We start from the raw sequence: 230,686 nt of genomic DNA on the forward strand, positions 1-230,686 counted from the left end.
AGTGGACTTGTAACCTTATACAGTTTATTTGGATATTTTGGCTTAGCGACTGATTTAGGTTGTTGTTTTACTTTTGTTTCTTCTTTTGGCTTCGCTACAGTAACTTTTGTTTCACTTAATTTTTTACCAGACAATGTTTCAGCAATTGCTTTGCAAATTTCATTAAATTTATTATGGTAAACATTAACATCTGCTTTGCTATCGACAAAACAAACTTCTATAAGAATAGCTGGCTTATTTGTTTTATTTAAGAAATATAGATTATCCCTGTATTTAATTCCACGATTTTTTAATCCACTTGCTTTTGCAATAGCATTTACTACTTTTTCAGCAATTTGTTTAGAATTATCCGATACATATAAAACTTCTACTCCCCTAGGATTATTAGTCCTTGATGCAGCGTTAAAATGAACAGAAATATCTAAGTCACGTTTCTTACTATTATGATAATTAACAATAGTACTTAGGTTTTTACTTTGAGTAGTGGAGGTATCATCATGAAATTTATATACCGTACAATTTAATTCTTTAAGATACTCGTAAACTTTATTTACTACCTTTCTAGCTTCATTTACTTCATTAATTATATCGGATGCACCTTGAACTTTTAGACAATGTCCTGACGAAATAACAAATTCATTCATTATTGAATTCCTCCTTTAAATCTTATATAAAATTGCGATTTCATATTAAAATCACATATTAAATATTTTACTTAGATTAATACCAACTAACTTAACTCCAGCAAGTAGCAAAACAGAAATAACTAATATTTTAACTACTAACCCAAAGTTTGTACCAAGAAAATCTTGATACCATTTTGTTTGAGATTGTAAAGTATTATCAATTTTATCATTTAGGTCAGCTATTTCCTCGTTTACTTTTGCAAACTGAATTTTTTGTTGATCTGTTTGATTTTTTAATATCTCAGTTTGTTGTATTTGAGTAGTGGTAAGTTTATCAATAGCTTCCCTAAAAAAATTATTAGTCTCTTTTTGATCCATTTTAATTTCTCGTATATCGTCTTTTATATTATCAATCTCAACTTTTAACGTTTCGTAATTACTCTGCACCAATATGAACAACTCCAATCAACAAATACATAATAACCTTTGTAATCACCACCAGCATTTGATATAATAAACGTGGTAGAAATACCAATAGACATTGTTTATCTCTTTTTACGTTGGAGGTTAAACAATGTCTTATTTTTTTTTTTGATATATAACTATGATATTTTTATATAATCTATTTCTTAATTATGACACTAAATATTTATGGTATCTCTGTTTTAATATTGTTAAGAATCATTCTACTTTCTAATTCCTTCCGCTTTTCAATTTCTGCTTTACTTAAATTTGCATTACTTCCCATGATTATCACGACTATACTTGTTATAATACTTATTCCTCTCAGCCTTCTTCAATTGGATGATTATGTTGAATAGTCTTGGTGTTAAATCCTAATCTTATTGGTTTATCAACATGTTCAAGTAAGATGTATGTAGGATAAGTACAATTATCGTCTGTTGTTTTCCAATCAAATGATACTCTTACTTTTTCCTTAATCTCTTCACCCTTATAATGAAATATTGGCACACTATCAATATCATCTAATGTAATAGATAACAAATGTGTAGATTTATAAGGAACATGCATAAGCATTCCCTCACACTTCTCACATCTTCTACTACTCTTACCATTCTCCTTAAATGAACAATACACAATCACTGCAACCAAACAAAACAACAGTATCAGCAAAGCCATCGAACTGAATTTAATAACCAAATTAATGACAACATCAATCGCCAATGCACCAACAAGTATTAGTAATACATAAAATACCGACAACAATATCCTACCTAATTCACGTTTCATCTTCCAAGCATCTCCAAAAATTTTTATTTACCAACTTTATAGTTTGAATTCCCTTATTACATCCTGAAATTTGTATAAAATCCACTGATTTAGAATAGTAACCATTGGATTATCCGATCCATCGGATAGTCACATAGCTTTTATTAGTTGCAAATTTATAAAATGTCCACGTTTGAATCATATAATCATTAGTAGTTTAAAATGATTCACTATATAGCTAAAAACTTTTTATGCTGTTGACGTTTATGTTCTTCCGTTACGTAGGAATAAAGAACCGTAGTTTCTGGGGGAACTATGACCCATAAGTTCTTGAACAGTGCGCAAATCTGCCCCACGTTCAATCATTAATGTACAATATGTATGTCTAAGACTATGAAAACTAACATTCTTTTTTATTTGTGAATTTTTAACTATTTTACTGAATTCTCGTTCGATACCTCTGCGTGATAATCTTTTATATTCTCCTTTTTCAGTTACAAATAATGCTTCACAATTATCATTTCTTGTTTTTAAATATTTTTTCAAATGATGAATTGCTTTTAATGAGAAAAATACAGTTCTTTCCTTATTACCTTTACCTATTACTTTTGCTGAAAAATTTATAAAGTCGATATCAGCAATATTCATTTTATGAATTTCATCCAATCGACAACCAGAAGCATAAGTTACCTCCAATAATGCTCTTTGTTTTACTGTTTGACACGCTTCACATAACATTTCCAACTCATCAATAGTTAGACTTTTGTAATTACGTTTATCATATTTTGGAGTTTTAATTTTTGTCATTGGATTTTTATTAATAATTTCCTCTTGAAATAACCAACCAAATAAACTCTTTAAAATAGCAATTTTTTTGCTATTGAACTGGCTTTTAAATAATTATATTTACTTAAATAATTCCTAATATGTGCGGTAGTTATTTCCTCAACATTAATATGTATTTCTTTAGAGAATATGTTTAATTCTAATTTGTAATCCTTTAACGTTGTATCTACACTTAATCCATCTAATTGTTTAGCAGATAAAAATTGTTCAATATAATAATCTAAGTTGCATTCAGTATTTTCATCTTTTAATTTAATAACTTGATATTTAACCACTATACTAGACAATTTATTATAAAGTTGATCTTTATTAATAAAAGAATTATCATTTGTTAATTCCTTTACAATTTCAAATATTAGATTTTCACTATGAGTATCATTCATGGTATTCCTCCCCTTTTTTATATTGATATATTTATCATTAATTATAAATAGAATACCATGAATTTAAACCTAAATCAATATTAATTTAATTTTATTTATATGACGTATCTTCCTCAATTACCAATCAGTACACCACCAGTTCCCCTTGTTCATCTTTATAAACAAAATAATTTTTATCACTTGTATATTCTCCAAAACGGCTAAGAAATTCTAAATCTTTATCAGTTAGAGTCGTTTCGTTCTTATCATAAGAAAATACATTACCATTAATTCTGTCATATACAGTGTTTTCCAACTCTTCATCATCAATTATTTCAAAAATATCCTCTCTATTTTTTCATTAATTTGGGAATCATCAAAATTATTTTTAGCTTCTTCTACAAGATCATGGTGTCTATACAAAGTAAACACTTCACTAACAACTTCCCCATTCTCCCATTCCTCAATATCATTACTAAACAGTTTCTCTCCATAAACAGCATAATACATTGCTTTTGAGTAATATAATAATTTTTGAAGTTTCACATTCCCGTCAAATGAATGATTGGCTATATCTTTGTTATGATTGATAAACCATTTACTAATAAATAATACGCTATGTTTCATGTCTCCCCCCCCCCCACCTATAATAATGATTACTACGATTCCACCTCGATTTCGTTTCCGCAATTAGAACAAACAAAATAAAGCGATTGGAACGGATAAGATTCTAATATCGTAGTAGTTAATTTTGATTCATCATTCTCTTTTGAATAGTTTTCATTCAATATCATCTTTTCATTACATTCTAGACAAGTTATACTAAATCCTTTTTTCATCGCAATCATCCTTTGTAAAAAATCATATTATAGATGGGGAACAAGGAAAAAAAGACATAAAAATAACACCTACTTTTCAGAGGTGTTTGTGTCGCATAATCTTCCTACTTTGTAATCAAATCCTGTTTTCCTTCGGCAATTAAAATAGCGTCTACATCGTCTTGGTAACGTTTGTACACGCTAATACTAAACACATGCTCATAATCTTGTCTACCTTCCATAATTTTTTGAGCGATATACATTGCCATCATTCACTCACTCCTCCTATTAATTCTGGAATAATATTAAACATTAAATCCTCGATAACCGTGTCTTGCATGGAGACCTTTTCTTTTAAACTTTCAATTTCCGCACTCAAAGGTGCTCTAAATTCCTGCTGAGCGTCCGGCTGACTAGGATCAGGATAACTAAACTCCAATTCCTTTGTCTCAGGATTCACACGATACCCATTGCACTCCGCAAAATCCTGCGCATATTGACCGTATTCAAGTTGTAGCACATCAAATGTATCCCGATTGCGTTCGGATAAAACCGTGAATGTTGCGATGTCTTGATTAACGGTTGTTTCGATGACTGCACCCATCATTTCGCCTGTGTCGAGAATGATATTTCCTGTTGATTTATCATAATAAATTTTTCTGCCTATCTTATTCATTTAATCACCCCCTATTCGATAGCATAAAATTGGTAAGTTTGACCTGATAAAAATACAGATGTAGCATCGAAACCATCTGAATACCAATTTAAAACGTCACTATAAAAGTTAGAAGAACCTTTACCATCCAAATAAGCAAATGTTCTATTATAAGTACCATCTGTCATTAAAAATTTTTCAGCAAACCAACGTTGGTTTCCTAATTTTACAATAATAACAGAAGGTGTAAACATAAGTCCTCGAATACTCACACTAGAACCACTAGGTGTGAAATTACCTGTTACAAATTTTCTTCCCGGAATAATATTATCAATTGCACTCACAAACGCACTCCACGCATCCGTATCATTCACCGTTCCGCCCTTCGCACGAATCGCCGCGCCTAATTGCGACTTAATCCCGTTAAAATGCGTTTGCAAATCCTGTACGCCTTTCACCGCGCTTAATATGTCATCATTCGCATTCAAACGCTTGTCAAACGTATATGTCCACGTATCGCTACCCATTTCGATAGTGAGCGTGTTGTCTGAATAGCCACTTAAAACGATATTTGCTACTTCGATTTCAGAAGGTAGGATAGGTGATTCATCGTATTTTTTTACAACGGCGAAAACATAATGAGTGTTAATTGTTGTAGTGAACGTTTGCCCATCTCGTAAATAAAGAGTGTTCGCTTGATAGGTACTTTGACTCTCATCATACATACCTATAATAATTTCAAAACTTCCTGAAATTGATACTTGATAAGTAGTATTAGGATTTACTTTCCGTAATGATTTTGTGCGTATTCTTGTAGTTGAAGCACCTAATAACAACGGATTCCAACTTGTGACAAAACCTTGTTCCCAATCAGAGGAAATTTCGTCCTTAAAAGCAAAGATGTCCACATACTTCCCAAACCTCACCGCATCCCATTGTTCCTGCGTTAAGCTAACCGTAAATTGTTGTCCGCTTGTTGGATTCGTTCGTGTTGCGATGGTTGTTCCGTTGATTTCTTCGGTGATGTCACTCATCGTTCCGTCTGTCGTGATGGAATACGTTAAAATATTGCTTTTATCGGCACTTGTTTTTTGTCCGATATAACCTTGTGTGACGGATATATTTGTGACTGTCCATGTACCGTAGAAGCCGACTTTGTTGCTTTGTTCATTCTTATAGATGAATAACGGTTCTGAAAAATTAACGGATAAATCATATAAGGTTGATGGGTTGTATAAATTGAAGTTACCTGTCGCTGTAATAACGTTTGTGACACTTCCCCAACTACTGTTAGAATACTTAATCTTTTTAATTGCTTTGTGGTACACATTGTCAATTTGACCATTCCATAAGATAAATATTTCGTTATTTTTACTTGCAGTAATAGACGGATTCATTTGATGATAACTATTTCCACTTGTCAATTTTGTCATAGATGACCATGTTACACCGCCATCATCACTATAAGCTACACGAATGTTCTCAACAGTATACGTGCTATCCTTACCATGCCACGCCACCCATATTCGCCCATTTTTATCGACACATGCGGATGGGGAGGATTGGGTGTAGGTGTTACTATTAGAATCGTATACAAACTTATTACCCCATGAAGACGTAAAATTTACATCTTTTGTTGTGTATTTTGTGGTAAAAATAATTATCCCGTAATGAGCCGTAACTGGATTGAATATATCAGCAAAAATAAATGGATAGCCATTTGCGAATACAATACTTGGATTAGAACAGTTATACCCAGATGTGTTTATTGTTGATACTTGCTCAACTGCACCCCACGTCACTGACCCGTCAGCGTTAATCGTACCTTTCGCATAACGTATATTGAACGAGTTAGGATACGTGGAGTTTTTCGATGCCAATGCCGCATGGAGTTCCGTTCCTGTTTCGTTGATGGCGATGGAAACATTCCCCATCGCTGACTGGTTAATATCAAAATCAGAACTCCCAGATAAAACCGTACCATCTTCCTTATATGCTCCAAAATAAGTCTTATTATTATTTACTGACTGTAAAACAAATAAATTGATTCCATCTGTAGCAAGTGCAATATCTTGAAGGGATGTCCATGTAGCACTTTTAAACAGTGTACTCGTTGCCCAATTATCAGTTGTTTTGTAAATATAAAAAATACCACCTGACTTCATAGCAGCAAATTGTGTTCCGTTTTTCAAACGTACTAACTTCCGCCCACCATTTCCACTCGTATCATACGCACTTGCAACCACCGTTGCGTCTTGTATATTCGGCATTTATTTCACTTCCTTTATGAACCTAAAATATTATTAACTGCTGAAATTAACGGAGTAGCATCAACTCCTTCACCCTGTTGAATAAAATTTCCAGTTGTAGAGTTATAAATAAACGTATAAATTCCGTTGGCTTTTAGGTTTGTTACATCGTTTCCGTTAGCATTTTTCAAAGGTTTCGCACCTAATCCATTCACATTAATTGTGGCTGCTCCAGTACTGTCAGCATTGATTTTTAATACAATCCCCATTCCATCCACATAAGAGGTTGCAGCAGGGGTTAATGTGATTGAGTAAGCATTGCCGGAACTGGTTGTCACACCGAAGCCGGGATGTTTCACATAATCCTCCTGATGTGACACAACTGTATCATTTAAAACACCGATTTTATCTAAAACATCATCAACTGATTCATTGGTTGCATAGTAATTTGGTAACTGTCCGCCCAGTTTATCAGCATTATCAGCAGATGAAACTCTATTTATAGTTACATCACCAGTTTGACCATTTACTGATTTAACAACTGTAAATGCATCGATTTCTTCTTTACTATACGCACCAACGTCATTTGCACTAAGACTAACATCACCAATTTTATTATTAACAGATGTAACACTGCCAACAGGAGTTCCCTTGTACTGTAATTGACCATTATTATCATCTAATCCATCAATTACATTTTTATTTATATGACTATGAGATTTACTAACTGATTGATCAATTGCTTCAACAGTTGATTGTGGTTTATTTTTGATGTTTACCCATTCTAAATTAATATTTTCCCAATCTGTGTCAGAATCCTTATAATATTGGTTACCATCCCAGATATATCCTTCCCTTGATCCATCACCAGCATCCATTACAATTACTCTATCTCCAGATTTAAGTCCAACTAAAGCATCTCTTTCAGTAATTGTTTTTACAACATAATTCTGCTGTAATGCCATATCAGGTAATTGGGATAATGGAACTTTTGCATTACTATCTAACGTTGCTACACCGTTCATTGTACCTTTTTCAAGAGAAGGAATAAATCCAGTGCCGTCAACGATATCTTGAATTTTATCTCCCTGTAATTTTGCATAATCTCCTTGTTGGAGAGCATAGTCACCTTTACTCTTAGCATAATTAGCTTGAGTTAATGCGTTTGTAGTAGCAGTATTTGCATCAGCGATTGCCTTTTGTGTATTAGTTTGTCTAGTCTGTTCTTGCGATTGTCTTAATGATTCATTGCTTTGTCGTTCAGTTTCACTGGATATTCTATTATCTTCATTCTGTTTCCGTTCATTTTCATTAGTTTTTCGAATAGATTCATTACTATCTAATTCTGAAATCTTACTGTCTACTTTTCCATTCCATTCAGTTTCTTTTAAGTCAAACTTATTTTGCATTTCAATAATTTTACCATTGATTGCATCATTACCTTTGGTATCAATTTCTGAAATTTTATCATTGATTTGTGTATCAGCATTATCAATTTTAGATTGTAATTCTGTTATTTTTTCATCTGCAACAATAGCTTTTTCCATAGTTAAATTAGCTGAATCATTGGCATTATTAGTTGCTATAATCGTGTCATTTTTAACTATTTCTACATCAGACTTCAATTGGTTTAAATCTATTTCCAGTTGATTGAGTGAATCAACTTTATTTTGTGCAAGTTGTGCTTTCGTATCAGCATTTGCAGCTGCATTATTAGCTAGTGTGGTAGCTTCAATAGTTTTTTCTTTAGTTATTTCTACATCTGATTTTAATTGCGATAGGTTATCTATTTCAGTAGTTGCTCTATCGGTTATTTGATTAGCTGATTCAATTGCAGAATTAGCATTTTCTATAGATTCAGTAACTCTATCAGTTAACTCATTAACATTCTCAATAACTTGTTCAGCATTTTCTTTAGCTATATTAGTTTTATCTGTTAAATCTTTAAGTGTTTCAGTAACATTTACGCCATCATATTCTGTATAGACATTATCTGCACTAATATACGAAACACCTTCACCCATATATTCAAAGTTAAGTTGTTTCCCTGCATTTTCCATTGAAAATGTTACAGTTTTGAGATTATAATCGACTTTAAATTGGTCAATAGTAGGAATACCTGATTGAATTTCAAACCAATCTTTATTATCACCAGTGACAATTACGTGACTGAATTTGTTAGGAATTTCAGAAAGAATTACTTTTCCATCGGAGTCAATCTTCAATGATTCATTCTTTTGTACAAAAGGATCATCAGTTGTTCCTTTTCTCCTTCTATGAATTATTAAAGGATTATCTTGCACATAATTACCTCCTTTATAATATAAAAAAGAGGAATCTAATTGTTAGACTCCTCAAAAATGTTCTATTTAAAGAATATTTTATATGAATAATTAGGTAAATATACTATTTTGTACATAATCAATAACAAATTTTATTTGATTATTTATCTTTATTATCCATTTGTTTCTTTAATTCTTCTAATTCCTTAGTTAATTCTTCATTCACAGCAGATAGTAATACAATTTGCCTATTTGCATCTGCTAACATGCTGTCATATTTATTGATAACTAAATTAAAATCCTTAATATTCATTCCTTATTCTCCTTTTAAACTAATAATTTCATTTTCTAAATATTTAATTCTATCATTTAATTCTTGAATAGCTTTCCATGATAATGTAGCCATAGCGTAAATATCTACTCCATGACCTTCAATATCAGCCACCCAAACAGGTGCATCTTGAAGAATAATTCCAACATGTGGAAACTCATTGTCTAGTTCGTTTTTAAACTGGTATTGTTTAACAGGTGTAGATAAAATCATGTTTGTTGCATTATAATTCCAACTTTGAATATTTTTTTTATACTCAATATTCGATGTTGATGTAACTGTCTGTGCTTTTACTGAATTTTGACCAATTTGTAAAGTGCCAGAAGGTGCTGAAATGTAACCTGATGAATATGTGAAAGCACTGCCAAAATAATAATAGTTAGCTGAAATTTGTGATATTGATATTGTACTAGGAACACTTGTTAGGTATTGGGAATGTGTATGACTTGATGAAGCATATTTTGAAGAAAGTGATGAACCGCCTTCATAGATAGTTCCAGGGATATAGATATTCTTTTGACCAATACTAACATTAGGTGAATTAGCACCTTGGTAAAATTCTCCTCCAACACCAATTGATGCATTTCCAAAATAAATATTATTTATTCCAATATTATTACCTTGTAATAATATATGACCACTATCGATAGTAATAGAATCAGGAGCACTAATCAAAATATTACGATTACTATCAATTGATAATCCGAATTGATCCCAAAATATATTCCAATTATGAGAAGGTGTTGACTTATCTGTATAAAATAATCCATCACTATCAAGTTTTAAATTAATATCTCCCTCATAATTACCATAAAATGTTATTGATCCTTTATTTATAAATATTTTTTCATTGTTATCTCCAGTTGATGTAAAATCGGCACCATTAATACTACCACCATTGATAGTTGTACTAATAATAGTTGTTCCAGTAATAGTTGTACCAGTTATAGTTCCACCAGAAAAATTACTACCGTTGATTGTTGCTGCTGAAACAGTACCACTGAATGTGCCACTAGCGCCTGATAAGTTACCTGAGAAAGTTAAGTTTCCGTTTGTATCAACATATAATTTGTCTTTCCAATCACCATTTTGATAACTTTGTATTTTAATTCCTTCAGTAGAATTGAGAGTAGTTTTAACTGTATTATCACTACGAGTTACAACTATACCATCTTTAGCATCCATTCTGATACCATTTGTATAGGTTTTGTCAATTTCAAATAGTCCATCTGCAAATGTAGGATCAAGTTGGGATTTAGGTAGTCCACCAATGATATTTATTGAACCTGATTCAATTGTAAATCCATTAGAATCAAATTTATATTTACCACTGTCATTTTCAATGGTTAAATTAACTCCAGCCAGAATTTTACCGAAAATTCTCTCACCTACCAAACCAGAACTTGTAATTGCATTCTTCCATGTATTTCCATAATCATTACTTACTGCTACTATACCACTTTGAATGATAACTTGATTATTTGGTTCATCAGGACTTGTAATTACAATACCTCTACCTGATATACTAATGGAATTATTTAATCCTGCAACTATTGAGCGTTTATTACTATCCCACTGAGAATTTATGATTTCATTTATTTCTCCAATTTTCTTATCAGACTCAATGAATTTATATTTACTCATATCTAAACTTTTAGAAGTGGAGTAGACATCATAAATTTTCTTAGCTATTTTTTCACCTTCATCGGAAATATCTCTTCCGTCAGAAATTGTCAAACTAATATTATTCTGCTCATAGTCATAATGGATTTCCATAATCTTAGCAGTAACTAAAGTATCAAATAAATCATATTTAATGGTTACAACATCACCAATAGATAACTTGTCCCAATTACGTTGTTCTTCAACAATATTCAGGAAATTTATAATATCAATAGTGAATGTTGTTTTAGGTTTCTTCATATCATTGAATCGTTTTATTGCTTCTTCATATAAATCATTTTCATCAATATAATTATCATCTTGCCATGTTTTCTCAATTATATAATAATTACGTTCTTTCATTTGATCCGCTGTAAAGTTATTTTCAATTGAGATTTCATTTCTTAATGATTGTATTGAATCTTTTATATTTGTAATATCAATTTTAATTGTAACAATTTCACTTTCTTTATTATCAATTTCATTATTTTTAGCTGTTTGTTGTAAAGTTAAATCTGAATAATCTACTCCTTTTGCTTTAGCAAAATCAATCTTATCTTCAATTATTTTTAAATCATTATTAAGAGTATCTAACTCCACTTGCCTAGTTGTTAATTCAGATTGCTTTGAAGTTAACTGAGAAAGTAAATTAGCAAATTTTAATTTATTTGATTCAATTAGTTTATTATATTTTGTGATTGCTTTACATAAACTATCCGACATGTAATAACTGTGATTAATGATATTTCCATTTTCATCTTCTTCATATGGATACATGAAATATGAAAAATCTTCAAGATATGTTGTTCCTGTTGGATTTACATTTTGAATAGATAAATCATCTGATCCAAATGCATGAAAACGAGTAACCATTTCATCTGAATTTGATTCTTTTCCAATTGTTTTTAGGTACTTACCATATGATAGACGTAATCCTTTATTAGTACCAATGCTATCTTGTTTCTTTAGATTAATTAATCTATTTACCGTATCAAATTCTACGATACCATTAAATGTATCTGCAATTTGAAATATGAATTCGAGAGAAGTGTTTTCTGATACATCAAATGAACGATATCTAATATCAAAGTCAGAATCAACGTACCCAATTGACCAAACTGATTCTAAAAGAGCAACATTTAATGCTTCAGTCGCATTAATACTTGTATCTTGATATCCTCTGATCATCTTGTCGTTTAATTCCCAACCAATACTATAGCAATGCACAGTTTTATCTGCATTTGTATCATCTGAATCATCATTTATATCATTGATCATATAATATTCAATCTCTTTACCTAGTTGAAATTTAATTAAATAACGTTCCTTTAATTTATCAATATTAGGATTCCTTATTAATTTATTTTCTTTTTCTATTTTAAATGGAATTTTGAAACTTAGTTCATTGATTTTCCCCAAAAAAATATCATGAGTAATATCCCTAGCTTCAGTTATTATTCCAATTACAGTTCTATTAAGATTAGGTAAACAAATTGATAATTGCGGTTTAAGAGGAATTAAAGATAAGTCTATTTCACCTAATTTCAAAATTCGTCACCTCCAATTGAATATTAAATAAATTTGTATTGATAACGAAAAGTTACATCACATTCTCCATATAATCTTAGTCGATTAATACCCGTTGTAAATTCCATAAAATCACCTGTAAAATCTGCATATCTATATGTTAGTGGTAAATCTGTTTCGATTTCTTCACGTTCGTTATCAATATAAATATTTTCCCCTTGTGTAGATAAGTTCTTTAATTCAAAACTTTTACCATTTGAATAGTTTACAATTTTAACTGTATTTTTACCTTTATTATTATCAATCCATATTTCAGGAAAAATATCTAAATCACCATAGTTTTCAATCTCTATATCTACACCATTAACTGTATCAGTGACTGTAATTGATTCCGTATAATATGGACTATATGCATATGGACTATTACTCTTTAACTCTATTGTAAAATAACCATATCCATATCCGTTATGTGACAATGTAGAATCTCCATCAAACATCACATAATAAATACGATCAGGATAATCATCAAAGTAAAATTCTTTATAATAATCTTGATTAAACCATTGTTTAATTTTTCGTAAATTTTCATCAGTATATCCTTCTGGTAAAAAGAAGGTGAGATGGAGTGAAATATTATCCATCTCTATACTTTGCAAGTAAGATTTATCGTTTCCTTTTACTTTAACAGTATTAATAGTTCTAGATGATAAAAATTTTTCTTCAAATAAGCCAGAATCTGTTCGTACATTTAATAATCCCATTTCTTTTGAACTAATACCATCAAAATGAAAATCCAAACTTTCCAGCATAGATTATTTCACTCCCATCTTTGCTAATTTTTTATTTAATACTTTGAACATTTCATTTGCACCTTTTTCTCCACCCATTAATTTTTCAATGTTAATGTTCATATTGATTTCCGTATTTCCTGTTGTTGTAACTGGTGTAAGTAATGGAGGAGTTGAAGTAATTAAATTCCTAATATTATTTAATCCGTTCACAATATTTTTAGGGGGAATCATTAATTCTCCTTCAAGTCCTTTAACAATTTGTTCATTTGGTTTCGTATTAAATAATTTATTAACTAATTCAGTTACACGACTATTAGGTGTATCTCCAATTATTCCACCTTTATGATATTTAGGTAATACTTGTGGAATATAATCAGGATATTTTTTAACAAATGCATCTACTTCAGATTGTGTGTTTAACGATTTTTCAATTTCGTCACCTGTTTTTGGATTAGTTAGTGTTACATCATATGATTTAACTTTTTTATAAATAATTTTAATTTCTGTATTTAATTTACTATTATTATATTTTTTTAAGGCATCGTCTAATTCTTTTTTTGTTTTAAATTCAAGATATCTATCAAATTCTCCTGTTTTCTTATCCGTCCATGTAACTTCATATTTTGAAATTCCTTTTGCTTTGGCATCCTCTTCGTTTTTCTTAATATCAGCAATTAATTTAGCTTCTGCTTCTGCCCTTGCTTTTTTATCCTCTGCTTCAGCTGTAGCAATGACATCATTATAACTTGATTTAATAGAATTTAATCCTTTTTGTGCTGCAGCAAGAACATCAATAATATTATTTGTAATACTTTCACCAATAATTTTATTATTCTTACTAATTGTATCAGTAATTTCTTCTATACTATCTTTATATTTTGCAACATCACCGTTGAGAATATCTTGTCGAACTTGACTCCAATGACGTTCATCATTAATAAAATTGTCATATTTTCTATTAATATCTTTCTCTAATTGATCCCATTCTTCTTGTTGTGTTTCATATGCTTTATTTTCAATATCTCGTCTTTCGTCAATGGCTTTCTTAGAAGCGTCTAATTCATCACTTAAACCTTGCTTTCGTAACTCAACGTTTCTGTCATTTACAAACTGTGCAATTTCCTCTTGTTTATCGGCTAATTGTTTCTCTAAATCTTCACGTTGTTTTTTAGCCCAAATTGAATCATCCATTGACAATTTATTTATTTTCTTTTGAATTTCTTCTGCTTCTTTTTGTTTTTTTATTAATTCTTTATTGTAATTGTCTGATGATTGTTGATCATCAATCTCTCGCATTTTCTTGTTATAAAGTTCATCAAGTTTCTTTTCTTCTTCATCATAATTATCCATTATTTCTTTATGTACTTTTTCTCTTGCTTTACGAGTTTCATTTAAAGCCTCAATTTCAACATCTCTTGCTTTTTCATAAGCGTCCTTCATTGCTTCAACATATTGATCGGCAATATCATTATATATTTGCTTAATTTCTTCCTTTTTCTCTTTAACAGTAACATCAATTTCAATTACTTTATTTTGGTAATCAGCAACAAGATTATTTAATTCTTCTTTTTGAGCATCTGTTAAAGTTTCATTATTTTTTATTTGATCTTTAATGTATTTAATTTCAGCTTCTAGTAATCGTTTTTTATCTAAATGAAGATTAATTTGATCTGCAAGATTCTGTTTATATTCATTAGAATTTTTATTTTCAATGGTTTCTAATTCTAATTCTTTTTTACGAATATCAATATCTTTACTAGATTGTTCATTTTCATAAGAATCAATAATTGAATTAACTCTTTGGTATTCTATATCTGCAAGTTTATTTTTTAATTCTTCATTTGCTTTTTCTAATTCTTTTATCAATGAACTATTTTGCGACCTTATGGCTGAAGATAACTTTTTTGCACTATTAGCCTTTTTAAGTTCTTCAATTTTAGCATTATTTTTCTTGATTTCACTTGCTGATAATTTTTTCTTTTTATTCGCACTTTCTAATTTATCAATTTCTTTATCATTTTTCTTAATATCTGCTTTTAATTTTGCAATTTCTTTATTATTTTTTTCACGTTGTTTTTTAGATGTGTTCTTATCTTTATTTTGTTTATCAAGCGAAGATATTTTTTTGCGATCACTATTATTTTTCTTATTAAGAGAATCAATTTTCTTTTGGTTTTTCTCACGTTCTTTTGCTGATAATTTATAGGCTTTATTTTTCTTTTCTAATGATTTAATTTCTTCTTCATTTTTCTTGATTTGAGATGAACTTAATTTCTTTTCTGAGTTTATCTTATTAAGAGATTTAATTTCATTATTATTAACTTTTTGTTTATCTGCTAATATTTTCTTTTGTTTCTCTAATTCTTTCCTATATGCAGAAGATGTAGAAACAAGGCGAGACATTCTATCTTCACTTTTTTGTAACTCAATATCAAAGTCATTTTGTTGTTTCTCAAATCCACTAACTACTGCATCAATTAACTGTTTATACTTTTCTTGAATTTGTTTTTCAATATCAAGACTTTCTTGTTTAAGTTGATTCCTCTCTCCAATTGCTTTATCTTTTGCTTGTTTTCCTTCTGCTTTTGCTTTTGAAGAACTTGAAGATGTTTTTACTCCTAATTTAGACCATGTACTTTTACCAACTATACCATCAGCAGTTAATCCTTTTTTCTTTTGGTATGCTTTTACTGCTGCTAATGTTTGCTTTCCAAAAATTCCATCTACTACCACACCAAGTTCTTTTTGAAGTTTCTTAACCCATGATCCACTTGAACCAAGTTTTAAAGTAGGAATACTACCACTAGAACCACTAGAAGATGATGTTCCAACTACTTTCTTTCCACTATATTTATTGTATATACTATTTGCATTACTTGCTCGTTTACTTAATAATGAACCACCAGAACGTTCAAATAAAGTATCCCACATTTTTGCAATAGTGGATGGACTAGCATTTGAATTTGATTTTACATAGTTTAGTGATTTCTTTTCTGTGCTATTTAGTTCTTTCCACAAAAATTCAAGTTGTGTTTGTAAATTACTTGCACTTGTTCCTTTTGATTTAGCATACTTTAGTAATGCTGTTTTACGTCCGCCTAACCATTGTGCAATTCCATATGCTCTACCGTATTTAGTTTGAGGCCCAAGAGCATTAGGATTAAAACTAGATTCAACTTGAATGTTGCCCATAATACCAGCAACAGCATTATCTGACAATCCTTTTGACTTTAGAAAATTCCAAATAGTTGCTTGATTACTATTTCCTTTTACATATGAACTAGATTTTGAAGAGGATGAAGTTTTAATGACAGATTCACTTTTTTTAACTACACCTGTTTGTTTGATTTTACCAGTTTTAATTTGAGCGTCTAATGATTTTGTTTCTTTATCAATAGCATCTTTTTTCTGTTTGAGTAGTTTAATCTCTTCTTTAATGGCATTTTGATATTGTTTAGAATATGTTGGATATTTGGATTGTAAATTTTGTTGTTTAGCTATTTTAATATTGATGTCATCTATTGCTTTCTTATATTTATCTGAAACATAAATATAATCTTCGGTTGCTTTGCTTGAATTTTTAGTAGATTTTGTATTTTTATTTTTTGATGATGTATTTTTATCTATTGTTTTACCATAATCTTCTAATTTAATATTTGACTTAACCGTATTTAATGTTAAATTATTAAATCCATTTTCAATATTCTTTACTGCATCATTATATTTTTTCATAGATGCATACAATTGATTTAATTTTTTATTTGCTTCATCACTACCTTGCATAGCACCTCTTACAAGGTTATCAATTTCTACACCATACAATTTTGCTTGACCATTAGCTAGTATTTTATAATATTGCGACCAGTTTTTACCTAAAATTTTAATTAATTGTGCTTCAACTTTTGATTTTGCTTCTGCTAAATTCTTTGTATTTTGAAGATCAATTCCATATAGTTTTGCAATATTTTTAATAAAAGTAGAATTTTGCACAGTTGATGATTTGAAATATTGACTATTTAACATTAATTTTTGTTGAATTGATTTTTGAGCAACTTTTGTTTCATTTTTTATTTCTTTTTGAATAGCATTTGATAATGCCTTTTCATCATTCATATATGTTAACAGATTTGGATATTTATTCATTAAAATTCCAACTGAATCTGCTGACAATTTATGAGATTGTTTTAATTCTTCTAATACTCCATTTAACGATTTAATATTTGAAATACTATTTTCATATTGTTTACTCGCTTCTTTTAAAACTTTATCTAACTCAGCTGCAGAAATAGTTGCAGCTTTATTAGCATCAGATTGATTCTTTGTAACTTTATTTAAGTTATCAATTATTGCATTTACTTCGTCAGTTGTAAATCCAACTTCTTTTAATATATTTTTATATTGTCCCCAATCCTTATATCCTGATTGTACCCCTTCACTAATTGATTTTAATACAGCTTTTTGATTATCTGAAAAACCTCGTATTTCGTCAGTAGTGAAAATATCACCTATTGCTTTTCTTAATTCACCAGTAGATATAATAAAACTCTTAATTTTACTTTCTACTTTTTTCATACCATCTTCAGTGGTAAGTATTTCTTTATTTTTATTTATAATTGATGCAATATATGCTTGATCTTCATTAGTCAAGTTTTTTGAATATCCCATTACTTTAGCATATTCAATTCCAAGTTTTTTATAGCTATTAACTAATTCCTCAGTTGCAACTTTTATTTCTTTTTGTTTAACTAATTTTGCAATTTCTGTTTCTGGTGAATCATCTGGAGGTGATATTATTGTTCCAGCCATTCTTCCAGCTTTTAGTCGTTTTCCATTAACTAATTCATCTATTTGAGATTTTAAGTTGTTTATTTTTTTACTTGATTTGTCAACAGTTTCTCCAAAATTATCAATAAATTTTTGAGATTGTAAATTTGATAATTTATTAAGGTATTCAATTTCGCTATCAATTGCACTTGCACTTTTTAACCTTGCATTTCCTAATTTATCTGTATTTTTAGTGAGATTAGGGAGTAATTTATTAAGTTCATTTTGTACTTCAAGATACCTTTTATCATTTTCAGGCAACAAACCAGATTTTACTTGTGATTGTAAGTTTTTATATTCACTAACTAAAGAAGTAATTTTATCTTGATTAAGGGAATAGGAAAGTGCTAATTTTTCTGATTCCTGTTTTACTTTTGCTTGTTCTTCTTTTGCTTTAATTAGATTTTCAGTTAATTTACCTAAAGCCATAGATATTACTGTAATCGCTACTCCTATACCTGTAGATATCAAAGCACTCCTAATTGAAACACCTAATCTATTCCAAGCAATACCTGTAGCAGTTGTTACCCTTTGAAATCCAGTCATTCCTACAGTAGCATCTCTAATCGATGTTCTTGTTGTTGATAAATGATTATTCATGTTCTGGAATGTCTTTTTTAAAGCATTAATTCCATTTTCAGTGGTAAGAAAATTTCTTAAATTTTTACTTAATAACAACGCTCCAGCACTTGCCATTCCAAACAATGCAGGTATAGAACCAAATGTTCTTACAAAATTTGTTGCACTATTCCCTAACTTCGTTAATCCAATAACTGCACCCATAAAAACATCAGCAATTCCAGAATCACCAACAGCTAGACTGAATTCATACCAACTATTTTTCAGTTCGGCTAATTTTGCTTCCATACTATTTAAATATTTTTGGTTTTCAATAATTGCACTATTTTCACTATGTAAACTAGTATTAGTAGAATCAATTGCCATCTGGTAATTATTCATTAAACCTAAAAATTTTGATAATTGCCAACGTCCTGCAATAACTACACCAAGATTTTGTTGCTGGGCTGATGTTAGTGTGTTCCATTTATCAGATATTTTTTGTAAAATCTCGGAAGCATCACTAACATTATTTATCTCAATTCCTAATTCTTTCATAGCCTTTAAAGAATCATTGGAACTTAATCTGGAAATAATTGTCTTTAATGAGTTACCCACTTCTGTACCACTTGCTCTAGTTGCTACTTGCATGGCAGTGGCAAGACCTATCATTTCATCTAATGTAATATTATATGTTTGAGCAACTGAACCTGCTTTAGCTAATGCATCACTAAGATCACGAGTACTAGTAGCATAGTTATTGTCTACCTCGTTTAATTTATCAATAACATTTATTGATTCAGATGCTTTCATATTGAATTGAGTAGTTATAGAAATTAAATTAGTCATTGCTTCTTCTGCCGTCAATTCACTAACATTTGATGCAATAGTAGCAGTTCTAGCTAATTCAAGAGAATCTTTTGCATTTGCTCCAGTTTTAGCTGCCATAATTAATGCGTTATTTACATCTTCTAAACTTCTACCTAAATCTTTACTCATTTCAACTGAATCACTAAGTAATTGATTGAAGTTTGTATTACTATCCATTACACGTTTTAATTCAGTCATTTGCCCGTCAACGAGTATTAAATTATTCAATAAATCTTTTACTGCATGAGATGTTCCATATATGGCAGTAGTAGCTACAGCCCAAATCGGAACCCTCTCTAATGCAATTTTTAACTGTTGACCGAATGTCATAGATGTTCTAGCTGCTTCTGAAGCATTATTTCTAAATACTGATAATTCATTTTGTAAATTTTTTAACCCATTTAATGCGTTTTTACTAGCAGGATTAATTGCATTTACTTTATTAATGAAATCTTGTACTCCTTGTACATCGACTGTATTTGCATGAGTTCTTAATAATTTTTCTGCATCATTTGTTAATTTATTTTGCAATGTTGTTGCATCATATTTAGTAACTGTTTTATTTATTTCTCTTTGTAATTTTTCTAATTCAGATATATTTTTTGAACTTTTTATAGCGTTATTAAATTTATTAAATTCTTGTTCCGTAACTTTTCCTTGATTAAAAACTCGTTCTAAAGAGTTTGTTAATTTTTCTTGATCTCGTGTTAAATTAGTACCAAATCGCATATTTTTCATACGATTATTTAATTGCTCAACTTGGTTAACGGTAGTTGATAAATTTATTCCTTGTCCAATTTTACGGAGTTCTTCATTTGTATATCTACCAGTTTTAGCTAATTCTTGCAATGATTTTCTTGCTTGTTCTTGAACTTTAATTAAATTTCCATAATCAGTTAAATCTTTAGTACTAATTACATTATCATTAGAATCAGTTTTTATTACACGAGCATTACCTTTATCATTTAGATATGTTGATGTTTTATTCTTTAAACTACCATCTACGTTATAACTTTTTGCCTCTTTTGTTAAATATTTATATTCTTCTGTTAAACTCTTTACTGTTTTAATTTGTTGCTCTATATTTCCAGTTGTTTGTAGCATTTCTTGCCCAACACGTTTTGTATCATTAATAGTTTGTTGAAATTCTTTATTCAAACCATCAAAGAAAGTACGAGTTATTTTTGTTCCATTAGGAAGTAATGCTGATTCAACTATTTTTCCTGTATTTTTTGCAGTTTTACTTATTTGTTCCATTTGTTTATTAAAGTTAGATAATGTATTTAATACTTTATCGTTAACTTCAATATTAAGTTTTAGAGATTTAATTTTTTTCTCTATACCTTTAATCGCTGTATTAATTTCACCTATGGACTTACCAGTATTTAAATTTGCTGTTACTAATATTCTTAAATCATTACCATTCATATTTGGCACTCCTTTCTACAAAATAAAAAGAAGTGCCAAATGACACTTCTTAACCGTTCCCTATTTTATTTTCTTTTTCAGTATTCCTAATTAACACTTCAATTAATTTTTGCCAATGTTTTATTTTATCGTAGTATAATTTAAAAAAAGAACTTGATTTTTTTATAGTATAATTTTCATCAATAAAATTTACTTTTTTAATTGGATCACTAGTATCATTCACAACTATTTGTAATTGTAGTTTTTTAATTTCATCAACATGTTTTTTATTACTGGAAATAGCACCAACGACCGCTCCAGCGGCAGTTGCACCAAGTAAACTTCCAATACCAGCACCTACAATTATATTTTTTCTTGATGTTTTCATAATTGTTGTACCATCTTCAATAATCTCAGATTGTATTATATTCTTCGCTTCAATTTCTTCAAATATATATTCGTTGTTCTTATATTGAAGTATTCCTATTTTATTTTTACCATCATAAACCATTCCCCATTTTTTATCATCAGAAGTAAAAATTTGAGTATAATTGAAATTTTTATCTTTCAAAAAACGTTCAATTTCTTTTTCCCTGTTATTGCACTTATTTAATTCATTTTTTGCAAGCAATGAAAGTATTATAAATATTAATACAACTGGAATCATCATAATTAAAAATATACTTGTAAATAATCCCATAATGAAATTCACCTCTAATATATTTATTTTAGTTACTTCCATTATAGGATACTATTGGTAAAATGAAAAGTATCCTAAATTAAGTTAGATAACTAATTTAATTACATATTCTAAAAATTTATTATATAACTTTAAATTACGATAAAAGTTACATTTCATTTAATGTTTAAGAATAAAAAAGAAGAGTGCTGATTGTACGGTCAACACTCTGAAATGTTTGGTCTAATAAGACATTATAAAAAATGTTCATTATTAGGTTCGAACCAAATTGATAAACACTTTAAGATACTTGTAAAAACGAAAATATCTCATCAAATGATTTTAATTTTAAATCTTTTGGATATATTGTAACTAAATTTATATTGTTTTTATTGCAATCTTCTATTTTTTGTTTTGCTTTTTTATCATATTCTTCCATGCCAGTCATACCAAAGTATTCAACATAGTATGTTTTATTCTCATAAGTTATTACCCAATCAAATCTTCTCATTGTTGTGTCTTCTTTAATTACATCTTTATACATTTTTTCCTTACTAAAAATTATATCATTATCCTCTAAGTAGTTTGTGATGACATATTCTTCATAAGAGGAACATTTTAATTTCCCTTTGTCAGAAAAATAGTATCGACAATTATATTTGTTATAATTTTGTTCTTCGCCCATATCTATTAAAAATTCTGCGTATGAACCCCACCTATATCTTATGGCATTTGAGAAATCAAAACTGCAATTTTCTATATCTCTGATAGTAGGAGTTCTTTGTAAATTATTTTTTAAATCATTCCACATATGGATAATTGTTTCATCGTCTATTTGCTTTATGGAAATATCGTAAGGTATTTCAGCTAAATCATACGCTACATACAAACTACCAAATCTTTCAGTGTAGCACTTTGAATAAGGAGTATACTCACAATTGTCAATATCAGAACATGTTGGAACTTTATTAATATCATTATATAATTGTATCAACTTACTAATTAAATTTTCATCACTATATTTTCCTATATTTATTGGGTCATATCCCAATTCAGACAGTGCATTATTTAGTCCACCAAATAAATTATAATACCTCATATCAGAAGGCATATTTTTATCATCTTTTAATTCATTAATAGTTGGTATTCTATTATTTCTTTTGATATATTCATCTAATAAATGTAGACAATCTTCTTTAGAAAATGTTTTATCTCTGTCAAAGTTATGCTTATCTGCTCTTAATTCAAATAGTCCAGCTTCAATTAGAGCATTTTTCAATGAACCAAATTTTTTGAAATAAGGCACATATGATGGGTAGTTTTCTTTTGACTCTAATCCTTTTGCCGTAGGAACTTCATTAAATTCATGATAATACTTTTTTAATAAATCTATCAACTCTACCTTTGAATGCTCAATATTTTTAGATGTTCTTTTAAATCCAGATGAGACTAATGCATCTTCCCAAGATTTAAAATGTCTATAGAAAGTAGATGTGCTTGGTGATGAACTTTTAAAATCTTCTGCACTAGGAATTTTATTATTTTCAATGTAAAAGTTTTTTATTATGTTGATTAAATCATCTTTTGTATAACGTTTTCTTTTCATTTTATCACCTCTTTAATTTATGATTCATCCAATCGTAATACCATAATTACACAACAATTGTAAATGTTACTCAAGTTATTAATATAATTAATTTTATTTGAATTGGAACACTCACCATGAACATCCCAATTCAAATAAGTTAGAATCCAAACATATTATCGACAATTTCGTTAGTGTGATCCTTTGCATAGCTTAAAGTAGTTTTTGGGTCACTATGATTTACAAATATCTGTACTTCTTCAAGTGTAAATTTCTTAGGTTTTCCATCCTTATCTAGTATCCGTAAATCTTCACCTTGTAGCAAACATTCTATACGACTATGACGAAGGGAGTGGGGGAAGAATTCAATTTTCTTACCTTCAATTTCACTCAACACTTTACTAATACTTACAATTCTGTCATAGATAGTGTTGTAGCTAATTGAACGTTTATTATTACCTTTACCAGAAATCCAAAGTGAATCAATATTATCATCACCACGTTCTTCAAGATATTTAGCAATTAAATCTCTTGTATCATTTAAATAAACAGGCTTATATTTCTTACCACGTTTACCTATAACTTCATTGGCACGATTACTATTAATTAATCCATGTTTCTGAATCTGAAATACTTCATTACGTCTAGCTGCACTATCAAATATAACCATAAGCAAAACAGCATCTTGTAATCTATCACGTTTAATTAATTCTTCACGTAATTTCATTACTTGGTCAAACGATAAGAAAAAGTCATCTTCATTAGTGCGAATAGGGTCTTTAGGCAATCCCCTCACCTTTTTGGCATGGTTATTTTCGTATTCATAATCGTCATCATCTTCAATATATGTAAGCATTGATCTAACAGCAGACATCATTCTATTTGCTCTTGCATTTCCAACACCTAATTGCTCAGTAAGGTAAAGATTAAAACGTCTAAAATCCTTTTTATTCAATTCTAATATTGATTTATTTTGAAGCTTGCGTAATATATAAATCATAACGATACGTAAATCATTGAAATACTGTTTAAGTGTGCTATCTTTAATTTTTCTTGAACGATATTCTTCAAGATAATCTTCAATCATTATTTTATTTTCTTCATTTACTTTATTCCATTCTTCATCATTATATATTCTGTTATAAACTGTGCCTCGTTTAGCCAATTATTCACCCTCCAATCTATTCAACTGAAATACCTTGTTTCCTTAAATCCTGTTTTAATGCTTCTGTTAACTTAGCACTTCCTTCTAAATTCTTAATTGTGTTATCGATAAAGGGACGAGGCTTTTCATAATCATAACCGTATCCTGTATAATCGTATCCCTTACCACTCTCAACAACAGATGGAATATACTTTCCACTTTCCTCATCGGTTCTAGTATTAATAATTTCTATTCCATCAGGTGCATCTTGCCAATTCCAACTTTCTTTTAATTTCCCAGTCCTGATATATACTTTAGGTTCTGGATAAACATTATAAACTGTTTCCTGTACTTGTTTTTTACCTTCTTCAATTACAGTGTTCTTTACAGCATTACCTTTAGACATTGCTTCAACTACTATACGATTAATATATTTCTCCAAATCCTTTGTTGATTTAAACTCCATTATATATCATCAACTCGCTTTATTGAGTGTTATCTTCAACGTTTATTTTTTTTAAAATATCTTTATTTTGTAATTCTAATTTTGCAACATGATTTTGCATTTGTTGAGTTAATTTTTCTAAGAATAAGTAATTACCACTTACTTCTACCATTTTTTCAAATAATTTACCTATTTCTTCTTTTAAAAACACTTCTTCCACAATCTCTTTAAAATATCCAGTATCAATTAACCAGTTCATTTGTTGAATTTGTTCTTCAAAATTATCTGAGATTTCTTTTCCAAGGTGAGTAAATTGACGGATACATAAAAATAGAACATAGCTTTGAATAAATTTATCAGTTAATTCAAATCCTTTTTCTTCTGCATATTTAAATTGTGTAGCTAAATGTTCTATTAATTTTTCGATATCGCCATGTGGAAATATTGGAGTAAAAGTAATTGTTGAACCATCTTTAAGTTCGTACTTTTCTTGTTTGTGGATTTGTGTATATTGTTTTTTTACTTGTGATAATTTTAATTGTGACATTTATTATTTCCTCCTTTTGATCCTATAATAATTATTATTAATTAAATAAAAAAGAGTAACGGTTAATAATTTACTCAGGTAAGATAACAATATAGTATTTCCGTTACTCTTTTAAAATTATTTTAATTTTTTAAATACCACGGTATGAACATTTTTGATATCACCAGTGTATTTTGCAGTAACTTTATTATTAATTATACCTTTAAAGTCTTTATCAAAATACACACGCATTCTCCAACCGTCAACTTTTACGATTACTGCATTTTCTTCTTTTTCAAGAACGTCTAATTCAACTTCTTTAATTTCATCTTTTTTATCAATTATAGCCATATCACACCTCCATATTGAAAAAAAAAGAGGGATAAATATATCCACCCATTATATTATTTATTTAATTATATTATACAATATCTGTTTCAGAGTAAATAACCATTTCCCACATAGTATTTGTTAAAGGATCATTCAAAATTTCAATTGGTAAGTCTAACACAGCTGGATCGCCATCAACTGATAAATTCATTGAGAATGAATCTTCAAATTTTCCACGAGGAATAATTAATTGAGCAGCATAGTCTTTACCATCTGCACTATCACGTACTAATAGATCAACTACTACTCTGAAAGTACCACCAAATGCATCAGAACTAACACGAACAGTTTTAGCGTCAGTTCCAGTTTTAACTTTGTAATACACACGGAAAATCGTTCCATCTTGAACTTCTGTATTAAATGTTAAATCCTTATCTTCTAATGAATAATCAGTTGGATTAGTAGCTGGATCACCTAAAGTATATTCTTTTTCATTCGTACCATCGATAGGATTAACTTTAAATACTGAAATAATTGCTCCTTGAGGAGTTTTTGAAAGCGAAATTTTATTTGATTTTACTGTTAATTTTTCATTGTAATCAATTACTTTAACTTCTTCAGTTAATTCATTACCTGTTAACATAGAAAGTGCAAATTTATCAAATAACGAATCTTGTAAAGTTAATTTTCCTTCTTTATTGGAAGAAAATCCAACTAATTTAGGGTTTCCAAAACCACCTCGAACATATGTAGTTTCACCACTTGTCTCTACTCCACTTGTTTTAAGCGTATTTAAAGTTACAATGGCTTTACCAGTTTGTAAATTAAAAAATGTTGCTTCCCCTGCGTCACGAATCGCAAAACGATTAGGTGTAGTCATTAATAAATCATCCTCCTAATATTAATTTAATTATTTTTAATAATGTTAGCCCAATTTATATCAGGTAACTTTATTTTAGAACCATCAATCTTTCCGTTATAGATTCCAAACATTGTATAATTATAGTTATCTATAGCATTTAACCTACCAACACCATCATAAAGTTGATAAATATTTAAATCCCTAATGAATCTAAAATTTTGTGATCTCCAGCCAATAGAAGATATGATACTATGTAAATTCATTTTTTGAGGTACTTTTACATTTTTTCTATTTTTTTTTATTTTCTCAATTAACTTTTTAGCCTTTTCGTTAGCAGCATCATACTTTTCTGGTTCAGCTAAATTATTAGCAATCCTCACCAATTTCTTAATATACTCAAATTTTTCTTCAGTTAAGACACTATCCTCACTCAATTTTCCAAAATAAACTATTCCTTCTGAATGAAATTGAGGTTTAGTATCCAAATGTAAACTTAATCCATTAAAAAATAACATTCTATACATTGGATCAGCAATAAGTTTAGACACAAGAATATAAAAATTACTATATTTATTTAATTCTATTTGACTATTTTCCAACTGATTCTTGTCAAAAAATAATGAAGAAATAGACATATTATAAATTTCTTCTGTCATGTCAACAATATCAGTAAGGGAAGGCGCATAAAAATTACCAATTCCTTCAATATGAACAGGTAACCCCAATAAAAATTTTAAATGAATATCATCATCTTTAATTATTTCCATATAGCACACCTACCTTTTGAATGTACTATATTCAAATACAATTTGATAACCTGTATATTCATACGGAGCATTAATTTGTCTCGCACCAATAAAATTCATTTTTCCGATGCCAACTAAATTTTCTTGACAAAATAATTCATTTAACCTATCAGTAATTCTAGTGGAACGTAAATCACCATTCTCAAAGTTACTATGACATAGGATATCTATTACTAATTCTTGATTAGCAAATAAATAATTGTAATTTGTTGGAGAACGTCTGCCAGCATATATATATAATCTACATATACTATCATTTTCTAAATCTGTAACTTTGGCAGATTTCATAATCCTTAAATTAGTAATTTTGGAACGTTCCTCAATATCCATATCTAATATATTTGGTAAATTTATATCCAAAGGGTCTACAATATCATTACCATTATCAGGCGGATAGTATAATAACCTCAATAGTTGTTCGTCTGATTTTAAATACTTAATGATACTTAAAAAATCATCATACATTCCCATATTACATCGCCTCACTTGTCACTTGTTCAACTAGCAATATCATAATTCCCTTTTCGTCAATTACATTTGTATAATCAATATTTCTTATTTTATAAATATTGTTATACATCCTTAATGTCTTATTGATTTGAATTTCTTCATTTTTTTGATATTGCAATGTAATATAAAGTGAACCTTGAGGAAGTGGAAATTGTTTATTTTCATCACCTGAAGTAATAGTGTTTTGTACAATACAAGGAATATCTATTAGTTTTCCTTCTTTAGTAATGTAGATTGGATCACCAAATTTATTTAATATAGGATTACCTTCTAAATCCTTTTTTATTTCTTTTGTATCAATCGTTTTAATAGATAATCTATTGTTGCATAATTTTATTGTTGCAATAGGATAAATTTCATTTATTTCATTACCAATAAAATCAGTTACAAGAAAATATGAATTTTTCCATTTTACAACAGAACCAATATCAATAACTGTTTCAGGTTTAAATAATAATTTTTTATCTTCACTTTTATTTTCTTGTGTTATTAGAACATCATATTCAATGTCATTAATTAAGATTTTTTCAACGAAAAGTGAATCATTAAAGTTATTATTTATTGTTTTTTTTGTGGCAGTAATAATACTATTTGATAATGTACGTTGCCTAAATAAATCCAAATAACTCATACTCACTCTCCTTTCTGAAGTTTCTCAATTAATCCAAGTAACCTGAATATTTCGCTTCTAATAAATTTAAAATCTTTATTTGTAATTAAAATAGATTCTAAACCACAAAGAATTGATAAATAATTGTAAGATTCTTTTACTCCGTTAATTACATTTTGTAAACCATACATCTCAAATAAGATAGATTCAATATAACGTGTTATATTTTCATTGTTTTCTTCCATTAGAGGTATGATTTTAAAAATACGATTTTTTAACACTTCTAGATAACTATTAAATAATGGACTATCTCTATTAATTTTATTTATCATAGAAATCCGTCCAATTTTGAATTATTAAATGTATATAATATCATTAAACTATTTGCTTCTTGTTGATATTTATCCCTCAATTCACGAATCTCTTTAATATGGTTTGCCTGAGAGGAAAGGTAGTAATCTTTTGAATTTAATGTCTGTTTTAATAATTCATCAGTTAAAAGTTTAGGTGTTAAATATTCCACAATCATAAGTATAGAAAGTATCTCTTTTTCCTCATCTGTTAAATCATTATTAAATTGTTTTAAATCTTCATCTCGATCACTTAATTTATTACAATATCTAAATTTTATAATGGATGATTTTAAAAATGTTTCAAAGTATTCTTTTGCTTCTTCATCTGTTAGATTACTTAAATAAAAGTCAGTAATTTTTGAAGTGAATCTTTCGTATATTTCTTGGTAAGATGTTGCCATATTAGCACCACCTTATTTATAGAAGAATACTTAAATCAATTTTAAGTTTTTCTTCAATTAATTTTATTTTACGAGTATCATAAAGAGACTCATCTTCAATCTTCTTTCTAGCACGAATACCTATTGTTTCTTTTAAACCTCTAGGAATTTTGTTAAGAATTTCCTCCATTTCAGAAACAGGTTTTTCAAAGAATTCATCTAAATCTTCAATTCCTACAAGTTTGTCATACAATTTCTTTAAATCAAGATATTCAGAGGCATCTTCATCATCAATTACTAGCCAAGGTTCTGTTAAGAATTTTGGTTGAGAAGCCCTCATTGTTAGCAATTCACCTACTGTTAAATATTCCTCGGCATCATGTTCAACCCAAGTTGTTTCCAATCCTGTTTTCTTAGAAATATATACAAGCATTCCATCAGTTACATTTCGACAAGGAATTAAAATATCTTGATCTAATTGTTTCTTTCGTTTTACTTGTTTAACTTCTTTTACGATTTCAGATGTAGGTTTATCAATATTTTTATTTACTTCCTTTTTTTTATTCGTCTTTTTAGATTCAGTCATTAAATAAATCCTCCTTGTATGTCATAAAAAAAAGGACATACTATAAAATATGCCCTCTTGCAATATTAGTTTATTTATCTTATGATAGAGTATATTCACCATAAAGAGTATTGAAGATTACTTGAACTCCAAATTTAGTCATGAATTTATATTCAAGAGACATGTCCATATTTTGAGTACCATCAGATACTTCTTTAACTAGGCTGTCACCTTCGAATACTAATTTAACTGGACGATTATCATTTGAAGGAAGAATTAAAAGTTTATTGTCATCATAAGCAAATTCAAATGTATTAGCTTTATGAACATTTGGTAATTGAACAAGGACTAGACCATTATACATAGCAATACGTCCAGTTTGATTCAATTGATCTTTCATATTTTCAGAGAATAACGCAACATTTGCTCCAGCAGTAACTTTAGCCAACGCTTTACGAGTACCAACTATCATTGGAGTAGTTCCTGTTGCAGCTTCAACGTGACCAACAATATCCATTAATTTATCTTCTGAATATGAACCAGTGGCTTTGAATTCTGTAGGCAAATAACCTGCACCTGCTGCAAACGAAGCCGCTACTTCTTGTGCAATTTTATGTTTAATTGCTTTTGCAACTTTATTAACTAATTCAGCAAAATCAATACGACCAGCTAAGAATTGCATAAAGTCTGCATATACAGCTAAACCAAAAGATTTAGTTTTAACTGTGAAAGTGCTACCAACATCTAATTTTTGACGAGAAATATCCCAATGGTTTCCTGCAAGTTCAGAAGCAACTAACAAGCTATTATCTGGAACATAAAATTCGATTGAATCTCCAAGTGCAACGTTGCGAGTTTCAGCAAATTGCATAAAGAAATCATCTTCATTTACACCATTTATAACTGTTTGATCTAATACTTCTTCAATAATTTCGAAAACTTCAACTTTATGTTTACGCAAATCTTTATATGTTGGTTTTTCAGTACCAATTAATTCAAAGAATTCTTTACGAATTACATCACTAGGATTAAGTCCTTTGGAAAAGTTTTGTACAATAGATGGATTTTTAACTGTATCTACACACAGTTTTACAAGTTCGTTTTTCATTAAAATTATTCCTCCTAATTAATAATATTTAATCTGTACATTAATTTAATTGTTTTTATTAATCGTTTTTAATTACTTCGATTACTACATAGTTAAGTAAACGACCAATAGAACCAGCCTGACCAGTTGGAATAGTAGAACCAACCACATCAGTACGAACGATTTTTCCGATGAATGCTTCACTTCCAGTAGTTGTTGAAACTTCTTTTAATTTAAATGAGTCTGATTCAGCAACAACAAAATTACCAACTTTAGCATCTTCAGTTAAATTTAAACCTTCTTTAGTCACAGAAAAAATATCTGTTTTTTGCAATTCATAAGCACGAACTACTTCTCCAGATTCAATTTCATAATTTTGTTCTGAATTAGCACCTTGACGAGCATTATCATATACAATTGGGGAATGTGCAATTAATACTACAGGTTTTTCTGTTCCTGCTTTTTGAATTTCGTAAATTTCACGTTCACCATCTTTTAATCCTTTAAGTGCTGCTACAAAACCATTTTGCATAGTTTCAGGTGCTAATACAGAATAAATATGACCACCATAACAAGATTTAACTTTATCAAGTCTTACTACACTATTTGCCATTATTAATTTCCTCCTAATATTTTTATTAAAATAAAAAAAGACATTACAATAAGAAATGTCTAATAAATAAATTTATTCTTGAGTGTATTTACTGAAAATTCCACCATAAGGTAAAGAATCTTCTTTATATTCCTTTACCTCTATTTTGATTGGTTGCTTTTCTTTTTTATGTTGTTTAGAAAAATTAGCTTTCTTTTTACCAACAAGAGTGAAAAGTTTTTCTTCTAATTGTTCTAAAGTAAATTCAGATGCTGTTTCTTTTAATGGTTGCAACTCTTCTTCAGTCAACTCAGCAGAAAAACTATCAAATAATTCAGTTTCTTTGTTTACTCTTTCTTCAGTAATTTTTAATTCTTTGAACTCACGTAAAGATTTAACTTCTTCTTCGAGCGTTGTAAACTTTTTAGTAACTTCATTAAGTTTATTTGTTACAGTTTCTTTTTCTTTAGTAAATGATTGTTCTAATTGCTTTTCTTGAATATTCAATTCATATTCTACCTTATCTTTAGATGTAATATTGAAACTCATATCAATATTATCTTCAATCGGTTCATAAACAATTTTCATGCGTTTTTTACTTTCAAAATCAATCTCCACAATATCTCCATTTACTGAGTAAGGAAAACCTACTAGTCGATAATTATCTTTAGTATCCTCGGCAATTACCATATTTTCAGTGTGGTCAACATACCAATAACTTCTTGATTTGTACCCATACTCATCATAAAAGTAATCTTTGTAAAGTTCTGATTTAATTTCATCTTTTAATTGACTAGCAACTAATACGAAATCAGATTTGGTGATTTCTTGTAATTTTGTTTCTAGTTCTTCAACAGAGAAATCTTCAATATTAATATTTTTTTGTTTTAAATCTTCTTCCGTAAAAGAGTATTTTGTTAATAATTCTAGTTTTTCATTCACTATCTGACTACCTCCTTCTTTATTAAGATTGAATATATGTTTAAATTGTTCAATTTTTTCTTGAATTTCTTTAAACATATTATCATATGAAAATTGAACTTCAATAGTAGCTGATCTCATTGCAGGTAATACATCTTTACCTAATGCACACGCACCGAAAAATTTAAATGAAGTGAAATGGAATAAGTTGTCATCCATCCATTCGCCTTCATAATCATCATGCAACTCCATAGATTGAAATTTTATAGAATCTCTACTGAAAATATCAATAGGATCATCCCATTTTGTCCAAACCAAACCTTCACAAGTTAAAAATTCTCGCTCTACACCATCATCACAAACTCTATTTTCAAATTTGGCATTGTTATCAGAAGGTATAACCCCAATAGCTTGACCAATATATTTAACTTTAAATTGACCATCCTCTTTAACTAAAACCATTCTATGATCTGAAAAATCTACTTCACCTTCTGAATTATCTTCAATATATGCAAGTATGGGAGTATTAGCCAAAGTATTTATAGAATTCTCTACAACTGATCTTTCAAAATAAGTTCCATTTAGATTTTTACCAGTATGCATTAACCATATTTTTACTTTTAAAAATCTTGTATCTTCTGTTTCATTTTCATATGTATTAAGTTTCTGAAAAATAACTGGAACAAATTTATCAATCTTTTTGTCCAACCATTTCACCTCCTTCCAATAATAACTATTGACTAATCTCTAATATTTCCATCAGTTTCTCTTGTGATAATTCCTGATTCAGTTAAATCATCTTCATTTTTCTTCGGAGCGCCTGCACCTTCTTTATTAGTCAAAGTGTGAGATGAAGATAATGGTATAAGAATATTTGGTAAATCTAATACAGAATTCTCTAAAAATGTCATATTTATAAAGCTACTAGGAGTTAAGTCCAATGTAGCAGCTAATGCTGATTTTACAGGTAATCCGTATTGCGCTGATTTAAGTAAACCATCACGAACTGTATCTATATTAAAATTTGTAGTTTTTAAAAACTTAACTCTAAATTTAAATCTTTTATTTATATTTTTTAGTTTTCTATTAATCCAACGTTCAAATTGTTGCAAACAAGTAAAGGCAATTTGTTCATCAGTAATAATTGATTTAGCCAATCCAGAACTAGTTGCTTTATCGGCATTAAATAGTAATTGACTAACACCCGCCGCATTATAATAGTTTCTTTCGGCTTCAGCTACATTATCTGAGTCTTTCGTTTTACGTTCTAATTTAATTGCTTCAATTGACATTGGACTTGTAACTAATCCAACTTCATCAGGTAGAGATTGTGTTGCTTTGTTATGGAATGCTGTTGCTGTATCTAAGTCAATTAAAAATTTATTGGCTTCACCTGAACTTTCAGCAATTGGAATTTTTTGTGTAAGAATCATATAGTTATCTATTTTATTCTTAACTTTACGCATTCGTTTATTTTCATCAATATCAAACAATGACTCAAATACACCACTAAAAGGTGGAATTGGATAATCTAATTCTTCGTTCACCTTAAAACAAATAGTATTTTTAGAATCCAATTCTTGCCATCTGTACTCCGACTTATTAGATTTATATTTTTTATATTTTTGTATAAATTCTAACGGATATTTTTCTACTTCTTCGTCATTTTTAAAATATGTGAAGTCAAATGCATAATTATAAACTCCATCCTCAATTGAACTTATTTTACAGTAATTAGGGTCAAGCCTTTGTATAAAATAAGAATTATCTGCCATATGTTCATAACCGTAAAATATATCATCTCTAAAAGCATGTCTTAATACTTTAGTAAACTCATGAGGTATATTCATAATTTCTAATATTTTTAATGTGTTTAGATATTGCTTCTTAAAAGATTTAATATCAATTTTTTCAGTGTCTAAGTCATAAGGTTCAACAATATAATCAAAACGTAATATACCTGCGAAATATTGAATTAAACGTTTATAATTTGGAGATACAGTAAATAAATATTGACTCAATTGCCTCAATTGTTTTTCAGCTTTTATTGGATTTTCTAAGAAACCAATGATTTGCTCTTTTGTGTATTTAGTTAATATTGATGATTTATTTGTTAAATTGATGGAATTTAAATCATTAATAATTAACTTAGACAATTGCTCAAAAGTAATAGGAATTAATTCTTTTTTTTCTGTCAATGTTGCACCTCCTTGTTAATTTATTTTTAATTAAAATGATTTCGGACGTTTGAACATGAATAGTTTATTTACATCAAACTTCTGTATTTCTTTTTCAAATTTATCCTCATATTCTTTTATGTACCATATTCCCATAGCTGTTGCAGAATACCTATCTTTGTTAACCCTTTTAGTAATTTGCTCAACAGTATATTTTCCGTTTTGATTCATTTTTAATTTTAAGTTTGCAATTTCCTCTAATAAAAAATCTGTTTGAATATGTGGCATAATCATAGTATTAAAATTATCTCTATCTGTTGCATCATAATCTTCATTTGATTTTTTATCTAATAGTTGAAGTTTTTCACTTTCAATAGCGTCTATAAAACTTACAATGATATCGCTATTTATACCTTGTGCAGTCAAAGCATATAGTATTTTAGGAGCATTATTTTCTTCAGGTTCATCATCAGTATTTATAGTGTCCCAACAACCTAAATCTTCACCTGTAATTGGATCAAGTGTAGACTTCAATGCTTCGTCTTTAATAGCAGAACCAATACCATTACAGTCAACTACAACAACTTTAGGGTTATATAGATTAGAAACTCTTTTTAATTCAACAGTCTGTGCAGAAAAATTTAATCCATTTGGAAGGTTAAATAAATTTACTAATTTTATATTAGTAACATTTCCTCTTTTTCCACGCTTGAATTTCAAAACAGCAATAGAGGATTGGTTGTTGGAATCGCTTGAACTACGAGCAACATCCATTGATACAACATATTCATAATTTTTATCTTGTTTTATATCTGGTTTTGGTAATACCCTTAATTTCATTACCTTATTAATATCAACAAGGCTATTATCTACTGCTCCAACCCATTTAGACTCATAGTTTAACGCAAAGAAAGTAGGAGATAGTTTTGCTTTTTTATCTAATATCTGCGCTCTAGTTTCTCCTCTTCCATAAGAACAGGCAAGTTGCCAATCAGAACCAATTACTATTTTACCTTTAAGATTGGCCATATCATCAATCATATGGATATTACGTTCATACTCATCTGTTCCACGATACCAACTGGTAGTAAAGAAATTGATTTGGCCATTCAACTCTTCTGGGTTGACTAATGCCTTCTTACCAATCGTTCTTCTTGGTACGTTTACAATTGGCTCTAAAACATCATCAAATAAAGCTGCATTTAATTGAGCCGACTCTTCGACATTAAGCCTTTTACGTCTAGCCCCTTTTGTGCTTTGGTTGTTTGCCAAAACGTCAATTCTTCCACCAGAAGTAAATAATACTTCTACAGAATCTTTTGATGATGAATATTTAGTTATTTCATTTTTAAGTAAAGGATAAAATTTAATTAATTCTCTATGCTTTTCGTCAATTAACTTAGCTGCGTTTTCACGAGTTTGTGCCGTCATAGTTATTTCTATATCAGGGAAAAATATCCCTGTATGATACATACCCATAATTTCTAGAAGTGTTTTACCGTAACCACGAGGGAATACTCCATAGTTAGAAATAAACCTAGCTATACATCTAAGGAAAACGCGTTGGTCTAAATCTAAACGAATTCCTCCAGTTTCTGGTGTGATTAAATCCCAAAATAGATCAGGGTAGAATCTAGCCCAACTAACAAAATCAATATATTTATCTAAGTTTCTAGTAAAGCTATCTAATTCTTCTTTGCCTTTAGCATCTACAGTTGGATTGAATTCTGGGTTATAAATATCATATCTATCATTTTTATTTTTCATATTATCTGATTGAAAATTAGAATATGAACCCATTAATTTATTTCTTCTCTTTCTTCATATTCTTTTTTTCTTTCTTCATAAAAACGATAGATATCTTCATATTCAGCTAAAGGTAATCCTTTTAAATCTCGTATATAATTTATATAGCACCAAATGGTAAAATCTACTTTATCCTGTGGTCTTTCTTTAAATTGTGGTAATATAGGAATAATATCTACTGCTTGTTCAACTGTTCTTGTTAATTGACCGAATGTATCAAGTCCATCTGATAAATCTGATTTACTTAATTGTGAAGGATTAATCTTAGCGTCTTTAGCTGCTTTTTGTGCCAACTGACCCCATTCTTTTGCAGATTTCATATCATTCATGGCAGTAGACATTTCTTCTTTAACACGATACCGAATATATGTTAATAAAGCCTCAGTATGCATTGCCGTTTTTTCTTGGTAGTTATTCTTTAACATATTATATTTACGTTCAAATGCTAGATATTCTTCATTACTATATCCGTATCCCCATTTATTAATTAAGTCATCAGTTAATTCGACTTTTAAATTTTTCGATGTATTAATAGTTTCTTTTACATTATTTTCTCTTATTTCTTGAATCTCAAATATACTGTCTTTCCACGTTCCGTCTGCATTATTTTGATCAACATTCTTCTTATATAGACCAAAAATATCTTTTTTACCTGTCTTTTTAGCTTCGTCAATTGAGGAAATCCACAATTCTAATATGAATGGTTTATTCATTTGCAACATAACATCTTTAACTGACTCTATTGCTATACTTGACATTGGGTCATCTAATTTCAATTTAGATTTAATACAAGTTTTACAGATTGGATATTTCTTATCTTGATAAATTGGAGCATCATGTTTATAAAATTCTGTTGCTCTTTGCTCTTTTCCACATTCCAAGCAAGTTTTACGTTCAACTTTCTTACTCACGAATAATCATCCTCCTTTCAGAGAATCCCTTAATTGACACTTCATCAAACCAAGAAAAAGGGAGGGAGAAAACTTGATAGATAAAATGTCAATTAAATGATCCTAAATATTGTAATAAGCCACTTACTACATGGGTAATAAGTGGCTTGTAAAATTAATCATACTATTTTTATTTCAATTTAATAATATAAGTTGATTCTAGTCCTTCTTCTTTATCAAAAATCATGAATTTCTGACTAGGTTTTGCACAGAATCTCCCTTGCATAGCAAAATCGTCAACTCCAATTAAAGAACTATTTACTATAACGGTAGTCGCACCGTATTCTTTTTCGTAGTTGTGGTGGACATGACCACCAATTATGTAATCAGGAACATATCCTAAAACTTGTGGAAGTCTAGTTACACATTGATCAACTCTATCATAGTTACCATGCACAAATACAATTTCATTATTAAAAATACTTGTAGTAATGTAACCATCTTGTTCAGTAATAATTTCGATATTTGAATGATTTCTTAATCTTGCTTCGAGGTACCAAGGAATAAGATATTCAAAATTTTCTTTCATTCCAACATCATGTTTATTAGCTTGAGTTCTGCCATGATTACCGACCACATTATAAAATTTAATCATTGGGAAGATTGAAGATAATTTATTTAAAATCTCTGATAAAGTTTCTGATACATATTTAATCTGTCCAATCACATCTTCATTTGCTTGCACTCTTGTAGATACATGAATTAATCCTCCAACTAAATCACCAAGATTAGCAATATGTAATGTACTGATATTGTTTAATGTGCCATATTCAATTATTTTATTTATTAATTTATTAATACGTTTATTAAATATATCTTTATTAAACACATTAATAGAATTATCAATATCCATTCCATAATGCCAATCAGAAAATAAAGCAAGACCTTCCTTGCCATCAAAATTTGAAATAGTTGGGCTATCAAAATATAATGGTTTTTTCTTTTCAATATGTAAAATTGCATTATATATATCATCTTTAATTGCTTCAAATCTAGCTTGATTTGATATCAATTTACGATATTCACGTTTCTGATCATTTTTGCGTATTTTTTCTTTTTCAGATTCAATTCTAACTTTTTCATATTTATCCAGTATTTCATCATCAAGATTTTTACTTATAATATAATCTTTCCAATATACATAAGCAGCATAATCTTTGCGCCATTTACTTTCAGAATAATTACTTCCATATTCAGCATTTAATAAATCAGCAATTTGATATGAATCAATTTCATACTCATCCTTATTAGAAAATAATCTAATTTGATAATCAAGAAAACTTTCTTCTTCTTTACGTTTTAGAATAGGATTATCTGACATACTTTCCCTCCTATTCTTCATCATTGAATACTACATCTTTAGCTTCTTCGAATGTAATATCCATTGATTTATCTTTAAACAAAGCAATTACATCTGAAAGATTATGTACAATTTCACCATCTTTTGTTATTTCAGTAATTGTATTATCATCTAATGAAATCTCTGCACACTTAAAATTTAAAGAATTATATAACTTAGCCATTCTTATTTCCTCCTTTTTCTCCTCAAAACAAAAACCCCAACAAATAAATGTGGGGTTAAATTTTCATATTAATTTAATTATTTATAAATCAGCAAACACCTTACTTGCTTCTGAACGGACATCTCTATCTAATACTATAATTCCAACCAATGGATTACCTTTTAATTTATCAATAGCAGTAACTAATCCATTATTGTATATAAATTTATCTTCACTTTGTTGATAATCTCCTGAAAAAGCAACACAAGCATTTTTACCTAAACGAGTTCCAATTGTTTTAATCAATTTTACGTCTAAATCTTCTGCTTCATCAACCAACATAAATGAATCATCTACAGTTATTCCCTTCATAAAAAACGGAATATTTTTTAATAATTTACCACTTTGAATCATTTTATCAGCTTCAAATTCTCCACCATCAAGATTTTGAATAACTGGTACAAAGAAATCATCTGTCTTATCTTCTTTTGTTCCTTTTAACCAACCAATACTTTCACCTGTACCAATTGGATTACGAACTACCATTAATTTAGCATAATTTCCTTTTTCATTAATATGATAAATTGCCATTTTAACAGCTAGAAATGTTTTACCACTACCGAAATTTCCTGCAATAATTTTTATTGGAATAGAAGTATCATTTAATAAATCTAGCGCACATTCCTGTAAATCATTTTCCGGTCTAATAAATTTCTTTGGTGGAATCTTTAATTTAATATGTTCTTTTCCGTTCCAACGATATTTATCAATTGTATTTTTTGTTAAATCTCTAATAATTAAATATTGATTTATGTATAAATTATAAATATTTTCATTTATATGTTCATAAAAATAAGCAATTTCACTATCAGATAGATCAACAAATTTATATCCTTTATAATCTAAATCATCATTATCTTTAGGACTAATAACTTCAATATTTAATCCTTTTGCTTTTAATTTTAATAGTAAATCATTCGTTATTAATGAATATGAATTATCAAGACAACTTTGAAGAATTTTATTATCTGTATAATCTTTATCTAAACTTTCATCAAAAGTAACTTGATAATCTTTTAAATCGAATATTAAATTATCTACATTTTCATTAATAAATCTAGTAGCTATTCTAGCGTTAAATGCTAATTCTTTATTATAACTTAGTTTATGTTTTTCAAGTTCACGCAACACTAAACCTGAAATTACTACATTATATTCTTTTATAACTTCTGGACTTTCTAGCAGTACATTTGTATCAATTAGATATAGTTTGTCCATAAAATACCTCACTTGGTAGTTTTTTTGTTTAATGTAAAATATTTATATAATTTTTATTAAAAATAAAATAGGAGAGACTCTAGCTTTTAAACTTGTACATTAACCTTAACCTCCTTTGTAGACTATTAAGGAAAAACTTTAACAATCATTAATATATCAATGTTTATAAACATTCATCACAATTCTTATATTTTTAAGGTGTTAATATATCAATAGTTTAACTTCCTTCCAATTGTCCACGTTTTTTCATTCTATACATTTTTTCCTTTTTTCTTTTATATTCTTTTCTTCTTCTATTAAAACAATTTTCACAATACTTACTTTGATTGTTAATAATTTTAATTCTTATTCCACAACACTCGCACTGTTTTGTTTCTTTTAGGTTTTCTCTCAAATTTGACAATAAAATATCTCCATAAACCCACCATAAAGTTTCCTTGAAACTGCTATTTTTTCGTCCATATAAATATTCAACTAAAATATCTACTATTCTACTTTCATCAAATTGCAATGAAGATAATTCTTCTCTTATAAATTTATATATGTATATTTTTTTATTTGTTGAATTATCATCTAATTTATTGCTAATCCATTTCTTATTTCTGTCTAATTCTTTATATTTTTGAATTATATTTTTATCAATCCTCTCAACATTTCCACTCATTAACATCCTGTAATTAAATTTACCAGCAATCTTTACGAAATTAATTCTTTTTTTAGGAATAATATCTTCCAAATTATTTACAACACTGTCATTTAATGGTTCAACATTTTCCTTTTTCTTATCCTTCGCATAAATAAAGAAATGTGGTGTTTTTGCTTTTATGTATTTTGAAATAATCTTATTCACATCATCTGGTCTAGTTGGCATGTATAAAGTTTTGGCATACTTTTCTACCCTAGCTTTCGCTATATTTAAAAGGGAATAGACCATATCATCAACTATTATATAGTTGGTCGGCACTTCGGAATAAGGAATTTCACCTTAAACCTACTCCTCTTCAGGATGGTCGTTGCACCTTTCTCTAACTAGAGACTTGGCACAGGATTGTCATATAATACACTTCAATTATTAATATTACTTCACATTTTTATAAGTTCTATTTTGTTTGATCAATGTAAATATTACATGTACTTATATCATTTTATAGATGCCACATGAATTTTCATGCTATTTTTTATTAATAAATTTAAATTATATAACATCCTATTAAGTTAATTTATTATTTATATAATATCTGAAGTGTATTACTTAGATTTTCCCTGTTAGCATGATTGTTAATGGTTATTTCCTACCACTCCTAAACGTCAATCATACACCCTAGATTTCTAGGTTCACCGACTGCACACTCATATATTACTATATGGGAGGACTAAGAATTTAATCAATAGTAAAATTGTTTTCCATGCAAAGCCATTTAATAACATCCAAATTTACATTATTTGAATTCCAGATTTTTGTAATATTATTACTTATCTCACCGATATTTGCCTTATAAGCAGAAATTAAACTATGATAAATATCTTCACTATTAACTTGTTCAGCAGGTGCTTTTGCCATTTCATAATATAAAGGAACAATACCTTTCATATTTCTTTCTGCAACACTAACTAGAACTTCATCTTGTATGACGAGTGACTTATCTCCATCATTCACATATCTCAAATTGAGAATGTAGACTATATCTTAACCATATCATTTCTGACTTAGGTTCTTGGCGCTTCCATCTAAGGAATTTCACCTTAAATGTACTCTACTCAGTTACTCTCTATAAATCCTTAATTGGACTTAAAGATACCCTTTCGATAGTCGTTGCACTTCTATAAAATTATCGCATGTTAAATTAATTATTTTCTAAATGTAAATCCTTTATATGAAACACTATGTTTAATACTTCTTCGTATTCCACATCTAATCACTTCTGGATCGCTGCTAAACCCATAGTTTTCATGTAGAAACACACAGCAATCACCTATGTAATCAAATTTTTCTATGAAATTTCCATCTTTATATAATTCGATAGGTTTAGCCATTCCATTTTGAACGCCTTTTCTTGATTGCTTTTCAATTGCTATTTCTGGATTATCATTATTAATAAATGTCATAGCCACTAACCGATGTACACCAACACACCTGTTATTACCAACATATACAACTAAATACCCATCTGAATTTTCATTTTGTCTTAATTCAATACCATTTTTATAAACCTTACATAAATTACTGATAATTAAATCAGTTTCAAGTATTGTTAAAGGTTTTAATTCTTCAATTATAGCTTCCATAAATTCACCTCCTTGCATATCGTGTTATATACTTATTAATTTATTTGCGATAATTTTATATTTAGCACAGGATTGGCATTTGCCTTCCCTGTTAGCTTGGTTATTAACAGTCATTTCCTACTGCTACTGAACGTTAACCAAACACCCTGCATATACAGGTTCACCAAGTTTTATATCCTCATATTTCTATAAGGTTTGACAATGTTACTTATCAAATTGGAGCATTTTGCTAATTGGATCATGAATACTTGTATAGATACCATGAGTTATAAACCATTTTGCTTTTTCTTCATCTAAAACGTTTGTACGAACACCATGTTCACGATAAAGATGTGGCGCTCTCAAACAGTCAACTTTTCCATTTTCAAAAATATCACAATAAACTTCTCCATTTTTTAACAATCCTATAGGTTGTTCAATTCCTAAAAATAATCTCTCACAAAAAGCATACAAATCTGGACATATGAATGTATACTTTCCTTTTACATTTAATTTTCCAGCACAAGCATCTTTAATTAACTTTTTCTTTTTATCTTTAATGACTTGTTTAGAATGCTCATCATTCAATAATTCAGGATATATACTTAATGCTTGTTGAAAGTAATTTTTCCTTTTGTTCGATTCAGTTGCCCCAAGCACACGCAACATTGTTTCTTTGTCACTACCAATTTGTAAAATATCATTAATTGTATCTTGACTAAGTTTAGTCAATTCTTTTTTAGTCATATCCGTTAATGTTTGGATCATTTGATAATTAATATTTGCATTAGCAGACACATCTTCCTCATTTAACTTAGCAGCTTGACAATTATGTTTAATGAATTTCTCTTTATAGTCTCCCCATGATGAATAATATTTCCACATTTTAAATTGTGATTTAGTAAAAATGATTTCAATTTTATCTTTTACAATATCCCATTCTTTACCGTAAATATCTGTAACTATATATGATTCATTTTCTTTAGCAAATTTATCAAAAGGGAATGGTACTAATAATCCTTTAATCCAAGGAAGTCTACACATAAAAGATTTCTTACTTTTTCTAGGAAGTATCATACCACACCCATCAGTATGCTCAATTGGAATATCCATTTCTTGTCTAGTAATTTCATAAGTTTCATGATCAATATAATCTACTAAACTATGTACATTTGTTTTTAAGTCATTTACAACAATACTCCTATGTATATTGAAATTTTTCCATTCATCCGTAGCACTATTATTTAATGCGAGGTATGCTTGAAATTTATTAATGTTTACTCCACCTTGATTATTAATATCATCAATAGATAGTCCACACATTAAAGTATCCCTATGTTTAAGCCATAATGATTCCTTTATGAATACTGATTTTTTAGTTCTAATTTGTCCAGCAGAACTGGTAAAGTATATGTATTTTTCACCATCATGTATAAATCCATTTTTTATTAAATCCTCAAGAATCTGAAAATAATACGTTTGTACTACCATGATATCTTTTGATAATGAATTCTGTTCAATTTTTAATACTCTTGTTAAAACTGAATCAAATAATGAAATGATATTGTTCTTCTTGAGTGAATCTAGTCTAAGATTTCTAATTTCATCATTACTTTTAATATTAATTATTAATTTATTTTTTAATGACTTGATGCGTTCATTTATATATTTTTTATTTTTACTGTAATCACCATCAAGTTTCTTCAAATGATCTCTATATTTATAGGCACGTAAAAGTTTCTTGTGTATTTTCTGTTCATCCTCATTATAAAATGCAGATGTATCTACAGAATAAATATATACTTGTCGATTAAGATTAATTGTCAAATTAAACATTCCTCCACTTTTAAAATAAATTTTAAGTTTATAATTATAAGTTAATTATTATGATTTATAATATCTAAATAATTAATAGACCAATCATACTCAATATTATATATAAGTATTTTTATAATTAAATTAACAGTAAATTTCATATTAAAATTGATGTTTATTTTTCTTATGTAAATTCTTCATTCTTTCTGCTGCTTTTTCACGTTGTTCTTCAGATATTTTCCTTTTTTCTCCTTTACGGAAACTAACTTGATTAAATTTCATTTTAAATTTAATATTTAAAGGTGATTCTCTACCTTCTTCATATTCAGCATCTATATTTTCAATACCTAGTAATTTAACAATCTTCGTAATGTGAGGAGAATAGCAACTATATCCAATCCATTCATTATCTTCTGCACTATATACTAATGTAGTTTCTTGTTCCTCTTTACTATATCCCATAATAGTCTCTCCCTTTATATTTATATATTTTTATTTACCGAACCATTCATTACGCATTTTATGTAAAACTGATTTGTAAATATGGTTATTTCTTAATTTACCATTCCATTTATAATCTTCATATAAAATTTGTTCTTCTTCAGTTGCAGTATCTGAAATAATCACGTATTCAAGAAAACTAGCAACCTCCTCCATAGAAAATTTTTTCTTATTCATTTATTTCACCACCTTTCTATTATATCAGTAGTTACATTAATTATATCAATTTATTTATCATTAGTCAATAAAAATTCTATAAATATAGTAAAATATATAAGTGTCGAGTATGATTTTAATTATAAATACGAAAATAGACACGATAGTGAAGATGTCGATTAAAATAAGAAAAAGTGCTTGAAACGTTGGTATAATTGAGTTTGTTAATTATTTGTTTATTTGATAAAAGTTAATATTAGTGAAATATCGTTAAAGTATTGTGTGACAAGGTATTGAGTTGATTTTGTAGTTAAATGGGGAAGATATATGGAAATAGTGAATGATGTAAAAACGTTGATATATTAGGATTTGTATCGTGTACTGACGATATGATTTACGATAGATATTTGATATAAATAGTTGTATTGATGGTCATATTGATATTTTTATTTTAAGTGTGGAAATGGATGTGCTATGTCCAACCAACGAACATACGTTCATACAAAAAATGTAAAATATCCCCCCATATATTGCTATCAATTGCCTATATAATATTTGTTACACCGTACACACCGCATAATACGATCAACATTACCAACGCTGCAATTCATCAATAAATAAAATGTAAAATTTTTGAAAATAATCATAAATGAGCGATTTTTTAAATGTTTAATATAATTAAACTTTTTTGTCGCTAATAACATGGCTGGAATATTTTAACACTTCAAACTAAACATAATATAAACAATAAGAATAGCATAATACACTAACACTAACACTAACACTAACAATATCATAATACACAACAATAATATAAATATATGAACACACTATCAACTAAACATAATCCATACTAAATAAACTAAACATGCACATAATCAATACTATCAAAAAAAGTGTCTGCCATTGTACCCATAACCCATATACGCAAAAATAAATAAATGAATATAATCAATATAACTAGACTATCATATTGCGCAGTAGTATAATTATAAGTGTGGAAACCAATAAATATTTTAAGGAGTTGTTACAAAATATGTCAATTAGGGTTATGAAGCAAACAAAAAAATCCAAGCTATGGAAGGAACTAGTCAATCTAATTTACAAAGGTAGGGAACTAACATTTATTGATGGTATCTGGTCAGTAAACGTTAAAGATAACGAATACTTCATTAATTACTTAAAATTGATAGCCAGTTATAATTACATTGAGGAAATAAATGAATATGAACACTATTTAAATAATAAATTAATGGAACGTATGAGCATAAATGAAATACGAAAAGAAATAAATATAATTGAACAAATAATCAATAAGTATGAAAAAATGAATCCATGGCAAAGAAAAGTATTAGCAATATCAAACAGGATCAATCACTGTCATGACTTGATCAACAAATATGAGACAAAACTACTAGGAATAAAAGAAATAGATAAACGACAATTGTACATTGATGTAATAAAGCAATGCAAAGAAACAATAAAAAAATTTGAAAATATTTTAGTCCAAGAATCCGCTAATGTAGTAAACTAAAGATAGTTAAATAAATATTGATTTTTGGAGGTTATACATTATGAATCTTTTACAAATTAATCAAGCGTTAAAAATTGGTGAAAGGCTCGGTAATATCATGGAATATATACAATATCTACATGATGGCAGTTACTTGCATAGACATAGAGACTCTATGGACGTCTACTACAACGCTCTAAAAGATGCAGTTGAAATAGTTAAATACATGAAAGACAGTCCGTTAGGGATGCAATTGATACCAGACCATGTAAACCTAGAAGAAATATGGAGTAAAGCGGATCAAGTGAGGGTATCTAAATGAATTGGCAAAATGAATTAGACGAGAAACAATCAGAGCTGGCAGAAATTCAAGCGAAAATTAAGGAATTGAAGCAAATGGAAAAGGAGTTAAAATCAGAAATAAAAGGAATAGAAAACATGATCATACTAGAAAAAAGCTGGAATAAGGCAGTGTAAAAGCTGCTTTATTCCTACAAAAAAATATATTAAAAGGAGTTAATCAAATGTTAAAAATAAATATTGAAAAAATAATAGCATCTCTAATTATTATAATTTGCCTTGTATTTGTTACTCTAATAATCTTTACCAAATGGAATACTACGAACCAACCAGTAAATCCCACAACAGCTCATACTAAAGCTATAGAAACATACGAATATATAATAACCAAAATTGATCCAAGCGGTTATTATGGTAAAAGTACAAATAATGATACAGGTATATATTTTGTCAATGCAAATATACCAAAAGGGACAATAATACAAACTGGAGACAAAATAAGAGTATCTTTTCCAAAAGGAGAATGGGACGTTATTACAAATATTGAAAAAATAAATCAATAAAAGGAGTTAATCAAAATGAAAAAACGTACAAAATTAGAAATGAAATGGATGAAGGAAGATGTCTCAGAATGGCTTGAAAAAACAAATAATGATCCACATGTAGCATGGGACGAATATTGTAAACACTTAATACTGAATAACCATCTTAGAAGCCATTATATAAAAGGTAAGGAGGATTTTATAGAAGTATCAAAGGAATTTGATGCAGAAATGAAACGGCAACAGGAAATTAAAGAACAAAAGGAAATATCTAAACAAAATAAACAAATAATTATCAATTTTATCATGAATCTAAATTTTGAAGAAATGAAAGCAATCTGGAACGAATATAAGAATAATGTCAGTCAATCCGATAAGCTGGTAATACAAGAAATTTATCTTATGAAATATGATAATTGCTTTGAAGAAAAATATATTGATCAACAAACAATAAACGTATTTACTCCGATATATAAGCAATCTTTACAACCTGCCTAAATGGTAGGTTTTTATTTTGCTTATGATCCAGCCCATATAATATCAATTTTAAGCCTATTTCACCTTTATAAAATCCTCACTTTAACTTAGGGTATTAGACTATTCGGAACCTGTAAACACTAAAAATGGGCAATTATGAGCGTTTGAAAATAATTTAAATTAATTATATAAACATAAAAAATAGTTGTTGTATTTTAGTGATCTGTGTTATATAATTTAATTAAAGATAAGTTAATAAGGAGCGGATAAAAATGTATAAAATTAAATGCCAAAATTGCAAAGGTCACGGAGTTTTACAACAATTCGCACACGTCGAAAATGGAATTTGTTTTACTTGTAGCGGTTCAGGAATACAAGAGGTTGATAAAGAAACTTACGAAAATTATCAAAAACGGATTGAGCGAGATAAGCAAGGTAAATATATCCTTTTCAATAATGGCAATGTAGAATATTACAACTCCGAAAAACAAATTGAAAAATTATATGGAAACTTCTTTTGCGGTTCATATGGTGAGTATGATTGTAGTGTATCATACAAAGATAAAAATATTGCTTATGGAAAATCAGATGAGAATGACAAAGAATTTATAAATGAAGCTAAAAAAATATATAAACAGCGACAAAATGAAAAAATAATTGAACAAATTGTAATTTTCAAAGAAATGCTAAAAGGTAAAACTGATCAAGAATTAGTTCAAATAATAAATAATAAAATAAAAGAACTTGAAGGCAGACTCTAAAATGTTTGTTTTTTTCTTTTGTTAGGGGGAACAATTTAAAAATTATCTTTTTATGGGAATTGGGACCATAATAATTTTGTCGAAAAGTTAAATAAAAATAATCAAATAAATCTTTACGCATAATCAAAAATAGGTTATAATTTAATTAAAGTTAAATAAATTCAATATAAAGGAGTATTAAAAATGATCAACTATAAAACACTTTGTCAATGTTTAGCAGATAGCGAAAGATGTTTAAGAAAGGGTAACTACGGATCAAATAATAATCTTAAAAACATCCTAAAAGGAAGATCAGAGCAATTGGAATATATGAAAAATAATTATCCAAACAAATATGATAATTACATCAAAACATTAGATGAAAGATTAAGTAAACCATATGACTTTAAAGAAATAGTTAAGAGTATACCAGCCCAATAAAAAGGGCTGGTTGTTTAATATGTCCAAAATACGTCCAAAAATAGGAAATAGAATTAAATTTGATCTATGGTTTGATACTCAATTTTTTAATAAAGCTTTTTTATCTGCTTATGCCGAAAAATATAACCTAAATTAAGAACCTTAAATAAGGCTCTTTTTCTTTATAATTACAAGTATGTGAAAAATAATCATTCTTTGTAACATACTTGTAATTATAAATATATAAATATTAGTTGATATTAATTAATATTGGTGATATACTATGTATAAAGATAGCAAATACATATTTTCCAAGGAGGAAATTAAAATGAACATGAATCAAATTATTAACGAATTAGAAGAAAACGGATATACATTTACGAATAATGGCAATGAAGCAATTTATATATTTCCAAATGGTCTAATGATTGACGGGATGTTTGATTATGGTAATCGTTCCGAGGATCACAGAATGATTGAATGCCTAATGGAATCAGATAGATATGATAATAATTTTTGGGACGATGTACACGATCAATTAAAAGTAGTTAGATTAGTACCAGAAACAAAATTCGCTTTAATTTCTAAAGGTCAAGAATTAACAAAAGAACAATTAACACTCATTGAAAAATGGGGATATGATATAGAAGAGTATTAAATATATAACAGCGTTATAACAAGGGAACATTTTAAAAAAAGTGTTTCCTTAAATAAAAATAAATAAATATGCCTGAAATATCTAAGTATAAATGATATAATATCTATAAAGAGTTAAACAAATAAACAATTACCAAGGAGGGAATAACAATGGGAAACAGAGCAATTTTAAAGGCAAAAGGTAACAATAACAAAGGTGTGTATCTTCACTGGAACGGTGGAAGAGATAGTGTGGAAGCATTTTTAAAATATTGTGAATTAAGGGGATTCCGAGAATTTAATGATGATTATGGGATGGCTAGATTTTGCCAAGTGGTAAGCAACTTTTTCGGTGGTGATGGTTTAAGTATTGGTATAACAGACTGCACAGAATCACGGGGAGATAACGGAGTTTATATCATAGATGGATGGGAAATTGTAGGAAGGGAAGATTTTGACGGAAGGGAACAACGTTCATATGATTTACAAGAAATGCTAATTGAAATTGATAAGGCGCAACCAGTAAAACAACAATTAGGAAAATACTTAGAATCTAAAGAAGTTCCAGTTAAAACATTGAAAATCAATGATGAAGTACTTTTAATGGATCACACTGGAGTAGTAAATACTTATACAGTGGTAGGATTCGGTGAAGATAAATATGTAAATGGAACAAAAGTTTTAGGAATGCCATTTGTAAATAAATATTCAAATAATCAAGGTAGCTATGCAGAAAACATTAATAATTATATTCGGGAAGATTATGTAAGGAAAATAAGCTAAGTTAATTCCTTTCAATGGGTTCTATGATCAATCTAAATACTTATAAATTAACATAACAGATTGATTGTAGAATCACTGAAACGAATTAACTAATAACAGCCTTATAACAGGCTAATGGGAGGGAAATATAATGAATAAATATGAATTAGTAAAAGTATCCCAAGGAATCATTAGTGAAATTGGATTACTGAACAGAGTACAGGAAGAAAGTAGAGAATTAATTTTAAATTATCTCGGAAAATTCGGAAGTGAAATTGATGAATTGATTAATAAATTCTACATTATAAATACAAAAATTGCAGATAACGGCGGATCACCAGTGCTAAAACATATAATTAGTAAATTATATGAAAGTGATACACTAACAATTGAATTTGCTGAAAACACAACTTGCCTTATGCTAAAAGATCAAAATAGCAACTTACTTGATCATCAATTCATTAACAAATATCATTTTGAAGATTTAGTAAATGAAAAAGGATTGCCTCACATTGTAAACGAATATGCAAAGAAACATAATATTGATAAATTTGTATGGGGTGGTGTAGTCTAATGATAACAATTAAATACACATACATTGACGGGTACACTATGAAAAATTACTTTCTCGGACAATATATCAACATTGGACATATAACAGATAACATGCAACAATGCATAAAAGTTGAACAGATTTAAACAAATATAACAGGCATTTCACAATAACAGTGGACTGCCTGACCAAACAAATTTATAATAAAATTAGGAAAATATAGGAGGTAACAGAAATGAAAGAGCAGTTATTTTTATTATTAAAAGAAAACGGCAAGAAAATAAATTATGAGTTGGTAGACGTTGAATTCAACAACATTTCAATATTTATAACAGATGGTTTCGGAGTAGACGAAGAAAATTTATTGATCGGTCAAGAAGGTAAAAAATTCTACAACGTATATGAAGCATATGACTTTTTAAACAATAACAATTTATTGGAGGTTATCTGAAATGAAATTCGAAATTAATGGTTATAAATATGATCCTCAATTCAATTTTGAAATTAAAGGGTACATCAAATTTATAAAAGATGTAATTCAAAACATCGACAAATCTTTCATTCTTGATGTAAACAATCCTAACCTGCTCGGCTCTATTACTACTGACTATCATGAGCGTGAATTGTATCCAGTAGAGAAATTAATTCTCGATAACAGTGATAAAATATATATTTTTGATAAAATGGAAGACATAGCGATCAAAGACATCGAATGGACAAAAAAACGTAACAAAGATTATGGCTATCAAGTATATGTGAAATACACATTTAAGCCAGAAATTATTGAAAAAGTTAGAATAGAACTTCTGGAAATATTAGAATTACTCGAACAGAAATTGAATGAATTTACTAAAGCTGAGAAAGTAGAAAAAGAAGAAAAAGCAGTACGAAAATCACAATATCGACTAGGAAAAATATACCGTGAACAGTACCCAAGAGGTGGGGAAGAAGGAAGGGACGGTTATATAGACGCTGAAATCATCAATAACAGCAGCGGTGAAAGTATTCGCTTTGTAATGCGTGATGTGTTCGATTTTGGTTGTTATAATTACCCTAAAAGAGTAGAGGGAACTAAAGAAGTATTTGAACGAAATAACTGGACTGATGAAGAAAAGAAAATTTCTGAATGGCTAAATGAGTTTAGTCAATTTAACGGATATGTGAGAATGTAAAAATCTATATAACAGGCAACATTTATAATTGCTGTATTCCTGCGTGTTGCCTGATTATAATTATAGAGGAGGAAATAAAAATGGATGCTATTTTCAGATTTAATGTTGATCGTAGAAATGATAACGGAATAGGTGTAAATGCTACTTTAAGCTTACTTGGGGAAGTAAAGATGGATAATACCTTGATCCAAGGACACCCTTTATAGCACTACTATTTCAATCCCTCATAGGTAAGGTTTGGGCGTCTATAAGACGGATGACGGCACCCTTGATAGCACTACTATTTCAATCCCTCATAGGTAAGGTTTGGGCGTCTATAAGACGGATGACGGCACCCTTGATAGCCTAACTATTTCAAGTCCTGACTAGGTAAGATCGATGCCATCTTTATGACAGTATATAACATAATTTAAATATTTGCAATTATAAAATTGGAGGTAATTTTATATGTTGAACAAAAAAGAATTGGTAGAAAGATTATCTGAATTGTATGAGAAGTCAAAAGGCCAAAAAGGTTTATATTATTATTTCACGTATGATAGACGTAGCGGTGAAGTAAGTGATATTCTCACAAGAGGTGATTCAAATATTTACAATGACTATAAACAAATTTTTGGGTTGTTTGGCGGTCATAAGCTCACTGAATCAAAACAAGAATTTATTGACGAAGCTCTAAATGATTTATATTTTGATTTAATGTGAAGAATTGGAGGAATTTCACAATATCTGGGTAATCTTCTATAACAGATTGCCTAGATATTACATGCACAAAAATAAACGGCTCTTTTAATAGCTAAATAAATTAATATATAAGTGAAAGAGGAGAGTAAGAATGAAAATTAATTTACAAAAGAAGCCAATTAGAAGGGTGGCAACTATAAATATTATTCCTGTATGTGGTCAATTGAGAAAATCAAGCGTAAACCTTTCAAAATGATGCATTCAGTATTAAAATTTCTTGAATTAAATTTTCCATAAATATGGTATAATCTATATAACAGTGAACGTAAAAAGGAGTGGGAGCAATGGAAGAATTTTTAAAACAAATACTGGATGAATTGAAAAATGTCAATAACAAACTTGAAAATATTGAATCGGCTATAACAAAACTTAAAGCCGACAACAAACAATTAAAAGGTGCGATGTTTGAAACGCTTGACACGGTAAAAAGTATTGAATCTAAACAGGATGAGCAAGAAAAAATTATAAAAGAATTAACGTATGATTCGTATAAAATGAAAACAGAAATATCACGGATCAAATAAATCATATAACAGGCTCGGTGAAATATTGTTGATTCTTTTTGCATAAACTAAAATATATTACATAAGATATTAAAGAAGAGTTTTATCAATTCTTCCACGCTGGTGATGGGAATTATCTCCTCTCGTTACCTTTTTAATCCTCAAATTTAATTTGGGGATTTTTTATGTCTTAAAAGTGGTATTTTATTTAAAAAAATAATTAAATTAATTTGGACAGAAGATAATTAATTTAATATAATTATAATATATAGGTATTTGTAGGAGGTGAAATTTGTTAAATTACGTATAACAGCATTAGAAACTTACAATAAAGTATTTAAGTAATTAGTTTATTATCTTAGAGGAGATGTTTATTTATTATGAAAAATAATAAAAAATTACTCATTCAAATTCCCAATGAAATCATAAAAAATAAAGTTTTCATGATGGATTCAAATACATTCGCTACATATACATATCTTAAATATTTATATTTCCGAAATTACAATAATGAAGAAATTGAATTATTACATAGAGACTTTAAAAACACTTTGAATATTTCTGATAACAGAACAATGAAAAAATGTCTATTAAACTTATATAAACAAGGGATAATTCTAGATTATATTGATTCATTTCCAAAAAGAAAACCAATTAAATTAACATTTGTTCCAGAACCATTTGAAACTCAATCATTTACACAATTGCCTGCAACTATATTGTACAAGATTAATAACATAGGTTGTATTGGTTTACGAATTTTATTTTACTATGAATCTTTTATAAATAGAAATGATAGAAGTGAGTTACAATTTGCTTTTCCATCTATTGAAACAACAGCAATGGAATTAAATATTAATAAAGAAACAGTTATTCAATATAACAAGATACTCCAAGAAAATAAATTATTAAAAATAACTAAATATGAAATTGAATGGGATGGAGTATATAACCATTTAGATAAACCATTATTTATTAAGTATAATAATCATTATGATGTAATATTAAAAAATATGTAAATAACACATAAAAGATAAATAAATAGCACATAAAAAATAAATATATATATATGTAAAATGAAAAGGAATTTTTAAACGGCTTCAGACGTTTAAATACTGGGTATTATATGGTTATTTAATATTAATATATTTATTATTACATACGGTTCTATGCAGGATAATTCCGAATCGAATCTTGCATTTAACTTTTTCTATCTTGCATATAACCATATTAGGAAGAAAATGTAATTATTTGTGTATTATATAGGCAATTAAATTTGATTATTAGTAATCATAACAGATATAAATTAAAATTTGAGTTTTAAATAAATTTACATTTATATAATTATCATTTATAATCTAATTAAGGTAAAGAATTACATAAACCGAAAGGGGAATATAAAAATGATTAAATTATCTGAATCAGTCACTTATGTATACGAATCCATCGAGGAAATGGAGAAACACCAGAAGGAAATGAACATGAAAGAATGGGCTTCCAATGATACTTATCTGAATTATGAAGGAAACACAGTAATTGAATATGTGAAAGGGTGGTAAACGAAAAGTAATTTGAAAATTTCCTTATTTATATGTTGATTTATATTGATTTAATTATCATTAAATGGTAGAATTTATATAACAAGTAATAACAGGAGGTAAATCTAATGGCAGGGAACCAGTTAGAAAGTCAAAGTAAATTAATGTTCTATCCTACGGATGTATTCGAGATTTATAGAATGCTGGGGATCATTGGACGTTTATCAATTGCAGATGAACATAGACAGAATTTAAAGCAGTATCTCGGAGAAGATAAATACAGAGAAATTATAACTTATGCAATTGATAATAATTTATCACATGCTAACGTATTTTATGATTATTTGCTAAATAAACAAGACTATGAATCAATTAATAAGTATTTTAAATTATATTTAACTTATCATGAAAACTATTTGACAATTTGTGATTTATTTGCAGGGGAAGGAACTTGTCTTGAATTATTTAAAACGGCAATTCCAAGCGAATATAAATCAGATATTCACCTAATTGCAAATGAACTTGAACCAAATAGATATAATCAAATAAAACAAAAGGGAATCATTGATGAATATTACAATTTTGCATTTGTAATGAGTTAAATTGCCAGTTGAGTGAGATTGTTGAGGTTGAGCTCGACAATCGGTCATAAGTACTACTAACAAAATTTATAAAGCAGAGGAAATGAGTTATGGCTGATTCTATATTATATAATGAAGACTGTATACGTTCTATGAAGCGTCTCGCTAATGGTTCTATAGACCTTATATTAACTGATCCACCATATAATTTAGGTAACTTCATGAAAGGCAGAGATACAAATCTAAAAAAGATGCGTGACAACTTTTTTGTGGCTGCCGGTTGGGATAATCTAAGTTTTGAGGATTGGGAAAAATCAATGGATAGCTTTTTCGAAGAATCCGTTCGGGTTCTTAAAAATGGCGGTGCCATGATTGTATTCATGGCTATTATTAAGGTAGAGAGCCTTATTAAAATTGCAGAGCGACATGGTCTATATTACAAGACTACTGGTATTTGGCATAAATTAAATCCTATGCCACGTAATATGAATCTACATTTTGTTAATTCGACGGAAGCGTGGGTTTATTTTACATATAAGAAGAAAACAGGCACATTTAATAATGATGGCAAAGTGCTACATGACTTTATTGAAACAGGCGTTGCAGCAAACGGTGAGCGCAAGTTTGGTAAACATCCAACACAAAAACCTGTGCAATTGATGGAGTTCTTTGTTAAAGTGCTGACCAATGAAGGAGAGACCGTTCTTGATCCCTTTATGGGTAGCGGTAGTGCCGGTGTGGCTGCAAAATTAAATAATAGGAATTTCATAGGTGTAGAAATAAATGAGGATTATTTTCAAATCGCTACACGCCGTATTCAAGAGGTGAAAGAATGAAGCCAACAGTGATTGATTTGTTTGCGGGCGTTGGTGGTCTTTCGCTTGGGTTTGAAATGGCTGGTTTTAATATTGTGCTCGCAAATGAATATGACGAATCTATAGCTAAAGCATATGAATTAAATCATCCAAATACAAAAATGATTGTTGAGGATATTACAAATTTACCCATTGAAAAAAACATTTCATGAGTATCGTAGAAAGGTAGATGTTATTATTGGAGTCCCTCCCTGTCAGGGGTTTTCACAGAAAGGACAAAGAAAAACCATCAACGACGAAAGGAACTTTTTATTTAAGTACTTTGTAGCTGTTGTTGATTTTGTACGTCCACGATATTTTGTAATGGAAAATGTACCGAATCTTTTAACTGCGGAGAATGGTTACTTTAAGGAAGAAATTATAGATTTATTTGAGGGTTTAGGATATACATTGTCAACAGACACACTCAATGCCGCCGACTATGGTGTTCCTCAAAATAGAAGAAGAGCTGTAATTATTGGTAAACAAGGAGAATCTGCAATTGCAATGCCAAGACCACTTGATTACAAGGTTACAATATGGGATGCAATTAGTGATCTAGCATATTTAAATTCAGGTGAAGGTGTAGAATGGGATTCATATAGGTACCCTCCTCAAAGTGAATATCAACGTATGATGCGAGAAGGTAGCGATAATCTATATAATCATAAAGCGACAAAACATTCAGAGCTGGCAATTGAGAGATTAAAGATGATACCCCCAAATAGAGGGAAAGAGGTATTACCTAAAGAACATTTAACTAAATCAATCTATAGTGGAACCTGGACTAGGATGGTCAAAGATGAGATATCTGTAACTATTACAACTAGATTTGATACTCCTTCTTCTGGTAAGTTCACTCATCCATTTTTACATCGAGCAATAACCGTGCGAGAGGCTGCAAGGATTCAGTCGTTTCCTGATACGTTTCATTTTATAGGTACAAAAAGTTCACAGATGAAGCAAGTTGGAAATGCTGTTCCACCATTGCTTGCCAAAGCTATTGCAACGGTTGTTATGAATGATATAACAGGAGGATAAAAAATGTTAAGACCAGACAATAGGGTTAAATATCCAGAAGTAGATTTAAAACTAGGAATTAAATCTTCTTTACCAAGTGTAAAGGCAACTTTGGGATTATTAATGATGTTTTGGAGGGCATCAAACAATCCAGATGAACTTGCATACTCGAAAGAAGCAGGTAATTCAATAGAAGTTTCAGATGAGTTAAGAACTAAATTGATTGAAAAGTATCATCCTATTTATTCGTCTATTGGAATTTCCGATGAACAATTTCTTGAACGTGTGAATAATAACCAGTTGTTCAAATCACAGCTAGAATCATTGATTGTAGCATTTGAATTAATTTGGCGTGTTGCAAAAATTAAGTTTGACAACAATATGCCAGCATCATCTGAGAGAACTGGCGGTAAAAGATATCCGAAAACGCTCCTGTTCACAAAAAATATGGATATTCTTGATACAGTGCTATCCTCAGACGATGAACAGTATTCAAAAGTTCTCTTATCATAGTTAGGGTTAAATATTCCTATTGAATCTACATTTGAAGCCGCTTTGTTGCATTTGCTTGTTTATATATCTGAGGAAGCGGTGTACAAACTAACTGATGGGGATCAAGATATCATCTTTAATATGAACAGTGTATATATGAAATTGCTGGAAGAAGAAGATTCTGCAGTTGATATTAACGATAGAAAAGAAGCAAAGGGTTCACTTCGTATATTAAAATCTGCACTATCGGATAAATTAAATCCATTTTTAACATATAGCAATGCTAATGGAGTTGCAATTAAAGATGGATTAGAAGATAAGTTGAGAGCATATCAAAAGCGTGTCGATGCTTTTCTAAGCTTATCAAATACTAGATATGTTTTAACCCCTGAAGTTAGTGAAACAGAGAATATGTATCTTCGGGAAGGCTCAAGCGAATATACATATGAAACATCTAGGGTTGCTGGAGGGAGAAATATACTGCTTTATGGCGTTCCAGGTTCTGGTAAGAGTTGGACTATCGAACATGAGTATTGCAAGAAGGACAGTAATGTAGAACGATTGGTATTCCACCCTGATTATACATACTCTGATTTTATTGGTCAGATTTTACCAGATGTATCGGAAGATGGACAAGTAAGCTATAAGTTTACACCTGGCCCCTTCACTACTATTTTACATGATGCATATGTTAATCCTCAGAAAGAATACATTCTAATAATTGAAGAGATTAACCGTGGAAATGCACCAGCAATTTTTGGAGAAGTGTTCCAACTACTTGATAGAAAAGTAGAAATTAAAGATGATGATGACGAGTTTCCTATTGGTACAAGTGAATATGGAATTACTAATAAAAATATAGCTCTTGAGGTTTATGGGGATGCCAAAAAAGCCATTCCGCAAGGATGATGAATCCGAAGATGCAACGGATCATAACACATTATGAACGAGAAATTGATGTCTTGAAACAGTAAATAATTAAAAGTAATTATATAAATAATATATAATAAATAGTTGTAATTTCTTCCATGATGGTATATACTTTACTTAAATGAATAGGTTACAACTATTTATATATTATAATGATGTTATTATAATGAAAGTATTAATTAATATTGTATTGTGGAGGGGTTTAGTAAAATGTATAAATTTATCTATTTATCAGGTAAAGAATTAGAATGGAGTCACAATGATCTGGATGAATTAATCAGGATAGCAAATAAAAATCATAATGTATATCAAATTGTACGTACTAATAGAAATCAAGACTTGGTATGGGAGAGGGAATCTGAATAATGTTTCATTTTATTTTATGATAAAATGCAACTTTGATCAAGATGTTATGATTGGATTTTTTTAATAAGTAAATGAAAGTATATTAATATTAAATAAAATGGAGTTGAGTTAAATGGGTTATATTGCTACGTTTATAATAATTAGTAGCCTTGTTTGTACTGTTGGATTTACATTTAAATGTATGGGAATAACAAGTGAAAAAATTGATCGATTCGTTAATGATAATTAAATTAATACAATAAAATAAAAAAATAACGGATGTGATGATTATGGAATCTACAGTCCATGAAACGTTGAATCATATTGTAAAGATGATTAATGAAATATTAAATTCAGGCAGAAAATTGGATGAATACGAGTTAGAAGTATTGATTGAAACAAAAAAATCAGTATTGAAGTTATTGAATAATAGGGATAGGTGATTAACAATGACGAAACAGTATCAATTCATTGAACCTGAAGAAACAAAAAAGGAAATGGTTAATGTATTAGTAAAAGGCTTAGAAAGAGCATTAACAGATCAAGAAATAAGAATAATTTATTGGTTGTCAGAATGTGAATATCAAACAAGAGGAGTTATTTTAGATTTATTTAAAGAATTATCTGAAAAGAAATGGTAAAATTGGTAATTTAACTGAGGTGGTGATTTTTTTGATTACTTATTATGTAGGATATTGAACTTTCAGAGTGAAAAATAGATTAACAGAATTTTATAGTACCACTTATATTCTTGAAACTTCAAGGTGAAGAATTGACAGAAATTATGCAGTAAATAAATTTTAGGAGAAAATGAATAATGAAAGTTAAAGATGCTAAAACATACGAGGATTGGAAGGCGAAACAAAAAGATGATTATAGTTTAGCTTGTTTTAGATACGCTGAAAAATGGGCTGATTTGATGGAATCGGAAATTGATAGTGGTGCAAAAGTTAAAGATATAGCAGATAGAACATCTCATGAAGCAGATACAGAAGGTATTACTGGATTTATGTATGGGGCTTCTGTAAGTATCCTTTCTCAATGTTGGTTGCATGGTGAAGAATTAAGAAAATGGCATAACAAAGAGTATGAGTACGAAGGTGACGGAGTAGTTAATCCTGCTGTTTTAACTGTAAAAACAAACAAATAATTGGAGGCATGAGTAATGGACTTTAAAAAATTAGAACACGACTTATTAACGGAGAAATATACGAAAGTTTATCACGAAAAGGATTTTAAATTTAATGCACCGCACACATTCGATGTAGTAGCTGATAAAGACAGATTAGATGGGAAAGGTCAACTTCCTGTTGCAATTCAAAGAATCCATTTTCAAGAGGGTGCAATCAAAGAGCATGGTGTTAATGGCGTTATGAACGAGGATTTAATTGCTATGATTATCTGTCGATTAGAACATTTTAACCAATCCGAGTTTCGTTGCAGAGAGAATTCAATGGCAATAACCAAGTTAGAAGAGGCGTTACTATGGCTTAGAAAGCGCACTATGGGTAGGGAAAAACGAGGTGTAGAAGGTACTCACACTAAATAAATCACACTGAAAGTTCACTAATCACCTCGAAAGTTGTACAATAGTTTTATATCTTAATAGACAACTTTCGAGGTGAAAAGGACAATGTTAAACTTACCAGAATTTGAAGTATTACTAAAAGAACAAAACGAACACTTTTATCGCTTTACTGTAGAAAAAATTGAACCACCATTTATTTGTACTAACTGTGGTGAAATCAAATCAGAATATACCAATCCAGATGTAGAGTTTAAAAGGCATCAAGTTAAGGAACGCACCGTATCAGATATATCCATGCATGGTAAGGCTGTAAGGATTGTGATACGCCATAGACGGTGGAAATGCCCTTTCTGTGACGGTACATTCTATGAGCTTCTGGATAGTGTAGACCGTAATGATAAGGTCACTAAGCGTCTTAAAGAGCATATGAAGAAGTTAGCCCTAAAGAAGCCATTTACTAATATTGCTGACGAATACGGTATCTCTCATACATCAGTTAGACGGTACTTTGAAGAGTATGTAGAGGATATGGAACGTGACCGTTATCTTGTAGCACCAAGAGTCTTGGGGATAGATGAAGCCCATCTTAATAAGACAATGCGTGGAGTGTTCACTGACACCGAGAACTTCAAGCTATTGGAAATTACAAAGGACAATACCAAACGCACTGTTAAAGAGACAATCCAACGTATGGAAGGCTATAAGAACATTGAAGTAGCAACCATTGATATGTATTCAGGCTACAAATACGCTATCCAAGAACTGATACCTGACTGCTTTATTGTTACGGATAAGTTCCATGTAGTCCAATATGCAATCAGAGCATTAGATGCGATTCGTATTCAAGTTAAGAAGTCTCTTCCAAAGAAAGACCAACGCTTACTAACTTACGATAGATGGGTTCTCTTGAAGAATAAAGAGGACTTAGAGTTCAAAGAGATATTGAAGCGTAACGAGTGGTTTGAACAGTTCCCACAGCTAAAAAAGGCTTACTGGCTAAAGGAAGGAATCAGAGACATTTACAGAGAGTCTAAAAACAAACAGGAAGCCTTAGAACGCTTTGATAAGTGGGAAAAGGATATACCTACTGACATGAAAGAGTTTAAAGAAATTCGCAAGACATTTAACAACAACAAAACAGAGATTTTCAACTACTTTGATAAACCTTACACCAACGCTTATACAGAGAGTGTTAATAACATTATTAAAGCGGTTGAAAAGGAAGGAAAGGGGTACTCATTTGACGTGTTAAGAGCAAAGGTTTTATACGGAACAGAAGCAACAATCAAGAAACCAAAGTACACAGAAGATATGCAATTTAAGAAGTTCGATAAACTTTGGGGCGGTCGCTTTGATACAATGCAACCTATCACTCTCTATGCAGATGAACCTAATGATTTGAACTGTGGAGTAGACTTAACCACACTTAGTAAGATTTTGGAAGAGGGTAGATTCTAATGAATTTACCTTCCAATTTCACCATGAAAGTTAAATACCCATTATGTATGTCCGAAATGTGAGTCATGGTCAGATTATACGATGATTCCTACAGGAAAAATATATGGCAATTATAGTGAACATCATTTGAATGAAGAATGCAAATGTAAAAAGTGTGGATGGATTGGTACGTTCGCAGATATGGTAAAAGTGAACAGTTATTCACAATCATATGATCAAATTAAAAACAGTAATACCAAAACAAGGGGAAATTAATTCATACATAAATGAGCCAGTGTTGGATAGAGTTACTTATAATGCTTTTGATTCTAAAGCAATTGGGATAATCACTGATGCTATTGAAGTAGATAATGGATTAATGGGGAAGTTTCTGCAATATCTTTATTGATTTCTGAATAAAGAATCGTTATATTTATTAAGAAGCCCAATGGATAAATGGAAAAATTTCAGTAATTAGAATTGGTAAAATAGAAAATAAAAACAATAAAAATCCAGAATGTGTTTATATATGATTTGATTTTTATATGCATTAAAAGCACTCTTTTATTCGATAAATCAAAGGGGGAAATGATAATGAAAAGTAAATATAAAGTAACATATAGTAGTGCCACAAATCCAAGTCAAACATATGTTGATAGTTATGAAATGTTTGAATTAGCATTGGAAAGATATGATAAAGTGATTGAACAATTTGATACTTTTGCAGATGTAAAATTAATTGTTGAAACTGTAATAATGTATAAGGCTTAAAATAACAGTTTTAAAAGAATAAGTAGGATGGAGTAACAAAATAATGAAAACTGAAAAACAAAACATTAGAGGAATAAAATTAATTGATAATATCATCAAATCAAAAGAAACTTATTCTTTGTACTTCAATGGCAAAGAACTTAGTGATTTAGCTGCAATTGATAACTTCAAATGGTACAGTGTTGAGAAAAAGGCTAATAATTTGTATATCAAGGAAATTGATTTTACACAAACAGATGATAGAAGCCATTCCCTATTGCAATAATGTAATAGGGATAATTTATAAAAAGGAGAGAAAAATAAATGGTCAAAATTAACGGATGTATCCCATATAAATCAAGAAAGGAACGTAGGAAGATTTACTATGATTTAAAGAAAGAATTCGGTGATACGTTAGAAATTGAGTTTGTTGATAACTTAATCATTTATTCAGCTATCATGGCAAGAACTTTTATCGCATAATTTGCCGGTAATTGAAAAATGCGAAATTAATGAAAATTAATTGAATGTAAAGGTGGAGTGTGTTATGATTATTAAGGATGGATAAATAAATATAAAGAGGTGAATATAATGAACATTGCATCTATGCAAAAATACAAACATACAAAACAATATCAATATTATTATGGTCTAAAAATGGCAAGTAACTCATCTATGACAGATGCAATGTCGTACCAGTCGCAGCCTAAACAAACTAATACATATGATATCAGAAAAGCAATGATCAAGGGCTATATGGAATTACTATCAAATTATAAGGGTGAATGATATGAAAGTGTACAAGATTGAAGGTAACTTAACAGTGCATAATGATTCAATTAGTCACCAAGAATTACTATATATTTTATTTACAGAATTAGCAAAAATGAATGTTCATTTTTCTGGGATGACTAAAGAGATAAATAATAAAGACAGATGTATTACACAGTAGATAAATGTTGTGACAGAAAGGAGAACGGATTAAGGTGGACAATAAATGTGGTAATTGCACGTTTGCCATACCTCTTAACAACAGTGTGTTGAAGTGTACAAACAAGAACAGTGGATACTACAAAGTATGTGATAGAACGCTTGCGTGCGACAAGTTTGCTACACATTCCGACCCATGATGCGCAGTAAAGGATTGGAGGGAATTTCATGAAAAATACCTTGGGCGACTTAAATAATCACTTATTCGCTCAATTAGAAAGATTAAGCGATGAAGAATTAAAGGGTGAAGCATTAAAAGAAGAGATTGAACGTTCTAAAGCGTACAGTAAAAAATTTCATACAAACTATGGATGGATACAAAGATATTGAAGTAGTTACTATGGATATGTGGAGTGGTTATAAGTATGCTGTAAATGAACTCATACCAGAAGCATTTGTTGTAATAGATAAATTCCATGTTGTCCAATACACTATTAGAGCATTAGACGCTATAAGAATACAGGTTAAGAAGTCACTACCTAAGAATGACCAAAGACTTATAACTTACGATAGATGGGTATTACTAAAGAATAAGGAAGATTTACAACCTGCTGAAATAGAAAAGCGTGATATGTGGTTTAGACATTTCCCAGAGTTAGAACAAGCATATTGGCTTAAAGAAACTATGAGAGATGTATATAACCTATCACAAGACCGATATGAAGCATTTCAGCGTTTCTATGAATGGGAAAAGTCTATACCAGATAGTTTTGCAGAGTTTAAAGAAATACAAAAGACATTTAATAACTGTAAGCAAGAGATATTCAACTACTTTATTAAGCCTTATACTAATGCTTATACAGAAAGTGTAAATAATATCATTAAGTCTATTGAAAAAGCAGGTAAAGGATATTCCTTTGAAGTATTAAGAGCCAAAATATTATATGGAACTAATGCTACAAAGAAACCTAAGTTTGATAAGAAGATGAATTTTCATACATTCGACCATACGCTTTATGGTGGTTTTAATAATTATCAAGGTATTGAGGTTGAAGATAGAAGTTCTATTATTGAGGGGTTTGGGGTAGACCTTCTCACATTAAGTAATATTTTGGAAGGAAAAAATAAATAGGGTTTAAATGCCCTATTTCACCCTTAAAGTTAATTATCCAGGAAATTGAATTATGACGAATTAATAAATAGTATTGTATTTTATGCAGTGTATAGTTTGGGGATTTTAGCAGTTTTATTAACAGTTGTTTGGTTATGGTCAATTGGACTTAATTTTATTTACAAACGAATAAAAGCAACTCACAACTTTTTTGAATATTTTTGCTACAGAAAAGAATTTATTAAATGGATAAAATCGAAATAAAAAACTGATTTTATGGGAGATATTTTTCAAAAATATCTCTTTTTTTATGGAAATATTTTGATTATATACATTTACATTTTATTTATACAATGATATACTGTAGTTAAGAAAAAATATATAAATAATGTTTAACGATTAAACAAAATGTATATACTAATAATAATGAAAATTGGGGGATGAAAAACATGATGCTAGTAGATATACTTGGATGGGTTCGCAGAAATATTAAACATATGAATGATTTTGAACAGAGAAAACTTCTTAATGATATTAATGAAATTAAATTAATATTAGAGCGAAATTTAAAAATTAATATGGAAAGGGTTAGTTAAAATGAATGCAAATGCTCATAAATTAGAAAAGTTGGAAAATGTACGGATACTTGAACATATTAATAGTTATTTTAAAGAATTGAATAGAAATAACAGGGATTATGAAGATTATTATGATAATCAGCAATCAAAAACACAATTAGCATATGAATCAGATGTAAGACTTTTTTTTAGAATAGTTAAGATGAAAGAAAAAGGGTCAGAATTAGAATACTTGAGTTTAGATGATTTACAATTAACACTTGATGACTTGGAATACTTTAAACAAGAATTATGCGATATGAGAAATGAAGATGGAAAATATACTTATAAGAACAAGTCGATAAATAGGAAACTTGCAGCAATAAAATCATTCGCTAGAGGAATGGCGAAGCGAAAGATAGATGGAGAACCATTAATTAAAGATGTTTCGTTTTTATCATTAGTTACTTCGGAAAAAGTTAAGGAATCACATTACGGAGCATTAAGTATCGAAGAATGTTTTGAGATGGCAGAATGGTGTTTAACTGAAAGAGAAAAAGGTGAAATTAAACGTTTAGCAGTTCTATTTAGTTTAGATACTTGTATTAGGAAATCAGCACTTCTCAGACTTAAATGGACAGATTTCACAGAAAAGGAAGATGGTTACGAAGTTAAAGGAATTGATAAAGGAAATAGTGAATTTAGACAGTTAATATCAAAAGAATTTTATAATGAATTATTAACAATAAAAAAAGAAAATAGTCAATATGTATTTAATATTAGTAGTGATTCACTTGATAATATGATGATCAGATATAGAAAAGCATTTAATATACCAAAGGAGAGAAGAATCGTCTGGCATTCCATACGTAAAACTGGTGTAACTTTCAGATTTCGTTTGACTAATGATATTATGGAAGCTAAACGTGCCGCAGGACATAAATCAATCACAACGACTCAGATTTACATCGAAGATCAAGATTACGGTCAAATAGGGGCAGTTTCATCAGCAGGTAAAATTGATATGGAATTATATAAGAATGTTGATTTAAAAACACTTGTTGAAGCAATTAGTATGATGAAAAAGGATAATATTTTAATTTTAAATATGAAAATTCAAGAAATATTAAGAAATAAATAACGCAAATAAAACGAATATTATTGTTTACAAATATAACTAAAACTAATAAAATGAATTTGAGTATAAATATATTTATACTTGATAGAGAGGTGGATATTATATGTTAAAAGAAAGAAAGGAATTAGAACAGAGTTTAATTGAAGTTATTCAAACGTCAAATTTAAAAACGCAAAAAAGAAAAGTGAATGACATAAAAAAGCATCTGGCATCTAATTACAATATTATTGATGTTCAAGGATGGCTAAATGATCCTGAGAGTAAATTACCTGAATTAGATATTCGTGAATTACTTTTATTCAGTGAGCAGATATACTCTAAGAGTGATGTTGAAGAAATAAATCCGATCAATTATTTTACGGAGAATGAATTTAAAGAAGCTAGAAGGTTTAATGGATTGCTTAATAATCAAGAAGAAATTAATTTTCCATTAACATTTAGTAATGCAACAGTGGTAGGAAATAATGCGTATATGGTAACAATGAGTATTAAGACTATAACAAAGTTATTAAATAATAATTTAATTTATTATAATTTTGAAACGCAACGTGAAGCTAAATTTGTAAAGAGAAAAGATAAAATTATTATTGAACCTACTTTGAATAAAAATAGCGTTAAAGAGATTACAGAACATTTATTACAAGGAACACTAGTACCAACTGTTCTTGTTTTTAACTGTGAGACACGTAGTACTGATGATGCTTCTGGAGAAGAAATTATATATAATAGTAAGAATTTAGAATTAACTATAACAAAGGGAACACGAGTAAGTATAACGGATGGTTTCCACCGCATAACAGCAAGTAGAAATGCATTACAAATTGATCCAGAGTTAGATTTTAACTTTGCGGTTCTTCTAACTAATTATAATACTAAAAAAGCGCAACAGTACATGGCACAGATTAGTAAAGCAAATGCTATATCTAAAACAAGAATTGCCGAACTTGAAGCGAAAAGACTTAGTGATAACGTAATGCAACAAATTAGAGAAGAATCAGAATTAAAAGGACGTATTTCTCATACAAATAGGATTCATTCACTAAATCGTGAGTTAACTACCTATAAGGTATTAGCAGATACTATTGATGAAGAATTTAAGTTAGAAACGAAAATAGATGCAATGAATGTTGGAGACTTTTTAGTATCTTATTTTGATCATCTTATTGGTTCGTATCCAAATGAATTTATCAACAAAATTGAAGAAACGAGAGCAAATTCACTTATTAATGACTCTAATATGTTTGTTGGGTATGTCGTATTGGCAAGAAAGATGTTTGAAGCAAAGATTCCAGCAAAAGAAGTAAGAGAATATATTAAAGATATTGATTTTAGTAAAGAATATTGGAAATCAAAAGGAATATTAGACAAAAATGGAAATTTAGAAAGAACTCCTAAAGTGAGAAAACAAATTAAACAATTTTTTAATGATATAGAAATTAAGAAGAAGTAAAAAAACTAAAAATAATGTATAGGGTGATTAATATGAAAGAATTATACAATGAGGAATTGAAGGAAAAATTCTTATCAACTTATAATAATGAGCCTACTCAAGAAACTATAAGAAATGTATTTAGAAAAACTTATTTGATTGAAAATACTTTAGAAAAAGATATGTTTGATATGAATTTAACGCAATTGGGTAAATGTATCGAGAATACAAATCCTAGTACATCAAACGCAGCTAGAGCAAACATGAGATTTATTTCAAATTACCTAACCTGGTGTACTGAAAATGGTTATAGGAAATCAAATATTAATCCATTAAAAACAATTGATGTAGATTGGGCAGATCAATTCATTGACAAAACAAAAAAGATACATTTTAGTTATAATGAATTCATTAATCTTTTAGAAGATAAAATAATAATGAATTATCAAGATAAAGCATTAATGATGCTTATGTGGAATGGTATTATTGGGGAAGAATTTAGTCAACTTAGAGATTTAAAATATACAGACATAAACTTTGATAATCATACCATATATGTAAAAGAGCGTGATTACCATGTTCCTGTTGATAAAAAGACATTATATTACCTAGAAAAGACCAATAATGAAAAAACATATTATAATTACAACCAGGTTACAAAAGAATTTAATGAAAAAGAACTTTTAGAAAGTCCTTATGTATTCAAGATAGTAAAATCTCCAAGAGGAGAACCAAATAAACCAGTTGGACATAATTTAATTTATAGGAGAATTCATATTTTAAAAGAACTTCTTGAATTACATTATTTAACTCCTCAAAGTATAAAACAATCTGGTATGATTTATGAATCTGTACAGCAATATATCATGAACGGTGAATTAGGATATAAACAATTTGAGGTTGTTGGTAATAAGTATGATTATAGTAAAATAACAACAATTGATGGTAAATATGAATATTACAATACTTTCTTAATGAAGGAATTTATTAATCCAGAAAACATCAAAGAACTTTATAATATCAATTTAGAAATAAAAATTAGATAAAATAATAATTCAATATCCATGTATTGCGTGGGTATTGACTACATAATCAAATGTAATTATATAAATAATAGTCATATGGAATATAAAAATAAATATGTCAACAATATTTATAAAAATTCAGTGACTTTAGTCACATGTTTTCGATAAATTATTTTTATATTCGACATGATTATTGCTTATTTCGACATTATTAGACAATGACAAAAATAATTTAGAGTAGTAAAATTTATATGATGTAGATTAAAGTGTAATACAATTATTGTCGGGAATAATAAAGATTGGAAACGAAATAGTCAAATGAGTAAAAACGTTAACCAATCATTTGTTGGGATTCCACATCAAATGTATATTGATCAACTTAAATATAAAGCTGAAAACGTAGGCATACAAGTAATAATCAATGAGGAATCTTATACAAGTAAATGTAGTTTTTTAGATAATGAAGAAATTAAAAAGCATAAAGAATATAAAGGTAAAAGAATTAAAAGAGGATTGTTTATAGGTTCAACAAAGAAATTGATTAATGCTGATGTAAATGGGGCTTATAATATTCTAAGAAAAGTATTCCCAAATGCTTTTGCAAATGGGATAGAGGATGTAGGGTTGCATCCAGTTAGAGTAAATATCTGAGCGAAAGCATTGACGATATTGACTAACAAAAATACTTTAATAAAATTTTATATAATATTTGTATGATTTTATTAAAGTGTATACCTGGTAATATAAGAAATATTTTCTATTTAAATGCTTGTAATATGATAGCTTTTGATTTATAATAAGAATACGAACATATATTCTTATTATGATGGAGATGAATTATAAAATGAAATAAAATTTTCCTAATATTTATAAATAAAAATATATATAATCGTGGGGGTAAGATATTAATGAATCATGCACAAGGGATAATTAAATTATATTTAGCTAAAGATACTGAAATGGGAGAGGAAGAGATATTAAAACATTTCCATAAAGATAATATGGTAGGTGCAAAATTAGAAATTACTCTATCAAATGGTGATCTACATAAAATGGATGTGCTGGAAGTGTTAGAAATGTGTTGGGAATACTTCGAATATGATGAAAAATAAAATAAAAAGTCACCAAGCTGAACACTTGATGACCACATTACAGTATAGAACAGTAACTTGCCGAGTAACTGTCTAAAATATAATACCATGAATTTCTAAAAATAAAAATAATTTGTGACAAGTTTTATACAAAAATATACTTTTGACAACATGATTAATAAAAATAATAGACTAGTTTATATTTTACTTACTTAACATTCACCTTAGATTTGCTTATAAAACTACATCTGGTGAGTGTTTTCTTTTGGAATAAAACTCAATATTAAAATAAATTTTACTTGCTTTTTAATAAAAAATAAATTAATATAATAGTAGTTAAATATTTTAAGGAGCGTGATAAGAAATGGACTTGGCTGAACAGAAAATTATAAATGCTATAGATAGCTGCCAACGTGCATTAGACCATTTATATGAAGGAAATAAGAGGCTTGCTTTAGGTGATCTTGATTTTTTGCAAGATAAAATAATTGCCGCTAAATGGACTTTAATACATCAAATTCAAGAAGAAGAAGGTGAAATATAATGTTTAAATTATTTCAATTTTTTATTAAGATTATATTTTTATTATTGTTTATGGTTTGTTCTCCATTGATATTCATAATCTCTATTATTTATGCAAATTCAATGAAAGATGCATTTGAAGATACATTAGAAATAATATTTTTACCATTCCAAAATATTAATTAATATTAGATTTATTTGTACATTAAAATTTGTGTTTTAAATAAATAAGAAAAGGGGGGATATTGAATTTTCAGGGTGATAAATAGATTAGCAGAATTTTAGAGTACCAGTTGGTTTCTTGAACTAAGAAGGTGGAGGTGTAAATTATGTCAGAGTATCAGAAGTTAGAAAATCCACAGTTGTTACATTTAGAAAATGAAAATGGTTTTATCATAGCAACAAAAATAGATATGTCTAACATTAATAATAAAATCGTTTTATTTAGGGGAAAGTATTACAACTACGATGATGGTGAAATGACAGGAGGTAATTCAGCAGAAGTTCAATACAGTTTATCGGAAGATGTGTTCTTTCAGTTAGATAAAGACAACAATCCAATTGATTAGGAGATGAAAATGCTATGGAAGTGAAACTAAGCGGTAACAACGTTGTGATTAAACTACCAGTTGATTTATTAGTGGATGCATTCAACTTTAAAGAGGATAACCAAGAAGTCTACGAAGTTAAATACAAAAGAAAGTTCGCCCAAGGTGTTGTTGATTATCTAAAAAACCACACGTCTGATAGTGAAGCTGGTTTAACTGCGTTCCAAGAGCTACTGGATGAGGTATTTGAAGAAATGACCGGCAACGATGAAAATTATATTAAAAGTATTGAGGAGGATTATCAATGAGAGTGTTAGTCAGTGGAGTTATTTATGATTCAACAAAAACACCAATAGTAATTGAATTTGACGTGAATGAACGATTGCTTTTTAATGGCATGAAAAAGTTTGTTTCCGCTCCTCCAGAGTATGTAGAGGAACGAAGAAATGAGTTAATGGATAAACCTTTAGAAAAATTACAAAAGGATTATATGAGAGAGCTATTACAAACACAAATGAGCAAAACAGAAGAAATTGAATAATGGAAACAGCTTTAACAGGTTGTACAACAGAAGCTGATACGGTTTCAGATAACTTGTCAAAGTCAGCAGATTCTTTTCAAGTACAGAGAAGAGTAGTATTCTTTAATGGTATAACTGATAAATACTTACTTACCATTGAAGGTATTTGCTCTCTTAATGCTAATAGTACAACTAAGCTAACTGTAACTTGTAAAGTTGGAAAAGGTAAATACAAGAAACATTACCTAGGGTTGAGTGATAACGTAAGTTATTTTGTAGAGCAAACGGATGCTAAATATGAAGATGCTTATCATTACAAAGTATTATTTAGACCAGAAGAAATCATTCCAGATATGGACTTACATACAAGCAAGTAAATGAAAACATATAAAAGTGAATCTTTAACAGGATTTTAGGAGGAGAAACTATAGAGAAAGTAATTATTTACTGTGATGGTGGTTGTAGAGGTAATCAGAATACTGAAAATATTGGTGGTTGGGGAGTAGTATTTAAATATAAAGATAAAGTAAAAGAAATGTATGGCGGTGAGAAAAACACTACAAATAACATTATGGAATTAACTGCCGCAATCAAAGCATTAGAAGCAATCAAAACAACTAATATTCCTATTCAAATGTACATAGACAGTGCTTATGTAATTAACGGAATGAACGAATGGATTCATGGATGGATTAAAAATAACTGGAAGAAATCGAATAAGAAACCAGTTGAAAATAAGGAATTGTGGATCAAATTAAACGATTTAAGGAATAAGCAATCATCTGTAGAATTCATTAAAGTTAAGGGACATGATGGAGTAGAATTAAATGAACTAGCTGATACATTAGCAAATAAAGGAATGGATGAATTAGAATGAGATACAATAGAACATCTCGAAAGAAAAGTCTCACTGGTAAATTAATTAAGCTAGGTATTTTAGCAATAATTTGTCTGATATGTTATGCAATTGGATGGGGAAACGGTCAAGCATCTGTATATCACAAAATGCAAAATGAAACTGAATTATATAAATAAAGGATGTAAAGTATGGTTATATTACTCGTTAGAACGAAACGTGCTACGTTTGATGGTTGGATTGGTTTCAAGTGGAATATTAGGAATAATTTGATGATTGATTAATTTAATATTTTAAGGTGATGTAAATAATGAAGCAAATTACTAAAGATACGCTTATACAATTAAGAAAAACACAACAAAAAGAGTTTTATGGGAGTCAGGCTCAACCAATGTTTGTAGACGGTGTTTTTAATCCTGACAATTGGAACGGTGGAGATGGTATTATAAGACAATATTTCTCAGATTACAATGGAAAAGTTCGGATTGGGACATTAGCTATGGACATTGATTTTACATATAATTCTGTTCACTTTTGGGGTGATATAATTATTACTCACACATGGTACGATGATCAAAACTATGTAACTATCACATTTGTAGGTTTGTTTGAAAAAGATGAAAAATTACAATTGGATGATTATGACTTTGAACATGTTGCCTTTCTAACATGGTATAAAAACAGAGGAAGAACAGAATCAGTAAAATTTGACGGTAAACCAATGACAGAGGAACAGTATTTATTTGTATTAAATGCTTTACAGGAAACAGGATATAAATTTAATTTAAGTTAAAAAGAATGTTTTAAAAGGAGAGGAATTGATTTACTTATCGGTTTAATTTTCAATGTTTATATCATGCATTCCTACAAGAAAATATTAATTATTAAATCAAAAGATGGTTCGGCAGAGTATATCTACGGTAAGTTTTACTATATAAAAGAAGAAGGAAAATAGGATAAAAAGTTTCTTTTAAATGAAAATAAATTTATAAAGGGGAATTACAAATGGCAGTATTAAAAAGTCCAATAAATTGGTTTGGGGGAAAATATTATATGGCAAATAAAATTATCGAAATCTTTCCAGAGCACAAAGTATTTGTTGAAGTTTTTGGCGGAAGTGGGCAACTTACATTCTCAAAACAACCTAGTGAAATTGAAATTTATAATGATATCGATTCAGGACTAGTTTCATTTTTTAGTATTTTAAGAGATGATATTAAGTCTAAAAAATTAATTGATAAGATTCATTTAACACCATTTAGTAGAGAAGAGTTTTATAATTGTAGAGACACTTGGAGACAAGAAACAGACGAGATTGAAAAGGTTAGGAAATGGTATGTAACGGTGATGCAAAGTTTTAGTACTAGTATGCAATCTTGGAAACCAACTAAATCAAAATCAAGAAGAGGTATGGCACAATCAGTAAGTCAATGGTTAGGGCATATTGAAAATAACTTACCGTTAGCTGTTGAACGTATGAAGATGTTACAAGTTGAGAATGTTGATTTTAAAGAATTACTAAAGAAATATGACTCACCTGACACTTTGTTTTATCTTGATCCACCTTATATACATGAAACAAGAAAAATGACTTATACATATGAACATGAGTTAGAAAATGAAAGACATACTGAATTAGTTAAAATATTATTGAATCTAAAAGGTAAATGTATTCTTTCGGGATATGACCATGAAATATATAATGAGTTGATTGAGCATGGATGGAAAAAGGTTAATCTTGGGGAATTTGCGAAAAGAAGTATAAAAACAATTGATGAAGAGAAGGAAAAAGGAAAAGAGTTTGTTTGGATAAATTACTAAAAATAATTATACTAATAATTAACTACATATAGTATTTGATACATATTTTACATACTACATATTGATTTAAATTCTAATAAAACATCCATTTTAACAAAAATAAATTAATAAAAAGGGAGAGAATTAAATGAAAAAATATATGGACGTAGTAAGACATGGAAAAACTTTCACACAATCAACTTTGGAAGGTAATCCTCAGATTGTTATTCAGGAGAAATTAGACGGTGCTAACGCAAGTTTTAAACGTGAAGGAGATAGAGTAATATGTTTTTCACGTAATACGCATCTAGACGAACACAATACACTTAGAGGGTTCTATAATTGGGTACAAGAGAACGTTAAAGCAGAAGATTTAGTTGAGGATTGTATTTACTTCGGGGAGTGGCTTGTTAAACATAAATTGTCATATGGTGAGAATGAAAACAAATTTTATCTTTTTGATATCTATGATGAAGAAACAGCTAGATATATTCCTTTTGGTTTAGTTAAAGGAGTAGCAAAAGACTTAAATTTAAATCTTGTACCAGTATTCTATGAAGGAGCATTTCAATCAATTGAACATATTCAATCATTTGTAGGTAAATCAATGTTAGGAGAAGTTGGGGAAGGTGTAGTTGTTAAGAATGTAAACTATGAAGATAAACACGGAAACCAGTTATTCACTAAGTTTGTATCTGATGCATTCGCAGAAAAGGCACAAATTAAAAAACATACTGTAAAACAGCCTGCTGATCAATTACAGGAGTTTGTTAATTCAACTGTTAATAAGGCTAGGGTATCTAAAATTATACATAAATTAGTTGATGAAGGCATTCTCGAAGAGGATTATGCTATTGAAGATATGGGAACGATTCTTAAAAATACTGGAACAAGAGTGTTTGATGATGTAATTAAAGAGGAATTAGACGAATTATTGAAAGTAGTTAAGTCTAAGATTGGTAGAATGTTGCCTCAAATTGTTAAGCAAGTATTAGCTGACGAGGATAGAATTTAAGTCACCAAATAAATCTGACATTTTAAAGGAGTGAAAACAATGTTTACAAAAGAAATTAAGGTAAAAGGTGAAATAGTAAAAGGTCAAATAATTGGTAACTGGTCAAAGAAAAGCTATTATGCTTTAAAATTAACTGAATTAAATCCACAGACATTAGATGATGAAGATTTAGATAAGCTAATAAATGAATTAATCGCAATCAAAGAACAGGTGTATATTTTAAATGAGGAATATGAAAGAAGTAAAATCAAGTAACATTTTAAAGGGAAATATATTAATAGTGAGGTATTGACGTGAGGATAAAAATAGGTGAAAATTGGTATGACAGCACAAAAGAACCAATTATGATTATATTTGATGAAGGAGAGCAGGATCAAATTGCTTATATGGGTGATTTAAAAAAGTATTGCTCATATCCAAATGAAGGTTTTACAGAACAAGAGATTGAAAAATTTATGGAATATGAGGAGGAAGAAAATGATAAATAATCAAATTAACGAACTATTACAAAAGGAAATTGAAAAAGGAATTGAAGAATTTAAAAATAATTATATTAATACTGAGTTTGAAAAGAAAAAGTTATATGCATATTTAGGCAAGGAATTAGTTGATGATTTAAAACGAAATAAAGCATTTATTGCTGGTGGAACAATTACAAGTTTATTTTCCAATAAAGAAATTAATGATGTTGACGTTTATTTTCGTAATGAAGAATCAGTATTAAAGTTTCTAAGTGATATCTGGCATGATGGAAGGTATGTTGTTTCACATACTAAGAAGGCAACTCAATTAATGTACGGTGACGTAAATCTTCAAGCAATCCATTTTAACTATTTTAATAGTCCAGAAGAAATATTTAATACATTTGATTTTACAACTTGTATGGGTTGTTTTGATTTCAATAAAGAACAGTTTGTCCTACATCCAGATTTCCTCAAACATAACTCGCAACGTATTTTAAAATTCAACAGTGATACAGCTTTTCCGATTGTTTCATTATTACGTGTTCAAAAGTATGAAAAGAAAGGATTCACAATTTCTAAACCTGAGTTTATCAGAATTATATTAACATGTATGAATTTAGATATTAATACATATGGCGAATTAAAAGAGCAATTAGGTGGTTTATATGGTGTAAATTACGACAAATTATTTGAAGATATTGCTGATGATGAATTTAGCTTACAAGATGCTATTGATAAAATTGCAAATATTGCATTAGATGAAGATTATTTTAAAGAACCAGTGTCAATTCAATTTAATAAGCTTGATGACATTTTAGATACAATTGCAAAGAAGCCTAAGAAAATATTAGATGTAAATAATAAGTTATTTAGAATTGGCTATGATGGGCTGTTACAACAAATAGATAAAAAACCGGAATACTTTGAGATGTTAGAAGTGGATCAATTCTTTAAGGAAAATAAATTTTATAAATTTGTTAAAAAAGATGGGGACAGATATTTCAGTTTCTATGATAATAATTTTGAATACATAATTGGTCAAGAAGTAGAAGCAAATACAAATAAAGGTAGTTATGGTGGGGGTCAACTGTACTTTAATGAAAAATATGACATTGACAGTTCTACATATAAGAATGAAAGAGAAAAAGTATTAATCGAAGCAAGTATTAAACCTGAAGATTTTATTGATGCAGGACCTCATATTACAGCTAAGAAATGTACAATGATTAGAGAAGTTCCTGAAGAGGAGTATGAGAAATGGAATAATTACAATGAGGAAGATGAAATTGATGATTGGGGTATCTAGTGAAATATGATCTTTATAGGAGGGTTAAAATGACAGGTGGGGAGGGAAGGCAAATGTTAATTCTAAAAATAATCTTTTTATTCTTGGCTATATTATATGGGCTAGATATTGTAATTAAGAGCAGATATAAAAATACTATTTACGCTAGTCAACTTGTGTTAATGACTATAGGAATTGTTGGTTTTATAGTTTTGCAATTTTTAATTTAAAATTCCGATTTTAATATATAAGGAGGGGAAATTAATGAGTGTAAATCAAAAACATTATGTAATGGTTGGTATTGACCTGACACGAAAGGTAAAACAAATGAATGCCGATGAATTGGATATCTATTTTGAAGAAATGGAAGAGTTTGCGGATAACAAAAAATTATCATTCGTTTTTGATAGTATGAGTGGAGAATATTGTTTTCTTGGTGAATTGATAAATGAAGGTGATGAATATGAAGGAATGTCACCAAAGGTGCAACATTTCGCAAGTGATTTATTCTATATTCGAAAAGATGTTGAAAGGAAAATAAGTAAAATTTCAACCACAAGTCCTAGTCTTATTAGTTTTACTCATTGGTGTTAAAACAATTATGCATCATAAATAAATATATACATATTAGGGGAGATTAAATGAATACGAAACTTGAAATACCATGTGCATATCAAGGTGGGAAGCAAAGACTTGCGAAGGATATTGTAAATATTATCTTTAATGAAAATGAAATAAATGAAAGTACAAGATTTTACGATTTATGTTGTGGGACTGGAGCAATAACCATTGAATTAGTGAATAGAGGAATTAAACCCAAAAACATAACGATGTTGGATATAAGTGTTTGGGGAATGTTTTGGAAAGCTGTTGGTGATGGAAATTTTGACATTGATAAATTTAAGGAATACATAGACTCAGTTCCAGAAGATAAATTTTTAATTCAATCATACATAAAAGAATTATACAAACAACCAGCTAATATTGATACAATTTATAAGTTTTTACTCATTCAAGCAACAAGTTTTGGATCAAAGGCAATTTGGTTGAAGAATGAAATTGAATGGTGTACATCAAGTTTTAGAAATTATTGGCAACCTAATGGAATAGCAAAAAGGAAAAGTCCTGTTAATCCAATGATTCCAATGCCAGATACAATGTTTAAAAGAATGGTAAATATTGTAGAAAGAATGAAAGGTGTAAATGTAATAAATGATGACATTAATAGTTTGTTAGAATTTGAAGAAAACTCAATTACATATATTGACCCACCTTATCAAAATACTTCTGGTTATGGTTATTCTTTTGGTTTAAATGAATACATAAACAAAATAATTAAATATAACAAAATATACATATCTGAGGGTATTGAATTAAGTGAAAAGTCTTACCTTTTAAGTAAAGGCAGAGCCAAAGGTGGAGTTTCAGGTAATCGAAAAAAAGCTAATGATGAGTGGTTAAACGTTTATGAAGCAGTTTGAGGTTAATTTCATAATTAGTGGAAATTATTATATTGATGCTAACAGTGAAGAAGATGCAAGAGAGATCGTAAATGAAATAATAAATGACAGATATAGTGAATTAGAGGGGATATTACATACTGCTATCAAAGATGATGATTATGTCACGGATGTAATTGACATCAGTATAGACTGATAAAAGTCGGATTTTAAAAGGAGTGTGAAACATGTTAGTTAATTTATATCTTACAGATGGGAATATCCTTAAAGAGTGCAGTCTGTATCCAGAAGATGTTAAAAATGGTGATCTTCCTTATAAAACTCAAGAAGAAATTACTACAGCATTATATAAAGTGCCTTGGGGGTTAAAGTATATCTCTTATCAAACTAAATCATTACATGGTCAGGTGCATGTAAATAGCATCGAAAAGTACGAATTTGTACAATAAAAGATAGTTTTTATTAGATGAAAAGGAGAAATTTATGGGACAACGATTAAATATCGAGATTGTTAAAAATGGAGAAACTTTGGCAAATGCATATTATCATTGGAGCGCTTATACATCATCTTCTTTAGAGTTAACGAAAATAATTATAAACGCAATTAATGAAATTAAAAATAAAGACGATGTTGTATTGGCTGTTCGCTTACTGGAAAAGACAGGTGCATTATTAACATCAAATGAAATCGAAGTGATGAAGCAACGTACAGAAGAAGAGTTTAAGAAAGCGACTAACAGGAATGATGGATTGATTTCCATTTCAGAAGAAGGAATTGAAAGTACAAGGAAATGGCAAGAAGAATATATAGAAATCCATTTAGATAAAAAGATTGTAAACTTCAATGTCTTTTGGAATGATAAAAAATATTCTTATCTAGATGAGCATGAGAAATCAGAAGAATGGTATCAGCAATTGCCTAAGATTAATTTTGATTATACAAACATCCCATTCACTGAATTTAATCAATTTGCAACTCAAATAAATCAATTAATTAAAAATGAGATTTATAATATGAGATTAGAAAATGGAGATGTTTTAAGTTTTATTAAGTAAGTAAACTTGATGATATTAAATCGTGATTTAAGAATAAATATGAAATTAGGTTGATTTGAAATGAGAAGAGAGGATCATGCTGTAATTTATACAAGTAGTTCCAATAAATGGGATAAATATAATATCATAGAATTTATAGAGCATTATTATGGAATAAAACTAAAATGGTATCAAAAGATTTCCTTATTATTTATTAATTTTAAAAACAAAAGAAAACATGGTGATATTGAAAAGGTAATTAGGAGATATGTTCGGAATGGAAGAGTAAAAATGAAATCGACTAAATATTAGTTTTGGAAAAGATTTGATAAAATACTTTTTTATTAAACGGAGGTAATGATGTGAAAATTTCACAAGATATTTTGAACAAATTGGTTGATGTTGTTTCAAAGAACAGAGAGGATTCTCTTCAAGTACAACCTACTGAAAAACTATTAAATGACATGCAGTCCATTCTGAATGAGTTGAAAAGTAGAGTATACGTTCCGCCTACCAAAACCATTCGATATTTGCCAGTGGGAACGAAGATAGTTGATAAAAATACAAAATATTACGGAGCTCCTATAGTTTGGTTGGTTGCAGATCATGAATATTACGGTAAAACATTAACAACTTTGGTAGCTGAACGAATCTTGACTTTTAAGGCTTTTGATGCAGCTGAACCAGATAACCCAGTTGAGTATCGTTCTGAATACGGCAACAACGAATACAAAGTTTCAAATATTCACCAATGGATGAATAGTGATAGAACTGAATGGTTCAAACCGTTACATGATTATGATCAGGCTCCTACTAAAGATTACGTTTATAGAAGACCTTATGCAGATGAAAAAGGTTTTATGAATAGTTTTAGTCATGAGTTTAAGCAACACTTAGTTGATACACAGCTGGAAGATTTAATGGCAAAAGTATTTCTACTATCAGTTTCTGATGTTGGTCTTTCATGCAAAGGAAAAGGATTGAAGCTATTCAACAATGAAGCACTTAGAAAAGCAAAGCCTACTAAGGAATGTGTTCAGATTGACGGTAGAGGTTCAATCGATATACGAGACTGGTGGTTAAGAACACCGCTCGCCGGCGACTCGAGCATCGCCCGCTGCGTGAACTCTGACGGCACGCTCAGCAACGACGACTCCTACAATGGTAGCATTGGCGTTCGGCCTGCTTTGAATCTTCCATCTGATATCCATGTTAAAGCGGAACCAGATGTGAATGGAATCTATGAAATAGTTTGGCACTAGAAAATATCAGTGGTGAAAATGTGAAGGATTACCTTAATTATCAATTATGGAATAGTAGGATTAGTTAATTTCTTTTTAAAGGTGCTGATAACATGGAAAAAATGAATAAATTAGCAGATGCATTTATTGCCATTAGAGACTATGGTTGGGAAATTCATACAATTGGAATAAGAAAAATATTAGTTCCTCCAGAAACAGATGAACGTAGGTATTGAACTGCAATGTGGGATGAAGATGGATTATCTAATTGGCTACCAAAATTTTCAGAAGGTGAAGAATAAAATTGCTTTGAAATTTACCTATTAAATGGAGGTGGTAAATATGTTATGAATTTCTATTACATTACTAACTGTATGGCATTCTCACTTTTACTTGATTTAGTGGATTTAAATAAAATAAATATTTTGATAGAAATTGGGGGGAAATAGTAATGAAAGCTAAAGAAACAATGGGATGCATATTTTATGGATTGGTATTGCTATTAATCTTAATATCATTATCTATTACGATACTTGGTCAATTTGTTTCTAACGAATATACAGCAAAAGTAACAGATAAAGTCGTTAAAACTAGTAATGATAATAGTAAATACATAATTTTCACAGAATTAGAAGATGGTAAGGTAAAAGTTTTTAAAAATACAGACTCATTAATCAGAGGTAAATTTAATTCATCAGATATTTATGCTGAAATAAAAGTTGGACATAAATATAAATTTAAAGTATATGGATATAGAGTTCCTGCCTTATCAATGTATGAGAATATTGTTAGCATAAAAGAAATTAATTAAAATAATGCTATTCATATTTTGATCATTGGAATATTTAATAATCAAAAGTTTTAAAGACACAAAAATAATACTTGATCCTTACATGTGTATTGGTACAACTGCTAAAGATGTTTTAAAATGCAATGATGAAGATAACTGGAACAGAGAATACATACGTGAATCGTTCTATTGAGGATATTAAACAAAATTATACTAATATTATTTAATTAAATTTTACATAATTATTTTAAATACGTACATATGTGCTGTAAAATAATAAGAAAAGGAGGTATGTAAAACGCAATTATATGACGTTGAATTTCAATTAAAAGAAAAAGATGTTGTATGGGTTATTGATGATACCAAATATATTGTCAGGAATGTCCCCCATATACAATTTGATGATGGTGGCGAGAACTTTGTAGATTATAACACTTCATTAACCATATTGACGTTGCGTGACCTTATGGTTGAGAATCTAGTTCCTAATGAAGTTGACTTTAAAAATTACGAGCATATTGAATTTTAATATATAAAAAACTAGAACCAATAGACTGATTCACATACTGAATATCTTCAAATCGATCAGTTTTTACTTTAATAGAATGATGTTCCAGCACCTTTAATTTCTTGAGTATAATTTTTCTTGATCAAATAAAGGTGATATAATATTAGAAACGATGTGTGGAAGTGATACTACATGTAAGATTACATATTTAAACAACAGAAAGTATATAGTCATTGACATAAGTAAGAAATATTTTAAAGAAAGGAGGATGAGATCATGGCTTGTAAAGGTGGCAAACGTAAAGGAAGTAAGAAGAAAGGTAATAAGAAATAAAAATTAAATAAGTATGAAAAAACAACAAAATTAGTCATCTGTTCATTAGTAATAGCATGACTATATACAGTAGTAATAGTAATAGAAAATGTAATTCAATATTTTAAATAAATTCTATTGACTAATGATAAATAAATTGATATTATTAAATAGAATTTAATATTGAAAGAAGGTGATTAAATTGGAATTATTGAACATATCTCAAAAAGCATTAAATTATTATCGTAAACATGTTAGAGGAAATGAAGGTATTACAGTTGATCAAGCGAAACGTAAATTAACTAGAAACGTTTTGCTTGCTAAAAAACTACATCCAAACTGTCAAGAAGATATTAATAAAGGCAATGTTTTATATCAATATGGGAATCTATTAATTCTCGTTAAGGACAACTGTATAATTCATTTGAAGAACCATTATAATGTGAACTCGTATCGTGACTGGAAACTAGACAGATTTAAATATGTTGAATTAAGTAAGGAATTTGGCATCGAAGTAGTTTAATAAATAATATATTAATAAGGAGAGTAATAAATTTGGTAAATACATTTGAAATTATAGGTAAATTGTCAATTAGTAAAGAAACAGAAAAATTTAAACCATATGAATCGCAATCGTTTCCTAGTGGTTGGGCTAAATCAAGATTATTATTTAATGTTCAATCTGCTGAAAATCGTCATATGTTAACTATTGAAGGAATGTATAAGGAAGATGGTACTGGATTAGTTTATACATTTACTAAAGGAACTATTGATCAAAAGACAAATGAAAAAATTAAAGGTGAAAATATTCAAATTCCTTGGAAAGATCGTAATAAACCTGAAAATATTGAGAAGGTTGCCGAATTTAAAAAATATATCATTGACTTAGAACAATATGGACGTAGATATAAATTAGAAAATGCAATAAAAAAACAGGTAGAAGGTACTATTACTGATGAGGAACTAAACGAATTAGGATTATCAGCTGAAGAATTACAATACGAATTAGAACAGAGTAAAAAGAAACGAAAAGAATTTCTTACTGAATATGATTTTACTGAGTTTTTACATAAGTTACTTTTATCAGATAAACTGAAAGACAAAGTATTTAAGGTATTAGGTAATATTATACATAGTGAATATAATGGTAAAATATATAAAAAGTTAGTTCCTACACGTATTTATCTTGTTCCAAGTGATACTGAACAAACATCAACTGGCAATATTACAATTTTCTTCAATAAAGATAGTTTAGATACCCGTAGTTACGAATCAAGTAAGAAATACTATATTAATGGTTTTGTTCGTGACTATGATTCTCAAAGAAAAGAGAATATTCCTTGTCCAGTTCAATTAGTTATTGATGATACAAGTAAAGACGAAAAGAAAAGTAAGATTGTAAATGTAATCAAAAAGCAATTTGAAGTAGATGATGATTCATGGAAAGAGTTTGGTGTAAAAGTAAAAATATTGGATGGAGCGCAGAAGGTGGATATCACTGAAGATATGCTTACTGATTTCCAAAAAGAAATGTTGGAATTAGGTGCAATTGACATGGATGATATTCGAAAGGAAATTGGCGGAGATATTTATGGAGAAAGAGTTCAAGAAATGGTAATTGTGAATGTTTCAAGAGGATATACAAAAGGACGTAAAGATACAGTATTTTTAGATAGTGACTTTGTTGTGAAACCAATTGAACCTGAACAAGAAACAAAAGAAGAATCAATTGCCGATAACGTTGATCTTGATGACTTATCAGATTTAGACGATTTATTTTAATAAACTACATATAAATAAAAATATATTAATACGAAAGGAGAAATGCATATAATGGCATTTTCAAAACCGCAGATCAACACTATTTCTACAGATATTCGTGATTTAAGTATATATTTAAGAAGTACAAAGAAGTTTGGAAAGTCAACTCTTTTTAGAGACTTAATCATTGAAAAATATGGTGATCCATCAAAAGGATTATTAGTAGCTGTAGGTGCAGAGATTGGTTATAAACTATTAGATAATTTAAATGTGGTACATATTGAAACATATCAAGATTTTATCGAATTAAAAAAATGGTTAATCAGTCAAAAAGGAAAAGAACATAATATTGAAATTGTTGCATTTGATGTAGTTGAAGAAATTATTCCTGCTTTTGAAAAAGAGGTTATTCGCTTGAGCGTAATTGAAACTAAAAAACCTTGTAAATCAATCAAAAGTGCTTTTGGTGGATATAATGCAGGTGTTGAAAAAACTGTAGAAATGATTAAAGTGTATTTCAAAGAATTGAGACAACATTTTGGTGTAATTGCAATTGGGCATACAAAATTTCGTACTATAAAAGAAAAAGGAAGCATTGATGAAGAAGGTTATATGCAATTAACTTCAAATCTTCAATCTAACTATGAAGCTGTGTTCGGTGATGTATTTGATGTTACTTTTACAGGATATATTGATCGAGAAATTGAAGAAGAAACAGTCGGCGAAGGTGAATCTGCCAAGGTGAAACGTAGAGCCACTGGTGAAGTTCGTAAATTATTTTTACGTGGAAATACATTAATTGATGCTGGTGGAAGATTTGCATTTGGTGCTGTTCCAGAATACATTGTTTTCGATAAACCAAACATGGCTAAGGAATTTATTGAAATAGTTGAAAAAGGAATGGCTCTTTCTAAAACAGGAGCATTAAATAATAAAGATGTTAAATTATTTGAACCAAAACAATCAGAAGAAATTGCAACTGAAGAATTAGAAGATGAAATTTTAACAGAAGAAGAAAGTAAAGATACAGAAATTAACATCGAACACAATAAACAATTAAAATCCAAAGTTGTTGAAAAATATAAAACAGCTTCGAATGATCAGAAGAAGCAAGTAAAAAAAATTCTAGCCAAATATGGTGCTACGAAATTAGATGAAACTAAACCAACTCAAATGTTTGAAGATATTTTAGCAAGTCTATAAGTGAATAGGGAGGAGTAATTCCTCCCTTTTAATTTAATAAGGGGGAATTGTCTTGCTCGTAAAATGTAAAGGTTGTGGCAATAAAATAGATAGGGATATTGCTTATAAAGTAATCATTAAAGGTAAAAATAAATATTATTGCAATAAACAAGAATATGAAGCTATTAAAATTGAAAAAGAGAGTAAAAACAAAGTAATCAATTTGTCATTCGAGTTAATAGGTAAAACAACTAATACTGCATTATTTAAAGAATTACAAGAGATAGCAAATATCCACACTTATACAAAATTACTTAAATATTTGGAAGAAAACATGGTAAAAATTGATGCTGCAATTTGTAATAATATTCCATTTGTAAATGAGTACGCAAAGATAAGATATTATTCTACAATTATTAAAAATGAAATTGGAGATTTTAAAGAAAAAGTAGAAATTCATGATACGGAAATTAATGATTTTGAAATTATTGAAGAAATTAAATACAGTTCAACAAAGAAAAAATCATTTGATGATTTAATAAATGAATATTAATTTTGGAGATGGTTTATTTGAGTGCTTTTATCACTGGTGTTACAGAAAAGTATCCAAAAGAATTATTAGAAGGTAGGCTAGGTGTAGAAGGAAATTGTGTATTTAGTTTTTGGAAAGACCCAAATTTATATCAAGAATATAAAGAAATTACTATTAACGATTTCTTAACTGAAGATGCACGTTTTTATTTTTCACTTGGCGAACAAATGAGTAAATTATATAAGGTTTTTGATGAAGTTTCAGTTATTTCTTATATTGGAGACAATGAAACAATATTAGCTGGATTTAATGAACGTGGTGGCTATGATATTGTTTACAATACTATGGAAATGCTGAATATTAATAATGTTGAACAATACATAGATGTATTAAATCGTGAAAATATCTTATTAAAATTACATGAAGAAGGATTTAATTTATTAAATAAAATTATTATTAATAATAAAGAAATTATCCCTATTAAATTACTAAGAAGAATGAGTGCAGCAGAAACACTTCAATTTTTTGAATCACGTATTTCTAACATTGGTATTAGAGTAAGGTCTAATGATATGGAAATAAGTGATTTAGATATTGAAGATAATTTCATTGAAAAATTAGAAACAGGTATGTTAATGGGGATTCCTTTTGATATTGGCGGTAAATCACAAAAAGATAACTCAACTATTTATGCTTCACCTTTACTTTCTAATATTTCAATGGGGATTAATAAAGGAGAATTGACATTAGTTGGTGGGTTTTCAGGATCAGGAAAAACATCTTTATCATTTTCAAATTTTGTTATGCCTATGGTGTATAGAGGTGAAAAGGTTTGCATTACAGCAAATGAACAAAGAAAAATTGCATGGCAAATATTAATTATGATTTATACACTTGTTCATCATTTTAAATATTACAATTTGACTAGAAAGAAATTAAAAGGTGGACAATTTACAGATGAAGATAGAAGAATGATAAAGTTAGCAAAACAATTTATTAATACTCATTACAAGCCTAATATTAAATTTGTTAAAACATTTGATTATAATGTAAGAGAAATTATTCGTGAACAGAAGAGGTTACATCTAAATGAAGGATATTCTGCATTTTTGTACGATACGTTTAAACCTGAAGATGCATCTGATATTGGAGTTGCAAGAGGTTCTATGGTAGAAGATTCTAAAGCGTTATTTCAGTTTGCATCGAAATATAATGTACCTCAAATTATTACAGCACAGTTAGCAACCTATCTTGAAAAAACATCTTGGCTTACATCACAAGTTTTAGCCAGTAGTAAGCAAACAAAAGAGGTATGTTCTGAAATTTTTTTGATGAGAAAGTGTATTAAGGAAATTGAATTAGACCCAAATAATAAGTATTATATTAATCCATATCGTTTAAAAAGAGATATAAACGGTAAATGGAGAAAGGAAACATTTGAAATTGATCATACTTTAGACGGACAATATAGGATCGTATTTGTTGATAAGACACGTAATGATGAAGATTCTAAAGCAATTCTTTATAAATATGATGGTCATATAAATGTATGGCATGAGTTGGGATTTTGTTCACCTTCACGAATTGACTTTTTAAGATAGGGATGAAAGTATGATTGAATTAAAAAAGATGTTAATGAAAAATCCCCATCATATAGAGAATATTTTAGAAAAATATGATTTTCACAACATTGATGTTAGAAACAATGAAATTAGATGTGGAATTGAAGAAAATACAAATAATACATCAGTTCGTATTAAACTAAATGAAAATTTAACAGCTAATGATTTTGGAAGGGATATTCATGGAGACTTATTTAGTTTAATCATGAAAGTAAAAGGTATTCACTTAAATGAAATTATACAAACAGTAAAAAAAGAATTAGATATTACATATATTGAATTTAATAAACCAAAAAAGATTTTTGGTGGATTCTATGACAACATAAAACGAAGAAATAAAAGTGTAGTTGAATTAAAAAAGTACGATGAAAGTATTATGAATGATTATTTAAATAAATATAATACCTTATTTTTAAAAGATGGTATTAATTTTGCAACACAAAAGAAGTTTAAAATAGGGGTAGATCATTCTTCTTGTAGAATATCTGTCCCTTGGTATGATTATGAAGAAAGTTTAGTTGGTATTGAAGGTAGGTATATGGGTGATTATGAAAAGGATAATGTTTCTAAATGGTTTCCGATTTGCCCATTCAGCAAAAGTCAGTATCTGTTTGGATACAATCTGAATTACTCTGATTTACAATCATGTGAAGAAGTATACGTTGGTGAATCTTCAAAATTTGTAATGCAACTAGATTCAATGGGTATTAATACATCAGTGGCTTTAGGTGGAAATTCAATACATAATCAGCAGATAAAACAATTATATTGGTTGAATCCTAAAAAAATAATATTCTGTTTTGACGAAGGGCTGGATCAAGAATTAATACAGAGACAAGTAGAAAAAACAAAGATTCTATTAAAATTCTTCGATATTAAAATAGGTTGTGTGATTGATAGAAACAATGAAATATTGAAAAAAGGAAGTAAAAATTCACCTTCAGATGTTGGAAAAAATGGATTTAAAGAATTAGTAACAAAGTATGTTGAGTGGAGATGATACTTTTGGTAAAAGATGTCTGGAAATAATAGAAACCGTTAGGAAGGAAATGAAAAGAAGATGAGTGAGCAAAAATATAGTTTCTCAAGGCTAGAAACTTTCCATAATTGTAAAAGAAATTTTTATTATACTTATATTTTAGATAATAGATCAGGTGAATCAATATATACATATTTGGGAACTGTTTGCCACGAACTAACAGAAGCAATAATTCAAAAGCAAATGACAAACGATGATGCTGTTATACAGTTTATAGAAGCAGTTGATGATGCTGAAATGTTAGATTTAAGATGGATTAGCGACAATGTTAAAAATAATTATGTCAATTGCATTGTTCACTTCTTTGAAAATTTCTCACCAATTGATAATCCAACAATTCGTATTGAGGATTATTTTGAAATTGACATAAATGGAGTAACGATTATTGGTTATATAGACTTATGGTATATGATTGGAAATGATATATACATAATTGACTTAAAAACAAGTTCTAAATTCAGTAAAAAAGATTTACCAAAAAAATCACGACAGTTATTATTATATGCAATTGCATTGAGTGAAAAGTATCCTGATTATAAGATTCATTTACAATTTAATATGCTTAAATATGTATTGAAGAATGGAAAATTATTTGAACGTAATAAACTTAATCTGTTTGATGAATTTCCAGATGGTATTGTTGAAGTGGATTTTAACGAAGAAAGTATTCAGGATGTAAAGGATTATGTTATTAATACAGTAAAGGAAATTAATTCAATAGATAAAAGTGATATTGTATATTGGAACATGGGATATGATCCTACAAAGGACTTTTTCTGTAAGAACCTGTGTGGACATAGGAGCAAATGCTTAGAAAGATTAGGTAAGGTGGTCGATTGATAAGTGAAAAAAGAACCGAGATTATTTTTCTATGATTTTGAAGTCTATTCTAAAGCAAAGCATCCATTAACAGGAAGAAGTTTTTGGCTAGTTGTGTTTATTGAATACAAAACTAGAAAAGGAAAAGTAATAATTAATGATGAAGAAGCATTAATGAAATTTTATCAATCCTATAAAGATGATATTTTTATAGGATTTAATAGTCGTAATTATGACATACACATTTTTAAAGGTTTATTATTAGGTATGGATGCTGGGTATATAAATGATAAATTAATTATTCAAGGTAAAAAAGGCTGGGAAGTTGTAAGAGAAGGATATAAAATACCATTAAATAATTTTGATATTATGCCAAATCCACCTATTAGTTTGAAAACATTAGAAGGATTTATGGGCAGTATGATTAAAGAATCAAGTGTCCCATTTGATTTAGATAGATGGTTAACTAATGAAGAAATTAAAGAAACAATCAAATATTGCTTACATGATGTTAAACAAACAATTTTAGTATTTGAGGCTAAACGTGAAGAATTTGAAAGTCAGCTTGGATTAATTGAAATGTTTAATCTTGATATGTCATTGTTTAATAAGACAAAAGCTCAATTATCTGCTCACATTCTAGGAGCAGAAAAGCATGAAAATCGAGGAGATGAATTTGATTTTATATTTCCTGAAGTTATTAGATTGGATAAATATAAATATATTAAAGAATGGTATGAAAATCCAGAAAACAGAAGATATGTTGATGACAAAGGTAAAAAGAATAAGTTAATTACAGAAATTGCAGGGGTGGAACATGTATTAGGTTTTGGAGGTATACATGCCGCTATACCCAATTATTATACAGAAGGAATTATTCTTTGTTGCGATGTGGCTTCACTTTATCCAAGCATAATGATAAATTTTGATTTTCTAAGTAGGAATGTTAAAGAGCCTTTAAAATTCAAAGATATTAGAGATAAGAGATTGTCATTAAAGAAGATAAAAGATAAAAAAGAAAAACCATTAAAAGTAGTTATCAACGGTACATTTGGAGCGTCAAAAGATCAATTCAACGCATTATTTGATCCACTTATGGCAAACAATGTTTGTATTACAGGTCAGTTATTATTGGTTGATTTAATTGAAAAAGTAGAACCATATTGCGAGTTAATACAATCAAACACTGACGGTATTTATATGAAAGTTGAAAATAGAGAAAACGTAAATAAAATCAAAGAAGTAGCAAAAGAATGGGAAGTTAGGACTGGATTAGAATTAGAATGGGATGAATATATAAAGATTTATCAAAAAGATGTTAATAATTATCTTTTGATACCAGAAAAGTTATATGATGAAAAAGGAAAACCACGTTGGAAAACTAAAGGTGTTTATGTAAAAAAACTTAATGATTTGGATTATGATTTACCTATTGTCAATAAAGCCATGGTTAATTACTTCGTGTTTAATACTCCTATTGAAGAAACAATTAATAGTTGTGATGAATTAAGGGAATTTCAAAAGATTGTAAAGTTATCATCTGCATATAAATATGCATTAAAAAATTGTACATTCTCAAAGAAAAAGGTTTTAAATGAGAAAACTGGTAAAATGGTTTTAAAAAAAGTTTGGAATGAAGATGGGGAAATATTAAAAGATAAAACTTTTAGAGTGTTTGCTTCAACTAAAGAAGAAGATAAAGGTATTTATAAACGAAAAGAAGGTGAAAATCCAGAAAAATTTGCTAATACACCTGATAAGTGTTTCATAAACAATGATGATATCAAAGGTAAAAAAATCCCCAATTATCTTGATAAACAATATTATATTGATTTAGCACAAGAAAGGATAAATCAATTTCTTGGTACAGATAAAAAGACAAAGAAAAAGAAGGAAAAAGTTTCAAAATAAACTTGCAAATAAAAATATATTAATGTAAAATAATAAATACATAGATAGAAAGGAAGTGATGAATTGTTCCTCTGGCAAAGGAACAACTATTATGGTTAAAATTAACAAACAAGATGTAATTAAGTACGGACTATTAGCAAGTTTATTTACAAATTTCACGATTGGATGTAAATATGTTTTTGATTTCAAAGAACATGAACAAAAAATACATAAATTAGAGCAATATAATAAAGAATTAAGTATGGGAATTAATGATTTGGTTAAAATTTCCTCTAAATTAAGCAAAAAACAACAAGAAAGTAGAAATAAAATAATCCTTTTAAGGGATGAATTAAAACAGATTATAAATAAAAATAAATTAATATTAAAGGAAAATATTAAATTAAAAAAAGAATTAAAGAGAAAGGAGGTGAGTGGTAAAAGGAAGTTAAATATGACTTTAACTTTTTATGGTTCAGATTGCAGTGGCTGTAGCGGAATAACCAAAAGTGGGATATCTGTAAAAAATTCAATTTATTATAAGGGCTATAACGTAATTGCTGCCGATCCAAAGGTAATTCCGTTACATTCAATTATTAAAATAGAAACTAAAAATAGAACATTTTATGGGTATGTAGCTGATACAGGGAGCGCTATCAAAAATAATGTATTAGATGTCTTAGTTGGTTCAGAAGCAGAGTCATACAAATATGGTAGGCAACAAGCAACTGTTACTGTGATTCGTGAAGGAGGAAATAGTTAATGGGTAATTTCAAAGTTGGAGAATCTGTAATCATTAACTCACATGCAAAAAATGGATTACCAATGAGGGTCGGACAGAAAGCATTGGTTACAGATAAAGAGTCTTTAAGTTTAAACTACGATTATATTGTTAGATTTGATGATAATAAAACTGCATTTGTACGTGAAAAAGAATTAAATAAGTTAACAGAAGAAGATAGAAATTATATGAAATTCATTTACAAAGGAAATCGTGTTTCTTATGACAACCATAAGGAAGTAGTTAAGGTAGTAAAATGTGATTATTTAAATAAACATGTTGAAGTTCAATTTAACGATGGCTCTACAGATGTTGTTGGATTTGAGAAATTAACACGAATTGAAAATGATAATTCACAAGTGATTGAGTGTAAAGAAGAAAAATTATCAAGAGAGCAACTGCATAGAAACGTTATTGAAGAAATACATAAAACATTTAAAATTAAGAATGCTGATTATGGTAATAGCTTTGGTGAGCAATATGAGGAATACGGGTTACTTAGTGCATTAATCAGATTAGATGACAAAATGAGAAGGTTAAAGCAATTAAATAAACAAGAAGCACAGGTTAAGGATGAAAGCATTCGAGACACTTTGTTGGATTTAGCAAACTACAGCATTATGACTATAATGGAATTAGATAAAGAGGCAAAATAATGTTTAGTGTTAATTTAAGAGATGAACGACTAGGGATGATAAATGAAAATAGACATGGTTCAAAGATGGAAATAATTAAATATAATCGTGCTTTGGATATTTTAGTAAAGTTCGAAAAAGGAAGCCCTATACATACAAATTGGGACAGTTTTATAAAAGGGACTGTTAAAAGTCCGTATGATAAATCTGTATACAGTATTGCGTATTTAGGTGAAGGAGATTATAAAACAAGCGAAAATGGTAAAATCACTCGCTAATACTCCATTTGGATGGGAATGTTGGAAAGATGCTATAGTAATTACTCTAGTAAAAGATATCCTACATATGAAAAATGTTCTGTTACAGATGAATGGTTAAATTACCAAAATTTTGCAGCTTGGTATGATGAAAATTACTATGAAGTTGATGGAGAAAAAATGGAATTAGATAAAGATATTTTAATAAAAGGGAATAAAGTATATTCACCAGATGCTTGCGTTTTTGTGCCAAAGAGAATTAATTTATTATTTGTTAAGAAAAATGCTTCGAGAGGAGATTTGCCTATTGGAGTTGTTTGGTATAAACGTGATAAAAATTATCAAGCTGATGGAAAAGATGAATATGGAAATACAGTACATTTAGGTAGATATGATACTGTTGAAAAAGCATTTGAAGCATATAAAATATTCAAGGAAAATACTATTAAAAAAGTAGCAGATATTTATAAAAATAAAATTCCCAATAATCTTTATGAAGCTATGATTGCATATAAGGTAGATATCAAAGACTAATAGAAGGTAAATTATATAAATAGTAGGTGAAGTAGTATGGTATATCAAACAATGATAGACGTAATTCAATGGTTGGCTATTGTAATTTTAGCTTTTAAAGTATTTGAATTAGAAAAGAAAATGAAATAACTCTTTCATGGGATAGGGGGGAATGGTAAAGTGAAAAATGTTGTATTAAAAATTGAACAAAATGGCGGGGAATATTACGGATACGCTACAATTAAAAATGTTCCAGACGATTTTACTATAATCAGAAGCAGTAAAGAAATTCAAATAGGCGATATTAAAATTGAATTTGATGAAGTAGTGGAAATTCTTAAGGTTGAAACTATTTAAAAACATTACTTTATCATAACTAAAAAGGAGCGATCTAAAATGAAAGTACAGGATAATCGAAATTCAAAAGTAGAAGTCGGAGATATGATAGTTACTAATAAAAATAAAAGGTATCTAATCGCCTATGAAGAGGATTCTAAACATTCATATCTACAAATTGATGTTGAAACATTTGATATAATAAACGGATATATGAGCGATGATTTTAAAAACTTTAAGATAGGTTATCAATTATACGAAGGTGAAAGCATTGTAGAAATAATCAAAAGTGAAAATTTAACATTAAACATTATTAATTAATTTATAAGGAGGAGATAATTTGATATTCATTCAGGATTCATTACCGTCCACAGTTACAGTTGTTCCATTAAATGATGATCCAATGTTGCAAATTAAATCAATACAATACCTAGATGAAACTGAGGATAGAGTTATTTTAAAATGTGCTGAATATGTTGAAGAACTGAAAAGAGGATTTACTTGTAATTTAATTTATGAGTTTAATATTGGAGATAGAAACAGAGAAAATAAAGAAAAGAGATTTGAAGAAATTAAGGATTTAGTATTAGTATACATAAATAGAACTTGGGATGTTGGTGGAATACCAACATGGGAATATGTGTTTTTTAAGTAAAATAAGTTAAAATTTAACTTTTAATGGGAGTGATATTAATGAAGCAAATAACTCATATTCACGAAATATTGCCTTATACGTTTAATTCTATTGTAACTTTACCGAATGGAGAAGTATTGCAAAAACAATTAGTTAAGGGAAAACCGAATACATATAAAGTTATTTACAACGATGACGTAACAGTTGTTATTCTTGAGGATGGTTCAAAAGGAGTAGCAATAAAAAGCCCAAAAGATGCCTATAATAAACAAATTGGACACGATATTGCACATAAAAGAGCAAGAATAAAACAGCTAAAAAAAGAAATTGAACAATTATCAAAGCATCAATTAGTTGAAGAAAGAAGACTTGAAATAAGCAAATAATTAAATAAAAGTTGGGACATTGGCGGTTTCCCATAATGGGAATACGTATTTTATAAATAATTAAACAAGGAGAGGATTAAATAAATGAACAACGAAAACTTAATTAAAATTCAATTCTCATACATAGATGAATCTAACCAAGAATCAACACTAAAGAAAACATACACAGCCACCGTTATGGAGGATACTGGTGCATTAGAAAAGCTAACGGAAGATTTTAAAACCTTTATTAAAGTAATTGGATTTACTGATGAATGGATTGATCGTATTCAACTTCTGGAAGAAGATGATGAACATGAAATCGAAGAATTGTTTTGGGACGAAGAAACTGAAGAAGAAGGAATAGAAGAAGGCAAGTCATTGGAGGGAGAAAAATAAAATGCTAAAACTTTTATCATCATTATTAATTTATTTGGTTGAATCTGTAGTTTTTGGAACACTTACATATTTTATGATTTATATTTTATCATACAAAAATTGGCGACCAAGAACCACATTAATTGGTTTGTGCTTACTTTGGGTAGGGTTTATTTTCAATATTGTTTACACAGGATTGATGGGATGGAATTTTACTCCTGCAAGTGATTTAGAATCATTTTTAGATAGTATTACATTTGTGATTGCAGTTTTATCTTTAGGTTTGATTTATATTGGTTTAAATAAAATATCTAAATAAATATTTATATACTACATATAGTGTACGATATGGAAATTAGACACGATATGTAGTATAAGTAATTAAATAAGAGATAAGTTTTAAAGGAAGTGATAAAAGTGAATACAAATGAAGAAGTCGAATATTGGAAACAGCTTTTTTATAACGAATGTGAAGCTAGGCATACTTCAATTGAACAACTTCACGACAGGAGAATTAGAGAATTATTTGAAATGGGTGAAGAAATTTTCAAGTTAGAAGATGAATTGAAACAGCACAAGAAAGCGTTAGAAGAAATAGAAAGTATGACTAGTAATCTAAGAGAATACCAACCTTCATATTACACCATTAACAATGTTGCTAGGTTAGCGTTGAAAAAGACTAGTGAAGAATATGACGAAATATTCTGAACGTAATAAAGAAATGATGTAGTTGGAGATCAATTGTTTGAAGGTGATTCTATTCATCAAACAGTATACAATTGTTCAGATTGTGGAATTGGTGTGATAAAAATATTAAATCTAGCTGCTGACAAACGAACATTTGCACTATAAACTTTAATATAGAGAGCGGTGATTCAAATTAGCAAGATAAAAAGTTTTATACAAGAGGAACATTTAACTAAAGATTTATACCATGTTAAAGAAGTTGAGTTAGAATTAGTAAAACAAATTTGTAGAGAAAAACACTATTTACATAGAGTACCAAGTATTGTTGCATCATATGGCTTATATAGGAATGAATTACTAATGGGAATCATAACATTCGGAGTTCCGCCTTCCCCATACCTAATGAAAATTTGTGGTGAAGAATATAAGAAATCTGTACTGGAATTAAATAGATTATGGTGTTTTGATGAGTCTCCTAGAAATTCTGAAAGCTTTTTAATTTCACAAGGTATTAAATTACTTAAACGTGATAAACCAGAAATAAAAATATTGGTATCATTTGCTGATACAAGAGAAGGACATTTGGGATATATTTATCAGGCTACTAATTGGAATTTCACAGGCTGGTCAATTCCTGGTGGTGGCAGTATTGTTATTGATGGTAAAGAATATCATCCTAAGAATTTAAATAATAAATACAACACAAGTGATCTAAATAAGCTTAAAGAAATACTTGGAACGCAGAATATTTTCTATAGACCTAGAAGTAAGAAATGCAGGTATGTAAAATTTATTAGCGATAAACGTGAAAATAAGAAACTTGCTTCACTTTGTAAATATCCAATTCAAGACGGCTATCCTAAAACGTTACCAGATGAGATTGAATATAAGACAAAGAGACAGAAGTTAATGGATAAAAAGGCTGACGATATGTAGTCGGTCTTGGATTCCAATTTAAATAAAAATATACCAATACACTTAGTTATAATAATACAAAAATACTTAAAATATACATAGTTTATACAAAATATTTAAATGAAAATACATAAATATTCGGTTAAAATTCAGGATTTAAAGGGAGGTGAAATAAATGGAATTAGATGATAAATTAAAGGAATTATTAAAAGAACCAAAAAAGCATATTCCACAAGGTTGTTACTGCTATGAAAGAATTAAAGGGAAATTCAGAGCATGTCCTTTTTGGGATTGTGATGAGACAAAACCTGAACAAGAAAATGGTTATTGCCACTATTTAGGTGAAGGTGATTGGGAAAACGATCGGTCTGGATTACTTTGGGATATGGTTAAAGAATGCGGAGTTAATGGTGAATTACCTGAATGGTTCACAAAAGGAGAATAGCAAATAAAATATTAAATTTATTTGGATTAACAAAAAGGAGAGATTAAATGAGTAGTACAGCAAGAGGTTATGATAGACACGCAAGTGATTACTATATAACTCCAATTGATAAAATTTTGGAGTTTCTAAATGAATTCAACAAAAAAGAACGAGTGTTCCACAATCAATCAATCATGATACTTGACCCCAGTGCTGGAGGAGACAGTAACTATCCAATGAGTTATCCTACAGCTTTAGAACAAATTGGAATACATAAAGATTGCATCAAGACGATGGACATAAGGGAAGATTCATTGGCTGAGATCAAAGGCGATTATTTAAATACAACTTTAGATTATAAACCAAATGTAATTCTCACTAACCCACCATTTTTATTTGCGAGAGAATTTATTGAAAAAGCATTAAATGACGTATCCAACAATGGATTTGTTATTATGTTGCAACGTTTAAATTTCTTTGGTGGTAAGAAACGTAAAGATTTATGGGAAAAACATATGCCAAAATATACATTTGTACATAGTAAACGAATTTCTTTTACACCTGATGGCAAGACGGATTCTATAGAATATGCGCATTATGTTTGGCAGAAAGGTCATTATCCTGAATTTACTCAATTAAAAGTAATTTGATAAATAAGAAGTCAAAGTGATTTAATTAAATATATAAGGAGATGAATCGAAATGATCATGCTCAAATTTGATATTGATGAGAAGGTGGTTACAACAACAGGGAAAACAGGAACTATTAAATCATTCAGAGTTGATGGAAACAATAAAAACGGAGTTAAAACCATTGATATAAAGTATTACGTTCATTTTGGTGGATATGCGAGCGATTGGATTTCCGAAGAACATTTAAAACCATATCATGATTATGATAATTTTTCACCAAAATTTGAATTAGACTTTTTAAACTTATTAATTGACGTGAATTTATCGAAACGCAATTTCGAAATGGTCAAATATTTTAACGAATTAAAGATGACGTATAGTAAGATTGAAAAATTTTAAATGAAAAAAAGGTGGTCATTTGTTTACTATATTAAAAATAATAATGATAATCCCATTATTCTTAATGGCATTATTGTTTTACATACTTTATTGGATAGGATTGGTATTGCTAAATATTTTTAGAATGATGATACTTATTCTGGCTAATATATTATGTGTAAATACTTGGAGAGAATATCGAACAAATTTGAATGAAAATTGGAATGAATACGTTATTGAAGATTTTGCTCCATTTAGGGAATATTCAATTGAATTTTGGAAGAATGTTTACAGGTGTTTAATATATGAGAAGAATGAGGTGGTAAAATGATTTTATCAGAACATAGTTTGCAATTGTTAAAGGACTATATAAAGCAACTAGACGGAGAAGTATCAAATTTATATCATTCTTTAGAAAGTGAACTTCCAGAAAATCAATGGAAAGTGTATGAAAAATTAATAGATAGATTATTTTATATAATTGGACAAATTAATGAAGAAATGTATTTTTTATAAGATTTAAAAAATTTTCTATTGCTTTTTAATTATAAATATATTAATATTAATATATAAACACAATAGAGTGGTTACTTAATAAGTAGTCGCTCTATTGTATCATAGGAGGTGAACAGTACACACTGAATATGAAGAAGGAATTAGTTATTCTTGAAATGCAAAAGAATTTTTACCTAAAGAAGTTAGCTGAAATTGATAATAAAATTAAACAAATAAAAGGAGATTAAAATGAGTAAAATCGCTGAATTTGAACACCAATTGGCTGAAGTTGAAACTAAAATTTATGAACTTAAAGAGTTACGTAATGACTTATATACAAGGATAGATGAAGAAAGAGAGAAAGAAAACGAGGAATTATCTATAACTTTAAATAGAAAAGAATTACATAAGTTGTTAGCAGTGTTTGAACATTCAATTATAAGCACCGAATCAGTAAAAAATAAAAAATCAAGAATCGACTTAATTGAATTTAAAAGTGAATTATCTTGGATGATATGTGATTTACTTGGATATAACACATATGAAGGAAGCATTGACCCTGACACACTTGAATATTATACATTTAAAAGTACTCCGACAGAATTCCCTTCCTCAAGGAATGTGGAGGGCGAAGCCAATGAGTAAGGAGGAAAAAACAATGAAATACTTTAGGCGAAGAAATGAAGGAAGTTAGCAGAGATTATGCCCTTGTGAAATTTAGCAGAGCATATGACGAAAACCAAAAACTATTGCCAATTTCAGGAGTTGTTGAGGAATTTAACTGTCAATCAAATGAAGTTATTGTGGTTGATGGTTTATTAATTTAGTGTGCCATAGTTTGACATATACTGTGAAACAAGAAAGGGAGATGTAAATGAAAAATAAAAAAGATGAAATGGTATGGAGCAAAGAATTAGGGTTTTATCTTTTACCAAAGAACGAAGTAAAAGGATTGAAAGTTTGTTTACACAAGAAGAACGCGCACACATTAGAGAGAAATGTAGGGTATTGAAACTTCAGGGTGATAGGTTAGATTAATTATAAATTTATAGTTAAGTAGTTTCTTGAAACTCCAAAGTGAAATTTTAAAAAATGGAGGAAGTAAAATGGATAAATTTTTAAACATGAAAACATTTGATATTTGCTGGAATTGTGGAAAAGAACATGATTCTACTAATCAATCACCTTTTGAATATGGAGTTAAGTGTGAATGTGGGGGATATGTAGTCAGTCCTTCTGGAAAAGTTCAAATAAAGACAGTTCCAATTGTCCATGTATATCAAATGAATGAGTATGATGCAGTGGCAGCAGAATCAGTTGAACAAGCAATAGAGTATTATTCGCAATTTGAACCACTCGATGAAGAAGATATTGAAAACATTGAAGTTGTCCCAATGGATTATCAAGTGTGGGATGATGAAGAAAGAACTAAAAAAATTTCTATTCGAGAAATAATCGAAAATGAATGGAAAGGCGAACCATTTATCGCATTTTCAACAGAGTATTAACGAAGAAACCATTTATAGTGAATCAACTAACAGAGAAATGGATACTACTAAGATAATTAATACGACAGTATCCATTTACTCAATTTTAAATAAGGAGTTATTAATTTGAGTAGAGTTAAAGATTTATATATTCTTGCAAAATACAAAGACGGTGAATTTGTTGAATATGTGCGAAAATGAAGAAACAATGCTATTTCAGGATATGATAATTTAACTGATGCGAAACGATTACTAACTAAATCAAAAAACGCTATGGATTCAAAAGGATATGAATTAAAAATTATGAAAGCTGATTTATTAAGTTTTGTGAACATTTAAATTTAGTGTTTAAAGAGGTGACTATTAAAAATGAAAATTAATGGAGTTTACGTTGTTTTATATAAATCTCCAAAAATGCCAAATGAAAGAATAAGAGGACAATTTCTTCATAAATTATCATGTTTTGTAGGAGAATGCGAAAATTTCACAACTAGAATATGTGCATTTAGAAATGAAGAAAATGAATTTTTGCTTGTAGATTATGAAGATATTGTGCAAATGCATCTTGCAAAATAAAACCAAATAAGATGACTATTTTATTAAAAATAAATTAATAAATGGAGGAATATTAAAATGACTAAATATCGTAAGAAACCAGTGGTAATAGAAGCAGTAACTTTTGAAGAATTTATAGAGTACGGAAAGCAAAACGGAGGGAACATTGTCAATGGTATGCCTTGGTCATTTGAATATAACGGACATCTAGTGACACATGAAAATGATGAATGTTATCTCATTCCTACACTTGAAGGAACAATGCGTTTCACTACCGAAGATATGCTTATCACTGGTGTGAATGGAGAAATTTATCCTTGCAAAAAAGATATATTTGAAAAAACTTATGAAGTAATCTAAATAGCAATACGAGCAATTAGAAATATCAAGGTGAAAATTAAATAAGTTAAATGGTATGTACATAACGAAGCACATTATTTTTTATAGTGGAGGAATTGGAAGAACAATCCGAACGAGTCCAAGATTTGAAGATAATGCTGAAAGTTTTAGGAGATCTGAATAATCGCTACAAACAGGCATTGGAGTTTTATGCTGATGATAATAATTACAAACGTATTAAGACTATAGCAACCAACATTGATATGGATAATGGTAAAAAAGCACGTGAAGTATTGGGTGATAAACAATGACTGAATACGCGTTGTATAAAGGCGATAACTTGCTCCATATCGGGACACTGGAATAAATAGCAAAAGAACGCAATGTCCAAAAAGAAACCATCCAGTTTTATATGACACCGACTTATCAAAAGCGAATTTCCAAACGTAAAAATCCCAGGAATTATATCACTGTTACAAGGTTAGAGGAGGATGAAGGATTTTTATATGATAAAGGAAATTTGGCTAAATTATATTACTATTTAGGTTTTAATCATATTGAAGTCATTTCAATTGGAACCATTTAGAAGAAATAATTTACTTGATACGAGGAGTGGAATCATGAGTAAATGGTGGAAAGAAAAGTATTTAGGTAAATATGTTTTTTATGCAGGATTATTATCTAAAAAAGAAGTTAGATTAGGCTTTTCTATAGGTAATGAAAATACGAGTTTTGATTTATTATGGTTTACTTGTGGATTCATGAAAGCGTAGTAGTTGAAATTCTTAATTTAATATGATAGAAGAGTGATAAATTGTTAAATAGTCCTATTTCATGGGTTGGAGGGAAGCATAGATTAAGAAAACATATTATTCCTCTGTTCCCCAAACATACCTGCTATGTTTTGGAAACTTTTTATACAGGGTGTGCAACTTTCAGAGTGATAAATAGATTAAAAGAATTTTAGACTACCACTTACTTTCTTGAAACTTGAAGGTGAAATAATAAAATAAATTAAATAAATATAAAAGGTGGACAATGAATTGAGGGATAAACTTTTTGATAAATTTAACAAAATTTCCAATGAAGAAAAAATATATTTTCTTTGTAGATTATTTGGATTAATGGAGACCTATGAAGATACAAAAAGAACTCTTAGTACAGATACATTCTTTACTATGGTACAGGAGCGAACAAAGGAGGTATTAGATTGATAGTTTTTCCAGAAAGAAAATTCAATATAATCTATGCTGACCCTCCTTGGCAATTCAGTAGTAAAGCATATCAAGACGGTGGGAGAGATATGCTTAAACTTGAAGAAACGCAGTACAACACAATGACAATTAAAGACATTAAATCTTTGCCTGTAAAGGAAATTGCAGATGAAGATTGTGCTTGTTTTATGTGGGTAACAGATTCTCACTTAAAAGAAGGGATAGAAGTATTAGAAAGCTGGGGGTTTAAGTATAAAACAATAGCCTTCGTATGGTTGAAAAAATATGATAGTGGAGATACTTGTTATAATTTTGCACCTTGGACTTTAAAAAGTCACGAAATTTGCTTATTGGGAATTAAAGGGAGAATGACTAAGCATAATGTCAAGAATAATGTGAAAGGCTTTGTAGAAGCTGTTAGAGGTAGGCACAGTGAAAAGCCACAAGAAATAAGAAGACGTATCGAAGAATTATTTGGAGACATTCCAAGAATTGAATTGTTTGCAAGAGAATACAATAAAGGTTGGTATGTTTGGGGAAACGAGGCTAATAACATATGTCCAGAATGTAAACAAGGTATGTCAATGGGAGAGTATCGAAATGGAGAAAAAGAACCTTGCGATGAGTGTTTAGTGCAGTATGACTTAGGTTAATTCCACCCCGAAAGTTAAATACCCTTTATACAGAAGAAGAAGCTGAAGAATTCGCTGAGAAGTATAATAAAGGAGGACTAAATGATTAAGCCGACAACAGTGATTTTAATTGAAAAAGGAGGAGTAAAATGGCAAAATATCGTAAGAAATCAGTAATTATCGAAGCTGAATTATTTAAAATGGGTATGGAAGATGGATATGCATGTTATCCTATTTTCTCAGATAAGTTATTAGGCTTTTATCATAAAAATGAACCGATTCCAAAAACAAAAAGAATACCAGCAATTAAAACATTAGAAGGTTGGTATGAAGTAGAAGTTGGAAAACATTACATAGTAACTGGTGTAAAAGGCGAACGTTATCCAGTAGAAAAAGAAATCTTTGAAGAAACATACGATTTAGTAAATGCAAAAGAATCTCTTGATTTAGCATGAACTGCCACTATGATAAGTAAATAATAAAATAAAAATCAATGTAAGATAAATTTTAAGTATAATTATATTGATGTAAAAATATAATGAAAAAGGTGGTGGATATATGCTGTACGAGATTAATAAGCTGATAGATTTTGATTTTAGCATGTTGAAAAAACTAGGATGGTTACTATACGATAGGGAAGATCAAAATGGTGGCTTGAATCAAGAAGCATATAATGAAGGATTTAACGATATCTGGGGAGCAACAAAAAAAGACACCTTTAATATCATCGTATGAACGTTTAGGGTTTACTATTTGGGGCAAACATAGAAATGATTAGAATGAATACGGTCATTGGTAACGATAAAGCAAAAAAGGAGCTATATATATATATATATATATATATGACATGGGAAAACGTTCGGTTTAAAGACTTGAATCAAGGTGAGATTTTCCGCAAGAAAAAAGACCTATTTATATTGGAAGGAGATGCGGGAAGAAGAAGTCGGATGGTCGGATTCTATGCTTTAACAAAAGTCAAACCCGATTCGCATTGCATTGAATATGAATCTGATAAATGTGAACATTTTGAAATAGAAGGGGTTACCTATCATCGATCATCAGAAGATATAGAAAATGAATTTGGTGAAATGTGGGAGCCTTATTATGCCATTCGAAAAAGAGATATAGGGCATATGAATATGAAAGTTGAAAAATATAACGGAATGATTTTAAAAAAAAGTATACTAAAAAGTAGGGTAAATCCCCAAGCGAATACCCCTACCTTTTCATGTATTATTTATGATGTTTTTTCCTTTTTGTACCTTAAAAGCGAACAAAACAAATACAGTTAAAACAAATTATGTGCATTAACGAAAGGAGAATTGAAGTGGAGAAATTAAAGTTATCTAGGTTGAATGATGATATTGAAATTTCAATTGAGGAATCAAGTATGGTTTACACAGTTGCAGAATTAAAACGTGAGATTCTTGAATTGGGTGAACCACATCACGAATCGGATAATTGGTACACTATTATCCGCAAAAAATGGAGTCCAGATGCCCAATTTATGCTCGAAAGATACATTGACAGTGAGCAAGATAATATGTATGAAAATTGGGATAACAGGGCTTGGGATTGTGTTAGCAAAGGGGTTATTGGGAAAATCCAAGAGGTTTTAGATGAAGCATTTAAGAGTGATTACGCTACTGCTTATTGGGAATATGACCAGCCTGTTGAAATAGATATTTTCCCAAATAACTAATACACAGTTTGACACATTTTACAAAATAAGGAGGTTTGACTAATGGAAGTAAAGTCAAATGGTTTCAGGTGTGAGAATTGTGGTAATAAAACCTACGGAGATAAAGAAATATGTGTGAAATGTGGGTCAGAAAATTCAATCAAGCCTATCCCAAAAGTCCTTTACAAATGCTACCTTAACGGGACGTTTTATGGCGGTGGCAACTTAAATTATATACTCGAATTGTTTAAGGATTATGTAGTCACTTGTAAGATGTACGGTAAAAAAGAATGTGACTTTAAAATCGTTAAAGACTAATGTACAATATGATTTTTAAATGCATTAAAGACATATTAAGCGTGACAAGGAGGAATGGAAATGGAAGTTAGAATATGGGATATTAGTTTGGCAATTACAGACAAACATGAAGAAATGGAACTGGTTAAAACACTTGATATTAAAATGTATAAGGATTTAGATTTTGGTGGTTTTATCGTTATTGATGGAAAAAGCTATCGTCTTTGTATGTATGACAATAAAAAGGATATTTTAGCCGTTGAACCTGTGAAACTCAATGAGGAAGCCGAAGAAATTGAATATAATAGCGAATTCGAATGTCCATATTGCGGAAGTGTAAACGATGATGCTTGGGAACTTGATGATGAAGGGGAAACTTATTGTGGGTCTTGTGGCTCCGAACTTGAATACGAAAGAGTAGTTACTATTGAGTACAATATTAAGCCTAAGAAATGTGCTCCCATTACAAGAGTATAATGTCGTATTCCTAAGGAGAAGAAAAACAATGGAAGAACAAATCAAATTAAAACAGTTAATAGAACATCTTCAAAAGCAATTAAAAGAGCATGGGAACTTACCTGTTTATTATTGTGATGATGCGGTAATCGGGAAGCAAAGTTGGTTACCTAAAGCAGTAAAGATTTATTCATATAAGTCATATGACATGCTTAATAGCGGAAATTTAGAAGAAAAAGATGAAGATTTATATGATGTTAATTTAGAAAAGCCCATTATAAAAGGGATAATTGTTTAATTCACATTTCGAAGATTAAGTGCATTTAAGACACATATTGTGACACAAATAAATTTTAGGAGATTGATAATCATGGAAGAATTAACAATTAAAAATTTAGAAGCATGTTTTAAAAATGCAAAAGTATTAAAACAAAATTTTGTTGCTGTAAGGATCGAAATGGAAGGATTTCCAAAAGCTGAAATCATTGTAAATCCTATTGAAAATGCTGATTCCAAATTGGCGTATTATCAAAAAACTTATAATGAAAATTTGAATCATAAATACGCAAAAGGTATTAAAATTGTTGGCTTTACTTTTGGCGAAGATATGAAAGAAATACAAGAAGATTTAGCTTATTAACATCGTATTTCGACAACGAAACGACATAAAAAATATTTAGTCATTTAATAGAAAGGAGATAATAAAATGGATAATATTTGCCCTATTTGTGGCGAAGAAATGGAACACTGGAATCAGGGAATTTACGAATGTAAAGAATGTGGTGCAATGATCGATATCTCGATATTTGACGATGATGATACAGATTAAGGTGGTTAAGTGAAGGAGATTAAATATATGGAATGCTAACAGATTATATGTTAAAAGATAGTAATACAGTTATGACTCAAAAATCACTCATTCATAATGCTAAAGATAGTGATTTTATAGAGGTTTCATTGATTGTTTAGATGGATGATATTAAACAATGGATAGATGAGATAGAATTATTAGGATTATAAGAAGATAATAAAAAATGAGTTAGAAAGGATATTGAAAAATGAATAAGTTAGTAGTATTCAATTTTAATGAAGATACCTTTCAATTTGAAGCCATTAATGAACATGATTTAACAGTATTTCCAATTCAAAATAGTGATGATTTTGATTTAGAAATTGGAGATGTAGTTAATGTTAAAAAATTAAATGAAATTGAAAATGGAGACTATACTGTTACAATAGATAAAATTGTAAATAAAGGATTAATTCGTGATAAATTTTATTATTTTCAATAGGAGAAATATGAATGGTAGAAATTAATAAAATTATTTTAACAGATGCTATACCTTCTATTAGATCAATTGAATCTGATTCAATTGATCTAATAGTTACAGACCCACCATATTTCGTTCAGGCACAAGGTACAGGTGGAGGAAAAAACAAATGGAACGGTGGAAGTCGTTTTAAAGGTGGAAATAGTGTATTTGGTGTGGAAAATTCACAAGATAAATTATTTAATTATGTTAATGAAAAAGATTATATGAGTGAATTTTCAAGGATTATTAATCCTAGTGGACATATTTACATTTTTACAAATGATAAAAATCTAACTAGAATGATAAATGAAGCTGAAAAACACAAATTAAAATTGATGAATATCCTTGTTGTAGATAAAATTCAAGGTACATATTTTTCTTATTATCAAAAACAAGTTGAATTTATTTTATTTTTTAGAAGCACAAAAGGAAAAGCTAAATATATAAATAATTGTGGTATGGGTAATCTTTTTCAATACAGATACACAAGAGGAAAAGATAAGTTACATCCTAGTGAGAAACCATTGGAATTAATAGAAAAGTTAATATTACAAAGTAGCAATGAAGGAGATATTATATTTGATCCGTTTGCTGGTAGTGGAACAACAGCTATAGCATGTGCAAAAAATAATCGAAATTTTATTTGTTATGAATTAGAAGAAAAATACGTAAATATTGCAAATAAAAGACTTAAAAATTATGGCTATTCGGAATAACGTGTTGAAATGATATTTTATAAGTATAATATATAAAATGACATAAATCGGATTATCGTGTTGAAATCACCACCTTAAATTGGTATAATTAACCTATCAAAAGATATGAGGAAACTTTATGAAAATTGGAACAGTTATTGTTAATGATACTGGTAATCACGTTGTTACCGAAACTACAAATGGGTATGTTACGAAAACAGAACCTTTAGAACAGTTTATATCTCGTAGTGTTATAGTTGAGTACAAAGGAGAATGCAAAACACTAAGAGAAATCATTGAGATTCATTGCGATGAATACTTATCTAAATGCACCATAATTGAGGAGCAACAGCAACAGAAAACCAAGAAATCCTACGATAATTTCGCCTGATTGGTCAGTGAATTTCAGAAAAGGAGTAAGTTGGATGAAACCTAAGTTTATAAGGATTATCAAAACAACTGACCCCTTAAATTGGTGGAATCATAAGGACATAATAGGTAAAACGTTTGAAGTCCTTGAAGTATCAAAATACAACTATGCAAAGATAGAATATTGGTCAGGTTATTACGGTTGGTTGCCATTAGAAATGTGTGAAATTAATCCACATTTAAAGTTAGTTCAACTTTAGGATGAAGTATTTTAACTTCACTTTATCATATTCTTTTCAACTCAATAATCCGTATAGCCAAAATTATATTAAAGGTATTGATTAAATAAAATTAAATTGATATAATCAGTATTATTATTTAAGGTAGGTGATGCAAATTGATTGTATTATAGTTTAGTAATAAATATAAACTTTGACTATAATTTGACCAAAAAAACAAAAGAAATAAAGGAGAACTACAAATGTATAAAGATTCATACAAGAAAAAGCAACATAGAATTGCAGGACTAGGAAAACAAACTATCTTCTCAAATATTTATGAAGCACCTTTCAACTCAAACAAATTAACAAAGTATTTTGCTTTAATTCGTGTAGGAGAAAAATCATTTTTAACTGAATATGAATGTCGCTTTCGTTCAGAAGCCGTTTCAATCTTTAATGAAAAAGCACGACTAGATAATGGATATGTTGAATACATTGGAGTTTTTAAATAAAAATAACTTAATAAGGGGAAATAATATGCTATATGCCAATAAGCAATTTCTTGTTTCTGTCACTAAAGTTGAAGCAGACGGTGAATTACATACTCCAGAAGTTACGTTACCTGTATACAAAAATAATTTAATAGCTACAGATCAAAATGGTAATCAATTTGTTTTAACAGATAGTCATTTTTTAGAAAATTACATTCCTGTTGAGAAAGTTGAAACCAAATCAAAACGAAGATTAAATAAGTCGCCATTTGAATTAGCAGAATTAGAAGAAGTATATAAACAAAATTGGGTGGGGGCAGAAGAAGATCAATACATATATGGAACGAAAAAATTAGCCAATAATAAATAAATTAACAATTAATGAAGATATGGAGTGTTGTTTGTTGAATAAATTATATCAATTTGAACATAAAGATATGGTATTTTCAAAAGATGGACAATTAGATGAATTAATTGCATTAGATAGATATGCTATACCTTCATATGACGGATATGAAATTGGAGATATTATTGTTGCAATTGTTGATAAAGAAATGGGAAACAAAAAGGTTGGAGTAATTAAAAAAATTATCAATGACAATGAATTTGTTATTAGAGACAGATTTAATGAAACACATACTGTTGAAAAAGAATTAATACAAAAGCCGCTTGAAATTGAACCACATCAACTATGGACACGTTGGGCTAAAGGTGCAGCTAGTGTAGAAAGAACGGATGAATTAAAACAAAAATGGGAAAATGAGTTTAGGTGGTTGTTTGATGGTTATAGATACTCATTAGGTGGACGTATTCAATTAATGCTAGGTCAAGAATTTATAACTGGCAAACGTGCTAATTTAACAGCTTATAATTGTTTTGTAAATAGATCGCCAAAAGCAAAAGATACACCAGTGGAACAATTTCTTGATGTAGTAAATGTAGCTTATTATGAAGCCTCCATTATGCGTAGGGGAGGTGGAGTTGGTATAAATATTTCACACATTAACACTGTGAAAGGTAGTAACTCAACAAAATCTTCATTTAAATTCTTATTAGAAGAAGGACATAAAGATTCTCGAGAATTACAAGATAGAATTAAATTGGAAAAATTTGATAGTGTTGAAATTTATACAAATCGAGAAGAATGGAAAAAAGCATTAGATAATTTCAACTCTTATAAATTTACAGTAGGTGATTCAGTCGATGAATTATTTGATGGAATCAATACTCAAATCAAAGAATCATATAAAGGTAAAGTTGTAGGTATTGATTTTAGTGGACTTAGACATAGAAATGCCATTGTAAAAGGTGTTAATGGTAGAAGTTCAGGTGCAGTAAGTTGGATGGAATTATTCGTACTAATAGCTAAACTATTACAACAAGACACAATTGATAATGTTGAATTTGCTGAAATATTTAGTGATATTGTGCATTTAATTATTCAAGGTGGAAATAGAAGGGGCGCTTTGATGCTCATTTGTCAGGACGATAATTCAAATATTTATAAGTTTATGGAACGTAAAAAACAGATGGGATATTTATCAGGAGCGAATATTTCAGTAGGTATTTCTGATGCATTTATGGAACGTGTGAAACGTGCTAAAAAAGAGTTAAAGAAAATGGTCATTCCAAATGAAGATGATCAAAAAGCATTAAATTTATGGAATGTATTGATTGAATCAGCTTGGTCATCAGCAGAGCCTGGGATTGTATGGATGGAGCGTTACAATAAGGAGTCAAATAGTTGGTATTTTTCTGAAATTGTTGCAACTAATCCTTGTGGTGATTTACTTAAATAATTTAAAACTTTACCATACTTAAAATAAATATATAAATAAATGGATATTCACCATTATACATAACTAGAAAGTATGAGAAAGTTATAGAATTTTTAAGTAGTTAAGATTGCCTCAAGTAAAACATCGGGGAAAATCGGTGAAGGCTAAGTTAATTATATTAATATGCTAATGCCGAGAGGGCTATCATCAATAGCCTTTGTAACGCATAGGAACTGAGCGATATGATAGCAAAAATGTTCCCACGAGTCTCCGACTACTCAATGAGTAGAATATGTATGCTGAGCTGGTCTGAATTGACAGACGTATCCCTAATAAAGGGTATGAGAGAAATCTCCAGAAGTAGAGGATAAAAAGCCTTTACGATAACATAACTGGAACAAGGTTTACCAGAATTTGGTGTTTGTAACTTAGGACATTTCGTATTATCTAGATTTTATGATAAAGAAAATAACGATGTATTGTGGAATGATTTGGAACGTGCAGTTAGAATTGCCGTTCGCTTACAAGATAATATTATTGATTATACACCATACTTCTTGGAAGAAAATAAACAAGTACAATTATCAGAACGTAGAGTTGGAATAGGATCAATGGGATTAGGGACATTAATGATTCAATTAGGATTGCGCTATGGTTCAGATAAAGGTAATGAATTTATAGATAAATTATATAAGTTTATTGCTAAAACTGCATATGAAGCATCTATGGACTATGCAGAAGAAAAAGGTGCATTTCCTAAATATGACTATGAACAATTTATTCAAAGTGGATTTATGAAACGATTACTTAAAGAATTTCCACATTTAAAAAATAAACTTAAAAAGCAAGGTATTAGAAACGTTACATTACTTACTCAAGCACCTACAGGTTCTACAGCAACGTATATTAATAATATTCCTTTATTTAGAAAACTATTCGGTGGTTCAACATCAGGAATAGAGCCTTATTTCTCATGGGAATATTGGAGAGCAGGAAGATTAGGAGTCAATAAACAAACGGAGTATATTGCAGAACAATATATGAAAGAACATAATATTGATAATATTGAAGATTTACCAGACTATTTTGTAACTTCAATGGAATTGCAAGCATCAGATCATGTTAAAGTTCAAGCTGCAATTCAAAAATGGACTGATTCTTCAATTAGTAAAACCGCTAACTGTCCTAGTGATTTTACCATTGAACAAACCGATGAATTATATATGCTTTCGTATGATTTAGGACTTAAAGGAATGACAATTTATCGTGATGGCTCAAGAGAAGCCCAAGTGTTAGCAACAAATGAAGAAGATGCAAAATTAGAAAGTCATATTGAAGCTGAAAAGTTGAAAAAGTTAAAAGAATCAAAACAAGTAGAGAATAAACCTTTAATTCAAAAACGACCTAAACGTTTATATGGATTTACCGATAAAGTAGGATTCTCATATGGTGATAATTTCGGTAGAGCCTATGTAACTATCAATATGAAAGATGGAGAAGTTTGGGAAGTATTTGTTTCAACTAAAATTAAAGAGGTTAGTAGTCTAGCGAAAGCATTAGGTTTAATGACTACTAAGCTATTGAGACTTGGTGGAGCAAGTGACAATTTACAACAAGCAATTGATACACTTACATACGATCAAACAATGGGGACATTACCATATGCAATTGCTGGAATCTTAAAGGATATTCAAAAAGAAAAATTTGAACTTGAAGTTAAAACATCTAATAATGAAGGTAAAAAGTTTGAATTAGCAGAATGTCCTAATTGTGGAGAAAAGGCATACGACAAAGGAAATTGCATCTGTTCTGCTTGTGGTGTTAGTAAGTGCAATTAATTTAATATAATATTGGAGAGATGAATAATGAGTAAACAAATTTTAAAATTTTCACGAGTTGGATGTACACCATGTAAAATTATGACTAATTTCTTAAATGAACAAGGTGTAGAGTATAAAGAATTAGATGTTGAAGATGATGCTCAATTAGCAGTACAATATGGAATTTCAGGAGTTCCAACACTATTATTAGTTGATGAAAATGGTGATGTTTTAGATCGTGTTGTAGGTTTTAATCCATCTGCAATTGAAAAATTATTAAGTAATTAAATAGATGTTATTAACTTAATCTTCCATAATAATAAATAAATCAACAAACAAAAAAGGAGAATATACAATGAATAAACGATTTAAAGTAAATGATTATGTTTGGGTTCATCCACTTAAAACAAAAGCAAAACTATATACGTTAAATAGAGATAATAATACTGCAAAAGTTGAAATTATCACATCATTTAACAAAGAAACGGGTGAAAGAACAACTAAATTAGAAACCGTGAAACTGTCTGATTTATCTCCTTATCGTGACAAGAAAGGCAATAAAAATGAAGTGAGGAAACCAAAGGAAACTTTACTGTTTGCTAAAGTTAGACCAACTGCTATTATTCCATCAAAGAATTATGAAGATGCAGGATATGACATTTATTGCGACTTTGATGAAACTGAATTAGTTATTAAACCAAATGAAGTTAAATTAATTCCTACAGGTATTGCAAGTTGCATGTCTCCAAAATATGTATTAGTCATCAAAGAACGTGGCTCAACTGGAACGAATTGCATGTCTGTTCGTGCAGGAATTATCGACTCAGGTTTCCGAAACGAAATCTTTGTACCAATTAATAATACAAGTAATAAAACTATCGTAATCACTAAGGATAAAAATAGAGTTCAAGGCACAAATGAATTGATTTATCCATATGAGAAAGCTATTGCTCAAGGATTATTACTACCTGTTCCTAATGTTGAAGTTAAAGAAATTACATATGAAGAATTACAAAAAATTCCATCAAAAAGGGGATTAGGTATGTTAGGAAGTAGTGGTAAATAATAAAATACTTGATATCATTACAATAAATGTTTAAAGTTATATTGATATAGTCAAATATAAATGCTTTGAAACTTAATAAAATGCTACTTTTAAAGAATAAATAGTACATAATAAAGGGGGAGGTGGAATATCCTCTCTATTTTTAAATAAAAAAAGGAGAAGAAAATGGATAGTCTAAATGTATTAATTGAAAAAATGCAAGACAAATTGGAAGGATATAGGAGGATTGCCGTATGACTCCTGAAGATTATTTTAATAAATATCAATACTTGGTGGATAAAACAATTTACCGTATGTTTATTGATCCTTATGGAGTATGTAGACAACACAGAATGGAAATGGATGACTTAAAACAATATGGTCTTGAGGGACTATTTAAGGGATGTTTAAGTTATAAAATAAATAAAGGAACACACATAACTACTCATTTAATTAATAATATTCGTTGGAATATTTGTGAAAAATTAAAACGTGAAGGATTTATTAAATATGATTCAAATAAGTATAATTCAATTGAAAAATTTAATTTATTATCAATAGATAATAATGTACCTAATGATAAAAATGAACCAACATTAGATACCTATCATGATTTAATTCCATGTAAAAATGTTCATGTTGAAGAAGAAGCTATTAGTGAAATTAAAATAAACAAATTACTATCAGAATTAACTAAAAAACAAATAGAATTTATAAAATTAAAAGCACAAGGTTATTCATCAGGAGATATTGGAAAAATGTATAAATGTACTGCTTCCAATGTTAAATGGCATTTATACCAAGTTAAAAATAAATTAAAACACCTTAGGGAAGTGATTTAGAATGAGTTATGTTGATATGGTAGCTGTTAATGATTTAAAGAATATTCTTCAACAAGAATGGGAAATAGATAATCGTGCAAAATGGGAAGATGGAGAGCAAGTTAAAACAAAACGTATTTTACAAGTGGCAAATATTTATGATTTATCACAAGGATTTCCAATAAGCACATTAAGGGAAATAAATTTTAAAGCAGCAATAGATGAGATTAGATGGATATATTTTCAAATGTCTAACAAAATTAGTGACTTAAATAGTAAGATATGGAATTCATGGAAAAATGAAAATGGAGAAATTGAACGTGCTTATGGATATCAGATTGCTAAATCAACAATGGGATTTCCTTCACAAATGCATTATATATTAAATGAAATTAAAAAAAATCCAACAAGTAGACGTATTCAAATGAATATGTTCAGTGTAGAAGATCAAGAAATTAAATCTAAAAAATCATTAATTGAATGTGCTTATGCCACTCATTTTTCAGTTAAGAATGGTAAATTACATATGACGTTAATACAAAGAAGTGGAGATTCACTCACAGCAGCATTAGCTGGAGGATGGAATTGTGTACAATATGCCGCTTTACAACATGCTATTGCTAAAGAGTGTAATTTAAATGTTGGATATTTTACACATTTTGTTCAAGATTTACATCTATATAATAAACACGAAAAACAAGCAAAAGAATTAATTAGACGTTATGAAGAATTAGGGTCATTTGATTTACCAATTTTAAAAATTGCAGATAAACCAATATTTGAATTAACTGCTGATGATTTTAAATTAATTAATTATAAACATCATGGGAAAATTGGAAGGATTGAAGTAGCCATATGAGTATAAATTTAATCACAGCAATTGGACTTAATCGTGAAATAGGTTTTCAAGGAAATCTACTCTGTCATTTACCAAATGATTTAAAACATTTCAAAAAATTAACATCTGGACATTTCGTAGTTATGGGTGCTAATACATTTAATTCAATTGGCCATAGTTTACCTGATCGGCAGAATATTATTCTTTCACATAAAACGAAACATAATTTTCCACCAGATGTATATGTTTATAATAGTATTGAAGATATATTATTCGAATATGAAAATTACGCAAATAAAGATGTTGAATTATTTATTATAGGTGGAGAATCTTTATACAGACAATTCCTACCTTATTGTGACCGTATCTATTTAACTATAATTGATAATATATTCAATGAAGCAGATACATTTTTTCCTGAAATAGATATTAGCGAATGGAAAATAATTGAACATATTGTAAATAATAAAGATGAAAGTCATAAATACAATTATCATTATATAACTTATGAAAGATTTTAAATAAAAATAATTTAACATGACTATTGATTAATGAAAAATAAATTGATATAATCAAAGTATCAGATAAATGATACTATTTTTTAAATATATAAAAGGATGTGAATACATAATGAATAATATTATTCGTGATGGATTAGGTAGAATATATGGTTCAGTTAATAATTTCTGGTACTCTGATGATGAATATTGGGAAGATCATAAAGAACGAAACGTTATTTTTCCTAAGCATAATGAAAATAAACCAAGTCCTGTACATATTTGGAATTTATATGATAATAAAGAAAAATAAATATTGAGGTGTAAAATGATAAAATTCGATAGAAATACATTACCAGAAAAATACATGATAGCAATTCTAATAAATTATTTAACTGAAAAAGGATTATTTGATTTTGATGATTTCCTTAAATATCTTGATAAAAATATTGAAGAAATCAATGCAAAATACGAAGGCAAGACATTATTTGATATTATGATGGCTTAATGATAAATAATTTAACAAAAACAATTAACTAATGTAAAATATATTGATATACTAGATTCATCATCTAGTATATCTGAAAAAATAGTAATATTACGTTGACTTAGCGGCGTTAGATCGAGAAGTAGTGAATAAATTACACTCGATAAGGTATTCCTAGTTAAACTAGGTGAAACACTAGTCACAAATACCGACTAGACAATTCAATTATAAAAACAGCAAAAATCGCTGTAACAATATACATAGATGTATGAATTGTAAGATTTAGAAGGCAAGAATCATACAAAAACTGTATTAGTAACAATATGCTTAGATGTATGAATTGTAAATTAACTTAACAAGTGCGAACAGTAAGCTAACATCAAATCACTAAAATATTCGCACCAAAAACTACCTTCGGTGACTTACCACCGATATACCGAGATAGTGAAATTGAATGAGGTACAGTAACAATTTAATACACTCGGAATAAATTTACACGAAAACTGAATAGATATGCGATATTTGGCAGTTGCAATACATATATGAGTGTAAATAGTAAGTTTGTCCCAAAAACAATCATAAAATAATACATCCGTTGCAATATATATTAATTATTTAACAGTAAAGCTAAAAAAACAAAAATTAAAAGGTGGGTAAATTAACATGACAACAAAAACAATGAAATATGAAATAAAATACGAAAAAGATTTATACAATTTACTAAGCGATATTCAATATGAAGTATTCTTATTAAAAAATAAAGCAACTTCACTTGCATATGATTGGCAAAACTTTTCATTTTCTTATTTTAATAGATTTGGAGAATATCCTAAAGACAAGAAGATTACAGGTGTTACACTAACTGCTGATATTAATAGAATACTAAAAGAGGATCATGCTAAATCAGTTTATTCTATGACTCGTGAGACAGCTGTAAAAGAAGCAGTAGATAAATTTCAAAATGATATAGTAAAAATTCGTAAAGGTGAAATTTCCATAATGCGATATAAACGTGATGGTAGTTTCCCAATAAGATCAAAACAAATTAATCAAATAAAGAAAGTTAATTCGAAGAAATATACTTGTAAATTATCATTATTATCAAGAGAAGGAGTAAAAGAACGTGGATTAAAAAATGGTCAAATAGAAGTTGAATTACGAACAGGTAAAGGGGCATATGAAATTTTAGATAGAATTATAGATGGTACATATAAATTGTGTGATAGTCGTATTACTAAAAATAAAAATAAATTTTACCTACTTGTTACATATAGTTTTGAATCTAAAAAAGAAGAACAACTAGATACAAACAAAATAATGGGAATTGACTTAGGTGTAAATATTCCAGCAATGTTAGCTATTTCAGATAATAAGTGGTATCGTCAACCAGTAGGAGATTCACAAGAAATTAAATCGTTTCAGAATCAAGTAGAATCACGTAAAAGAAGGCTACAGAAACAGCGTAAATGGTGTGGTGAAGGAAGTATTGGACATGGTACAAAAACACGTTTGACGCCATTAAATAAATTATCAGGTAAGATTAAGAGATTTAAAGACACTAAGAATCATTGTTGGAGTAGATATATTGTCGATGAAGCTGTAAGAAATAAATGTGGAACAATTCAAATGGAAGATTTAAGTGAAATTGCAGAAGAAAATACATTTTTAAAAACTTGAACTTATTATGATTTACAGCAAAAGATTAAATATAAGGCTGAAGAAAAAGGAATTAAAGTTGTAATGATTAATCCAGCACATACGAGTGGAAGATGTCCATGTTGCGGATATATACATAAAAGTGTAAATAAAAAAGAATGGCGACCAACACAAGATACTTTTAAATGTATGTATTGTGATTATGGTAATAAATTTCGGGTATCCAAACTTCTTGGGGAAAACATAGTATATGAACAGTTATAACCAATACCCTATTCGTCAACTTTAATGGGGAATAGATAGTTTAATAATATACAAGTTATTGAATAAATACTCTTAATCTACACTATTATAATTATACAAATATATGAATAGTTATGAGGTGTCTAAAATGAAAAGTCCGAGTGTTTTACAAGATGAATTAAATAAAATAATTAAATATATAGATATGTATTCTGAAAGAGTAGTAGAAGCTATGTGTAATGGTAATGGATTTGATGAAGAACGATATGAACAAGAAATCGGCTATTTGGAGAATAAGAAGGAACTACTGGAATGGGTTCTCAATTAAAAGTAAATTAAATTAATATTGGAGAGTGTTTAGATGGGGAAAGAATTACTTGGAAGTTTGGAATTGAATCGTATTTATCAAATGGACTGTACGGAAGGGATGAAACTTTTACCAAATGAAAGTGTTGATTTAGTATTAACTGACCCTCCTTACAACGTTTCTCAAAAGTCTAATTTTCATACTATGGGTAGAAAAGGTGTTGATTTTGGGGAATGGGATAAAGAATTTGACCTAACTTCGTGGATACCATTGGCAGTGAGCAAACTTAAAAAAGGTGGCTCGATAATCATATTCAATGCTTGGAGAAACTTAGGAACAATTGGGGATGAATTAGAGAAACAAGGATGTACCATAAAAGGAATGTCACAATGGACTAAGACTAATCCAATGCCACGCAATAGAGACAGACTTTATGTAACGAGATATGAGTGTGCTGTATGGGCTGTGAAAGGTAAGGGTTGGACATTTAATAGGCAAAGAGATAATTATGAAGATGGCATCTTCTCTTATCCTGTGGTTAATCACAAAAAGCGTATTCATCCTACTCAAAAACCTGTGGAATTGTTAGAAGAAATTATCAAAATACACAGTAATGAAAATGATATTATCTTGGATTGTTTTATGGGTAGTGCCTCAACTGCTGTTGCTTCTACTTTACAGAATAGAAAGTGGGTAGGGTTTGAATTAGAAAGAGAATACTACGAACTTGCAAATAAACGTTTAGAACAAATTCAATTGGAAGATGATTTGGAAATGTATAAGTAATACATAAACGTTATACCTCCTGCTGACGATAACTATAATATGACATCACGAATAAACAAGGATGTATATCTACCATGAACATCTTAGGATTAGACGAATTTAACGTAATAGAAGGTTACGATAGCGAACAATATTACAAGTTTGTTGTTGAAGCCAAAGAACCACCAACATTCTGTACTAAATGTGGGACAACCGTAGAATTGGATGAAAATGGCGACTTTGTGACACATGTTTTCAAAAGGAAAGATTGGCGACCACGAACAGTAGCCGACCTTGATTTAAGAGGTAAGAAAGTTGTTATACAAGTCAATCAGAAGCGTTTCTTCTGTCCATATTGTGGAGGTGATTTCACTGAATACTTTAACTCGGTTGCAAGGAATGACAAGGTTACAGTGCGATTATGGAAGCGTATGGGTGAAGAATCAGTTAGCGTCAAAAACACATTCAAAAGTGTAGCCGAGCAATACGGCATATCAGATACAACTGTTAAGAAAGCCTTTTGGGAACACGTTGATAGATTGTATGAAGATAGCGTGTTGATTGCACCAAAAGTGTTAGGAATTGATGAAGTGTATCTGCATGAAGAAGGATTTGAACGCAAACAACCATTTGCAGTATTCACTGACATTGAGAAAAAGGAAATCATTGAATTTGTACAGGATAACTCAAAGGAAAATGTAATACGGATTATCAAAAGTATGAAGGGTTACGAGAACATTGAAGCAGTTACAATGGATATGAACAGTGGTTATCGTCATGCGGTAAAGGAAACTATACCAAAAGCATTTTGTGTAGTAGACCATTTCCACGTTATTCAAAAGGCTAACATGAAACTGAATGAAATACGTGCCAAGATACAATCTAAGCTACCAGAAGGCGATAAGAAGGAACTGTTTAAATGTAGATGTAAGATTACTTCTAATCGAGAGAAACTTCCAGAAGAAGCCTTATATGAACTTGATACTGTATTAGAGAAGTACCCTAAACTCCAAACAGCGTATAGGATTAAAGAAGGATTGCGTGACGTTTACAAACAGGAAAAGAAATATGATGCTTACCAAATGTATCACAAATGGGAAGAATCAATCCCCAAAGATGCTAAAGAAATGAAAGGCATCCAACGTATGATTAACCGTTTAAAGAATGAAGTATTTGCTTATTTTGATGGCAACTTTACAAATGCTTATACAGAATCTATAAACAATGTAATTAAACGTGCTGTACGTTTGGGTGTTGGCTATTCATTTGAAGTGTTAAGAGCAAAAGTGTTATTCGGCACAAAGGCAACTGAGATTAAGAAAGTTAAAGAAATGAATTTCAGACGTATATTCAATTCACTTACTATGCAATATGAGGATGTTGAATGTGCAGAAAGCTATACAGAAAAGTATTCATACAGAGTGAATATTGATAGGCTATTTGATGAATTGGAGCAAGGGGAATTTTAACCGATTCCCTTTGATTTTCCCAATGAAAGTCGAATACCCTAAATTTCATGTTAATGTCGATTGGGTTGCTGCTCAAAATATAGCGACTCCGAATATAGAAAGCATAATCAAAGAACAATTAAATAAACAAGCAGAACAAATAAATAATGCTAAAAAATACATAGTATAAATTAAAAATATTGATAAAATTATTAAGGAACAATTGGAATTTCAAAAAAATACTTTAAACATAATTTAAAGTATTGTGTTTAATATATAAATAGGAGTGATTATTTGTCATATTTATGGGGATTAGATTTGAGTTTATCTAATACTGGAATAGCTATTATTGATTTAAATACATATAATCCAATATTGGTAGATTCAGTGAAAACAAAACAAAATAAGAAATTAAATGAACGTGACGATCATAAAGAAAGAATTAAACTTATTACGGATAGATTTGATGAATTAAACAATACATATCCAGCAAGTATCGTTGCGATTGAAGCACCATTTGTCCAACATAATAAATCAACTAAAGCAATAATGAAAGTGCATGGTGTGACTCAAAGGTGGTTTTACCATGTACCACAATATTACTATGCACCAACTACAATTAAAGCAACAATTATATATGGACAAGCTAAAAAAGAGTTTGTAAAGGAAAAGTTGAAATTAGTTTATCCATATATTGAATGTAAAAATAATGATGAATCAGATGCTCTAGCTATTGCGATTACATATTTAATTAAAAATAAATTAATAAAGTGGGATAAGAAATTGAAACAATGAGTGAAAAAATGAAAAAACCAAAAAATATTTAATGTAATAGGAGATATATAATGATAATAATTTCAGATAAAATGAAAGATAAATGGAAGGAAGAAATGAATAAAGTTCCTGATGAATTAGTAAAAAAAATAGCAGAAACCATACATAAATATTATTAATATAAAACTATTAAAGGTTGTCTATTAAGGCAACCTTTTTAACTTGTCCACATACGCTAAATTATGATATATTAAAAGCAACATATGCAAATTCAGAGGTGGAAAGTATATTATGAGATTAATATGGACTGAAGAAGAAGAGGAGATTTTAAAAAAGAATTATCCAACTTGTGATATGGATGAATTATTAAAAATCCTTCCACGATTCACAAAAGAAAAAATCAGAATAAAAGCATGTAAATTGGGTATTAAGAGGATTATTAAAACAACACGTAAAGAAAACTCAAAAATGGTCAGATGGAATGACGAAGAAATAGAACTACTAAAAAAGGTTTATAAACATTCAACTAACGATGAATTATTACAGTTGTTTCCACGATTCGATTTAAGAAGAATTAGATACAAAGCAAGAACTTTAGGATTAGAAAAATCAAATGATATTAAGAATAAAGATAAAGAGGAACAAGTATCAAAAATGTTGGGTGATTCTGAATGGACAGATGAAGAAGTTAAAATTTTAATTGAAAATTATGAATTGATGGGTGGAAAAGGATTGACCAAACTTTTACCAAATAGAACACGATTATCAATTACTTCTAAGGCATCTAAAATGGGATTGACAACTGAAAGAGAAGCACGATGGGTTAATACTGGTGTGAAATTTTCCAATGAAGATATTTTTTCTATACAAGTCACATTCGAAAGGGTGGATAGATAATGCCAACATTGACTTCACAGTATGACGTTATTAATAAAATAAAATTTGTAGCTGTATATCTTCGCAAAAGTCGTGGAACTGGTGATATGGAAGTAGACTTAGAAAAACACTATACTAAGATAAAAGAATATTGTAAAGAATTCAAGTGGAAATTTGTAGTATACGAGGAAATTGCTTCAGGAAGCGATATTACAAATCGACCAGAAATGCAAAAATTATTAAATGATGTAAGTAACGATATGTATGATGCTGTATTTGTATTTGACATTGATAGATTATCAAGAGGTGGAAGTTCAGACCAAGAGAGAATTTTCTCTACTTTTCGAAATACAAATACATTAATAGTATCTGCGAATCCATTTAAAATATACAACTTAAATGATGAATCTGATGATATGATGATAGACATGTTTGGATTTATTGGAAAGATGGAATACAAACAAATCCGTAAACGTATGTTGACTGGTAAAAAAATTGGATTAAATATGGGAAAATGGACTAACGGTAATCCTCCATTTGGCTATCGTTACAATCGAACTTCTGATCCAGACAAAAAAGGAAAACTAATAGTAGATAAAGAAGAAGCTAAAATTGTTCGTGAAGCTGTTGATAAATATTTAAACGGATATTCTACGATTGATATTGCATGGGATTTTAATAAGAGAAAGATACCCTCACCAGGAGGAAGTAGATGGAATGCAGTAACCATTACTAGAATTTTTAAGTCTAAAATTTATCAAGGTCATATGGTTGGAAATAAATCCGAGGGGAATAGAAATAAAAAACGTTCAGACACATCCAAACCGTTTCGTCCTTTACCTGAAAATGAATGGATAGTTATTCAAAATTGTCATGAACAATTAATTACAGAAGAAGAATATGAATTAATTATGAAAATGTTAAAAGATAATACTAAAAAACGATTTAGAAATAAAATCAATACTTTCACTGGAATTATAAAATGTAATATTTGTGGGAATATCATGCATCATAAAACATTGCACAATAAAGATGGATTGGCAGCTTGTGAATGTGGTAATCATGGAGGAACAATTGATATAATAGAAGAATCTATTTATCAATCTGCTATACAATTAAGAGATAGATTGAAACAGATTAAAGTGGAAGAAGTAGAATCACAAAGAGAAAATCAATTACTCAAAGAAATAGAAAGTTTAGAAAAGCAACTTGTAAAACAAGATACTGCACTAGAAAGAATTGAAGAAATGTATGAAGAAGGAGAATACGACAAACCTAAATATCAAATGAAAAAGAAAAAAAGAGAAGAAGAAAAATGGAGATTGGAAAACGAATTAAAGAAATTAAGAAAACAACTCAGTTCAGTTGATTCACAAAACAACAAAGAAAGAATTTCTAAAATTGACCAATTTATTAACGATATAAAAAAGGACAACAACTCAGAGCAGAAAAATAGAATTTATAAATCGTTAATTAGTGAGATACTTTGGGAAAAGAAAACGAATGAAAAGGTGAATATAACTATAAATTTTCTTTAAGGGGATAATTAACATTAATAGTATTTAATGTTGTAACTATGTTGCATAATATCCAAACTATGAAGCAGCCCTCGAGGCCGCACGAAACGCTAGATAATTCGAAAAGCAAAAGCGACCGTTTTGCGACGTATGGACTGGAGGGGTTCGACTGAGATAAAGGAAACACGAAGAGCGTTAGCGATTTGATGTTGACTTATCGTAGGGAGAAGACCGAAGTACACTAGTCGCTGGGCGCTGGAGCTAGACAATTTTTCAAAGTTCAATTAGGGCCTCGCCATTCGGCGGGGCCTTTTAAACTTGTGTTAAGAATACATACGTGATTATAATCTTAGTAGTAAAGGAGGGAAAAGATTGAATTCTCCAGTTGAGCAATTATTTACCTTATTTAATGAGACATCTATTCGCTTGCAGGACGAGCTGGGATGTTCTTATTTGGAGGCATTGGCGGAGTCCGGAGAAAATGTATTCCAGGGTGCCGTTCTTCAAGAGGAACTAAGTGAATTAACAGTTAAATGGCTAACAAAACAATATGAAGGGATACACTTAGGGCAATACTCCAAAGAAGAGATCCGCAAGGCATTCCAATTGGTGATCTTAAAAGGGATGAAGGAAATGGTCCAGCCTAACCACCAAATGACTCCGGATTCTGTAGGGATGCTGACGGCCTTTCTCGTCGAAAAGTTTATTAAGACTCCATCCTTTCGTTTGCTTGACCCGGCAGTTGGTACAGGCAATTTATTGCTGACGGTGTTAAACTACACGGATAAAAACGTTGCGGCTTATGGGGTGGACATTGATGACTTGCTGCTCAAGCTTGCTTATATTAATGCCAATTTACAGCAGCAACCGGTGCAATTCTATAATCAAGACAGTTTAGAGACTCTCTTTATTGATCCGGTTGATGCGGTAATTGCAGATTTGCCTGTAGGTTATTATCCCAACGATATCAGGGCCGATGATTATCAATTAAAGGCGGATAACGGTCATAGTTATGCCCATCATTTATTTATTGAACAAAGCGTTCGCCATACGAAACCGGGAGGATATTTATTTTTTATTATCCCAAATGGATTATTTGAAAGTGAACAAGCAGGTAAGCTTCATGATTTTATCAAGGAACATCTGTTGATTCAAGGATTGCTGCAGCTCCCTGTCAGCATGTTTAAAAATAAGAATGCTGCCAAAAGCATATTTATTGTTCAAAAGAAAGCTGCTGACCTTAAACCGCCTAAGCAGGCATTACTAGTAAATTTACCAAGTTTATCAAATAAACTGGAAATGGATAAAATTCTATTTAAAATAAATAAATGGTTTCAAGACAATAAGGGATAACATCGTTCATTGGTGTTATCTCTTTTTTATTTTATCAATTCTGAATAAAACTATATTTCGCTGCAATCGATTACATTTCAAAAGCATCTTGAAATGCTATTTTCGCAGTGATTAAATGAAAATTCGGGGATGTAATACAAAGGTATTATGCACAAACTATAAGAGTAAATAAATGGATACAAAAAAATGTTTTTAGATAAAGGAGCGATCGTACATATGGCGAAAATAATTGCGATTAATGCCGGGAGTTCTTCTTTAAAGTTTCAATTATTTGAAATGCCGCAGGAAGAGGTCATTACAAAGGGGCTGATCGAGAGAATTGGGTTAAAGGATTCCATTTTTACGATTACAGCAAATGGTGAAAAGCTTCAGCAAACTCTGGATATTCCTGATCATGAAGTAGCTGTTAAAATGCTGTTGGAAAAATTAACCTCACTTGGAATTATTGATTCATTGGATGAAATAGAGGGTATTGGTCATCGCGTTGTTCATGGCGGGGAAGAATTTAATGATTCCGTTCTTATCATTGATGAGGTATTACAGAAAATTGAAGGTTTATCGGAATTGGCGCCATTGCATAATCCGGCTAATGTGACAGGAATTAAAGCGTTTAAACGGGTCCTTCCCAATGTCCCGGCTGTTGCGGTATTTGATACCGCCTTTCATCAAACAATGCCGGAAAGTTCTTTTTTGTACAGCCTGCCGTATGAGTATTATCAAAAATACGGCATTCGAAAATATGGCTTCCACGGAACGAGCCATAAATACGTTTCCCAAAGAGCTGCAGAAATTTTAAGCCGTCCGCTTGAACAGCTGCGGCTGATTTCCTGCCACTTAGGGAATGGTGCGAGTATCGCAGCCATTCAAGGAGGAAAGTCGATTGACACTTCGATGGGCTTCACCCCTCTTGCCGGGGTAACAATGGGAACCCGGTCTGGAAACATTGACCCGGCACTTATTCCTTTTATTATGGAGAAGACGGGAAAGACAGCAGAAGAAGTACTGGAGATTTTAAATAAAAAGAGCGGCATGCTGGCTATTTCAGGTTTTTCAAGTGATTTACGAGATATTGAAATTCAGGCAAGTCAAGGTAATCAACGGGCACAGCTCGCTTTAGATGTTTTCTCCAATCGGATTCATAAATACATCGGTTCTTATGCAGCCCGCATGAATGGCGTGGATGCGATTATCTTTACCGCAGGAATTGGTGAAAACAGCGATGTGATTCGCGAGAATGTGTTAAGGGGCCTGGAGTTTATGGGGGTTTATTGGGACCCTGCCCTTAACAAAATTAGAGGTAAAGAAGCATTTATTAGTTACCCCCACTCTCCCGTAAAAGTCATGGTCATCCCAACAAATGAAGAAGTCATGATTGCTCGCGATGTTGTCAGGTTAACGGCAAATCGATGAAGCAAAGACAAGCAAAGGCCCTGTGGCTTTTGCTTTTTTCTTAACCCATTATTAATGTGCTATACTGGTAATAGAACCAGATTTAAGGGGGAATGTTGATGCCGCTGACAGATCGCGAAAGAAAGGTCTTAAACGATATAAAGGAATGGGAAAATAATTTATTGAATTACCAACCAAATGATTTTCAATTAACCTATGAAAAATATTTGGAGAGGTCCTTTTCCCTATTACCGGAAAACTTGCAGAAACAATTTTTTGCTGTCATCGATACTTGGCTGTTTCACCTGCATGGCATTATTCAAGGTTCCCAGCTTCAAATGGATACAAAAGAAAGAATCATTGCGTCGGGAAGAATTTTTCAAAAGGAAATCGAAGAAATCACTGACATGCGGCGATTAACAATTGAGCAATTGCAATACATAGCTGAACAGCAAATTGCCAGACACCGTTTTTATTCATTCGCTCAAGGCGGATTGGCGGGAACGGGAGGTACCCTTTTATTGGGAACTGATATCCCGGCAATGGCTGTAATTAATTTACGAGTAGTCCAGCTAATTGCGATGACCTATGGGTTTGAAATAAATACTCCCCATGAAATGATGACGTCTTTAAAGGTATTTCATACGGGCACATTGCCACCCAGGATCCAAAAAGCGGGATGGTCGATGTTGATGAAGGAATTAGCTGACGAAGATCATTACTTCTATGAAGGAAAAGAAGAAATTATAGACATTACCTGGATTGAACTGCCTGTACAACAATTATTAAAGGCAATGGTTATTACTTTATTTCGAAAAAAAATGATTCAAGGTATTCCCCTTGTCAGCATGGCAATAGGGGCTGGCGTAAATTATCAAATAACAAGAAAAGTAACAGAGGTGGCTCACAAATATTATCAACTGCGCTATCTAAAGGCTAAAGGGGAGTTGTAAGCATGAGTACACAAGAACATAAAATGCAGGCACCACGGACAGTCAACTGTAAAGTCATTACAGTAAGTGATACAAGAAATCAAGAAACTGATAAAAGCGGCCGGCTGATGATTGATTTGTTGGAACAAGCGGGACATAAAATAGTGGAATACTGTGTTGTAAAGGACGAGATTGAACCGATAAGGAGAGAAATTTTACAAGCTTGCAGCCGTGAAGATATCGATGTAATTCTAACAAATGGCGGCACAGGAATTGCCAAGCGGGATGTAACGATTGAAACAGTAAAGGGTTTGCTGGATAAGGAAATTGTTGGTTTTGGGGAATTGTTCAGAATCCTGAGTTATCAAGAGGATATTGGTTCGGCAGCTATTTTATCAAGGGCCATTGCCGGGGTGGTTCAAAATAAAGCGGTATTTTCAACACCGGGTTCTTCCGGTGCGGTTAAGCTTGCGATGAATAAATTAATCCTCCCCGAGATCGGCCATGTTGTAAGAGAAATTAACAAGGATTTATAAAAGCCTACTTTTCATGGTGGTTTGCTAGGCTGGCGTCAGTGCCCGGCGGCTTATTGCCCTAACCGGTCACTTCCGCATATTTATTGATGGACTTTGCCTGAAATGGTTTGATTTGCCCGGTACCAGAGCCATAAATCATTTATGATCGATGCCAGCTCGGCAATCTCACTGTTCAACCGGCAGGAGCGGGGAAAATCAGTTTCATTGTCAAGTTGTGCTTGTTTTTTATTTATTTCCGATTCCAGTTCAACAATCCGGTCAGGTATCGCTCCCCGAATTTTTTCCCAGTGGTAAAGAATAGCCTCTTGCGTTTCTTTACTATAATCCTCCCAGTCGGATGATAATTCAGGAATAAAGATACCAAGACGCTTGTCGAAAGAAAAATATTCTTTCATTGGTATTCCTCCAAGTTGTATAGTTATTTACCATTGTACTACACAATCTTGATCGAGGGCTAAATTTTTTAAAAAAGCACGGAAGCTGCTATCGCTTCCGTGCTTAAAATTTTATTCGATATCTTTTTGTGTACGTATGACGAGAACATCACAAGGAGAATAGCGGATGATATGTTCAGAGACACTTCCCATAAAAAATCTTTCTACTACATTTAAGCCTGTAGCTCCGCAAAGGATTAAGTCAACGTTGTGGTTCTTCGCGAGATCTCTTGGAATCCTTACTTTTGGAGAGCCAAAATCAATTTCGTATGTGACATCATGTAAGCCAGCTTCCAGAGCTTGTTTTTTATAATTCTCAAGCATGTCTGTTGCAAGTTTTTCTGCTCTGTCACCTACCACCGTGTCATATGCTTCGATCAATGCAAATGACCTGGTATCGATGACATGAACCAACAGCAGTTTTGCGTTATTTCTTTTGGCAATTTCAACCCCTTTTTTGAAAGCCCAATCTGCTTCTTTTGAGCCATCAATTGCAACCATAATTTTTTGGTATGTTACTCCCATGATTATCATCTCCTCCCTTTGATTATACAATATTTAACAAGGAATAACTATTGCAATTTTTTGAACAATAAGAAGGAATTCAACTTTGAAAAAGGAGATTTTGAATATGGGTAAAAAAGATCCAAATAGGCAAAATTTATTCGAATTTGATGAGCATGGAACCAACCTAGTCGGGGAACAAATCATGGATGCCTATAATATCGGTTTTATCGACACGGAGACGACCGCCGATGAAAGTGATGAATTTTTTTCGGCTGAAGGGTAAAGAAAATCGCAGATATAAGTTTTTTCTAATGTTAAACTGCTGAACGAACTTGTTAAAAATGGCTATACTACATGATTGGGGTAGCCTTTTGTGTGTTTATCACTGAAAATTACCGAAAGCAGGGCGATTACCCAAGACTTTATTAAGGCTCTTGCATATTCTTTAGTGAAAACACATGAGGAGGTTAAAAAATGAATACTAATATGTATATGGGTCCTGGATATGAACAAATGCCGTATAATCCTGGTGACTCCCGGCTATGGGGAGGATTTGGCTGGGGTTTTAGGCCATGGGGCTTTGGCTTCAGACCATGGGGCTGGGGCTTTGGCCGGCCGTTCGGCTTTGGCTTCCCATTTGGCTTTGGTTTTGGCGGTCCGTTCTTTGGCGGTTTCCCATTCTTCATTTAAAAAAAATTAGAATTTTGGGCAGGATTAAATAAGACTAACACACAAAAACCAGCATCTAACTGATGCTGGTTTTATATATTATTATTAGTGGAGCCGCAATTGCCGTATTAAATATAAGAAAGTTTTAAACCACCACTCCTCAAAGTGGGTGTTCGCACAAAGTTCCTGCATGTCCCCCATGTCGTATAGACAGAGGCCTGTCATTTTAGCTTTGTTTTAAAACTCCCTATAACAGTCTAAAGGTTAAAACTTTATTATGATTACGTACAACGCAGCTTGTATAAGTATATTACTGCAAAACTTGCTAAAGTTCAATGTGAATAGTTGGAAATTGGTTTCTTATCTGATCATTTGTAGTTCTTTTGGAAATTTAGTCAATACCTTGGCACCTTCTGCGGTTATATAGACATCATCCTCTATCCGTACACCTGCTACATTTGGTACATAGATGCCCGGTTCAATCGTGTAAACCATGCCTTCTTCAATAACAAGCTGATTGGTTTCGGTCATTGAAGGATACTCATGAATCCCAATTCCTAGACCGTGTCCCAGCCGATGTGGAAAATATTCACCGTAACCGGCATCAGTAATGATTTTCCGTGCAGTCAGGTCGACTTGGGCAGCCGTTACCCCCGGCTTGCTTGCTTCAATAGCAGCTAATTGAGCCTGTAAAACCGTATCATAGATTTCTTTCTGCTTATCATTAATATCACCGTAGGCAACGGTTCGTGTGATATCAGAACAATAACGATCCACCACAACTCCTAAATCAAAAAGGACAAAATCGCCTTTCCGAATTTTTGTATCTCCAGGGTTTCCGTGGGGAGAAGCAGCATTAGTTCCCGTCAATACCATTGTGGCGAAGGACATTTCGCTGACGCCCTTTTGTTTTAAGGCATATTCCAAAGCATTCAAAACATCAAGTTCCGTCTTGCCTTCTTTAATTTCGCTGCAGCCGAATTCAACAGCATAATCGGCCAGCGCGCATGCTTCTTGAATTGCTTTTAATTCTTTTGCATCTTTAATCATGCGGAGCCTTCTTACTTTTTCTTCTGCCGAAACAAATACAGCTTTCGGGAACAATTGCAAAAGCTGTTCATATCGTTCAACATTCATATGTTCTTTTTCAATCGCAGCTTTAGTCACCCCATGAATCCTTTTCCCAATCGCTGTGTGAATCATTTCCCATGGATGATCAATGTCGCTGAAGCCGATAATTTCTTGCTCCCAGCCTGACCGTTTTGCATCATGAACTTCCATTGCCGGACAGACTAAAAATGGCTCTGCCTCCTGGAAAACAGCCAGCGCAAGCAGCCGCTCGTGTGGGTCTGTATAATAACCGGTTAAATAAAAGACATTCTCTGAAGAGGTTAAAAAGCTAACTTCAATTTCTTGCTCCTTCATCCATGTTTGCAGCTTTTCTAAACGCTGATTCAATTTTTTTGCCTCCTTCATATGTATTACCACATTGAGAGTATCAATTTAAAATTAAAAAGTAAACTATCAGTGACCGGTAAAAGTTCACCTAATTGTCCTTTGGCTTAGAAAAAGAGAAGGAATTTTAACTTTTTTATGGAAGTACATTAATGTATAGATATTAAAAAGGAGCTGAGAAGATGAAAATTTCATATCACGGACATGCGGTTGTTCAAATTCAAACAAATGGAAAGACAATCTTAATTGATCCATTTATTACCGGTAACAGTTTAACTGATTTGAAGGCAGAAGAAGTAAAAGCAGATGCGATTATTTTGTCTCACGGTCATAATGACCATGTCGGCGATACCGTTGCGATTGCGAAACGAAATGATGCTCTCGTTATTGCGAATGCTGATCTTACCACATACCTCAGCTGGCGAGGAGTTAAAACGCATGGTATGAATATTGGCGGTGCCTGGGAATTTGACTTTGGAAAGGTAAAGTTTACCCAGGCTTTTCACGGTTCAGGATACACCACAAATGACCATGAAATCATTTATTGCGGTATGCCGACGGGAATTCTGTTCATGAGTGAAGGCAAAACGATTTACCATGCCGGTGATACCGGGTTATTTTCTGATATGAAGCTGATTGGCGAACGTCATCCAATTGATGTAGCATTTTTACCGATCGGTGATAATTTTACCATGGGGCCTGAAGATGCAGCCTACGCAGCCAAACTATTAAAGGCCAAGATGGTGGTGCCCATTCATTACAATACCTTCCCGCCAATTAAACAAGATCCACATCGTTTTATCGAAATGCTAGAAGCTAGAAACGGAAAAGTCTTAAATCCAGGTGAGGCAATCGAATTGTAAAATTTATTAGATTCACATACTTTTTTCCTCCTATTGTGCATACAGTGAAACAAGCAGTATTTATAATAGGAGGAGTGAACAAGTTGAAAAAAAATAGATATTTACTTTGCCTGTTACTTTGTGGTTTGCTGCTTTATTTTGCTGTACCGCGGCTTTCGGTAACGGCTCAAGGGATTCAAGGAGTTTTCGCTATAACTTGGCTGATCTTTGCCTTGATGGTTATTGCCGGCAATTTAACGGCACTGCTTTATGCTCCGAAAAGAAAAGTGCAAAGATCCCAACCACAAAAATTGCCACGAAAATCCCGTTCCTTCTAACTGAATAATGTGAGAAAGCGCATTGAATCAAGACTTTTAAAACTTTATAATGGAATTTAGGCATCATTCTAGAAAAGGTTCCAGAAGAAGCGAATTCGAGAGTATAAAGGGTGAAGGTCTTGGCTACAAAACATGAACAGATATTACAATATATTGATGGACTGCCAATTGGAGAAAAAATCTCGGTTAGACAAATAGCCAAAGCATTAAATGTGAGCGAAGGTACAGCCTACCGGGCCATTAAGGAAGCGGAAAATAAAGGGTATGTCAGCACGATTGAACGGGTAGGAACCATCCGTATTGAACGCAAGAAAAAGGAAAATATTGAAAAACTCACATATGCTGAGGTAGTTAATATCGTAGATGGCCAAGTTTTAGGCGGCAAAGGCGGTTTGCATAAAACACTAAATAAATTTGTCATTGGGGCAATGAAATTAGAAGCTATGATGCGATACACTGAAGCCGATAATCTTTTGATTGTTGGAAACCGGACACAGGCCCATGAACTGGCATTAAAAGCTGGTGCAGCTGTCCTCATAACCGGGGGATTTGATACCGATGAACATGTAAAAAAATTGGCCGATCAGCTGGAACTTCCGATTATTTCTTCCAGCTATGATACGTTTACGGTAGCAACGATGATTAACCGTGCGATTTATGACCAGCTCATCAAGAAAGAAATTATTCTGGTTGAAGATGTATTAACCCCCCTGACGAAAACCTATTATTTACGGACTTATGATAAAGTCCTCAAATGGCACGAGTTAAATCAGCAAACAACTCACAGCCGCTACCCGGTCGTCGATCAAAATCTAAAAGTTCAAGGAATGGTAACTAGTAAGGATATACTTGGGCGGGATCGTGATATTACGATTGATAAGATTATGACCAAGCATCCGATGACCGTTAATGGAAAAACAAGTGTCGCTTCGACAGCCCATATGATGGTTTGGGAAGGAATTGAGGTTTTGCCGGTAGTAGATGATGCCAACCGATTGGAAGGAATCATCAGCAGGCAGGATGTTCTGAAGGCATTGCAGATGAACCAGAGACAACCGCAGGTTGGTGAAACAATTGATGATATTATCACCAATCAAATGGAGCTAGTGAAGGAAAAAGAAAGAGGCGAAGATATCTTTACATTGGAAGTAACTCCGCAGATGACCAATCATCTTGGAACGATTTCATATGGTGTGTTTACAACCATTGTTTCAGATGCAGCTAATCGAGTGTTACGCGGTTATAAAAAGGGCGATTTAGTCGTTGAAAATATGACGATTTATTTTCTAAAACCAGTTCAGATGGAAAGTAGATTGGAGATCCATCCCAAGATCCTGGAAGTTGGTCGGAAATTTGGTAAAGTGGATGTAGAAGTTTTTAAAGATGGAGTTCTTGTTGGGAAAGCGATGATGATGTGCCAGTTAATTGATCGGACATAACAACCATTTTACAAAACGAGAAAGCCGCTTCCTCTTTTAGAAGCGGCTCCATTAGTTTTCGACATCTAATTCTCTGGCTTCCTCGATGGCAAATGGAAGATAATGTTTATATTTCTTATACCCGATCCAGGCAAAATAGCTTCCATAAAGAATAAATACAATTGCGACAAAATAATTAACGAGGGATTCAGCGATAAAAATCAAATGGTTTAATCCGAATAAACTGACAAAAAGTCCAAGAGCGATATTGGATTTCGCCGCAAGCCACTTTTTTTCAACCGGGCGGTTGCTTCGAAAGTATTTTGTTTTATAAAATAGATAGAAAACCAATAAAATAATAATGAAAAAGATAAAAATAAACATTATAACTCCTCCAAGTATCAAACTGATTATTATTGTACCGTTAAATTTATGAAAATACCACAACCAGGTTTAACTGTGAAAGGGTAAAGGAGCGCTTATGAAAGAGAAAATATTAGAGGCCATCAACCAATATGAAACGATCATTGTTCACCGCCATGTCCGTCCAGACCCTGACGCCTATGGTTCACAGGGAGGATTAGTAGAAATTTTAAAAGAGTCCTTTCCGGAAAAAAATATCTATGCCGTCGGGAAGGATGAACCAACACTCGAATACTTGCGCAGTCTTGATGTAATTGCGGATGAGGTTTACAACGGGGCTTTAGTCATTGTTTGTGATACGGCAAATAAAGAAAGGATATGCGATTCCCGCTACTCCATGGGGGATATGCTAATAAAAATTGATCATCATCCAAACGAAGAACCATATGGGGATCTTTTGTGGGTGGATACAACCGCAAGCTCCTGCAGTGAGATGATTTATGATTTCTACCTGTATGGAAAGGACAAAGGATTAAAAATGAATGATGAAGCGGCCAGGCTGCTCTTTGCTGGTATTGTTGGCGATACAGGCCGGTTTATTTTTCCCAGTACGACAGAGAAGACCTTTGCTTATGCTGGGGAATTAATTCACTATCAATTTTCCAGACCGGAATTATTTGACAAAATGTATGAGCTTGAACCCAATATTGTGAAGCTTAAAGGCTATATATTGCAAAACTTTGAGTTTCAAGACAATGGCGTGGCGATTGTAAAGCTGACTAAAGGGCTGCTGGAAGAATATCACGCAAAACCGGCTGGGGCCTCGCTTTTAGTTAATGCTTTACAGGATGTAAAAGGAATCAAGGCTTGGGTTTTCTTCATTGAGGAAAATGACCAAATAAGAGTTCGGCTTCGCTCTAAGGGACCGGTTATTAATGGAGTGGCAAGGAAATTTAGAGGCGGGGGACACCCGCTGGCTGCAGGTGCTTCAATTTATTCATGGGATGAAGTAAATGATGTCATTAATGAACTCCATAAAGTTTGCGAATAGGGATTTAAGCGGGAACGGCCAAACCGATATGGCCGTTTCCCTATTCAGCAAACTGGATTTCCAACTCGACTGTTAAGGTCGTGAAAATGACCATCTCCCGTACCTTCAGCTTATACCTTTTATCATATATTTTAATCGGTTTATTTTCGATGATTTTCTTAATTAAATCCTTACTTTTCGCAACTGTTTCTAAATCTTTTGCCAGAACCATTTTAATATCATTCCGAACGTCTTCTTCTGTCTCAAACACACTAAACTCATCCAGCTTATATTTTTCCCAGTTGATAATTTTGATATTAATCTTTTGGATGGTTATTTTTCCTAAATTACGGTTATTAAGCTCCTCATAGTCTTCCTGCCAAATTTTTATGTCATTTTTTAATTCGGCAATATCGTTCTCCTGTTTGCGAATGAGCTTTGCGTTTTCTTCCTGCCAAACACCAAAAATATATAAAAAAATACACCAGCTGATCATACCGCCAATAACCATTCCTGAGAAAAAGCGCTGCCATGATGGTCTTTGGTAATAAGGAGGAATTCTCATGGTGAAATATGCTCCTGGGTGAGCCAGTTGATGACGAGCGCGCCTGTTTGAGCGCCGCCTAAAGCAGACAGAATTAATAAAAATTGCTTAAAAAGATCCCTTGTCTCTGCATTTAAAAAACCGCGTTCAAACGTATAAACGGCATCAAATGTTCCGCCAATTGCTGCCACAATTGCCCATATTCTAAGTGCTGAAGAAAGCCGATACACAGTCGTCAATGGTGGCTGTCCGGTTAAAAAAGAAGCAATTCCTCCAATCAGCGAACCACCGAGCAGGACACCCAAGGCGATAAAGTAACTTTCAATAAATGCTGGAAAAAAACCGATTTCTTTCATACAGTTCTCCGTCCTTGTTTTCACAATATATGGTCTTCTACCATTTATATGGACAGGCAGTCATAATTATGAATGATTAAATGAGAACATATTTTCTTTTTTTAAAATAAAGCTCTATAATGAAAGGTGAAATCATGTATTAAGGGTGTGATGAAATGTCTTTTGTTCACCTGCATGTGTATAGTGCGTATAGTTTATTGACAAGCACAGCTGCTGTACCCGAGTTAATTAACAATGCTTGGGAAAAGGGCTTTCGCACGCTTGCTCTTACAGACAGAAACGTTATGTACGGTACGCTTGAATTTTATAAACTGTGTAAACAAAAAGGAATCAAGCCGATTATCGGTTTAACAGTGGATGTATCAGGCACCGTTAAAGAAAACGAGGCCTTCCCGCTCGTCCTCCTGGCAGAAAACGAAACCGGGTATAAGAATCTATTAAAAATATCAAGTGCTGTTCAGACAAAATCTGAAAATGGGCTTCCTGTTAAATGGCTGCGACACTATTCCGCCGGACTTATCGCCATCACACCAGGGGTCGAAGGGGAAATTGAACAGGCCATCCTCAACGGAGAACTCGAACAGGGCCGCGAATTAATCCGAAAATTTTTGACCATTTTTGGGAAAAAGAATTTTTTTCTGTCACTGCAAAATCATCAGTTGGAACCGGAAGCTAAAATTAGACGACAACTAGTATTACTATCAAAGGAACTGAGTGTCCCGCTCGTTGCAACGAACCAAGTCTATTATTTAGAACAGGTTGATACTTTTGCCCACGAATGCCTGCTGGCGATTAAGAATGGTGATAAATTGCAGGATGACACCCGAGAGAAATTAGGAAGCGACCAGTTTTATTTAAAAACAGCAGCAGAAATGATGGAATGCTTTGGGGATATTCCGGAAGCCTTGGAAAATACCCTGCTAATCGCTGAGAGGTGCAAGGTAAATATTGAATTAAATAAAACTTATCTGCCAACTTTCCCTGCAGAAAATCATCTTTCGGCTGATGACTATTTGGAACAATTGTGTTATCAGGGACTAAATGAACGTTTTACTTCCCCGCCGCAAGAATATAAAGAACGGCTGGCATATGAATTGGCCGTCATCAAGCGGATGAAATTTAGCAACTATTTTTTAATTGTTTGGGATTTTATAAAATACTCCCGCGAAAAGGGAATTTTAACCGGACCGGGGCGGGGTTCGGCCGCCGGCTCACTTGTGGCATATGTATTATATATAACGGATGTCGACCCAATTCAACATCATTTATTATTCGAACGATTCTTAAATCCGGAGCGAATATCGATGCCTGATATCGATATCGATTTTCCTGATCATCGTCGCGATGAAGTCATTGAATATGTTGCCAGGAAATATGGGGAACTGCATGTTGCCCAAATTGTGACGTTCGGAACGCTGGCAGCAAAAGCAGCCTTAAGAGATGTGGGACGTACTTTTGGCTTAAATACGAAAGAACTGGAGCATTTATCGAAATTGATCCCCTCCCGGATCGGGATCAATTTACCAGCTGCTTATAAAGAGTCTGAGGGTTTAAAGAAATTTGTTAATGAATCACCGCTAAACAAACGGCTATATGAAACTGCTTTAAAATTGGAGGGCCTGCCGCGGCATACTTCGACACATGCCGCCGGCGTAGTCATCAGTGAAAAGCCGCTTATCGAGTTAGTCCCGATTCAATCTGGCACCAATCATGTATATCTTACCCAATATTCGATGGAATATCTGGAAGAAATGGGCTTGCTTAAAATGGATTTTCTCGGGCTGAGAAATCTGTCATTAATAGAAACCATATTGTCGTTAATTCATCGCAATACTGGGAAGAAGCTGGAGATTCGCTCTGTGCCGTTGGATGACACAAAAACTTTTGCCTTATTAGCGGCAGGAGAAACGACCGGTATTTTCCAATTGGAATCCGAAGGAATGAGAAAGGTGTTAAAGCAGCTAAAGCCGTCAAGATTTGAGGATATTGTTGCTGTTAATGCCCTGTACCGCCCTGGACCAATGGAAAATATCCCCCTGTTTATTGATCGGAAACATGGACGGGCTGTTATCGAATATCCACATCCGGATTTAAAACCAATTTTGGAAAATACGTATGGCGTGATTGTTTACCAGGAACAGATTATGCAAATTGCCTCAAAAATGGCCGGTTTCTCACTTGGAGAAGCGGATCTGTTAAGAAGGGCTGTAGCCAAAAAGCAAAAGGAAGTACTCGCTAAAGAAAGAAATCACTTTGTTCAAGGTGCCCTGAAAAAAGGCTATGATACGGAGCTGGCCAATGAAATTTACGACTTAATTGTCCGCTTTGCAAATTATGGATTTAACCGCAGCCATGCGGTCGCTTATAGTATGATTGCCTACCAATTGTCCTTTTTAAAAGCAAATTATCCGATCCATTTTATGGCAGGGCTTTTAACATCGGTGATTGGAAATGAAACGAAAATTGCGCAATATATTTTGGAGGCAAAGCAACTGGGGATTACGATTCTGCCTCCATCGATTAATCAAAGCGGTTTTTCCTTTCAAGTCGAACATAAAGGAATCCGCTATAGCTTGGCCGCTATTAAAGGTGTGGGCGGTCAAGCACTGAAGGAAATTTTTCAGGCCAGAAAAAGGAAAAAGTTTGTCGATTTATTCGATTTTTGCCTTAGAGTTTCTACAAAAGTGATTAACCGAAAGACACTTGAATATCTTATTCATTCCGGAGCCTTTGACGAATTTGGCGAAGATCGTGCGGTATTATTTGCTAGTCTTGGTGTAGCCATTGAACATGCCCAAATATTTAAACCGGATGATTCCAATCAAATGGATTTATTTGCAGGAGAATTTGATCTTAAGCCGAAATATGTAATAGTGGATCCAATCAGTCAGGAACATAAACTCTCATTTGAGAAGGAGGCCCTTGGATTTTATCTCTCTGACCACCCCATTTCAATTTACGAGAAGGAACTTAAACGGAGCGGTGCTCTAGGCCTATTTCAGTTAAGTGCCAGTTCAGGGAGAGTTACCTCGGGTGTTTATATTTCGGCAGTCAAATCGATTCGGACGAAAAAGGGTGAGGTGATGGCCTTTTTGACGATAAGTGATTCCAGTGGTGAGATGGAGGCAATTGCATTTCCGAATGTTTATAAAAAATCATCAGCACTGTTAAAGCAAGGGAAATTTGCCTTGCTTGAAGGGAAAATGGAGGAGAGAGGGGGGAAACTTCAATTTATTATCCAGCAGGTTCAAGATCTTGACCAATGGCTGAAAAGAACATCGTTGAAGCCGGTTTTATATTTGAAAATTTGCAAACAAATGCATCAAGATCTATATCTTCAGCAAATTAATCAACTGCTTGAGAAACATAAGGGAGATACTAGCGTCATTATCCATTATGAGATGAATCGGAAAACAGTAAGGTTAGGGACGGAAAAAAATGTTCACCCAACACCTGATTTGCTGCAATCTTTGCAGGAACTTTTAGGTTCGCCAAACGTCGTCCTGAAAGATTAATTCTTTACAACATAGGATGATATGTTATATTGTAAAAGAGAAATTGTGGTCTGACCACCAGGGACGAAGTGTTTTTTTATAGAAAGGTCTTGTATTTAATTTTGTGTATATATTTAAGGGGTGACATTTCTTGACTTTAAGAGAAGAAGCATTACATATGCATCGAATTAATAAAGGAAAATTGGAGTCAAAATCGAAGGTACCTGTCCGCAATGCTCATGATCTTAGTTTAGCCTATTCGCCGGGGGTAGCAGAGCCATGTAAAGATATTTATGAAAAGCCGGAGACGGTATACGAATATACGATGAAAGGAAATATGGTCGCGGTTGTTTCTGACGGAACCGCCGTATTGGGACTGGGAAATATCGGACCGGAAGCAGCCCTGCCAGTAATGGAAGGAAAAGCGGTATTATTTAAAAGCTTTGCAGGTGTAGATGCTTTTCCTATTTGTTTAAATTCAACCGATGTTGATAAAATTGTTGAAACGGTCAAGCTGCTGGAACCCAATTTTGGTGGGGTAAACCTGGAAGACATTGCCGCCCCGAATTGTTTCGTGATTGAAGAAAGATTGAAAAAAGAAGCGAATATCCCTATTTTTCATGATGACCAGCATGGAACGGCTATCGTTACCGCCGCCGGTCTAGTTAATGCACTAAAACTCACCGGCAAAAAGATGACAGAAATAAAAGTAGTTGCCAATGGTGCAGGGGCAGCAGGAATCGCGATTATTAAATTGTTATACAGTTTTGGCGTCAGGGATATTATTATGTGTGATACTAAGGGAGCAATTTATGAAGGACGCCCTAATGGAATGAATGCTGTTAAGGCTGAGGTTGCAAAATTCACGAATCGTGATAGTGTTTCCGGAAGTCTTGAGGATGTGATCAAAGGTACTGATGTATTTATTGGGGTCTCCGTTGCCGGTGCATTAACGAAAGAGATGGTGGCGTCCATGAACCCTGATCCGATTATTTTTGCAATGGCAAATCCGGTTCCAGAAATAATGCCTAGTGAGGCAAAAGCAGCAGGGGCCAAAGTAGTTGGTACTGGAAGATCTGATTTTCCGAACCAAGTAAATAATGTTCTTGCCTTCCCAGGTATTTTCCGCGGAGCACTGGATGTCCGCGCCACCCATATCAATGAAAAAATGAAAATTGCCGCTGTACATGCCATTGCCGGTTTAATACACGATGATGAATTAAATGAGGATTATGTCATTCCGGCACCGTTTGACACCCGTGTTGCTCCAAATGTAGCAGCAGCTGTTGCCAAAGCAGCGATGGAAACAGGTGTTGCCCGAATCAAGGTAGACCCTGAGGAAATTAAGGAAAAAACAAAGAGGCTCGCGCTTATTGGTAAAAGTGAGTGATTGGTAAGTGTCAACGACAAAAGTATATCTTGAAATTGTTAAACAATTAAGAGAAATGATTACTGCTGACGGGCTCAAGCCTGGAAATAAAATTCCTTCTGAACGGGAGTTAACCGAGCGTCTGAACGTAGGACGCTCTTCCGTCAGGGAGGCGCTCAGAGCGTTGGAACTGCTCGGGTTAATTGAAACAAGACGAGGAGAAGGTACCTTCCTCCGCGATTTTCGCGGGAATCAACTCGTTCAGCTTCTTAGCACATTCATCTTGCAGGATGAAAAGGCAAAAAAGGATGTCTTTGAAACCAAAAATATGATAGAAATTGATTGTCTTCGGTTAGTGCTGCAGCGGACAGACAAAGAAAGTATCGGCAATTTAATGAATTGGGCATCAAATACAGAGGACTTTCATGATGATGAATTTTTTTATCGGATTATTTTACTGGCAGATAATCACCTATTTTTAAGAATGTGGGTGATTTTAAAGGACTATTATTATTCCTTAATTCAAACTCCTCCCCAATACGATCGTGAGGATTATTTATTTTTATTAAAGGCTTTAGGTGAAAAAAACGAAGAACAGACTATTTTGGCTTACCGTAAATTAAGAAATTTATCTGTTTTGTAACGACAAATTGTAACAATCATTGATGCTTATTTATTTTATAGTAGAAATGGTACTCACCCAAAAGAGGGGGCATTTTTAATATGCAAGTGGTCTGACCACTTTTGTAATCTAAACGTATGAGAATTAGATTAGATAGAAAGACTGCTAAGTAGATTTAAACGAATCGTTTTTTATTTGGCAGCTGTTATTCAAGGGAGGTTTAAACTTGGCACTTAAAGATCTGTTTACAAAAAATCAGACCAAAAAGAAAAAATACGCAACCATTCCGACGGAAGCAGCAAAACAAGATGTACCCGAAGGAATTATGACAAAATGCCCTTCATGCAAGAAAATTATGTTCACAAAAGAGCTATTAAAAAATCATAAGGTATGTTTACATTGCCAGCATCATTTTCAGATGAATGCAAGAGAACGAATCGAAAGTTTTATGGATGAAGGCAGCTTTGAGGAAATCAATGAAAATATGACTTCAAAGAATCCGCTTGATTTCCCAGGTTACTTAGAAAAGCTGGAAAAAGATCGGCAGCAAAGTAAGTTAAATGAAGCTGTCGTTACGGGAAGCGGGACCGTTGGAGGCCACAAGGTCGTTGTTGCCATTATGGATGCTTCTTTTCGGATGGGAAGTATGGGATCAGTTGTCGGGGAGAAGATCACACTGGCAATTGAAAAAGCGGACGAGCTAGCAGTTCCCTTTATTATTTTCACGGCCTCTGGCGGAGCCAGGATGCAGGAGGGCGCCATTAGCTTAATGCAAATGGCCAAAACAAGTGTGGCATTAAAGAAATTCAGCAGCCATGGCGGTTTGATTATATCGATTATGACTCATCCAACGACCGGTGGAGTATCAGCCAGCTTTGCATCATTGGGTGATTTTAACTTTGCCGAACCTAAAGCGCTAATTGGGTTTGCCGGCCGCCGAGTCATTGAACAATCGATTCGCGAAAAACTGCCGGAAGATTTCCAAACAGCCGAGTTTCTTTTAAAACACGGGCAATTAGATGCCATCATTTCACGATTAGAACTTGCCGAGAAAATAGCAAGTATCCTTGAAATCCATCAGCCAGGGGGTGAAATCAAGTGGTTGGAGAATTAGAATTCGAACGTCCGCTTATTGAATTGCGGAAAAAGATTGCAGAATTAAAAGAGTTTACCAATAATACGGATGTTGATTTAAGCTCTGAAATAAGTAAATTGGAGGCTCGGTTAGAAAAACTTGAACATGATATATATGAAAATATAAAACCATGGGATCGTGTGCAAATTGCACGGCATCCGAATCGACCGACAACGCTTGATTATATTTCTTATTTATTTGAGGATTTCTTCGAATGTCACGGAGACCGAACATTTGCAGATGACGAGGCCATTGTAGGCGGAATCGCCAAATTTAAAGGCCTGCCCGTTACAGTTATTGGTCACCAGAGAGGAAAAGATACGAAGGAAAATATCCGCAGAAATTTTGGCATGCCGCACCCTGAAGGATACAGAAAGTCATTAAGGCTAATGCACCAAGCCGAAAAATTTAAACGGCCGATCATTTGTTTTATTGATACAAAGGGTGCCTATCCGGGAAAAGCTGCTGAAGAGCGGGGGCAAAGTGAAGCAATCGCCCATAATTTGTTTGAAATGGCCGGACTAAAGGTCCCGGTGATTTGCATCGTGATTGGCGAAGGAGGCAGCGGTGGAGCACTTGCACTTGGGGTCGGCAACCGAATTTATATGCTGGAAAATTCCACTTATTCGGTTATTTCACCTGAAGGAGCCGCAGCAATTCTTTGGAAGGATGCTGCATTGGCAAAACGGGCAGCAGAAACAATGAAAATTACAGCACCGGATTTAAAAGAATTGGGAATTATTGATGAGATTATTCCGGAAGTAAAAGGCGGTGCCCATAAAGATGTTCAGCAGCAGGCTGAAGAGATTGAACGGGTGTTAATAACTGCTTTAAAAGAGTTAATAAAATTATCGGAAAATGAATTAATTGAAGACAGATACAATCGTTTTAGAACGATTGGAGAGTTTGATTTCACAAATGAATATGTTGAGATAAACTAAGGAACGTGCTCATCTTGGGCGCGTTTTTTTGGCAGACAGGAAACTTTCCTATCAGGCGTACGTGTAACTGGGCCTGACGAACTGCCCTTAAGGACTTACTAATCAGCGCGTTTTCATTTGCAAGATTTTCAAAAAATGTTCACAGAAACAAGCAAGATAACGTTTACAAATATTAATAAAACGATTTCAATTTAACAATTATTCGACGAATTAAAACTGAGGCTGTGATGAGGTTGTTAAGCCATCGCCTTCGTGTTATTTTATTTATATTCAAAGACTTTTACGAGAATAATAAAAAGAGGTTTCCTTTTATTATTCGGAATGATTTACATAGTTTTTCAATTTCAATTTTGAGGTGAGAATTATGAAAAAAATTGGAGTACTTACAAGCGGCGGCGACGCGCCAGGGATGAATCCGGCAATTAGAGCGGTAGTCCGAAAGGCTATTTATCATAATCTTGAAGTGTATGGAATCTACGGGGGATATACAGGATTGATTTCAGGAAATATCCAGAGACTTGATTTGGGCTCTGTTGGGGATATTATTCACCGCGGGGGAACGATGCTGCATTCAGCGCGCTGCCCGGAATTTAAAACAAAAGAAGGACAGCAAAAAGGAATAAAGCAATTACAGGCGCATGGGATTGAAGGACTGGTTGTCATTGGCGGCGATGGATCCTACCGCGGTGCTAAAGCGTTAACGGAGCTGGGATTCCCATGTATTGGTGTTCCGGGAACAATTGATAATGATATTCCTGGGACAGATGTTACGATTGGCTTTGATACCGCATTGAATACGGTGATTGATGCCATTGATAAAATTCGTGATACGGCATCCTCTCATGAAAGAACATTTGTCATTGAAGTAATGGGACGCGATGCCGGGGATATCGCCCTTTGGGCAGGCCTTGCCGGCGGTGCCGAGACGATTTTAATTCCAGAAGAAAAATATGATTTAAATGACATTGTGGAGCGGCTGCGCAAAGGCCAAGAGCGTGGGAAAAAACATAGTATCATTATTATTGCGGAAGGAGTCGGCAGTGGAATAGAGTTTGGCAAACGGCTTAAAGAAGCAACAAATCTTGACACGAGAGTCTCAGTATTAGGACATATTCAACGCGGTGGGTCACCAACCGTTGCTGATCGAGTGCTTGCGAGCAGATTGGGTGCCAGAGCGGTTGAACTGCTGATTGAAGGAAAAGGCGGTCGTGCTGTCGGAATCGAAAATAATGTTCTCGTGGATTACGATATTATCGATATTCTTGACAAACACCATAAATTTGATCGAGAACTTTATAAACTTTCCCAAGAATTATCGATTTAACTTAGAAGAATGGCCGACTTAACAGGGAGGAAATAAAAAATGTTGCGAAAAACAAAAATAGTTTGTACGATTGGTCCTGCAAGTGAAAGTGTTGAAAAGTTGGTGCAAATTATCAATGCCGGCATGAATGTTGCACGGTTAAATTTTTCACATGGAAATTATCAAGAACATGGGATGCGGATCCAAAATATTCGTGAAGCGGCAAAGCAAACGGGAAAGACAATCGCTATTTTACTTGATACCAAAGGTCCTGAAATCAGGACACATAATATGAAAAATGGTGCAATTGAACTGAAAGCCGGAGAAAATATTGTGATCTCAATGACGGAAGTAGAGGGAACGACTGAGAAATTTTCGGTTACGTTTTCCGGATTAATTGATGATGTCCATGTCGGTTCCAAAATTCTTCTTGATGATGGTTTAATTGGTCTTGAAGTTTTAAAAATTGATCAAGCTGCAAAGGAAATTCACACGAAAATTCTTAACAGCGGTACGCTAAAAGATAAAAAGGGAGTGAATGTTCCTGGTGTTTCAGTAAATTTACCGGGAATTACCGAGAAGGACAGGCAGGATATCCTGTTTGGGATCGAACAAGGGATTGATTTTATCGCGGCCTCATTTGTCCGCAGAGCAAAAGACGTGTTGGAAATTCGCCGGCTTTTAGAAGAAAATAATGCTACATACATCAATATCATTCCGAAAATTGAAAACCAGGAAGGCGTCGACAATATTGATGAAATTCTTGAGGTTTCCGACGGACTAATGGTTGCCAGAGGTGATTTGGGCGTAGAAATTCCCGCTGAAGAAGTGCCGCTGGTGCAAAAGCTGTTAATTAAAAAATGTAATGCCCTAGGGAAACCGGTTATTACAGCTACCCAAATGCTTGATTCGATGCAGCGAAATCCACGACCTACCCGTGCTGAGGCAAGTGATGTAGCGAATGCCATTTTTGACGGCACTGATGCAATCATGCTATCAGGTGAAACGGCTGCCGGCCAGTATCCTGTAGTAGCGGTGCAAACGATGCACAATATTGCTTCAAGGGCCGAACAAGCTTTAAATCATAAAGAGATTTTATCGCTCCGCAGCAAGAGAATGGAGCATAATATCACGGATGCCATTGGGTTATCAGTTGCCCACACAGCTTTAAATTTGGAGGTTAAATCGATCATTACCCCAACCGAAAGCGGTCATACGGCACGGATGATTTCCAAGTATCGCCCTAAAGCAGCCATTGTTGCTGTCACAGCGAATGAAACAATATGCCGCCGGTTACAATTAGTGTGGGGAGTATACCCACAGCTTGGAAAATGTGCAACCACGACAGATGAAATGTTGGAAATTGCCGTGGAAGAAAGCCTGAACAGCGGCATAGTTAAACGTGGCGATCTCGTCGTGATTACCGCTGGTGTGCCGGTTGGCGAAGCAGGAACAACCAATTTAATGAAGATTCACGTTGTTGGAGATATTATTGCCAAGGCACAAGGAATAGGACGTAAGTCTGCCTTTGGTAAAGTTGTCTGTGCACACGATGCCGAAGAAGCTATGGAAAAAGTTAAGCCGGGCTCCATTTTGGTAACACTCGGGTCAGACCGTGAAATGATGCCGGCAATTGAAAAATGTGCTGCTTTGATCACTCAAGAAGGCGGGTTAACAAGTCATGCAGCAGTCGTTGGTTTAAATCTCGGAATTCCGGTCATTGTCGGGGTTGAAAACGCCCTTGGCTTATTAAAAGATGGCCAAGAGGTAACGGTAGATGCAGCCCGAGGTATCATCTATAATGGTCACGCAAGCGTATTATAAATCAAACCGGACTTGCTAACGAAAAAAGTATCATTAGTCAACATAAATAAGCACCAAAAAAAGCAGAGCAAATGCTCTGCTTTTTTTGTAAGATAAGAAAGTATAAATTTTCGACTTTGGGAATTGTCCAGCTCCAGCGCCTAGCGGCTAGTGTCCTTCGCTCTCCGCCCTACGATAAGTCAACATCGAATCGCCTCCTGCTTCTGTGCCAAAGCTTATTCAACGAAGCTGATGTTCAGCTCGTCGCAAAGCCTGGGAAGCATATTCAGGTAGTTACTTGGCTCTTCGTGTTTCCTTTATCTCAGTTGGAGCGCTCCACAAGGAAGGCTTCGACAGCATTTGCATCGCACGAAGGAAAAGCGATAGCTTTTTCGAGGAGGCCATACGCCGCTGATCAAGGCGCTTGCGCTTTTCTAATCGTTTAGGAAATCACACTAGCGTTGCAAAATTCAACTACGCCTCCTGAACCGTCTTTACGGACCCGCCAGTCGGCAAGTTTTCATTCATGTCTCATTCCCTTTTATATACGTCCAAAGGTCATGAAACACATTTGCCCGATATAGGGTATTGATAATAACAACAGTGACAGGCCCGATAATTAAGCCGAGAAAGCCCAATAATTTAAAACCGACAAACAATGCAACCAAAGTGGCTAATGGATCGAGGCCAATACTTGAAGAAAGAATTTTTGGTTCCATTACTTGTCTCTGAACGAGAACCACGATGTAAAGAATACCTAAACCAATGGCCAGGCCCATATCACCGCCAATCGCTTCATAAATAATCCATGGCACAAAGACAGCTCCTGTACCAAGATAGGGAAGAATGTCGACAATACCTGTTAGTAAGGCTATCGTAATCGCGTAATCAACTCTTAGGATTAGCAAACCAATCAAAATAATCACGGTGGTAAGCGAAATAAGTGTCAGCTGGGCTTTAATAAAACCAAATAATGCCTTTTTTAAATCAATAAAAATGGTTTTACCGCTTTTCTTGGCTTTATTCGGTAACAGACGCCCTCCCGCTGCAGTTAATCGCTGCCAGTCTTTGCTGATAAAAAAAGTAGCTAATAAAGAAAATATTAGAACAGTAGCGGCATTTGGAATCCAAGAAAAGATAGTTGGAATATTGCCAAACAAATTTTTAATGAAATTACCAACTGTTGTTCCGATTGTCTTTCCAACATTTTGGATGTTTGTAATGATTGTATCCTGTTGCCCAGTACCTAACTGTTTAAAAACGGATGTCAACTGGTTGTAAAGTGGGATGATTTGGGCTGTAAATAAATTTTCAAGATAATCAATCAAAGTATCGAGATGCTGAGGTACAACTTTCGCCAAATAGTTTGCTCCGGAAACAATTTCAGCCACCAATAAGGTTACTAATCCGGCGAATACAGCAATCAGCAGGATTAGCGTAACAATCACGGCCAGTGCCCGCGGCATTTTTGCTTTTTTTTCAAAGAAATTAACAACCGGATTGATCATAAAAGCAATGGCAATTGCTATTATGAAGGGATAAGTTATTTTCGATAAATAATATAAGGAAAGAAAAGCTAATACAACCACACCAATAACCAATAAAAATCTCAGTGTTCGGTAAAGGTACTTCAAATTCAAAGAAAGCCCTCCTAATAATTGCTATGACCTATTTTACCATTTATTTTATCGATCTGCATAATTTCCCAAGTACTCTTTTTGATATATAAGTTATACGGACAATTAGGAGCAAAAGTTTCAGGATACAAGTTTTTGCGACCATCAATTCATTAACGTTAACACTTTTTTGATTATTATGGTAAAATAATATAAATAAAAGATATTTTGCAATCAAATTAAAAAATACCGAAGGAGTTTGATTGTTTTTAAAATAATATTTTTTGTATTTTGAGTTCCTTTTCATTCACAAAAGTCTGATTATTGTTTATAATAAACTTGTAAGCGTATCCTTTTTACATAAACTATATTTTTATAGTGGATACTTGTAAAATAATTAATTATTGTGAATGAAAGGCGCTTTCCGTTTTAATCCCGAACAATCGCTCAGTCAACAGATGTTTCTAGTAAAAGGGATTCATTAGTTGACATGAAACGCCATTTCTTTCCAATAAGAGCTTTTATAGCTCCGAGTAAAGACCAATTTTAAAAACATGGGTAATGGGGAAATTAGAAAGTGAAGGAGAGATTATGATGACAGTAACACGCGGTCTTGAAGGGGTAGTCGCAACAACTTCCTCCATCAGCTCAATTATTGATGACACGCTGACATATGTTGGCTACAACATTGATGATTTAGCTGTAAATGCTAGTTTTGAAGAAGTAATATATCTTTTGTGGCATTTGAAATTGCCTAATTCCGAACAATTAGCAAAATTAAAAGAACAGCTCGCGGAAAACGCAGCCCTTCCACAAGGAGTTATTGAGCATTTTAACATGTACCCAATTCATGATGTACATCCAATGGCAGCGCTTCGTTCAGCTGTTTCTTTGCTAGGTTTATATGATGAAGAAGCAGATATCATGGATCCGGAAGCAAATTATCGCAAAGCCATTAGATTACAGGCTAAAATGCCTTCAATCGTTGCCGCTTTCGCTCGGGTTAGAAAGGGCCTCGAACCAATTACTCCAAGAAAAGACCTGGATTTTGCTGCTAATTTTCTGTATATGTTAACCGGAAAAGAGCCGGAACCCATTGCAGTTGAAGCAATGAATAAGGCCCTTGTCCTTCATGCAGACCATGAACTGAATGCTTCAACATTTACCGCACGTGTTTGTGTAGCAACACTATCTGATGTTTATTCCGGAATTACAGCAGCCATTGGGGCTTTAAAGGGACCTCTTCATGGCGGAGCTAACGAAGCGGTTATGAAAATGCTGACGGAAATCGGTACACTTGAAAACGTTGAACCGTATATTCGTGGGAAACTTGCCAACAAAGAAAAAATTATGGGGTTTGGTCATCGGGTATACCGCAAAGGGGATCCTCGTGCCAAACATTTAAGAGAAATGTCGAAGAAATTGACGGAACTTACTGGACAGCCTGAGCTGTATGAAATGTCCGTTAATATTGAAAAGATTGTTACTGGTGAAAAGAAATTACCGCCTAATGTAGACTTTTATTCTGCCTCTGTATATCATAGTTTAGGAATTGATCATGATTTAATGACACCGATCTTTGCTGTAAGCCGTGTATCCGGATGGCTGGCTCATATTTTAGAGCAGTATGATAACAACCGTTTAATCCGTCCGCGTGCAGAATACACTGGCCCTGGTATGCAAAAATATATTCCGATTGAACAAAGAGGATAATATTTTACTTTTCTATCAAAAATTGATTCAATAGAATATGGATAAAGAAAGGTTAGGGGATGAGTCTTCTAACCTTTGATTCAGTCCATTTCTTTTACTTTTATTTTTATTGTTCTATACATACAGGAGGGTGACGTAACATGCAAGGAGAAAAAATCACGGTTAAAAATGGAGTATTAAACGTACCAAACAACCCGATTATCCCGTTTATTGAGGGGGACGGGACTGGTCCGGATATTTGGGCTGCTTCTTATCGGGTTTTAGATGCAGCAGTAGAAAAAGCCTACAGGGGTGAACGGAAGCTGGTTTGGAAAGAAGTTTTAGCAGGTGAGAAGGCCTTTAATCAAACGGGGGAATGGCTTCCGCAAGAAACTCTTGACGTGATTAAAGAATATTTGATTGCCATCAAAGGTCCATTAACCACGCCTGTCGGGGGAGGAATTCGTTCATTAAACGTTGCTTTGCGTCAAGAATTGGATTTATTTGTCTGCTTGCGGCCTGTAAGATGGTTTGAAGGTGTTCCTTCACCGGTTAAGCGTCCTCAGGATACGGATATGGTTATTTTCCGGGAAAATACTGAAGATATTTATGCCGGTATCGAATACGAAAAAGGTACTGATGCCGTTAAAAAGTTAATAGACTTTTTACAAAACGAAATGGGCGTAACGAAAATCAGATTTCCGGAAACATCCGGTATCGGTATTAAGCCAGTTTCCGAGGAAGGCACAAAGCGCCTGGTTCGTGCCGCCCTTAATTATGCGATTAAGGAAGGACGTAAATCGCTAACACTTGTTCATAAAGGAAACATTATGAAATTCACCGAGGGTGCCTTCAAAAACTGGGGCTATGAGCTTGCGGAAAAAGAATTTGGCGATAAGGTATTTACTTGGGCTCAGTATGACCGAATTAAAGCCGAACAAGGTACGGATGCCGCAAATAAAGCCCAAGCTGAAGCTGAAGCTGCCGGCAAGATCATTGTAAAAGATGCCATTGCAGATATTTTCTTACAACAAATTTTAACACGGCCGCGCGAATTTGATGTCGTCGCTACAATGAACTTAAACGGTGACTATATTTCTGATGCTCTTGCAGCACAAGTAGGCGGGATCGGTATTGCTCCTGGAGCTAATATTAACTATGAAACTGGCCATGCCATTTTTGAAGCTACTCATGGTACTGCTCCAAAATATGCCGGCTTGGATAAGGTGAATCCTTCATCTGTTATTCTTTCCGGTGTACTGATGCTGGAACACTTAGGCTGGAATGAAGCAGCCAATATGATTGTAAAATCCATGGAAAAAACGATTGCTTCCAAAGTGGTTACCTACGACTTTGCCCGCTTAATGGACGGTGCAACAGAAGTGAAAACTTCTGAGTTTGGTGATGAATTAATTAAAAACATGGAATAATCATTCCAGTTTATTAAAGAATTTGGGCTGTTTCACAACAGCCCAAATTCCACTTATATAATAATTAAAAAGGGAGTTGATCATCATGTCATTAAAACGGAAGAAGATCTCTGTTATTGGCGGAGGATTTACAGGTGCAACGACGGCATTTTTACTTGCGCAAAAAGAACTTGGAGATGTTGTCTTAGTTGATATTCCGCAGATGGAAAATCCAACCAAGGGCAAGGCTTTGGATATGCTGGAAGCAAGTCCGGTTCAAGGATTTGATGCCAATATTATTGGTACATCCAATTATGAGGATACGAGAGACTCTGACATTGTTGTCATTACCGCTGGTATTGCCCGTAAACCAGGGATGAGCCGTGATGATTTAGTTCAAACAAACCAAAAGATTATGAAAGCTGTAACCTCTGAAATCGTAAAATATTCTCCAAACTGCACCATTATTGTGTTAACAAACCCTGTTGATGCCATGACTTACACCGTCTATAAAGAATCAGGATTCCCTAAAAACCGAGTCATCGGTCAATCTGGTGTTCTTGATACTGCTCGTTTCCGCACCTTTGTTGCTCAAGAATTAAATTTGTCAGTTAAAGATATTACCGGCTTTGTTCTTGGTGGACATGGTGATGACATGGTGCCGCTTGTCCGCTACTCGTATGCCGGTGGAATTCCTTTAGAAACATTAATTCCGAAAGATCGTTTAGAGAAAATTGTTGAACGGACAAGAAAAGGCGGCGGTGAAATTGTGAACCTCTTGGGTAATGGAAGCGCCTACTACGCTCCGGCAGCATCTTTAGTTGAAATGTGCGAAGCTATTCTGAAAGATCAGCGCCGCATCCTTCCATCTATCGCTTATCTTGAAGGCGAATATGGTTATCAAGGTATTTATCTTGGGGTGCCTACCATTCTTGGTGCTAACGGTATTGAAAAGGTCATTGAACTTGAATTGACAGCTGCAGAAAAAGCGGCATTAGACAAGTCTGTTGAATCTGTACGTCATGTTATGAATGTTTTAGTATGAAATGTCTCAGTGAAAATCGGGTAAAGGGAGAGCCTTTTTCCCGATTTTTTCAGCAAAATAATGAAATCGTTTTCAAAGGGGTGCTAAATAATTTGTTGCTTGGGAAAAAAAGAAAGTTAGGAAGAAGGATTGAAGAAATTTCAATAGGGGAGAAATTATCTATTACGGAAAAAGTTGAAGATAAGGATCTTCTGCTTTATCTAGGATTAACTGATGATGCTAATCCTCTTTATATTCAACATGATTATGCCTCGCAAACTCCATTTGAAAAACCAATGGTCCCCACTATTATGCTAACAGGCATGATTACCTCAGCCGTATCAAAATATTTGCCTGGTCCGGGAAGTCATATTATAAAGCAAGAAATAGAGTTTCAGAAACCTGTATATCATTATGAGAAAGTGGAACTCTTATTTGAAGTAATCGAAGTGAATTCGGCTGAACATTTTATTTTACTAAAAATTAACGGATTAAATGGACAAGGGGAAACGGTCATTAAGGGAACATTAAAAGTCTGCCCGCCTTACCGGCTGATGGATATTCACTCCGAGGCATTGGAAAATTTTTAACATTAGACTGTAAAGGGATGTGGACACATTCCTTTTTTTTGTCTAGCTCCAGCGCCTAACGCCTAGCAAACTTCAGGTCTCCTCCCTACGATAAGTAGTAGGCTCGAAGTCAAGTAATCTTTTCTAATTTATAATATAATGGAACAAATGATACATAAATAGCGGGGGGTATTATGAAAACGAAGGTACTAGTTGTCGATGATGAGCAATCAATCGTTACGTTACTGCAATATAATTTGGAACAAGCCGGTTTTGACGTCATAACAGCGATGGATGGTGCAGAAGGAAAACGCTTAGCAGAGCTGGAAGCGCCGGATATTATCGTTTTGGATTTAATGCTGCCGAAATTAGATGGAATGGAGGTATGTAAACAGCTAAGACAGGAAAGGATTATGACTCCGATTCTGATGTTAACAGCAAAAGACGATGAACTGGATAAAATATTAGGCTTAGAGCTTGGCGCTGATGATTATATGGTGAAACCATTTAGTCCGCGAGAGGTCATAGCGAGGGTAAAGGCCATTTTGCGAAGAACCCAAGCACAAGTGGAGACGCCTGGGGACAGAACCGCAGAAGAATTACGAATTGAGATTGGCAGTCTAAAAATTTTACCGGAAAAATATGAAGCTTATTTTCAATCTGAACTGCTTGAATTAACCTTAAAGGAATTTGAATTGCTTCATTATCTTGCACAAAACAAAAACCGTGTCCTGACCCGCGAACAATTGCTCAGCGCTGTTTGGAATTATGACTTTGCTGGTGATACTAGAATTGTCGATGTTCATATTTCTCACTTAAGAGAAAAAATTGAGAAGGATACAAGAAAGCCAGTGTATATTAAAACAGTCCGCGGGCTTGGCTATAAACTTGAGGAGCCAAAGGGAGAATGAACAAGTTTCGGACAAAGCTGCTTATTGCTCTGATTACTTTAATTATTTCAGTATTAGTCGGCTTGGGAATATTGCTTGGTCAATTGTTTAAAAGCTATTATTTGCAATCCTTCAATGAGCGGTTAAAAATTGAAAAAAATCTTCTTGGCACCTATATTGAGGAACATGGAGGGGTATCCTCATTTAAACAACAAGATGTCTTAAAAATAAGTGATATGTTAAATGTCAGGGCAACCATTACCGATCAGCACGGAAACATTTTGTATGACAGCGGTGAATTCAATGATCTTAGTTCCACTGGCCTGAAAAAAATTATTGATGATGTTGTTAAGAAAAAAATAGTAAAAGAGGCTCGCTTAGAAGAAGGAGACGGCTATGACCTCCACTACTATTGGAAGGCACTTACAAAAGACGGTCAAAAGGAAGGCTATATCTTTTTAAGTACCAAAACGGATGAATTGAACCAGGCATATAGTCAAATTTGGTGGATTCTTTCGATTAGTTTAGGTATTGCCCTGATTATGATCCTCTATTTAGCGATACGAATTACCTCCCGATATACAAAACCCATAGAAGAGGCCACCACTGTAGCAATCGAATTAGCCAAAGGGAATTATCGGGCCAGAACATCAAACAGTAAAATGGCTGAAACCGGGATGTTAGAGACAGCGATTAATCAACTTGCTAATAACTTACAAAAGATGGTAAAGACACAAGAAATGCAGCAAGACCGGCTTACGGCATTAATTGAAAATATCGGCGCAGGATTAATTCTGATTGACAGCCGCGGGATGATCAATTTAATTAATAAAGGCTATATTGAGATTTTCCAAGTGAATCCGAATGAGTATTTGAATCAATTGTATTATGAAGTCATTGAGCAAAAGGAGATATGTCAATTAGTTGCGGAAGTATTTCGCACGGAACAAAAGGTCAGAAATCAATTATTAATCCCTCTGCAAATTGAAAGAAGGTATTTTGATGTTTATGGGGTGCCAATCATCGGGTCAAACCATGTTTGGAAAGGCGTCCTGCTTGTTTTTCACGATATCACGGAAATGAAAAAACTCGAGCAAATGCGGAAGGATTTTGTTGCTAATGTTTCTCATGAGATAAAAACCCCTGTTACCTCGATAAAAGGATTTGCTGAAACCTTAATGGATGGGGCAATGAATAATAAAGAAACGCTGGAGGCCTTTCTTTCCATTATTTTAAAAGAAAGCGATCGCCTGCAGTCGCTAATTCAGGATTTATTGGAACTTTCAAAAATTGAACAACAGGGATTTCAATTGAATTTGCAGCAGGTGGATTTAAATGACTTGCTTCACGAAGTCGTAACGCTTTTAATTGGAAAGGCACAGGCAAAAAATATCCATCTGGAATTAACCACTAACGGCATACCAGTACGGATCAAAGGGGATCTAGATCGGTTAAAACAAGTCTTTATCAATATCGTTAGTAACGCGATCAACTATACCCCCGCGGATGGTTATGTAACAGTCTCTGTGAGGGATCTTGGAGATCTGGCCCAAGTTCTTGTAAAAGACTCGGGAGTGGGAATCGAGAAGGAAGAGATACCGCGGATTTTTGAGCGTTTTTACCGGGTGGATCGGGCCCGAAGCCGTGATTCTGGAGGGACTGGACTTGGACTGGCGATTGTTAAACATTTAATCGAGGCACACCATGGAAATATTCATGTCAAAAGTGAGGTTGGAAAGGGAAGCGAATTTATTATTGAACTCAAAAAACAATGACAATGGGTCTTGGAAGGTGAAACAGATGAATAAGAAAAAGCTGGTGCTGATTGATGGGAATAGCATTGCCTATCGCGCCTTTTTTGCATTACCCTTACTGAATAATGATAAAGGTATTCACACAAATGCTGTCTATGGTTTTACGATGATGCTGATGAAAATTTTGGAAGAGGAAAAGCCAACACATATGCTGGTAGCCTTTGATGCGGGAAAAACAACTTTCCGTCATAAAACCTTTGAGGAATATAAGGGCGGAAGACAAAAAACGCCGCCGGAGTTATCAGAACAATTTCCCTTTATTCGTGAACTTCTTGATGCCTATGGTATTTCCAGATATGAGCTGGAAAATTACGAGGCAGATGACATTATTGGCACCCTGTCTTTAATGGCGGAAGCAGATGGTTTTGAAGTAAAAGTCATTTCCGGAGATAAGGACTTAACTCAGCTGTCCTCAAAGGCAACCACCGTTGGCATAACCAGAAAAGGAATCACTGATATTGAGGAATACACTCCGGAGCATATTAACGAGAAATATGGGTTAACACCTGAACAAATTATCGATATGAAGGGGCTGATGGGAGATGCCTCTGATAATATCCCGGGTGTACCCGGCGTCGGGGAAAAGACAGCGATTAAACTTTTGAAAGAATTTTCAACAGTTGAGAATTTACTGCAGTCGCTTGACAAAGTTAGCGGCAATAAACTTAAGGAAAAACTGGCGGAGTTCACTGATCAGGCACTAATGAGCAAACAACTGGCAACTATTGAACGTAAGGCACCGATAGAAGTGGACTTGGGGGACATTACCTTTGAAGGATTTCAACGTGAAAAAGTCGTGAATTTGTTTAAGGAATTGGGATTTTCCTCGTTATTGGACAAGCTGGGGGAAGCTGCTCCTGAAACGCAAACAAATCGACTTGAGGAAATTGCCTTTACCATCCCGTCCGCGATAACCGAAGACTTATTTACCGAGGAAAATTATTTTTATGTTGAAATGCTCGATGATAATTACCATCATGCAGATATACTTGGCTTTTCGGTTGTCAATAAAAAGGGAGCCTTCTACTTTTCGTCAGAACTTGCCTTAAGATCAGATGTATTTAAAAACTGGGCGGAGGATGAACAAAGTAAAAAAATCGTCTATGATGCAAAGCGTTCAGAAGTCTCCCTAAGGAGATATGGAATCCATTTAAAAGGTACTGATTTTGATATTGTGATTGCTACCTATCTTCTTAATCCATCTGATTCACAGGAGGATCTTGCGGCGATTGCGAAAAAATATCAGCTTTATAATATCCAATCAGATGAATCCTTTTATGGAAAAGGGGCAAAGCAAAAGGTTCCTGAGGAATCTGTGCTTGCTGAACACCTTGTCCGAAAAGCGATAACGATGTCTGAATTAAAAGCAAAGCTCGAAGCCGAATTAAAGAAGAATGAACAATATGAATTATTTACTGAACTGGAGATGCCGCTATCCCTGATATTAGCAGATATGGAGTCAACCGGTATTAAAGTGGAGCGAAAACGTCTTGAAGCGATGGGACGGGAGCTTAATGAACGGCTGATTGAAATCGAAGAAAAGATATGCGAATTAGCTGGTGAAAAATTTAATATTAATTCCCCAAAGCAATTGGGTGTTATTTTATTTGAAAAGTTAAATCTTCCATCATTTAAGAAAACAAAAACGGGTTATTCCACATCTGCTGATGTCCTGGAAAAATTGGCTCCGCATCATGAAATTGTTGAGCATATTCTTCTCTATCGACAATTAGGAAAACTGCAATCGACTTATATTGAGGGATTGCTAAAAGTAATCGATCCAAAGACGGAAAAGATTCATACCCGATTTCAACAAACTTTGACAGCAACAGGAAGATTAAGTTCAATTGATCCCAATCTCCAGAATATCCCGATTCGCCTTGAGGAAGGCAGGAAAATTCGTCAGGCCTTCGTTCCTTCAGAGGAAGGCTGGGTTATTTTTTCCGCCGACTATTCGCAAATTGAGCTGCGTGTTCTTGCCCACATCGCCGGCGACAAAAAACTGATCCAGGCATTTAAAGATGGTATGGATATTCATACAAAAACGGCGATGGAGGTTTTTCATGTCGACAAGGATGAAGTGACCTCCAACATGAGGCGGCAGGCGAAGGCTGTTAACTTTGGAATCGTCTATGGCATCAGTGATTATGGGCTATCACAAAATTTAGGAATCAGCAGAAAAGAAGCTGGACAATTTATTGAGCGCTATTTAAACAGCTATCCGGGCGTAAAGGAATATATGGAAGACATTATTCATTCGGCAAAGCAAAAAGGTTATGTGACGACGTTACTGCAAAGGAGAAGGTACTTGCCAGATATCACCAGTCGGAATTTTAACATAAGAAGCTTTGCGGAAAGAACGGCAATGAATACCCCCATTCAAGGAAGCGCTGCTGATATCATTAAAAAGGCAATGATTGATATGGATGAAGCGTTAAAGGATAAGGGCTTGAAAACACGGTTACTCCTGCAGGTACATGACGAATTGATTTTCGAAGCTCCGGAGGAAGAAATCGAGATTCTAAAAGAATTAGTTCCACTAGTAATGGAAAATGCGATTGAATTAGATGTACCGTTAAAAGTTGATTACGCCTATGGACCAACATGGTTTGATGCTAAGTAAGGGGGATATTTGTTCATGCCGGAACTTCCAGAGGTTGAAACAGTTCGAAAAACATTAAAAAAACTAGTTCTTCATAAAACGATTGAAAATATCCAGGTTTTTTGGGCGAAAATGATCAAAAATCCGCCGGAAGTAGAACAATTTATCGACGCCCTCAAAGGCGAGACGATCGTTGAAATCAGCAGGAGAGGGAAGTTTTTACTTTTTTATACAAAAACCTATGTGCTTGTGTCACATTTAAGGATGGAAGGGAGATATGGCCTGTTTTCCAAAGATGAGCCATATGATAAGCACACACATGTGATTTTTCATTTTACCGATGGTACCGATTTAAGATACCGCGATGTCCGGAAATTCGGCACGATGCATTTATATCGCAAGGGTGAAGAATTTGCCAAGCCGCCGCTTGCCGGACTTGGTCCGGAACCTTTTTCAGACGAATTTACTATCGGTTATTTGCAGGCAAAATTAAAACAGACTCATCGGAAAATTAAACCTGCTTTGCTGGATCAAAGCCTGCTTGTCGGCCTCGGGAATATTTATGTGGACGAATCGCTTTTCCGTGCCGGTATCCATCCGGAAAGACTGGCAAGTTCCCTAACGAAAAAAGAAGTCGCCCTTTTGCATCGTGAAATTGTGGCAACCTTATCGGAAGCCGTTGAGAAGGGGGGAAGCACGATCCGCTCATATGTGAACTCCCAAGGTGAAATCGGGATGTTTCAGCTTCAATTATTGGTCTACGGACGGAACGGGGAAGAATGTAAAAAATGCGGCCGTCCCCTTGTAAAAACAACTGTCGGCGGCAGGGGCACACATTATTGTCCACACTGCCAAAAGCTTAAGAAGAGAAGGAATTAAGAAGAGAGAATAATTAAAACACAATGGATAGGCTCCTGCCATATACTATCGTAGTGATTTTGGAGGAAGGAGTCCTTGACAACATGGGTCCATTATTCTCACTTCTTATTTTAGCCTTTGCTCTAAGTCTTGATAGTTTTAGCGTCGGCTTAACCTACGGATTAAGAAAAATGATCATGCCGCTAAAGTCAATTATGATTATCGCAATCTGTTCGGGGCTAACGTTGTTAATTGCGATATCGATTGGACATGGGCTTGAAAAGGTACTATCACCCAAAATAACTACCAGCTTGGGCGGTTTCATTTTAATTGTCCTGGGAGCGTGGGTGTTATATCAATTTTTTCGTCCCGATAAAGAGAAGGAAATCCTCAAGCAAGAAAAAACCATTGTAAATTTTGAAATCCGCTCCCTTGGATTGGCCATTAACATTCTAAAAAAGCCGATGTCTGCTGATTTTGATCAATCCGGGACAATTACCGGCATTGAAGCCTTAATGCTGGGGTTTGCCTTATCGCTTGATTCCTTTGGCGCCGGCATTGGAGCTGCAATGTTGGGCTTTTCACCAATTTATTTAGCCGGTTTGGTAACTGTGATGAGTTTCTTATTTTTACTTTTAGGTATTAAAAGCGGTACTTTTTTACATCGTTTTCATTGGGTGCAGCGGTTTACCTTTTTGCCGGGAATCTTACTAATTATTATTGGTATTTGGAAAATCTGATCGATTAGAAAGGAAAAGAGTATGTCATTAGTTGTCGGTTTAACAGGCGGAATTGCCAGTGGAAAAAGCACCGTATCTAATATGTTGAAAGAAATGAATATAACCGTTATTGATGCAGATGTTGAATCACGTCTTGCCGTACAAAAAGGTGAGCCAGCCTACAGGAAGATCATAGCCGAATTTGGCCGGGAGATTTTACTTGAAAATGGTGAAATCGACCGAGCTGCACTTGGTTCAATTATCTTCCATCAAGAGGAGAAAAGACTGCTCTTGAACCAGATTGTTCATCCGGAAGTCAGAAGAAGAATGAACGAGAAAGTCAAACAGGCAAAGCTTCATCATGAGGAAATAATCGTTCTTGATATCCCGTTATTATTCGAAAGTAACTTAACTTATATGGCAGATAAAACACTCCTTGTATATGTAGACGAGGAGATCCAATTAAAAAGGTTAATGGAGCGAAACCATTTATCCGCGGCGGAGGCGGAGGCAAGGATTCAGTCACAAATGCCCCTCTCCGCTAAGTTAACTCTCGCTGATGCCGTCATAAACAATAATGGTACGCTCAGAGAAACGAAAAGGCAACTGATGAAAATCCTTGCCGACTGGGGCATTCACAAGGAGTAAATGTTGACTGAAAAAGGGACCAATATGGTTCCTTTTTATTTGGTTAAGAGTATTTTTTTAAAAATAAAACTTTATAAAAAATGAGCTATTTATTTATCACAGTTAAGGTTAAATGTGTTATACTAATAACATCAGACAAAGATATAAAGTATAACATTAATACGGAAGGGGCCGTACGATGGGGACTAGAATTGCAATTAACGGATTTGGGAGAATTGGAAGGATGGTTTTTAGACAAGCAATCCTTGAAAATAAATTGGATGTTGTCGCTGTTAACGCCAGCTATCCTGCAGAAACATTAGCTCATTTAATAAAATATGATACAAGTCATGGTACCTTTCAGGGAGATGTCCTTGCTTTAGATGATGAAATGATTGTAAATGGCAAACGTGTCAAGCTATTAAGCAATCGCAATCCGGAACAGCTCCCTTGGAAAGAGCTGGGGATTGACATCGTCATTGAGGCGACTGGGAAATTTAATTCCCGGGAAAAAGCAGCGCTGCATTTGGCGGCGGGAGCAAAGAAGGTCATTTTAACTGCACCAGGTAAAAATGAGGATGTTACTATCGTTATGGGTGTAAATGAGGAAATGCTTAATGTGGAAGAACATGATGTGATTTCAAATGCTTCTTGTACAACCAACTGCCTTGCTCCAGTCGCCAAGGTATTGGATGAGAAGTTCGGAATCGAAAGCGGGTTAATGACGACTGTTCATGCATACACAAATGACCAAAAAAATATTGATAATCCACATAAAGATTTGCGAAGAGCCCGTGCATGTGCACAATCCATAATACCGACCACAACAGGTGCGGCCAAAGCATTATCCCTTGTACTGCCACAATTAAAAGGAAAATTGCATGGAATGGCGCTCCGCGTGCCGACACCAAATGTCTCGCTTGTTGATCTGGTCGTTGATCTTAAAACAGATGTGACCATTGAGGAGGTAAATAATGCCTTTATTGAGGCGGCCCATGGTCCATTACAAGGAATTTTGGATTTTACGATGGAACCGCTAGTGTCAATTGATTTTAATACAAATGATCATTCCGCCACAATCGATGGGTTATCAACAATGGTACTGGGGACAAGAAAAGTGAAGGTACTGGCTTGGTATGATAATGAATGGGGCTATTCTGCCCGAGTTGTTGATTTGAGTCTGTATGTCGCAGCGGAAATGGCGAAACGCTCCCAAGTGAAGGTAAGTTAACCAATTTATCCTGAATGAATGACTAGACAAAAGGTGTACAGCTGTGCACCTTTTTTATATTTTTTCGGGTAATGTTTTATAATAATACATAAGGATATTAAGAAGGGGGTCACTTGCATGGCTTTTTTGGTCAGTTTATTTACCCGTTATAAGAGAGAAATTGAGACATCTGATAAACAGCCGGATGAGAGCTTAAAAACACATTATTATAAAGCAGCTTATCAACAAGTATTTGCTTCTGTTGAAAAGGTATTTAGAGATGATGCTGATTGCCGGATCACCACTGTTTCACAGGAACGCGGCGAAATCGCTGTTGAAATCAGTAAGCCTTTTAACTGTTTCCTGGTGGCGACAATTGTTTCTGTCAAGCCGTTGGAAACGGCTGTCGACTTTACCATTTCTTCAGAAAAGTTTTCGTTATTAGGTATTTATCCTGATTTAAAAAAGCGAATCAACTCCTATTTTAATAAAATTAATCAAGTACATACGAATATTTCTCTGAAATGAAATTAATCCATACTTCTACTTGTCGTTTTGACAACTTTTTTATAAGATAAGATTAGGAAAATTATCGGATTTTGTTAGGGATTATTGTGTCAGAGTTGGAGTTGATTCTATAATGAAATGCCCTTCATGTCAGCACTATGGTACACGTGTACTGGATTCTCGACCGGTCGATGAAGGACGAGCAACAAGAAGAAGACGGGAATGTGAAGAATGCGGCTATCGGTTTACGACTTTTGAAAAAATTGAAGAGATTCCCTTAATCGTCGTAAAGAAAGAAGGAACAAGGGAAGAATTTAGCCGAGATAAAATCTTAAGAGGCTTAATCAAAGCCTGTGAAAAACGGCCTGTTGCTTTAAAAGAGCTGGAAGACATTACCCATGGTGTTGAAAAAGAGCTTCGAAATAAGGGGATTTCGGAAATAAAAAGCGAGGTAATTGGTGAAATGGTCATGGACAGATTAGCCAAGGTTGATGAGGTCGCGTATGTCCGCTTTGCATCTGTTTATCGCCAATTTAAAGATATCAATGTTTTTATTGATGAGTTAAAAGAATTGATAAAAAAAGAAAAATCATAGGGAGCTAAAGGGTTCTTTGGCTCCTTTTTTCAATCTAGGAAAAAATAAAGGGAAAGGTGAAATCGTATGGCGCAGCATTGGCAGGAAATTCTCCCGATTGATCGTTATGTTGTAACGGCAAGCGGGTTACTCCATGAGTATGATCGCAAAGTGCTTACATTTTTATACCAGCCCTTAATTGGCTCAACCTGTTTTAGCTTATACATGACTCTTTGGGGAGAGCTCGAGGAAAATAGACTGTGGTCTGAAACCTCTACACATCATTTGTTAATGAACCTTTTGGATATGAATTTAAAGGAGATTTATGAAGCACGGCTAAAGCTTGAAGGGATTGGATTACTTAAGGCTTATGTTAAAACGGATGAAGGGGAACGATCCTTTATTTACGAATTGTCGCCACCCTTAAATCCTCAGGCATTTTTTATGGACGGTATGTTAAATATTTTCCTATATCAAAAAATCGGCAAAAAACATTTTTTGCGGCTGAAACGATTTTTTTCCGTCCCGCTAATTCCTAAGGATAAGGAGTATCAGGACGTAACACGATCTTTTCATGATGTCTTTGCATCTGCAACCCCTGAGAGTCTTCAATACATGCAGGATATTTCCGGCGATCTTGAGTCAGAAGCTAATAAGCAATTTATTGGTCGGCATGAACAAAAGGGGATTCAAATCGATCCTAATACTTTTGATTTTAGCCTATTAATGGCAGGATTAAATGAATCACTTGTACCTAAAAAAGCCATAACATCAAAGGTAAAAGAAGTTATTAGCATTTTAGCGTTTTTATACAATATAGATCCAATTGAAATGAAAAAGTTTATTTTAGGTGCTCTTGATGAAACAGATGAAATTAACATCGAAGAACTAAGAAAAGGTGTACGGGATTGGTATCAATTTGTTAATTACGATCAACTTCCTAGTCTAATTAGTCGTACACAGCCAGTTGCCTATCATGTTCAATTAACAGAACCGAAGACACCGGAGGAAAAATTAATTCGTTCTTATGAAACAACCTCCCCTTTAACTGTTTTTAAAGAGCTTTCTGGTGGAGTAGAGCCAGCAACTTCGGATTTAAAAACATTAGAAGAAGTAATGATTAAATATAAGCTTCCACCAGGTGTGGTAAATGTCTTGATCGATTATGTAATGAGAAAAACAGACATGAAATTTACAAAGGGATTAGTTGAATCCATTGCCAGCCATTGGGCGAGAAAACAAATAAAAACGGTTAAAGAAGCAATGGAAGTAGCTAAAAGTGAAAATTGGTCAAACGAAGGGAAAACCAGCGGTAGAAACACAAGAAAAAAACCAATTCGAACGGAAATCCTGCCAGACTGGTTTGATGAGCAGGAGCAATCAAAACAGCCGAATAAAAAACAACAGGCCAGAAATGCTGATTTAGCGGCTAAAAAACGGGAAATTGAAGAGATGTTGAAGGCATTTGACGACTAGGGGGTGATCCGCCATGGAAAAAATTAATCAAACACTAAAACGCTTAGCTTCACATGAAAATTTTCAAAAGCGCTATGAAAAAATGCGTCAGGAAATCCTCGCTCATCCCGATATCAAGGCATTTATCAGAGAAAACCAGAGTAAAATCAGTCCGGAAATAATTGAAAAAAGCTTAAACAAACTTTATGAATATATCAACCAAAGCAAAGAATGTAATAAATGTGAAAGTCTTGAAGGTTGTATCAATATGATGAAAGGGTACCACCCGGAATTGGTGCTGACAAGAAATTCGATTGATGTTCGTTATGACCGCTGTCCACGGAAGATTCTGGATGATGAAAAGCGAAAAAATGAACGGCTTATTAAAAGTTTATACGTTCCGAAAGATATTCTGACAGCCACGTTCGAAGATTTTGAACATGATGCCGAGAGGATTGATGCTGCCCAAAAGGCTGCTGCCTTTCTCTTGAATTATGAGCATGGAAAAACAACAAAAGGATTATATTTTTATGGCAAATTTGGTGTTGGAAAATCCTATTTATTAGGAGCGATTGCCAATAAATTAGCAAAAAAACAAATTTCTTCGATGATTGTTTACGTTCCGGAATTGTTTCGTGAAATGAAAAGTGCGATTGCCGATGCTACCTTAAACGATAAAATTGAGGCGTTAAAGAAGGAACCGATTCTGATGCTTGACGATATTGGTGCTGAGTCCGTTTCAAGCTGGACGAGAGATGAGGTGCTTGGACCCATACTTCAATTTAGAATGCTTGAAAGTCTGCCAACCTTTTTTACTTCCAATTTTGATCTCGAAGGCTTAGAGCATCATTTAGCCCATAGCCAGCGTGGTGAAGAAGAAAAAGTGAAGGCTCGAAGAATCCTGGAGCGGATTCGTGCTGTTAGTGAACCGGTTCTTGTTGGCGGCCCGAACCGGCGAGGTTAAAATAATTTATATGTTTTAATGAGGACTGTCCGAAATTGGGCAGTCCTTTTTAAATGTTCGTGTTTTCGAAGGTATTCTAATTTTAGCAAGTCCCCCATATATATTACAAACAGAGATTTTGGTAAAAGGGGGGATTTGGTTGGTAGAAATCATCTTCCAAAGCAAGTCGGATGCGATTAAATTTTATAATCATTTGCAGAAATGGTTAAAGCATGATCCAGTTTATGAAAATGTTCTTCTACATGAAGACCGACATATAGTAAAAATTTCAAATGATTCTCTTACCAATGAAATTCTCGAGGCGACTAAAGCTGCTTTCTATGAATTTATTACAACGGTCAAGCGTGATGATTGGCTGCAAGACATACTGAAAAATCAATATTATTTTGAAGATATTGAAGAACAGCAGCAAATCCTCGACATTCTTTATTCCGTACTTGATGGCGGGCGGGAAGACCTGGCCGTCTTTTTGAAAGAAACTAATTTTGAGAAAATGATTAAAGATGCTATTGATCATGTGATTGCTGACAATGTCAAGTTTTCATTTGATTCATTTTTAAAATTTCGGCTCCGCTCTTATTTGCAACTATTGCAGAACTATATCGAGATTTCTATTGACGAATATAAAATGGAGCAGGAATATCAAATGTTTGTCCAAATGCTGCGGGATTTTTTGGCGGATCGTGAACCGATAATGGCGCTTTTGCATTTATTATTCGATGATGATATTACTTTTTTCGATGAGCAGTTTGTGGAGATAAAACGAGGCGAATTAGCTAAAATGATTGATCGGAAGCTTTTGGTGAACCATCCAGTTTATATTGATTCCGCCTCGATTGCACCGCTTCTATCCCTGGCACCGACAAAAATTTTTCTGTATACAAAAAATGCCGAGGCTCCATTAGTCCGAACAATCAAAAATATCTTTGAAGAAAGAGTAATCATTAAGCCATTTCAGGCGCTGCGGGAAATCAAAAGCAAAAAGATCGAGGATCATTCCTCGCAACAGTATGGCTAATTGTGGCATTAATTTGTTATTTTGGGCTCGAACAACTTGATTTTTAAAAATGAAGTCATTATAATAACGTACATAGCAGAAAAGTGATATCGCTCTGTGCTGGATATGAAAGAAATACATTTAAAAGTAATGATGAGGATAACAGTATTTTTTTACGGTTTATAGAGAGGGAGGCCGCGGCTGAAAGTCTCCTAACACGAAAGAAATACTTACCACCTTTAAACTTCAACAGTAAACACTTCAACGATTGAAGTCAGTAATTGTTGACGGTTCAGCCGTTACCTGACCAGAAGTCAATTTTGTTCGGGCAATGCCCGGTGAAATTGAGAAATTTGGGTGGAACCACGTGTTAATGATAACTCGTCCCTATTGCTAGGGGCGGGTTTTTTATTTTTCGAAAAAATAAAAAGGAGGAAGAAAAAATGTCAGATGTTGTCAAAATTACGTTCCCTGATGGCGCAGTAAAGGAGTTTCCTAAGGGAACAACAACAGAAGATATTGCCGCTTCGATTAGCCCTGGTCTAAAGAAAAAAGCGATTGCCGGCAAATGGAATGGCAAAATGTATGATCTACGCCGTCCAATCTTGGAAGACGGAGCAATAGATATTGTAACGCAGGACAGACCGGAGGCGCTTGAAGTACTGCGTCATAGTACAGCCCATTTAATGGCCCAAGCGGTGAAAAGATTATATCCAAATACGAAGTTTGGTGTAGGTCCTGTCATTGAAAATGGGTTCTATTATGATATGGATTTGGAGCAGTCGCTTACACCGGAAGATCTTCCGAAAATTGAAAAGGAAATGGCCAAAATCGTGGGTGAAAACCTTGAAGTTGTCCGTAAAGAAGTGAGCCGTGCGGAAGCCGTCCAGCTTTTTAAAGAAGTGGGCGATGAGTACAAATTGGAACTCATTGAGGCGATTCCGGATGATGAAACGGTCACGATCTATCAACAGGGGGAATTCTTTGACTTATGCCGCGGCGTTCATGTGCCATCCACTGGGAAAATTAAAGTCTTCAAGTTATTAAGCATTGCCGGTGCCTATTGGCGCGGGGACAGTGACAATAAAATGCTGCAGCGTGTATACGGGACAGCGTTTTTCAAAAAGGAAGACCTGGAAGAACATCTCCGGTTGCTTGAAGAAGCAAAAGAGCGCGATCACCGTAAGCTGGGTAAAGAGCTAGACTTGTTTACAACTTCGCAAAAAGTAGGACAAGGGCTTCCGCTTTGGCTGCCAAAAGGGGCGACAATCCGCCGCATCGTCGAGCGCTATATTGTCGATAAAGAAATCAGCCTCGGCTATGACCACGTGTACACTCCAATCATGGCCAATGTTGAACTTTATAAAACTTCCGGCCACTGGGACCATTACCATGAGGATATGTTCCCGGTTATGGAAATGGACAATGAGCAACTAGTTTTACGTCCGATGAATTGTCCACATCATATGATGGTCTATAAAAATGCGATTCACAGCTATCGCGAGCTGCCAATTCGGATCGCTGAGCTTGGAACGATGCACCGCTACGAAATGTCTGGTGCCTTGTCAGGACTGCAGCGTGTGCGCGGCATGACGTTAAACGATGCTCATATCTTTGTCCGCCCGGATCAAATCAAGGAAGAGTTCCAACGGGTCGTCCAGTTGATTTTAGAGGTTTACAAGGATTTTGACATCACCGATTATTCTTTCCGTCTATCCTATCGCGACCCGCAGGATAAGGAAAAATATTTCGATGATGATGCGATGTGGGAAAAAGCTCAAAGCATGCTGAAGGAAGCGATGGATGACCTGGGCCTCGATTATTTCGAAGCGGAAGGAGAAGCAGCTTTCTATGGTCCTAAGCTAGATGTTCAAGTAAGAACAGCATTAGGGAAAGACGAAACACTATCCACCGTTCAATTGGATTTCTTATTGCCGGAACGCTTTGACTTAACTTATGTCGGTGAAGACGGCAAGCAGCATCGTCCGGTTGTCATCCACCGCGGGGTTGTCTCGACAATGGAACGTTTTGTTGCTTACTTGATTGAGGAATACAAAGGAGCATTTCCGACATGGCTTGCACCAGTCCAAGTTCAAGTCATTCCGGTTTCACCGGAGATTCATTATGACTATGCGAGAAAAGTTCAGGAACAGCTAAAAGCAGAAGGCTTCCGTGTGGAATTAGACGGCCGTGAAGAAAAAATCGGCTATAAGATTCGGGAGGCACAAATGCAAAAAATCCCATATATGCTTGTTGTCGGTGATAAGGAAGTAGCTGAACATGCCGTCAATGTTCGTAAATATGGCGAACAAAACTCCGAAACACAAAGCTTTGCCGACTTTTTAGCAGCGCTCAAAGCTGAGGTTAAAAAAGCATAATTTGGCAACGGGAGGATCTCAGCCTCCCGCTGTTATTTAAAAAACCAGTTGAATAATTTATTGTTTCCTGTTAAAATAATTTTCGTTGTCGTAAATGAAGTTCATTTGACATAATGCCTTTGTATATGATATAGTAACTAAGGTATAAAACTGAATACGATATTTTGGGAAAGAAGAAGCACCCGCTTCTCACCTGATTGACGCTATATTGGCAGTTAGCAGGTTTTAGTTGAACTCTTTTTAGTAATTTTACTATGTTCGTAAAGTGTGGGTGGTTTTCATCCGCACTTTTTTATTTGAGTATTGTCATGGATAGTAAATCCTGTTGATTCAATAGGGTGTCAGTAATCAGGTATGAAGTGTTAGCCTTGTTTGATTTTCTTGACCCGAACGAAAAGTATTCGTGATTAAACCTTGGAGGTGGCTAATTATTAGCAAAGACATGTTGTTAAATGAGGGAATTCGCGCTCGTGAAGTTCGTCTAATTGATCAAAACGGTGAGCAATTAGGGATTAAGTCTAAAAACGAAGCGTTAGAGATTGCCGGACGAGTGAATCTTGATTTAGTGCTTGTTGCACCGAACGCAAAGCCTCCGGTAGCCCGGATTATGGACTACGGCAAATTTAAATTTGAGCAGCAAAAGAAAGAAAAAGAAGCTCGTAAAAATCAAAAGATCATTACGACCAAAGAAGTGCGTTTAAGTCCAACAATTGATGAGCATGACTTTAATACAAAGCTTCGCAATGCTATTAAATTTTTGGAAAAAGGCGATAAGGTAAAAGCTTCGATCCGCTTTAAAGGTCGGGCAATTACTCACAAAGAAATCGGTCAAAAAGTATTGGATCGATTTGCTGATGCTTGCAAGGAAGTAGCTTCGATTGAAGCCCACCCAAAAATGGATGGCCGGAGCATGTTCTTGGTTTTAGCACCGAAAAATGATAAGTAATAAGGAGGATATCCCAAATGCCAAAAATGAAAACACACCGCGGCGCTGCAAAGCGTTTTAAAAAGACTGGTTCAGGTAAATTAAAACGTGATCACGCTTATACGAGCCACTTATTTGCCAATAAATCTACAAAAGCAAAACGTAAACTTCGTAAACCAGCGATTGTTTCAAATGGTGATTACAAACGCATTCGTTCTTTATTATCTAACATGAAGTAATTCGAAAGTTTCGATTATATAGGAGGGAAATTCAATGCCACGTGTAAAAGGCGGTACAGTTACTCGCAGACGTCGTAAAAAAGTTCTTAAATTAGCTAAAGGTTATTTCGGTTCAAAACATACATTATACAAAGTTGCTAACCAACAGGTTATGAAATCATTAAGCTACGCTTATCGTGACCGTCGTCAGAAAAAGCGCGATTTCCGCAAACTGTGGATTACTCGTATCAATGCAGCAGCACGTATGAACGGTCTTTCTTACAGCCGTTTAATGCACGGATTAAAGCTTGCCGGCATCGAAGTAAACCGCAAAATGCTTGCTGACTTGGCTATTAGTGATGCCAGTGCATTTAATCAATTAGCGGAAGCTGCGAAAGCACAATTGAACAAATAAAGCGGAAGCGCCTTGTCCAGGGGCGACAAGCACAAGACGAGCTGGCGAGAAGGCTGCTTTTTAGCCTTCTTGACGGATTAGCTTGTGACCTCGAGCCCCTAGGCGCTGGAGCTAGAATAAACAAATAATTTTTCAGATACAGCCATTCTCTGTGATGAGGATGGCTTTTTCTATAAAGGAGTGCTTTAACCATGAATTATAATGTCAAGGTAAAATTAATCCATAAGGATGCGATGTTACCCTTCCAAGCAAATCCGGGGGATGCAGGATTAGATTTATTTGCTGCAGAAGAAAAACTGATAAAACCAGGAGAAGCGGAATTAATTCGTACAGGGATTATATTAGAGCTACCGGAAGGAACGGAAGCGCAGGTAAGGCCGAGAAGCGGCTTAGCATTAAAACATTCCGTCACCGTCTTAAATAGTCCCGGTACGATTGACGAGGGTTACAGAGGGGAAGTAAAAGTCATCCTCATCAATCATGGAAAAGAAGAATTTAAAGTCGAAAAACAAATGCGAATCGCCCAAATGGTGATTGCCCCGGTTGCCAAAGTTGATATCACTCAAGTCGAAGAGATAGCTGATTCCGAGAGAGGTGCAGGAGGCTTTGGATCCTCCGGGATAAAGTAAAATGAAAGAGATGATCCCATAGGTAAAGATAGTTGAAGGATTTTTGAATATGTTTAAGGTTTGTTTCCACAGCCGGCTCATGTTGAATTTATCTCGCAATTCATTTTAAAAAAGCCCTCCCCGAAAATATACGGGGGAGGGTTTCTCTGTCTCAAAAGAATAAATCGAGAATGAAATAGCATATTGCTGCAAGAGTAGCGGAAATAGGCAAGGTAATGACCCAAGTAATGAGCATCCTTTGCGCCGTGCCCCACTTGACTCCTTTCAGACGATGAGAAGCACCAACTCCTAGAATGGATGAAGAAATCACATGTGTTGTGCTGACAGGCATGTGAAGAAACGTTGCGCCAAAGATTACGGCAGCTCCCGTCAAATCAGCTGCGACCCCGGAGACAGGGCGGATTTTCATGATTTTGCCGCCGACGGTTTTAATAATTTTCCAACCACCCAAGGCGGTTCCCAATGCCATTGAAAGAGCACAAATAAATTGCACCCAGAACTGAATATCATTGGAACTTTGATAATTATTGACGATCAAGGCCATTGTAATAATTCCCATGGCCTTTTGCGCGTCGTTAGTTCCGTGAGAGTATGACTGTAAAGCAGCGGTGGCAATCTGGATGTGCCTAAATCGTTTGTTGGTTTTCGGCAAATTACTATTTTTGAAGACCAATTTAATAATACTATAGACGATATACCCTACTCCGAATGCTAGAAGCGGGGATAAAAGGAGTGCCTTTATAATGGCAATAAAACCACTATAATTTAATGTGTTGAACCCTGCAGCGGCAATAGCAGCACCGGCAATGGCCCCAATTAACGCATGGGATGAACTGCTTGGAATCCCATAGTACCAAGTGACTAAATTCCAGATGATCGCAGCCGCTAACGCTGCAAGGATCACGGTCGATCCGTTTTCAAGAGTAAAAGGATTGACAATATCCTTCGTAATGGTTTTTGCCACCCCTGTAAATGTCATTGCACCGACAAAGTTCATCACGGAAGCCAATATAATCGCACGTCTTGGGCTGAGTGCTTTTGTCGAAACGGATGTCGCAATCGCATTTGCCGTATCATGAAACCCATTAATAAAATCAAATACGACCGCAAAAACAACAATTAAAATTGTAAGGATAAGGATTGTATTCATGCTAGTTGGTTACTCCTTATGCATTTTTCATAATAATTGCTTCAAATATGTTAGCGACATTCTGACAGTAGTCAGCTACTGTTTCAAGCTCTTCATAAATTTCCTTATATTGAATAATTCGAATGGGGTCCTTTTCGGTATGGAATAAATGTTTAATAGAAATCCGCAGAATCAGATCACATTTAGATTCATAGTCTTTCACTTTTATCATATGCTCTCTAATTTGTATCAGCTTCTTATTCGATAATAAATCGATAGCTTTCTCGATTTCTTCAACACATTTTTGGATGGCATCAACAAACTGGAGCATATATTCATTAGCCGATGTGATGGAATACATATCAAATAATGCAGCAGTACGTTCTAAGCCATCGAGAATATCATCCATATTCATTGCTAGTGCTAGTATATCCTCACGCTCAATCGGCGTTATAAACACATTATTCAGATCCTGAATAACTTGATGGACAAGAGAGTCGCCTTTTTTTCATAGTCTTTCATTTTTTCAGAAAAAATAGCTAAGTCTTCTGTATTCCTTAACTTATAATCAGAAAAATAATTCGTACTCTCTGTCAAGTTCGCAGATATATTAGCTAAATGAAGAAAAAATTGATCCTTTTCTCTCTTAAACATCTACCTGATCTCACCTCGTAAATTATTTATCAAGCTCTACAAATTTTAGCTTATTTTGTAGAAAGATAATAGGAGTTTAATGAATAATTTACATAAACTTTACAATCAAAGAAATATCAGCCTTTAAGAAAGCAACAAATGATGAGAAACGAACGGTCGACCTTATGCTTTTCTATGTCGAACAGGGAGTTGAATTTACCAATTCATATGGTGATATATATGAATCCTTTTACGATAGTATGGAAAAAATGTTTGATCAAGTAGCTGTTGAATGTGACCGGAATATAGACCTATATCAGGAATTTTCCAGCAGATTATGGAAGGTTGTTGTTGAGGCGGAAGGCACTGGCTGGGGCTTCCATGAAAGTTTGGCCGATTCCTATTATTCAATTGAATGGATCCATGAAGATGGAGAGGACGAATAAGTATTAAAAAGGGAAGTAGGATGTGGAAATTTTTAATGGGGATTTAAGTAATCCGGATTTTGATTATTAAAATGGGAAATTCTCTTAAAAAATAATAGTTTGTTTGTACGAAAAAAGTGCGGCTCACATTAGTAGGCCGCACTTTTTCGTGACAATATCATGCTGAAAAATCAACATTCTTGGGTATTTCTATTTTTAATTTTTGGGCTAAAAAACCACTTTTCGGACAGCCCCTTTAATTAGCAAAATAGAACTATATAATTTTAGACTCTAAATATCTTGCTGATTTCTGCGCTAAGTCCTTCAAAGATGAATGATTGTGCCGCCTCGTCATTTTTAAAAGTGGTGCTATTACATATATTATTGTCCTCAAAAAGATAAACAGTGACTTCCTTGTTGTCCGGATTCACAATCCAGTACTCGTTCACCCCGCAGGACATATAGAGATCAAGCTTTTTAATCAGGTCCTTTCTTCTCGTACTCTTTGAAAGTACTTCTACGACAAGTGACGGGACCCCTTTATAATAATCCTCCTCGTTTAAATTTTCCTCCAGGTCACAAATAACCATTATATCAGGCTGGACGATATTAATATTTTCGGGTGTTCTTCTTAGCTCAATATCGTAGGGTGCAACCATTGGAGTACATTTTGATCCTTGGAAAAAGGTGTGAAAAATTACAAGTAACTCAGTAATAGCTATTTGATGAGCAGTCCTTGGCGAAGCGAGCAAATAGATTTCCCCATCAATATACTCGTATCTTTCATCAGATTCCCGTTGTAATTTTAGAAACTCTTCATAAGTTGCTTTTTTTCCATAATAGTTATATTCCGGTGCATTTTCATGTACTTGATCTGGTTGGGCATTATCCTCCAATGGTTTTTCTTTGATGGCTGTTAGTTTGGCGATTTCTGTGCCGTTTCGTGTAATAATAATATCCTCTTGTGCCGTAAGCATTAAATACTTTCCAAAATTATTTTGCAATTCAGTGGAGTTAATGATCATATTATAGCACCTCCGATATTAGTTAAAATAGCTAACTTAGCTATTTTTATTATACCAAATTATTTGTTTTTTGGAGTGGAAAGAGACATATTTTGAAATAAATTATCAGGGGAACCAACACTATTAGCGAAAAATTTGTAATATTATTATTTTCTTCGCTATAATTATTAGCGATACATACATAAAGGGAGGCTAAAGAATGGCAAAGTTCGATGAAACATTGACGATGCTGAAGGATTTAACCGATGCCAGGGGCATTCCTGGCAACGAGCGTGAAGTCCGCGAAGTAATGAAAAAGTATATAGAGCCATTTGCGGATGAGATCACAACTGATGGACTTGGCAGCTTAATTGCAAAAAAGGTTGGAAAAGAAGATGGGCCTAGAATTATGATAGCCGGCCACCTGGATGAAGTCGGCTTCATGGTTACGCAAATCGATGATAAGGGCTTTCTGCGCTTTCAACCGGTTGGCGGCTGGTGGGGGCAGGTCATGCTGGCTCAGCGCGTTACAATTGTCACGAAAAAAGGTGATGTGACCGGCATTATTGGTTCCAAACCGCCGCATGTGTTATCTCAAGAGCAGCGTAAGAAACCGGTGGAAATTAAAGATATGTTCATTGATATCGGGGCATCGAGCCGGGAAGAAGCTGAAGAATGGGGCGTACGTCCGGGAGATATGGTTGTGCCATACTTCGAATTTACCGTCATGAACAATGAGAAAATGCTGCTGGCTAAAGCCTGGGATAATCGCATTGGCTGCGCGATAGCCATTGATGTGTTAAAACAATTGAAAGGTGTCGAGCATCCAAACGTTGTGTACGGTGTCGGTGCCGTTCAAGAAGAGGTCGGCCTCCGAGGTGCAAAAACAGCTACTTACAAAATCAAGCCGGACATCGGCTTTGCTGTTGATGTTGGCATCGCCGGCGACACTCCAGGAATCACCGAAAAAGAAGCAATGAGTAAAATCGGCAAAGGCCCGCAAATTGTGGTATATGATGCCTCAATGGTCAGCCATAAAGGTTTACGGGATTTTGTTACAGATGTGGCCGATGAATTGAATATTCCCTATCAATTTGAATCCATGCCTGGCGGCGGAACCGATGCCGGTTCCATTCATTTAGTGCATAACGGCGTGCCGGCACTGGCAATCACTATTGCCACTCGCTATATTCATTCACATGCCGCGATGCTCCACCGCGATGACTTTGACAATGCCGTGAAGTTGGTTGTGGAAGTGATTAAACGTCTTGATCGTGAGACGGTTGATAAAATTATTTATGAATAAAATTTTGAATCCTCGGTACTGGCTATCGGGGGTTTTTTGTGAATATTTTTGGAAGGAAAGGTCTATTTGTCTAAAACATCTTGGATTTCGTCCAAAACCTTGAGAAAAATATCCAAAACACTCTAGAATCCGTCCGAAACCACCCAAAAAATGTAAATACCTATATAAAATAAAAACCGCCGGTCCATGGACCGGCAGCCCTTTATGAGTTTTATTGCTTTAACCCGTTTTCAAGAGTGCTGAGCATTTCCTTTTTCTCATCTTCAGAGGAATTTTGCCAGATGACCTCAAAAAGGACGCCTAGACCAGGCAGCATTTTTTCCTCACCACTTTGAATGGCATCAACAATGGTATCTTCCAATTGTTCTTGCGTATTTCCGGAAACATTGTGAATAATGGCATTGCGTAAATTTAAGTTCAAAATCAATACACCCCTTCAGTAACATCATTTTCACTAATATGATTTTCTCTTTTTGGTTTTATTATGTATTTTCGTTATAATATTAAAATCAAAGGTAATTAAAGGGGAAAAAATCATTGAAGTACATTCAATCATTACAAAATCCACAAGTGAAGCAATGGAAAAAGCTATTAACCAAAAAAGAACGGGATCGCTCCGGTACCTTTTTAATCGAAGGCTTTCATTTAGTCGAGGAGGCCCTTAAAGAAGGGCTGGTATTAGAGGTGATTGTTTCTGAAAAAATTGGACTATCGCCTCGCCTTGATATCGGTTCAGCGGCTGTTATAACGGTTACGGAGGAAATAGCTGATTCACTGTCAGATACAGAGACACCGCAGGGCATCTATGCTGTTTGCCGTCAACCAAAAATAAATGAGGGTGTTTCAAATGCTAAAACTTATTTGCTAATTGATGCCGTCCAAGATCCGGGAAATCTAGGAACGATGATCCGTACCGCTGATGCTGCGGGAATTGATGCTGTTATTGTTGGTCGCGGCAGTGTGGATGTATACAATTCAAAAGTGTTACGGTCGGCTCAGGGCAGCCACTTTCACCTTCCGATTATTAGAGAAGATTTAGGAACATGGATTGACAGGCTACAGAAAAAAAATATTCCTGTTTACGGAACAGCACTTGAAGGGGCGGCAACATATACGGATATTCCAGCTGGTGAAACATTTGCCTTAATTGTTGGTAATGAGGGCAGCGGAGTTAACAAAGACCTGCTTTCTACGACAACGGCAAACCTTTATATTCCGATTTATGGCAAGAGTGAATCATTGAATGTTGCTGTTGCCACAGGAATTCTGTTATATTATTTGAAAAAATAGGCGAAACTTGTTTGAAACGCTTGAAAAATTAGTATATAATAATGAACAATGTTAATGAAAATAAAGACGATGACGGAGAAAAGTATTATACTTGTTTGACCATCCAGGGAGAGAGTGCCGTGATTGGAAGCATTCTTATGGAAAAGGTATAAGAAGTTCACCTCCTGAGTTGGCATCGGGACCATTTCGATCATGAAATGTAAAGATGCATCGGCGAAAAGCCGTTATCCCAATCAAGTGAACACTAGTGTCTTACATAGGTGTTTATAAGGGTGGTACCGCGACAATAACCTCGTCCCTTTTGGGGATGGGGTTTTTTTATTTTCTGATATTGTCCAGCTACAGCGCCTGACGACTAAGGAAATCTTCTTAGAATAATTATCGCAGGAACAAGCTGTGCTTGTTCCGAAGGCGCTGTAGCTTTTCGCGGTGCCTGACACCAAAATATAAGGAGGAAAAGGATCCATGCAAGAACGTTTAAAAGAGCTGCAGGCAGAAGCGATTGAAAAGGTTGAACAGGCTTCGAGCTTAAAGGAATTGAATGACATCCGCGTTGCTTATTTAGGAAAAAAAGGTCCAATTACCGAGGTTCTTCGAGGTATGGGAAAACTTTCTGCAGAGGAGCGTCCAGTTATCGGGGCTTTTGCCAATGAAGTCCGGGCAGCTATTTCTGCAAAAATGGAAGCAAAACAAGCCGAGCTGGAGGAAGCAGCGGTGCAAGCAAAATTAGCATCAGAAACCATCGATGTTACTTTACCAGGGCGCCCGGTTAAGCTAGGCAACCATCATCCGTTAACCAAAATTATCGAAGAAATCGAAGACTTATTTATCGGTATGGGTTATGAGGTAGCGGAAGGGCCGGAGGTAGAACAGGACTACTATAATTTCGAGGCCCTGAACCTGCCGAAAGGACACCCGGCACGAGACATGCAGGATTCCTTCTATATTACAGAAGACATTTTATTACGGACGCATACATCACCAGTACAAGCCCGGACAATGGAAAAGCACGAAGGGAAAGGTTCTATCAAAATTATTTGCCCTGGTAAAGTGTACCGCCGCGACAATGATGATGCGACACACTCTCACCAATTCATGCAGATTGAAGGTCTCGTTGTTGGTGAAAACATCCGTATGAGTGACCTGAAAGGAACACTAGAAGTGTTTGCTAAGAAAATCTTCGGTGAAGACCGGGAAATCAGACTGCGTCCAAGCTTTTTCCCATTTACAGAGCCATCCGTAGAAATGGATATTTCATGTAAAATTTGTGGCGGCCATGGCTGCAGCGTTTGCAAGCATACCGGCTGGATTGAAATTCTCGGTGCCGGCATGGTTCATCCAAATGTACTTGAAATGGCCGGCTATGATTCGAGAGTATTCAATGGATTTGCCTTTGGCATGGGTCCGGAACGGATTGCCATGCTGAAATATGGCGTTGATGATATCCGTCATTTCTATACCAATGATGTTCGATTCTTAAAACAGTTTGCAGTTGAAGAGTAGGAGGTTTAGGATATGTTGGTTTCATATAAATGGCTCCAAGACTATGTTGATTTATCGGGAATCACAGCGAAGGAGCTTGCTGAAAAAATCACCAAAAGCGGGATTGAAGTCGAAGGAGTAGAGGTTCTAAATGAAGGTATTAAAGGGGTTGTTGTCGGCTATGTGCTTGAGCGCGAGCAGCACCCAAATGCCGATAAATTAAACAAATGCTTGGTTGATATTGGCGCCGGCGAACCGGTGCAAATTATTTGCGGCGCCCCGAATGTTGATAAAGGACAAAAGGTTGCAGTTGCCACGGTTGGGGCAAAATTGCCGGGCGGTGTGAAAATTAAACGAGCCAAGCTTCGCGGCGAAGTATCAAACGGGATGATTTGCTCGCTTCAAGAGTTGGGCATGGAGGGAAAAATTGTTCCGAAAGAATATGCAGAAGGAATTTTTGTTTTTCCACAAGACGCGGAAGTTGGCACTGACGCGATTGCTCTATTGAATCGAAACGACGAGATCCTTGAGCTCAGTCTAACGCCAAACAGAGCGGACTGCTTAAGTATGCTTGGAGTTGCCTATGAAGTGGCAGCAATTTTAGGAAGAGAAGTAAAACTTCCGGAAACGAAACTTGAACCTGTAGCTGAAAAGGCATCTGATTACGTCAAGGTTGTCGTTGAAGCACCGGAAGATAACCCATTGTATGTGGCGAAAATAATTAAAAATGTCAAAATCGGTCCATCCCCACTTTGGATGCAAACCCGTTTAATGAATGCCGGAATCCGTCCGCACAACAATGTAGTCGACATTACCAACTATATCTTGCTGGAATACGGCCAGCCGCTCCACGCTTTTGACTACGACCGTTTTGGATCCAAAGAAATTCTCGTCCGCCGCGCGAAGGAAGGGGAAAAGTTTACAACGCTGGATGATGTGGAACGGAGCTTAACAGCCGATCATCTTGTAATTACGAATGGAACCGAGCCTGTCGCCCTTGCCGGGGTAATGGGAGGTGCTAATTCAGAAGTTACATCCGATACTACCACTGTTTTGCTGGAAGCGGCCCTTTTTAACGGTTTTACAGTTCGTAAAGCATCAAAAGATCATGGATTGCGCAGTGAAGCAAGTGCCCGCTTCGAAAAAGGCGTTGATCCTAACCGGGTCCGCGCAGCCGGTGACCGGGCAGCTTACCTTATGGCGAAATATGCTGGCGGTGAAGTATTGACAGGGGCAGCTGAGGTAGATACATTAACGATTGAACCGGCGGTTATTCCAATTACGCTTGAAAAAATCAATCGAGTCCTCGGTACAGATCTCGACATGAACCAAGTAAAAGAAATATTTGCCCGCCTGCAATTTGAGGCTTCTGTTGATGGCGATACCATTACCGTTACAGCTCCAACGCGCCGCGGTGATATTAAAATTGAAGAAGACCTGATTGAGGAAGTGGCTCGTCTCTATGGCTATGACAATATTCCCAAAACATTGCCGGTTGGTTCTTCCACGCCAGGAAAATTAACAGCCTATCAAAAGAAACGCCGCGTTGTCCGACAATATCTGGAGGGGGCAGGACTTTATCAGGCTGTTACCTACTCCTTAACAAGCGAGGAAAAAGCGGCTCAATATGCTCTCGAAAAACGCGAGGCGATTCATTTAGCGATGCCGATGAGTGAAGACCGCAGCGTGCTTCGGTTAAGCATATTGCCTCAGCTATTAGAGGTTGTAAAATATAATAGCGCCCGACAAAATGATAGCTTAGCGGTCTATGAAACAGGCAACGTCTTTTTAGCAAATGGTACTGACGCGCTTCCGGAGGAAAGAGAACATTTAGCAGCCGCCATTACCGGCTTGTGGACAAATCATTCATGGCAGGGAGAGAAAAAGCCTGTAGATTTCTTCGTGTTAAAGGGGATTTTGGAAGGGCTGTTTGCCAAGCTTGGGTTAACGGATAAGGTGGAATATGTACAAGCGCAGGTAGACGGTCTGCACCCGGGACGGACGGCCGAAATCCTATTGAACAGTAAACGAATCGGCTTTGTCGGTCAGGTACACCCAAGTGTCCAAAAAGATCTGGACCTCAAAGACACGTACGTCTTCGAGCTGTCATTAAAAGCGGTGCTGGAAGAGGAGACAGACGACTTACAATATGTTCCGATTCCGCGCTTCCCATCAATTACAAGGGATATTGCCCTCGTGGCAAACAAAGAGACAGTGTCAGACACCTTAAAGGAGATCATTCTTGAGGCCGGGGCTCCGCTCTTGAAGGAAGCAAACGTCTTTGACTTATACGAAGGCGATAAAATGGAGGAAGGCAAGAAATCGATTGCTTTCTCCTTAAAATACGCTGACCCGGAACGGACCCTGACGGATGAAGAGGTCACGAAGGTTCATGAACAAGTACTGGCCGCTTTGAAAGAGCAAGCAGGCGCCGTCTTACGGGGATAAATTATAGAAAAAGCTAGCTTAAGGGCTAGCTTTTTTTCGTTACTATTTTCGCTTCGCTAATAAAAAGGATTTTTCGCTAATAAAAGCAATTGATTCGCTAATAAAATATATGAATTTGCTAATATCCCCCGAAAATTCGCTAATAAAACTTTTAGATGTTATTTCCTGGTCAAATAATTAAAAATAATATTAAAAAAGGCTGTCCCGCCATTAAATCGATGGGGCAGTTTTTCTTAAATTTTATATTTTTCATAGATTTCATCATATTTTTTTGCCAAGGCTACGTCTAAATCTGTCAGCCCGCCTGCGTGCCAAGAAGTAAGCTTCAAAGTCACTAATTTATAATCAATAGCAATGAAAGGATGGTGATTCTGGTTCTCCGAAAGCTGGGCAATTTCGTTTACAAACTCAATACCCTTTAAAAATTCCTTAAAACGATATTTTTTTACCACGAATTTTCCATCGAGCTTCCAACCGATTAAACTGCCAATGGATTTTTCAATTTCTGCGTCAGTTAATCTCCGCAATCCCAACCCCTCCTCCTAGTTTCTCTTTTTCCGCACAAGCGCCATTGCTTTTTCTGTATTGGCAAAATGAAGTTTTACGAATGAACCGAGTTGATCGCGTCCCTTTTGCAAAATCAGCTTCGCTGCTGCTTCATCAACAAGCGGGCCGGCGCCTTTTGGAATGGGGAAGCCGGCCGCTTCACTCAGCTTATCCATATATTGAATGAAAGCGTAGCGAGCGAGGATGCTGGCAGCGGCAACGGCGAGATGGATGCCCTCCGCCTTGGTACTAAAGTAAACCTTATCGCGGGCGATGGATTTTTGTCCTTTTAAATGCTGGAAATAAGTGCCCGGCTGGACGAATTGATCGATCAAAATCGCCTCCGGCTTTTCCGGAGCTATTTTCTCCATTACTTTTAGAATCGCTTGATTATGAAGCAGCGCTTTCATTTTACCCTGCGACATCCCGGTCTGCTGGATCTGATTATATTTATCATTTTTCAAGGTCATCAGGCTAAATGGGATGATCTCTTTAATTACTTTGGCCATTTCGATGATTTTCTCATCAGTTAAATCCTTGGAATCGCGTACGCCCCATTCCTTTAATAACGGAATTTGTTCCTTCCTTACATAGGCGGCAACAACTGTAATTGGACCGAAAAAGTCCCCCGTTCCCACCTCATCGGAACCGATCACGGACATCCGGCTTATTTGTGCGGGTAGATCGCCTTTAGCGATAGACTTTGTCTTGGCAGCTGCTGGCTTTCCGGTTGGAGCACTTCCGGATTCGGTTTTCTGCCATTTTTCCGCTTCTGTTTCATAATCATTTCCTTGAAATAGGACTTTGCCTGATTGATAGGCAGTAATGGTGCAGCCCGGCATTTTGGCAGCAAACACACTTCCCGGCGGATTTTTGTCTAGCAATTGTTTTTCATAATATGTTTTCATTTCATGAATCGTATCTTTTCCACAAATTAAAACAACTTGTCCCACAATGAAACACCACATTTCTTTTAACTTTTCCTTTTATTTGTGTTCGTGTTATGATAAAGTGTAGGATTCTTGATTGGAGGCATTTACGTTGTCAAATATACAAAAAAATCGAATAACTGTTGATATTTTTGGTACCCAATATGTCATCTTAGGAACAGAAAGTAAAGACCATATCCGACATGTCGCATCATTAGTTGACAAAAAAATGCGTGAAATCAGTTCGAAGAATCCCGGATTAGATGTTAGTAAACTCGCTGTTTTGACAGCTGTTAATGCAGTAAATGATTATCTGATCATAAAAGACGAATTGGAACAGCGGAAAACAGAACAACAAAATGAGAAGGAATCATAACATATGTTAGACTTGGCTATTATCATTTTTCTTTTTATCGGTTTTCTTATTGGCTTGAAGAGGGGCTTTATTTTGCAGCTGGTCCATCTTACAAGTTTTATTATCGCATATGTTGTCGCCTATTTATACTATGAAGAATTAGCACCAAAGCTTATTCTTTGGATTCCATACCCGACTTTGGGGGATAATCCGACATTAAAAATATTAACGGACTCTAGCAATATGGAATCTGCTTTTTACCGGGCGATTGCTTTTGTAATCATCTTTTTTGCAGTAAAAATTGTTTTGCAAATTATCGGCTCGATGTTTGACTTTATCGCTCATTTACCGGTCTTAAAGCAGCTAAATGTCTGGGCAGGTGGAATACTAGGATTTTTAGAAGTCTATTTACTTATTTTTATTGTATTATACATTGCTGCCCTCATGCCAATTGAACATTTTCAAACGATATTAGATGACTCGTCATTGGCAAAAACGATCGTCCACTACACCCCAGTCCTATCTGAACAGATCAAAGGCTGGTGGATTGAAAATACGGCTGCGTGAACTTCTCTATAGGCAGAGAAGTTTTTCTATTAACGGGCAAAATAAGATGGCGACGAAAATAGGCAGGTGATTGTATTGGGAGTAAATAAACAAGAAATTGTCCGTCATCTGGAGATGATTGCGGTTTATATGGAATTAAAAGGGGAGAATCCCTTTAAGGTTTCGGCTTTTCGTAAGGCCGCCAATGCCTTGGAAACCGATGATCGCAGCATCTCTGAAATCGACGATTTTACGGTCATATCCGGTATCGGTAAAGGGACTGCCACTGTCATTGAGGAATACATAAAAGATGGCTCCTCAACGCTTTTAAAGGCGCTTAAACAAGAGGTTCCTGCCGGGTTAATTCCCCTCTTGCAGCTGCCGGGTCTTGGCGGTAAAAAAATTGCTAAATTATATAAGGAATTAGGTGTTATAGATGTTAACAGTTTAAAGGAAGCCTGCCGGGAGGGCCGGGTTCAGTCGCTTGCCGGTTTTGGAAAAAAGACCGAGGAAAAAATTTTAGCAGCGATTGCCAACGTGGGATCGAGACCAGAACGGCTGCCGCTGGCCTACATGCTGCCGCTTGCCGGACAGATTGAAGCGATGCTGGCTGAAATTAAGGAAGTTAAACGGTTTTCAAGGGCTGGAAGTTTACGGCGAATGCGTGAAACAATCAAAGATTTGGATTTTATTATCGCGACAACTGAGCCAGAAGCTGTGCGTGAGCAATTATTAAAGCAGCCGGGCATAAAAGAAGTAATTGGGGCTGGTGATACTAAGGTTTCGATAGTGTTTACCCAAGACTACGATATATCGGTTGACTTTCGCTTAGTAAAGCCCGAAGAATTCATCACCACTCTGCATCATTTTACCGGCTCCAAGGATCATAATGTCCGTATGCGTCAGCTTGCCAAGGAGCGCGGCGAAAAAATCAGCGAATATGGTGTGGAAAACAACGAAACAGGTAAAATTCAAACGTTCAAATCGGAGGAAGAATTTTTCAACCATTTTGGTTTGCCTTATATTCCACCGGAAATTCGTGAAGATGGGAAAGAAGTGGATATCTTTTCAGCCAATCAAGGATTAATCGACTTATCGGACATAAAGGGTGACCTTCATATGCATACAACATGGAGTGATGGTGCCCATTCCATCGAGGAGATGGTCGAAGCGTGCCGGGCGCGTGGTTACCGCTACCTGGCGATAACCGATCATTCCCAATATTTAAAGGTTGCAAACGGACTCACAACAGAGCGGCTCTTGAAGCAACATGAAGAAATTAAGAAACTCAATGAAAAATATGATGATATATTGATTCTATCAGGGGTGGAAATGGATATATTACCGGATGGCACCTTAGACTATGAGGATTGGGTCCTGGCCGAAATGGATTTTGTCATTGCCTCGATTCATTCCGCTTTTTCCCAATCGAAGGAAAAAATCATGGAGCGGTTAAAGACAGCGCTGGAAAATCCCCATGTTGATTTACTTGCCCATCCAACTGGAAGGAAAATTGGCCGGCGCGACGGCTATGAAGTGGACATTGATTTACTGATAGAACTGGCAAGAGTGACGAACACGGCTTTGGAGCTGAATGCTGATCCGAACAGGCTGGACCTGAAAGCGGAATATTTACGCAAAGCCCAGGAAGCCGGGGTGAAAATTCTTATTAATACCGATGCCCATAGGAAAGAAACCTTAAGCGATATGGAAATTGGCGTTGCTGCTGCCAAGAAGGGCTGGGTAAAAGCTTCAACGGTACTGAATGCACTTGAACCACATGATCTCCTTCATTTTTTGCATAATCGACATTGAACAATAAAGGAGGGATACCCTCATGCAAGATAAAGTATTAAAAGTGTTAGAATTTACTAAAGTGAGAGAGCAGCTGTTAGAGCATGCGGCTTCATCACTAGGGAAAGAAAAAATAGCAAACTTGGTACCATCAACGGATTTCGACGAGGTGGTGAAACTTCAGGCAGAAACCGATGAGGGGGCCACTGTTTATCGGATTAAAGGCAATATTCCACTTTCAGGGATCTATGATATCAGGCCGCATATTAAGCGTTCCATCATTGGCGGGGTGTTAAGCCCGCATGAATTGATGCAAATTTCCAGCACCATTTACGCAAGCCGGCAAATGAAACGTTTTATTGAGGAAATTGATGAAGAACGCACTGAGATACCGATTTTAAAGGAGCAGGTGGATCAGATTATTCCACTAACGAACCTGGAGCATGTCATTAAACAGGCGATTGACGAGAGCGGTGAAGTGTTGGACGGGGCCAGCGAACTGCTTCGGACCTTAAGACACCAGCTGCGATCCAATGAGGCACGGGTCCGGGAAAAATTAGAAAGTATGATTCGTTCCTCCAGCGCCCAAAAGATGCTGTCAGATGCGATTATTACTATTCGCAACGACCGTTTTGTCATCCCTGTTAAGCAAGAATACCGCGGTCATTACGGCGGGATTATTCATGACCAAAGCTCTTCGGGGCAAACATTGTTTATTGAGCCGCAGGTGATTGTGCAATTAAACAATCAGCTGCAGGACATCCGCGTTAAGGAACAATTGGAAATTGAACGAATCCTTACCGAGCTGTCAGCAAAAGTGGCCGAATTTGCAAACGAACTGCAAATCATTGTCAAGATCCTGGCTAATTTAGATTTTATTTTTGCCAAGGCAAGATATGGGAAAAAAATAAAAGCGACGATGCCGATTATCAACAATGAAGGCAGAATCGCATTATATCAGGCAAGGCATCCGTTCATTCCGCTTGATGAGGTTGTCGCAAATGACATTTTGCTTGGCGAAGATTATACCACGATTGTCATTACCGGTCCCAATACCGGCGGGAAAACGGTTACGCTCAAAACACTTGGACTATGTTCGCTTATGGCTCAGGCCGGATTGCAGGTACCGGCCCAGGATGGTTCCGAACTGGCGGTGTTTGGCGCTGTTTATGCCGATATTGGTGATGAACAATCCATTGAACAAAGCTTGAGTACATTTTCTTCCCATATGGTAAATATTGTCGATATTTTAAATCGAGTTGATGATAACAGCCTTGTCCTGTTTGACGAGCTAGGTGCCGGTACTGATCCACAAGAAGGAGCAGCATTGGCGATTTCGATTCTAGACGAGGTTTATCGGATTGGTGCCAGGGTAGTCGCTACCACTCACTATCCGGAGTTAAAGGCATACGGCTATAATCGTGAAGGCGTCTTGAATGCCAGTGTTGAGTTTGATGTCGAGACACTAAGCCCCACCTATAAATTATTGCTGGGAGTGCCCGGCCGCAGTAATGCATTTGAAATTTCCCAACGCCTTGGCCTCAATGAACGAATCATTAATAATGCCAGGTCCTATATTAGTGAGGACACCAATCAAATTGATAACATGATCGCGTCGCTTGAAGAAAGCAAGCACCAGGCAGAAATCGAACAGCAGGAAGCATTGGACTTTTTAAGGCAGGCGGAAAAGCTTCATAAAGATTTGCAAAAACAGATGATAGAATTCTATGAGAAGAAAGATTCGATGTTCGAAAAAGCGGCTGCAAAGGCGGCTGAAATTGTCGATGAAGCCAAAAAAGAAGCCGAGCAGGTCATTCGCGATCTTCGTAAAATGCGAACGGAAAAGCACGCTGAAATAAAAGAACACGAATTAATTGATGCTAAGAAACGTCTGGAAAAAGCAGTACCGGAGATGACTAAATCAGCGAAATTGACCAATAAGAAGAGTAAAAAGCAGCAATATCTGCCCGGGGATGAAGTGAGGGTTTTAACCTTTGATCAGAGAGGTACACTTGTGGAGAAAGTTTCTGCTGATGAGTGGCAGGTACAAATGGGAATTTTAAAAATGAAGGTCAAAGAAAAAGATATGGAATATCTTGGGTCAACGGAAAAGAAACAAGAGACAAGACCGATGGCCATTGTAAAAGGCAGCGACTCCCATGTTAAACTGGAGTTGGATTTACGTGGAGAACGGTATGAAGATGCGCTGCTCAAGGTAGAAAAGTATATTGATGACGCTCTTCTTGCAAGCTACCCGCGTGTCTCAATTATTCATGGAAAAGGAACAGGTGCTTTAAGACAAGGAGTTCAGGAGTATTTAAGAAATCATCGAGCGGTTAAGAAAATCCGCTTTGGCGAGGCCGGAGAAGGAGGCACCGGTGTCACTGTAGTGGAATTTAAATAATGTCCGGGGAGACTTTGCAATGAACCAGTTTTGGGAAAATGAGTATATTCAAATTGCAGCTTATTATAGTGTTGTCATTTTATGCACAATTGTTTTTTTGGCGATTTTTGAATTGGTCACGAAATATCGGAATTGGGAAGAAATTAAAAATGGCAATCTGGCCGTGGCCATGGCGACCGGAGGAAAAATCTTCGGGATTGCAAATATTTTTCGCAGTACAATTGAAGAGCATACTTCATTGACTTCTATGATTGGATGGGGGATTTATGGCTTTTTCCTATTGTTGGCAGGCTATTTTATCTTTGAATTTTTGACGCCAAAGTTTAAAATTGACGAAGAAATTCAAAATGATAATCGTGCCGTCGGTTTCATTTCCATGATGATCTCGATCGGGTTATCTTATGTGATCGGTGCAGGAATTTCTTAAGGGGAGAAAGGGAAAATGAAAAATTTAGCAAAGGTTCTGATAGGTTTATCAGCTGTGTTTATTCTGATCGGGATTATATATCTTGTATTTTTCACATGAATCGAATGTTCCGTTAGACATTTCAATCTAATTAAAGTCATCACTGATCCTTCAGTGGTGATTTTTTTTACTACCAGGTAAATTAGAGGGGAGAAAATTGTGAATTGTTAAATATATAATCCTGTACTATAATTAAATGAGTAGTTGGAATTTTTAAAAATTTTCGTAAAGGGAGGTTAATAAATGATAGAATCTAAACCATGGTTGAAATTGTATCCTAAAGAGATACCTGCCACGATCGAGTACTCCTCTGACCCGATTCAGACATATTTGGAAAATTCCGCTGCAAATTATCCAGATAAAGTTGCCATTCATTTTATGGGCAAGGAGTTAACTTTTAAACAGTTGCATGAGGAGGCCGTAAAGTTTGCCGGATATCTGCAAAACCACATCGGCATTATAAAAGGAGACCGTGTTGCCATCATGCTTCCGAATACGCCGCAGGCAGTCATTAGCTATTTTGCAATTCTGCTGGCCGGAGGAATTGTCGTTCAAACGAACCCGCTGTATACGGAACGTGAATTAGAATATCAAATGAAAGATTCAGGGGCAAAAGCCATCGTCACCCTTGATATCCTTTATCCTAGAGTAACAAAGGTAATGCCGCAGACAGGACTAAAGCATATCATCGTCACTTGCATTAAAGATTACTTGCCGTTTCCTAAAAATCTTCTGTATCCCTTTATTCAGAAAAAACAATACGGACTGGTCGTTAAAGTAAAGCATGAAGGAAATTCACACTTGCTTTCAGAAATTCTAAAAATGAAACCGCTTAAACTGACCAAGTATGAGATCAATCCTGATGAAGACCTTGCATTGCTCCAATATACGGGAGGGACAACCGGTTTTCCAAAAGGCGTAATGCTGACGCATAAGAATTTAATGGCCAACACGACAATGAGCGAGAAATGGATGTACAAATGTCACCCTGGTGAAGAAACGATTCTTGGCATTGTTCCTTTTTTCCATGTTTATGGTATGACTGTTTGTATGCTGTTATCGATAAAAATGGCTGGCAAAATGATTCTCATGCCAAAATTTGATGCGTTAGAAACGTTAAAAACGATTCACAAACAACGTCCTACACTTTTTCCTGGGGCACCGACCATCTATATCGGTCTGCTGAACCATCCTGATATAAAGAAATATGATCTGTCTTCCATTGAGGTCTGCATCAGTGGATCCGCCCCACTTCCGTTAGAGGTCCAGCAGAAGTTCGAAGAGGTAACGAATGGTAAGCTAGTCGAAGGCTATGGATTATCAGAAGCATCACCAGTGACACATACGAATTTCCTGTGGGATGTGGAAAGGGTAAAAGGCAGTATTGGGGTTCCATATCCGGATACAGAGGCAAAAATCATTGCTGTTGGTTCAGAAGAGCCGCTGCCCCCTGGTGAAATTGGCGAAATTGTCATTAAAGGGCCTCAGGTCATGAAAGGCTACTGGAATCGGCCTGATGAAACCGCCGAAGTTTTGAAAGACGGCTGGCTGTATACCGGTGATCTTGGCTATATGGATGAAAAGGGCTATTTTTATGTGGTTGATCGCAAGAAGGATATGATCATCGCCGGAGGGTACAATATTTATCCCAGAGAAATCGAGGAAGTATTGTATGAGCACCCGGATGTAGTGGAGGTTGTAGCTGCAGGTGTTCCTGATCCATATCGCGGCGAAACCGTTAAGGCTTACATCGTCTTAAAGGAAGGCGCAAAGGTTACCTCAGAAGAAATGAATCAATTTGCCAGAAAATATCTGGCAGCCTATAAAGTGCCGAGAATATATGAGTTCAGAGACGAATTACCTAAAACAGCCGTTGGAAAAATTTTAAGAAGACAGCTTGTCGAAGAAGAAAAGAAAAAAATCGATGAACAAAATAAAAACCATGCTTAATCCGAACAATTTTAATTTTTTTTTGCAGTAAGCTTGTCCCAACAGCATAGATCATAGATAAAAATTTGTTGCTTGAAAGTCAATTTGTTTTCTTGACAGACATGCCGATAAAATCTATTATAAAAATATGAATGATGATTCATTCATATTTTTCTTTTTAAATTTTTCTTCAAAGAAGGGATTACAATGAAGAAGACAAAACCAAAATACATGCAGATCATTGATGCCGCAGTGGTAGCGATTGCGGAAAACGGCTATCACCAAGCACAAGTATCAAAAATTGCGAAGCAGGCGGGAGTCGCCGACGGGACCATTTATCTTTATTTCAAAAATAAAGAAGATATTCTTATCTCTCTCTTTGAAGAAAAAATGGGAACTTTTATTGAAAAAATAGAGCAAATGATAGCAGGAAAAAAGACCGCAACGGAGAAGTTATTAAAGATGATTGAAACTCATTTTGAATTGCTTTCAGCCGATCATCATCTTGCCATTGTTACACAGTTGGAATTACGTCAATCCAATAAAGATTTACGATTGAAAATTAATGATGTGTTGAAAGGTTATTTAAAGGTGATTGATAAGATACTGATTGAAGGCAAGGAAAATGGTGAGTTCTCAAACAATCTTGATATTCGTCTTGCCCGACAAATGGTTTTTGGCACAATTGATGAAACAGTTACGACATGGGTGATGAATGAAGAAAAATATGATTTAAAAGCTTTGGCATCCCCAATCCATAATATGTTTATCAATGGATTTGGCGGTTGCTAGGGTCTGAACAAAGGGGGAATTTATTGGGATGGACTATTTAAAATGGTCAAGTCAGGACAGGATTGCCACGATTACCATACAACGTCCGCCGGCAAACGCGCTTTCATCAGGTCTTTTACGGGAATTATCAGCAGTGCTGGATGAAATCGAACCAAACCGCGACATTAGGGTGATTGTGATTCATGGAGAGGGACGCTTTTTCTCAGCCGGGGCAGATATTAAGGAATTTACCACGCTTAATTCTTCAGAAGGGTCTTCAAATTTTGGTAAGTTTGGACAAGATTTGTTTGACCGGATCGAAAAGTTTCCAAAACCAATCATTGCCGCCATTCACGGTGCTGCGCTTGGCGGCGGTTTAGAGCTGGCCATGGCATGCCATATCCGCTTGGTTAGTGAAACCACGAAACTGGGGCTGCCTGAACTCCAGCTTGGGATAATTCCTGGTTTTGGCGGAACACAGCGGCTGCCAAGGTATGTTGGAATGGCTAGAGCAGCCGAAATGATGTTTACCTCAGAGCCAATAACCGGGCTGGAGGCAGTGGAATACGGTCTGGCTAATCATGCATATCCGGAGACAGAAGTATTGGGAGAAGCGTTAAAGCTGGCACAAAAAATTGCCAAGAAAAGCCCTGTTTCGCTTCATGCGGCTATTCAACTATTAAACTATGCCAAAACGGGCGAATTCTATGAAGGTATGAAAAAAGAAGCGGAGTTATTTGGAGAGGTCTTTGTGTCAAATGACGCGAAAGAGGGGATCCAGGCTTTTATTGAAAAAAGAGAGCCGCATTTTAAAGGAGAGTAAACATATCTATTTAATAATTTTTTAGCTCCAATTTTTTCAATCTTTTTAACTGAACAAATGTTTGAATTTTTTAGGAGGCGCTAGATCATGAATATTTACGTATTAATGAAGAGAACCTTTGATACCGAAGAAAAAATTACATTAAGCGGCGGAAAGATCAACGAAGATGGTGCTGAATTCATCATCAACCCTTATGATGAATATGCCATTGAGGAAGCAATTCAAGTCCGCGATGCAAATGGCGGTGAAGTAACAGTTATTTCTGTTGGCAGCGAAGAGGCTGAAAAGCAATTGCGCACTGCGCTTGCAATGGGCGCTGATAAAGCAGTTCTTATCAATACAGAGGACGATGTTGAAAACGGCGACCAATTTACTACTGCCAAAGTTCTTGCTGAATATTTAAAAGATAAAGAAGCTGATTTAATTTTAGGCGGGAACGTTGCGATTGATGGCGGATCTGGCCAAGTCGGACCACGTGTTGCGGAACTGCTCAATATTCCCTATGTAACTACGATTACGAAATTAGAGATCGATGGTAACAATGTAACAGTGACCCGTGATGTTGAAGGTGATTCCGAAGTAATTGAGACAAGCCTGCCACTGTTAGTAACAGCGCAGCAAGGTTTGAACGAACCGCGCTATCCATCGCTTCCTGGGATTATGAAAGCGAAGAAGAAGCCGCTTGAAGAATTAGAATTGGATGATCTTGATTTGGATGAAGAAGATGTGGAAGCAAAAACAAAGACAATCGAAGTGTATTTGCCGCCTAAAAAGGAAGCTGGAAAAGTCTTAGCAGGAGAGCTATCCGATCAAGTAAAAGAGTTGGTTCATCTGCTTCACACTGAAGCAAAAGTAGTCTAATTAGCACATCAAATTTTTGAAAATGAGGCGGAATGCCGTTTAACGTGAGTTAATGCTAACCAATGAAAGCGGATTGGCCATACTAATGTAATGCCTTTTCCGATTCTGTTCACACCGCCTGCATTGGCTGGTGAGAGATATTTGTTCGTTTTTTCAAAGTTAAATGGTGGCGCGGAAGGCCATAGTTCGTATACAGGGGGTAAACTCATATGTCCAGAAAAGTATTAGTATTAGGAGAAGTTCGCGACGGCTCCTTACGTAACGTATCCTTCGAAGCAGTGGCTGCAGCAAAAACGGTGGCTGAAGGTGGAGAAGTTGTCGGAGTATTACTTGGTGAGAATGTAAGCGATTTAGGTACAGAATTAATTAAAAACGGTGCAGATCGTGTCGTTGTAGTAGAAGATGCCAAATTGGCTCAATATACTTCTGATGGGTATTCCCAAGCAATCCTAGCTGTAATTGATCAAGAGCAGCCGGAAGGACTGGTTTTCGGTCACACGGCCCTTGGGAAAGACCTATCACCAAAACTCGCTGCCAAACTCGAATCCGGCCTGATTTCAGATGCAACTGCAGTTGAAGTGGCTGGAGGAAATGTTGTGTTTACAAGACCTATCTATTCAGGCAAGGCATTCGAAAAGAAAATCGTCACAGACGGATTAATTTTTGCAACCGTTCGTCCTAATAACATCACACCGTTAGAAAAAGACGAATCAAGAAGCGGTGAAGTTACTTCTCTTTCCGTTGAAATTAAAGACCTTCGTACGATCATCAAAGAAGTGGTGAGAAAGGCAACTGAAGGCGTTGACCTGAGCGAAGCAAAGGTAGTTGTTTCCGGTGGGCGCGGAGTCAAGAGTGCTGAAGGCTTCAAACCATTAAAAGAATTGGCCGACGTATTAGGCGGTGCAGTAGGTGCTTCCCGAGGTGCATGTGATGCTGAATACTGCGATTATTCGCTGCAAATCGGTCAAACTGGTAAAGTTGTTACACCAGATCTTTATATCGCTTGTGGTATATCTGGCGCCATCCAGCATCTTGCCGGGATGTCAAACTCCAAAGTAATTGTTGCAATCAACAAGGATCCAGAAGCAAATATCTTCAAAGTAGCAGACTACGGAATCGTCGGCGACCTGTTTGATGTTGTCCCAATGCTAACGGAAGAATTTAAAAAGCTAAAAGTTCATCAATAATAAGAAAAGCGCAAGCGCCTTGGTCATCGCTGGACAATAAGAGAAGCGGGCAGCATAGAGACTGCTCGCTTTTTGCATAGCCCGTTTGTATCCGGGGAAAAGTACTTAGGAAACAAATTATTAGCTTGATTTTTCAATCAATGTTATACTTTCGGTAGTATTTGAAAGTAATTTGTAGGAGGTTAAGTAAATTATGGCAATTTCTCACATAACAGATCAAAACTTTTCAGCTGAAATAAGCTCTGGCCTTGTTCTGGTAGATTTCTGGGCACCATGGTGCGGTCCATGTAAAATGATTGCTCCTGTTTTGGAAGAACTTGACGCTGAAATGGGCGATAAAGTGAAAATTAAAAAATTGGATGTGGATGATAATCCACAAACTGCTTCTAACTTTGGTGTTATGAGCATCCCAACACTATTGGTATTCAAAAATGGCGAGGTCGTTGACAAAGTAGTCGGCTTCCAGCCAAAAGAAGCTTTGGAAAGCGTCCTGCAAAAGCACATCTAATCAATTTATTACGCCAAAGCCTTAACCGGAATCTTTCTGGTTGAGGCTTTTTTACATAATTTCGTGCTTTTCTTTACAGGCGGATTGTTTTAATATGGATAGGAAAGTGAATTGCCAGAAAGGAGTGGCCGGAATGAATGAAACGATTAAACAAAAACTGACATTGCTGCCTGATCAGCCTGGCTGCTACTTAATGAAGGACCGTCAGGGAACGATCATTTATGTTGGCAAAGCTAAAGTCTTAAAAAACCGTGTTCGATCGTACTTTACCGGATCGCATGACGGTAAAACCCAGCGGCTTGTCCAGGAAATTGAGGACTTTGAGTATATTGTAACCTCCTCTAATATTGAGGCATTACTGCTGGAATTGAATTTAATCAAAAAGCACGATCCTAAATATAATGTGATGTTGAAAGATGACAAAACCTATCCGTTTATCAAGCTGACAGCGGAACGACATCCAAAGCTCATCATCACCAGAAAAGTCAAAAAGGATAAAGGAAAATATTTTGGCCCTTACCCAAACGTTGGTGCTGCAAATGAAACGAAAAAGTTGCTAGACCGGATTTATCCTCTAAGAAAATGCGCGACCTTGCCGGATCGCGTTTGTTTGTATTACCATCTTGGGCAGTGCCTGGCACCATGTGTGAATGACGTGAGTGAAGAACAGTACAAACAAATAACTGATGAAATTACCCGTTTTTTAAATGGCGGGTATAAAGAAATAAAAAAAGAACTGACCGAGAAAATGACAGCTGCTGCCGAGGAACTTGATTTTGAACGGGCCAAGGAGTATCGCGACAAAATTGCTCATATTGAAACGATTATGGAAAAACAAAAGATTACGATGACGGATTTTACCGACCGCGATGTGTTTGGCTACGCTGTTGACAAAGGTTGGATGTGTGTGCAGGTCTTTTTTGTCCGTCAGGGAAAAATGATTGAGCGCGACGTCTCGATGTTCCCCGTCTATAATGAACCGGAGGAAGAAATCTTGACCTTTCTTGGTCGTTTTTACCAACAACCGAATCATTTTAAGCCAAAGGAAATTCTCATTCAGGACGAAGTAGATGTGCATATGGCGGAGCAGCTTCTAGAAGTAAAAGTACTGCAGCCAAAGAGAGGACAAAAGAAGGATCTCGTCAAGTTGGCGATTAAAAATGCCAAAATTGCTTTGAATGAGAAATTCTCGCTAATTGAAAAAGATGAAGAAAGAACGATTAAGGCGGTGGAAAATTTGGGAGAACTTCTTGGAATTTATACACCGCATCGCATTGAATCTTTTGATAACTCCAATATTCAAGGAACTGACCCGGTTTCAGCAATGGTTGTCTTTACTGATGGAAAAGCGGACAAACGTGAGTATCGGAAATATAAAATCAAATCGGTTCAAGGGCCTGATGATTACGAATCGATGAGAGAGGTAACAAGAAGGAGATATTCCCGCGTTCTGAAGGAAAACCTGCCGCTGCCGGATTTAATTATTATTGATGGTGGCAAAGGACATGTGGAAGCAGTCAGAGACGTGCTGGAAAATGAACTCGGCCTGGATATTCCCTTGGCAGGCCTGGTAAAGGATGAGAAGCATAGGACTTCACAGCTTTTGTTCGGTAATCCGTTAGAAATGGTTCCCCTACCACGAAATAGTCAAGAATTTTATTTGCTGCAAAGGATTCAAGATGAGGTTCACCGGTTCGCCATCACCTTTCACCGCCAAACACGCGGCAAAAATGCTTTCCATTCCATGCTGGACGATATTCCTGGCGTTGGTGAAAAGCGGAAAAAGCTGTTATTAAAGCATTTTGGCTCCGTGAAAAAAATGAAGCAGGCAAGCCTGGAGGAATTCACAGCAATTGGGCTGCCGCATCACGTTGCCGAAGAACTGTTAAAAAAATTACAAACATAGCAACAACCGCAGTACCTGCTTCAGCGAAAAAATGGTGTCAGGCACTATCTGAATCATTCACATAGTGCCTGGCACCGAAGCCTATACCGAATCTTTTTGATCCCATTTGACTGTAAAGCGGACGATATTGGCTTTTTTTATTGGGTGTTCAAAGGTTTCAGTTATCACTTGTTTTTGCCGTTCGATTTGTTGGGCCAGGAAGCCTGCCTCCAGCTGAAAGAATTGCTCAGCTTTTGATTTTACCCGGGATACAAGCAGCGGGCTGGTTAATTCAAATTCCATTTCGGTTTTTGTTTCATTTTTTAATACAAGATGTCCCCACGAAGCTTGATCGAAAAATTCGACAATTTTGTCGTAATCATCCAATGGATATTTACGTGCGAGGTGTTTACCAGCCCAATATAATATTTCCGGGGTATCTTTTCCCAATATATCAGGTAAAAGAATTTCCCGAATTAATTCATATCCAAAGATGGAAATGGACCTGGGATCATCAGTATTGATTAATTGTTTTGAAGCTGTGCTTTCGTTCACAAGTTTCCCCTCTTTCTACCATTCTATTATATACAATTTGAGTAAAGTTTCAGCACTGTTTTTTAAAAAAGGGTTGTGAAGAGCGGATTATTATATTAGGAATATTTACTAATTTTCCTGATAATTTATTGTTCCCTAAACGAGAAAAATTCCAGCCAAAATTTATTGGGAATACATCCAAAAATTGCCGGAATAATTTATCGTTGCAAAGATGACCAGGAGGATTTTTTAAAACTATTATAATAGCAATATATTTTAAATATTTTATCTATTAACGATAGAATATGTATCCGTTTCCTTGACGCTCTATGTTGTTGGGAGTACAATGTACATGTCACATAATTGTCACAGTGATGTAAGTTTTTGGGGAAATTTGGGGACTTAACATCATCGTGAAAATTCAAAGGGGGTTCAATTTATTAATGGCGGGTAATCGCGAGTTTTTTAATCGGAGATTGCATTCATTGCTTGGGGTTGTTCCAATTGGCTTATTTCTATTGGTGCATCTCACAGTCAACCACCAAGCAACAGGGGGAGCGGAATCATTTAACCGAGCCGCAAATTTTATGGAGAGTTTGCCATTTTTGCATGTCCTTGAAATCTTATTAATTTTCTTACCTTTATTATACCATGCAATTTATGGCCTATACATTGCCTTTACGGGCACTGTAAACACTGGGAAGTTCGGGTATTTTAGAAACTGGATGTACCTTCTACAGCGGATTACAGGTGTTATTACTCTTATTTTTGTTGCATGGCATGTTTGGGAAACAAGGATTGCAATGATGTTTGGCACACCTCTTAACTACCAAATGATGGAGGATATTCTTTCCTCACCATTTATGATTGGCTTTTACCTTGTTGGGATTATTTCAGCTATTTTCCATTTTTCTAATGGATTATGGTCGTTTATGGTTAGTTGGGGGATTACATTATCGCCTCGTTCTCAAGTGATTTCTACATATGTAACTATGATTATTTTTGTAGTTTTGTCCATCGTGGGAATTCAAACTGTTTTTGCATTTATTTAATAGATTTTGAACGGAAAAATACAGGATTTAGAATTAGGGAGTGACTTACGATATGAGTAATGGCAAGGTGATCGTAGTCGGCGGTGGACTTGCTGGCTTGATGGCAACGATTAAAGTTGCAGAACATGGAACACCTGTAGAATTGTTTTCACTTGTTCCGGTTAAACGCTCTCACTCCGTTTGTGCCCAAGGCGGTATTAATGGAGCAGTAAATACAAAAGGTGAAGGGGATTCCCCATGGATTCACTTTGACGATACAATTTATGGCGGCGACTTTTTGGCAAACCAACCGCCAGTTAAAGCGATGTGTGAAGCAGCACCTGGTATCATAAATCTATTTGACCGGATGGGAGTTATGTTTAACCGTACTCCGGAAGGATTGCTTGATTTCCGACGCTTTGGTGGGACACAGCATCACCGTACTGCATTTGCCGGCGCAACTACCGGACAGCAATTACTATATGCTTTGGACGAGCAGGTGCGCCGTCACGAAGTTGCCGGATTGGTGACAAAGTATGAGGGCTGGGAGTTTTTAGGTGCAGTCCTTGACGATGAAGGTATCTGCCGCGGGATTGTAGCACAAGACTTAAAAACGATGGAAATTAAATCATTTGCTGCTGATGCCGTGATCATGGCGACAGGCGGACCGGGAATTATCTTTGGAAAATCAACTAACTCTGTTATTAATACTGGTTCTGCTGCATCTATTGTTTATCAACAAGGGGCTTATTATGCAAATGGTGAAATGATTCAAATTCACCCAACCGCCATTCCTGGTGATGACAAACTTCGTCTCATGAGTGAATCTGCTCGTGGTGAAGGTGGACGTATCTGGACATATAAAGATGGAAAACCATGGTACTTCTTGGAAGAAAAATATCCTGCATACGGAAACCTGGTACCTCGTGATATTGCAACGCGTGAAATTTTCCATGTTTGCGTTGATATGAAATTAGGTATTAATGGTGAAAACATGGTTTACCTCGATTTATCGCACAAGGATCCACATGAATTGGATGTAAAACTTGGCGGTATTATTGAAATTTATGAAAAATTCGCCGGAGATGATCCGCATAAGGTTCCAATGAAAATTTTCCCTGCTGTTCACTATTCAATGGGCGGTTTATGGGTGGATTATGATCAAATGACAAATATTCCGGGTCTGTTTGCTGCTGGTGAATGTGATTATTCACAGCATGGTGCAAACCGATTAGGTGCGAACTCCTTGCTTTCAGCCGTGTATGGCGGCATGGTTGCCGGACCTAATGCACTTAAATATATTGAGGGACTTGAAAAAAGTTCCGATGCAATATCTTCAACTGTTTTTGATCGCAAAGTTAAAGAAGAACAAGAGAAATGGAATGCAATTATGGCGATGGATGGTACTGAAAATGCGTATGTGCTTCATAAGGAGCTCGGCGAATGGATGACCGCAAATGTTACCGTAGTTCGCTATAATGACAGGCTGTTAAAAACAGATGAAAAAATTCAAGAACTATTAGAACGGTATAAAAACATTAACATTAATGATACGGCAAAATGGAGCAACCAAGGAGCTGCATTCACCCGTCAATTACAAAACATGCTGCAATTGGCACGTGTCATCACTATTGGTGCTTACAACCGTAATGAGAGCCGTGGTGCTCACTATAAACCTGATTTCCCTAAACGTGATGATGAAAACTTCTTGAAAACAACAATGGCGAAATTTGTTGATTCTAGTTCTGCTCCAGCTTTCCATTACGAGGATGTTGATATTTCCTTGATTAAGCCGAGAGAGCGCGATTATACGAAGAAGCATTAAGTGAAAGGGGAGTAGGAAAAAATGGCAGAAACGAAAACAGTTAAATTTATCATTACTCGTCAGGATACTCCGGACTCTAACCCTTACGAGGAGGAATTCGAAGTTCCATATCGTCCCAATATGAACGTTATCTCAGCGTTAATGGAAATTCGGAGAAACCCTGTAAATAATAAAGGTCAGCAGACTGCACCAGTCACCTGGGATATGAACTGTCTTGAAGAAGTCTGCGGTGCTTGCTCAATGGTTATCAATGGCAAGCCGCGCCAAGCATGTTCAGCGCTGGTAGACAAGCTGGAACAGCCAATCCGTCTGGCACCGATGAAAACATTCCCTGTTGTCCGTGACCTGCAAATCGACCGCAGCAAAATGTTTGATTCCTTAAAGAAAGTTAAAGCATGGATTCCAATTGACGGAACCTATGACCTCGGACCTGGTCCGCGGATGCCGGAAACGAAGCGTCAATGGGCATACGAGTTATCTAAATGTATGACTTGCGGCGTTTGCTTGGAAGCATGCCCAAATGTAAATAGTAAAACGAATTTCATGGGACCATTTGTCTTTAACCAAGTTCGTTTATTCAATGCCCACCCAACAGGTGCCATGAACAAGGCAGAACGTCTTAATGCCTTTATGGAGGATGGCGGGCTGACAGGCTGTGGTAACTCACAAAACTGTGTTCAAGCATGTCCGAAGGGTATTCCGATAACAACATCGATCGCAGCCGTTAACCGTGATGCAACCCTTCAATCATTCAAAAACTTCTTTGGCAGTGATAGAGCCTAATCGAAAACAACCTTCTTTTTCCAGTTTTGCTGAAAAAGAAGGTTGTTTTGTTGTTTGCGTTCGAAATCAGGTCGGGAGAAAAAAATAACTTGCTAGATAAGGTTAATAAAAATCTCCTGCTTCAAGGCGAATACAGTCACTACCTTTCCACTGTTCACATATGATATGGTGACTAAATATATACCCACCCCCGGTGCATAACTGGCGAAGGCAAGGAGGGTTACAATACTTGAAGGAGAATGAATATACTCACAAGCCATTACTCACCAAACGAGAAAGGGAAGTATTCGAACTGTTAGTACAAGATAAAACAACAAAAGAAATTGCTGGTGAATTATTTATAAGCGAGAAAACGGTTCGGAATCATATTTCCAACGCAATGCAAAAGCTTGGTGTAAAGGGGCGATCACAAGCAGTTGTAGAACTCCTTCGTATGGGAGAGCTAGAACTATAAACATGGCCGGCATCCGTAATGGAGGCCGGTTCATGCTTTTTAGCGGTGCAAAAGGTAAAATCCTATAAGCAGTGGTTGTTAATCAACAAATCGGATATTCAATAGTTTTACTTGAATTTTTCCTTGAAAAAGTAGAAAATAAGGACAAGTTTACCTTGTCTCGAGGAGAAGCCTATTTTAGGAGTGTAGAATACATGAAACCCGAAAATCCAGAAAGAACTGGGGACATTATTGCTAATATTGAGAAGGATCTACGTTATATCTCCGGAATTATTAAGCAAAAAGGCAGGGAAATGCTGACTAATTATAAGATTACGCCCCCCCAATTTGTCGCCTTGCAATGGCTCTTTGAAGAGGGGGACATGACAATTGGCGAGCTTTCCAGCCGGATGTATTTAGCTTGTAGCACAACAACGGATCTGGTCGACCGTATGGAGAAAAATCAATTAGTTGAACGAGTAAAAGATCCACATGACCGCCGTGTTGTCCAAATTCATTTACTTGAAGAAGGAAAAAGAATTATTGACGAAGTCATTAAAAAACGGCAGGCCTATTTAGCAGAAGTGTTAAAGAATTTTTCAATAGAAGAAATTCAACTTTTGCAAAATAATCTGGAAAAGCTGCATGAAGAAATGCGCTAATTTGAAAAGGATATTTTGCTGGCAGCAGTCTGGTTTTGGCTGGCACAAAAGACGCAGTATTTCAAGAATTTAAATGAGGCGAGAAGTTTTGAAACAACCAATTGGTGTAATAGATTCCGGTGTTGGCGGACTAACAGTTGCAAAAGAAATCATGCGGCAGCTTCCGAATGAAAAAATAATCTACTTGGGAGATACCGCCCGCTGTCCCTATGGTCCAAGAACAGCAAAGGAAGTAAAAAGATTTACATGGGAATTAACTCATTTTTTATTAAAAAAAAATATTAAAATGCTCGTCATTGCCTGTAATACGGCGACGGCAGCGGCCCTTGAGGAAATTCGCCGGGAGCTTCCGATTCCGGTCCTGGGTGTTATTAATCCGGGAGCCCGGGCAGCAGTTAAGCGAACAAAGAATTATCGGGTTGGTGTGATTGGAACTGAAGGAACTGTGAAAAGCGGGGCTTATGAAAGAGCTTTAAAATCGTTAAATAGCCGGCTTTATATTAAAAGTCAGGCCTGTCCCAAATTTGTTCCACTAGTTGAAAGCGGCGAATATGATGGACCGATTGCTGAAAAAATCGTTAGTGAAGCGTTAAAGCCATTAATCGATCAAAATTTAGATACGTTGATCATGGGCTGTACCCATTACCCTTTACTTGGCACACTGATACAAAGGGAAATGGGGGATAAGGTACAGGTGATCAGCTCAGGTGATGAAACGGCTCGGGAGGTAAGTGCCATTTTGGAATATAATGGGCGGCTGGATACTGATGATGATCAGCCGGTTCATGAATTTTATACAACCGGTTCAACATGGATTTTTTCAAAAATTGCTTCCCAATGGCTCGGGCCACAATTTCCTGTCAACCAGGTAAAAAAGATTAAGCTATAAGAAGGACCTCCTTTGATTAAAAGGAGGTTCTGGTTTTTACTACTCTTTCGATATCAACATTAATTTTTCTTTCTAAAGCCGGTCTAATTTTTTTATAGGCTCGTATATATGATAGTACAAACTGTCTTTGGGGGGAAAAATATGCTCAAACATAAAGGGAAAATCCTCGGATATACGATCCTTACATCTGCAATGCTGTTGTCAGGGTGCGGCTTGCTTGGCGGTGAAACAAAACAAAAAATTGATCCGCCAAAAACTATATCGGTTGCGGATCCGAAAGAAAGTAAAAAAGCGGCAGCAAAAAACACAGAAAACACAGTGAAGACCGAACTTTACCTGATTGATAAAAATGGCTATGTTGTCCCGCAAACCCTTAATTTGCCTGCGACCAAATCGGTGGCAAAACAAGCGCTTGATTATCTAGTGGTTAATGGTCCTGTTGCTGAGAGTCTGCCAAATGGGTTTAAAGCTGTATTGCCTGAAGGAACAGACCTGTCGGTAGATGTAGCGGATGGTGTAGCGACCGTTAATTTTTCAAAGGAATTTAAGAACTACCAGCCTGAGGATGAACAGCGAATTCTTCAATCAGTAACATGGACATTGACACAATTTGATAATATCAATTCAGTCAAGCTGAAACTGAATGGCCACCCCTTAACGCAAATGCCAGTCAAGGGGACCCCTATTAGTGAAAACCTCTCCAGGGCTGCGGGGATCAATTTTGATTTGACTGATGTAGTGGATATTACCAATACAAAGCCTGTAACGGTTTATTTTATCGGTGGTGAAGAAGGTTCCTATTATTATGTTCCGGTTACACGGAGAGTCAGCAACAGTGAAAAGGATAATATTGCTGCGGCTGTGACGGAATTGGTAAAAGGGCCTAGTGAAAAATCAAATCTCGTATCTGATTTTATGTCGGATGTAAAGCTTTTGGATCCGCCGAAAGTGGAGGACGGGAAAGTAACCTTAAATTTTAATAAGAATGTCTATGGCAGCTTTGAGGAAAAGGTGATTTCCCAACATTTATTAGATGCCTTGGTTCTTACTTTAACCGAACAAAAAGGAATTGAAAAAGTAGCGGTTCAAGTAAATGGTAAGGCTGAGATCAAGAGTGATCAAGGGAAGAATCTTTCAGAGCCAGTAACACGTCCAGAAAAAGTAAACACCGGTAGTTTTTAAAAGGAGATTTTTGTTATACTATATAAAGGACTGTGAAAGGAGGTTGGCTGGTAAGCCGCCTCTTTCTTATTTAATGAAAATGCGTCTTGAAATGAAGGAGGAAGCATTGTGCGTATAGATGGAAGAGAACCAATGCAATTAAGACCAATACATATTGAAACCAATTATTTAATGCATCCGGAGGGTTCGGTGCTTATATCTGTAGGCAATACGAAAGTGATTTGTGCAGCCAGTATCGAGGATCGGGTACCACCCTTCATGAGAGGAGAAGGCAAGGGCTGGATTACCGCTGAATACTCGATGCTACCGCGGGCTACCGAAACAAGAAATATTCGGGAATCGTCTAAGGGAAAGGTTTCCGGAAGGACGATGGAGATTCAGCGCCTGATTGGCCGCGCCTTACGTGCAGTGGTTGACCTTGGCACGATTGGAGAACGAACTGTTTGGATCGACTGTGATGTCATTCAGGCTGATGGCGGCACAAGAACCGCCTCGATTACAGGGGCATTTGTTGCCATGAGTCTTGCGTTAAATTCATTAGCTGAGAAAAAGTCACTCGCAAGATTTCCAATTATTGATTACTTGGCCGCAACCAGTGTCGGAATTTTAAAGGATAATCAAACCGTGCTTGATCTAAATTATGCTGAGGATTCAAAAGCTCAAGTGGACATGAATGTCGTGATGACTGGCAGCGGCGAATTTGTCGAATTGCAAGGAACGGGCGAGGAATCAACTTTTTCCTATGAGCAGCTTCAAGGCTTGCTGCAGGCCGCCCAAGGAGGCCTTGTCGAACTTTTCGAGTACCAAAAAATAGCACTTGGAGCAGAAATAATGAAAAAAATCGAGGAGCGACGGAAGAAATAGAGTGGGTTAAGAGAATGGCAGATATATTGAAAAAACTGCAGATATAATACTGATTATTGCAGATAAGTCAGTAAAAATGGCAGATATATTTGTTCAATTGCCTATTTCGAGCCTGTTAAAATATATTTAATAAGGAAATAAAGGAGTTAACCATGAAAGAAGTCATTATTGCAACGAAAAATCCCGGCAAAGCCAAAGAATTTGAACATATTTTTTCACCGAGAGGCATCACAATAAGGACTTTACTTGACTTCCCGGATTTGCCTGAGGTGGAAGAAACGGGTTCGACTTTTGAGGAAAATGCGATATTAAAGGCAGAGACCGTTTCCAGAGCATTAAATAAAATGGTGATGGGCGATGATTCCGGCTTGATAATTGATGCCTTGGGTGGCAGACCGGGAATTTATTCAGCCCGGTATGCCGGTGAACCGAAAAATGACGAAAACAATATTGATAAAGTGCTATCAGAATTAACTCATGTTCCGAAAGAAAAAAGGACAGCAAGATTCTATTGTGCATTGGCTCTCGCCGTACCGGGACAGGAAACTTTCACGGTGTCTGGCACCTGTGAAGGAGAAATTCTCGAGGAGAAGAGAGGCAAAAATGGATTTGGTTATGATCCGATATTTTTCCTTCCTGAAATAGGTAGGACAATGGCAGAGCTGACCTCCGATGAAAAAAATAAAATCAGCCACCGCGCCAATGCTTTAAAAAAATTGGATGCCGAGCTGGATTCACTCTTAGAAAGAGGTGACAATCATGTGTAAGGTGTTGATTGTCAGTGACAGCCATGGTTTAACAAAGGAACTGGAGGTTATTAGAGAAAGGCACTCACAGGAAGTTGACCTCTTCATTCATTGCGGGGATTCACAGTTGATGCCTGACCATAAAGCGATCACCGGGTACCTTACCGTGGCTGGAAATTGTGATTTTGGTGATTATCCCTTAGAACTTTTCCCCAATATTGCTGGTAAAAAGTTTTATATTACCCATGGTCACCATTATTCGGTGAAGTCTTCGTTAATGAAATTAAAATTCAAGGCTCAGGAAGTAAACGCTGATATCGTTTGTTTTGGCCATTCGCATGTATTGGGGGCTGAGGTAGTGGATGGAACATTATTTGTCAATCCGGGCAGCATTCGCCTCCCGCGCGGACATTTCGATAAAACATATGTTATTCTGGAGTTAAACAACGATTCAGTAAGCATGAAAGTTTATGAAGTAAACGGTCGGGAACTCCCAAGCTTGGCCCGCGGATTTATGCTAAAATAGAAAAGGGGAGAATCCTCTCCCCCCTATTCATGAAAAAATATTAAATCACTGTTGACTTTTAGATATTAGGATAATATAATAAATCTTGTCTTTGATAAATAGAAATCATGTCCCAGTAGCTCAGCTGGATAGAGCATACGCCTTCTAAGCGTACGGTCGGGAGTTCGAACCTCTCCTGGGACGCCATCCTACATACCAGACATCTGAACTTGCCTATTAAGGTGAGTTTTTTTTGTACTTATTTTAGTATAGGATTGGTTTCCTTTTTCCCATTATTAATGCTAAACTTATGGACATCAACAGGCCGAAGGACGGATTAATATGATGAAGAAGCGGGAACCGCTAAAAAGAAAAGATAATGTAATATTTTTTCCGGGATTTGAAAAGAGGTTAATTAGCAAAGGCATTGAAAATCTGCACAATAAAAAATTTTCCGATGCGATTGATTTGCTTGAGCTTGCAAGGGAATATGACCCCGATAATGATGAAATTTTAATCGGGCTTGTTATGGCGTATTTCGAAGCATCTGCTTTTGAAAAAGCCAGGGAGATCGCCAAGGAGATATTGCTAAAAGGGGTTGGCGATTATTTTCAAATGGTGGATTTATATCTGACAGTGCTGATCCAGCTTCACGAGTACGAAGAAATTATTACCACTATAGAGCTATTACTGGATGAAAAAGAAGTTCCGCCTGACAAGTTTGATCATTTTTTAACAATTCTCCAATTTAGCAAGAAGATGCTCCAGAACCCTGCTCCGGCAGTAGAAAGAAAACAGCAGAAAGAAGAAAATAACCCACAAAAGCTAAATCTTTTTTCACTTAATGGTGTAAATGAACAAATGCTTTTAGTTTCAAATCTTGCTGAAAAAAATATTCGACCATACTTCCAAGAAATTGCAGAATACTTAAGGGCGAAAACAGGAAATTTTTTTCTGAAAACTATTTTATTGACCCTTTTAAAAGAGCAGGAAATTGACAGCCCGGTAACTGTCAATAAATTTGAAGTCAGGAAAAATGTCATTCCGGTCAAGCTTCCGGAGGTTAGGCAACAGCCCAAAATGCTCGAGGTCAAAGCTGCGTTGGAAAATCATCTTGAAAGCCGTAATCCCGTTCTATATCAAAATATCATCACCTTAGTAGAACGGATTTTCTTCATTAGTTATCCAATGGAATTGGAGCCAGCTAATGCATTTGCCTGGGCAGCTGCCTTTCATTTTCTGGCAGAGGAATACCATGGATTTCAATCGGAAATAGCTGAAGTGGCCAAGGAATATGAGGTAGAACCCGAAGAAATGGAACAGGCAATCAGGCAGGTCGAGCGAATCGAAGAAATTTCTTACCCCAATCTCTAGCCAAGGCTGTTGAAAGAAACAAAACCTATGGTATAATGTAGGGGTTGCATTGTGTAAAAAAGGTCATATTACAGTAAAAAACTAGGACATGACTTGGTAACAAGACATATTCCTGAATTTAATTCGTTACGAATGAAATGAGAATAGATGTTGGAGGGAACAGTATGACTGCAAAATGGGAAAAGTTAGAAGGAAGCCGCGGCGTACTTACAGTTGAAGTAAGTGCCGATAAAGTAAACGAAAGCTTAGATGCGGCATTTAAAAAAGTGGTTAAGCAAGTAAATGTACCTGGTTTCCGTAAAGGAAAAATACCGCGTGCATTATTTGAAAAGCGCTTTGGTGTGGAATCACTTTATCAAGATGCATTGGATATTCTTCTTCCAGATGCATACAGCAATGCGATTGATGAGACTGGAATCGAGCCAGTTGATCGTCCGGAAATCGACATTGAGCAAATAGAAAAAGGCAAAGAATTAATTTTCAAAGCAACTGTAACGGTTAAACCTGAGGTGAAATTAGGGGACTATAAAGGTCTTGAGGTTGAAGAATTAGACACTACCGTTACAGACGAAGATGTGCAAAAAGAACTTGAATCATTGCAAAATCGTCATGCAGAGCTTGTTGTAAAAGAAGAAGGCACTGCTGAAAATGGTGACACAGTTGTCATCGACTTTGAAGGTTTCGTTGATGGAGAAGCATTTGAAGGCGGCAAAGCTGATAACTATTCATTAGAACTTGGGTCTAATTCATTCATCCCTGGTTTTGAAGAGCAGTTAGTTGGTGTTGCTACAGGCGAATCTAAAGACGTAGAAGTTACCTTCCCTGAAGAATATCATGCAGCAGAGCTTGCAGGAAAGCCGGCAACATTCAAGGTTACTGTTCACGAAATCAAAGCAAAAGAACTTCCTGAGTTAGATGATGAATTTGCAAAAGATGTCGATGAAGAAGTTGAAACATTAGATGCATTAAAAGAAAAAATCAAAACTCGTTTAGAAGACAGCAAAAAGCACGAAGCTGAACATCACCTGAAAGATTCACTTGTGGAAAAGGCAGCAGACAATGCTGAAGTTGATATCCCTGAAGTAATGATTGAAAACGAAGTTAACCGCATGTTGAAAGAATTCGAACAACGTCTGCAAATGCAAGGAATGAATCTTGAGCTTTACTACCAATTCTCAGGTCAAGATGAGCAGGCACTACGCGAGCAAATGAACGAAGAAGCTGGAAAACGAGTGAAAATTAATTTAACATTAGAAGCCATTGCTAATGCTGAAAATATCGAAGCAACGGATGAAGATGTAAATGCCGAGTTGGAAAAAATGGCTGGAATGTACAATATGACTGTTGATAACATTAAGGCAGCTCTTGGTGGAGTGGAAGGCATTAAATCAGACCTTAAACTTCAAAAAGCAGTAGACTTTCTTATTGAAAATAAGAAGTAAACATTAATGTACCACAAGGCACGATTTTTTAGTCGTGCCTTGTTTTTGCTACATTCAGAATTCTTTAGGGTATTTTACAGCATTTTATCGTCTTTCAGACCCGTTCAGCAGTGAAGTTTTCTTTTATGTATTTTTTGAATTACATATTATAATTAGAGAAGGGAACATTTTTAACAACAAGCAGGAAAAATTCTTTTCAAGAGCGAATTAATAATTCCATGCATGATAAGTCTTATTTTTAAAAAATATGGCTAAGATTAATTAGTACCTTTATTTTTAAACGCGAAATCCCCGTAAAATGAAAACATATTAGGATAAAGCTTTTTATTTTCAGTATAATGACCAAATGTGATACAATGCAAAATACATACTATTCAATTGATAATAATCGTTTGTGGGAATCGCGTTAACAATAAAGGATTAACGTTCTGAGGGGTGAAAGGTTTGTTTAAATTTAATGATGAAAAAGGACAATTAAAATGTTCGTTCTGTGGTAAAACTCAGGACCAAGTTCGAAAATTAGTAGCGGGGCCAGGAGTTTATATATGCGATGAATGTATTGAGCTTTGCACTGAAATTGTTGAGGAGGAGCTTGGTACAGAAGAGGAAGTAGAATTTAAAGATGTTCCTAAGCCAAGGGAAATTTGTGAAATTCTTGACGAATATGTAATCGGTCAGGATCAAGCGAAAAAGTCGTTATCTGTTGCTGTTTATAATCACTATAAACGGATTAATTCCAACAGCAAAATTGATGATGTTGAACTGCAAAAAAGTAATATCTGCATGATTGGGCCAACAGGAAGCGGTAAAACATTGTTAGCACAAACATTAGCGCGAATTTTAAATGTCCCATTTGCTATTGCCGATGCGACTTCCCTTACGGAAGCGGGTTACGTTGGCGAAGATGTTGAAAATATTTTGTTAAAATTAATTCAAGCTGCCGATTACGATGTGGAAAAAGCAGAAAAGGGCATTATTTATATCGATGAAATTGACAAAATTGCCCGAAAGTCTGAAAATCCTTCGATTACCCGGGATGTTTCCGGTGAAGGTGTTCAGCAGGCGTTGTTGAAAATTCTTGAAGGTACGGTTGCCAGCGTTCCCCCTCAGGGAGGCAGAAAACATCCGCATCAAGAATTTATCCAAATTGATACAACCAATATCTTATTTATTTGCGGCGGTGCTTTTGACGGTATTGAGCAAATTATTAAACGCCGCTTAGGGCAAAAAGTAATTGGTTTTGGTTCAGATATTAAACAGCAAGAGGTTAGTTCAAAAGAGCTGCTTTCCAAAGTTTTGCCTGAGGACTTATTACGCTTCGGGTTAATCCCTGAATTTATCGGCCGCCTTCCAGTCATCGCCAGCCTTGAGCAATTAGATGAAGCTGCGTTAATTGAAATTTTAACAAAACCTAAAAATGCACTCGTCAAGCAATATCAAAAAATGCTTGAAATTGATAATGTAGAATTAGAATTTGAAGAGGGTGCCTTAAAAGAAATTGCTAAAAAAGCAATTGAACGCAAAACAGGTGCTCGCGGCTTACGATCCATCATTGAAGCAATTATGCTTGATGTTATGTTTGACCTGCCTTCACGTGATGATATATCAAAATGTATTATTACCAAGGATACGGTTGTCAATAACAGCGTCCCTAAGCTTATTTTGGAAGACGGAACCGTCATAATGGAAGAAAAATCAGCTTAATAAGGTGAACAAAAATTTAGACCCGGTAGTTTGCCGGGTCTTTTAAATTTTTGGTTTATTCCCTCTTCCTGCAGGAAATACTTATTATTATCAAATGAGTATTTCTGTGCAGGAGGAATAGAGATGAGTTGGACGGGGATTGCATTATTTATCCAATTATTTTTTGGAATCATTATTGGACTGTATTTTTGGAACTTGCTTAAAAATCAGCGGACGCAAAAGGTATCGATAGATCGGGAATCACGAAAAGAAATGGAGCAATTACGAAAAATGAGGTCGATTTCCTTAACTGAGCCACTATCTGAAAAAGTGCGCCCAACTAGTTTTCAAGATATTGTCGGCCAAGAGGATGGGATCAAATCATTGAAAGCAGCTTTATGCGGGCCAAATCCACAACACGTCATCATATATGGTCCTCCTGGAGTCGGAAAAACAGCTGCTGCCAGGTTAGTGCTAGAGGAAGCCAAGAAGAATCCCAAATCACCTTTTAAACGTGACTCGGTTTTTATCGAATTAGATGCAACGACAGCCCGGTTTGATGAACGGGGGATCGCTGACCCATTAATCGGTTCTGTCCATGATCCGATTTATCAAGGTGCCGGGGCTATGGGACAGGCTGGAATTCCCCAACCGAAACAGGGTGCCGTGACCAATGCCCATGGCGGTGTATTGTTCATCGATGAAATTGGCGAGCTCCATCCGATTCAGATGAATAAATTGTTAAAAGTATTGGAAGATCGAAAAGTATTTTTAGAAAGTGCTTATTATCACGAGGAAAATACACAAATTCCAACACACATTCATGATATTTTTAAAAATGGCCTACCAGCTGATTTTCGTTTAATTGGGGCAACAACCCGAACACCCAGTGAAATCCCACCTGCCATCCGCTCCCGCTGCATGGAAGTGTTTTTCCGCGATTTAACCGAGGAGGAGATCGTAACGGTTGCCAAGAAGGCGGCCGCCAAGGTCTCCATGGATATTAGTGAAACGGGGGTTCATACCTTATCTACATATGCCAGAAACGGCCGTGAAACAGTCAATATGATTCAGATTGCTGCTGGATTGGCGATTACCGAAGAACGAAATTATATTAAGGATGAGGACATTGAATGGGTGATTCATTCCAGCCAACTGACACCTAGGATGGAACGGATGATCGGAGATAATGCCCAAATCGGGCTTGTTAACGGGCTGGCTGTCTACGGTCCAAATTCTGGAGCGCTGCTAGAAATTGAAGTAACTGTAATTCCTGCAAAAGAAAAAGGAACTATTAACATTACCGGCATTGTCGAAGAAGAAAGCATTGGCGGGCAAGGGAAATCAATCCGGCGAAAAAGCATGGCCCGCGGGTCGATTGAAAATGTGATTACCGTTTTACGATCGATGGGTGTTCCGGCAAATGACTATGATATCCATGTGAATTTTCCCGGCGGGGTGCCAATTGATGGTCCATCTGCGGGAATTGCGATGGCAACGGGGATTTACTCGGCAATTTACAAAATCCCGATTGATCATACAGTAGCGATGACCGGAGAAATAAGCATTCACGGTAATGTGAAACCAGTTGGCGGTGTTTATCCGAAAGTTAAGGCAGCGAAAAAAGCAGGGGCCAAAACGGTTATCATTCCTGAAGAAAATAGGCAAAATATTTTAAATGAAATCGGCGGAATTAAGATCATTCCGGTGACCCATCTGAATGAAGTTTTTGAAATTGCCTTAGTTCATAATTTGGCAAAAAACACTGTCATTCCGGCCTCGATAGAATTGTCCAAAAAAGAATCCATTTAAAAACTTCGTCTGCTGTTAGAAAATAGGTATCGCAAAAACTTCGGTTTGAACAAAACCGGAGTTTTTCTATTGTAATTTGGGGAACATAAAAGTATCGTGTAATGACAGGAATCAGTTAAAAATAGACACTAAAAAACAAATAAGATAGAATTTGTACAAGGACTATTCCTTTCATACTAATGGAGGTGCAGTACTTTGACGAAAAAGAAGGAATTAATCGTCCCACTCTTACCGCTTCGGGGGATGCTTGTGTATCCGACAATGGTCCTACATCTGGATGTCGGACGTGAACGGTCAGTACAGGCACTTGAAAAAGCGATGGTAGATGACCATATCATATTTTTAACAACCCAAAAAGATGTCACCATTGATGAACCTGCTGAAGAGGATCTATACAGCTTTGGCACTTTAACAAAGGTTAAGCAAATGTTAAAGCTGCCTAATGGGACTATCCGTGTATTGGTGGAAGGTCTTAAACGGGCGGAGATTGTAACTTTTCAAGATGAAGACAGCTATTATTCCGTACAAATCAATACATATGAGGACCCCGACACAAAAGATATCGAAGATCAAGCTCTGATGAGAACGATGCTCGATTATTTTGAGCAATACATAAAATTATCGAAAAAAGTCTCGGCAGAAACATTTGCATCGGTTACGGATATTGAAGAACCGGGAAGAATGGCGGATATTATTGCTTCCCATTTACCAATCAAGTTAAAGGAAAAGCAAGAAATTCTCGAAATAATTGACGTTAAACAAAGAATGAATTATGTGATTAATATCATTCATAACGAAAAAGAAGTGCTTAATCTTGAAAAAAAGATTGGCCAGCGCGTCAAGCGGTCGATGGAGCGGACGCAAAAGGAATATTATTTACGGGAGCAAATGAAGGCGATCCAAAAAGAATTGGGTGATAAAGAAGGAAAAACAGGTGAAATCGCCGATTTGACCGAAAAAATCGAACAGGCAGGGATGCCGGAACATGTTTATCAAGCAGCCATGAAGGAATTGGATCGCTATGAAAAGGTGCCGGCAAGTTCAGCTGAAAGTGCGGTTATTCGCAATTATATTGAATGGCTTATCTCTCTGCCGTGGTCCAAAAAGACGGATGATGACATCAACATCGATCGGGCAGAAAAGATTTTAAACCAAGACCATTACGGACTCGAAAAAGTAAAGGAACGAGTTCTCGAATATCTGGCCGTTCAAAAGCTGACTAATTCCTTAAAGGGACCGATTCTTTGTCTTGTCGGACCTCCAGGGGTTGGAAAAACTAGCCTGGCTCGGTCGATTGCGAGATCCTTAAACCGCCATTTTGTCCGGGTATCGCTTGGCGGGGTTCGTGATGAATCAGAAATCCGCGGCCACAGAAGGACATATGTCGGTGCCATGCCGGGGAGAATTATTCAAGGAATGAAGAAAGCTGAGACCATCAATCCGGTATTTTTACTCGATGAAATTGATAAGATGTCCAGCGATTTCCGTGGCGATCCGTCGGCAGCGCTGTTAGAGGTATTGGATCCGGAGCAAAATCATAATTTCAGTGATCATTATATTGAGGAGCCGTATAACTTATCGAAGGTCATGTTTATTGCAACTGCCAATAATTTAGCAACCATTCCTGGTCCATTGTTAGACCGAATGGAAATCATCTCCATTGCCGGCTATACCGAGTTGGAAAAGGTTCATATTACCCGCGACCATTTACTGCCGAAGCAAATTAAAGAAAATGGATTGACAAAAAATACACTGCAAGTGCGTGATGATGCCATTTTAAAAATTGTCCGTTTCTATACAAGAGAGGCTGGGGTAAGAAGCCTTGAACGGCAAGTGGCAACCATCTGCCGCAAAACGGCTAAAATTATTGTCTCGGGTGAGAAAAAACGCGTTGTCGTTACCGAAAAAACAGTAGAAGACTTTTTAGGAAAACCAAAATTCCGTTATGGACAGGCGGAAGCTGAAGATCAAGTTGGGGTGGCAACTGGTCTGGCTTATACCACTGTAGGCGGTGACACCTTGCAAATTGAAGTCGCTTTGGCTCCCGGAAAAGGAAAACTTGTCTTAACCGGTAAACTCGGCGATGTCATGAAGGAATCTGCCCAAGCGGCCTTTAGCTATGTCCGTTCAAAAGCAAAGGAACTGGGGATTGCGGAAGATTTTTATGAAAAATATGATATCCATATTCACGTACCTGAAGGCGCTGTTCCCAAGGATGGTCCTTCTGCCGGGATTACCATCGCAACTGCACTGGTTTCAGCCTTAACAGGGCAACCAATTCGCCGTGAAGTTGGGATGACCGGAGAAATTACGTTACGCGGCCGGGTGCTGCCAATAGGCGGTTTAAAAGAGAAATCTCTCGGTGCCCACCGTGCTGGTTTAACGAAGATCATCCTGCCAAAAGATAATGAAAAGGATATCGACGACATTCCGGAAAGTGTTCGTAATCAATTGGAATTTATCCCAGTATCGCATCTGGATGAGGTGCTGAAGCATGCTCTCGTAGAAGGTGACATGAAATGAAGGTCACCAGTTCCGAAATCGTAATCAGTGCGGTTAGACAAGAACAGTATCCGGAAAGTAATTTACCAGAATTTGCCCTTGCCGGTCGCTCAAATGTCGGAAAATCATCATTTATCAATAAAATGTTAAACCGAAAAGGGTTGGCGAGAATTTCCTCCAAACCTGGTAAAACACAAACATTGAACTTTTTCCTAATCAATGACCTTTTACATTTTGTTGATGTTCCCGGATACGGCTATGCTAAAGTGTCAAAATCGGAGCGGGCCGCCTGGGGAAAAATGATCGAAACGTATTTCACAACGCGAGAGCAGTTAAAGGCAGTTGTATTAATCGTCGATTTACGCCACCCGCCGACAGAAGATGATGTGATGATGTATGATTTTTTGAAATATTATCAAATCCCCTGCATCATTATTGCCACAAAGGCCGATAAAGTTCCAAAGGGAAAGTGGCAAAAGCATGTAAAGGTCATTCGTGAAACATTAGACCTTGAAGCAAACGACCAAATCGTAGTTTTTTCGGCAGAAACTGGTGAAGGCAAAGATGCAGCTTGGACCATCATCGAAAGCTTTATATAGGAATTATACAAATGTAGGTGTCAGGCACCATGTTTTTTCATAGTGCCTGACACCTTACTTTTTCTTTTTAAGAAGAAAATAGAGGCCAATAACAATGAGGAGGGCGGGCCAAAATTTCCAGATAAAGCTCATTCCGCTTTGCAATAGTCCAAAATAGTCGGCTATTTGGTCATAAAATAGCAGCAGTACTGATAGGATGAGAAACAGGAATGCTTGAAATAAGCCTGTATTGGATTTTTGAAAGCGTAGAAAGGAACCAATGGAGATGATCAGCATGAGCATTCCAATTTGATTATCAGGCCAGAAAGCCAATTTTCCTACAAGCAGAAAATGAAGGCCAAAGCCGAAACAGATGAACCCGGGAAGGATTGCTTCGGAATCATTTGCCCAATACCCTTGACCCAAAAATGCTGTGCCGACAATAATCATTAAGATTTGCCATGTTGAAAATGGCTGAAAAAAGGAAACCCCAGCCTGCTGCAATAAATAATAAGCACCTAAGCCGATTAAAATAATCCCCGGGAAAATACGTTGATTTTTCATTTCAAACACCGCTTCCAGTAAGGTTCACTTGAATCATGTCGAATTTTTTGATACTGTACAAAGGGAGAATATTAATTATAAAACTTCTTTATTCAATTTTCTATATTAACATAAAGTGTCATTTTTTGTTCACAATTTTAACAATTTGGACAAAAATGGGCATGTTAAGATTAGAATTGGATTACTGTATATTTTAATGGGGGTGTACGTGAACAAATGCATATTTTGGTGATCGGTCTTAATTATAAAACAGCCCCTGTCGAAATTCGCGAGCGGTTGACATTTAATGATACCGATCTTGTGGATGCGATGAAATTATTAAACAAAAAGAAAAGCATCCTGGAAAATGTTATCTTGTCCACTTGTAATCGAACGGAAATTTATGCTGTCGTTGATCAATTACACACTGGCCGCTATTATATTAAAGAATTTTTAGCGGAATGGTTTGGAATAGAGCAGGGAGAGTTTTCTCCGTTTTTGTTCATTTATGACGGCGACGGCGCAGTGGAACATTTATTTAAGGTAACTTGCGGTCTTCATTCCATGGTTTTAGGGGAAACTCAAATTCTTGGACAGGTACGGACAAGCTTTATGGAGGCCCAAACCAATGGCACAACCGGCTCTGTATTCAATCACTTATTTAAGCAAGCGATTACGTTAGCGAAAAAGGCTCACTCTGACACAGAAATTGGGGCCAATGCCGTTTCGGTCAGCTATGCGGCGGTTGAATTAGCAAAGAAAATATTTGGTTCGCTTGAGAATAAGCATGTTGTTATTTTGGGTGCTGGGAAAATGGGAGAGTTGGCCGTTCAGAATTTGCACGGCAATGGCGTTAGAAAAGTGACAGTAATCAACCGGACGTTTAATAAAGCCCAAGACCTTGCCAGCCGCTTTAATGGCGAAGCAAGAACGATGGATGAATTGCAAAAATCACTGGTGGAAGCTGATATTTTGATCAGTTCAACTGGTGCAAAGGATTTTGTGATAACAAAAGAGCAGGTATCGCGGATTGAGAAGCTGCGGCGGGGTAAGCCGTTATTTCTGGTGGATATTGCCGTACCGCGAGATCTTGATCCAAAGCTTGCCGAACTTGAAAATGTTTTTTTATATGATATTGATGATCTCGAGGGAATTGTTGAAGCCAACTTAGAGGAACGGAAAAAGGCTGCCGCCAATATCATGCTCATGATTGAAGAGGAAATCGTTGAATTTAATCAATGGCTGAGCATGCTCGGTATTATTCCAGTTATTTCTGCTCTTAGGGAAAAAGCATTGGCCATTCAAGCTGAGACAATGGTCAGCTTGGAACGAAAGCTGCCCAATTTATCGGATCGTGATAAAAAAGTTTTAAGTAAACATACAAAAAGTATTATTAATCAAATGCTCAAAGATCCGATTCTCCAAGCAAAGGAACTGGCTGCAAGACCTGATCGTGAACAGGCCTTGGATTTCTTTATGAAGATCTTTAATATTGAAGATCTGGTAAAGAATCAACAAGCGATTTCAACCCAAAATAATCAACAGCCGGTTAAAGAAGCGCAGGCTTCCTTTCAGTCATAAGGGGGCCATTCGCTATGATTAGCGTCACTATGACGAGGGTGCATGAAGTTACGGTTGTTCTTTATGCCTTAAGTGTATTATTATATTTTTTCGATTTTATTTATCATAACCGGAAGGCAAATCGGGTTGCCTTCTGGTTACTTGCATTTGTATGGGTTTTGCAAACCATTTTCCTCATTCTTTATATGAAAGAAACGGGGAGATTCCCAGTTCTCACAATATTTGAGGGTCTTTATTTTTATGCCTGGGTCTTAGTTACCTTGTCACTTGCTATAAATCGGATATTACGGGTTGATTTTATTGTTTTTTTTATGAATATATTAGGGTTTATTGTCATGGCAATTCACACATTTGCCCCAACTGCCTCTCATTCTCATGTAATGGCACAACAGTTGGTGTCTGAATTGTTGTTGATTCATATTACGATGGCGATTCTGTCTTATGGGGCCTTTTCCTTGTCCTTTGTCTTTTCGCTATTATACTTACTGCAATATGATTTATTAAAGAAAAAGAAATGGGGTACAAGACTTTTACGGCTCGCCGACCTGGAGAAGCTGGAGAGGTTGTCATACATAATGGCAGTAATTGGTGTCCCGATGCTTCTATTAAGTTTGATCTTAGGTTTGCAGTGGGCGTTCCTCAAGCTCCCCGGCATGCCTTGGTACGATATTAAAATCATCGGTTCGTTTATTCTGCTAACTGCTTATAGTTTCTATTTATATTTACGTACTGTTAAAGATCAATCAGGAAAAAAATTGGCCCTGTGGAATGTAGCCTCATTTTTAATTGTTTTAATCAACTTTTTCTTATTTGGGCAATTATCGTCCTTTCATTTATGGTACTCATGACACGAGGAGGCAATTATGCGAAAAATTATTGTAGGTTCCAGACGCAGTAAATTAGCATTAACACAAACCAACTGGGTAATGGACCAGCTGAAAAAGATTGACCCAAGCTTGGAGTTTGAAGTAAAGGAAATCGTCACAAAAGGCGATAAAATTTTAGATGTGACGCTGTCAAAAGTAGGCGGCAAGGGCCTGTTTGTCAAAGAAATTGAGCAGTCAATGCTGGGCAAAGAGATTGATATGGCGGTCCATAGCATGAAAGATATGCCAGCTGTCCTGCCGGAGGGGCTGACAATTGGTTGTGTTCCTGTCCGTGAAGATCACCGCGATGCTTTAATTTCAAAAGACCATGTGAAATTAGCAGATCTAAAACCCGGTGCCATTATCGGAACAAGCAGCCTGCGCCGCAGCGCTCAGCTGCTGGCCAAACGGCCAGACTTAGAAATAAAATGGATTCGCGGCAATGTCGATACCAGATTAGCTAAATTGGAGACAGAAGATTACGATGCCATCATTTTAGCAGCGGCCGGCCTTTCCCGCCTTGGCTGGTCGGCTGATATTGTAACAGAATTTTTAGACACGGATATTTGTATCCCGGCCGTAGGCCAAGGGGCTTTATCAATTGAATGTCGCGAAGACGACAAAGAATTGCTGGAGCTATTTGAAAAATTTACGTGCGAAAAAACAGAAAGAGCGGTCCGGGCAGAACGGGCCTTCCTGCAAAAAATGGAGGGCGGTTGTCAAGTTCCAATTGCCGGTTATGCGTTTATCGCCAATAACGATGAGATTGTTCTAAATGTATTGGTGGGAACGCCGGATGGCCGGCAAATTCTTAAAGAGGAAGTAAGCGGGCACAACCCGGAAGAGCTTGGTATGAAAGCTGCTGATATTTTGATTGAAAGAGGAGCCAAGGACTTAATCGACCGAGTGAAGCAGGAGCTTGAGGAGAAATGATCAAGGCACTGCCATTACTTGATAAAAACGTTCTCGTCCCGAGAAGCAGAGAGCAGGCCAAATCCTTCTCTAAGCTCGTTGAAGAATACGGAGGGATTCCCGTCGAAATCCCTCTGATTGCTTTTCGTCCGCTTGAAAAAAATCAGTATTTTGATGCATGTTTGTCCAGGCTTGAGAGATATGACTGGATCATTTTCACAAGTAATACTACGGTCGAAACCTTTTTTTCGTTTGTAAAGGCTGAGGCTAAGCTGCCGAAAATTGCGGTGATCGGAAAACGAACCGAAGCCGCGTTAAAGGAAAAAGCTGTGCCGGTAGAATTTGTACCTTCTGTGTATGTAGCAGAGACATTTGTTGAGGAATTTAACCCTTATGTTCATGAAGGATCTCGGGTGTTACTTCCAAAAGGGAATCTTGCCCGTGATTATATCGGATTATCCTTGGCTAAGGCAGGCGCCGAGGTCGATGAAGTGGTTATTTATGAAAATTATTTGCCGGAGGAAAGCCGCAGAAAGCTGGCAGAAGCGCTGAGCCGTCGGCAGCTGGATATTCTCACATTTACCAGCCCATCCACTGTCGATCATTTGATGGCTGTAGTCCGTGAAAATGGGTTGCTGGAACAACTAAACGGCTGCATCATCGGCTGCATCGGCCCCGTTACCGAAAAGCGGCTTCGCGAATACGGGCTGCCGATTCATGCCTCGCCCAAGCAGTATACGGTGAAGGAAATGTTGAAAAGCTTGGCCGAGTTTCTGGAAGAGCAAGGGCCATCATTAACGGATGCCATAGGTCAGAAAAAAAGGTCATCTGACCATAACTGATAAAGCGACGGTTGTCATCTGACAGTAATAGAAGGTTATCCGCCAGTATACAGGTGTCATGCGACAGTCTATCAAATTAATCATAAAACATATTTTTATTATTTTGGGAGGTATGTACAATGGAACTGCAATTTTCACGTCATCGCCGTTTAAGGTCAAGTGCCAGCATGCGCGCACTCGTGAGAGAAAATCACTTAAGCGCGGATGATTTTATTTACCCGCTGTTTATATACGAGGGCGAAAACATCCGTAAGGAAGTCTCCTCGATGCCCGGTGTGTTCCAAGTATCATTGGATCATCTAGAAGCGGAAATGGAAGATATCGCTGCCCATGGAATTAAGGCTGTCTTATTATTTGGGATCCCGGAAACAAAGGATGAATGCGGCGGTCAGGCATACCATGACCACGGCATCGTCCAAGAAGCTACCCGCTTCATTAAAAAATATTTTCCGGACATTCTTGTTGTTGCTGATACCTGCCTGTGTGAATATACAAGCCATGGTCACTGCGGAATGGTTAAAGGTGATAAAATTTTAAATGATGAATCACTCGATTTGCTCGTTAAAACAGCCGTCAGCCAAGCAAAAGCCGGAGCCGATATCATTGCCCCATCCAACATGATGGACGGCTTTGTTGCGGCAATCCGTGCCGGATTAGACGAAGCCGGATTTAAAGAAATTCCAATCATGTCCTACGCCGTCAAGTATGCATCGTCATTCTATGGGCCATTCCGTGAAGCAGCAGAAGGCGCCCCCCAATTTGGCGACCGCAAGACCTATCAAATGGATCCGGCCAACCGTTTAGAAGCGTTTAGAGAAGCAGAATCCGATGTTGCTGAAGGAGCTGACTTCTTAATTGTCAAGCCAGGTATGCCATACTTGGACATTGTTCGTGATATTAAAAATAACTTCAACCTGCCAGTGGTTGTTTACAATGTCAGCGGCGAATATTCAATGATTAAAGCGGCTGCGCAAAATGGCTGGATTGATGAAAAGAGTACCGTTTTGGAAATGCTGACAGGGATGAAGCGAGCAGGTGCCGATCTCATCATCACTTATCATGCAAAAGACGCGATTCGCTGGTTAAAAGAAGACCAATAAATGATTGAAATGAGGGAATAGGATGCGCATCTTTACAAAATCGATTGAGGCATTTAAAGAAGCCCAAAAGCTCATGCCGGGTGGTGTAAACAGCCCGGTTCGAGCCTTTAAATCTGTCAATATGAACCCCATTTTCATGGAGCGGGGAAAAGGCTCGAAGATTTATGATATTGATGGCAATGAGTATATTGACTACGTTCTGTCATGGGGACCGCTCATTCTCGGCCACTCCAATGATCGTGTAGTGGAAGCGTTGAAAAAAACAGCTGAGCTTGGAACAAGCTTTGGTGCCCCGACATTGATGGAAAACAAGCTGGCTAAGCTGGTCCAAGAACGGGTACCTTCAATTGAAATTATCCGGATGGTTAACTCCGGAACGGAAGCTACAATGAGTGCGCTTCGCCTGGCGCGGGGCTATACTGGCCGTGACAAAATTTTAAAATTTGAAGGCTGCTATCACGGTCATGGTGATTCGTTATTGATTAAAGCCGGTTCCGGTGTCGCCACACTAGGCTTGCCCGACAGCCCGGGCGTCCCTGAAGGTATTGCCAAGAATACAATCACTGTTCAATATAATGATCTAGAAGGGGTAAAATACGCCTTTGAACAATATGGCGAAGATATCGCTTGTATCATTGTAGAGCCCGTTGCCGGCAACATGGGTCTTGTGCCGCCGCTGCCAGGATTTCTGCAAGGACTTCGAGATATTACGACCGAGTACGGGGCCTTGCTGATTTTTGATGAGGTTATGACAGGTTTCCGTGTTGGCTATCATTGTGCTCAAGGCTATTTTGGCATTACACCGGATCTCACTACCCTAGGCAAGGTAATCGGCGGCGGTCTCCCGGTTGGAGCTTACGGCGGCAAAGCTGAAATTATGGAAAAAATAGCCCCGAGCGGTCCAATCTATCAAGCAGGAACATTATCAGGAAATCCGTTGGCAATGACCGCTGGCTATGAAACATTAAGTCAGCTGACACCAGCTCACTATGAGGAGTTTATCAACAAAGGTGACAAGCTTGAACAGGGCTTTAAGGCTGCGGCTGAAAAATATGATATTCCGATTACTTTTAACCGCGCCGGCTCGATGATTGGCTTCTTCTTTACTGATGAAGACGTCATCAACTACGAAAAAGCTAAACAATCTAATTTGGAATTTTTTGCGGAGTACTATCGGCAAATGGCTGATCAAGGCATCTTCTTGCCACCATCCCAATTTGAAGGATTGTTCCTGTCAACAGAGCATTCGGATGAGGACATTGAAAAGACGATTCAAGCAGCAGAGATTGCGTTTTCGAAGCTTAAATAATATTTGTTTGGGAACACTCGCCAAATTTGGCGGGTGTTTTTTTACTTTTTTTAGCTGTGGACGGGTAAGTTGAAAAAGCGGCGGGTAAACATGAAATTTAGACGGGTAAAATCAAAAAAATGACGGGTAAAAGCAAGAATTAGACGGATAACTTCCAAATTTAGACGAGTAAAGCGTAAACTTCATCCTACAACCGTGCATTTTTATCATAAATAAAATGAATGATTCATAAATTGTAAGTGACATAGTGATTTTGCGTGAAGGAAAGGAAAGGAGGAGTCGCTTTGTCCCAGGAGAATCAATCATCACTAAGATTTTCCTTGGAGGAATCTCTGTGGTTTCGAAAAGGACAGGAAGTCGAGGAACTGCTGTCCATTTCGCTCGACCCGGATATAACAATCCAGGAAAATGATCAGTATGTAACGATACGTGGAACGCTTGTACTTACCGGAGAATATAAAAGTTGTGAAGCAGACAATGAAAGCGAGGGGGAAGGTTATACCTCGCACAAGTTTATTGAGACGGTATCCGAACGAGAGGGGGGAAATTGCGAATTTTCCCATCACTTCCCAGTTGATATAACTATTCCAAATAATAGGATTCAAAGTATTTATGATATTGATGTCCTCGTGGAATCGTTTGACTATTCCATACCTGAGCGCAGTTGTTTAAAGTTGACGGCAGAACTGAACATAAGCGGTCTTCATGGAATTGAATCAAACCATCAACAGCAACAGGGACAGGAGTTTGAGGTTCTTCCGCGCAATGATTCCCCGGAAGAGGAAGAAACCGTAGCGGATCAGCCGTCCATTGCCGAAACTCCTGCCAATGATTTATTATTCGAAACAGAAGCACGAAAAGAACAGGAGGGAGAACCGGAAACAACTATTCCAAGGTTTCCAACCTTTCATTACCAGGAAGAGGAACAGGCTGATTCCGAAGCGACAGAGCCTTCATGGCATTTCCAAGAATATAATCCTTCTGTCAGCGAGCCTGTCTGGCCTTTACAGGAAGCTAGAAGCGAAGAGAAACAGCCGATCGAAGTGGAGGTTGAAATCGAGCAAGAAATCGTCGCTGAAAATGAAGAGGTTGACTATGATCACGAGGATGAAAGCTCATCTTCTTCTCCTGAGGATACGCCGAAAGATAAAAAGAAAAAACTATTCTCTAAAACTAAAACGATGACATTGACGGAGTTTTTTGCCCGTAAGGATGAAGGAACTGCACAGGTCAAATTAAAAGTGTGCATTGTTCAAAAAGGCGATACGGTCGAAAGTCTTGCTAAACGTTATGACGTTTCCGTGCAAAACCTGCTTCGGGTAAACAATTTAGAATTGAATCAGGATGTATTTGAAGGGCAAGTTTTATATGTTCCAGCAACACTGGCAAAAAAATAATGCGTTAGAGGAAAATAAGTGAGCGGGTTTCAAAGGGCCTGCTCCTTCTTTTACGGATTATTTACTTTGCTATTTTGAAAGAAAGAGTTGAGTTCGTATGAATGACTCGAATCGTCTGGAAGCAGTAGCACCTATTCTTCAACAATATCAAGTTGAGCCGCATTTTATTGAAGATTTTGGCACCATTCAAAAGATATATTCAAACAAGGGCATATTTGCTTTAAAAAAGATCTCCCCTGCATGCGGAACTGATTTTATCCGTCATGTTCACTTTTTATATCAAAAAGGGTTTAATCGGATTGTGCCCATTTACCCGACAATGGATGGCAGATATGCGGTGCTGCACGACCATTATCTTTACTATCTGATGCCATGGCTGGCAAATGAAAACCGCGATCCCAAAAGCCGTCAGTTGTTCAGAGAGTTGGCACGGCTCCATTCTCTTTCCGCAAAGGAAATCATGATCAACAAAGAAGAAAGGCTCGAACATTATGAAAAGACAATTCAGCAGCTGGAAAAACATCAAGAATTCTTGAACGGCTTTATCGATGTTTGTGAAAGAAAGACATATATGTCGCCTTTTGAGTTGTTATTTTGCTTATATTACAATGAAATCAGCCAAGCGCTTCGCTTTTCTAAAGCGAAGTTTGAAGAGTGGTATGAAAATACAAAGGAAAATGATAAAGCTCGTATGGTCGTTACCCATGGGAAGTTATCAACCGACCATTTTTTGTTTGATGAGCGGGGGTACGGCTATTTTATCAACTTCGAAAATGCGGCCTATGGCTCGCCGATCCATGACCTTTTGCCATATATATCCCGGACGTTAAATACGAGTCCAAGGCGGAGCGATGACACTATTGATTTGCTTTATCATTATTTTAAATATTTTCCCTTCAAAGAAGAAGAAAAACAATTATTTTACAGTTATTTAGCCTATCCGATTCCGTTGATACAAACGGTGGAAAAATATTATCGCAAACAGCGTCGGAAAAATGAATTAAAATATGTCCGCCAGCTGCAGCAGCGCTACTGGCATTTGAAAAATACCGAGTATGTGGTCATGCGGATGACAGAAATTGAAACACAACAGCAGGCAAACGAGGCACTTGCCCAAGAAGCGGAAGAAGGAGCCCAACAGCAGCAGTAAGTCTGCAGGTTAGGCTCCTTATATGATTTCAAAATAAATGGAAATAGCAATCACGATAAAAAAGGACAACAATAAGACATCAAAAATGGTCGGCAGAAAAATCGTGCGGATGAACTGGAAAATAATAAAGGGAATGATTAATTGTCCGCTCCATTTACGAAACGTTCGAAACCAGGGACGGTGTTTATACTTCTGAAAATTCCTCAACTGATAACCTCCCCTTTCCCAAGTTATTATAGTTTATGTATATTCCCAAGTTGTGTGCACATTTCCGAAAACAGCATATCGTATAAAAAACAATGAATTTGGCCAACATGATTGACGTAACCAGCTCTTTTGGATAGTATAAACAATATAAATGAAAACTAAAGCAATGACAGGGAAGAGTACGATGCCAACCTGCTTCAAGAGAGGGAAATCAATTGCTGGAAGATTTCCTAAGCAGAACATCGGAAGGTCGCCCAAGAGCTTCTTCTGTGAAAAGGGTCCATACTGAACTGAGTAATGGAAGACGGATGAAATCCGTTATCTGTTGAAGTGCCAATCAAGTACTTGATTGGAAAAAAGGTGGTACCGCGAAGCAAACTCCATTCGTCCTTTTATGACGATTGGGGTTTTTTTACGTTGATGGCAATCATTAAAGGAGGTAAATGCTAGATGGAAACACAAGAAGTGAAGATGTCCACCAAATACGACCCGCAAACGATTGAAAAAGGTCGTTATCAGTGGTGGCTTGAAGGGAAATTTTTTGAGGCCAAGGATGATAAATCAAAACAGCCCTATACCATTGTGATCCCGCCGCCGAATGTTACCGGGAAACTGCATTTAGGTCATGCTTGGGATACGACCCTGCAGGATATCATCACCCGGATGAAGCGAATGCAGGGCTACGATGTTCTCTGGCTGCCCGGTATGGACCATGCCGGAATTGCAACACAGGCGAAGGTTGAGGCCAAGCTCCGCAGCGAAGGTAAAAGCCGTTATGACCTCGGCCGGGAAAAGTTTGTCGAAGAAACGTGGAAGTGGAAGGAAGAGTATGCTTCCCACATCCGCCAACAGTGGGCAAAATTAGGCTTAGGGCTCGATTATTCGCGCGAGCGGTTTACGCTTGATGAAGGACTGTCAAAGGCAGTTCGTGAGGTATTTGTTACCCTTTATCAGAAAGGGTTGATTTACCGCGGCGAATATATCATTAACTGGGACCCCTCAACGAAAACGGCACTTTCTGACATCGAGGTTATTTACAAGGACGTTCAAGGTGCCTTTTATCATATGAGATATCCGTTAGCAGATGGATCAGGTACGATTGAAATTGCGACAACACGACCGGAAACAATGCTTGGGGATACAGCCGTTGCCGTTCATCCCGACGATGAACGTTATCAGCATTTAATTGGGAAAACGGTGATCCTGCCGATCGTCGGCCGGGAAATTCCAATTGTGGCCGACGATTATGTTGATATGGACTTTGGTTCTGGGGCGGTAAAAATTACTCCAGCACATGACCCGAACGACTTTGAAGTCGGTAACCGCCACAATCTGGAGCGCATTCTGGTAATGAATGAAGACGGAACGATGAATGAAAAGGCCGGCAAATATCAAGGGTTAGACCGCTTTGAATGCCGCAAGCAAATTGTAAAGGACCTGCAAGAGCTTGGCGTGTTATTTAAAATAGAAGACCATCTTCATTCTGTTGGCCACTCGGAGCGCAGCGGTGCTGTTGTCGAACCGTATTTGTCGACGCAATGGTTTGTCAAAATGAAGCCGCTCGCAGAAGCTGCGATTGAATTGCAAAAGAAAGAAAACAAGGTTCACTTTGTCCCGGACCGCTTTGAAAAGACCTATCTGCACTGGATGGAAAATATCCGTGATTGGTGCATTTCGAGACAATTATGGTGGGGGCACCGGATTCCGGCATGGTATCACAAGAAAACGGGTGAAGTGTATGTTGGACATGAAGCGCCTGCCGATAGCGAAAATTGGGAACAGGACAAGGATGTTTTAGATACATGGTTTAGTTCAGCTTTATGGCCATTTTCGACAATGGGCTGGCCTGACACGGAAACGGCGGATTTTAAGCGCTATTTCCCGACAGATGTACTCGTAACCGGTTATGATATCATTTTCTTCTGGGTTTCGCGGATGATTTTCCAATCGATCGAATTCACAAGTGAACGGCCATTTAAGGACGTTCTCATTCATGGCCTAGTCCGGGATGAACAAGGAAGGAAAATGAGTAAATCACTTGGTAATGGGGTCGATCCGATGGAGGTCATTGACCAATATGGCGCCGATGCCTTGCGTTATTTCTTATCGACCGGAACATCGCCGGGGCAGGACTTGCGTTATAGTACAGAAAAGGTTGAAGCAGTCTGGAATTTTGCTAATAAAATATGGAATGCCTCCCGCTTCGCTTTGATGAATATGAATGGCTTAACGTATGATGAGATTGATTTCAGCGGCGAAAAGTCGGTCGCCGACAAGTGGATCTTAACGCGCTTGAATGAAACAATTGACCATGTCACAAAGCTTTCTGACCGCTATGAGTTTGGGGAAGTTGGCCGTGCTCTTTATAACTTCATTTGGGATGACCTCTGCGACTGGTATATTGAAATGGCGAAGCTGCCGTTGTATGGTGAAGACGAAGCGGCCAAGAAAACAACACGTTCAATCCTGGCCTACGTATTGGATCAAACAATGCGCCTGTTGCATCCATTTATGCCGTTTATTACGGAAGAAATTTGGCAGAACCTGCCGCATTCAGGTGAGTCGATTACAGTGGCAAAATGGCCGGAAGTAAGACCGGAACTGTCAGATGACGACGCTGCCAAGGAAATGAAGCTGTTAATGGAAATGATCCGGTCTGTCCGAAATATCCGGGCGGAGGTAAATACACCGTTAAGCAAAAAAATCAAGATGCTTGTAAAAGCGAAGGACGAAGTGATTCTCAATGCTATTGAGAAAAATCGGGCCTACATCGAGCGGTTCTGTAATCCGGAAACATTACAAATGGGCACAGATATTGACATCCCGGAAAAGGCCATGACCTCAGTTATTACCGGTGTTGAAATTATTCTTCCGCTTGAGGGATTAATCAATATTGACGAGGAAATGGCCCGGCTTGAAAAAGAATTAGATAAACTGAATAAAGAAGTCGACAGAGTACAAAAGAAACTAAGCAATGAAGGCTTTATCAAAAAGGCACCTGAAAAGGTGATCGCTGAAGAACGAGCCAAGGAGAAAGACTATCTGGAAAAGAGAAATATCGTGAAGGCTCGTATTCAAGAACTACGCGGCTAAAAATAATTGAGGCGGATCCTCTGAAGGATTCGTCTCACCTTTATTTTAAAAAGAATATTGGGGGTGGCAGGAATGTTAACAACCTATGAAGAAGCCCTGGAGTGGATTCATGGGCGGCTAAGACTTGGCATTAAGCCTGGATTAAAACGGATGGAATGGATGATGGCAAGGCTCGGGTTTCCGGAAGAAAATCTGAAAATGGTTCATATCGGCGGGACAAACGGGAAAGGATCAACGGTAGCCTTTTTACGTTCAATACTCCAGGAGGCTGGCTATACTGTCGGGACGTTTACTTCTCCCTATATTGAACATTTTAATGAACGGATCAGTATCAATGGGAAACCTATCAGTGACGAAGAAATCTTAAATTTAACAAATATCATTCTACCGTTAGCAGAGCAATTGGAGGAAACAGAGCTTGGTGGTCCAACAGAGTTCGAAGTAATCACGGCAATGTCGTTTTATTATTTTGCCCATCATCCAAAAGTAGATGTCGTTCTTTATGAGGTAGGCTTGGGCGGCCGCTTTGACTCGACCAATATTATTCAACCGCTGGTCTCGATCATTACGAATATCGGCCTTGACCATACCAATATCCTTGGCGACACATATGAAGAAATCGCGTTTGAAAAAGCAGGCATTATTAAACAAGCTACCCCGGTTTTTACAGCAGTTAAACATCCGGGGGCATTAAAGGTGATGAAAGACCAGGCGAATATAATGGAAGCGCCGCTTTATCACTTAGGTGAAGATTTTATCATTAGCGATCACCACTCCATGATAAAAGGGGAAGTCTTTACGCTCCAAACTGCGACAGAAACTTTGAAACAGCTGGAAATCAGCATGATTGGTCAGCATCAAACGGAAAATGCGGCGTTAGCCATTTGCACGGCCCAATATTTAAATCAGGCAGGCTTGTATAAAATCACGGAGCAGGATATACGAAAAGGATTAACGCATACTTATTGGCCGGGAAGATTTGAAATTCTCTCGGAGCTTCCGTTGGTAATCATTGATGGGGCGCATAATGATGAGGGCATTACCACGTTAGTACATGAATTATCATCGCGTTTTTCTGACCGTACGATTCACGTAGTGTTTGCAGCGTTAAAGGATAAAAAATACGACAAAATGATCGCCAAGCTGGATAAAGTGGCCAGCCAGATTACATTTGTCAATTTCGATTATCCACGGGCGGCAAAAGCGGAAGACTTTTTGAAAATCAGTCAATCAGCAAATAAAACAGCGGTAGATGATTGGAAAACATACCTTTCTGAAGAGATACAAGACCTTAAGGGCAGCGACATGCTGGTTATTACAGGCTCACTCTATTTTATTTCAGAAGTTAAACCATTTTTATGTTGTTATTTGAAAAATAAGACAATTTCACTGTGACAAGCTTCTTAATATTTGATAAAATTAATTTATCTTGAATTAGTAACATTTTGAAAAGGGGGGCTTTAGATGAAAATTAATCCACTTTTGAAAAGAATTATTTATCTATCGTGGACCATTGTGGTTCCAGCCGGTTTATGGTTTACCTATAAAACTTACCCCCCTCATTTTTCAGGTAATTGGCCTGATTTATTGGCATTTTTCTTGCTGACATTGGTGGTTGCGGCGATGCCGATTGTCATCAATAATATGTTTATTTTTTTAATTCAGTGGGTGGCTTTAGCTACCTTTTTAAAATTTGGCTTGTTTTTTGAGATTATTTTTGCCCAGTTTGCGGTTGTCGTGGTCCTGTTAAGGTCACATGTTTATCGACGGGAAGAGTTTTTCCGATATCCGCTAAATTTAAATATGTTTTTTGCCGTTTCATTCTTCAGCGGGATTATTTATTATACTCTTGGTGGTGAAGTTGCGCCAACATTGAGCGGGAACCTAAGCGCCATTTGGCTCGCTGTTGTTTATTCATTTGCTAACTATGGAATCAATCAAATTATCATTTCACTTCATCTTCATTTTATTTATAAAACATCATTTTGGGGGAAGGACTTCTTTGTTGAAACGATTACAACAATCATTACCTTCCCAATTGGGATCGTATTATATATTTTATACAATCAGGTTGGAATATTAGCACTCTTGTTTGTTGGAGTTCCATTTATTAGTGTGTCAATTATTTTCAATCTCTATTATTCCAGTCAAAAGATCAATGAATACTTGCAAAAAGCAGCTGAAATCGGCCATCAGATGGCCGAGCGTCTGAATGAAAACGATGTAATTCATTTATTTATCCAAAAGCTTAGTGACATGCTGCCGGTCGATTATGCTTATATTTTAGAATCAGAGGGTGAAGAGCCTAGATTGCTCCGCCGCATGGAAAATGGAACGGTTCTGCCGAATGAAATGAAATCAATGAAAAAAACGGAAGGTATCAGCGGCTTAGTATGGCAGAGCGGAAAAGCCCATCTTTTCAATAAAAAGAAGGAATGGAAGCAGTATGAAACCGGTAATATTCCTTCAGATGCTGAGAGTATTTTAGCTGTTCCTATCGAAAGAAGTAACAAAATAATTGGCGTCTTAATTCTCGCATCCAATCAAAAACGTGCCTATGAAAAATACCAACTGATGATTCTCGAAATTCTTTGCTCATCTTTTGCGGTTGCTCTGGAAAATGCCAAGCACTATGAGCAGACAAAGCGGCAGAGTGAACGTTGCCCGTTAACGAAATTATATAATTATCGTTATTTTGAAAATGTGTTGGTGCATGAATTTGATCAATTGCTTCATTTTAAACGGCAGCAGCTTGCCTTAATTATCCTGGATATTGACCATTTTAAAACGATTAACGATACCTATGGCCACCAAAGTGGAAATGAAATCCTTATCGAACTAGCAAACAGAATTTGTAAACTAGTAGGTGACCGGGGGACAGTGGCCCGTTATGGGGGCGAGGAATTTGTTGTCCTTTTGCCAGACCTGTCGAAACAAGAAGCTTTTCAGTTGGCCGAACTGATGAGGCAGTCGATCGGAAATTGGCCTTTCGTTTTACGCCAATCCTTGGATCAAAGAGAACATCAGGTGCCGATTACCGTTTCCATTGGCGTTGCTGTGGCACCTGAGGATGCAGAAGATGCCCTTGCATTAATTCGCCATGCCGACAGAGCGCTTTATGTCGGCGCAAAACGGGCCGGACGGAACCGGGTCGCGGAGTATTCGACTTGTTAACGATTTCTTTTATATAGTTTTTCAAAAAGGTCGATTCAGTGAATCGATCTTTTTGACTTTTTCTTTTGATTATGTTTGATTTCAAAATATTAAATATTTTATAAAAAAGTCCCATTCTTCAATAAAAAAATTCATTTTATAATGATTATTAATTTGATATACTACTAGTAGAAGGAAAATAGGAAAATAGCATCATTTATATAAAGAAAAAAATCTATTTATAGGAAGGAGGAATCATCTATGAAAAGAATCTATGCATTATTTGGATTACTTCTACTAATGGTAATTTTCAGCATACCGAATAAGTCCTTTGCACAATCAAACAATCCGCCAAAGGTAGATTTTAGTGTAAATCCATCACAAAATGTTATTGTTAAACCACAAGATCAAAATGCATTGGGCAATCTCGATGTTCACTTAACACCGTCCGGAAAGTCAACGAATGCAAATCGCGATCCGATAGATGTTGTATTTATTTTTGATAAATCGGGGTCTATGGATGAATCAGGGAAGAACCCGCAAAAATTCAAAAGCGCCAAAAATGCCATGGCTGAGGCTGTCAGTTATTTCAAAAAAAATGCAGGTCCAAATGATCGGTTTGCTTTTATTTCTTTTAGTTCGGATGTAGAACAGGTAGTAAATTTTTCTCCGACAACGATAAATGAAGGATTGGATAAAATTAATCAGACGGCCCAATCACTTACAGCAAAAGGCGGAACGAACTATACGCAGTCATTTGAAAAAGCAATTGAGCTACTGGATGGATCGCA

General features: G+C 34.6%; 262 protein-coding genes, 1 tRNA gene, 1 other RNA gene, 6 pseudogenes and 3 other annotated features (1 of these 273 cut by a window edge). Of the genes and pseudogenes, 211 read left to right on the plus strand and 59 right to left on the minus strand.

Features of this window, described 5'->3' with window-relative positions:
- The 42 genes and pseudogenes from JK635_RS01765 to JK635_RS01965 form a co-directional block, all read right to left on the minus strand.
- Positions 1–644, minus strand: a 644-nt coding sequence (locus JK635_RS01765; protein ID WP_202651855.1) for an N-acetylmuramoyl-L-alanine amidase, incomplete at its 3' end; no start/stop codon positions are given.
- 51 nt (positions 645–695) lie between these two features.
- Positions 696–1,076 carry a hypothetical protein gene (locus tag JK635_RS01770; protein ID WP_202651857.1) on the minus strand — a complete coding sequence of 127 codons (381 nt, stop codon included), beginning with the start codon at positions 1,074–1,076 and terminating at the stop codon, positions 696–698.
- Positions 1,077–1,412: 336 nt separating this feature from the next.
- Complete coding sequence (locus tag JK635_RS24075) at positions 1,413–1,877, minus strand: hypothetical protein (protein WP_235887833.1); 465 nt, start codon at positions 1,875–1,877, stop codon at positions 1,413–1,415.
- Between the two features lie 243 nt (positions 1,878–2,120).
- Positions 2,121–2,663, minus strand: coding sequence for a tyrosine-type recombinase/integrase (locus tag JK635_RS24080; RefSeq protein WP_235887834.1), 543 nt, complete (start codon positions 2,661–2,663; stop codon positions 2,121–2,123).
- Positions 2,664–2,713: 50 nt separating this feature from the next.
- Positions 2,714–3,085, minus strand: a complete 372-nt coding sequence (locus JK635_RS24085; protein ID WP_235887835.1) for a phage integrase N-terminal SAM-like domain-containing protein — start codon at positions 3,083–3,085, stop codon at positions 2,714–2,716.
- A 309-nt stretch (positions 3,086–3,394) separates the two neighbouring features.
- Complete coding sequence (locus tag JK635_RS01785) at positions 3,395–3,691, minus strand: type II toxin-antitoxin system antitoxin SocA domain-containing protein (protein ID WP_202651859.1); 297 nt, start codon at positions 3,689–3,691, stop codon at positions 3,395–3,397.
- A 316-nt stretch (positions 3,692–4,007) separates the two neighbouring features.
- Positions 4,008–4,154: a hypothetical protein gene (locus JK635_RS01790; RefSeq protein ID WP_202651861.1), complete on the minus strand. Its 147-nt coding sequence runs from the start codon at positions 4,152–4,154 to the stop codon at positions 4,008–4,010.
- The gene (locus JK635_RS01795; protein ID WP_202651863.1) at positions 4,151–4,558 is read right to left on the minus strand and encodes a hypothetical protein; all 408 of its coding nucleotides are present in this window, start codon (positions 4,556–4,558) and stop codon (positions 4,151–4,153) included. Before JK635_RS01795 ends, JK635_RS01790 begins: the two co-directional genes overlap by 4 nt.
- A gap of 11 nt (positions 4,559–4,569) precedes the next feature.
- Positions 4,570–6,807 carry a sialidase family protein gene (locus JK635_RS01800; RefSeq protein WP_202651865.1) on the minus strand — a complete coding sequence of 746 codons (2,238 nt, stop codon included), beginning with the start codon at positions 6,805–6,807 and terminating at the stop codon, positions 4,570–4,572.
- 14 nt (positions 6,808–6,821) lie between these two features.
- On the minus strand, positions 6,822–9,089 hold the full coding sequence (locus tag JK635_RS01805) for a coiled-coil domain-containing protein (RefSeq protein WP_202651867.1): 2,268 nt from the start codon (positions 9,087–9,089) through the stop codon (positions 6,822–6,824).
- Between the two features lie 139 nt (positions 9,090–9,228).
- Positions 9,229–9,381: a hypothetical protein gene (locus JK635_RS01810; protein WP_202651869.1), complete on the minus strand. Its 153-nt coding sequence runs from the start codon at positions 9,379–9,381 to the stop codon at positions 9,229–9,231.
- 3 nt (positions 9,382–9,384) lie between these two features.
- Entirely contained in the window at positions 9,385–12,609 is a 3,225-nt protein-coding gene (locus JK635_RS01815) for a phage tail spike protein (RefSeq protein ID WP_202651871.1), read from the minus strand.
- Positions 12,610–12,632: 23 nt separating this feature from the next.
- Complete coding sequence (locus JK635_RS01820) at positions 12,633–13,397, minus strand: phage tail domain-containing protein (protein ID WP_202651873.1); 765 nt, start codon at positions 13,395–13,397, stop codon at positions 12,633–12,635.
- Positions 13,398–13,400: 3 nt separating this feature from the next.
- Positions 13,401–21,059, minus strand: coding sequence for a phage tail tape measure protein (locus JK635_RS01825; protein WP_202651874.1), 7,659 nt, complete (start codon positions 21,057–21,059; stop codon positions 13,401–13,403).
- A 49-nt stretch (positions 21,060–21,108) separates the two neighbouring features.
- Positions 21,109–21,738, minus strand: a complete 630-nt coding sequence (locus tag JK635_RS01830; protein WP_202651877.1) for a hypothetical protein — start codon at positions 21,736–21,738, stop codon at positions 21,109–21,111.
- Positions 21,739–22,018: 280 nt separating this feature from the next.
- Positions 22,019–23,323, minus strand: a complete 1,305-nt coding sequence (locus JK635_RS01835) for a homing endonuclease associated repeat-containing protein (RefSeq protein ID WP_202651879.1) — start codon at positions 23,321–23,323, stop codon at positions 22,019–22,021.
- 139 nt (positions 23,324–23,462) lie between these two features.
- The gene (locus JK635_RS01840) at positions 23,463–24,467 is read right to left on the minus strand and encodes a tyrosine-type recombinase/integrase (RefSeq protein WP_202651881.1); all 1,005 of its coding nucleotides are present in this window, start codon (positions 24,465–24,467) and stop codon (positions 23,463–23,465) included.
- 16 nt (positions 24,468–24,483) lie between these two features.
- Complete coding sequence (locus JK635_RS01845) at positions 24,484–24,912, minus strand: YomN family phage-derived protein (protein WP_202651882.1); 429 nt, start codon at positions 24,910–24,912, stop codon at positions 24,484–24,486.
- Positions 24,913–24,931: 19 nt separating this feature from the next.
- Positions 24,932–25,438 (minus strand): YomO family phage-derived protein, encoded by a 507-nt coding sequence (locus JK635_RS01850; RefSeq protein ID WP_202651884.1) that lies wholly within the window; start codon positions 25,436–25,438, stop codon positions 24,932–24,934.
- Between the two features lie 117 nt (positions 25,439–25,555).
- Complete coding sequence (locus tag JK635_RS01855) at positions 25,556–25,768, minus strand: hypothetical protein (protein WP_202651886.1); 213 nt, start codon at positions 25,766–25,768, stop codon at positions 25,556–25,558.
- Between the two features lie 70 nt (positions 25,769–25,838).
- Entirely contained in the window at positions 25,839–26,627 is a 789-nt protein-coding gene (locus JK635_RS01860) for a YomU family phage tail tube protein (protein WP_202651888.1), read from the minus strand.
- Between the two features lie 26 nt (positions 26,628–26,653).
- Complete coding sequence (locus JK635_RS01865; RefSeq protein WP_202651890.1) at positions 26,654–27,376, minus strand: hypothetical protein; 723 nt, start codon at positions 27,374–27,376, stop codon at positions 26,654–26,656.
- Positions 27,377–27,385: 9 nt separating this feature from the next.
- Positions 27,386–27,886 (minus strand): YomW family phage-derived protein, encoded by a 501-nt coding sequence (locus JK635_RS01870; RefSeq protein WP_202651892.1) that lies wholly within the window; start codon positions 27,884–27,886, stop codon positions 27,386–27,388.
- 1 nt (position 27,887) lies between these two features.
- The gene (locus JK635_RS01875; RefSeq protein ID WP_202651894.1) at positions 27,888–28,556 is read right to left on the minus strand and encodes a hypothetical protein; all 669 of its coding nucleotides are present in this window, start codon (positions 28,554–28,556) and stop codon (positions 27,888–27,890) included.
- Between the two features lie 2 nt (positions 28,557–28,558).
- A complete protein-coding gene (locus tag JK635_RS01880) occupies positions 28,559–28,867 on the minus strand; it encodes a hypothetical protein (RefSeq protein WP_202651896.1) in 309 nt (102 codons plus the stop codon).
- Positions 28,864–29,289, minus strand: a complete 426-nt coding sequence (locus JK635_RS01885) for a hypothetical protein (protein WP_235887836.1) — start codon at positions 29,287–29,289, stop codon at positions 28,864–28,866. Before JK635_RS01885 ends, JK635_RS01880 begins: the two co-directional genes overlap by 4 nt.
- Before the next feature lie 16 nt (positions 29,290–29,305).
- Positions 29,306–29,854 carry a hypothetical protein gene (locus tag JK635_RS01890; protein ID WP_202651898.1) on the minus strand — a complete coding sequence of 183 codons (549 nt, stop codon included), beginning with the start codon at positions 29,852–29,854 and terminating at the stop codon, positions 29,306–29,308.
- 79 nt (positions 29,855–29,933) lie between these two features.
- Complete coding sequence (locus tag JK635_RS01895; protein ID WP_202651900.1) at positions 29,934–30,941, minus strand: YonB family capsid-like protein; 1,008 nt, start codon at positions 30,939–30,941, stop codon at positions 29,934–29,936.
- A gap of 58 nt (positions 30,942–30,999) precedes the next feature.
- Positions 31,000–31,533, minus strand: coding sequence for a hypothetical protein (locus JK635_RS01900; protein WP_202651902.1), 534 nt, complete (start codon positions 31,531–31,533; stop codon positions 31,000–31,002).
- 72 nt (positions 31,534–31,605) lie between these two features.
- Entirely contained in the window at positions 31,606–33,141 is a 1,536-nt protein-coding gene (locus JK635_RS01905) for a hypothetical protein (protein WP_235887837.1), read from the minus strand.
- 32 nt (positions 33,142–33,173) lie between these two features.
- Positions 33,174–34,631, minus strand: a complete 1,458-nt coding sequence (locus JK635_RS01910) for a hypothetical protein (RefSeq protein ID WP_235887838.1) — start codon at positions 34,629–34,631, stop codon at positions 33,174–33,176.
- 30 nt (positions 34,632–34,661) lie between these two features.
- Positions 34,662–36,410, minus strand: a complete 1,749-nt coding sequence (locus JK635_RS01915; protein WP_202651903.1) for a hypothetical protein — start codon at positions 36,408–36,410, stop codon at positions 34,662–34,664.
- A complete protein-coding gene (locus JK635_RS01920) occupies positions 36,410–37,327 on the minus strand; it encodes a YonG family phage-derived protein (RefSeq protein ID WP_202651905.1) in 918 nt (305 codons plus the stop codon). Before JK635_RS01920 ends, JK635_RS01915 begins: the two co-directional genes overlap by 1 nt.
- A gap of 169 nt (positions 37,328–37,496) precedes the next feature.
- Positions 37,497–38,687 carry a metallophosphoesterase family protein gene (locus JK635_RS01925; RefSeq protein ID WP_202651907.1) on the minus strand — a complete coding sequence of 397 codons (1,191 nt, stop codon included), beginning with the start codon at positions 38,685–38,687 and terminating at the stop codon, positions 37,497–37,499.
- Positions 38,688–38,697: 10 nt separating this feature from the next.
- A complete protein-coding gene (locus JK635_RS01930; RefSeq protein ID WP_202651909.1) occupies positions 38,698–38,889 on the minus strand; it encodes a YonK family protein in 192 nt (63 codons plus the stop codon).
- An 81-nt stretch (positions 38,890–38,970) separates the two neighbouring features.
- On the minus strand, positions 38,971–40,146 hold the full coding sequence (locus JK635_RS01935) for a PhoH family protein (RefSeq protein ID WP_202651911.1): 1,176 nt from the start codon (positions 40,144–40,146) through the stop codon (positions 38,971–38,973).
- 217 nt (positions 40,147–40,363) lie between these two features.
- Positions 40,364–41,080: a hypothetical protein gene (locus JK635_RS01940; RefSeq protein WP_235887839.1), complete on the minus strand. Its 717-nt coding sequence runs from the start codon at positions 41,078–41,080 to the stop codon at positions 40,364–40,366.
- Between the two features lie 450 nt (positions 41,081–41,530).
- Positions 41,531–41,812: pseudogene (locus tag JK635_RS01945) on the minus strand (hypothetical protein); the annotation flags it as partial.
- 182 nt (positions 41,813–41,994) lie between these two features.
- Entirely contained in the window at positions 41,995–42,432 is a 438-nt protein-coding gene (locus JK635_RS01950; RefSeq protein WP_202651915.1) for a hypothetical protein, read from the minus strand.
- A gap of 204 nt (positions 42,433–42,636) precedes the next feature.
- A complete protein-coding gene (locus tag JK635_RS01955) occupies positions 42,637–44,238 on the minus strand; it encodes a hypothetical protein (protein ID WP_202651917.1) in 1,602 nt (533 codons plus the stop codon).
- A gap of 150 nt (positions 44,239–44,388) precedes the next feature.
- Positions 44,389–44,688: a hypothetical protein gene (locus JK635_RS01960; RefSeq protein ID WP_202651918.1), complete on the minus strand. Its 300-nt coding sequence runs from the start codon at positions 44,686–44,688 to the stop codon at positions 44,389–44,391.
- A 30-nt stretch (positions 44,689–44,718) separates the two neighbouring features.
- A complete protein-coding gene (locus tag JK635_RS01965; RefSeq protein WP_202651920.1) occupies positions 44,719–44,904 on the minus strand; it encodes a hypothetical protein in 186 nt (61 codons plus the stop codon).
- Positions 44,905–45,919: 1,015 nt separating this feature from the next.
- Between JK635_RS01965 and JK635_RS01970 the strand changes: the two genes are divergently transcribed.
- The 131 genes and pseudogenes from JK635_RS01970 (at position 45,920) to JK635_RS02590 (ending at position 127,461) form a co-directional block, all read left to right on the plus strand.
- Complete coding sequence (locus tag JK635_RS01970) at positions 45,920–46,417, plus strand: hypothetical protein (RefSeq protein WP_202651922.1); 498 nt, start codon at positions 45,920–45,922, stop codon at positions 46,415–46,417.
- Between the two features lie 40 nt (positions 46,418–46,457).
- Positions 46,458–46,718, plus strand: coding sequence for a hypothetical protein (locus tag JK635_RS01975; RefSeq protein WP_202651924.1), 261 nt, complete (start codon positions 46,458–46,460; stop codon positions 46,716–46,718).
- Positions 46,715–46,873: a hypothetical protein gene (locus JK635_RS01980; RefSeq protein ID WP_202651926.1), complete on the plus strand. Its 159-nt coding sequence runs from the start codon at positions 46,715–46,717 to the stop codon at positions 46,871–46,873. The genes JK635_RS01975 and JK635_RS01980 overlap by 4 nt, the downstream gene beginning before the upstream one ends.
- A 47-nt stretch (positions 46,874–46,920) precedes the next feature.
- Complete coding sequence (locus tag JK635_RS01985) at positions 46,921–47,259, plus strand: hypothetical protein (RefSeq protein WP_202651928.1); 339 nt, start codon at positions 46,921–46,923, stop codon at positions 47,257–47,259.
- Positions 47,260–47,274: 15 nt separating this feature from the next.
- The gene (locus JK635_RS01990) at positions 47,275–47,736 is read left to right on the plus strand and encodes a hypothetical protein (RefSeq protein ID WP_202651930.1); all 462 of its coding nucleotides are present in this window, start codon (positions 47,275–47,277) and stop codon (positions 47,734–47,736) included.
- 251 nt (positions 47,737–47,987) lie between these two features.
- The gene (locus JK635_RS01995) at positions 47,988–48,476 is read left to right on the plus strand and encodes a hypothetical protein (protein WP_202651932.1); all 489 of its coding nucleotides are present in this window, start codon (positions 47,988–47,990) and stop codon (positions 48,474–48,476) included.
- Positions 48,477–48,659: 183 nt separating this feature from the next.
- On the plus strand, positions 48,660–48,896 hold the full coding sequence (locus JK635_RS02000) for a hypothetical protein (RefSeq protein WP_202651934.1): 237 nt from the start codon (positions 48,660–48,662) through the stop codon (positions 48,894–48,896).
- 307 nt (positions 48,897–49,203) lie between these two features.
- Entirely contained in the window at positions 49,204–49,533 is a 330-nt protein-coding gene (locus tag JK635_RS02005) for a hypothetical protein (protein ID WP_202651936.1), read from the plus strand.
- A 149-nt stretch (positions 49,534–49,682) separates the two neighbouring features.
- A complete protein-coding gene (locus tag JK635_RS02010) occupies positions 49,683–50,294 on the plus strand; it encodes a hypothetical protein (RefSeq protein ID WP_202651938.1) in 612 nt (203 codons plus the stop codon).
- 130 nt (positions 50,295–50,424) lie between these two features.
- Entirely contained in the window at positions 50,425–50,847 is a 423-nt protein-coding gene (locus JK635_RS02015; protein WP_202651940.1) for a hypothetical protein, read from the plus strand.
- 214 nt (positions 50,848–51,061) lie between these two features.
- Positions 51,062–51,277 carry a hypothetical protein gene (locus tag JK635_RS02020; protein WP_202651942.1) on the plus strand — a complete coding sequence of 72 codons (216 nt, stop codon included), beginning with the start codon at positions 51,062–51,064 and terminating at the stop codon, positions 51,275–51,277.
- Between the two features lies 1 nt (position 51,278).
- Positions 51,279–51,998, plus strand: a complete 720-nt coding sequence (locus JK635_RS02025) for a hypothetical protein (protein WP_202651944.1) — start codon at positions 51,279–51,281, stop codon at positions 51,996–51,998.
- An 80-nt stretch (positions 51,999–52,078) separates the two neighbouring features.
- The gene (locus JK635_RS24590; RefSeq protein WP_306792893.1) at positions 52,079–52,204 is read left to right on the plus strand and encodes a hypothetical protein; all 126 of its coding nucleotides are present in this window, start codon (positions 52,079–52,081) and stop codon (positions 52,202–52,204) included.
- A 241-nt stretch (positions 52,205–52,445) separates the two neighbouring features.
- Positions 52,446–52,700, plus strand: coding sequence for a hypothetical protein (locus JK635_RS02030; RefSeq protein WP_202651945.1), 255 nt, complete (start codon positions 52,446–52,448; stop codon positions 52,698–52,700).
- Between the two features lie 323 nt (positions 52,701–53,023).
- Positions 53,024–53,263: a hypothetical protein gene (locus tag JK635_RS02035; RefSeq protein ID WP_202651947.1), complete on the plus strand. Its 240-nt coding sequence runs from the start codon at positions 53,024–53,026 to the stop codon at positions 53,261–53,263.
- 359 nt (positions 53,264–53,622) lie between these two features.
- Positions 53,623–54,261 (plus strand): hypothetical protein, encoded by a 639-nt coding sequence (locus tag JK635_RS02040; protein WP_202651949.1) that lies wholly within the window; start codon positions 53,623–53,625, stop codon positions 54,259–54,261.
- Between the two features lie 384 nt (positions 54,262–54,645).
- Entirely contained in the window at positions 54,646–54,801 is a 156-nt protein-coding gene (locus tag JK635_RS02045) for a hypothetical protein (protein ID WP_202651951.1), read from the plus strand.
- A 107-nt stretch (positions 54,802–54,908) separates the two neighbouring features.
- Entirely contained in the window at positions 54,909–55,382 is a 474-nt protein-coding gene (locus JK635_RS02050; RefSeq protein WP_202651953.1) for a hypothetical protein, read from the plus strand.
- Between the two features lie 89 nt (positions 55,383–55,471).
- Positions 55,472–56,197: a DNA-methyltransferase gene (locus tag JK635_RS02055; RefSeq protein WP_202651954.1), complete on the plus strand. Its 726-nt coding sequence runs from the start codon at positions 55,472–55,474 to the stop codon at positions 56,195–56,197.
- Positions 56,194–56,388: a DNA cytosine methyltransferase gene (locus tag JK635_RS24595; protein WP_306792894.1), complete on the plus strand. Its 195-nt coding sequence runs from the start codon at positions 56,194–56,196 to the stop codon at positions 56,386–56,388. The genes JK635_RS02055 and JK635_RS24595 overlap by 4 nt, the downstream gene beginning before the upstream one ends.
- Positions 56,369–57,256 (plus strand): DNA cytosine methyltransferase, encoded by an 888-nt coding sequence (locus JK635_RS02060; protein WP_306792895.1) that lies wholly within the window; start codon positions 56,369–56,371, stop codon positions 57,254–57,256. The genes JK635_RS24595 and JK635_RS02060 overlap by 20 nt, the downstream gene beginning before the upstream one ends.
- A 3-nt stretch (positions 57,257–57,259) precedes the next feature.
- A complete protein-coding gene (locus JK635_RS02065; RefSeq protein WP_202651956.1) occupies positions 57,260–57,748 on the plus strand; it encodes a hypothetical protein in 489 nt (162 codons plus the stop codon).
- A 45-nt stretch (positions 57,749–57,793) separates the two neighbouring features.
- Positions 57,794–58,636, plus strand: a complete 843-nt coding sequence (locus JK635_RS02070) for an AAA family ATPase (protein ID WP_235887840.1) — start codon at positions 57,794–57,796, stop codon at positions 58,634–58,636.
- Positions 58,637–58,867: 231 nt separating this feature from the next.
- Positions 58,868–59,023: a hypothetical protein gene (locus tag JK635_RS02075; protein ID WP_202651960.1), complete on the plus strand. Its 156-nt coding sequence runs from the start codon at positions 58,868–58,870 to the stop codon at positions 59,021–59,023.
- A 428-nt stretch (positions 59,024–59,451) separates the two neighbouring features.
- The gene (locus JK635_RS02080; protein WP_202651962.1) at positions 59,452–59,643 is read left to right on the plus strand and encodes a hypothetical protein; all 192 of its coding nucleotides are present in this window, start codon (positions 59,452–59,454) and stop codon (positions 59,641–59,643) included.
- Positions 59,644–59,819: 176 nt separating this feature from the next.
- The gene (locus tag JK635_RS02085; protein ID WP_202651964.1) at positions 59,820–60,152 is read left to right on the plus strand and encodes a hypothetical protein; all 333 of its coding nucleotides are present in this window, start codon (positions 59,820–59,822) and stop codon (positions 60,150–60,152) included.
- A 15-nt stretch (positions 60,153–60,167) separates the two neighbouring features.
- Positions 60,168–60,551: an Acb2/Tad1 domain-containing protein gene (locus JK635_RS02090; protein WP_202651965.1), complete on the plus strand. Its 384-nt coding sequence runs from the start codon at positions 60,168–60,170 to the stop codon at positions 60,549–60,551.
- An 84-nt stretch (positions 60,552–60,635) separates the two neighbouring features.
- The gene (locus tag JK635_RS02095; RefSeq protein WP_202651967.1) at positions 60,636–61,988 is read left to right on the plus strand and encodes an ISL3 family transposase; all 1,353 of its coding nucleotides are present in this window, start codon (positions 60,636–60,638) and stop codon (positions 61,986–61,988) included.
- A gap of 573 nt (positions 61,989–62,561) precedes the next feature.
- A complete protein-coding gene (locus JK635_RS02100; protein ID WP_202651969.1) occupies positions 62,562–62,738 on the plus strand; it encodes a hypothetical protein in 177 nt (58 codons plus the stop codon).
- Between the two features lie 43 nt (positions 62,739–62,781).
- A complete protein-coding gene (locus JK635_RS02105; RefSeq protein WP_202651971.1) occupies positions 62,782–63,003 on the plus strand; it encodes a hypothetical protein in 222 nt (73 codons plus the stop codon).
- Between the two features lie 38 nt (positions 63,004–63,041).
- Positions 63,042–63,200, plus strand: coding sequence for a hypothetical protein (locus tag JK635_RS02110; RefSeq protein WP_202651972.1), 159 nt, complete (start codon positions 63,042–63,044; stop codon positions 63,198–63,200).
- A 108-nt stretch (positions 63,201–63,308) separates the two neighbouring features.
- Positions 63,309–63,506, plus strand: a complete 198-nt coding sequence (locus tag JK635_RS02115; protein WP_202651974.1) for a hypothetical protein — start codon at positions 63,309–63,311, stop codon at positions 63,504–63,506.
- A 369-nt stretch (positions 63,507–63,875) separates the two neighbouring features.
- Positions 63,876–64,037 carry a hypothetical protein gene (locus tag JK635_RS02120; protein WP_202652747.1) on the plus strand — a complete coding sequence of 54 codons (162 nt, stop codon included), beginning with the start codon at positions 63,876–63,878 and terminating at the stop codon, positions 64,035–64,037.
- Positions 64,015–64,779 (plus strand): transposase, encoded by a 765-nt coding sequence (locus tag JK635_RS02125; protein WP_202651976.1) that lies wholly within the window; start codon positions 64,015–64,017, stop codon positions 64,777–64,779. Before JK635_RS02120 ends, JK635_RS02125 begins: the two co-directional genes overlap by 23 nt.
- A gap of 428 nt (positions 64,780–65,207) precedes the next feature.
- A complete protein-coding gene (locus tag JK635_RS02130; RefSeq protein WP_202651977.1) occupies positions 65,208–65,354 on the plus strand; it encodes a hypothetical protein in 147 nt (48 codons plus the stop codon).
- 1 nt (position 65,355) lies between these two features.
- Complete coding sequence (locus JK635_RS02135; protein WP_202651979.1) at positions 65,356–66,456, plus strand: tyrosine-type recombinase/integrase; 1,101 nt, start codon at positions 65,356–65,358, stop codon at positions 66,454–66,456.
- A 100-nt stretch (positions 66,457–66,556) separates the two neighbouring features.
- The gene (locus tag JK635_RS02140) at positions 66,557–67,903 is read left to right on the plus strand and encodes a DNA sulfur modification protein DndB (protein WP_202651981.1); all 1,347 of its coding nucleotides are present in this window, start codon (positions 66,557–66,559) and stop codon (positions 67,901–67,903) included.
- A gap of 32 nt (positions 67,904–67,935) precedes the next feature.
- Positions 67,936–68,928 (plus strand): phage lytic cycle repressor MrpR family protein, encoded by a 993-nt coding sequence (locus JK635_RS02145; protein WP_202651983.1) that lies wholly within the window; start codon positions 67,936–67,938, stop codon positions 68,926–68,928.
- 258 nt (positions 68,929–69,186) lie between these two features.
- The gene (locus JK635_RS02150) at positions 69,187–69,558 is read left to right on the plus strand and encodes a zinc ribbon domain-containing protein (RefSeq protein ID WP_368857067.1); all 372 of its coding nucleotides are present in this window, start codon (positions 69,187–69,189) and stop codon (positions 69,556–69,558) included.
- 257 nt (positions 69,559–69,815) lie between these two features.
- Positions 69,816–70,019, plus strand: coding sequence for a hypothetical protein (locus JK635_RS02155; protein WP_202651987.1), 204 nt, complete (start codon positions 69,816–69,818; stop codon positions 70,017–70,019).
- 343 nt (positions 70,020–70,362) lie between these two features.
- Positions 70,363–70,542 carry a hypothetical protein gene (locus JK635_RS02160; protein WP_202651989.1) on the plus strand — a complete coding sequence of 60 codons (180 nt, stop codon included), beginning with the start codon at positions 70,363–70,365 and terminating at the stop codon, positions 70,540–70,542.
- Between the two features lie 307 nt (positions 70,543–70,849).
- Positions 70,850–71,089: a hypothetical protein gene (locus JK635_RS02165; protein WP_202651990.1), complete on the plus strand. Its 240-nt coding sequence runs from the start codon at positions 70,850–70,852 to the stop codon at positions 71,087–71,089.
- A 14-nt stretch (positions 71,090–71,103) separates the two neighbouring features.
- The gene (locus JK635_RS02170; RefSeq protein ID WP_202651992.1) at positions 71,104–71,376 is read left to right on the plus strand and encodes a hypothetical protein; all 273 of its coding nucleotides are present in this window, start codon (positions 71,104–71,106) and stop codon (positions 71,374–71,376) included.
- Positions 71,373–71,609, plus strand: a complete 237-nt coding sequence (locus JK635_RS02175; protein ID WP_202651994.1) for a hypothetical protein — start codon at positions 71,373–71,375, stop codon at positions 71,607–71,609. Before JK635_RS02170 ends, JK635_RS02175 begins: the two co-directional genes overlap by 4 nt.
- Entirely contained in the window at positions 71,609–71,965 is a 357-nt protein-coding gene (locus JK635_RS02180) for a beta-sandwich lipoprotein (RefSeq protein ID WP_202651995.1), read from the plus strand. Before JK635_RS02175 ends, JK635_RS02180 begins: the two co-directional genes overlap by 1 nt.
- Before the next feature lie 65 nt (positions 71,966–72,030).
- The gene (rnhA, locus tag JK635_RS02185; protein ID WP_368857068.1) at positions 72,031–72,465 is read left to right on the plus strand and encodes a ribonuclease HI; all 435 of its coding nucleotides are present in this window, start codon (positions 72,031–72,033) and stop codon (positions 72,463–72,465) included.
- A gap of 289 nt (positions 72,466–72,754) precedes the next feature.
- A complete protein-coding gene (locus JK635_RS02190; protein ID WP_202651997.1) occupies positions 72,755–73,237 on the plus strand; it encodes a hypothetical protein in 483 nt (160 codons plus the stop codon).
- Between the two features lie 212 nt (positions 73,238–73,449).
- Positions 73,450–74,265 carry a DNA adenine methylase gene (locus tag JK635_RS02195; RefSeq protein ID WP_202651999.1) on the plus strand — a complete coding sequence of 272 codons (816 nt, stop codon included), beginning with the start codon at positions 73,450–73,452 and terminating at the stop codon, positions 74,263–74,265.
- A gap of 127 nt (positions 74,266–74,392) precedes the next feature.
- Positions 74,393–75,259 (plus strand): RNA ligase family protein, encoded by an 867-nt coding sequence (locus JK635_RS02200; RefSeq protein ID WP_202652001.1) that lies wholly within the window; start codon positions 74,393–74,395, stop codon positions 75,257–75,259.
- Positions 75,260–75,298: 39 nt separating this feature from the next.
- On the plus strand, positions 75,299–75,514 hold the full coding sequence (locus JK635_RS02205) for a hypothetical protein (RefSeq protein ID WP_202652003.1): 216 nt from the start codon (positions 75,299–75,301) through the stop codon (positions 75,512–75,514).
- 38 nt (positions 75,515–75,552) lie between these two features.
- Positions 75,553–75,747: a hypothetical protein gene (locus JK635_RS02210; protein ID WP_202652005.1), complete on the plus strand. Its 195-nt coding sequence runs from the start codon at positions 75,553–75,555 to the stop codon at positions 75,745–75,747.
- On the plus strand, positions 75,737–77,029 hold the full coding sequence (locus JK635_RS02215) for a Gabija anti-defense Gad2 family protein (protein WP_235887841.1): 1,293 nt from the start codon (positions 75,737–75,739) through the stop codon (positions 77,027–77,029). The genes JK635_RS02210 and JK635_RS02215 overlap by 11 nt, the downstream gene beginning before the upstream one ends.
- Before the next feature lie 29 nt (positions 77,030–77,058).
- Positions 77,059–77,238 (plus strand): hypothetical protein, encoded by a 180-nt coding sequence (locus JK635_RS02220; RefSeq protein ID WP_202652007.1) that lies wholly within the window; start codon positions 77,059–77,061, stop codon positions 77,236–77,238.
- A 34-nt stretch (positions 77,239–77,272) separates the two neighbouring features.
- A complete protein-coding gene (locus tag JK635_RS02225; protein WP_202652009.1) occupies positions 77,273–77,602 on the plus strand; it encodes a hypothetical protein in 330 nt (109 codons plus the stop codon).
- Positions 77,603–77,649: 47 nt separating this feature from the next.
- A complete protein-coding gene (locus tag JK635_RS02230) occupies positions 77,650–78,489 on the plus strand; it encodes a DNA adenine methylase (protein WP_202652011.1) in 840 nt (279 codons plus the stop codon).
- Entirely contained in the window at positions 78,476–78,664 is a 189-nt protein-coding gene (locus tag JK635_RS02235; RefSeq protein ID WP_202652013.1) for a hypothetical protein, read from the plus strand. The genes JK635_RS02230 and JK635_RS02235 overlap by 14 nt, the downstream gene beginning before the upstream one ends.
- A gap of 31 nt (positions 78,665–78,695) precedes the next feature.
- Complete coding sequence (locus JK635_RS02240; protein ID WP_202652015.1) at positions 78,696–78,917, plus strand: hypothetical protein; 222 nt, start codon at positions 78,696–78,698, stop codon at positions 78,915–78,917.
- A gap of 34 nt (positions 78,918–78,951) precedes the next feature.
- Positions 78,952–79,524: a hypothetical protein gene (locus JK635_RS02245; protein ID WP_202652017.1), complete on the plus strand. Its 573-nt coding sequence runs from the start codon at positions 78,952–78,954 to the stop codon at positions 79,522–79,524.
- A gap of 341 nt (positions 79,525–79,865) precedes the next feature.
- Complete coding sequence (locus JK635_RS02250; protein ID WP_202652019.1) at positions 79,866–80,765, plus strand: DUF6273 domain-containing protein; 900 nt, start codon at positions 79,866–79,868, stop codon at positions 80,763–80,765.
- A 92-nt stretch (positions 80,766–80,857) separates the two neighbouring features.
- Positions 80,858–80,980: a hypothetical protein gene (locus JK635_RS24600; RefSeq protein WP_306792896.1), complete on the plus strand. Its 123-nt coding sequence runs from the start codon at positions 80,858–80,860 to the stop codon at positions 80,978–80,980.
- Between the two features lie 215 nt (positions 80,981–81,195).
- A complete protein-coding gene (locus JK635_RS02255) occupies positions 81,196–81,555 on the plus strand; it encodes a DUF1523 family protein (RefSeq protein WP_202652021.1) in 360 nt (119 codons plus the stop codon).
- 641 nt (positions 81,556–82,196) lie between these two features.
- Positions 82,197–82,382, plus strand: a pseudogene (locus tag JK635_RS24940) (hypothetical protein); the annotation flags it as partial.
- 174 nt (positions 82,383–82,556) lie between these two features.
- The gene (locus tag JK635_RS02260; protein WP_202652023.1) at positions 82,557–82,877 is read left to right on the plus strand and encodes a YorE family phage-derived protein; all 321 of its coding nucleotides are present in this window, start codon (positions 82,557–82,559) and stop codon (positions 82,875–82,877) included.
- 32 nt (positions 82,878–82,909) lie between these two features.
- Entirely contained in the window at positions 82,910–84,136 is a 1,227-nt protein-coding gene (locus tag JK635_RS02265; protein WP_202652024.1) for a hypothetical protein, read from the plus strand.
- Between the two features lie 51 nt (positions 84,137–84,187).
- The gene (locus JK635_RS02270) at positions 84,188–85,318 is read left to right on the plus strand and encodes an AAA family ATPase (protein WP_202652026.1); all 1,131 of its coding nucleotides are present in this window, start codon (positions 84,188–84,190) and stop codon (positions 85,316–85,318) included.
- Positions 85,319–85,370: 52 nt separating this feature from the next.
- Complete coding sequence (locus tag JK635_RS02275) at positions 85,371–85,850, plus strand: hypothetical protein (RefSeq protein WP_202652028.1); 480 nt, start codon at positions 85,371–85,373, stop codon at positions 85,848–85,850.
- A 17-nt stretch (positions 85,851–85,867) separates the two neighbouring features.
- Positions 85,868–87,430: a DnaB-like helicase C-terminal domain-containing protein gene (locus JK635_RS02280; RefSeq protein ID WP_202652030.1), complete on the plus strand. Its 1,563-nt coding sequence runs from the start codon at positions 85,868–85,870 to the stop codon at positions 87,428–87,430.
- A 10-nt stretch (positions 87,431–87,440) separates the two neighbouring features.
- Positions 87,441–88,451, plus strand: coding sequence for a hypothetical protein (locus tag JK635_RS02285; RefSeq protein ID WP_202652032.1), 1,011 nt, complete (start codon positions 87,441–87,443; stop codon positions 88,449–88,451).
- A 60-nt stretch (positions 88,452–88,511) separates the two neighbouring features.
- A complete protein-coding gene (locus JK635_RS02290; protein ID WP_202652034.1) occupies positions 88,512–89,330 on the plus strand; it encodes a PD-(D/E)XK nuclease family protein in 819 nt (272 codons plus the stop codon).
- A 3-nt stretch (positions 89,331–89,333) separates the two neighbouring features.
- Positions 89,334–91,220 (plus strand): DNA polymerase family B protein, encoded by a 1,887-nt coding sequence (locus tag JK635_RS02295; protein ID WP_235887842.1) that lies wholly within the window; start codon positions 89,334–89,336, stop codon positions 91,218–91,220.
- A 91-nt stretch (positions 91,221–91,311) separates the two neighbouring features.
- A complete protein-coding gene (locus tag JK635_RS02300; protein ID WP_202652036.1) occupies positions 91,312–91,962 on the plus strand; it encodes a 3D domain-containing protein in 651 nt (216 codons plus the stop codon).
- Positions 91,962–92,636, plus strand: coding sequence for a nucleotide modification associated domain-containing protein (locus JK635_RS02305; RefSeq protein WP_235887843.1), 675 nt, complete (start codon positions 91,962–91,964; stop codon positions 92,634–92,636). Before JK635_RS02300 ends, JK635_RS02305 begins: the two co-directional genes overlap by 1 nt.
- Complete coding sequence (locus JK635_RS02310) at positions 92,636–92,893, plus strand: hypothetical protein (RefSeq protein ID WP_202652038.1); 258 nt, start codon at positions 92,636–92,638, stop codon at positions 92,891–92,893. Before JK635_RS02305 ends, JK635_RS02310 begins: the two co-directional genes overlap by 1 nt.
- Positions 92,894–92,911: 18 nt before the next feature.
- The gene (locus JK635_RS02315; protein WP_202652040.1) at positions 92,912–93,406 is read left to right on the plus strand and encodes an AP2 domain-containing protein; all 495 of its coding nucleotides are present in this window, start codon (positions 92,912–92,914) and stop codon (positions 93,404–93,406) included.
- 159 nt (positions 93,407–93,565) lie between these two features.
- Positions 93,566–93,742 carry a hypothetical protein gene (locus JK635_RS02320; protein ID WP_202652042.1) on the plus strand — a complete coding sequence of 59 codons (177 nt, stop codon included), beginning with the start codon at positions 93,566–93,568 and terminating at the stop codon, positions 93,740–93,742.
- A gap of 39 nt (positions 93,743–93,781) precedes the next feature.
- Complete coding sequence (locus JK635_RS02325; RefSeq protein WP_202652044.1) at positions 93,782–94,042, plus strand: hypothetical protein; 261 nt, start codon at positions 93,782–93,784, stop codon at positions 94,040–94,042.
- 19 nt (positions 94,043–94,061) lie between these two features.
- Complete coding sequence (locus JK635_RS02330) at positions 94,062–94,376, plus strand: hypothetical protein (RefSeq protein WP_202652046.1); 315 nt, start codon at positions 94,062–94,064, stop codon at positions 94,374–94,376.
- Positions 94,377–94,414: 38 nt separating this feature from the next.
- Positions 94,415–94,741 carry a hypothetical protein gene (locus JK635_RS02335; protein WP_202652048.1) on the plus strand — a complete coding sequence of 109 codons (327 nt, stop codon included), beginning with the start codon at positions 94,415–94,417 and terminating at the stop codon, positions 94,739–94,741.
- Between the two features lie 84 nt (positions 94,742–94,825).
- Positions 94,826–95,119, plus strand: a complete 294-nt coding sequence (locus tag JK635_RS02340) for a hypothetical protein (RefSeq protein WP_202652050.1) — start codon at positions 94,826–94,828, stop codon at positions 95,117–95,119.
- A 1-nt stretch (position 95,120) separates the two neighbouring features.
- A complete protein-coding gene (locus JK635_RS02345) occupies positions 95,121–95,417 on the plus strand; it encodes a hypothetical protein (RefSeq protein ID WP_202652052.1) in 297 nt (98 codons plus the stop codon).
- Positions 95,418–95,515: 98 nt separating this feature from the next.
- Positions 95,516–95,806, plus strand: a complete 291-nt coding sequence (locus tag JK635_RS02350; RefSeq protein ID WP_202652054.1) for a hypothetical protein — start codon at positions 95,516–95,518, stop codon at positions 95,804–95,806.
- Positions 95,807–95,968: 162 nt separating this feature from the next.
- Positions 95,969–96,721 (plus strand): Mom family adenine methylcarbamoylation protein, encoded by a 753-nt coding sequence (locus JK635_RS02355; protein ID WP_202652055.1) that lies wholly within the window; start codon positions 95,969–95,971, stop codon positions 96,719–96,721.
- 154 nt (positions 96,722–96,875) lie between these two features.
- A complete protein-coding gene (locus tag JK635_RS02360) occupies positions 96,876–97,145 on the plus strand; it encodes a hypothetical protein (RefSeq protein WP_202652057.1) in 270 nt (89 codons plus the stop codon).
- A gap of 47 nt (positions 97,146–97,192) precedes the next feature.
- Entirely contained in the window at positions 97,193–97,774 is a 582-nt protein-coding gene (locus JK635_RS02365; RefSeq protein WP_202652059.1) for a hypothetical protein, read from the plus strand.
- A gap of 51 nt (positions 97,775–97,825) precedes the next feature.
- Positions 97,826–98,155 carry a hypothetical protein gene (locus JK635_RS02370; protein WP_202652061.1) on the plus strand — a complete coding sequence of 110 codons (330 nt, stop codon included), beginning with the start codon at positions 97,826–97,828 and terminating at the stop codon, positions 98,153–98,155.
- Positions 98,156–98,461: 306 nt separating this feature from the next.
- Positions 98,462–98,650, plus strand: coding sequence for a hypothetical protein (locus tag JK635_RS02375; protein WP_202652063.1), 189 nt, complete (start codon positions 98,462–98,464; stop codon positions 98,648–98,650).
- A gap of 228 nt (positions 98,651–98,878) precedes the next feature.
- Entirely contained in the window at positions 98,879–99,274 is a 396-nt protein-coding gene (locus JK635_RS02380; RefSeq protein ID WP_202652065.1) for a hypothetical protein, read from the plus strand.
- Positions 99,275–99,309: 35 nt separating this feature from the next.
- Positions 99,310–99,456, plus strand: coding sequence for a YosH family protein (locus tag JK635_RS02385; RefSeq protein WP_202652067.1), 147 nt, complete (start codon positions 99,310–99,312; stop codon positions 99,454–99,456).
- A 279-nt stretch (positions 99,457–99,735) separates the two neighbouring features.
- The gene (locus JK635_RS02390; RefSeq protein WP_202652069.1) at positions 99,736–100,137 is read left to right on the plus strand and encodes a hypothetical protein; all 402 of its coding nucleotides are present in this window, start codon (positions 99,736–99,738) and stop codon (positions 100,135–100,137) included.
- Positions 100,138–100,485: 348 nt separating this feature from the next.
- The gene (locus tag JK635_RS02395) at positions 100,486–100,692 is read left to right on the plus strand and encodes a hypothetical protein (protein WP_202652071.1); all 207 of its coding nucleotides are present in this window, start codon (positions 100,486–100,488) and stop codon (positions 100,690–100,692) included.
- 57 nt (positions 100,693–100,749) lie between these two features.
- A complete protein-coding gene (locus JK635_RS02400; protein WP_202652073.1) occupies positions 100,750–101,031 on the plus strand; it encodes a hypothetical protein in 282 nt (93 codons plus the stop codon).
- Positions 101,032–101,126: 95 nt separating this feature from the next.
- The gene (locus JK635_RS02405; protein ID WP_202652075.1) at positions 101,127–101,321 is read left to right on the plus strand and encodes a hypothetical protein; all 195 of its coding nucleotides are present in this window, start codon (positions 101,127–101,129) and stop codon (positions 101,319–101,321) included.
- Positions 101,318–101,503: pseudogene (locus JK635_RS24090) on the plus strand (hypothetical protein); the annotation flags it as partial. The gene JK635_RS02405 and the pseudogene JK635_RS24090, both read left to right, overlap by 4 nt.
- 127 nt (positions 101,504–101,630) lie before the next feature.
- Complete coding sequence (locus tag JK635_RS02410) at positions 101,631–101,783, plus strand: hypothetical protein (protein ID WP_202652076.1); 153 nt, start codon at positions 101,631–101,633, stop codon at positions 101,781–101,783.
- Between the two features lie 437 nt (positions 101,784–102,220).
- The gene (locus JK635_RS02415; RefSeq protein WP_202652078.1) at positions 102,221–102,877 is read left to right on the plus strand and encodes an MT-A70 family methyltransferase; all 657 of its coding nucleotides are present in this window, start codon (positions 102,221–102,223) and stop codon (positions 102,875–102,877) included.
- Positions 102,878–103,005: 128 nt separating this feature from the next.
- Positions 103,006–103,311: a hypothetical protein gene (locus JK635_RS02420; protein ID WP_202652080.1), complete on the plus strand. Its 306-nt coding sequence runs from the start codon at positions 103,006–103,008 to the stop codon at positions 103,309–103,311.
- Between the two features lie 103 nt (positions 103,312–103,414).
- Positions 103,415–103,591, plus strand: a complete 177-nt coding sequence (locus JK635_RS02425) for a hypothetical protein (RefSeq protein ID WP_202652082.1) — start codon at positions 103,415–103,417, stop codon at positions 103,589–103,591.
- A gap of 35 nt (positions 103,592–103,626) precedes the next feature.
- The gene (locus JK635_RS02430) at positions 103,627–104,148 is read left to right on the plus strand and encodes a hypothetical protein (RefSeq protein WP_202652084.1); all 522 of its coding nucleotides are present in this window, start codon (positions 103,627–103,629) and stop codon (positions 104,146–104,148) included.
- A gap of 35 nt (positions 104,149–104,183) precedes the next feature.
- A complete protein-coding gene (locus JK635_RS02435; RefSeq protein ID WP_202652086.1) occupies positions 104,184–104,558 on the plus strand; it encodes a hypothetical protein in 375 nt (124 codons plus the stop codon).
- Positions 104,559–104,600: 42 nt separating this feature from the next.
- A complete protein-coding gene (locus JK635_RS02440) occupies positions 104,601–104,855 on the plus strand; it encodes a hypothetical protein (protein WP_202652088.1) in 255 nt (84 codons plus the stop codon).
- A gap of 60 nt (positions 104,856–104,915) precedes the next feature.
- The gene (locus JK635_RS02445; RefSeq protein WP_202652090.1) at positions 104,916–105,311 is read left to right on the plus strand and encodes a TFIIB-type zinc ribbon-containing protein; all 396 of its coding nucleotides are present in this window, start codon (positions 104,916–104,918) and stop codon (positions 105,309–105,311) included.
- Between the two features lie 28 nt (positions 105,312–105,339).
- Positions 105,340–105,588, plus strand: coding sequence for a hypothetical protein (locus JK635_RS02450; RefSeq protein WP_202652092.1), 249 nt, complete (start codon positions 105,340–105,342; stop codon positions 105,586–105,588).
- A 72-nt stretch (positions 105,589–105,660) separates the two neighbouring features.
- Positions 105,661–105,930, plus strand: coding sequence for a hypothetical protein (locus tag JK635_RS02455; RefSeq protein WP_202652094.1), 270 nt, complete (start codon positions 105,661–105,663; stop codon positions 105,928–105,930).
- A gap of 66 nt (positions 105,931–105,996) precedes the next feature.
- Positions 105,997–106,119, plus strand: a complete 123-nt coding sequence (locus JK635_RS24605) for a hypothetical protein (RefSeq protein ID WP_306792897.1) — start codon at positions 105,997–105,999, stop codon at positions 106,117–106,119.
- A gap of 229 nt (positions 106,120–106,348) precedes the next feature.
- Complete coding sequence (locus JK635_RS02460; RefSeq protein ID WP_202652096.1) at positions 106,349–106,582, plus strand: hypothetical protein; 234 nt, start codon at positions 106,349–106,351, stop codon at positions 106,580–106,582.
- A gap of 11 nt (positions 106,583–106,593) precedes the next feature.
- Positions 106,594–107,319, plus strand: a complete 726-nt coding sequence (locus tag JK635_RS02465) for a DNA-methyltransferase (RefSeq protein WP_202652098.1) — start codon at positions 106,594–106,596, stop codon at positions 107,317–107,319.
- 118 nt (positions 107,320–107,437) lie between these two features.
- Positions 107,438–107,689, plus strand: coding sequence for a hypothetical protein (locus tag JK635_RS02470; protein WP_202652100.1), 252 nt, complete (start codon positions 107,438–107,440; stop codon positions 107,687–107,689).
- Positions 107,690–107,723: 34 nt separating this feature from the next.
- Positions 107,724–107,927, plus strand: coding sequence for a hypothetical protein (locus JK635_RS02475; RefSeq protein ID WP_202652102.1), 204 nt, complete (start codon positions 107,724–107,726; stop codon positions 107,925–107,927).
- Between the two features lie 221 nt (positions 107,928–108,148).
- The gene (locus JK635_RS02480) at positions 108,149–108,400 is read left to right on the plus strand and encodes a hypothetical protein (RefSeq protein ID WP_202652104.1); all 252 of its coding nucleotides are present in this window, start codon (positions 108,149–108,151) and stop codon (positions 108,398–108,400) included.
- Between the two features lie 25 nt (positions 108,401–108,425).
- Positions 108,426–108,749 carry a hypothetical protein gene (locus tag JK635_RS02485; protein ID WP_202652106.1) on the plus strand — a complete coding sequence of 108 codons (324 nt, stop codon included), beginning with the start codon at positions 108,426–108,428 and terminating at the stop codon, positions 108,747–108,749.
- Between the two features lie 973 nt (positions 108,750–109,722).
- Positions 109,723–110,166 (plus strand): annotated as a pseudogene (locus tag JK635_RS26340) (ribonucleotide reductase barrel domain-containing protein); the annotation flags it as partial.
- Positions 110,167–110,549: 383 nt separating this feature from the next.
- On the plus strand, positions 110,550–111,995 hold the full coding sequence (locus tag JK635_RS02495; RefSeq protein WP_202652689.1) for a ribonucleotide reductase barrel domain-containing protein: 1,446 nt from the start codon (positions 110,550–110,552) through the stop codon (positions 111,993–111,995).
- A 27-nt stretch (positions 111,996–112,022) separates the two neighbouring features.
- Positions 112,023–112,265, plus strand: coding sequence for a thioredoxin family protein (locus JK635_RS02500; protein WP_202652109.1), 243 nt, complete (start codon positions 112,023–112,025; stop codon positions 112,263–112,265).
- 67 nt (positions 112,266–112,332) lie between these two features.
- The gene (locus JK635_RS02505) at positions 112,333–113,043 is read left to right on the plus strand and encodes a dUTP diphosphatase (RefSeq protein ID WP_202652110.1); all 711 of its coding nucleotides are present in this window, start codon (positions 112,333–112,335) and stop codon (positions 113,041–113,043) included.
- A 233-nt stretch (positions 113,044–113,276) separates the two neighbouring features.
- On the plus strand, positions 113,277–113,864 hold the full coding sequence (locus JK635_RS02510) for a sigma-70 family RNA polymerase sigma factor (RefSeq protein WP_202652112.1): 588 nt from the start codon (positions 113,277–113,279) through the stop codon (positions 113,862–113,864).
- A gap of 1 nt (position 113,865) precedes the next feature.
- A complete protein-coding gene (locus tag JK635_RS02515; RefSeq protein ID WP_202652113.1) occupies positions 113,866–114,702 on the plus strand; it encodes a thymidylate synthase in 837 nt (278 codons plus the stop codon).
- Positions 114,699–115,202, plus strand: a complete 504-nt coding sequence (locus JK635_RS02520; RefSeq protein WP_202652114.1) for a dihydrofolate reductase — start codon at positions 114,699–114,701, stop codon at positions 115,200–115,202. Before JK635_RS02515 ends, JK635_RS02520 begins: the two co-directional genes overlap by 4 nt.
- Positions 115,203–115,311: 109 nt before the next feature.
- Positions 115,312–115,491 (plus strand): hypothetical protein, encoded by a 180-nt coding sequence (locus JK635_RS02525; protein WP_202652115.1) that lies wholly within the window; start codon positions 115,312–115,314, stop codon positions 115,489–115,491.
- 15 nt (positions 115,492–115,506) lie between these two features.
- Positions 115,507–115,686: a hypothetical protein gene (locus JK635_RS02530; RefSeq protein ID WP_202652116.1), complete on the plus strand. Its 180-nt coding sequence runs from the start codon at positions 115,507–115,509 to the stop codon at positions 115,684–115,686.
- Between the two features lie 642 nt (positions 115,687–116,328).
- The gene (locus JK635_RS02535) at positions 116,329–117,342 is read left to right on the plus strand and encodes a hypothetical protein (protein ID WP_202652117.1); all 1,014 of its coding nucleotides are present in this window, start codon (positions 116,329–116,331) and stop codon (positions 117,340–117,342) included.
- Between the two features lie 15 nt (positions 117,343–117,357).
- Positions 117,358–117,585, plus strand: a pseudogene (locus JK635_RS24945) (zinc ribbon domain-containing protein); the annotation flags it as partial.
- Between the two features lie 127 nt (positions 117,586–117,712).
- A complete protein-coding gene (locus JK635_RS02545; protein WP_202652118.1) occupies positions 117,713–117,892 on the plus strand; it encodes a hypothetical protein in 180 nt (59 codons plus the stop codon).
- A 33-nt stretch (positions 117,893–117,925) separates the two neighbouring features.
- A complete protein-coding gene (locus JK635_RS02550) occupies positions 117,926–118,657 on the plus strand; it encodes a DNA-methyltransferase (protein WP_235887844.1) in 732 nt (243 codons plus the stop codon).
- A 74-nt stretch (positions 118,658–118,731) separates the two neighbouring features.
- Positions 118,732–120,105 carry an ISL3 family transposase gene (locus tag JK635_RS02555; protein ID WP_202652119.1) on the plus strand — a complete coding sequence of 458 codons (1,374 nt, stop codon included), beginning with the start codon at positions 118,732–118,734 and terminating at the stop codon, positions 120,103–120,105.
- Positions 120,106–120,378: 273 nt separating this feature from the next.
- Positions 120,379–120,879 (plus strand): crossover junction endodeoxyribonuclease RuvC, encoded by a 501-nt coding sequence (locus tag JK635_RS02560; RefSeq protein WP_202652120.1) that lies wholly within the window; start codon positions 120,379–120,381, stop codon positions 120,877–120,879.
- A 270-nt stretch (positions 120,880–121,149) separates the two neighbouring features.
- Complete coding sequence (locus JK635_RS02565) at positions 121,150–121,755, plus strand: hypothetical protein (protein ID WP_202652121.1); 606 nt, start codon at positions 121,150–121,152, stop codon at positions 121,753–121,755.
- Entirely contained in the window at positions 121,755–123,272 is a 1,518-nt protein-coding gene (locus JK635_RS02570) for a recombinase family protein (RefSeq protein WP_202652122.1), read from the plus strand. The genes JK635_RS02565 and JK635_RS02570 overlap by 1 nt, the downstream gene beginning before the upstream one ends.
- A gap of 351 nt (positions 123,273–123,623) precedes the next feature.
- Positions 123,624–124,604 carry a class I SAM-dependent methyltransferase gene (locus tag JK635_RS02575; protein ID WP_202652123.1) on the plus strand — a complete coding sequence of 327 codons (981 nt, stop codon included), beginning with the start codon at positions 123,624–123,626 and terminating at the stop codon, positions 124,602–124,604.
- Positions 124,605–124,820: 216 nt separating this feature from the next.
- Positions 124,821–126,014, plus strand: coding sequence for an acetate kinase (locus JK635_RS02580; RefSeq protein ID WP_202652124.1), 1,194 nt, complete (start codon positions 124,821–124,823; stop codon positions 126,012–126,014).
- A 98-nt stretch (positions 126,015–126,112) separates the two neighbouring features.
- Entirely contained in the window at positions 126,113–126,946 is an 834-nt protein-coding gene (locus JK635_RS02585; protein ID WP_202652125.1) for an EcsC family protein, read from the plus strand.
- A gap of 2 nt (positions 126,947–126,948) precedes the next feature.
- Positions 126,949–127,461: a MogA/MoaB family molybdenum cofactor biosynthesis protein gene (locus JK635_RS02590; RefSeq protein WP_202652126.1), complete on the plus strand. Its 513-nt coding sequence runs from the start codon at positions 126,949–126,951 to the stop codon at positions 127,459–127,461.
- Between the two features lie 80 nt (positions 127,462–127,541).
- On the opposite strand, the gene JK635_RS02595 is transcribed toward JK635_RS02590, so the two are convergent.
- The gene (locus JK635_RS02595) at positions 127,542–127,856 is read right to left on the minus strand and encodes a hypothetical protein (RefSeq protein ID WP_202652127.1); all 315 of its coding nucleotides are present in this window, start codon (positions 127,854–127,856) and stop codon (positions 127,542–127,544) included.
- Between the two features lie 111 nt (positions 127,857–127,967).
- On the minus strand, positions 127,968–128,420 hold the full coding sequence (locus JK635_RS02600; protein WP_202652128.1) for a universal stress protein: 453 nt from the start codon (positions 128,418–128,420) through the stop codon (positions 127,968–127,970).
- A 106-nt stretch (positions 128,421–128,526) separates the two neighbouring features.
- Between JK635_RS02600 and JK635_RS02605 the strand changes: the two genes are divergently transcribed.
- Positions 128,527–128,685, plus strand: coding sequence for a hypothetical protein (locus tag JK635_RS02605; protein WP_202652129.1), 159 nt, complete (start codon positions 128,527–128,529; stop codon positions 128,683–128,685).
- A gap of 191 nt (positions 128,686–128,876) precedes the next feature.
- Positions 128,877–129,092, plus strand: coding sequence for a hypothetical protein (locus tag JK635_RS24610; RefSeq protein WP_202652130.1), 216 nt, complete (start codon positions 128,877–128,879; stop codon positions 129,090–129,092).
- 86 nt (positions 129,093–129,178) lie between these two features.
- Here the strand turns inward: JK635_RS24610 and ssrS are convergent.
- Positions 129,179–129,373: non-coding RNA, 6S RNA (ssrS, locus tag JK635_RS02615), on the minus strand.
- Between the two features lie 58 nt (positions 129,374–129,431).
- The gene (locus JK635_RS02620) at positions 129,432–130,529 is read right to left on the minus strand and encodes a M24 family metallopeptidase (protein WP_202652132.1); all 1,098 of its coding nucleotides are present in this window, start codon (positions 130,527–130,529) and stop codon (positions 129,432–129,434) included.
- A 179-nt stretch (positions 130,530–130,708) separates the two neighbouring features.
- On the opposite strand from JK635_RS02620, the gene JK635_RS02625 reads away from it, so the two are divergent.
- From JK635_RS02625 to JK635_RS02635, 3 genes are all read left to right on the plus strand, one after another.
- A complete protein-coding gene (locus tag JK635_RS02625) occupies positions 130,709–131,389 on the plus strand; it encodes a metal-dependent hydrolase (RefSeq protein ID WP_202652134.1) in 681 nt (226 codons plus the stop codon).
- Between the two features lie 83 nt (positions 131,390–131,472).
- A complete protein-coding gene (locus tag JK635_RS02630) occupies positions 131,473–131,706 on the plus strand; it encodes a hypothetical protein (protein ID WP_202652136.1) in 234 nt (77 codons plus the stop codon).
- Positions 131,707–131,825: 119 nt separating this feature from the next.
- A complete protein-coding gene (locus JK635_RS02635; RefSeq protein WP_202652138.1) occupies positions 131,826–133,145 on the plus strand; it encodes a CBS domain-containing protein in 1,320 nt (439 codons plus the stop codon).
- A gap of 51 nt (positions 133,146–133,196) precedes the next feature.
- Here JK635_RS02635 and JK635_RS02640 read toward each other — a convergent pair whose 3' ends face one another.
- The gene (locus tag JK635_RS02640) at positions 133,197–133,508 is read right to left on the minus strand and encodes a YtpI family protein (RefSeq protein ID WP_202652140.1); all 312 of its coding nucleotides are present in this window, start codon (positions 133,506–133,508) and stop codon (positions 133,197–133,199) included.
- A 97-nt stretch (positions 133,509–133,605) separates the two neighbouring features.
- On the opposite strand from JK635_RS02640, the gene JK635_RS02645 reads away from it, so the two are divergent.
- The gene (locus JK635_RS02645) at positions 133,606–134,538 is read left to right on the plus strand and encodes a DHH family phosphoesterase (RefSeq protein ID WP_202652142.1); all 933 of its coding nucleotides are present in this window, start codon (positions 133,606–133,608) and stop codon (positions 134,536–134,538) included.
- A gap of 40 nt (positions 134,539–134,578) precedes the next feature.
- Here JK635_RS02645 and ytrI read toward each other — a convergent pair whose 3' ends face one another.
- Together ytrI and ytrH are read right to left on the minus strand one after the other, a co-directional pair.
- Positions 134,579–135,082, minus strand: coding sequence for a sporulation membrane protein YtrI (gene ytrI, locus JK635_RS02650; protein ID WP_202652144.1), 504 nt, complete (start codon positions 135,080–135,082; stop codon positions 134,579–134,581).
- Complete coding sequence (ytrH, locus tag JK635_RS02655) at positions 135,079–135,417, minus strand: sporulation membrane protein YtrH (protein WP_202652146.1); 339 nt, start codon at positions 135,415–135,417, stop codon at positions 135,079–135,081. The genes ytrI and ytrH overlap by 4 nt, the downstream gene beginning before the upstream one ends.
- A gap of 155 nt (positions 135,418–135,572) precedes the next feature.
- Between ytrH and dnaE the strand changes: the two genes are divergently transcribed.
- The 7 genes from dnaE to pyk all read left to right on the plus strand — a co-directional run bounded on the left by dnaE (position 135,573) and on the right by pyk (position 146,105).
- Positions 135,573–138,932, plus strand: a complete 3,360-nt coding sequence (gene dnaE, locus JK635_RS02660; RefSeq protein WP_202652148.1) for a DNA polymerase III subunit alpha — start codon at positions 135,573–135,575, stop codon at positions 138,930–138,932.
- Positions 138,933–139,062: 130 nt separating this feature from the next.
- Positions 139,063–140,301 carry an NADP-dependent malic enzyme gene (gene ystJ, locus JK635_RS02665; protein WP_202652150.1) on the plus strand — a complete coding sequence of 413 codons (1,239 nt, stop codon included), beginning with the start codon at positions 139,063–139,065 and terminating at the stop codon, positions 140,299–140,301.
- Positions 140,302–140,308: 7 nt separating this feature from the next.
- On the plus strand, positions 140,309–140,923 hold the full coding sequence (locus tag JK635_RS02670; protein WP_308078050.1) for a FadR/GntR family transcriptional regulator: 615 nt from the start codon (positions 140,309–140,311) through the stop codon (positions 140,921–140,923).
- Between the two features lie 205 nt (positions 140,924–141,128).
- The gene (gene accD, locus JK635_RS02675; RefSeq protein WP_202652152.1) at positions 141,129–142,016 is read left to right on the plus strand and encodes an acetyl-CoA carboxylase, carboxyltransferase subunit beta; all 888 of its coding nucleotides are present in this window, start codon (positions 141,129–141,131) and stop codon (positions 142,014–142,016) included.
- Complete coding sequence (gene accA, locus JK635_RS02680) at positions 142,001–142,978, plus strand: acetyl-CoA carboxylase carboxyl transferase subunit alpha (RefSeq protein WP_202652154.1); 978 nt, start codon at positions 142,001–142,003, stop codon at positions 142,976–142,978. The genes accD and accA overlap by 16 nt, the downstream gene beginning before the upstream one ends.
- A gap of 364 nt (positions 142,979–143,342) precedes the next feature.
- Positions 143,343–144,302, plus strand: coding sequence for a 6-phosphofructokinase (gene pfkA / locus JK635_RS02685; RefSeq protein WP_202652156.1), 960 nt, complete (start codon positions 143,343–143,345; stop codon positions 144,300–144,302).
- A gap of 42 nt (positions 144,303–144,344) precedes the next feature.
- A complete protein-coding gene (gene pyk / locus JK635_RS02690; protein ID WP_202652697.1) occupies positions 144,345–146,105 on the plus strand; it encodes a pyruvate kinase in 1,761 nt (586 codons plus the stop codon).
- Between the two features lie 503 nt (positions 146,106–146,608).
- Here pyk and ytvI read toward each other — a convergent pair.
- A complete protein-coding gene (gene ytvI / locus JK635_RS02695; RefSeq protein WP_202652158.1) occupies positions 146,609–147,724 on the minus strand; it encodes a sporulation integral membrane protein YtvI in 1,116 nt (371 codons plus the stop codon).
- A 570-nt stretch (positions 147,725–148,294) separates the two neighbouring features.
- Here ytvI and citZ point away from each other — a divergent pair.
- The 21 genes from citZ (at position 148,295) to dut (ending at position 170,176) form a co-directional block, all read left to right on the plus strand.
- On the plus strand, positions 148,295–149,413 hold the full coding sequence (citZ, locus tag JK635_RS02700; protein ID WP_202652699.1) for a citrate synthase: 1,119 nt from the start codon (positions 148,295–148,297) through the stop codon (positions 149,411–149,413).
- 140 nt (positions 149,414–149,553) lie between these two features.
- Positions 149,554–150,822 carry an NADP-dependent isocitrate dehydrogenase gene (gene icd, locus JK635_RS02705; protein WP_202652161.1) on the plus strand — a complete coding sequence of 423 codons (1,269 nt, stop codon included), beginning with the start codon at positions 149,554–149,556 and terminating at the stop codon, positions 150,820–150,822.
- Between the two features lie 85 nt (positions 150,823–150,907).
- Complete coding sequence (gene mdh, locus JK635_RS02710; RefSeq protein WP_202652162.1) at positions 150,908–151,846, plus strand: malate dehydrogenase; 939 nt, start codon at positions 150,908–150,910, stop codon at positions 151,844–151,846.
- A 92-nt stretch (positions 151,847–151,938) separates the two neighbouring features.
- Complete coding sequence (locus tag JK635_RS02715; RefSeq protein WP_202652701.1) at positions 151,939–152,415, plus strand: MaoC/PaaZ C-terminal domain-containing protein; 477 nt, start codon at positions 151,939–151,941, stop codon at positions 152,413–152,415.
- 173 nt (positions 152,416–152,588) lie between these two features.
- Positions 152,589–153,305, plus strand: a complete 717-nt coding sequence (locus JK635_RS02720) for a response regulator transcription factor (RefSeq protein ID WP_202652164.1) — start codon at positions 152,589–152,591, stop codon at positions 153,303–153,305.
- Complete coding sequence (pnpS, locus tag JK635_RS02725; protein ID WP_202652166.1) at positions 153,302–155,059, plus strand: two-component system histidine kinase PnpS; 1,758 nt, start codon at positions 153,302–153,304, stop codon at positions 155,057–155,059. The genes JK635_RS02720 and pnpS overlap by 4 nt, the downstream gene beginning before the upstream one ends.
- Before the next feature lie 25 nt (positions 155,060–155,084).
- Positions 155,085–157,721, plus strand: a complete 2,637-nt coding sequence (gene polA / locus JK635_RS02730; protein ID WP_202652168.1) for a DNA polymerase I — start codon at positions 155,085–155,087, stop codon at positions 157,719–157,721.
- 15 nt (positions 157,722–157,736) lie between these two features.
- A complete protein-coding gene (gene mutM, locus JK635_RS02735; protein WP_202652170.1) occupies positions 157,737–158,579 on the plus strand; it encodes a DNA-formamidopyrimidine glycosylase in 843 nt (280 codons plus the stop codon).
- Positions 158,580–158,662: 83 nt separating this feature from the next.
- Entirely contained in the window at positions 158,663–159,298 is a 636-nt protein-coding gene (gene ytaF, locus JK635_RS02740; RefSeq protein WP_202652172.1) for a sporulation membrane protein YtaF, read from the plus strand.
- 21 nt (positions 159,299–159,319) lie between these two features.
- Entirely contained in the window at positions 159,320–159,925 is a 606-nt protein-coding gene (coaE, locus tag JK635_RS02745) for a dephospho-CoA kinase (RefSeq protein WP_202652173.1), read from the plus strand.
- Between the two features lie 178 nt (positions 159,926–160,103).
- Positions 160,104–161,135 carry a glyceraldehyde-3-phosphate dehydrogenase gene (locus JK635_RS02750; RefSeq protein WP_202652175.1) on the plus strand — a complete coding sequence of 344 codons (1,032 nt, stop codon included), beginning with the start codon at positions 160,104–160,106 and terminating at the stop codon, positions 161,133–161,135.
- Positions 161,136–161,252: 117 nt separating this feature from the next.
- Positions 161,253–161,642: a hypothetical protein gene (locus JK635_RS02755; RefSeq protein ID WP_202652177.1), complete on the plus strand. Its 390-nt coding sequence runs from the start codon at positions 161,253–161,255 to the stop codon at positions 161,640–161,642.
- Between the two features lie 112 nt (positions 161,643–161,754).
- On the plus strand, positions 161,755–162,216 hold the full coding sequence (gene nrdR, locus JK635_RS02760) for a transcriptional regulator NrdR (RefSeq protein WP_202652179.1): 462 nt from the start codon (positions 161,755–161,757) through the stop codon (positions 162,214–162,216).
- Positions 162,217–162,282: 66 nt separating this feature from the next.
- Positions 162,283–163,671 carry a replication initiation and membrane attachment family protein gene (locus JK635_RS02765; RefSeq protein WP_202652180.1) on the plus strand — a complete coding sequence of 463 codons (1,389 nt, stop codon included), beginning with the start codon at positions 162,283–162,285 and terminating at the stop codon, positions 163,669–163,671.
- Positions 163,672–163,684: 13 nt separating this feature from the next.
- Positions 163,685–164,614, plus strand: a complete 930-nt coding sequence (gene dnaI / locus JK635_RS02770) for a primosomal protein DnaI (protein WP_202652182.1) — start codon at positions 163,685–163,687, stop codon at positions 164,612–164,614.
- Between the two features lie 139 nt (positions 164,615–164,753).
- Positions 164,754–165,632, plus strand: coding sequence for a putative sporulation protein YtxC (gene ytxC / locus JK635_RS02775; RefSeq protein ID WP_202652184.1), 879 nt, complete (start codon positions 164,754–164,756; stop codon positions 165,630–165,632).
- A 422-nt stretch (positions 165,633–166,054) separates the two neighbouring features.
- Positions 166,055–167,989, plus strand: a complete 1,935-nt coding sequence (gene thrS / locus JK635_RS02780; RefSeq protein WP_202652186.1) for a threonine--tRNA ligase — start codon at positions 166,055–166,057, stop codon at positions 167,987–167,989.
- 164 nt (positions 167,990–168,153) lie between these two features.
- Positions 168,154–168,289: a sequence feature (ribosomal protein L20 leader region), on the plus strand.
- Between the two features lie 142 nt (positions 168,290–168,431).
- Positions 168,432–168,935, plus strand: a complete 504-nt coding sequence (gene infC, locus JK635_RS02785) for a translation initiation factor IF-3 (RefSeq protein ID WP_202652703.1) — start codon at positions 168,432–168,434, stop codon at positions 168,933–168,935.
- 17 nt (positions 168,936–168,952) lie between these two features.
- Complete coding sequence (rpmI, locus tag JK635_RS02790; protein ID WP_202652189.1) at positions 168,953–169,153, plus strand: 50S ribosomal protein L35; 201 nt, start codon at positions 168,953–168,955, stop codon at positions 169,151–169,153.
- A 34-nt stretch (positions 169,154–169,187) separates the two neighbouring features.
- Positions 169,188–169,547, plus strand: coding sequence for a 50S ribosomal protein L20 (rplT, locus tag JK635_RS02795; RefSeq protein ID WP_202652190.1), 360 nt, complete (start codon positions 169,188–169,190; stop codon positions 169,545–169,547).
- A gap of 191 nt (positions 169,548–169,738) precedes the next feature.
- Positions 169,739–170,176: a dUTP diphosphatase gene (dut, locus tag JK635_RS02800; RefSeq protein WP_202652192.1), complete on the plus strand. Its 438-nt coding sequence runs from the start codon at positions 169,739–169,741 to the stop codon at positions 170,174–170,176.
- A 151-nt stretch (positions 170,177–170,327) separates the two neighbouring features.
- Here the strand turns inward: dut and JK635_RS02805 are convergent, their stop codons facing one another.
- Positions 170,328–171,326, minus strand: coding sequence for an inorganic phosphate transporter (locus tag JK635_RS02805; protein WP_202652194.1), 999 nt, complete (start codon positions 171,324–171,326; stop codon positions 170,328–170,330).
- Between the two features lie 16 nt (positions 171,327–171,342).
- Positions 171,343–171,959: pseudogene (locus tag JK635_RS02810) on the minus strand (DUF47 domain-containing protein).
- 164 nt (positions 171,960–172,123) lie between these two features.
- Here JK635_RS02810 and JK635_RS02815 point away from each other — a divergent pair.
- A complete protein-coding gene (locus JK635_RS02815; RefSeq protein WP_235887845.1) occupies positions 172,124–172,384 on the plus strand; it encodes a hypothetical protein in 261 nt (86 codons plus the stop codon).
- Between the two features lie 263 nt (positions 172,385–172,647).
- Here the strand turns inward: JK635_RS02815 and JK635_RS02820 are convergent, their stop codons facing one another.
- Entirely contained in the window at positions 172,648–173,388 is a 741-nt protein-coding gene (locus JK635_RS02820) for a type II toxin-antitoxin system prevent-host-death family antitoxin (RefSeq protein ID WP_202652196.1), read from the minus strand.
- A 199-nt stretch (positions 173,389–173,587) separates the two neighbouring features.
- Here JK635_RS02820 and JK635_RS02825 point away from each other — a divergent pair, with 199 nt between their 5' ends.
- Positions 173,588–174,673 (plus strand): M42 family metallopeptidase, encoded by a 1,086-nt coding sequence (locus JK635_RS02825; protein WP_202652198.1) that lies wholly within the window; start codon positions 173,588–173,590, stop codon positions 174,671–174,673.
- 211 nt (positions 174,674–174,884) lie between these two features.
- Here JK635_RS02825 and sspI read toward each other — a convergent pair whose 3' ends face one another.
- Entirely contained in the window at positions 174,885–175,094 is a 210-nt protein-coding gene (sspI, locus tag JK635_RS02830; protein WP_202652200.1) for a small acid-soluble spore protein SspI, read from the minus strand.
- Positions 175,095–175,210: 116 nt separating this feature from the next.
- Here sspI and JK635_RS02835 point away from each other — a divergent pair, with 116 nt between their 5' ends.
- From JK635_RS02835 to pheT, 3 genes are all read left to right on the plus strand, one after another.
- A complete protein-coding gene (locus JK635_RS02835) occupies positions 175,211–175,963 on the plus strand; it encodes a TrmH family RNA methyltransferase (protein WP_202652201.1) in 753 nt (250 codons plus the stop codon).
- Between the two features lie 60 nt (positions 175,964–176,023).
- Positions 176,024–176,266 (plus strand) — a binding site (T-box leader).
- A 162-nt stretch (positions 176,267–176,428) separates the two neighbouring features.
- A complete protein-coding gene (pheS, locus tag JK635_RS02840) occupies positions 176,429–177,466 on the plus strand; it encodes a phenylalanine--tRNA ligase subunit alpha (RefSeq protein WP_202652203.1) in 1,038 nt (345 codons plus the stop codon).
- Between the two features lie 12 nt (positions 177,467–177,478).
- The gene (gene pheT, locus JK635_RS02845; RefSeq protein ID WP_202652205.1) at positions 177,479–179,893 is read left to right on the plus strand and encodes a phenylalanine--tRNA ligase subunit beta; all 2,415 of its coding nucleotides are present in this window, start codon (positions 177,479–177,481) and stop codon (positions 179,891–179,893) included.
- Between the two features lie 233 nt (positions 179,894–180,126).
- On the opposite strand, the gene JK635_RS02850 is transcribed toward pheT, so the two are convergent.
- Both JK635_RS02850 and rnhC read right to left on the minus strand, forming a co-directional pair.
- Complete coding sequence (locus JK635_RS02850) at positions 180,127–180,420, minus strand: 4a-hydroxytetrahydrobiopterin dehydratase (RefSeq protein WP_202652207.1); 294 nt, start codon at positions 180,418–180,420, stop codon at positions 180,127–180,129.
- A gap of 15 nt (positions 180,421–180,435) precedes the next feature.
- On the minus strand, positions 180,436–181,392 hold the full coding sequence (rnhC, locus tag JK635_RS02855) for a ribonuclease HIII (RefSeq protein ID WP_368857065.1): 957 nt from the start codon (positions 181,390–181,392) through the stop codon (positions 180,436–180,438).
- An 88-nt stretch (positions 181,393–181,480) separates the two neighbouring features.
- On the opposite strand from rnhC, the gene zapA reads away from it, so the two are divergent.
- The 12 genes from zapA to uvrC all read left to right on the plus strand — a co-directional run bounded on the left by zapA (position 181,481) and on the right by uvrC (position 194,918).
- On the plus strand, positions 181,481–181,744 hold the full coding sequence (zapA, locus tag JK635_RS02860; RefSeq protein ID WP_202652211.1) for a cell division protein ZapA: 264 nt from the start codon (positions 181,481–181,483) through the stop codon (positions 181,742–181,744).
- Positions 181,745–181,747: 3 nt separating this feature from the next.
- Complete coding sequence (locus tag JK635_RS02865) at positions 181,748–182,290, plus strand: CvpA family protein (protein ID WP_202652213.1); 543 nt, start codon at positions 181,748–181,750, stop codon at positions 182,288–182,290.
- Positions 182,291–182,365: 75 nt separating this feature from the next.
- Positions 182,366–184,084, plus strand: a complete 1,719-nt coding sequence (gene polX / locus JK635_RS02870; protein WP_202652214.1) for a DNA polymerase/3'-5' exonuclease PolX — start codon at positions 182,366–182,368, stop codon at positions 184,082–184,084.
- 22 nt (positions 184,085–184,106) lie between these two features.
- On the plus strand, positions 184,107–186,467 hold the full coding sequence (locus JK635_RS02875; protein WP_202652216.1) for an endonuclease MutS2: 2,361 nt from the start codon (positions 184,107–184,109) through the stop codon (positions 186,465–186,467).
- Positions 186,468–186,486: 19 nt separating this feature from the next.
- A complete protein-coding gene (locus JK635_RS02880; protein ID WP_202652217.1) occupies positions 186,487–186,894 on the plus strand; it encodes a DUF350 domain-containing protein in 408 nt (135 codons plus the stop codon).
- Between the two features lie 282 nt (positions 186,895–187,176).
- Positions 187,177–188,883 (plus strand): AMP-binding protein, encoded by a 1,707-nt coding sequence (locus JK635_RS02885; RefSeq protein ID WP_202652218.1) that lies wholly within the window; start codon positions 187,177–187,179, stop codon positions 188,881–188,883.
- 186 nt (positions 188,884–189,069) lie between these two features.
- The gene (gene fadR, locus JK635_RS02890) at positions 189,070–189,654 is read left to right on the plus strand and encodes a fatty acid metabolism transcriptional regulator FadR (RefSeq protein ID WP_202652219.1); all 585 of its coding nucleotides are present in this window, start codon (positions 189,070–189,072) and stop codon (positions 189,652–189,654) included.
- 28 nt (positions 189,655–189,682) lie between these two features.
- Positions 189,683–190,456, plus strand: coding sequence for an enoyl-CoA hydratase (locus JK635_RS02895; protein ID WP_202652220.1), 774 nt, complete (start codon positions 189,683–189,685; stop codon positions 190,454–190,456).
- Positions 190,457–190,543: 87 nt separating this feature from the next.
- Entirely contained in the window at positions 190,544–191,317 is a 774-nt protein-coding gene (locus JK635_RS02900; RefSeq protein ID WP_202652221.1) for an electron transfer flavoprotein subunit beta/FixA family protein, read from the plus strand.
- 209 nt (positions 191,318–191,526) lie between these two features.
- Positions 191,527–192,504 (plus strand): electron transfer flavoprotein subunit alpha/FixB family protein, encoded by a 978-nt coding sequence (locus JK635_RS02905; protein WP_202652222.1) that lies wholly within the window; start codon positions 191,527–191,529, stop codon positions 192,502–192,504.
- Positions 192,505–192,697: 193 nt separating this feature from the next.
- The gene (gene trxA / locus JK635_RS02910; RefSeq protein WP_202652223.1) at positions 192,698–193,012 is read left to right on the plus strand and encodes a thioredoxin; all 315 of its coding nucleotides are present in this window, start codon (positions 192,698–192,700) and stop codon (positions 193,010–193,012) included.
- 133 nt (positions 193,013–193,145) lie between these two features.
- Complete coding sequence (gene uvrC / locus JK635_RS02915; protein WP_202652224.1) at positions 193,146–194,918, plus strand: excinuclease ABC subunit UvrC; 1,773 nt, start codon at positions 193,146–193,148, stop codon at positions 194,916–194,918.
- A gap of 81 nt (positions 194,919–194,999) precedes the next feature.
- On the opposite strand, the gene JK635_RS02920 is transcribed toward uvrC, so the two are convergent.
- Positions 195,000–195,452, minus strand: a complete 453-nt coding sequence (locus JK635_RS02920; RefSeq protein ID WP_202652226.1) for a YslB family protein — start codon at positions 195,450–195,452, stop codon at positions 195,000–195,002.
- Positions 195,453–195,874: 422 nt separating this feature from the next.
- Here JK635_RS02920 and JK635_RS02925 point away from each other — a divergent pair, with 422 nt between their 5' ends.
- The 17 genes from JK635_RS02925 (at position 195,875) to yihA (ending at position 213,763) form a co-directional block, all read left to right on the plus strand.
- Positions 195,875–196,483, plus strand: a complete 609-nt coding sequence (locus tag JK635_RS02925; RefSeq protein WP_202652227.1) for a succinate dehydrogenase cytochrome b558 subunit — start codon at positions 195,875–195,877, stop codon at positions 196,481–196,483.
- Positions 196,484–196,535: 52 nt separating this feature from the next.
- Complete coding sequence (sdhA, locus tag JK635_RS02930; protein WP_202652228.1) at positions 196,536–198,287, plus strand: succinate dehydrogenase flavoprotein subunit; 1,752 nt, start codon at positions 196,536–196,538, stop codon at positions 198,285–198,287.
- Between the two features lie 21 nt (positions 198,288–198,308).
- A complete protein-coding gene (sdhB, locus tag JK635_RS02935; RefSeq protein WP_202652229.1) occupies positions 198,309–199,070 on the plus strand; it encodes a succinate dehydrogenase iron-sulfur subunit in 762 nt (253 codons plus the stop codon).
- Between the two features lie 229 nt (positions 199,071–199,299).
- Entirely contained in the window at positions 199,300–199,524 is a 225-nt protein-coding gene (gerE, locus tag JK635_RS02940; protein WP_009796032.1) for a spore germination transcription factor GerE, read from the plus strand.
- Between the two features lie 194 nt (positions 199,525–199,718).
- On the plus strand, positions 199,719–200,165 hold the full coding sequence (locus JK635_RS02945; protein ID WP_202652230.1) for a MarR family winged helix-turn-helix transcriptional regulator: 447 nt from the start codon (positions 199,719–199,721) through the stop codon (positions 200,163–200,165).
- 88 nt (positions 200,166–200,253) lie between these two features.
- Positions 200,254–201,054, plus strand: a complete 801-nt coding sequence (gene racE, locus JK635_RS02950) for a glutamate racemase (RefSeq protein ID WP_306792898.1) — start codon at positions 200,254–200,256, stop codon at positions 201,052–201,054.
- A 141-nt stretch (positions 201,055–201,195) separates the two neighbouring features.
- The gene (locus JK635_RS02955; RefSeq protein WP_202652232.1) at positions 201,196–202,236 is read left to right on the plus strand and encodes a GerMN domain-containing protein; all 1,041 of its coding nucleotides are present in this window, start codon (positions 201,196–201,198) and stop codon (positions 202,234–202,236) included.
- A 108-nt stretch (positions 202,237–202,344) separates the two neighbouring features.
- Entirely contained in the window at positions 202,345–203,100 is a 756-nt protein-coding gene (rph, locus tag JK635_RS02960; RefSeq protein ID WP_202652233.1) for a ribonuclease PH, read from the plus strand.
- Between the two features lie 152 nt (positions 203,101–203,252).
- Positions 203,253–203,867, plus strand: a complete 615-nt coding sequence (locus JK635_RS02965) for an XTP/dITP diphosphatase (protein ID WP_202652234.1) — start codon at positions 203,253–203,255, stop codon at positions 203,865–203,867.
- Positions 203,860–204,372, plus strand: a complete 513-nt coding sequence (locus tag JK635_RS02970; protein ID WP_202652235.1) for a metallophosphoesterase family protein — start codon at positions 203,860–203,862, stop codon at positions 204,370–204,372. Before JK635_RS02965 ends, JK635_RS02970 begins: the two co-directional genes overlap by 8 nt.
- Positions 204,373–204,481: 109 nt before the next feature.
- A tRNA-Arg gene (locus tag JK635_RS02975) sits at positions 204,482–204,558 on the plus strand.
- Between the two features lie 135 nt (positions 204,559–204,693).
- Positions 204,694–205,725, plus strand: coding sequence for a tetratricopeptide repeat protein (locus JK635_RS02980; protein WP_202652236.1), 1,032 nt, complete (start codon positions 204,694–204,696; stop codon positions 205,723–205,725).
- 164 nt (positions 205,726–205,889) lie between these two features.
- Complete coding sequence (tig, locus tag JK635_RS02985) at positions 205,890–207,167, plus strand: trigger factor (protein ID WP_202652237.1); 1,278 nt, start codon at positions 205,890–205,892, stop codon at positions 207,165–207,167.
- A gap of 444 nt (positions 207,168–207,611) precedes the next feature.
- Positions 207,612–208,871 (plus strand): ATP-dependent protease ATP-binding subunit ClpX, encoded by a 1,260-nt coding sequence (gene clpX / locus JK635_RS02990; RefSeq protein WP_202652239.1) that lies wholly within the window; start codon positions 207,612–207,614, stop codon positions 208,869–208,871.
- 123 nt (positions 208,872–208,994) lie between these two features.
- Positions 208,995–210,662, plus strand: coding sequence for an ATP-dependent protease LonB (gene lonB, locus JK635_RS02995; RefSeq protein WP_202652241.1), 1,668 nt, complete (start codon positions 208,995–208,997; stop codon positions 210,660–210,662).
- A 195-nt stretch (positions 210,663–210,857) separates the two neighbouring features.
- Entirely contained in the window at positions 210,858–213,185 is a 2,328-nt protein-coding gene (lon, locus tag JK635_RS03000) for an endopeptidase La (RefSeq protein ID WP_202652243.1), read from the plus strand.
- Positions 213,182–213,763 (plus strand): ribosome biogenesis GTP-binding protein YihA/YsxC, encoded by a 582-nt coding sequence (gene yihA, locus JK635_RS03005; protein ID WP_202652245.1) that lies wholly within the window; start codon positions 213,182–213,184, stop codon positions 213,761–213,763. Before lon ends, yihA begins: the two co-directional genes overlap by 4 nt.
- 54 nt (positions 213,764–213,817) lie before the next feature.
- Here yihA and JK635_RS03010 read toward each other — a convergent pair whose 3' ends face one another.
- Positions 213,818–214,306, minus strand: coding sequence for a LiaI-LiaF-like domain-containing protein (locus JK635_RS03010; RefSeq protein ID WP_202652247.1), 489 nt, complete (start codon positions 214,304–214,306; stop codon positions 213,818–213,820).
- A gap of 216 nt (positions 214,307–214,522) precedes the next feature.
- On the opposite strand from JK635_RS03010, the gene hemA reads away from it, so the two are divergent.
- The 8 genes from hemA (at position 214,523) to ysxE (ending at position 223,442) form a co-directional block, all read left to right on the plus strand.
- Positions 214,523–215,866, plus strand: coding sequence for a glutamyl-tRNA reductase (hemA, locus tag JK635_RS03015; protein WP_202652249.1), 1,344 nt, complete (start codon positions 214,523–214,525; stop codon positions 215,864–215,866).
- Between the two features lie 14 nt (positions 215,867–215,880).
- Positions 215,881–216,714 carry a cytochrome c biogenesis protein gene (locus JK635_RS03020; protein WP_202652251.1) on the plus strand — a complete coding sequence of 278 codons (834 nt, stop codon included), beginning with the start codon at positions 215,881–215,883 and terminating at the stop codon, positions 216,712–216,714.
- Between the two features lie 15 nt (positions 216,715–216,729).
- Positions 216,730–217,665, plus strand: coding sequence for a hydroxymethylbilane synthase (gene hemC, locus JK635_RS03025; protein WP_202652253.1), 936 nt, complete (start codon positions 216,730–216,732; stop codon positions 217,663–217,665).
- Entirely contained in the window at positions 217,662–218,486 is an 825-nt protein-coding gene (locus JK635_RS03030; RefSeq protein WP_202652255.1) for a uroporphyrinogen-III synthase, read from the plus strand. Before hemC ends, JK635_RS03030 begins: the two co-directional genes overlap by 4 nt.
- A gap of 119 nt (positions 218,487–218,605) precedes the next feature.
- The gene (gene hemB, locus JK635_RS03035) at positions 218,606–219,586 is read left to right on the plus strand and encodes a porphobilinogen synthase (RefSeq protein WP_202652257.1); all 981 of its coding nucleotides are present in this window, start codon (positions 218,606–218,608) and stop codon (positions 219,584–219,586) included.
- A 22-nt stretch (positions 219,587–219,608) separates the two neighbouring features.
- Positions 219,609–220,895 carry a glutamate-1-semialdehyde 2,1-aminomutase gene (gene hemL, locus JK635_RS03040; protein WP_202652259.1) on the plus strand — a complete coding sequence of 429 codons (1,287 nt, stop codon included), beginning with the start codon at positions 219,609–219,611 and terminating at the stop codon, positions 220,893–220,895.
- Positions 220,896–221,179: 284 nt separating this feature from the next.
- Positions 221,180–222,292: a stage VI sporulation protein D gene (gene spoVID / locus JK635_RS03045; protein ID WP_202652261.1), complete on the plus strand. Its 1,113-nt coding sequence runs from the start codon at positions 221,180–221,182 to the stop codon at positions 222,290–222,292.
- 97 nt (positions 222,293–222,389) lie between these two features.
- Positions 222,390–223,442 (plus strand): spore coat protein YsxE, encoded by a 1,053-nt coding sequence (ysxE, locus tag JK635_RS03050; protein WP_202652262.1) that lies wholly within the window; start codon positions 222,390–222,392, stop codon positions 223,440–223,442.
- 18 nt (positions 223,443–223,460) lie between these two features.
- On the opposite strand, the gene JK635_RS03055 is transcribed toward ysxE, so the two are convergent.
- Positions 223,461–223,649, minus strand: a complete 189-nt coding sequence (locus tag JK635_RS03055) for a YszA family small membrane protein (RefSeq protein WP_202652264.1) — start codon at positions 223,647–223,649, stop codon at positions 223,461–223,463.
- A 157-nt stretch (positions 223,650–223,806) separates the two neighbouring features.
- Positions 223,807–224,044, plus strand: a binding site (T-box leader).
- A 55-nt stretch (positions 224,045–224,099) separates the two neighbouring features.
- Between JK635_RS03055 and JK635_RS03060 the strand changes: the two genes are divergently transcribed.
- The 4 genes from JK635_RS03060 to JK635_RS03075 all read left to right on the plus strand — a co-directional run.
- Entirely contained in the window at positions 224,100–226,742 is a 2,643-nt protein-coding gene (locus tag JK635_RS03060; protein ID WP_202652266.1) for a valine--tRNA ligase, read from the plus strand.
- Between the two features lie 72 nt (positions 226,743–226,814).
- A complete protein-coding gene (locus JK635_RS03065; protein WP_202652267.1) occupies positions 226,815–228,137 on the plus strand; it encodes a bifunctional folylpolyglutamate synthase/dihydrofolate synthase in 1,323 nt (440 codons plus the stop codon).
- Positions 228,138–228,206: 69 nt separating this feature from the next.
- Positions 228,207–229,916, plus strand: a complete 1,710-nt coding sequence (locus tag JK635_RS03070) for a sensor domain-containing diguanylate cyclase (RefSeq protein ID WP_202652269.1) — start codon at positions 228,207–228,209, stop codon at positions 229,914–229,916.
- A 240-nt stretch (positions 229,917–230,156) separates the two neighbouring features.
- Positions 230,157–230,686 carry the 5' end (the start) of a VWA domain-containing protein gene (locus JK635_RS03075; protein WP_202652271.1) on the plus strand. The gene runs 2,317 nt beyond the window's last position, so the window shows 530 of its 2,847 coding nt (coding positions 1–530); its start codon is at positions 230,157–230,159; the stop codon falls past the right edge of the window.

Source organism: Neobacillus paridis, from assembly GCF_016765675.1.
Taxonomy (GTDB): Bacteria; Bacillota; Bacilli; order Bacillales; family Cytobacillaceae; genus Neobacillus; species Neobacillus paridis.

Bases quoted from the DNA above. Each gene is read 5' to 3' on its own strand.
- JK635_RS24075 (WP_235887833.1), bottom strand. From the start codon at position 1,877: ATGAAACGTGAATTAGGTAGGATATTGTTGTCGGTATTTTATGTATTA.
- JK635_RS24080 (WP_235887834.1), bottom strand. From the start codon at position 2,663: ATGACAAAAATTAAAACTCCAAAATATGATAAACGTAATTACAAAAGT.
- JK635_RS24085 (WP_235887835.1), bottom strand. From the start codon at position 3,085: ATGAATGATACTCATAGTGAAAATCTAATATTTGAAATTGTAAAGGAA.
- JK635_RS01785 (WP_202651859.1), bottom strand. From the start codon at position 3,691: ATGAAACATAGCGTATTATTTATTAGTAAATGGTTTATCAATCATAAC.
- JK635_RS01790 (WP_202651861.1), bottom strand. From the start codon at position 4,154: ATGATGGCAATGTATATCGCTCAAAAAATTATGGAAGGTAGACAAGAT.
- JK635_RS01795 (WP_202651863.1), bottom strand. From the start codon at position 4,558: ATGAATAAGATAGGCAGAAAAATTTATTATGATAAATCAACAGGAAAT.
- JK635_RS01800 (WP_202651865.1), bottom strand. From the start codon at position 6,807: ATGCCGAATATACAAGACGCAACGGTGGTTGCAAGTGCGTATGATACG.
- JK635_RS01810 (WP_202651869.1), bottom strand. From the start codon at position 9,381: ATGAATATTAAGGATTTTAATTTAGTTATCAATAAATATGACAGCATG.
- JK635_RS01820 (WP_202651873.1), bottom strand. From the start codon at position 13,397: ATGCTGGAAAGTTTGGATTTTCATTTTGATGGTATTAGTTCAAAAGAA.
- JK635_RS01825 (WP_202651874.1), bottom strand. From the start codon at position 21,059: ATGAATGGTAATGATTTAAGAATATTAGTAACAGCAAATTTAAATACT.
- JK635_RS01830 (WP_202651877.1), bottom strand. From the start codon at position 21,738: ATGGGATTATTTACAAGTATATTTTTAATTATGATGATTCCAGTTGTA.
- JK635_RS01835 (WP_202651879.1), bottom strand. From the start codon at position 23,323: ATGAAAAGAAAACGTTATACAAAAGATGATTTAATCAACATAATAAAA.
- JK635_RS01845 (WP_202651882.1), bottom strand. From the start codon at position 24,912: ATGGAGTTTAAATCAACAAAGGATTTGGAGAAATATATTAATCGTATA.
- JK635_RS01850 (WP_202651884.1), bottom strand. From the start codon at position 25,438: ATGTCACAATTAAAATTATCACAAGTAAAAAAACAATATACACAAATC.
- JK635_RS01855 (WP_202651886.1), bottom strand. From the start codon at position 25,768: ATGGCTATAATTGATAAAAAAGATGAAATTAAAGAAGTTGAATTAGAC.
- JK635_RS01860 (WP_202651888.1), bottom strand. From the start codon at position 26,627: ATGACTACACCTAATCGTTTTGCGATTCGTGACGCAGGGGAAGCAACA.
- JK635_RS01865 (WP_202651890.1), bottom strand. From the start codon at position 27,376: ATGGAAATAATTAAAGATGATGATATTCATTTAAAATTTTTATTGGGG.
- JK635_RS01870 (WP_202651892.1), bottom strand. From the start codon at position 27,886: ATGGGAATGTATGATGATTTTTTAAGTATCATTAAGTATTTAAAATCA.
- JK635_RS01875 (WP_202651894.1), bottom strand. From the start codon at position 28,556: ATGAGTTATTTGGATTTATTTAGGCAACGTACATTATCAAATAGTATT.
- JK635_RS01880 (WP_202651896.1), bottom strand. From the start codon at position 28,867: ATGATAAATAAAATTAATAGAGATAGTCCATTATTTAATAGTTATCTA.
- JK635_RS01885 (WP_235887836.1), bottom strand. From the start codon at position 29,289: ATGGCAACATCTTACCAAGAAATATACGAAAGATTCACTTCAAAAATT.
- JK635_RS01890 (WP_202651898.1), bottom strand. From the start codon at position 29,854: ATGACTGAATCTAAAAAGACGAATAAAAAAAAGGAAGTAAATAAAAAT.
- JK635_RS01895 (WP_202651900.1), bottom strand. From the start codon at position 30,941: ATGAAAAACGAACTTGTAAAACTGTGTGTAGATACAGTTAAAAATCCA.
- JK635_RS01900 (WP_202651902.1), bottom strand. From the start codon at position 31,533: ATGGCAAATAGTGTAGTAAGACTTGATAAAGTTAAATCTTGTTATGGT.
- JK635_RS01915 (WP_202651903.1), bottom strand. From the start codon at position 36,410: ATGGGTTCATATTCTAATTTTCAATCAGATAATATGAAAAATAAAAAT.
- JK635_RS01925 (WP_202651907.1), bottom strand. From the start codon at position 38,687: ATGTCAGATAATCCTATTCTAAAACGTAAAGAAGAAGAAAGTTTTCTT.
- JK635_RS01930 (WP_202651909.1), bottom strand. From the start codon at position 38,889: ATGGCTAAGTTATATAATTCTTTAAATTTTAAGTGTGCAGAGATTTCA.
- JK635_RS01935 (WP_202651911.1), bottom strand. From the start codon at position 40,146: ATGGACAAACTATATCTAATTGATACAAATGTACTGCTAGAAAGTCCA.
- JK635_RS01940 (WP_235887839.1), bottom strand. From the start codon at position 41,080: ATGGTCTATTCCCTTTTAAATATAGCGAAAGCTAGGGTAGAAAAGTAT.
- JK635_RS01950 (WP_202651915.1), bottom strand. From the start codon at position 42,432: ATGGAAGCTATAATTGAAGAATTAAAACCTTTAACAATACTTGAAACT.
- JK635_RS01960 (WP_202651918.1), bottom strand. From the start codon at position 44,688: ATGGGATATAGTAAAGAGGAACAAGAAACTACATTAGTATATAGTGCA.
- JK635_RS01965 (WP_202651920.1), bottom strand. From the start codon at position 44,904: ATGAATAAGAAAAAATTTTCTATGGAGGAGGTTGCTAGTTTTCTTGAA.
- JK635_RS01970 (WP_202651922.1), top strand. From the start codon at position 45,920: ATGTCAATTAGGGTTATGAAGCAAACAAAAAAATCCAAGCTATGGAAG.
- JK635_RS01975 (WP_202651924.1), top strand. From the start codon at position 46,458: ATGAATCTTTTACAAATTAATCAAGCGTTAAAAATTGGTGAAAGGCTC.
- JK635_RS01980 (WP_202651926.1), top strand. From the start codon at position 46,715: ATGAATTGGCAAAATGAATTAGACGAGAAACAATCAGAGCTGGCAGAA.
- JK635_RS01985 (WP_202651928.1), top strand. From the start codon at position 46,921: ATGTTAAAAATAAATATTGAAAAAATAATAGCATCTCTAATTATTATA.
- JK635_RS01990 (WP_202651930.1), top strand. From the start codon at position 47,275: ATGAAAAAACGTACAAAATTAGAAATGAAATGGATGAAGGAAGATGTC.
- JK635_RS01995 (WP_202651932.1), top strand. From the start codon at position 47,988: ATGTATAAAATTAAATGCCAAAATTGCAAAGGTCACGGAGTTTTACAA.
- JK635_RS02000 (WP_202651934.1), top strand. From the start codon at position 48,660: ATGATCAACTATAAAACACTTTGTCAATGTTTAGCAGATAGCGAAAGA.
- JK635_RS02005 (WP_202651936.1), top strand. From the start codon at position 49,204: ATGAACATGAATCAAATTATTAACGAATTAGAAGAAAACGGATATACA.
- JK635_RS02010 (WP_202651938.1), top strand. From the start codon at position 49,683: ATGGGAAACAGAGCAATTTTAAAGGCAAAAGGTAACAATAACAAAGGT.
- JK635_RS02015 (WP_202651940.1), top strand. From the start codon at position 50,425: ATGAATAAATATGAATTAGTAAAAGTATCCCAAGGAATCATTAGTGAA.
- JK635_RS02020 (WP_202651942.1), top strand. From the start codon at position 51,062: ATGAAAGAGCAGTTATTTTTATTATTAAAAGAAAACGGCAAGAAAATA.
- JK635_RS02025 (WP_202651944.1), top strand. From the start codon at position 51,279: ATGAAATTCGAAATTAATGGTTATAAATATGATCCTCAATTCAATTTT.
- JK635_RS24590 (WP_306792893.1), top strand. From the start codon at position 52,079: ATGGATGCTATTTTCAGATTTAATGTTGATCGTAGAAATGATAACGGA.
- JK635_RS02030 (WP_202651945.1), top strand. From the start codon at position 52,446: ATGTTGAACAAAAAAGAATTGGTAGAAAGATTATCTGAATTGTATGAG.
- JK635_RS02035 (WP_202651947.1), top strand. From the start codon at position 53,024: ATGGAAGAATTTTTAAAACAAATACTGGATGAATTGAAAAATGTCAAT.
- JK635_RS02040 (WP_202651949.1), top strand. From the start codon at position 53,623: ATGAAAAATAATAAAAAATTACTCATTCAAATTCCCAATGAAATCATA.
- JK635_RS02045 (WP_202651951.1), top strand. From the start codon at position 54,646: ATGATTAAATTATCTGAATCAGTCACTTATGTATACGAATCCATCGAG.
- JK635_RS02050 (WP_202651953.1), top strand. From the start codon at position 54,909: ATGGCAGGGAACCAGTTAGAAAGTCAAAGTAAATTAATGTTCTATCCT.
- JK635_RS02055 (WP_202651954.1), top strand. From the start codon at position 55,472: ATGGCTGATTCTATATTATATAATGAAGACTGTATACGTTCTATGAAG.
- JK635_RS24595 (WP_306792894.1), top strand. From the start codon at position 56,194: ATGAAGCCAACAGTGATTGATTTGTTTGCGGGCGTTGGTGGTCTTTCG.
- JK635_RS02065 (WP_202651956.1), top strand. From the start codon at position 57,260: ATGTTAAGACCAGACAATAGGGTTAAATATCCAGAAGTAGATTTAAAA.
- JK635_RS02075 (WP_202651960.1), top strand. From the start codon at position 58,868: ATGTATAAATTTATCTATTTATCAGGTAAAGAATTAGAATGGAGTCAC.
- JK635_RS02080 (WP_202651962.1), top strand. From the start codon at position 59,452: ATGACGAAACAGTATCAATTCATTGAACCTGAAGAAACAAAAAAGGAA.
- JK635_RS02085 (WP_202651964.1), top strand. From the start codon at position 59,820: ATGAAAGTTAAAGATGCTAAAACATACGAGGATTGGAAGGCGAAACAA.
- JK635_RS02090 (WP_202651965.1), top strand. From the start codon at position 60,168: ATGGACTTTAAAAAATTAGAACACGACTTATTAACGGAGAAATATACG.
- JK635_RS02095 (WP_202651967.1), top strand. From the start codon at position 60,636: ATGTTAAACTTACCAGAATTTGAAGTATTACTAAAAGAACAAAACGAA.
- JK635_RS02100 (WP_202651969.1), top strand. From the start codon at position 62,562: ATGAAAAGTAAATATAAAGTAACATATAGTAGTGCCACAAATCCAAGT.
- JK635_RS02105 (WP_202651971.1), top strand. From the start codon at position 62,782: ATGAAAACTGAAAAACAAAACATTAGAGGAATAAAATTAATTGATAAT.
- JK635_RS02110 (WP_202651972.1), top strand. From the start codon at position 63,042: ATGGTCAAAATTAACGGATGTATCCCATATAAATCAAGAAAGGAACGT.
- JK635_RS02115 (WP_202651974.1), top strand. From the start codon at position 63,309: ATGAACATTGCATCTATGCAAAAATACAAACATACAAAACAATATCAA.
- JK635_RS02120 (WP_202652747.1), top strand. From the start codon at position 63,876: ATGAAAAATACCTTGGGCGACTTAAATAATCACTTATTCGCTCAATTA.
- JK635_RS02125 (WP_202651976.1), top strand. From the start codon at position 64,015: ATGGATGGATACAAAGATATTGAAGTAGTTACTATGGATATGTGGAGT.
- JK635_RS02130 (WP_202651977.1), top strand. From the start codon at position 65,208: ATGATGCTAGTAGATATACTTGGATGGGTTCGCAGAAATATTAAACAT.
- JK635_RS02135 (WP_202651979.1), top strand. From the start codon at position 65,356: ATGAATGCAAATGCTCATAAATTAGAAAAGTTGGAAAATGTACGGATA.
- JK635_RS02140 (WP_202651981.1), top strand. From the start codon at position 66,557: ATGTTAAAAGAAAGAAAGGAATTAGAACAGAGTTTAATTGAAGTTATT.
- JK635_RS02145 (WP_202651983.1), top strand. From the start codon at position 67,936: ATGAAAGAATTATACAATGAGGAATTGAAGGAAAAATTCTTATCAACT.
- JK635_RS02155 (WP_202651987.1), top strand. From the start codon at position 69,816: ATGAATCATGCACAAGGGATAATTAAATTATATTTAGCTAAAGATACT.
- JK635_RS02160 (WP_202651989.1), top strand. From the start codon at position 70,363: ATGGACTTGGCTGAACAGAAAATTATAAATGCTATAGATAGCTGCCAA.
- JK635_RS02165 (WP_202651990.1), top strand. From the start codon at position 70,850: ATGTCAGAGTATCAGAAGTTAGAAAATCCACAGTTGTTACATTTAGAA.
- JK635_RS02170 (WP_202651992.1), top strand. From the start codon at position 71,104: ATGGAAGTGAAACTAAGCGGTAACAACGTTGTGATTAAACTACCAGTT.
- JK635_RS02175 (WP_202651994.1), top strand. From the start codon at position 71,373: ATGAGAGTGTTAGTCAGTGGAGTTATTTATGATTCAACAAAAACACCA.
- JK635_RS02180 (WP_202651995.1), top strand. From the start codon at position 71,609: ATGGAAACAGCTTTAACAGGTTGTACAACAGAAGCTGATACGGTTTCA.
- JK635_RS02190 (WP_202651997.1), top strand. From the start codon at position 72,755: ATGAAGCAAATTACTAAAGATACGCTTATACAATTAAGAAAAACACAA.
- JK635_RS02195 (WP_202651999.1), top strand. From the start codon at position 73,450: ATGGCAGTATTAAAAAGTCCAATAAATTGGTTTGGGGGAAAATATTAT.
- JK635_RS02200 (WP_202652001.1), top strand. From the start codon at position 74,393: ATGAAAAAATATATGGACGTAGTAAGACATGGAAAAACTTTCACACAA.
- JK635_RS02205 (WP_202652003.1), top strand. From the start codon at position 75,299: ATGTTTACAAAAGAAATTAAGGTAAAAGGTGAAATAGTAAAAGGTCAA.
- JK635_RS02215 (WP_235887841.1), top strand. From the start codon at position 75,737: ATGATAAATAATCAAATTAACGAACTATTACAAAAGGAAATTGAAAAA.
- JK635_RS02220 (WP_202652007.1), top strand. From the start codon at position 77,059: ATGACAGGTGGGGAGGGAAGGCAAATGTTAATTCTAAAAATAATCTTT.
- JK635_RS02225 (WP_202652009.1), top strand. From the start codon at position 77,273: ATGAGTGTAAATCAAAAACATTATGTAATGGTTGGTATTGACCTGACA.
- JK635_RS02230 (WP_202652011.1), top strand. From the start codon at position 77,650: ATGAATACGAAACTTGAAATACCATGTGCATATCAAGGTGGGAAGCAA.
- JK635_RS02235 (WP_202652013.1), top strand. From the start codon at position 78,476: ATGAAGCAGTTTGAGGTTAATTTCATAATTAGTGGAAATTATTATATT.
- JK635_RS02240 (WP_202652015.1), top strand. From the start codon at position 78,696: ATGTTAGTTAATTTATATCTTACAGATGGGAATATCCTTAAAGAGTGC.
- JK635_RS02245 (WP_202652017.1), top strand. From the start codon at position 78,952: ATGGGACAACGATTAAATATCGAGATTGTTAAAAATGGAGAAACTTTG.
- JK635_RS24600 (WP_306792896.1), top strand. From the start codon at position 80,858: ATGGAAAAAATGAATAAATTAGCAGATGCATTTATTGCCATTAGAGAC.
- JK635_RS02255 (WP_202652021.1), top strand. From the start codon at position 81,196: ATGAAAGCTAAAGAAACAATGGGATGCATATTTTATGGATTGGTATTG.
- JK635_RS02270 (WP_202652026.1), top strand. From the start codon at position 84,188: ATGGCATTTTCAAAACCGCAGATCAACACTATTTCTACAGATATTCGT.
- JK635_RS02285 (WP_202652032.1), top strand. From the start codon at position 87,441: ATGATTGAATTAAAAAAGATGTTAATGAAAAATCCCCATCATATAGAG.
- JK635_RS02290 (WP_202652034.1), top strand. From the start codon at position 88,512: ATGAGTGAGCAAAAATATAGTTTCTCAAGGCTAGAAACTTTCCATAAT.
- JK635_RS02300 (WP_202652036.1), top strand. From the start codon at position 91,312: ATGGTTAAAATTAACAAACAAGATGTAATTAAGTACGGACTATTAGCA.
- JK635_RS02305 (WP_235887843.1), top strand. From the start codon at position 91,962: ATGGGTAATTTCAAAGTTGGAGAATCTGTAATCATTAACTCACATGCA.
- JK635_RS02310 (WP_202652038.1), top strand. From the start codon at position 92,636: ATGTTTAGTGTTAATTTAAGAGATGAACGACTAGGGATGATAAATGAA.
- JK635_RS02315 (WP_202652040.1), top strand. From the start codon at position 92,912: ATGTTGGAAAGATGCTATAGTAATTACTCTAGTAAAAGATATCCTACA.
- JK635_RS02325 (WP_202652044.1), top strand. From the start codon at position 93,782: ATGAAAGTACAGGATAATCGAAATTCAAAAGTAGAAGTCGGAGATATG.
- JK635_RS02335 (WP_202652048.1), top strand. From the start codon at position 94,415: ATGAAGCAAATAACTCATATTCACGAAATATTGCCTTATACGTTTAAT.
- JK635_RS02340 (WP_202652050.1), top strand. From the start codon at position 94,826: ATGAACAACGAAAACTTAATTAAAATTCAATTCTCATACATAGATGAA.
- JK635_RS02345 (WP_202652052.1), top strand. From the start codon at position 95,121: ATGCTAAAACTTTTATCATCATTATTAATTTATTTGGTTGAATCTGTA.
- JK635_RS02360 (WP_202652057.1), top strand. From the start codon at position 96,876: ATGGAATTAGATGATAAATTAAAGGAATTATTAAAAGAACCAAAAAAG.
- JK635_RS02365 (WP_202652059.1), top strand. From the start codon at position 97,193: ATGAGTAGTACAGCAAGAGGTTATGATAGACACGCAAGTGATTACTAT.
- JK635_RS02370 (WP_202652061.1), top strand. From the start codon at position 97,826: ATGATCATGCTCAAATTTGATATTGATGAGAAGGTGGTTACAACAACA.
- JK635_RS02375 (WP_202652063.1), top strand. From the start codon at position 98,462: ATGATTTTATCAGAACATAGTTTGCAATTGTTAAAGGACTATATAAAG.
- JK635_RS02380 (WP_202652065.1), top strand. From the start codon at position 98,879: ATGAGTAAAATCGCTGAATTTGAACACCAATTGGCTGAAGTTGAAACT.
- JK635_RS02385 (WP_202652067.1), top strand. From the start codon at position 99,310: ATGAAGGAAGTTAGCAGAGATTATGCCCTTGTGAAATTTAGCAGAGCA.
- JK635_RS02390 (WP_202652069.1), top strand. From the start codon at position 99,736: ATGGATAAATTTTTAAACATGAAAACATTTGATATTTGCTGGAATTGT.
- JK635_RS02395 (WP_202652071.1), top strand. From the start codon at position 100,486: ATGAAAATTAATGGAGTTTACGTTGTTTTATATAAATCTCCAAAAATG.
- JK635_RS02400 (WP_202652073.1), top strand. From the start codon at position 100,750: ATGACTAAATATCGTAAGAAACCAGTGGTAATAGAAGCAGTAACTTTT.
- JK635_RS02410 (WP_202652076.1), top strand. From the start codon at position 101,631: ATGAGTAAATGGTGGAAAGAAAAGTATTTAGGTAAATATGTTTTTTAT.
- JK635_RS02420 (WP_202652080.1), top strand. From the start codon at position 103,006: ATGGCAAAATATCGTAAGAAATCAGTAATTATCGAAGCTGAATTATTT.
- JK635_RS02425 (WP_202652082.1), top strand. From the start codon at position 103,415: ATGCTGTACGAGATTAATAAGCTGATAGATTTTGATTTTAGCATGTTG.
- JK635_RS02430 (WP_202652084.1), top strand. From the start codon at position 103,627: ATGATTAGAATGAATACGGTCATTGGTAACGATAAAGCAAAAAAGGAG.
- JK635_RS02440 (WP_202652088.1), top strand. From the start codon at position 104,601: ATGGAAGTAAAGTCAAATGGTTTCAGGTGTGAGAATTGTGGTAATAAA.
- JK635_RS02445 (WP_202652090.1), top strand. From the start codon at position 104,916: ATGGAAGTTAGAATATGGGATATTAGTTTGGCAATTACAGACAAACAT.
- JK635_RS02450 (WP_202652092.1), top strand. From the start codon at position 105,340: ATGGAAGAACAAATCAAATTAAAACAGTTAATAGAACATCTTCAAAAG.
- JK635_RS02455 (WP_202652094.1), top strand. From the start codon at position 105,661: ATGGAAGAATTAACAATTAAAAATTTAGAAGCATGTTTTAAAAATGCA.
- JK635_RS24605 (WP_306792897.1), top strand. From the start codon at position 105,997: ATGGATAATATTTGCCCTATTTGTGGCGAAGAAATGGAACACTGGAAT.
- JK635_RS02460 (WP_202652096.1), top strand. From the start codon at position 106,349: ATGAATAAGTTAGTAGTATTCAATTTTAATGAAGATACCTTTCAATTT.
- JK635_RS02465 (WP_202652098.1), top strand. From the start codon at position 106,594: ATGGTAGAAATTAATAAAATTATTTTAACAGATGCTATACCTTCTATT.
- JK635_RS02470 (WP_202652100.1), top strand. From the start codon at position 107,438: ATGAAAATTGGAACAGTTATTGTTAATGATACTGGTAATCACGTTGTT.
- JK635_RS02475 (WP_202652102.1), top strand. From the start codon at position 107,724: ATGAAACCTAAGTTTATAAGGATTATCAAAACAACTGACCCCTTAAAT.
- JK635_RS02480 (WP_202652104.1), top strand. From the start codon at position 108,149: ATGTATAAAGATTCATACAAGAAAAAGCAACATAGAATTGCAGGACTA.
- JK635_RS02485 (WP_202652106.1), top strand. From the start codon at position 108,426: ATGCTATATGCCAATAAGCAATTTCTTGTTTCTGTCACTAAAGTTGAA.
- JK635_RS02500 (WP_202652109.1), top strand. From the start codon at position 112,023: ATGAGTAAACAAATTTTAAAATTTTCACGAGTTGGATGTACACCATGT.
- JK635_RS02505 (WP_202652110.1), top strand. From the start codon at position 112,333: ATGAATAAACGATTTAAAGTAAATGATTATGTTTGGGTTCATCCACTT.
- JK635_RS02510 (WP_202652112.1), top strand. From the start codon at position 113,277: ATGACTCCTGAAGATTATTTTAATAAATATCAATACTTGGTGGATAAA.
- JK635_RS02515 (WP_202652113.1), top strand. From the start codon at position 113,866: ATGAGTTATGTTGATATGGTAGCTGTTAATGATTTAAAGAATATTCTT.
- JK635_RS02520 (WP_202652114.1), top strand. From the start codon at position 114,699: ATGAGTATAAATTTAATCACAGCAATTGGACTTAATCGTGAAATAGGT.
- JK635_RS02525 (WP_202652115.1), top strand. From the start codon at position 115,312: ATGAATAATATTATTCGTGATGGATTAGGTAGAATATATGGTTCAGTT.
- JK635_RS02530 (WP_202652116.1), top strand. From the start codon at position 115,507: ATGATAAAATTCGATAGAAATACATTACCAGAAAAATACATGATAGCA.
- JK635_RS02535 (WP_202652117.1), top strand. From the start codon at position 116,329: ATGACAACAAAAACAATGAAATATGAAATAAAATACGAAAAAGATTTA.
- JK635_RS02545 (WP_202652118.1), top strand. From the start codon at position 117,713: ATGAAAAGTCCGAGTGTTTTACAAGATGAATTAAATAAAATAATTAAA.
- JK635_RS02550 (WP_235887844.1), top strand. From the start codon at position 117,926: ATGGGGAAAGAATTACTTGGAAGTTTGGAATTGAATCGTATTTATCAA.
- JK635_RS02555 (WP_202652119.1), top strand. From the start codon at position 118,732: ATGAACATCTTAGGATTAGACGAATTTAACGTAATAGAAGGTTACGAT.
- JK635_RS02565 (WP_202652121.1), top strand. From the start codon at position 121,150: ATGAGATTAATATGGACTGAAGAAGAAGAGGAGATTTTAAAAAAGAAT.
- JK635_RS02570 (WP_202652122.1), top strand. From the start codon at position 121,755: ATGCCAACATTGACTTCACAGTATGACGTTATTAATAAAATAAAATTT.
- JK635_RS02580 (WP_202652124.1), top strand. From the start codon at position 124,821: ATGGCGAAAATAATTGCGATTAATGCCGGGAGTTCTTCTTTAAAGTTT.
- JK635_RS02585 (WP_202652125.1), top strand. From the start codon at position 126,113: ATGCCGCTGACAGATCGCGAAAGAAAGGTCTTAAACGATATAAAGGAA.
- JK635_RS02590 (WP_202652126.1), top strand. From the start codon at position 126,949: ATGAGTACACAAGAACATAAAATGCAGGCACCACGGACAGTCAACTGT.
- JK635_RS02595 (WP_202652127.1), bottom strand. From the start codon at position 127,856: ATGAAAGAATATTTTTCTTTCGACAAGCGTCTTGGTATCTTTATTCCT.
- JK635_RS02600 (WP_202652128.1), bottom strand. From the start codon at position 128,420: ATGGGAGTAACATACCAAAAAATTATGGTTGCAATTGATGGCTCAAAA.
- JK635_RS02605 (WP_202652129.1), top strand. From the start codon at position 128,527: ATGGGTAAAAAAGATCCAAATAGGCAAAATTTATTCGAATTTGATGAG.
- JK635_RS24610 (WP_202652130.1), top strand. From the start codon at position 128,877: ATGAATACTAATATGTATATGGGTCCTGGATATGAACAAATGCCGTAT.
- JK635_RS02625 (WP_202652134.1), top strand. From the start codon at position 130,709: ATGAAAATTTCATATCACGGACATGCGGTTGTTCAAATTCAAACAAAT.
- JK635_RS02640 (WP_202652140.1), bottom strand. From the start codon at position 133,508: ATGTTTATTTTTATCTTTTTCATTATTATTTTATTGGTTTTCTATCTA.
- JK635_RS02645 (WP_202652142.1), top strand. From the start codon at position 133,606: ATGAAAGAGAAAATATTAGAGGCCATCAACCAATATGAAACGATCATT.
- ytrI (WP_202652144.1), bottom strand. From the start codon at position 135,082: ATGAGAATTCCTCCTTATTACCAAAGACCATCATGGCAGCGCTTTTTC.
- ytrH (WP_202652146.1), bottom strand. From the start codon at position 135,417: ATGAAAGAAATCGGTTTTTTTCCAGCATTTATTGAAAGTTACTTTATC.
- dnaE (WP_202652148.1), top strand. From the start codon at position 135,573: ATGTCTTTTGTTCACCTGCATGTGTATAGTGCGTATAGTTTATTGACA.
- pfkA (WP_202652156.1), top strand. From the start codon at position 143,343: ATGAAAAAAATTGGAGTACTTACAAGCGGCGGCGACGCGCCAGGGATG.
- citZ (WP_202652699.1), top strand. From the start codon at position 148,295: ATGACAGTAACACGCGGTCTTGAAGGGGTAGTCGCAACAACTTCCTCC.
- icd (WP_202652161.1), top strand. From the start codon at position 149,554: ATGCAAGGAGAAAAAATCACGGTTAAAAATGGAGTATTAAACGTACCA.
- mdh (WP_202652162.1), top strand. From the start codon at position 150,908: ATGTCATTAAAACGGAAGAAGATCTCTGTTATTGGCGGAGGATTTACA.
- JK635_RS02720 (WP_202652164.1), top strand. From the start codon at position 152,589: ATGAAAACGAAGGTACTAGTTGTCGATGATGAGCAATCAATCGTTACG.
- pnpS (WP_202652166.1), top strand. From the start codon at position 153,302: ATGAACAAGTTTCGGACAAAGCTGCTTATTGCTCTGATTACTTTAATT.
- polA (WP_202652168.1), top strand. From the start codon at position 155,085: ATGAATAAGAAAAAGCTGGTGCTGATTGATGGGAATAGCATTGCCTAT.
- mutM (WP_202652170.1), top strand. From the start codon at position 157,737: ATGCCGGAACTTCCAGAGGTTGAAACAGTTCGAAAAACATTAAAAAAA.
- ytaF (WP_202652172.1), top strand. From the start codon at position 158,663: ATGGGTCCATTATTCTCACTTCTTATTTTAGCCTTTGCTCTAAGTCTT.
- coaE (WP_202652173.1), top strand. From the start codon at position 159,320: ATGTCATTAGTTGTCGGTTTAACAGGCGGAATTGCCAGTGGAAAAAGC.
- JK635_RS02750 (WP_202652175.1), top strand. From the start codon at position 160,104: ATGGGGACTAGAATTGCAATTAACGGATTTGGGAGAATTGGAAGGATG.
- JK635_RS02755 (WP_202652177.1), top strand. From the start codon at position 161,253: ATGGCTTTTTTGGTCAGTTTATTTACCCGTTATAAGAGAGAAATTGAG.
- nrdR (WP_202652179.1), top strand. From the start codon at position 161,755: ATGAAATGCCCTTCATGTCAGCACTATGGTACACGTGTACTGGATTCT.
- JK635_RS02765 (WP_202652180.1), top strand. From the start codon at position 162,283: ATGGCGCAGCATTGGCAGGAAATTCTCCCGATTGATCGTTATGTTGTA.
- dnaI (WP_202652182.1), top strand. From the start codon at position 163,685: ATGGAAAAAATTAATCAAACACTAAAACGCTTAGCTTCACATGAAAAT.
- thrS (WP_202652186.1), top strand. From the start codon at position 166,055: ATGTCAGATGTTGTCAAAATTACGTTCCCTGATGGCGCAGTAAAGGAG.
- infC (WP_202652703.1), top strand. From the start codon at position 168,432: ATGTTGTTAAATGAGGGAATTCGCGCTCGTGAAGTTCGTCTAATTGAT.
- rpmI (WP_202652189.1), top strand. From the start codon at position 168,953: ATGCCAAAAATGAAAACACACCGCGGCGCTGCAAAGCGTTTTAAAAAG.
- rplT (WP_202652190.1), top strand. From the start codon at position 169,188: ATGCCACGTGTAAAAGGCGGTACAGTTACTCGCAGACGTCGTAAAAAA.
- dut (WP_202652192.1), top strand. From the start codon at position 169,739: ATGAATTATAATGTCAAGGTAAAATTAATCCATAAGGATGCGATGTTA.
- JK635_RS02805 (WP_202652194.1), bottom strand. From the start codon at position 171,326: ATGAATACAATCCTTATCCTTACAATTTTAATTGTTGTTTTTGCGGTC.
- JK635_RS02815 (WP_235887845.1), top strand. From the start codon at position 172,124: ATGCTTTTCTATGTCGAACAGGGAGTTGAATTTACCAATTCATATGGT.
- JK635_RS02820 (WP_202652196.1), bottom strand. From the start codon at position 173,388: ATGATCATTAACTCCACTGAATTGCAAAATAATTTTGGAAAGTATTTA.
- JK635_RS02825 (WP_202652198.1), top strand. From the start codon at position 173,588: ATGGCAAAGTTCGATGAAACATTGACGATGCTGAAGGATTTAACCGAT.
- pheS (WP_202652203.1), top strand. From the start codon at position 176,429: ATGCAAGAACGTTTAAAAGAGCTGCAGGCAGAAGCGATTGAAAAGGTT.
- pheT (WP_202652205.1), top strand. From the start codon at position 177,479: ATGTTGGTTTCATATAAATGGCTCCAAGACTATGTTGATTTATCGGGA.
- JK635_RS02865 (WP_202652213.1), top strand. From the start codon at position 181,748: ATGTTAGACTTGGCTATTATCATTTTTCTTTTTATCGGTTTTCTTATT.
- JK635_RS02875 (WP_202652216.1), top strand. From the start codon at position 184,107: ATGCAAGATAAAGTATTAAAAGTGTTAGAATTTACTAAAGTGAGAGAG.
- JK635_RS02880 (WP_202652217.1), top strand. From the start codon at position 186,487: ATGAACCAGTTTTGGGAAAATGAGTATATTCAAATTGCAGCTTATTAT.
- JK635_RS02885 (WP_202652218.1), top strand. From the start codon at position 187,177: ATGATAGAATCTAAACCATGGTTGAAATTGTATCCTAAAGAGATACCT.
- fadR (WP_202652219.1), top strand. From the start codon at position 189,070: ATGAAGAAGACAAAACCAAAATACATGCAGATCATTGATGCCGCAGTG.
- JK635_RS02895 (WP_202652220.1), top strand. From the start codon at position 189,683: ATGGACTATTTAAAATGGTCAAGTCAGGACAGGATTGCCACGATTACC.
- JK635_RS02900 (WP_202652221.1), top strand. From the start codon at position 190,544: ATGAATATTTACGTATTAATGAAGAGAACCTTTGATACCGAAGAAAAA.
- JK635_RS02905 (WP_202652222.1), top strand. From the start codon at position 191,527: ATGTCCAGAAAAGTATTAGTATTAGGAGAAGTTCGCGACGGCTCCTTA.
- trxA (WP_202652223.1), top strand. From the start codon at position 192,698: ATGGCAATTTCTCACATAACAGATCAAAACTTTTCAGCTGAAATAAGC.
- uvrC (WP_202652224.1), top strand. From the start codon at position 193,146: ATGAATGAAACGATTAAACAAAAACTGACATTGCTGCCTGATCAGCCT.
- JK635_RS02925 (WP_202652227.1), top strand. From the start codon at position 195,875: ATGGCGGGTAATCGCGAGTTTTTTAATCGGAGATTGCATTCATTGCTT.
- sdhA (WP_202652228.1), top strand. From the start codon at position 196,536: ATGAGTAATGGCAAGGTGATCGTAGTCGGCGGTGGACTTGCTGGCTTG.
- sdhB (WP_202652229.1), top strand. From the start codon at position 198,309: ATGGCAGAAACGAAAACAGTTAAATTTATCATTACTCGTCAGGATACT.
- JK635_RS02945 (WP_202652230.1), top strand. From the start codon at position 199,719: ATGAAACCCGAAAATCCAGAAAGAACTGGGGACATTATTGCTAATATT.
- JK635_RS02955 (WP_202652232.1), top strand. From the start codon at position 201,196: ATGCTCAAACATAAAGGGAAAATCCTCGGATATACGATCCTTACATCT.
- JK635_RS02965 (WP_202652234.1), top strand. From the start codon at position 203,253: ATGAAAGAAGTCATTATTGCAACGAAAAATCCCGGCAAAGCCAAAGAA.
- JK635_RS02970 (WP_202652235.1), top strand. From the start codon at position 203,860: ATGTGTAAGGTGTTGATTGTCAGTGACAGCCATGGTTTAACAAAGGAA.
- JK635_RS02980 (WP_202652236.1), top strand. From the start codon at position 204,694: ATGATGAAGAAGCGGGAACCGCTAAAAAGAAAAGATAATGTAATATTT.
- tig (WP_202652237.1), top strand. From the start codon at position 205,890: ATGACTGCAAAATGGGAAAAGTTAGAAGGAAGCCGCGGCGTACTTACA.
- lonB (WP_202652241.1), top strand. From the start codon at position 208,995: ATGAGTTGGACGGGGATTGCATTATTTATCCAATTATTTTTTGGAATC.
- yihA (WP_202652245.1), top strand. From the start codon at position 213,182: ATGAAGGTCACCAGTTCCGAAATCGTAATCAGTGCGGTTAGACAAGAA.
- JK635_RS03010 (WP_202652247.1), bottom strand. From the start codon at position 214,306: ATGAAAAATCAACGTATTTTCCCGGGGATTATTTTAATCGGCTTAGGT.
- hemA (WP_202652249.1), top strand. From the start codon at position 214,523: ATGCATATTTTGGTGATCGGTCTTAATTATAAAACAGCCCCTGTCGAA.
- JK635_RS03020 (WP_202652251.1), top strand. From the start codon at position 215,881: ATGATTAGCGTCACTATGACGAGGGTGCATGAAGTTACGGTTGTTCTT.
- hemC (WP_202652253.1), top strand. From the start codon at position 216,730: ATGCGAAAAATTATTGTAGGTTCCAGACGCAGTAAATTAGCATTAACA.
- JK635_RS03030 (WP_202652255.1), top strand. From the start codon at position 217,662: ATGATCAAGGCACTGCCATTACTTGATAAAAACGTTCTCGTCCCGAGA.
- hemB (WP_202652257.1), top strand. From the start codon at position 218,606: ATGGAACTGCAATTTTCACGTCATCGCCGTTTAAGGTCAAGTGCCAGC.
- hemL (WP_202652259.1), top strand. From the start codon at position 219,609: ATGCGCATCTTTACAAAATCGATTGAGGCATTTAAAGAAGCCCAAAAG.
- ysxE (WP_202652262.1), top strand. From the start codon at position 222,390: ATGAATGACTCGAATCGTCTGGAAGCAGTAGCACCTATTCTTCAACAA.
- JK635_RS03060 (WP_202652266.1), top strand. From the start codon at position 224,100: ATGGAAACACAAGAAGTGAAGATGTCCACCAAATACGACCCGCAAACG.
- JK635_RS03065 (WP_202652267.1), top strand. From the start codon at position 226,815: ATGTTAACAACCTATGAAGAAGCCCTGGAGTGGATTCATGGGCGGCTA.
- JK635_RS03070 (WP_202652269.1), top strand. From the start codon at position 228,207: ATGAAAATTAATCCACTTTTGAAAAGAATTATTTATCTATCGTGGACC.